At 41.3% G+C, this 224804-nt stretch carries 185 protein-coding genes, 5 pseudogenes and 1 riboswitch (1 of these 191 cut by a window edge); of the genes and pseudogenes, 128 read left to right on the forward strand and 62 right to left on the reverse strand.

The features are described from left to right. The 23 genes from HMPREF9009_RS12920 to HMPREF9009_RS13030 all read left to right on the forward strand — a co-directional run. Positions 1–407 carry the final stretch of an ABC transporter permease gene (locus tag HMPREF9009_RS12920; protein ID WP_032811091.1) on the forward strand. The gene continues 847 nt to the left of window position 1, outside the view, so 407 of the gene's 1254 nt are visible here — the last part of the coding sequence; its start codon lies off the left edge, out of view; the stop codon is at positions 405–407. 84 nt (positions 408–491) lie between these two features. Continuing rightward, positions 492–3101 (forward strand): sensor histidine kinase, encoded by a 2610-nt coding sequence (locus tag HMPREF9009_RS12925; RefSeq protein WP_008644664.1) that lies wholly within the window; start codon positions 492–494, stop codon positions 3099–3101. A gap of 129 nt (positions 3102–3230) precedes the next feature. Beyond that, a complete protein-coding gene (locus tag HMPREF9009_RS12930) occupies positions 3231–4709 on the forward strand; it encodes a TolC family protein (protein ID WP_004326575.1) in 1479 nt (492 codons plus the stop codon). A gap of 304 nt (positions 4710–5013) precedes the next feature. Then, positions 5014–6363 (forward strand): sigma-54-dependent transcriptional regulator, encoded by a 1350-nt coding sequence (locus HMPREF9009_RS12935; RefSeq protein WP_049702437.1) that lies wholly within the window; start codon positions 5014–5016, stop codon positions 6361–6363. A 54-nt stretch (positions 6364–6417) separates the two neighbouring features. Continuing rightward, positions 6418–7710, forward strand: a complete 1293-nt coding sequence (locus tag HMPREF9009_RS12940; RefSeq protein ID WP_008644667.1) for a sensor histidine kinase — start codon at positions 6418–6420, stop codon at positions 7708–7710. A 97-nt stretch (positions 7711–7807) separates the two neighbouring features. Continuing rightward, positions 7808–10360 (forward strand): DUF5686 and carboxypeptidase-like regulatory domain-containing protein, encoded by a 2553-nt coding sequence (locus HMPREF9009_RS12945; RefSeq protein ID WP_049702438.1) that lies wholly within the window; start codon positions 7808–7810, stop codon positions 10358–10360. 108 nt (positions 10361–10468) lie between these two features. Then, positions 10469–11758, forward strand: coding sequence for an inositol-3-phosphate synthase (locus HMPREF9009_RS12950; RefSeq protein ID WP_008774681.1), 1290 nt, complete (start codon positions 10469–10471; stop codon positions 11756–11758). Positions 11759–11920: 162 nt separating this feature from the next. Continuing rightward, a complete protein-coding gene (locus tag HMPREF9009_RS12955) occupies positions 11921–12400 on the forward strand; it encodes a phosphatidylglycerophosphatase A family protein (protein WP_004326579.1) in 480 nt (159 codons plus the stop codon). Between the two features lie 14 nt (positions 12401–12414). Continuing rightward, a complete protein-coding gene (locus tag HMPREF9009_RS12960; RefSeq protein ID WP_081104589.1) occupies positions 12415–12882 on the forward strand; it encodes a GtrA family protein in 468 nt (155 codons plus the stop codon). Positions 12883–12985: 103 nt separating this feature from the next. Beyond that, positions 12986–13636, forward strand: a complete 651-nt coding sequence (locus tag HMPREF9009_RS12965; protein WP_009040796.1) for a CDP-alcohol phosphatidyltransferase family protein — start codon at positions 12986–12988, stop codon at positions 13634–13636. Positions 13637–13774: 138 nt separating this feature from the next. Further along, positions 13775–14692: a phosphoinositol dihydroceramide synthase gene (locus tag HMPREF9009_RS12970; protein WP_004326585.1), complete on the forward strand. Its 918-nt coding sequence runs from the start codon at positions 13775–13777 to the stop codon at positions 14690–14692. A 281-nt stretch (positions 14693–14973) separates the two neighbouring features. Continuing rightward, positions 14974–15342: a hypothetical protein gene (locus tag HMPREF9009_RS12975; protein WP_170834904.1), complete on the forward strand. Its 369-nt coding sequence runs from the start codon at positions 14974–14976 to the stop codon at positions 15340–15342. 1 nt (position 15343) lies between these two features. Continuing rightward, entirely contained in the window at positions 15344–15688 is a 345-nt protein-coding gene (tnpB, locus tag HMPREF9009_RS12980) for an IS66 family insertion sequence element accessory protein TnpB (protein ID WP_004297053.1), read from the forward strand. An 88-nt stretch (positions 15689–15776) separates the two neighbouring features. Then, the gene (gene tnpC / locus HMPREF9009_RS12985; protein WP_004300191.1) at positions 15777–17555 is read left to right on the forward strand and encodes an IS66 family transposase; all 1779 of its coding nucleotides are present in this window, start codon (positions 15777–15779) and stop codon (positions 17553–17555) included. Between the two features lie 79 nt (positions 17556–17634). After that, entirely contained in the window at positions 17635–18567 is a 933-nt protein-coding gene (locus HMPREF9009_RS12990) for a lysylphosphatidylglycerol synthase transmembrane domain-containing protein (RefSeq protein WP_157446481.1), read from the forward strand. Between the two features lie 133 nt (positions 18568–18700). Next, positions 18701–19873: an iron-containing alcohol dehydrogenase gene (locus tag HMPREF9009_RS12995; RefSeq protein WP_004314277.1), complete on the forward strand. Its 1173-nt coding sequence runs from the start codon at positions 18701–18703 to the stop codon at positions 19871–19873. Between the two features lie 219 nt (positions 19874–20092). Next, positions 20093–23230, forward strand: coding sequence for a SusC/RagA family TonB-linked outer membrane protein (locus HMPREF9009_RS13000; protein WP_049702440.1), 3138 nt, complete (start codon positions 20093–20095; stop codon positions 23228–23230). 8 nt (positions 23231–23238) lie between these two features. After that, positions 23239–24798: a RagB/SusD family nutrient uptake outer membrane protein gene (locus tag HMPREF9009_RS13005; RefSeq protein WP_004304210.1), complete on the forward strand. Its 1560-nt coding sequence runs from the start codon at positions 23239–23241 to the stop codon at positions 24796–24798. 12 nt (positions 24799–24810) lie between these two features. Beyond that, a complete protein-coding gene (locus HMPREF9009_RS13010; RefSeq protein ID WP_004314272.1) occupies positions 24811–25536 on the forward strand; it encodes a DUF4843 domain-containing protein in 726 nt (241 codons plus the stop codon). Positions 25537–25545: 9 nt separating this feature from the next. After that, positions 25546–27186 carry a PKD-like family lipoprotein gene (locus HMPREF9009_RS13015; RefSeq protein WP_008016860.1) on the forward strand — a complete coding sequence of 547 codons (1641 nt, stop codon included), beginning with the start codon at positions 25546–25548 and terminating at the stop codon, positions 27184–27186. A 55-nt stretch (positions 27187–27241) separates the two neighbouring features. Next, the gene (locus tag HMPREF9009_RS13020) at positions 27242–28198 is read left to right on the forward strand and encodes a fimbrillin family protein (protein WP_004314313.1); all 957 of its coding nucleotides are present in this window, start codon (positions 27242–27244) and stop codon (positions 28196–28198) included. Between the two features lie 42 nt (positions 28199–28240). Next, complete coding sequence (locus tag HMPREF9009_RS13025) at positions 28241–30808, forward strand: zinc-dependent metalloprotease (protein ID WP_008016862.1); 2568 nt, start codon at positions 28241–28243, stop codon at positions 30806–30808. A gap of 274 nt (positions 30809–31082) precedes the next feature. Continuing rightward, complete coding sequence (locus HMPREF9009_RS13030; protein WP_004314315.1) at positions 31083–32438, forward strand: ATP-binding protein; 1356 nt, start codon at positions 31083–31085, stop codon at positions 32436–32438. A 127-nt stretch (positions 32439–32565) separates the two neighbouring features. Here HMPREF9009_RS13030 and HMPREF9009_RS13035 read toward each other — a convergent pair whose 3' ends face one another. The 5 genes from HMPREF9009_RS13035 to HMPREF9009_RS13055 all read right to left on the reverse strand — a co-directional run bounded on the left by HMPREF9009_RS13035 (position 32566) and on the right by HMPREF9009_RS13055 (position 36237). Then, the gene (locus HMPREF9009_RS13035) at positions 32566–33015 is read right to left on the reverse strand and encodes an N-acetylmuramoyl-L-alanine amidase (RefSeq protein WP_004314316.1); all 450 of its coding nucleotides are present in this window, start codon (positions 33013–33015) and stop codon (positions 32566–32568) included. 72 nt (positions 33016–33087) lie between these two features. Then, positions 33088–33381 carry a hypothetical protein gene (locus HMPREF9009_RS13040; protein ID WP_008648736.1) on the reverse strand — a complete coding sequence of 98 codons (294 nt, stop codon included), beginning with the start codon at positions 33379–33381 and terminating at the stop codon, positions 33088–33090. Between the two features lie 121 nt (positions 33382–33502). Beyond that, entirely contained in the window at positions 33503–33997 is a 495-nt protein-coding gene (locus HMPREF9009_RS13045) for an HU family DNA-binding protein (RefSeq protein ID WP_004314318.1), read from the reverse strand. Positions 33998–34186: 189 nt separating this feature from the next. Beyond that, entirely contained in the window at positions 34187–35566 is a 1380-nt protein-coding gene (gene dnaB / locus HMPREF9009_RS13050) for a replicative DNA helicase (protein ID WP_049702441.1), read from the reverse strand. 47 nt (positions 35567–35613) lie between these two features. Next, positions 35614–36237, reverse strand: coding sequence for a hypothetical protein (locus HMPREF9009_RS13055; RefSeq protein ID WP_004314320.1), 624 nt, complete (start codon positions 36235–36237; stop codon positions 35614–35616). Between the two features lie 83 nt (positions 36238–36320). Here HMPREF9009_RS13055 and HMPREF9009_RS13060 point away from each other — a divergent pair, with 83 nt between their 5' ends. Further along, on the forward strand, positions 36321–36584 hold the full coding sequence (locus HMPREF9009_RS13060) for a hypothetical protein (RefSeq protein ID WP_004314321.1): 264 nt from the start codon (positions 36321–36323) through the stop codon (positions 36582–36584). 156 nt (positions 36585–36740) lie between these two features. Here the strand turns inward: HMPREF9009_RS13060 and HMPREF9009_RS13065 are convergent, their stop codons facing one another. Beyond that, positions 36741–37010, reverse strand: a complete 270-nt coding sequence (locus HMPREF9009_RS13065) for a DUF4248 domain-containing protein (protein ID WP_004300655.1) — start codon at positions 37008–37010, stop codon at positions 36741–36743. Positions 37011–37212: 202 nt separating this feature from the next. On the opposite strand from HMPREF9009_RS13065, the gene HMPREF9009_RS13070 reads away from it, so the two are divergent. From HMPREF9009_RS13070 to HMPREF9009_RS13080, 3 genes are all read left to right on the forward strand, one after another. Next, on the forward strand, positions 37213–38157 hold the full coding sequence (locus tag HMPREF9009_RS13070; protein ID WP_004314322.1) for a tyrosine-type recombinase/integrase: 945 nt from the start codon (positions 37213–37215) through the stop codon (positions 38155–38157). 372 nt (positions 38158–38529) lie between these two features. Next, a complete protein-coding gene (locus tag HMPREF9009_RS13075) occupies positions 38530–41073 on the forward strand; it encodes a collagen-like triple helix repeat-containing protein (protein WP_232313585.1) in 2544 nt (847 codons plus the stop codon). A 567-nt stretch (positions 41074–41640) separates the two neighbouring features. After that, positions 41641–43197: an ATP-binding protein gene (locus HMPREF9009_RS13080; RefSeq protein WP_004316203.1), complete on the forward strand. Its 1557-nt coding sequence runs from the start codon at positions 41641–41643 to the stop codon at positions 43195–43197. Positions 43198–43242: 45 nt separating this feature from the next. Here HMPREF9009_RS13080 and HMPREF9009_RS13085 read toward each other — a convergent pair whose 3' ends face one another. Both HMPREF9009_RS13085 and HMPREF9009_RS13090 read right to left on the reverse strand, forming a co-directional pair. Continuing rightward, positions 43243–44817: an Rne/Rng family ribonuclease gene (locus tag HMPREF9009_RS13085; RefSeq protein WP_004316204.1), complete on the reverse strand. Its 1575-nt coding sequence runs from the start codon at positions 44815–44817 to the stop codon at positions 43243–43245. Positions 44818–45100: 283 nt separating this feature from the next. After that, positions 45101–45376 carry an HU family DNA-binding protein gene (locus tag HMPREF9009_RS13090; RefSeq protein WP_004300646.1) on the reverse strand — a complete coding sequence of 92 codons (276 nt, stop codon included), beginning with the start codon at positions 45374–45376 and terminating at the stop codon, positions 45101–45103. A 211-nt stretch (positions 45377–45587) separates the two neighbouring features. Between HMPREF9009_RS13090 and mutY the strand changes: the two genes are divergently transcribed. The 4 genes from mutY (at position 45588) to HMPREF9009_RS13110 (ending at position 49395) form a co-directional block, all read left to right on the forward strand. Then, the gene (gene mutY, locus HMPREF9009_RS13095) at positions 45588–46628 is read left to right on the forward strand and encodes an A/G-specific adenine glycosylase (protein ID WP_008644690.1); all 1041 of its coding nucleotides are present in this window, start codon (positions 45588–45590) and stop codon (positions 46626–46628) included. A gap of 181 nt (positions 46629–46809) precedes the next feature. Beyond that, positions 46810–47289, forward strand: coding sequence for a single-stranded DNA-binding protein (locus HMPREF9009_RS13100; RefSeq protein ID WP_009039928.1), 480 nt, complete (start codon positions 46810–46812; stop codon positions 47287–47289). Positions 47290–47366: 77 nt separating this feature from the next. Then, a complete protein-coding gene (locus HMPREF9009_RS13105) occupies positions 47367–48719 on the forward strand; it encodes a gliding motility-associated protein GldE (RefSeq protein ID WP_049702443.1) in 1353 nt (450 codons plus the stop codon). 43 nt (positions 48720–48762) lie between these two features. Next, positions 48763–49395, forward strand: coding sequence for a 4'-phosphopantetheinyl transferase superfamily protein (locus HMPREF9009_RS13110; RefSeq protein ID WP_049702444.1), 633 nt, complete (start codon positions 48763–48765; stop codon positions 49393–49395). 178 nt (positions 49396–49573) lie between these two features. Here the strand turns inward: HMPREF9009_RS13110 and HMPREF9009_RS13115 are convergent, their stop codons facing one another. The 7 genes from HMPREF9009_RS13115 to HMPREF9009_RS13155 form a co-directional block, all read right to left on the reverse strand. Continuing rightward, a complete protein-coding gene (locus tag HMPREF9009_RS13115) occupies positions 49574–49798 on the reverse strand; it encodes a (4Fe-4S)-binding protein (RefSeq protein ID WP_004316209.1) in 225 nt (74 codons plus the stop codon). A gap of 8 nt (positions 49799–49806) precedes the next feature. Further along, complete coding sequence (locus HMPREF9009_RS13120) at positions 49807–50109, reverse strand: GNAT family N-acetyltransferase (RefSeq protein WP_004316210.1); 303 nt, start codon at positions 50107–50109, stop codon at positions 49807–49809. Between the two features lie 169 nt (positions 50110–50278). Further along, positions 50279–51652, reverse strand: coding sequence for a tryptophanase (locus HMPREF9009_RS13125; protein WP_049702445.1), 1374 nt, complete (start codon positions 51650–51652; stop codon positions 50279–50281). 235 nt (positions 51653–51887) lie between these two features. After that, complete coding sequence (locus HMPREF9009_RS13130) at positions 51888–52664, reverse strand: DUF4465 domain-containing protein (RefSeq protein ID WP_049702446.1); 777 nt, start codon at positions 52662–52664, stop codon at positions 51888–51890. A gap of 36 nt (positions 52665–52700) precedes the next feature. Beyond that, positions 52701–54674: a YncE family protein gene (locus tag HMPREF9009_RS13135; protein ID WP_049702447.1), complete on the reverse strand. Its 1974-nt coding sequence runs from the start codon at positions 54672–54674 to the stop codon at positions 52701–52703. Between the two features lie 23 nt (positions 54675–54697). Then, positions 54698–56740, reverse strand: a complete 2043-nt coding sequence (locus HMPREF9009_RS13140) for a TonB-dependent receptor plug domain-containing protein (RefSeq protein WP_049702448.1) — start codon at positions 56738–56740, stop codon at positions 54698–54700. Positions 56741–56922: 182 nt separating this feature from the next. Continuing rightward, a riboswitch (cobalamin riboswitch) is annotated at positions 56923–57123 on the reverse strand. Positions 57124–57390: 267 nt separating this feature from the next. Further along, on the reverse strand, positions 57391–58335 hold the full coding sequence (locus HMPREF9009_RS13155) for a DUF5106 domain-containing protein (protein WP_049702449.1): 945 nt from the start codon (positions 58333–58335) through the stop codon (positions 57391–57393). 75 nt (positions 58336–58410) lie between these two features. On the opposite strand from HMPREF9009_RS13155, the gene HMPREF9009_RS13160 reads away from it, so the two are divergent. The 9 genes and pseudogenes from HMPREF9009_RS13160 to HMPREF9009_RS13200 all read left to right on the forward strand — a co-directional run bounded on the left by HMPREF9009_RS13160 (position 58411) and on the right by HMPREF9009_RS13200 (position 68446). Beyond that, positions 58411–60474: a tetratricopeptide repeat protein gene (locus HMPREF9009_RS13160; protein ID WP_049702450.1), complete on the forward strand. Its 2064-nt coding sequence runs from the start codon at positions 58411–58413 to the stop codon at positions 60472–60474. A gap of 102 nt (positions 60475–60576) precedes the next feature. Further along, positions 60577–61401: pseudogene (locus tag HMPREF9009_RS13165) on the forward strand (Rpn family recombination-promoting nuclease/putative transposase). 590 nt (positions 61402–61991) lie between these two features. Then, on the forward strand, positions 61992–62207 hold the full coding sequence (locus HMPREF9009_RS26205) for a hypothetical protein (RefSeq protein WP_232313587.1): 216 nt from the start codon (positions 61992–61994) through the stop codon (positions 62205–62207). A 157-nt stretch (positions 62208–62364) separates the two neighbouring features. Beyond that, complete coding sequence (locus tag HMPREF9009_RS13170) at positions 62365–63198, forward strand: DUF3575 domain-containing protein (protein ID WP_008771233.1); 834 nt, start codon at positions 62365–62367, stop codon at positions 63196–63198. 6 nt (positions 63199–63204) lie between these two features. Beyond that, complete coding sequence (locus tag HMPREF9009_RS13175; RefSeq protein ID WP_004314847.1) at positions 63205–64251, forward strand: DUF6562 domain-containing protein; 1047 nt, start codon at positions 63205–63207, stop codon at positions 64249–64251. 56 nt (positions 64252–64307) lie between these two features. Beyond that, on the forward strand, positions 64308–66035 hold the full coding sequence (locus HMPREF9009_RS13180) for a DUF6562 domain-containing protein (RefSeq protein ID WP_229037672.1): 1728 nt from the start codon (positions 64308–64310) through the stop codon (positions 66033–66035). A 237-nt stretch (positions 66036–66272) separates the two neighbouring features. Further along, complete coding sequence (locus HMPREF9009_RS13185; RefSeq protein WP_008644718.1) at positions 66273–67190, forward strand: hypothetical protein; 918 nt, start codon at positions 66273–66275, stop codon at positions 67188–67190. 215 nt (positions 67191–67405) lie between these two features. Next, positions 67406–67876 (forward strand): HU family DNA-binding protein, encoded by a 471-nt coding sequence (locus HMPREF9009_RS13190; protein ID WP_049703314.1) that lies wholly within the window; start codon positions 67406–67408, stop codon positions 67874–67876. A gap of 265 nt (positions 67877–68141) precedes the next feature. Continuing rightward, positions 68142–68446 (forward strand): annotated as a pseudogene (locus HMPREF9009_RS13200) (nucleotidyltransferase family protein). 66 nt (positions 68447–68512) lie between these two features. Here HMPREF9009_RS13200 and HMPREF9009_RS13205 read toward each other — a convergent pair. Both HMPREF9009_RS13205 and HMPREF9009_RS13210 read right to left on the reverse strand, forming a co-directional pair. Beyond that, positions 68513–70294: a sensor histidine kinase gene (locus HMPREF9009_RS13205; RefSeq protein ID WP_004314841.1), complete on the reverse strand. Its 1782-nt coding sequence runs from the start codon at positions 70292–70294 to the stop codon at positions 68513–68515. 27 nt (positions 70295–70321) lie between these two features. Beyond that, positions 70322–71011: a response regulator transcription factor gene (locus HMPREF9009_RS13210; protein ID WP_049702452.1), complete on the reverse strand. Its 690-nt coding sequence runs from the start codon at positions 71009–71011 to the stop codon at positions 70322–70324. Between the two features lie 241 nt (positions 71012–71252). On the opposite strand from HMPREF9009_RS13210, the gene HMPREF9009_RS13215 reads away from it, so the two are divergent. From HMPREF9009_RS13215 to HMPREF9009_RS13230, 4 genes are all read left to right on the forward strand, one after another. Then, a complete protein-coding gene (locus HMPREF9009_RS13215) occupies positions 71253–72446 on the forward strand; it encodes a hypothetical protein (RefSeq protein ID WP_008019595.1) in 1194 nt (397 codons plus the stop codon). Between the two features lie 134 nt (positions 72447–72580). Further along, positions 72581–73387 carry a DUF3805 domain-containing protein gene (locus HMPREF9009_RS13220; RefSeq protein WP_008025701.1) on the forward strand — a complete coding sequence of 269 codons (807 nt, stop codon included), beginning with the start codon at positions 72581–72583 and terminating at the stop codon, positions 73385–73387. 27 nt (positions 73388–73414) lie between these two features. Further along, positions 73415–75283: an ABC-F family ATP-binding cassette domain-containing protein gene (locus tag HMPREF9009_RS13225; protein WP_008025699.1), complete on the forward strand. Its 1869-nt coding sequence runs from the start codon at positions 73415–73417 to the stop codon at positions 75281–75283. A gap of 79 nt (positions 75284–75362) precedes the next feature. Then, entirely contained in the window at positions 75363–76202 is an 840-nt protein-coding gene (locus HMPREF9009_RS13230; RefSeq protein WP_008025697.1) for a histidinol-phosphatase, read from the forward strand. 99 nt (positions 76203–76301) lie between these two features. On the opposite strand, the gene HMPREF9009_RS13235 is transcribed toward HMPREF9009_RS13230, so the two are convergent. Beyond that, a complete protein-coding gene (locus tag HMPREF9009_RS13235) occupies positions 76302–77537 on the reverse strand; it encodes a fucose isomerase (RefSeq protein WP_008025695.1) in 1236 nt (411 codons plus the stop codon). 181 nt (positions 77538–77718) lie between these two features. Between HMPREF9009_RS13235 and HMPREF9009_RS13240 the strand changes: the two genes are divergently transcribed. From HMPREF9009_RS13240 to rimI, 4 genes are all read left to right on the forward strand, one after another. Continuing rightward, positions 77719–78918, forward strand: a complete 1200-nt coding sequence (locus HMPREF9009_RS13240) for a pyridoxal phosphate-dependent aminotransferase (protein WP_007757808.1) — start codon at positions 77719–77721, stop codon at positions 78916–78918. 123 nt (positions 78919–79041) lie between these two features. After that, positions 79042–80286, forward strand: a complete 1245-nt coding sequence (locus tag HMPREF9009_RS13245; RefSeq protein WP_004314833.1) for an ABC transporter permease — start codon at positions 79042–79044, stop codon at positions 80284–80286. Positions 80287–80416: 130 nt separating this feature from the next. Beyond that, positions 80417–81883, forward strand: coding sequence for a RimK family protein (locus HMPREF9009_RS13250; RefSeq protein WP_004314832.1), 1467 nt, complete (start codon positions 80417–80419; stop codon positions 81881–81883). Next, positions 81883–82341 carry a ribosomal protein S18-alanine N-acetyltransferase gene (rimI, locus tag HMPREF9009_RS13255; protein WP_008025691.1) on the forward strand — a complete coding sequence of 153 codons (459 nt, stop codon included), beginning with the start codon at positions 81883–81885 and terminating at the stop codon, positions 82339–82341. The genes HMPREF9009_RS13250 and rimI overlap by 1 nt, the downstream gene beginning before the upstream one ends. Before the next feature lie 2 nt (positions 82342–82343). Here the strand turns inward: rimI and HMPREF9009_RS13260 are convergent, their stop codons facing one another. The 3 genes from HMPREF9009_RS13260 to HMPREF9009_RS13270 all read right to left on the reverse strand — a co-directional run bounded on the left by HMPREF9009_RS13260 (position 82344) and on the right by HMPREF9009_RS13270 (position 85525). After that, positions 82344–83516, reverse strand: coding sequence for a glycosyltransferase (locus HMPREF9009_RS13260; RefSeq protein ID WP_008025689.1), 1173 nt, complete (start codon positions 83514–83516; stop codon positions 82344–82346). 56 nt (positions 83517–83572) lie between these two features. Next, positions 83573–84598, reverse strand: a complete 1026-nt coding sequence (locus HMPREF9009_RS13265; RefSeq protein ID WP_008025686.1) for an AI-2E family transporter — start codon at positions 84596–84598, stop codon at positions 83573–83575. Positions 84599–84898: 300 nt separating this feature from the next. Continuing rightward, complete coding sequence (locus HMPREF9009_RS13270; RefSeq protein WP_004314827.1) at positions 84899–85525, reverse strand: HU family DNA-binding protein; 627 nt, start codon at positions 85523–85525, stop codon at positions 84899–84901. 414 nt (positions 85526–85939) lie between these two features. On the opposite strand from HMPREF9009_RS13270, the gene HMPREF9009_RS13275 reads away from it, so the two are divergent. The 15 genes from HMPREF9009_RS13275 (at position 85940) to HMPREF9009_RS13345 (ending at position 107719) form a co-directional block, all read left to right on the forward strand. After that, entirely contained in the window at positions 85940–86692 is a 753-nt protein-coding gene (locus HMPREF9009_RS13275; RefSeq protein WP_004314826.1) for a FadR/GntR family transcriptional regulator, read from the forward strand. A gap of 47 nt (positions 86693–86739) precedes the next feature. Next, positions 86740–87756, forward strand: coding sequence for a hypothetical protein (locus HMPREF9009_RS13280; RefSeq protein ID WP_049702453.1), 1017 nt, complete (start codon positions 86740–86742; stop codon positions 87754–87756). Between the two features lie 36 nt (positions 87757–87792). Further along, complete coding sequence (locus HMPREF9009_RS13285; protein WP_049702454.1) at positions 87793–88704, forward strand: dihydrodipicolinate synthase family protein; 912 nt, start codon at positions 87793–87795, stop codon at positions 88702–88704. Positions 88705–88820: 116 nt separating this feature from the next. Then, positions 88821–90461, forward strand: coding sequence for a sialidase family protein (locus HMPREF9009_RS13290; RefSeq protein ID WP_049702455.1), 1641 nt, complete (start codon positions 88821–88823; stop codon positions 90459–90461). Positions 90462–90467: 6 nt separating this feature from the next. After that, positions 90468–91700, forward strand: coding sequence for an MFS transporter (locus HMPREF9009_RS13295; RefSeq protein ID WP_008025676.1), 1233 nt, complete (start codon positions 90468–90470; stop codon positions 91698–91700). A gap of 25 nt (positions 91701–91725) precedes the next feature. Then, positions 91726–95010, forward strand: coding sequence for a SusC/RagA family TonB-linked outer membrane protein (locus HMPREF9009_RS13300; protein WP_049702456.1), 3285 nt, complete (start codon positions 91726–91728; stop codon positions 95008–95010). A gap of 19 nt (positions 95011–95029) precedes the next feature. After that, entirely contained in the window at positions 95030–96484 is a 1455-nt protein-coding gene (locus HMPREF9009_RS13305; protein ID WP_008025671.1) for a RagB/SusD family nutrient uptake outer membrane protein, read from the forward strand. Further along, entirely contained in the window at positions 96471–97631 is a 1161-nt protein-coding gene (locus HMPREF9009_RS13310; RefSeq protein WP_004314819.1) for a sialidase family protein, read from the forward strand. The genes HMPREF9009_RS13305 and HMPREF9009_RS13310 overlap by 14 nt, the downstream gene beginning before the upstream one ends. Positions 97632–97649: 18 nt before the next feature. Beyond that, a complete protein-coding gene (locus HMPREF9009_RS13315; RefSeq protein ID WP_004314818.1) occupies positions 97650–99221 on the forward strand; it encodes a PKD domain-containing protein in 1572 nt (523 codons plus the stop codon). Between the two features lie 67 nt (positions 99222–99288). Beyond that, the gene (locus HMPREF9009_RS13320; protein WP_049702457.1) at positions 99289–101373 is read left to right on the forward strand and encodes a beta-glucosidase; all 2085 of its coding nucleotides are present in this window, start codon (positions 99289–99291) and stop codon (positions 101371–101373) included. Between the two features lie 193 nt (positions 101374–101566). Then, positions 101567–102109 (forward strand): hypothetical protein, encoded by a 543-nt coding sequence (locus tag HMPREF9009_RS13325; protein WP_049703315.1) that lies wholly within the window; start codon positions 101567–101569, stop codon positions 102107–102109. 182 nt (positions 102110–102291) lie between these two features. Then, on the forward strand, positions 102292–104769 hold the full coding sequence (locus tag HMPREF9009_RS13330; protein ID WP_083444192.1) for a TonB-dependent receptor: 2478 nt from the start codon (positions 102292–102294) through the stop codon (positions 104767–104769). Positions 104770–104826: 57 nt separating this feature from the next. Then, positions 104827–105909 (forward strand): sensor histidine kinase, encoded by a 1083-nt coding sequence (locus HMPREF9009_RS13335; RefSeq protein ID WP_049702458.1) that lies wholly within the window; start codon positions 104827–104829, stop codon positions 105907–105909. Next, positions 105906–107015, forward strand: a complete 1110-nt coding sequence (locus HMPREF9009_RS13340) for a sensor histidine kinase (protein ID WP_008025661.1) — start codon at positions 105906–105908, stop codon at positions 107013–107015. The genes HMPREF9009_RS13335 and HMPREF9009_RS13340 overlap by 4 nt, the downstream gene beginning before the upstream one ends. Beyond that, positions 107012–107719 (forward strand): LytR/AlgR family response regulator transcription factor, encoded by a 708-nt coding sequence (locus tag HMPREF9009_RS13345; protein ID WP_049702459.1) that lies wholly within the window; start codon positions 107012–107014, stop codon positions 107717–107719. The genes HMPREF9009_RS13340 and HMPREF9009_RS13345 overlap by 4 nt, the downstream gene beginning before the upstream one ends. Before the next feature lie 196 nt (positions 107720–107915). On the opposite strand, the gene trxA is transcribed toward HMPREF9009_RS13345, so the two are convergent. Further along, the gene (gene trxA / locus HMPREF9009_RS13350; RefSeq protein ID WP_049702460.1) at positions 107916–108413 is read right to left on the reverse strand and encodes a thioredoxin; all 498 of its coding nucleotides are present in this window, start codon (positions 108411–108413) and stop codon (positions 107916–107918) included. A gap of 515 nt (positions 108414–108928) precedes the next feature. Between trxA and HMPREF9009_RS13355 the strand changes: the two genes are divergently transcribed. The 3 genes from HMPREF9009_RS13355 to HMPREF9009_RS13365 all read left to right on the forward strand — a co-directional run bounded on the left by HMPREF9009_RS13355 (position 108929) and on the right by HMPREF9009_RS13365 (position 112276). Beyond that, positions 108929–110326: an RtcB family protein gene (locus tag HMPREF9009_RS13355; RefSeq protein ID WP_049702461.1), complete on the forward strand. Its 1398-nt coding sequence runs from the start codon at positions 108929–108931 to the stop codon at positions 110324–110326. Between the two features lie 131 nt (positions 110327–110457). After that, a complete protein-coding gene (locus tag HMPREF9009_RS13360) occupies positions 110458–111192 on the forward strand; it encodes an RNA ligase family protein (protein ID WP_008019617.1) in 735 nt (244 codons plus the stop codon). Further along, complete coding sequence (locus HMPREF9009_RS13365) at positions 111167–112276, forward strand: AAA family ATPase (RefSeq protein ID WP_049703317.1); 1110 nt, start codon at positions 111167–111169, stop codon at positions 112274–112276. The genes HMPREF9009_RS13360 and HMPREF9009_RS13365 overlap by 26 nt, the downstream gene beginning before the upstream one ends. A gap of 410 nt (positions 112277–112686) precedes the next feature. On the opposite strand, the gene HMPREF9009_RS13370 is transcribed toward HMPREF9009_RS13365, so the two are convergent. The 6 genes from HMPREF9009_RS13370 to HMPREF9009_RS13395 form a co-directional block, all read right to left on the reverse strand. Beyond that, on the reverse strand, positions 112687–114336 hold the full coding sequence (locus HMPREF9009_RS13370) for a glycoside hydrolase family 32 protein (RefSeq protein ID WP_008025648.1): 1650 nt from the start codon (positions 114334–114336) through the stop codon (positions 112687–112689). A 200-nt stretch (positions 114337–114536) separates the two neighbouring features. After that, positions 114537–115733, reverse strand: a complete 1197-nt coding sequence (locus HMPREF9009_RS13375; protein WP_008025645.1) for a glycoside hydrolase family 76 protein — start codon at positions 115731–115733, stop codon at positions 114537–114539. Positions 115734–115847: 114 nt separating this feature from the next. Continuing rightward, positions 115848–116654 carry a DUF3823 domain-containing protein gene (locus tag HMPREF9009_RS13380; RefSeq protein WP_008025643.1) on the reverse strand — a complete coding sequence of 269 codons (807 nt, stop codon included), beginning with the start codon at positions 116652–116654 and terminating at the stop codon, positions 115848–115850. A gap of 42 nt (positions 116655–116696) precedes the next feature. Then, positions 116697–118751, reverse strand: coding sequence for a RagB/SusD family nutrient uptake outer membrane protein (locus tag HMPREF9009_RS13385; RefSeq protein ID WP_008025641.1), 2055 nt, complete (start codon positions 118749–118751; stop codon positions 116697–116699). Positions 118752–118788: 37 nt separating this feature from the next. After that, positions 118789–121968, reverse strand: a complete 3180-nt coding sequence (locus HMPREF9009_RS13390; protein WP_008025639.1) for a SusC/RagA family TonB-linked outer membrane protein — start codon at positions 121966–121968, stop codon at positions 118789–118791. Between the two features lie 115 nt (positions 121969–122083). Then, on the reverse strand, positions 122084–123928 hold the full coding sequence (locus tag HMPREF9009_RS13395; RefSeq protein ID WP_232313588.1) for a carboxypeptidase-like regulatory domain-containing protein: 1845 nt from the start codon (positions 123926–123928) through the stop codon (positions 122084–122086). 473 nt (positions 123929–124401) lie between these two features. Between HMPREF9009_RS13395 and HMPREF9009_RS13400 the strand changes: the two genes are divergently transcribed. Then, positions 124402–126942, forward strand: coding sequence for a Kelch repeat-containing protein (locus HMPREF9009_RS13400; protein WP_049702462.1), 2541 nt, complete (start codon positions 124402–124404; stop codon positions 126940–126942). A gap of 437 nt (positions 126943–127379) precedes the next feature. Here the strand turns inward: HMPREF9009_RS13400 and HMPREF9009_RS13405 are convergent, their stop codons facing one another. Beyond that, on the reverse strand, positions 127380–128879 hold the full coding sequence (locus tag HMPREF9009_RS13405) for an L-lactate permease (protein WP_049702463.1): 1500 nt from the start codon (positions 128877–128879) through the stop codon (positions 127380–127382). Between the two features lie 513 nt (positions 128880–129392). Here HMPREF9009_RS13405 and HMPREF9009_RS13410 point away from each other — a divergent pair. The 9 genes from HMPREF9009_RS13410 to HMPREF9009_RS13450 all read left to right on the forward strand — a co-directional run bounded on the left by HMPREF9009_RS13410 (position 129393) and on the right by HMPREF9009_RS13450 (position 139376). Continuing rightward, positions 129393–130937 carry an acyl-CoA carboxylase subunit beta gene (locus tag HMPREF9009_RS13410; RefSeq protein ID WP_004314805.1) on the forward strand — a complete coding sequence of 515 codons (1545 nt, stop codon included), beginning with the start codon at positions 129393–129395 and terminating at the stop codon, positions 130935–130937. 57 nt (positions 130938–130994) lie between these two features. Beyond that, positions 130995–132506: an acetyl-CoA carboxylase biotin carboxylase subunit gene (accC, locus tag HMPREF9009_RS13415; protein WP_008643568.1), complete on the forward strand. Its 1512-nt coding sequence runs from the start codon at positions 130995–130997 to the stop codon at positions 132504–132506. 29 nt (positions 132507–132535) lie between these two features. Continuing rightward, positions 132536–133060 (forward strand): biotin/lipoyl-containing protein, encoded by a 525-nt coding sequence (locus HMPREF9009_RS13420; RefSeq protein WP_008025626.1) that lies wholly within the window; start codon positions 132536–132538, stop codon positions 133058–133060. An 87-nt stretch (positions 133061–133147) separates the two neighbouring features. Beyond that, entirely contained in the window at positions 133148–135505 is a 2358-nt protein-coding gene (locus tag HMPREF9009_RS13425) for a PAS domain-containing protein (RefSeq protein ID WP_049702464.1), read from the forward strand. 61 nt (positions 135506–135566) lie between these two features. Continuing rightward, positions 135567–135953 carry a DUF3592 domain-containing protein gene (locus HMPREF9009_RS13430; protein ID WP_225473796.1) on the forward strand — a complete coding sequence of 129 codons (387 nt, stop codon included), beginning with the start codon at positions 135567–135569 and terminating at the stop codon, positions 135951–135953. 273 nt (positions 135954–136226) lie between these two features. Then, positions 136227–136769, forward strand: a complete 543-nt coding sequence (locus HMPREF9009_RS13435) for an REP-associated tyrosine transposase (protein WP_232313589.1) — start codon at positions 136227–136229, stop codon at positions 136767–136769. 237 nt (positions 136770–137006) lie between these two features. Beyond that, complete coding sequence (locus HMPREF9009_RS13440; RefSeq protein ID WP_015532942.1) at positions 137007–137321, forward strand: nucleotidyltransferase domain-containing protein; 315 nt, start codon at positions 137007–137009, stop codon at positions 137319–137321. Continuing rightward, positions 137318–137728: a HEPN domain-containing protein gene (locus tag HMPREF9009_RS13445; RefSeq protein ID WP_049702466.1), complete on the forward strand. Its 411-nt coding sequence runs from the start codon at positions 137318–137320 to the stop codon at positions 137726–137728. Before HMPREF9009_RS13440 ends, HMPREF9009_RS13445 begins: the two co-directional genes overlap by 4 nt. Before the next feature lie 88 nt (positions 137729–137816). Further along, on the forward strand, positions 137817–139376 hold the full coding sequence (locus tag HMPREF9009_RS13450) for an ATP-binding protein (protein WP_049702467.1): 1560 nt from the start codon (positions 137817–137819) through the stop codon (positions 139374–139376). Between the two features lie 43 nt (positions 139377–139419). Here the strand turns inward: HMPREF9009_RS13450 and bioD are convergent, their stop codons facing one another. From bioD to HMPREF9009_RS13480, 6 genes are all read right to left on the reverse strand, one after another. Next, a complete protein-coding gene (gene bioD / locus HMPREF9009_RS13455) occupies positions 139420–140067 on the reverse strand; it encodes a dethiobiotin synthase (RefSeq protein ID WP_049702468.1) in 648 nt (215 codons plus the stop codon). After that, positions 140064–140831, reverse strand: a complete 768-nt coding sequence (gene bioC / locus HMPREF9009_RS13460) for a malonyl-ACP O-methyltransferase BioC (RefSeq protein WP_049702469.1) — start codon at positions 140829–140831, stop codon at positions 140064–140066. The genes bioD and bioC overlap by 4 nt, the downstream gene beginning before the upstream one ends. 10 nt (positions 140832–140841) lie before the next feature. Next, the gene (locus tag HMPREF9009_RS13465; protein WP_049702470.1) at positions 140842–141501 is read right to left on the reverse strand and encodes a DUF452 family protein; all 660 of its coding nucleotides are present in this window, start codon (positions 141499–141501) and stop codon (positions 140842–140844) included. Further along, a complete protein-coding gene (locus tag HMPREF9009_RS13470) occupies positions 141498–142652 on the reverse strand; it encodes an 8-amino-7-oxononanoate synthase (protein WP_049702471.1) in 1155 nt (384 codons plus the stop codon). The genes HMPREF9009_RS13465 and HMPREF9009_RS13470 overlap by 4 nt, the downstream gene beginning before the upstream one ends. 199 nt (positions 142653–142851) lie before the next feature. Then, entirely contained in the window at positions 142852–145266 is a 2415-nt protein-coding gene (gene bioA, locus HMPREF9009_RS13475) for an adenosylmethionine--8-amino-7-oxononanoate transaminase (RefSeq protein ID WP_049702472.1), read from the reverse strand. A gap of 91 nt (positions 145267–145357) precedes the next feature. Beyond that, positions 145358–146467 carry a DUF4421 domain-containing protein gene (locus tag HMPREF9009_RS13480; RefSeq protein WP_049702473.1) on the reverse strand — a complete coding sequence of 370 codons (1110 nt, stop codon included), beginning with the start codon at positions 146465–146467 and terminating at the stop codon, positions 145358–145360. Positions 146468–146624: 157 nt separating this feature from the next. Between HMPREF9009_RS13480 and HMPREF9009_RS13485 the strand changes: the two genes are divergently transcribed. Next, entirely contained in the window at positions 146625–149753 is a 3129-nt protein-coding gene (locus HMPREF9009_RS13485) for a SusC/RagA family TonB-linked outer membrane protein (protein ID WP_049702474.1), read from the forward strand. A gap of 14 nt (positions 149754–149767) precedes the next feature. Then, positions 149768–151249, forward strand: a complete 1482-nt coding sequence (locus HMPREF9009_RS13490; protein WP_049702475.1) for a RagB/SusD family nutrient uptake outer membrane protein — start codon at positions 149768–149770, stop codon at positions 151247–151249. 132 nt (positions 151250–151381) lie between these two features. Here HMPREF9009_RS13490 and HMPREF9009_RS13495 read toward each other — a convergent pair whose 3' ends face one another. Continuing rightward, a complete protein-coding gene (locus HMPREF9009_RS13495; RefSeq protein WP_004313354.1) occupies positions 151382–152587 on the reverse strand; it encodes an MFS transporter in 1206 nt (401 codons plus the stop codon). Positions 152588–152748: 161 nt separating this feature from the next. On the opposite strand from HMPREF9009_RS13495, the gene HMPREF9009_RS13500 reads away from it, so the two are divergent. From HMPREF9009_RS13500 to uxuA, 5 genes are all read left to right on the forward strand, one after another. Continuing rightward, positions 152749–152994 (forward strand): GlsB/YeaQ/YmgE family stress response membrane protein, encoded by a 246-nt coding sequence (locus HMPREF9009_RS13500; RefSeq protein WP_004313353.1) that lies wholly within the window; start codon positions 152749–152751, stop codon positions 152992–152994. Between the two features lie 44 nt (positions 152995–153038). Continuing rightward, a complete protein-coding gene (locus HMPREF9009_RS13505; RefSeq protein WP_004313352.1) occupies positions 153039–153326 on the forward strand; it encodes a YtxH domain-containing protein in 288 nt (95 codons plus the stop codon). Positions 153327–153714: 388 nt separating this feature from the next. Beyond that, positions 153715–154788, forward strand: a complete 1074-nt coding sequence (locus HMPREF9009_RS13510; protein ID WP_049702476.1) for a LacI family DNA-binding transcriptional regulator — start codon at positions 153715–153717, stop codon at positions 154786–154788. 21 nt (positions 154789–154809) lie between these two features. Further along, positions 154810–155622, forward strand: coding sequence for an SDR family oxidoreductase (locus HMPREF9009_RS13515; RefSeq protein WP_004304110.1), 813 nt, complete (start codon positions 154810–154812; stop codon positions 155620–155622). 126 nt (positions 155623–155748) lie between these two features. Further along, positions 155749–156918, forward strand: a complete 1170-nt coding sequence (gene uxuA, locus HMPREF9009_RS13520; RefSeq protein WP_049702477.1) for a mannonate dehydratase — start codon at positions 155749–155751, stop codon at positions 156916–156918. A gap of 75 nt (positions 156919–156993) precedes the next feature. On the opposite strand, the gene HMPREF9009_RS13525 is transcribed toward uxuA, so the two are convergent. Then, on the reverse strand, positions 156994–157590 hold the full coding sequence (locus HMPREF9009_RS13525; protein WP_004313349.1) for a 3'-5' exonuclease: 597 nt from the start codon (positions 157588–157590) through the stop codon (positions 156994–156996). A gap of 117 nt (positions 157591–157707) precedes the next feature. Between HMPREF9009_RS13525 and HMPREF9009_RS13530 the strand changes: the two genes are divergently transcribed. The 3 genes from HMPREF9009_RS13530 to HMPREF9009_RS13540 are packed head-to-tail and all read left to right on the forward strand — an operon-like array spanning position 157708 to position 162118. Then, a complete protein-coding gene (locus tag HMPREF9009_RS13530; protein ID WP_083444194.1) occupies positions 157708–160137 on the forward strand; it encodes a sensor histidine kinase in 2430 nt (809 codons plus the stop codon). A 39-nt stretch (positions 160138–160176) separates the two neighbouring features. Beyond that, positions 160177–161655, forward strand: coding sequence for an ammonia-forming cytochrome c nitrite reductase (gene nrfA, locus HMPREF9009_RS13535; protein WP_049702478.1), 1479 nt, complete (start codon positions 160177–160179; stop codon positions 161653–161655). Positions 161656–161701: 46 nt separating this feature from the next. Further along, positions 161702–162118: a pyridoxamine 5'-phosphate oxidase family protein gene (locus tag HMPREF9009_RS13540; protein WP_009039881.1), complete on the forward strand. Its 417-nt coding sequence runs from the start codon at positions 161702–161704 to the stop codon at positions 162116–162118. Positions 162119–162252: 134 nt separating this feature from the next. Here the strand turns inward: HMPREF9009_RS13540 and HMPREF9009_RS13545 are convergent, their stop codons facing one another. Further along, the gene (locus HMPREF9009_RS13545; protein ID WP_049702479.1) at positions 162253–162528 is read right to left on the reverse strand and encodes a putative quinol monooxygenase; all 276 of its coding nucleotides are present in this window, start codon (positions 162526–162528) and stop codon (positions 162253–162255) included. A 331-nt stretch (positions 162529–162859) separates the two neighbouring features. Here HMPREF9009_RS13545 and HMPREF9009_RS13550 point away from each other — a divergent pair, with 331 nt between their 5' ends. From HMPREF9009_RS13550 to rsgA, 4 genes are all read left to right on the forward strand, one after another. Further along, positions 162860–163699 carry an RteC domain-containing protein gene (locus HMPREF9009_RS13550; protein ID WP_049702480.1) on the forward strand — a complete coding sequence of 280 codons (840 nt, stop codon included), beginning with the start codon at positions 162860–162862 and terminating at the stop codon, positions 163697–163699. Positions 163700–163807: 108 nt separating this feature from the next. Continuing rightward, on the forward strand, positions 163808–164410 hold the full coding sequence (locus tag HMPREF9009_RS13555) for a DUF1062 domain-containing protein (protein WP_049702481.1): 603 nt from the start codon (positions 163808–163810) through the stop codon (positions 164408–164410). 84 nt (positions 164411–164494) lie between these two features. Beyond that, positions 164495–165196 (forward strand): SIMPL domain-containing protein, encoded by a 702-nt coding sequence (locus HMPREF9009_RS13560; protein WP_049703320.1) that lies wholly within the window; start codon positions 164495–164497, stop codon positions 165194–165196. A 217-nt stretch (positions 165197–165413) separates the two neighbouring features. Next, positions 165414–166502, forward strand: coding sequence for a ribosome small subunit-dependent GTPase A (gene rsgA, locus HMPREF9009_RS13565; RefSeq protein WP_015532927.1), 1089 nt, complete (start codon positions 165414–165416; stop codon positions 166500–166502). A 101-nt stretch (positions 166503–166603) separates the two neighbouring features. Here the strand turns inward: rsgA and HMPREF9009_RS13570 are convergent, their stop codons facing one another. From HMPREF9009_RS13570 to HMPREF9009_RS13585, 4 genes are all read right to left on the reverse strand, one after another. Next, the gene (locus HMPREF9009_RS13570) at positions 166604–167176 is read right to left on the reverse strand and encodes a GrpB family protein (RefSeq protein ID WP_009039877.1); all 573 of its coding nucleotides are present in this window, start codon (positions 167174–167176) and stop codon (positions 166604–166606) included. A 179-nt stretch (positions 167177–167355) separates the two neighbouring features. Next, complete coding sequence (locus HMPREF9009_RS13575) at positions 167356–167823, reverse strand: macro domain-containing protein (RefSeq protein ID WP_008025599.1); 468 nt, start codon at positions 167821–167823, stop codon at positions 167356–167358. Between the two features lie 106 nt (positions 167824–167929). Beyond that, complete coding sequence (locus tag HMPREF9009_RS13580; protein WP_008025597.1) at positions 167930–168520, reverse strand: hypothetical protein; 591 nt, start codon at positions 168518–168520, stop codon at positions 167930–167932. A 109-nt stretch (positions 168521–168629) separates the two neighbouring features. Beyond that, the gene (locus HMPREF9009_RS13585) at positions 168630–169349 is read right to left on the reverse strand and encodes a WGR domain-containing protein (RefSeq protein WP_008643530.1); all 720 of its coding nucleotides are present in this window, start codon (positions 169347–169349) and stop codon (positions 168630–168632) included. Between the two features lie 937 nt (positions 169350–170286). On the opposite strand from HMPREF9009_RS13585, the gene HMPREF9009_RS13590 reads away from it, so the two are divergent. Together HMPREF9009_RS13590 and HMPREF9009_RS13595 are read left to right on the forward strand one after the other, a co-directional pair. Further along, complete coding sequence (locus HMPREF9009_RS13590; protein WP_008643529.1) at positions 170287–170673, forward strand: hypothetical protein; 387 nt, start codon at positions 170287–170289, stop codon at positions 170671–170673. A gap of 6 nt (positions 170674–170679) precedes the next feature. Beyond that, positions 170680–171225 carry a hypothetical protein gene (locus tag HMPREF9009_RS13595; RefSeq protein ID WP_049702482.1) on the forward strand — a complete coding sequence of 182 codons (546 nt, stop codon included), beginning with the start codon at positions 170680–170682 and terminating at the stop codon, positions 171223–171225. Here the strand turns inward: HMPREF9009_RS13595 and HMPREF9009_RS13600 are convergent. The 5 genes from HMPREF9009_RS13600 to HMPREF9009_RS13620 form a co-directional block, all read right to left on the reverse strand. Continuing rightward, on the reverse strand, positions 171208–171696 hold the full coding sequence (locus HMPREF9009_RS13600; protein ID WP_049703321.1) for a hypothetical protein: 489 nt from the start codon (positions 171694–171696) through the stop codon (positions 171208–171210). The genes HMPREF9009_RS13595 and HMPREF9009_RS13600 overlap by 18 nt on opposite strands. Positions 171697–171734: 38 nt before the next feature. Further along, positions 171735–172268, reverse strand: coding sequence for a signal peptidase I (gene lepB / locus HMPREF9009_RS13605; protein ID WP_049703322.1), 534 nt, complete (start codon positions 172266–172268; stop codon positions 171735–171737). Between the two features lie 10 nt (positions 172269–172278). Further along, positions 172279–172617, reverse strand: a complete 339-nt coding sequence (locus HMPREF9009_RS13610; RefSeq protein WP_004313330.1) for a DUF7716 domain-containing protein — start codon at positions 172615–172617, stop codon at positions 172279–172281. A gap of 19 nt (positions 172618–172636) precedes the next feature. Then, on the reverse strand, positions 172637–173077 hold the full coding sequence (locus HMPREF9009_RS13615) for a hypothetical protein (RefSeq protein WP_227237032.1): 441 nt from the start codon (positions 173075–173077) through the stop codon (positions 172637–172639). A 134-nt stretch (positions 173078–173211) separates the two neighbouring features. Next, positions 173212–173724: a hypothetical protein gene (locus HMPREF9009_RS13620; RefSeq protein ID WP_049702483.1), complete on the reverse strand. Its 513-nt coding sequence runs from the start codon at positions 173722–173724 to the stop codon at positions 173212–173214. A 177-nt stretch (positions 173725–173901) separates the two neighbouring features. Here HMPREF9009_RS13620 and HMPREF9009_RS13625 point away from each other — a divergent pair, with 177 nt between their 5' ends. Next, complete coding sequence (locus HMPREF9009_RS13625; RefSeq protein ID WP_049702484.1) at positions 173902–174123, forward strand: hypothetical protein; 222 nt, start codon at positions 173902–173904, stop codon at positions 174121–174123. A 180-nt stretch (positions 174124–174303) separates the two neighbouring features. Here HMPREF9009_RS13625 and HMPREF9009_RS13630 read toward each other — a convergent pair whose 3' ends face one another. The 11 genes from HMPREF9009_RS13630 to HMPREF9009_RS13680 all read right to left on the reverse strand — a co-directional run bounded on the left by HMPREF9009_RS13630 (position 174304) and on the right by HMPREF9009_RS13680 (position 179406). Beyond that, positions 174304–174735, reverse strand: a complete 432-nt coding sequence (locus tag HMPREF9009_RS13630) for a hypothetical protein (protein ID WP_008643520.1) — start codon at positions 174733–174735, stop codon at positions 174304–174306. Between the two features lie 61 nt (positions 174736–174796). After that, entirely contained in the window at positions 174797–175111 is a 315-nt protein-coding gene (locus HMPREF9009_RS13635; protein WP_008025575.1) for a hypothetical protein, read from the reverse strand. Between the two features lie 77 nt (positions 175112–175188). After that, positions 175189–175590, reverse strand: a complete 402-nt coding sequence (locus HMPREF9009_RS13640; RefSeq protein WP_008025573.1) for an SMI1/KNR4 family protein — start codon at positions 175588–175590, stop codon at positions 175189–175191. A 68-nt stretch (positions 175591–175658) separates the two neighbouring features. After that, positions 175659–176033, reverse strand: a complete 375-nt coding sequence (locus HMPREF9009_RS13645; protein WP_049702485.1) for a hypothetical protein — start codon at positions 176031–176033, stop codon at positions 175659–175661. Positions 176034–176134: 101 nt separating this feature from the next. Continuing rightward, positions 176135–176563: a hypothetical protein gene (locus HMPREF9009_RS13650; protein WP_008025569.1), complete on the reverse strand. Its 429-nt coding sequence runs from the start codon at positions 176561–176563 to the stop codon at positions 176135–176137. 89 nt (positions 176564–176652) lie between these two features. Further along, complete coding sequence (locus tag HMPREF9009_RS13655) at positions 176653–176982, reverse strand: DUF7668 domain-containing protein (RefSeq protein WP_008025567.1); 330 nt, start codon at positions 176980–176982, stop codon at positions 176653–176655. A gap of 38 nt (positions 176983–177020) precedes the next feature. Continuing rightward, positions 177021–177320 carry a hypothetical protein gene (locus HMPREF9009_RS13660; RefSeq protein WP_118160708.1) on the reverse strand — a complete coding sequence of 100 codons (300 nt, stop codon included), beginning with the start codon at positions 177318–177320 and terminating at the stop codon, positions 177021–177023. 47 nt (positions 177321–177367) lie between these two features. Next, positions 177368–177898 (reverse strand): hypothetical protein, encoded by a 531-nt coding sequence (locus HMPREF9009_RS13665; RefSeq protein WP_008025562.1) that lies wholly within the window; start codon positions 177896–177898, stop codon positions 177368–177370. A gap of 75 nt (positions 177899–177973) precedes the next feature. Next, positions 177974–178441, reverse strand: a complete 468-nt coding sequence (locus HMPREF9009_RS13670) for a macro domain-containing protein (RefSeq protein ID WP_008025559.1) — start codon at positions 178439–178441, stop codon at positions 177974–177976. An 84-nt stretch (positions 178442–178525) separates the two neighbouring features. Next, positions 178526–178867, reverse strand: a complete 342-nt coding sequence (gene imm45 / locus HMPREF9009_RS13675) for an Imm45 family immunity protein (RefSeq protein WP_008025557.1) — start codon at positions 178865–178867, stop codon at positions 178526–178528. A gap of 77 nt (positions 178868–178944) precedes the next feature. Beyond that, a complete protein-coding gene (locus HMPREF9009_RS13680) occupies positions 178945–179406 on the reverse strand; it encodes an SMI1/KNR4 family protein (protein WP_008025556.1) in 462 nt (153 codons plus the stop codon). A gap of 326 nt (positions 179407–179732) precedes the next feature. Here HMPREF9009_RS13680 and HMPREF9009_RS13685 point away from each other — a divergent pair. From HMPREF9009_RS13685 to HMPREF9009_RS13700, 4 genes and pseudogenes are all read left to right on the forward strand, one after another. After that, a pseudogene (locus HMPREF9009_RS13685) lies at positions 179733–179966 on the forward strand (hypothetical protein); the annotation flags it as partial. Positions 179967–180338: 372 nt separating this feature from the next. Beyond that, the gene (locus HMPREF9009_RS13690; RefSeq protein WP_049702487.1) at positions 180339–182585 is read left to right on the forward strand and encodes a prokaryotic RING finger family 4; all 2247 of its coding nucleotides are present in this window, start codon (positions 180339–180341) and stop codon (positions 182583–182585) included. Between the two features lie 269 nt (positions 182586–182854). Next, a complete protein-coding gene (locus tag HMPREF9009_RS13695; protein ID WP_049702488.1) occupies positions 182855–183472 on the forward strand; it encodes an HU family DNA-binding protein in 618 nt (205 codons plus the stop codon). A gap of 77 nt (positions 183473–183549) precedes the next feature. Continuing rightward, positions 183550–184761: pseudogene (locus tag HMPREF9009_RS13700) on the forward strand (AAA family ATPase); the annotation flags it as partial. 65 nt (positions 184762–184826) lie between these two features. Here the strand turns inward: HMPREF9009_RS13700 and HMPREF9009_RS13705 are convergent. Next, positions 184827–185171 carry a hypothetical protein gene (locus HMPREF9009_RS13705; RefSeq protein WP_008025548.1) on the reverse strand — a complete coding sequence of 115 codons (345 nt, stop codon included), beginning with the start codon at positions 185169–185171 and terminating at the stop codon, positions 184827–184829. Positions 185172–185335: 164 nt separating this feature from the next. Between HMPREF9009_RS13705 and HMPREF9009_RS26400 the strand changes: the two genes are divergently transcribed. From HMPREF9009_RS26400 to HMPREF9009_RS13740, 8 genes are all read left to right on the forward strand, one after another. Continuing rightward, on the forward strand, positions 185336–185650 hold the full coding sequence (locus HMPREF9009_RS26400; protein ID WP_009039870.1) for a hypothetical protein: 315 nt from the start codon (positions 185336–185338) through the stop codon (positions 185648–185650). 85 nt (positions 185651–185735) lie between these two features. Next, positions 185736–187895 carry a TonB-dependent receptor gene (locus HMPREF9009_RS13710; RefSeq protein WP_049702489.1) on the forward strand — a complete coding sequence of 720 codons (2160 nt, stop codon included), beginning with the start codon at positions 185736–185738 and terminating at the stop codon, positions 187893–187895. Further along, the gene (locus HMPREF9009_RS13715) at positions 187892–188383 is read left to right on the forward strand and encodes a DUF4625 domain-containing protein (protein WP_004313310.1); all 492 of its coding nucleotides are present in this window, start codon (positions 187892–187894) and stop codon (positions 188381–188383) included. Before HMPREF9009_RS13710 ends, HMPREF9009_RS13715 begins: the two co-directional genes overlap by 4 nt. Positions 188384–188536: 153 nt before the next feature. Then, on the forward strand, positions 188537–189136 hold the full coding sequence (gene nrfH / locus HMPREF9009_RS13720; RefSeq protein ID WP_049702490.1) for a cytochrome c nitrite reductase small subunit: 600 nt from the start codon (positions 188537–188539) through the stop codon (positions 189134–189136). A gap of 39 nt (positions 189137–189175) precedes the next feature. Next, on the forward strand, positions 189176–190657 hold the full coding sequence (gene nrfA, locus HMPREF9009_RS13725; RefSeq protein ID WP_008025542.1) for an ammonia-forming cytochrome c nitrite reductase: 1482 nt from the start codon (positions 189176–189178) through the stop codon (positions 190655–190657). Positions 190658–190680: 23 nt separating this feature from the next. Continuing rightward, on the forward strand, positions 190681–191925 hold the full coding sequence (locus HMPREF9009_RS13730; RefSeq protein WP_049702491.1) for a cytochrome c biogenesis ResB family protein: 1245 nt from the start codon (positions 190681–190683) through the stop codon (positions 191923–191925). Next, the gene (locus tag HMPREF9009_RS13735) at positions 191922–192713 is read left to right on the forward strand and encodes a cytochrome c biogenesis protein (RefSeq protein ID WP_049702492.1); all 792 of its coding nucleotides are present in this window, start codon (positions 191922–191924) and stop codon (positions 192711–192713) included. Before HMPREF9009_RS13730 ends, HMPREF9009_RS13735 begins: the two co-directional genes overlap by 4 nt. A gap of 29 nt (positions 192714–192742) precedes the next feature. Then, positions 192743–194023 carry an alginate export family protein gene (locus tag HMPREF9009_RS13740; RefSeq protein WP_049702493.1) on the forward strand — a complete coding sequence of 427 codons (1281 nt, stop codon included), beginning with the start codon at positions 192743–192745 and terminating at the stop codon, positions 194021–194023. A 177-nt stretch (positions 194024–194200) separates the two neighbouring features. Here HMPREF9009_RS13740 and HMPREF9009_RS13745 read toward each other — a convergent pair whose 3' ends face one another. Beyond that, positions 194201–194890 (reverse strand): Crp/Fnr family transcriptional regulator, encoded by a 690-nt coding sequence (locus HMPREF9009_RS13745; RefSeq protein ID WP_004317686.1) that lies wholly within the window; start codon positions 194888–194890, stop codon positions 194201–194203. Positions 194891–195136: 246 nt separating this feature from the next. Here HMPREF9009_RS13745 and HMPREF9009_RS13750 point away from each other — a divergent pair, with 246 nt between their 5' ends. From HMPREF9009_RS13750 to HMPREF9009_RS13760, 3 genes are all read left to right on the forward strand, one after another. Beyond that, the gene (locus tag HMPREF9009_RS13750; RefSeq protein WP_004317688.1) at positions 195137–195676 is read left to right on the forward strand and encodes a flavodoxin family protein; all 540 of its coding nucleotides are present in this window, start codon (positions 195137–195139) and stop codon (positions 195674–195676) included. Positions 195677–195928: 252 nt separating this feature from the next. Then, positions 195929–196750 (forward strand): MBL fold metallo-hydrolase, encoded by an 822-nt coding sequence (locus HMPREF9009_RS13755; protein ID WP_049702494.1) that lies wholly within the window; start codon positions 195929–195931, stop codon positions 196748–196750. 17 nt (positions 196751–196767) lie between these two features. Beyond that, positions 196768–200127, forward strand: coding sequence for a S41 family peptidase (locus tag HMPREF9009_RS13760; RefSeq protein ID WP_049702495.1), 3360 nt, complete (start codon positions 196768–196770; stop codon positions 200125–200127). 156 nt (positions 200128–200283) lie between these two features. On the opposite strand, the gene HMPREF9009_RS13765 is transcribed toward HMPREF9009_RS13760, so the two are convergent. Further along, positions 200284–200955, reverse strand: a complete 672-nt coding sequence (locus HMPREF9009_RS13765) for a YczE/YyaS/YitT family protein (RefSeq protein ID WP_015532903.1) — start codon at positions 200953–200955, stop codon at positions 200284–200286. 155 nt (positions 200956–201110) lie between these two features. Between HMPREF9009_RS13765 and HMPREF9009_RS13770 the strand changes: the two genes are divergently transcribed. Beyond that, positions 201111–202001, forward strand: coding sequence for a helix-turn-helix domain-containing protein (locus HMPREF9009_RS13770; protein WP_004304051.1), 891 nt, complete (start codon positions 201111–201113; stop codon positions 201999–202001). Between the two features lie 169 nt (positions 202002–202170). Here HMPREF9009_RS13770 and HMPREF9009_RS13775 read toward each other — a convergent pair whose 3' ends face one another. Further along, the gene (locus HMPREF9009_RS13775) at positions 202171–203928 is read right to left on the reverse strand and encodes a 1-deoxy-D-xylulose-5-phosphate synthase (protein WP_049702496.1); all 1758 of its coding nucleotides are present in this window, start codon (positions 203926–203928) and stop codon (positions 202171–202173) included. Positions 203929–204106: 178 nt separating this feature from the next. Here HMPREF9009_RS13775 and HMPREF9009_RS13780 point away from each other — a divergent pair, with 178 nt between their 5' ends. From HMPREF9009_RS13780 to HMPREF9009_RS13865, 19 genes and pseudogenes are all read left to right on the forward strand, one after another. Further along, positions 204107–204874, forward strand: a complete 768-nt coding sequence (locus HMPREF9009_RS13780) for a class I SAM-dependent methyltransferase (protein WP_004317699.1) — start codon at positions 204107–204109, stop codon at positions 204872–204874. Between the two features lie 410 nt (positions 204875–205284). Beyond that, on the forward strand, positions 205285–206316 hold the full coding sequence (locus HMPREF9009_RS13785; protein WP_049702497.1) for an alpha/beta hydrolase: 1032 nt from the start codon (positions 205285–205287) through the stop codon (positions 206314–206316). A 17-nt stretch (positions 206317–206333) separates the two neighbouring features. Beyond that, a complete protein-coding gene (locus tag HMPREF9009_RS13790; RefSeq protein WP_004297067.1) occupies positions 206334–206885 on the forward strand; it encodes a cyclophilin-like fold protein in 552 nt (183 codons plus the stop codon). 11 nt (positions 206886–206896) lie between these two features. Beyond that, a complete protein-coding gene (locus tag HMPREF9009_RS13795; RefSeq protein WP_049702498.1) occupies positions 206897–207760 on the forward strand; it encodes a DUF3737 family protein in 864 nt (287 codons plus the stop codon). A 3-nt stretch (positions 207761–207763) separates the two neighbouring features. Further along, positions 207764–208921: a MalY/PatB family protein gene (locus HMPREF9009_RS13800; RefSeq protein ID WP_049702499.1), complete on the forward strand. Its 1158-nt coding sequence runs from the start codon at positions 207764–207766 to the stop codon at positions 208919–208921. 68 nt (positions 208922–208989) lie between these two features. Next, a pseudogene (locus tag HMPREF9009_RS26405) lies at positions 208990–209106 on the forward strand (EamA family transporter); the annotation flags it as partial. Positions 209107–209179: 73 nt separating this feature from the next. After that, positions 209180–209755 (forward strand): sugar O-acetyltransferase, encoded by a 576-nt coding sequence (locus tag HMPREF9009_RS13805; RefSeq protein WP_049702500.1) that lies wholly within the window; start codon positions 209180–209182, stop codon positions 209753–209755. A gap of 199 nt (positions 209756–209954) precedes the next feature. Then, positions 209955–211160, forward strand: a complete 1206-nt coding sequence (locus tag HMPREF9009_RS13810; RefSeq protein WP_049702501.1) for a cupin domain-containing carboxymuconolactone decarboxylase family protein — start codon at positions 209955–209957, stop codon at positions 211158–211160. A gap of 682 nt (positions 211161–211842) precedes the next feature. Beyond that, positions 211843–213429 carry an ATP-binding protein gene (locus tag HMPREF9009_RS13815; protein ID WP_083444196.1) on the forward strand — a complete coding sequence of 529 codons (1587 nt, stop codon included), beginning with the start codon at positions 211843–211845 and terminating at the stop codon, positions 213427–213429. A 402-nt stretch (positions 213430–213831) separates the two neighbouring features. Continuing rightward, complete coding sequence (locus HMPREF9009_RS13820) at positions 213832–214965, forward strand: OmpA family protein (protein WP_004317719.1); 1134 nt, start codon at positions 213832–213834, stop codon at positions 214963–214965. A gap of 214 nt (positions 214966–215179) precedes the next feature. Continuing rightward, positions 215180–216253 (forward strand): STM4015 family protein, encoded by a 1074-nt coding sequence (locus tag HMPREF9009_RS13825; protein WP_049702502.1) that lies wholly within the window; start codon positions 215180–215182, stop codon positions 216251–216253. Positions 216254–216256: 3 nt separating this feature from the next. Then, complete coding sequence (locus HMPREF9009_RS13830; RefSeq protein WP_049702503.1) at positions 216257–217267, forward strand: STM4014 family protein; 1011 nt, start codon at positions 216257–216259, stop codon at positions 217265–217267. Next, positions 217254–218108 carry an STM4013/SEN3800 family hydrolase gene (locus HMPREF9009_RS13835; RefSeq protein ID WP_049702504.1) on the forward strand — a complete coding sequence of 285 codons (855 nt, stop codon included), beginning with the start codon at positions 217254–217256 and terminating at the stop codon, positions 218106–218108. The genes HMPREF9009_RS13830 and HMPREF9009_RS13835 overlap by 14 nt, the downstream gene beginning before the upstream one ends. Then, the gene (locus tag HMPREF9009_RS13840; protein WP_049702505.1) at positions 218105–219379 is read left to right on the forward strand and encodes an STM4012 family radical SAM protein; all 1275 of its coding nucleotides are present in this window, start codon (positions 218105–218107) and stop codon (positions 219377–219379) included. The genes HMPREF9009_RS13835 and HMPREF9009_RS13840 overlap by 4 nt, the downstream gene beginning before the upstream one ends. Before the next feature lie 11 nt (positions 219380–219390). After that, on the forward strand, positions 219391–220920 hold the full coding sequence (locus tag HMPREF9009_RS13845; RefSeq protein WP_049703326.1) for an STM4011 family radical SAM protein: 1530 nt from the start codon (positions 219391–219393) through the stop codon (positions 220918–220920). Positions 220921–221180: 260 nt separating this feature from the next. Then, on the forward strand, positions 221181–222545 hold the full coding sequence (locus tag HMPREF9009_RS13850) for an MATE family efflux transporter (RefSeq protein ID WP_008025497.1): 1365 nt from the start codon (positions 221181–221183) through the stop codon (positions 222543–222545). 40 nt (positions 222546–222585) lie between these two features. Beyond that, positions 222586–223134, forward strand: coding sequence for a Crp/Fnr family transcriptional regulator (locus tag HMPREF9009_RS13855; RefSeq protein WP_049702506.1), 549 nt, complete (start codon positions 222586–222588; stop codon positions 223132–223134). 122 nt (positions 223135–223256) lie between these two features. Next, positions 223257–224135 (forward strand): AraC family transcriptional regulator, encoded by an 879-nt coding sequence (locus HMPREF9009_RS13860; protein WP_049703327.1) that lies wholly within the window; start codon positions 223257–223259, stop codon positions 224133–224135. 91 nt (positions 224136–224226) lie between these two features. After that, positions 224227–224658 (forward strand): pyridoxamine 5'-phosphate oxidase family protein, encoded by a 432-nt coding sequence (locus HMPREF9009_RS13865; protein ID WP_049702507.1) that lies wholly within the window; start codon positions 224227–224229, stop codon positions 224656–224658. Positions 224659–224804 lie beyond the last annotated feature (146 nt).

Here is a 224804-nt window from a genome sequence, read left to right on the forward strand (position 1 = left end):
AGCAAGGAAGTTATAATCAGGTACAGATACGTTTCTGGATGATGGGCTTCTTATTGCTTAATATCCTGTTGGGCATTGTCGGCACCTTCTGGTTCCGTACGCAGCACCGTCGTGCCGAGTCTGCGCTTCGTATAGCAGTCGGGTCCAGCCGGATGCAGCTTTGGCAACGTTTAAATAAAGAAGGATTGCTATTATTGACTCTGGCTGCTTTGCCTGCCGCCGCCATCTGTTATAATATCGGCCATCTGGAGTTGACTGAAGGGTATATGGAGTGGGGAGTAGTGCGTTTTCTTATTACATTTGTCATAACCTACTTCCTGATGTCTTTAATGATTCTTATAGGTATTTGGTTTCCTGCCCGTCAGGTAATCCGCATACAGCCTGCCGAAGCGCTGCGCGAAGAATAAAAAACTTGGGCTATCTATTTGTTTTCAATAGATTTAACGTATCTTTGTCGGCATAATATTGAAAACACCGCAGGTTTTAATTATATGAATCGACGCTACTATTGTATGTTTATAGTTCTGTTCTTTGCTGTTCTTACTCAGGCGGCGGCAGCGGAACGTACATTCAATATCCTTTTTATACAGTCTTACACCTCGCAGACTCCTTGGCACAGTGACCTTAATCAGGGCTTGGCTAAAGGGTTTAAAGAGAGCGGTCTAAAGGTTAACATAACAACGGAATATCTTGATGCAGATTTTTGGGCATTCAATTCCGAGAAGGTAATCATGCGTCGTTTTTGTCAGCGTGCCCGCGACAGGCAGACAGATTTGATTGTAACTGCGAGTGATGAAGCTTTTTATACCCTTTTTGCATGTGGAGATTCGTTGCCTTTGCAGATTCCGGTGGTGTTTTTCGGTATTAAGTATCCCGATACGAAGTTGATTACCACTCATCCCAATGTTTGCGGATTCACAGCCAATCCGGATTTCGATGTCATATTACGTCAGGCACAAAAGATATTTCCCCGACGGAAAGAAGTGGTTTGTGTGATAGATAACAGCTTTTTAAGTAACAAAGGGCTTGAAGATTTTGAAGAAGAGTGGAAAATCTTTCAGAAAGACAACCCGGATTATAGAATGAAAATCTATAATACCCAAAATCATACGACTAGTCATATCATTGCGGCAATTTGTTACCCTCGTAACAGCTACGAACGTTTGGTTGTTGCTCCTAAATGGTCGCCTTTCCTTTCATTTGTAGGTAAAAACTCAAAAGCTCCCGTATTTTCAACTCAAAATGTAGGATTGACTAACGGTGTGTTTAGTGCTTATGATGCCGACAGCTATACTTCTGCATCATTGGCTGCTCAAAGGGCTGCTTCGGTCTTGAAAGGTACCTCTCCCCGGGATATAGGAGTGACGGAAATTACACAAGGATTCATCTTTGACTACAAGCAATTAGATTTTTTCCATGTCGACTCTGATAAAGTATCCTCTAGCGGAACCATTGTCAATGAACCATATTGGGAGAAATATAAATACCTTTTTATACTTCTCTATCCGTCTATCCTCGCATTGTTGATAGCCTCTATCGTGTGGCTGATGCGTGCCAACCGGCGTGAATCCAAACGACGGATTCAGGCACAGACCCGTCTGCTGGTACAGAATAAACTGGTGGAACAGCGTAATGAGTTTGATAATGTATTTCATTCCATCCGTGATGGTGTGATAACGTATGATACCGATTTGCACATTCATTTCACAAACCGTTCCTTATTACAAATGCTTCATTTGCCGTATGAGGCAGGTGGGCGTTTTTATGAAGGAATGATGGCTGGCAGTATCTTCAAAATATATTATAACGGTCAGGACATTCTTCATAAAATGCTGAAGCAGGTAGCTTCAAAAGGAGAAAGTGTGAAGATACCGCAGGGAGCTTTCATGAAAGAAGTGCATAGTGATAAGTACTTCCCTGTGTCGGGGGAAATAGTTCCGATCCGTTCAAAGGACGCAATTACCGGTATGGCACTTTCTGCGCGGAATATTTCGGATGAAGAAATGCAGAAACGTTTCTTTGATATGGCGGTAGACGAAAGCTCCATATATCCGTGGCAGTTTGATATGGAAACGAACTGTTTTATTTTCCCGCAAGGTTTCTTGAAACGTCTCGGATACGATGAATCGGTTACTACCATCCCCCGTGATGAAATGGATCGCACTATCCATCCTGACGATTTGAAAGAAATAAGACCGTTGTTTAACAGAGCATTGACCGGGGAAGATTCCAATACCCGTCTGAACTTCCGTCAGCGGAATGTCAACGGAGAGTATGAATGGTGGGAATATCGTTCTTCCGTAATCACGGGATTGACACAAGATTCATTGTACAATATATTAGGTGTTTGTCAGAGTATCCAGCGATATAAGACCGCCGAGCAGGAGATGAGAGAGGCCCGTGATAAAGCCCTTCAGGCTGACAAACTGAAATCGGCGTTCCTTGCCAACATGAGTCACGAGATTCGGACTCCGCTGAATGCGATTGTAGGTTTCTCCGATTTGCTAAGCGATACGAGTGGTTTTACAAGCGAAGAGATTGCCCAGTTTATCGGAACCATTAATAAGAATTGCGGCCTGTTGCTGGCTTTGATTAATGATATTCTTGATTTGTCACGTATCGAATCGGGAACCATGGAATTTATGTTCGCCGAGCATAACCTGCCGCTGTTATTAAAGACCGTCCATGATTCTCAACGCTTGAATATGCCACCGGGAGTAGAACTGGTGTTGCGTATGCCCGAAAGTGATAAGAAATACCTTACGACAGATAATGTACGCTTGCAGCAAGTCGTGAATAATCTGATAAATAACGCTGCTAAATTTACGAGTAGCGGTTTCATTACTTTCGGCTATGAAGACGATGAGGTTCCCGGCTACACCCGCATCTTTGTGGAGGATACCGGAGTCGGTATTTCTGAAGAAGGTATCCGTCATATATTCGAACGATTCTATAAAGTCGATAATTTCACCCAAGGAGCAGGTTTGGGATTAAGTATTTGTCAGACCATCATCGAACGTCTGAATGGTACCATCTCCGTCACCTCCGAAGTAGGTAAAGGCACTCGTTTCACTGTGCGCCTTCCTAACTACTGCGAATAATCGAACGTTCACTTTTGGGCATAGTGTCCGAAAATGGACACTTTTCTTATTTTCTAATCTGTTGATAATAAAAACTTTACTTTTTTGGCACATCGTTTGATTCTCTCATAGTGGAAAATACTGTGCATAATGAAAAAGAAAAGTATATTGTTTGCTCTTGCTGCCGTTTGCCTGCCGTTGGCATTGTCGGCACAGAAGGAAAGGGAAATAACCTTGAATGAAGCCATTGCTATGGCGCGTATTCAATCTGTTGACGCTGCTGTTGCCTTGAATGAATTGAAAACGGCCTATTGGGAGTTTCGTACCTTTCGTGCCGATCTTCTGCCGGAAGTCAACTTGACCGGAACCCTGCCCAATTATAACAAATCATATAGTTCCTATCAAAATTCGGACGGTTCTTACGGTTTCGTCCGTAATAACACATTGGGGCTTACCGGTGATCTTTCTATCGATCAAAACATCTGGCTTACCGGTGGTAAACTTTCGCTGACTTCCTCTCTCGACTATATCAAGCAATTGGGAGCCGGAGGAGACCGGCATTTTATGTCGGTTCCTGTCACATTACAACTTACACAACCCATCTTTGGAGTCAATAATATAAAGTGGAACAGACGCATCGAACCGGTTCGTTATGCCGAAGCGAAAGCAGCTTTTATCACTGCTACCGAAGAAGTGACGATGCGTGCCATCACTTATTACTTTAATCTTTTGTTGGCAAAAGAAAATCTTGGCACGGCGAAACAGAACCAGACAAACGCCGACCACCTTTATGAAGTAGCCCTTGCCAAACGCAAAATGGGGCAAATTTCCGAGAATGAACTCTTGCAGTTGAAACTTTCCGCTTTAAATGCGAAGGCTGCATTGACGGAAGCAGAGAGTGATCTCAATGCCAAGATGTTCCAGCTCCGTGCCTTTTTGGGAGTAGGAGAGGATGAAGTACTAAACCCGGTTCTTCCCGAAGCTGTGGATGGCCCGAGGATGGAGTACAATCAGGTGTTAAATAAAGCATTGGAACGTAATTCTTTTGCACAGAATATCCGTCGCCGCCAGTTGGAAGCCGATTATGAGGTAGCTACCGCACGCGGAAATTTGCGTAGTGTCGATTTGTTTGCAAGCGTAGGATATACGGGTGAGAACCGGAATTTTCCGGCCGTTTACAGGAACTTGCAGGACAATCAGATTGTTCAGGTAGGCGTTAAGATTCCGATTCTCGATTGGGGAAAACGCCGTGGGAAAGTCCGGGTAGCCAAGAGTAACCGGGATGTAGTGCTTTCAAAAATTCGTCAGGAACAGATAAACTTCAACCAGGATATTTTTCTGTTGGTGGAGCATTTCAATAATCAGGCACAACAATTGGACATAGCCAAAGAAGCCGATGCGATAGCCCAGCAACGATATAAAACAAGTATTGAAACTTTCCTGATAGGTAAAATCAATACCTTGGATTTGAATGATGCGCAGAACTCTAAAGATGATGCGAGACAGAAACATATTTCCGAACTTTATTATTATTGGTATTATTATTATCAGATTCGCAGTCTGACGCTATGGGATTTTCGTACCAATACCGAACTTGAAGCTGATTTTGATGAAATCATCCGGCAATAAAAAGGGTAGGAAAAAGCTTTTGAATCTTATGGAGGAACTTGCCGGAGATTATGGGAAAAGTTTTTCAAGTCTGCAAACAGACTATTGCGTATTTATGCCTGATTCATTTGGTATTACGAACTATTTATAGTACCTTTGAAACTCGATTTTAACACTCGGGAAATGAAAAATACGTAAATAATACAGAAAAATTCATCCCCCATTATAAATAAAGAAAGAAATAAAAAAAGAAATACTTCTTCTTGGAAGATTGAAAAAACAGAAGAAGAAGTTTTCTTGGTAGAGGAATCTTGCAATTTTAACTATGATTCTGATAATTGACGACGACAGCGCAGTGCGTTCTTCGCTTAGCTTCATGTTGAAGCGGGCAGGATATGAAGCACAAACCGTTCCCGGTCCACGGGAAGCTATGGAAGTGGTACGTTCCGTAGCTCCGGATTTAATCCTGATGGATATGAACTTCACTCTTTCTACAACGGGTGAGGAGGGTTTGACCCTACTCAAACAAGTAAAAATATTCCGTCCCGAAACACCGGTGATATTGATGACTGCTTGGGGAAGTATCCAACTTGCTGTACAAGGAATGCAGGCGGGAGCTTTTGATTTCATAACGAAGCCCTGGAATAATGCCGCCTTGTTGCAACGCATTGAAACGGCACTCCAACTTTCGGGCACTCCACAGGAACCAACGCAGGAACAGAGCGATTCTTTCGACCGCAGCCACATCATCGGGCGTAGCCAGGGATTGATGGATGTGTTGAATACGATTGCTCGCATAGCAAAGACCAATGCCTCTGTCCTCATTACAGGGGAAAGCGGAACAGGTAAGGAATTGATAGCCGAGGCCATTCATATCAACAGTCAGCGAGCCAAACACTCCTTTGTGAAAGTGAATCTTGGAGGTATTTCTCAAAGCCTGTTCGAAAGTGAAATGTTCGGGCACAAGAAGGGAGCTTTTACCGATGCTTCCGCAGACCGTATCGGACGTTTCGAAATGGCAAACAAAGGGACGATTTTCCTGGATGAAATAGGTGATCTCGACCCTTCGTGCCAGGTGAAGTTACTGCGTGTATTGCAGGATCAGACATTTGAAGTGCTCGGCGACAGCCGTCCGCGCAAGACGGATATCCGGGTAGTATCAGCCACCAATGCCGATTTGCGCAAAATGGTAGGCGAACGTACTTTTCGTGAAGACCTCTTCTATCGTATCAATCTGATAACAGTGAAACTGCCGGCCCTGCGCGAACGTCGTGAAGATATTCCTTTGCTGGCACGTCATTTTGCCGACCGTCAGGCGGTAACCAACGGATTGCCCCGTACGGAGTTCTCTGCCGATGCCCTGCAATTCTTGAGCCGTTTGCCCTATCCGGGGAATATTCGTGAATTGAAGAACTTGGTGGAACGTACCATTCTGGTAAGTGGTAAACCGCTGCTTGATGCTTCCGATTTTGATGCGCAGTATATTCGCCACGATGACGCAAGAGTGACCGAAGGCGCAGCTCTGGCCGGTATGACTTTGGATGAAATAGAACGCCAGACCATTCTTCAGGCGTTGGACCGTTACAAAGGAAATTTGAGTCAGGTAGCTACGGCATTGGGTATCAGCCGTGCAGCACTCTATCGCCGTCTCGAAAAATATAATATAACAATGTGATAGATTTAGGCACGTGCCTAATAATATTAAGATTAACCGTTAACCACAGATAACGTGCGTATAAAAGGATTCTTTTACATACTAGTCTTTCTGCTGCTGGCATTAGGTAGTGTATTGCTGTTCCTTTCCAGTCAACTGAATACAATCTTTTTCTACATAGGGGAGGGGCTGATACTTTTCATCCTCATTTATCTGACCTTTTTCTATCGTAAGATTGTGAAGCCGTTGAATACAATCGGAAGCGGTATGGAACTGTTGCGTGAGCAAGATTTCAGTAGCCGTCTTAGTCCTGTAGGCCAATATGAGGCCGATCGTGTGGTGAATATCTTCAACCGCATGATGGAACAACTCAAGAATGAACGTCTCCGCCTGCGTGAACAGAATAATTTTCTTGATTTGCTGATTAAAGCTTCTCCGATGGGAGTGATTATAACTTCCCTTGATGAAGACCTTTCGGAATTGAATCCGATGGCTCTGAAAATGCTGGGTGTTCGTTTGGAAGACGTACAAGGCAAGAAGATGAAAGAGATTGATTCTCCGTTAGCGGTGGAATTAGCCAACCTCCCGAAAGGAGAGAAGGTAACCGTCCGTCTGAACGACTCGAATATCTACCGGTGTACTCATTCTTCTTTCATTGATCGTGGATTTCAACATCCCTTCTACTTGGTAGAAACCCTCACCGACGAAGTGATGAAAGCGGAAAAGAAAGCATACGAGAAAGTGATTCGCATGATTGCCCACGAAGTGAACAACACGACTGCCGGCATTACTTCCACACTGGATACGGTAGAACAAGCCCTTTCCAGCGAAGAAGGAATGGAAGACATCTGCGACGTGATGCGTGTATGTACCGACCGTTGTTTCTCAATGAGCCGTTTCATTACCCGCTTTGCCGATGTGGTGAAAATCCCCGAACCGACACTTTCTTCTGTCAATCTGAATGATTTGGTTTTCACCTGCAAGCGGTTTATGGAAGGAATGTGTAATGACCGTCGCATTACACTCCGCATGGAAATAGACGAAAGTCTGAAAGATGTGATGCTGGATGCCGCTTTGTTTGAGCAAGTACTCGTAAACATCATCAAGAATGCAGCGGAAAGCATTGAGACCGATGGGGAAATAATAGTCCGCACCCTCGCTCCGGCCACTGTTGAAGTGATAGATAACGGTCTGGGGATCAGCAAAGAAACAGAAGCTAAACTGTTCAGTCCTTTCTTCTCTACCAAACCGAACGGACAGGGAATCGGACTTATCTTTATTCGCGAAGTACTGATGCGTCATGGATGTACATTCTCTTTGCGAACCTATGCCGACGGACTGACCCGATTCCGTATTACTTTCCCCTAATTGTGTCAAATAAGAACATTTCTTCCGTCAAATAGACCTTTTTTTGTCTTGAAATCACTCCTACCTTTGCCCCGCTCAATTCAATAGGATTTAAGGTATGAGATTAATGAAAAAAGGCACATTGACGCTCTTTCTTTTATTGGCTATCAGTATTCCGCTTTGTGCGCAGTATGTGGTACAAGGGGTGGTGACTGATTCTCTGACCAAAGAGCCTTTGCCTTATGCATCTGTACGCTTAAAAGACACGACCGAAGGAACTACTACCGGAAGCGACGGACGCTTTTACTTCAAAACCCATCGCTCGGAAGCAGTGCTTGTAATCTCTGTAATCGGATATAATGACTATGTCCGCACCATTCGCCCTGCCGGTAATGCATCCTATAAAGTAGCGCTTGCGCCTACCGAATACGCGCTTGGTGAAGTGGTAGTCAAACCCAAACGTGAACACTACCGGAAGAAAGATAATCCTGCCGTAGAATTTGTCCGCCGTATGATTGAAAGCCGTGACAACTACTCTCCCTACGAGAAAGACTTCTGGCAACGCGAACGTTATGAAAAGACCACCTTTGCGTTGAATAACTTCGATGAAGAGAAACAGAAAAAATGGCTATATCGTAAATTTGATTTCCTGACGGAATATGTAGATACTTCTGCCGTTACCGGTAAACCGATTCTGACGGTATCAGCCCGTGAACTGCTTGCCACAGACTATTACCGGAAATCTCCCCGTTCCGAGAAGCAATGGGTGAAAGGACGCAAACAGGCCGGTGTCGATGAGTTTCTCTCTAAACAAGGGATGCAGGCAGCCATCAATGAAGTCTTTAAAGATGTCGATATCTACGAAAACAACATTTCCCTGTTTACAAATAAGTTTGTCAGTCCCTTGTCCCGTATCGGTACAGGCTTTTATAAATATTACCTGATGGACACGTTGCAGATTGCCGGAGAGCCTTGTGCAGACCTCGCTTTCACACCTTTTAATTCCGAGTCTTTCGGTTTCAACGGACACCTGTATGTGACGCTCGACTCTACCTACTTTGTCAAACGTGCCGTATTCAACTTTCCCAAAAAGATAAACCTGAACTTTGTAGACTACATGTTGCTCGAACAGGAATTTAAGCGCGCTGAAGACGGCACACGCCTGCTCGATCATGAAAGTATCACTGTTGAGTTTAAACTGACCGAAGGACAGGACGGTATTTTTGCCCGCCGTGTAGCGGATTACAGCAACTACACCTTTACGCCGACTGCCGAAGCCGACAAAGCCTTCACCAAACCCGAACGTATTATTGAAGAGACGGAAGCCCTGTCGCGTCCCGAAACATTCTGGGCGGAGAATCGTCCACAAGCCGCCATCTCCCAGCAGGAAAACTCGGTAGACCGCCTGATGACACAATTACGCAGTTATCCGGTATATTACTGGACGGAAAAAGTGCTTTCCATTCTCTTTACGGGATATATTCCCACCTCCAAAGAAGCACCACTTTTCTATATCGGCCCGATGAATGCCACTATCAGCGGTAACACATTGGAAGGTCCCCGTATCCGTGCCGGAGGTATGACTACCGCCTGGCTCAATCCGCACCTGTTTGGCAAAGGATATGTGGCTTACGGGTTTAAAGATGAAAGAGTGAAAGGATTAGCAGAACTGGAATATTCTTTCAAAAAGAAGAAAGAATACGCCAACGAATTTCCCATCCATTCATTGAAATTGCGTTACGAATCAGATGTGAACCAGTATGGACAAAATTACCTGTATACAAGCAAAGACAATGTGTTCCTGGCCTTGAAACGTGAGAAGGACGACCGTATCGGCTATTTCCGGCAGGCGGAGATGACCTATACCAATGAGTTTTATTCCGGCTTTTCTTTCCAGTTGACAGCGCGTACACGGAAAGATGAGTCCTCCTACCTGATTCCTTTTTTAAAGAAAGAAGGAGATACCTACACCCCGGTAAAAGATTTCTCTATCAGTGCCGCAGAGTTGAAGTTGCGTTATGCTCCGAACGAGAAATTCTTCCAGACCCAATGGAACCGTTTTCCCGTATCGTTGGATGCACCGGTGTTTACCTTGTCGCATACCATTGCCGGAAAAGGAGTGTTGGGCAGCGATTACACCTACAATCATACCGAAGCCGGTATTCAGAAACGTTTCTGGTTTTCCGCGTTCGGCTATACGGACGTTATACTAAAAGCAGGTAAAGTGTGGGATAAAGTACCTTTCCCGTTGCTTATCATGCCTAATGCCAACCTTTCTTATACCATCCAACCGGAATCTTACTCGTTGATGAATGCGATGGAATTTATGAACGATGAGTATTTCTCGTGGGATGTTACTTATTTCCTCAACGGATGGCTGTTCAACCGGGTACCGTTGTTGAAAAAACTTAAATGGAGGGAAATAGTTTCCTGTCGTGGATTATATGGACATTTGAGCGATAAAAACAATCCGGCTTTGAGCGACGGTTTGTTCGCTTTTCCGATAGAGAACACACAAACAATGGGAAAAACACCTTATGTGGAGGCGGGTGTCGGTATTGAAAACATTTTCAAGGTGTTACGTTTGGACTATATCTGGAGGCTCACTTATCGTGATTCGCCCGGGATTGACAGATCAGGCTTGAGAATAAGTCTCCACATGACCTTTTAAAAGTTAAATCCTGCTAATTGCAATGTTTATATGACAAATAAAGACTGTATTAGTAATTAATTAATCTTATTTTTGCATCAATTTTAGTTTAATTTTAATAGAATAGAAATGAAACAAGAAATTAAACCCGCTACTGGGCGTCTTGGCGTACTGGTAGTTGGAGTGGGTGGTGCGGTAGCTACCACGATGATTGTAGGTACACTAGCCTCTCGCAAGGGACTGGCAAAACCGATAGGATCTATTACACAGTTAGCCACAATGCGCATGGAGAACAACGAAGAAAAACTCATCAAGGACGTTGTGCCTTTGACGAATTTGGAAGACATTGTTTTCGGAGGATGGGATATTTTCCCGGACAACGCATACGAAGCTGCTATGTACGCCGAGGTTTTGAAAGAAAAAGACCTGAATGGAGTAAAAGAAGAGTTGGAAGCTATCAAACCGATGCCGGCTGCTTTCGATCACAACTGGGCAAAACGTCTGAACGGTACACACGTGAAGAAGGCTGCTACCCGTTGGGAAATGGTAGAACAACTTCGTCAGGATATCCGCGACTTCAAGGCTGCTAACAACTGCGAACGCGTAGTGGTGCTTTGGGCTGCAAGTACTGAAATTTACATTCCGCTGTCTGACGAACACATGTCACTCGCTGCTTTAGAGAAAGCAATGAAGGAAAACAACACAGAAGTGATTTCTCCGAGTATGTGTTACGCGTATGCTGCTATTGCAGAAGACGCTCCGTTCGTAATGGGTGCTCCTAACTTGTGTGTGGATACTCCTGCTATGTGGGAATTCTCTAAACAAAAGAATGTACCTATCTCCGGTAAAGACTTTAAGAGTGGTCAGACATTGATGAAAACCGTATTGGCTCCGATGTTCAAAACCCGTATGCTGGGTGTGAACGGTTGGTTCTCTACCAATATCCTCGGTAACCGCGACGGTGAAGTGCTCGATGATCCGGACAACTTCAAGACAAAAGAAGTCAGCAAGCTGTCTGTAATCGACACTATCTTCGAACCAGAAAAATATCCTGATCTCTACGGAGATGTTTATCATAAAGTACGTATCAACTACTATCCTCCCCGCAAAGACAACAAAGAAGCATGGGACAACATCGACATCTTCGGATGGATGGGCTACCCGATGGAAATCAAGGTGAACTTCCTTTGCCGCGACTCTATCCTTGCAGCTCCTATCGCTCTTGACCTTGTGTTGTTCAGCGACTTGGCAATGCGTGCAGGCATGTGTGGCATCCAGACTTGGTTGTCATTCTTCTGCAAGAGCCCGATGCACGATTTCGAACATCAGCCCGAACACGACTTGTTTACACAATGGAGAATGGTAAAACAGACATTGCGTAACATGATTGGTGAAAAAGAACCTGATTACTTAGCTTAATCAGTAACCCCAAATAATAAGTTGAGATTGAGATTTACCATCCTATAAAGACTGGTGGATGCTCAACCTCAACTTTTACTTTTTTATTGTACAAATTCCCCATTCGTTTGGGGGACTCGTGACACAACCGACTCGTAGTTTGTAATTAGTAATTAGTAATAAATGAAGCGTCCTCCCTTTCTACCTGTTTTTATAGGCACGGGCTTTGGCTCCGGTTTTTCTCCTTTTGCTCCCGGCACGGCTGGGGCGTTACTGGCTTCTATCATTTGGATTGCACTTTATTTTCTCCTTCCTTTCTCTTGGGTATTATGGCTGACTGCCGCTTTGGTGATTGTATTTACATTCGCCGGCATTTGGGCTGCCGATAAGCTGGAGACTTATTGGGGAGAAGATCCTTCGCGTGTGGTAGTAGATGAGATGGTGGGAGTGTGGATACCGTTGTTGGCCGTTCCCAATGATGACAAATGGTTTTGGTACGTGATTGCGGCTTTTGCCTTGTTCCGTATCTTTGATATAGCCAAACCGTTGGGCATACGTCGTATGGAAAGCCTGAAAGGTGGAGTAGGGGTCATGATGGACGATGTTTTGGCGGGAGTGTATAGTTTTATTTTGTTAGTGGGAGCGAGATGGGTGATTGGCTGAAAAAAGTTGCACGGATGATTTCCCAGAAAGGCGGCATCTTCATGTTCTTGAGGGCGCAGCTTTCTGCTCAAATGGCAACTATTGCAGACTTTCTCGTTACGATTCTTCTGGTCAGGCTGTTTGATGTCTACTATGTATATGCCACCCTGGCGGGAGCTATCTATGGAGGAATCGTTAATTGCGTTATCAACTATAAATGGACTTTTAAATCGAAAGGAAAGAAAACACACGTTGCTGTAAAATTTATCCTTGTATGGGTTTGCAGTGTTTGGCTCAATACGTGGGGAACGTATGCACTGACGGAATCATTAGCGAAGATTCCCTGGGTACGCAACACACTTAGCCTGTATTTCGGAGATTTTTTCATTATTCCTAAAGTGGTAGTGGCAGTCATCGTGGCACTGTTCTGGAACTATAATATGCAACGCTTTTTTGTTTACCGGAATATAGATATAAGAAGTTTGTTCGGAAAAAGAAACTGAAAAACGGATTGAAAAGACTGATGAGAAAACGAAAGAATTAGATATATACAGATTGAGAAAACAGAAGATTTAGATAAAAATAGCTATAAACAGATTTAAACAGATGAATTACAGAGATTATTTACAACAGTTGATTTATAAGATTATCAATCCCCTGATACGCGGAATGATTAAAATAGGAATCACTCCTAACTTTATCACCACTACCGGATTTATCCTGAATGTAGTAGCGGCAGGTATGTTTGTATATGCCGGCATATATGGCGGACAGAACGATTTGGCCATTATCGGCTGGGCAGGAGGTGTGATTTTGTTTGCCGGACTGTTCGATATGATGGACGGACGTGTAGCTCGCCTAGGCAACATGAGTTCCAAGTTCGGTGCGCTTTACGATTCAGTACTCGACCGTTATAGTGAATTGATGACTTTCTTTGGTATCTGTTACTATTTATCAATGAAAGATTATTTCCTTTATGCACTCATTGCATTTGTGGCACTAATCGGCTCACTGATGGTAAGCTATGTGCGTGCCCGTGCCGAAGGCTTAGGAATTGAATGTAAAGTCGGATTCATGCAACGTCCGGAACGCGTAGTGCTGACCAGTCTCGGAGCTTTGTTCTGTGGCGTTTTCAAAGATATCACCGTTTTCGAACCAATCCTGATTATGATTGTTCCTCTGGCTTTTGTTGCCCTGTTTGCCAATATCACGGCATTTGCTCGTGTGAGACATTGCTACAAAGTGATGAAAGAATGAATTAATTTACTGTTGGACGATTTACTATTTACATCGTACATCCTAAATAGTACATCGTAAATAGTCCAATAGTAAATAGTCTAATAGTAAATAGTCTAGTTGTCTAATCAAAACATTATAATGATAAAGAATATTCAAATGCCGTCGAAGAGAGAAGCCCTGACTGTGACAGTCATTATGGCTCTTTTCCTTTTGCTGACAAGTATCTTCATCGGGCTTCGTTCCGAGCACCTGTTAATGGCGGTACTCTATTTAGTTTTATTTTTTGCCGGATTACCTACTCGTAAGTTGGCTGTGGCCCTGTTACCTTTCGCCATTTTTGGAATCTCGTATGACTGGATGCGTATTTGCCCCAACTACGAAGTGAACCCGATTGATGTGGCCGGACTGTATAATCTCGAAAAGTCTCTTTTCGGAGTAATGGATAATGGTCTTCTGGTTACTCCTTGCGAATACTTCGCTGCACACAACTGGCCGATAGCGGACGTTTTTGCCGGAATCTTCTACCTTTGTTGGGTTCCCGTTCCCATCCTGTTCGGTCTTTGCCTGTATTTCAAGAAAGAAAGAAAAACCTACCTTCGCTTTGCGTTAGTATTCTTGTTTGTCAATTTGATTGGTTTTGCCGGTTATTATATTCATCCGGCCGCTCCGCCTTGGTATGCCATCAACTACGGTTTCGAACCGATATTAAACACACCGGGTAATGTTGCAGGATTGGGACGCTTTGATGCATTCTTCGGAGTAACCATCTTTGATTCTATCTACGGGCGTAATGCTAATGTTTTTGCGGCAGTGCCTTCACTGCATGCGGCCTATATGGTAGTTGCATTGGTGTATGCCATTATTGGTAAATGCAGGTGGTATGTGGTTACTCTTTTCTCTATTATCATGGTCGGCATTTGGGGAACAGCTATTTATTCATGCCATCATTATATCATTGATGTATTACTTGGCATCTCTTGCGCGTTAATCGGTTGGCTGGTATTCGAATACATATTGATGAGAATCCCGGCGTTCAAAAGATTCTTCGAAAGATATTATACGTATATAAAGTAAGATTATATGTGAATAAAGTGAGATATATACCCATACAAAAAGCAAGTATATACTCATATAAAAGCAGATATATACCCATATAAAAAATAGATATAAGTCTCACAAATAGTGAAGAACAAGTACCGTAATATATTTCTCGCTTTTGGTATCATTGCCGTTCTGATAATGATATTCACTTTTGATATGGATTATCAGGAGCTTTGGTAACCATTCTATTTTCCGCCTTGACATAAGTTGTTAGCCGCCATATCTTTGCGCCGTAACCTTTAACAAGAATGATTATGGCAAAAGAAAAAGTAAACTATCAGGAGGTATATGACCTCTACCAGTTATGCAGCGAGACCAAAGATCTTCGAGAGTTCTGTGCTGATTATGGTGTAAATTACGACAAGTTCATGAACTGGCAGCGTCACCAGTTGTGGAGTGAGAAGTTAGGCAAGACAGTCCAGGTTGAGCAGCCCAAGGTTGCCAAAGTCCAGATAACCGGGAAACCATGCAATAGTCCAACTGTGAAGTTGGACGTGAAACATCCTGAAGGTGAACCACCAATAAAATGGATCAAGTTACAGCTGGCGTCTGGCGCAACACTGTTCCTGAGAAACACCACCGTTCTTGATTTGAGCCTGTTGCTTAATAAAATGATAGGATGATATGCTTGGACTGAGTGCTAACCTTAACTATTACCTGTTTAACGGTAATGTTGATTTGCGGAAAGGCATTTTCCGTCTGTGTGAGAGTATAAGGGAAGAAATGTCCCTTGACCCGAGCGATGCGTCCAATGTATATATGTTCATGTCCCGGAACCGAAAGGTTGTGAAGATACTTCATTACGAACGCGGTTTTTATGTGCTTTACGAAAAACGTCCTGTTATGGGCAAATTCAAGAAACCTGTATTTGATGAAGTCTCCAGGTGCTACCGGATACAGTGGTCGGACATGGCTTATCTTACGGAAAGCATTGTAGTTGACAAGATGTACGTTAGTCCGAAAGGCTAATATTAACATACTGATTATCAACAGGATAGTATAAAAAATAAACGGTAAAAAGTTTGCGTAAGTGCCTGATTTTTCGTACCTTTATATCATGATTGATGAAAGAGCATACGAGTTACTTTGCTGCCAGCTGGGTCTGGCGAATGAGGAAAAGGCAGGTCTTCGCAAACAGAATAAAGAATTGATTGCGAGGCTTGAGTCTATTGAAGAATCCAACAGGGAGAACTCTAAAAATCTGATAGATACCATCAATGATCTCAAAGATACCATCGAAAAGCAGTCAACCACGGTTGAACATTACAGGAAAGAAATGGAACTTATGAGAAAGCAGCTTGAAGCAAAGGATGAGGTGAACAGGATGCTGGCAAACGAGATCTCCAATCTCAGACTTCAGCTTGAGGACAGCAGGAAACACCGTTTCGGCCGTACTTCCGAGCAAAGAAGGCTGTTGAACAACCGTAATCTCGACAAGTCCGCTCTGGAACAATCCGAGTATGACGGTTCTGACAGGAAGGATGATAATAATAAGACCGATGATAACGAAACCGGCAGCAATACCTCTTCCGGCAACATACCTGCCCAGAACAGCAAACCTTCAAGGAGAAAGGAAACCGCACCACGTGCCGGGAAAACAAAATTGAAAGTTGACAAGGTGGTAGTACATGAAGTGGACGAGTATTACACGCTTCCAGAAGGGGGACGGTTTATGAACCGCAACGGTATGCCTGATGTGTGGGAATACAGGGTCATAGAACATGTAAGGGCTTATAACGTGGAGCATGTTTACAAGGTGGCAAGGGTAAAGCTTGCGGACGGCACTTTCACAAGCACCATGGAACATCCGCTGAAAAACCTTGGAGGTATCTTCTCTCCTGAACTGCTTGCCCGTCTGCTTTGTCTGAAATATGACTTCAGCATGCCTGAGAACAGACAGATAAGACTGCTTGCAAGAGAGGGTATCCACATAAGCAATACCACGCTGAACAGCTATATCCATAACGGAATCGCCAAACTAAGGGAGTTCATGGAAGATGTCTTCAAGGAGTTTGTACAGAGAGCTAATTACCTTATGGTTGATGAGACTACTGAGCTTGTTGGAGTGGAAACAAAGGAAGGTAAGGCTTACAGGAGAAAGTACTTATGGGCTTTCTTTGCCAAGCATATTAAGATGGTCTATTATCACTATAATAACGGCAGCAGGTCGTCCGATGCGGCAAAATCATTCCTGGAATATTTTATGGGAACCATATCCACTGACGGATATACGGTTTACAGGATGTTTGACGGAGACGACTCAAAGGTGCTTCATATAGGATGCTGGACGCATTGTAGAAGGTTGTGGGTTGATGCCCTGCCTTCAGACAGAACAGCGATGGACATAATAGATCCTATCGGTGAGATGTTCAGAAATGAAGACCTGTTCCGTATGATGAAACTCAGCGGTGAGCAGATTAAGGAAAGAAGGCTTAAGCTAACAGGACCGATTCTTGAACGTATCCATCATAAGGTGGTCATTATGATGCAGGATGCGAAGATTATGGCTAACGAACTGATGAGAAAGGCCGTGAACTATACGATAAACCAGTGGAAATCCTTGAGAAATATCCTCAAGGACGGTTCAGCAGAAATCTCGAACAACCTCTGTGAGCAAAGGATGAAACCTGTAAAGCTGCTGCTCAAGAACTGTATGAACGTTGGCAGTGAGGATGCGGCAGAAAACTCTGCATTCACCTTCTCTCTGATAGAAAGCTGTAAGTTGAACGGCATAGACCCTCAGAATTACCTGAAACACTTGTTTGAATGTATTCTTCATGGTAAGGACTGCGACAAGAAGGCTCTTCTGCCATGTTTCTATAAACCGGAATGTTAAAACAAAAATATTTTCTTACGGGCATTTTTATTTTATCGGCTGAAAGACAGCCGATAAAATTGGCGTGGCGGAAAATAGTATGGTTACGGAGCTTTGGCTGAATTTGAAGCGTGCAGGGGTATATTTACCTTTGGTTTTGTTGCTATGGCTGTTTGTCTACCTTATTAATACAGTATCGTGGTACATCATCATCCGTAGTGGTGGTAAGACGGGGTTTTCATTTGTCCGGCTCTACAAATTCACAGTAACAGGTTTTGCGCTTAATTACGTGACTCCTGTTGGGCTGATGGGAGGCGAACCATATCGCATTATGGAGCTGAAACCCTATATAGGAATAGAACGCGCCACCTCTTCCGTGATTCTTTATGTGATGATGCATATCTTTTCCCACTTTTGCTTTTGGTTAAGTTCAGTGTTGCTTTACGTTTGTCTCTATCCGGTGGGGTGGATGATGGGGATAATCTTAGGAGCTATTACTGTCTTTTGCTTGCTGATTGTTATTCTTTTTATGAAAGGCTATCGGCAGGGGATGGCTGTGGCTTTTGTCCGTATGGGTGGTCGTATTCCTTTTCTGAAAAAGAAAGTATTTCATTTTGCAAACGCGCATAAAGAGAAGTTGGAGAATATAGACAAACAAATTGCCCTTCTCCACCAACAAAAGAAACAAACCTTTTATAGCGCCCTCTTACTGGAATATACCGCCCGTGTAGTCAGTTGTCTTGAAATATGGCTGATACTGAACGTGCTGACCACCCATGTCAGCTTTGCCGACTGCTGCCTGATTGCGGCTTTCTCTTCTTTACTTGCTAATCTGCTGTTTTTCCTGCCTATGCAATTGGGAGGTCGTGAAGGTGGCTTTGCCCTCGCCGTAGGCGGCCTTTCCCTTTCCGGAGCTTACGGAGTCTATGCCGCTTTGATTACCCGTATACGCGAAATGGTCTGGATTGTAATCGGACTTGTACTAATGAAAGTAGGAAATTTTAAACAATCAAAAGAAAGATATTCTGCTTAAATTTATAACTTTGTCTGATCTATAAAGACTCTTATGAAGGGCTCTATAAAAGAACTTATAGAAAAACTTGTCAAAGGAGTTCTATTTGGATCTATAGAAAAGACTGACGAAAAGACCTATAAAGAAAACGACAATGAATAATTTTATCTTTTACAGCCCTACTGAATTCGTGTTCGGTCGGGATACGGAAGCGCAGACCGGAGTGTTAGTACAGAAATACGGTGCACGCAAAATAATGATTGTTTATGGTGGCGGTTCCGTGATACGTAGCGGCTTGTTGGCCCGTGTTGAGAAATCATTGCAGGAAGTAGGTATTCCCTATTGCATGCTGGGTGGTGTACAGCCTAACCCGATAGACACGAAAGTGTATGAAGGAATCGATCTCTGCCGGAAAGAAAACGTAGACATGATGCTCGCCGTTGGTGGTGGCTCTGTGATTGATACGGCGAAAGCCATTGCAGCCGGAGTTCCTTACAACGGAGATTTCTGGGATTTCTACATCGGAAAAGCCATTGTGACGAAAGCATTGAAAGTAGCCGTTGTGTTAACGATTCCTGCTGCCGGAAGCGAAGGTTCCGGTAACACCGTCATCACGAAAGTCGATGGCTTACAGAAATTAAGCCTCCGTGCTCCCGGTGTACTACGTCCTGTTTTTGCCGTGATGAACCCCGAGCTGACCTACACACTTCCTCCTTTCCAAACCGCCTGCGGCATTGCCGATATGATGGCACACATCATGGAACGCTATTTCACCAACACGAAAGATGTAGAAATAGGCGATCGCCTGTGCGAAGGTACCCTGCTTGCCATCATCAAAGAGGCAACTACCGTCATGAAAGACCCCGAAAACTACGGAGCCCGTGCCAATCTGATGTGGTGCGGAACGATCGCCCACAATGGAACCTGTGGTGTAGGTTGTGAAGAGGACTGGGCTTCCCACTTCCTCGAACATGAAATCAGCGCCATCTATAACGTGACTCATGGTGCCGGACTCTCCGTAATCTTCCCTGCCTGGATGACATGGATGACAGAACACAATGTGGATAAGATAGCCCAATACGCCATCCGAGTGTGGGGAGTGGCAGAATCAGACGATAAAAAGGCGGTAGCCCTTGAAGGAATTTCCCGTCTGAAATCCTTCTTTACTTCCATCGGCCTGCCTGTGACCTTCAAAGAACTTGGCATTGAGAATCCCGACATCGACCGCCTTGCAGATAGTCTGCACCGGAATAAAGGTGAATTGGTAGGCAACTATGTCAAATTAGCGAAACAGGACAGCAAAGAGATATACCGTCTGGCATTATAAAAAAACAGATATAACCGACAGCTGCATCATTTGCCTTTTGATAGAGGATAAATGATGCAGTTATTCTTTTTGCTATTGATTAATACCTAAACAGAAGCAAAAAGATTTTGCTTTAATTATATTTTGGTATAATAGTTGTGTAAAATACCTAAAATTCGTGATTGCTCCGTCTATCATATAAGAATACTTTTGCGGGTGTAATAACTATATATATCCGTTATGCAAAAGCTAAATTCCGGGGCTTTGAATAGAATCTTATTGTTTGTATACATTTTATCACTATCTACTAATGCAATAGCCCAAAACAAAAATAATTCAAAAGAGACATATCTTCTTCCTCCACACGGAAATTATGTTTATGGCCGGGTGATTGAGAAACTCTCTAAAGAACCGATGGTAGGAGTGACGATTCGTTTGGATGGTCATTCTACTGGTGTAATTACCGATATAAACGGTTGCTATGTATTGACCCTGCCCGAAAAAGGCGGTCTGGTTATCTATTCCTACATCGGTTTTGAAACCCGTAAAATCAAAGTCACTTCCCGGCAGAAAGTCGATGTGCAGATGGTAGAAGCTACCGAAAGTATTCAGGAAGTGATTGTAACCGGCTATAACTCCATACAGAAAGAAAGTTTCACTGGAAATACCACAAAGATAGAGAAAGAAGACCTGTTAAAAGTCAACCCGAACAACCTGATTTCGGCCATTCAGACTTTCGATCCCTCTTTCAGAATACAGGAGAATCTGGCTGCTGGTTCCGATCCCAACAGCCTGCCTCAATTCGTCTTGCGTGGTCAGACCGGTATCGGAGAAACGACACTTGGGCAGACCTCCACCTCCTCCATTTCGCGGGAAGTGCTAAGCGGTAATTCCAACCTGCCTATCTTCATACTGGACGGCTTTGAAGTCGATGTAGAAAAGATATACGACCTCGATATGAATAGCATCCACAGCATCAATATCCTGAAAGATGCTGCCGCCACTGCCATGTACGGTTCACGTGCGGCCAACGGAGTAATTGTCATTGAACGGCGTGCGCCTGAAGCCGGAAAGTTCCGTGTACAGTATTCCGGAGTACTTTCTGCCGAACTGCCGGATTTATCCTCCTACAATCTGGTGAACGCCCGTGAGAAGCTGGAAACCGAACGCCTGGCAGGACTATATGACAGCAACACCCCGGAAATAGACCCCTATACCAACGGTTACTACCAACGACTCAATAATGTACTGACAGGTGTCGATACCTATTGGCTTTCTCAAGGACTACGCACGGCTCTGAACCATAAGCACTCCGTTTTCATAGACGGTGGAGAAAACGACGTGCGCTGGGGAGTGGAACTGGGATTCAGAGGAACGGAAGGAGTGATGAAACACTCTTCCTGTAAGAATGCCAATGCCGCTTTTTATGTAGACTACCGCATTGGCGGACTACAAATAAAGAACAAAGTGACCTACACTTATAACAAAAGTACAGATGTCCCCTTCAATTCATTCAGCGATTACTCCCATTTACTTCCTTATATGCGTCTGTATGATGAAAATGGCGATTATGTGCGCCGTCTCGAAAAGTTCGACGGGGCTAGCGGCACACAAGTAAATCCACTGTACGAAATCAACTTCTACAACAGCTTCGACCATTCCGGTTATGATGAAGTAACCGATGATCTTAGTCTGAATTGGCGTATCACCGACGGTCTGCGTCTGCGCGGTCAGTTTTCCGTCCTGATGAGAAATTCTACCGGTGATCTGTACAAAGATCCCGCATCGGCCAGTTATTCAGCCAGTACAGGCAACATCAATGGTGAAAAAACAGAATCCACACAAAAGAGAACAGTGATAGACGGAAGCCTGTCACTCATGTACAACAATACCTTCAAGGGACACAATCTCAATATCTGCTTGTCCTCCAACATGAGACAAACGCAGAGCACTGCTTCCGAAACACGTTACCGGGGATTTCCGGGTGGCGACCTTGTCTCTTCAAACTATGCGGCAGAAGTATACGGAAAGCCCAGCAGCTCCGATAATACCACCCGCTTGGTAGGAGCCTTGCTCACTTCCAACTACACCTACAACAATATCTATCTCGCCGACCTTACAGGACGTATCGACGGTTCTTCCGAATTCGGTTCCGATAAAAGATGGTCCATGTTCTGGTCAACAGGAGCAGGAATCAACATTCATAATTATGATTTTATGAAGTCGAATGAACTCTTTTCCATGTTGAAGTTCCGTGTCTCCTACGGACTGACCGGAAAGACCAACTTCTCCCTCTATTCGGCCAAAGATATGTATCAGCTGCAAACAGACAGCTGGTATCCCACAGGCTACGGTGTATTCCTCTATCAGATGGGAAATCCGAACCTGAAATGGGAACGTAAATACACCCTCGACTATGGAGTTGAAATCGGACTGTGGCACGATAAAATCTATCTGAAAGCCTCTGCCTACGACGAGCGTACCATCGACCTGATAACCGATTATACCATCCCTTCCTCTACCGGATTCACCTCCTACAAAGAAAACATGGGAAAGGTGAAAAACACCGGCGTCGAACTGGAACTGCGGGCACGACTTTACAGTGACAGAAACTGGCTCTTCCAGCTCTACGGCAGCTTTGCAAGAAACAAAAACACGATTATTGAAATCTCCCAGGCAATGCGCGACTATAATAAAAGAGTGGAAGAACTGTTCAGCGGATATAACCCCGAAAGCAGCTCCGATTCAAAATATGCTAAAACATACCTGAAATATTACGAAGGAGCCTCTCTGACCTCTATTTACGGGATGAAGTCATTGGGAATCAGCCCCACAAACGGCAAAGAAATCTACCTTCGCCGGAATGGTGACGTTACCGATGTATGGTCTGCCGACGAATGGACCATTATTGGCGATACAGCTCCCAAGGGACAAGGCTCATTCGGTTATACCCTGTCCTATAAACAGTTATCCATGTTTGCTTCTTTCCTCTATACTTTTGGTGGAGATGCTTACAACAATACCCTCGTCTCCTATGTAGAGAATGCCGACATTAAAAATGACAATGTAGATAAGCGGGTATTGCTCGACCGTTGGCAGAAACCGGGAGACATAACCACCATGAAAGATATTCGTGACCGTAATGTCACCACCGGCGCATCTTCGCGTTTTGTACAGAAAAACAATACCCTGCAATGGAGTTCATTGACAATGAGCTACAATTTCCGTCCCGAACAATTAAAGAAACTCCATCTGTCCGGCCTGCGTCTTTCGTTCACGATGAACGACCTGTTCTATTGGTCTACCATCCGTCAGGAACGGGGACTGGATTATCCTTATTCGCGTTCATTCAATCTGACTACTAACATCATATTCTAACCATACAAATGAAGAAACTAATCAGCCATATACTAATAGCCCTGACAGGAATGTTAGCCGTTTCCTGCAATGCCTGGCTGGACGTAACACCAGAAAATGCGATAGCCGACGACGATCTGTTTTCCACCGGTTTCGGCTACCGGAATGCCCTGAATGGTATCTACACCAATCTGGCGTCCGACGAACTTTACGGTAAGCAACTAAGCTGGGGATTCCTTAGTGCCATCTCCCAGCAATACAATCAAAAGGCGGGAACCATCTCTCCGATGTATGCCGACGCTTCCGAACTTATCTATAACACGGTCGACACCGAACCCGTCGTGACAGCTATCTGGGAAAAAGGCTATAAAGTGATAGCCAACCTGAACAAGCTCATCGAGAACATCCGGCCCACGGACATCTCTTTGTTCGAATACGGAGAAGAAGAGAAAAACCTCATTTACGCCGAAGCCTTGTCATTAAGAGCCATGATGCATTTTGACCTACTTCGCTTGTTTGCTCCTGCAACGGCAACCAATCCTTCGGGCGCCTATCTTCCTTACCGCGATAAATACGAAGCCGCAGTGGTAGAAAAATGTACCGTTACCGATTTTATCGAGAAAGTCCTGAAAGACCTGCTCGAAGCGGAAGACATTCTGCGTAAGTTTGACACCGAATACCATCCCGAAGCGATGTACGCTTCACAAATGTACGAACCTACTCCCGAATGGAATGCCCGCTACCGCTTCAACTCCGGTTCCTATATAGACGATATGGGAGCATTCTTCTGGTATCGTGGCATCCGCTTCAACTATCTGGCATTGCTGGGGTTGAAAGCCCGTGTCTGCATCTATGCCGGTCCTGCCTACTACAAGAATGCCGAGACAGCCGCCAAAGAACTTTACAACACCTATTACCAGCAGAAACGGTGGATAGGCTTTACAGAAGGAGAGAACATTACCTGCAATCTCAATTCCCGATATACAAAAGTCTCCCACGACATATTGTTCGGCTTGTACAAGAAACAGCTGGCTACGGATTATGAACAGGCCGTATGGGGCTCTTCCTCTTCTTCGTCAACCACCCGTTTGCCGTTGGCAAATATCCCTTCCCTGTTTGCTTCGGACAATACGGGCGTATATACCGACTATCGGCTCACCTACCTGATCGGGACTACCAATGAAACCCAGTCGAAGTATTACACACTGAAGTATAACCCTTCCGTAGAATCAGTAGTAGAAGCAATGGAGAATCCGATGATACCAGTGATCCGGTTCAGTGAAATCTGTCATATCCTGGCGGAGATCAGTAGCTATAATGGCAAGATAACCGAAGGAATCAACTACCTCGAAACAGTTCGAAAAGCCCGTGGAGCTGAACGTACCCTTAGTCTGACAGTCAGCACCCGTGAACAACTGGATGCCGAAATACTGCTCGATATACGGAAAGAAATGATAGGCGAAGGTGGAACCTTCTACACCTACAAACGGATGAACCTCTCCACCGTGCCCGATTCCGACGAGGAAGGAGAAATCAACATGACAGGTTCTTATGTACTTCCATTGCCTACCAGTGAAACAACCAACTAATGCCCGGATAAGATGAAACGAATATTGACATATACCATCTTCTGCCTGCTGTTCGTTCTCACCTCTTGCAGTGAAGAGCAGCTGGACGTTTATAATGGAGACAATTACGTCTATTTTACTTACATGAGCGATAAGTCTCCACAGAAAATAACATTCAACTTTGCTACAGATGCACCCTTGCTTCGAGAAGGAACCGTGAAAGTGAAAATGACACTTCTTGGCTACCTGCTCGAAGAAAATGCCACCTGTGATATTTCCGCAGTGGGAGAGAAAAGCACCGCCCGTTCCGGCATCGACTATGCCCCTTTGACCTCCGGCATCTTCCATAGCGGACTGGCGGAAGACACCTACGAAGTCACCGTCTATCGCAATGAAGACCTGCTCAACACAGACTACACCCTTACCCTTTCACTGGATGCAGTGGAAAACTGTCTGGTGGGTCCGGCAGAATACAAACACGTCACGATTCAAGTGACCGACCGGATTTCCCAACCTGTTTGGTGGAACCAGAGTTCGGCAGCCAATCTGGGTACTTATTCGGATATGAAATACCGTGTTTTTATCATTTTCATGGATGGTGAGATACTCGAATCATTGGATAAATACACCGGTATTGAGTTTGTCAACCTGATAGCCGACTTCAAGGCCTGGTGGAAAGACCAGTGGCAGCAAGGCAATTACCAATATTATGATACAGACGGAGTGACACCGCTGTATGAAACCATTCTCGATAACTGATAATAAATTATGAAGCGAAAAACAATACTATTCATTTCAATCCTGCAGCTTCTCGTGATAACCGGCTGTTATGACGATTTGGGAAACTATGACTATACAAACTCTACCAAAGTTTCTTTTGTGAACTCCGCTTCATCGGACTACACGTTTATGGTAGGCGACCTTTTCGAGATGGATGCGCCCATCAACTTCTCAACGGACATCGGGAATGTTGATGAACTTTTCACCGTTCAATGGTATCTGAACCGTGAACTGATCTACACAGGTTATCATCTGAAGTATCAGTTCGAAAAAGGCGGAACGTACGAACTGATACTGAAAGTCATCAATAAGGAAACGAATGAAACATACATCAGCAATAAATATACCTTGACGGGAAAGAACAGTTTCGACTGGGGCTGGATGATTCTCTCCAACAAAGGAGACGGAAAATCTTCTTTATCTTTCATCAATCCCGGCCTCCGGGCTACGCACGATGTAGAAAACATCATCGAAGATGGTCTGGGTACAGACCCGCTCGGGATCTATTACTATTATGTATTAGGCTCTATCTCCGGTTCCTACGTGTCAGGTTTGCCGAAAATCCTGATAAATCAGGGTAGTGGAAGTGTCACGCTAGATGGCAATTCGTTGCAAAAAGACATGTGGCTTGCCCACGAATTTGAAAACCGTAAAGAGCCGGAAGGCTTGAAGATAATGGACTTCGCATTCAAGGAAGAATATTACGTGATTTGCTCCGAACAGGGGGAAGTGTATATCCGTGCCGTAGGCACTGACAATAAAGCGATTCCTTATTACGGGAAGTACGGCGCCATGCCGTATGAGTTTGAGGGAGGTAGCCGTATCACCTGTTTCGCACCGTTCCACAACGTCACTTATTGGTGTGCCGACGAAGAACGTTGTATCTTGTATGATGAGCAAAATGCCCGTTTTATCGGCATTACACATTATCCGCAGTGGGGAGCAGTTTATACTCCTGCCATCGTCTACTTCAAAACATACGATCAGGATTTGGAAGTTCCCTCCGGTGTGTTGCGGGTGAACAATATGGGAGCGGGAACCCGCTGCCTGGCAATAGGGGCTTACGAAAAGAAAGATGTAGCCTCCAACGGCGGGCTGACATTTTGGTCAAACTACGTGTCGCTGATTGACGTGCAGGGAACCGGAAATTATGATTTGCACGAGTTTGCCGTAAAAGACATGGATAATAACTCTCACCTGATAACCGGTACGGATCAATACGGATTCAGCGGCAGCTCCTTATTGACTCCGCAAAGTGTCATTAAGATGTCCTCCAATTTTGAAAAGAACCCTTATTTCTACTTTACCGATGGAGATAAGAATCTCTATATATACAGTATGCAGATGCGCAGCCATATGCTGGCTTACACAGCAGGCAGCCGTATCACCGGCATCAGTGGAAGTCCTGTTGTTTGTGAGTTTTATGGCTATGGGGGAAATAGCACTGATCCGAATTTCCGGCTGGCACTTTCGCAGGAAAATGGGGATATCGCCATCATCGATGTAAACACGAGCCAGATGGTACGTCTCTTCGAAGGTTTTGCTCCCGATTTGGAATTGAAGACTTTTAGCGGGTTTGGCGATGTGAAAGGCATGGTATGGTGCACGAACTATGAAGGAGAATATTAATTGGAAAAAGAAAATAACCTATCAGTAAATAATTAATCATTTAAACGAGAAAAGTATGAAAAATAGACTGTTTTATTTTGCTGCTTGTGTAGCTTTAGTATTGTCTTCAGTAAGTTGCAGCAGTGACGATGGTGAAGAAGAAGATGCAGATATTCCCGTAGTGGGGAAAATTGCTGTTTCCGGTGCTTATAATGTGTATTCCCATGGAAGCCAGGGATGGATTGAAGCGGACAAGATAGGAATATATGTGTTGTCCGATGGCAAACCGCAGGATAACTTGCCGTATGCTCCGTCGGAAGTAGCGGTGGCTACTACTACAGAATTGGATGGTAAAACGTATATAGTATATGATCGTGATAGTCGTGTGACTGAAGATATTACGCTGAATCCTTCTTCCGAACTTGCTGCAGGATTTAAGGGTGGCGATCACACTATTTATGCCTATACGCCCTATAACGCAGCTTCACAAGATTATAAGGCTGTCGCTTTGCCCAACTTAGCTGTGCAGGAGTATTATGAATCAGAGTTTATGCCGCATCGTAATTATAGCTTTGCTTATGCTTCGGCTACTACATCTAGCTATTCTGCTGCAACTGTTTCTTTGGGAGAATTCAAACCATTGTTTTCTCAAATCACTTTACCGGGTGCGGGATGCCCGGATTCTTTTGTCGGTAAGAAATTTACTAAAGTGGTGGTGAGCTGTGACCATCCGATTGCCTACGAAGATGGAGCAACTGTAGATTTGTCGACAGGTAAAATTTCCGGTACTCCGATAAACAGTATTACTTATAATCTTCCTAATGGCGGCTTCGAGATAACTGCCGGGTATTTTGGTGCCAGTTTGGAGACCTGTTATATGATGATTGCCGTACCTTTTGAAACAGGGCTAACTTATACCTATAATTTTACTTTGACAATTGATGGACAGGAATATACTATTTCAGGCAAACCGAATGAAAAGATGTCTAGTATCAACAACTTAAATATGTATGGCATTGCCGGTATCGAATAATTATTATCTTTGTATCTGTATATAAATATTAAAAAAGAAAGCATGAAGAAATTAGTTTCAATTCTGATGATTCTGGCAATGATCGTTCCATTGGCCGGAGCACAATCGACGGACATCTTCAAGAAAAAGAAGAAAAAGAAGAGCAAGACGGAAGCGGTGGATAAAGCCAAGGCTGACTCCATTGCCAAGAGTAAGAAAGATGCTCTGCAACCTTACGCAAAAGTAATCACCGGCAAAGCCAAAACAATGGACGGCTTTTTTAAAGTGCATTACGTAGATGGTAAATATTTCTTCGAAATAGCCGACTCTCTTTTCGGACGTGATATTTTGATTGTGAACAGAGTTGTGAAAGCACCGGTAGACGCGCAGAAACGTAAAGTAGGCTATCCGGGAGATTACATCAGCGACGAAGTGATCCGTTTCGAGAAAGGACGCGGCGACAAACTGTTCGTGCGTGAAATCTCTTATCTCGAACATTCTGCTGATACACTGGGTATGTATCAGGCCGTATTGAACTCCAATGTTCAACCCATTGTGGCCACCTTCCCGCTGAAAACTGTCCGTAAAGAAGGAGAAACTACCAACTATGTGATCGACATGACCGACTATATCCGTAAGGACAACGAAATGTTTTCATTCACCAGCCGGGTGAAAGACAACATCGGAGCGAGCAGCATGGTAGACGACGCCAGTTATATCGACACACTGAAAGCCTTTCCGCAAAACATCGAAATACGTACCGTGCGTACCTTCCAGCGGAAGAAAGGAGGAGGCAGTGGACTTGAGAAACTGCTGGCAGCTTTCTTTGCCACCTCTACCACTCCGTTGACTTACGAACTGAACAGCTCTATGCTATTACTTCCCAAGGAACCGATGAAACCGAGATTGCACGACGACCGGGTAGGTTACTTTGCTGTGAGCTATAAGGATTTTGACGAGAATCCGCAAGGAGTGAAGTATAAAGCGAATATCACCCGCTGGCGTCTCGAACCCAAAGACGAAGACCGCGAGAAATACCTGCGTGGCGAATTGGTGGAACCAAAGAAACCGATTATCATTTATATCGACCCTGTCACTCCGAAGAAATGGGTTCCGTACCTTATTCAGGGAGTGAACGACTGGCAAGCCGCTTTTGAGAAAGCAGGATTCAAAAATGCAATCTTCGGCAAAGAAGCACCGACGGACGATCCTACCTGGAGCTTGGAAGACGCCCGCCATTCGGCTATCGTGTACAAGCCTTCCGATATTCCGAACGCAAGCGGACCTCACGTGCACGACCCTCGCAGCGGTGAAATTCTTGAAACGCATATCAACTGGTATCACAATGTGATGAGCCTGCTTTACAACTGGTACATCGTGCAGGCAGGAGCCATTGATCCGGGAGCACGCAAACCGATGTTCGACGATGAACTGATGGGCGAACTGGTACGTTTTGTATCTTCCCACGAGGTGGGACATACATTAGGACTGCGTCATAACTTCGGTTCTTCCAATACCGTCCCGGTAGAGAAACTTAGAGACAAAATATGGGTGGAAGCCAACGGTCATACACCGTCTATCATGGACTATGCACGCTTCAACTATGTGGCACAGCCGGAAGACAACGTTTCACGTTCGGGAATATTCCCCCGTATCGGTATGTATGATAAATGGGCGATTGAATGGGGCTATCGTTGGATGCCTGAATATGAAACGGCGGAAGCCGAAATACCTCATTTGAATAAGTGGATCATTGAGAAGCTGCGGGAGGACAAACGCTATACGTTCGGAACGGAACTCGACAGAAACGATCCCCGCAACCAGAGTGAAGATTTGGGAGATGATGCCATGCTGGCAAGCTCGTATGGAATCAAAAACCTGAAACGTGTGATGCCTGAAATCATGAACTGGACTTATGAACCGAATGAGGGTTATATGAAAGCTGTCCGTTTGTATCAGAATGTGGTGGGACAATTCGACTTGTACATGGGCCATGTGGCTACCAATGTGGCCGGTATCTACCACAATCCGATTTCTGTGGAACAGACAGACATGAAAGCGGTGGAATATGTTCCGAAGGATATTCAGAAGAAAGCGGTCGACTTCCTGAACAAGGAACTGTTTACCACACCGACCTGGCTGATGGATGATAAACTGTCCGAAAGAACTGGTATCAATACTTTCAATTCGATCTACCGTGTACAGAGCAGTACATTGAAACAACTGCTTAGCAGCCGCACACTTGATAAGATGACGGACAACGAACTGGTCAACGGAGCGAAGGCATACACAGCCAACGATTTGTTCCGTGATTTGAAGAAGAGTATCTGGAGCGATATGCAAGGAGGAAAGAAACCGGATGCTTCCCAACGTAGTTTGCAAAAGACTTATGTCAATGCGTTGATTGGAATGCTTGATAAACCGAAGAACAGTTCCGGTTCGCTCGGAAGTCTGGGTGGTTATTCGCTCGTAGCTTTCGATTTCCCTTCTGAAGCACCGACTATTGCACGCGGACAGTTGACTGATCTTAGAAGAGACCTGACCAATGCGGCAAATGCTTCCAGTGGAATATACAGAAGTCATTATCTGAACTTGAAAGCGTTGATTGATGCTGCATTCGACGTGAAGTAGAAAAATAATTTACGATTAAGTTCATTTACGATTAGACGATTTACGATGTACGATTGGAGTTAGTACATGGTAAGTCGTCTAATTTGTAGATTAGCTGATTGTAAATACGTTCTTTTTGCCCCATATTTACGACAGTATTAGGTGGCTTTGCCCCATTTTTGAAACATGAACGATAGACTTTTGCCCCATCTTTGAAACAAAATCAATGGTATTTTGCCCCATCTTTGGAAATTCTTTATAACTTTGTTGCTGAAAATCAATAAATTTGTGGTTTATGTTTAAAAGAGATATCTTATTTCATCTGGAAAGATGGAAAGACGATACGCATAGAAAGCCTTTGATATTGCGTGGAGCAAGGCAAGTCGGTAAAACAACGGTAGTCAACGAATTTGGAAAGCAGTTTGACAATTACCTGTATTTGAATTTGGAGAAACGGGAGGCAGCATCCTTGTTTGAGTTGAATGTATCTCTAAAAGATTTGATGCCTTTATTTTTTGCACATTGTGGAAAGATAAGGAATGAAGGAACTATATTACTTTTTATTGATGAAATTCAAAATTCAGCAAAGGCAGTAGCGTTATTACGCTATTTCTATGAAGAATTACCTGATATTTATGTAATTGCTGCCGGTTCATTATTAGAAAACCTGATAGATGTACGTGTTTCATTTCCGGTGGGAAGGGTGCAATATATGGCATTGCGTCCTTGTTCATTTCGCGAGTTTCTGGGTGCTGTTGGAGAAGAACCTTTATTATCCGTTTTAGATAAGCCTGAAATCACTCTCGCTTTCCATGATCGTTTGATGTTATTGTTTAATATCTATACGTTGATTGGAGGTATGCCGGAAGTTGTGCAACTCTATGCGGAGCGCAGGGATATTTTATCCTTGGAGTCCACTTATGAAACTCTTTTGCAAGGCTACCGGGATGATGTGGAAAAATATGCTTTGGGAAAACAACTTCCGGAAGTGATTCGCTTTATATTAAAAGAAGGATGGCATAAAGCTGGACAAATTATAACTTTAGGAGGATTTGCTGGTTCGTCTTATAATGCTCGGGAAGTGGGAGAGGCTTTTCGTTTATTGGAAAAGGCGATGTTGCTGGAATTAGTTTATCCGACTACGGCAACGGAAGTTCCGGCCACTCCTGAAATAAAGCGTATGCCCAAACTGGTCTGGTTAGATACAGGATTGGTGAATTATGCGGCACAAGTACAGAAAGAGGTTTTGGGAGCAAAAGATATAATGGATGCTTGGCGTGGTATGATAGCGGAGCAGATTGTAGCGCAAGAACTGTTGACACTGACAGATAAAGTCAGTCAGAAACGTTGTTTCTGGGTGCGTAATAAAAGTGGTTCTAATGCAGAAGTCGATTATGTGTGGGTGCAGGATTCTATGGTTTATCCCATTGAAGTCAAATCAGGGCATAACGCCCACTTGCGTTCCTTACATTCTTTTATGAATCACTCTAATCAGACTGTTGCAGTCAGAATATGGTCGCAGCCTTATGCTGTGGATGAGGTAAAGACGGCAGACGGAAAAGAATTCAAATTGATAAATCTACCTTTTTACCTCGTTGGAAAATTAGACAGCATATTGCGTCGGTTTGAAACAACCTTTGATAACGCGTAGTCTAGCAAAATCATAAGTTAAAGATTAGGCACGGATTACATAGATTTCACGGTTAGTGCTATGCTTGTACAAAGCAACCGTGAAATCCGTGTTATCCGTGCCTAAATTATAATAAAGCTATTTTTTTTTAGACTTTATCCCAATCCGTTTCAGCATTAAAACAGGGACAGGCCTTGATCCATTCTTCCGGTTCTATTTCGCCGTTTCCGTTCAGGTCGGGACTTAGATCCCGATGTCCGCAGATCCGGCAATTCGGATAATCTTTCAATAAAGCGAGAATCAATACCCGGAGCGAATGTTTCTGCCATTCGGTACGGGTATCTTTCGGTTGTCCTTTGCAATCGAGTCCGCCCTCATAGCAGATACCTATACTTTCTTTGTTGAAACCGCGGCTGTGCGCACCAATTCGTTCTATCGGACGGGTAGATTTTATATCCCCGTTCTTGCGGATATAGAAATGATAACCCGTTCCGTTGAATCCTCGTCTGCGATGACAGACGTCCAGGTCATATTCTGTGAAACTCTTGTCTTCGCGCGTAGCGGAGCAATGGATTACTATCAGGTTTATAGTTCTCATGAATGGATTAAATAGATTGAATAGGTTCTGTAAATTGCACAGGTTCCATAATTTGCATTAATTGAATCATTATCATGCCTCTGCTGCACTACGTTGTGCACATTCCTTATTAATACATTGTAAGGCAGCAGCCTGTGCCAGCTGATCTCTTAATGAGAATATCTCCGTATGCATCTCTTTCACTTTCGAGCTAAGGTCGAAATAATCCTTCAACACTTTTTCCAATTGCTGCATCAGAAAAGTATATTGGTCTTTCACCAGTTCGCTGAACTCTTTTACTTCTTGCGCCATTACTTTGCGCTTTTTGCGATTACTGCCCAGAAAGGGCAGGATCGTCATAATGATCTCTATGATTTTATCGAGCATTTTAATAAATTGAGGATTGAAAATTGAGAATTAAAAAATAAATGTAGAAGAAAACAGAAACCGCATGGAGAGTAACTGTAGAAATCACTCTGTAATACCCATGCGGCACTGTTTTTAATGATTAAGCTGCCGGGTCCGGAGCTTCTCCGCTTCCACCGCTACCGCTGTTTCCACCATCCGCGTCTTCTCCGTCACCCTTTCCGGCCAGGATGAAATCGACATTATTCTCGCCTCGGGTAGTGGCATGACTCGTATTCACCAGCTGAAGTGCCTTGTCTGCCACAAAACGAACATTTACTCTGCGGATATTGCGCACCGTGCAATCCTTCTCCTTTTCCGCCCCTTCGCTGCTCAACGTGATATGGAACGTGCCCAATCCGTCGATCTTCACCTTGTCGCCCTGGGTAAGCGACAGGCGCAACTGCTCAACAAAAGCCTCGATGGAATGCTTCACATCTCCTGCTGTAAGCGATGAGTTCGCTTCGATGGCATCGGCCAGCTTGTTGATGTCCATCACTCTCACTGTACCCGATTTCTGGCGTACATAATACAACATCTGTGAATCCGGCTGATTCACATACTTTCTGCGCTGATAGCGCTCCACTAATACATTCATACAATTAAAAAAGTTAAGGTTTAAGTAATAATATTTTCTGTCCTTGTTGACATTACAAATATACGAAATTTGAAAGGGAAAGTCAAGTATTTTGCTATTTATTTTATATCAATAATGAAATAAAAAAAGAAATTCCATACAGCTATATATTGTAATATAAAATTGTATGGAATCGGGGTGAATCTGTATCTATTTAGCATGTTTCAGCATGTATTCCAGCGGTGGGACGTATTCGGTGATTTTTGTCATTGCCGAATTATGCCTGAAGTATACGTTTCCCGTCTCTCCGTTGCGTTGTTTGGCTATGATTGCTATGCCTAGTTCTTCGGTAGGGTAACCGCTTTCGCGGTCGGTTGTTATTCGTGCGAGGGCGGGGCGGTAGAGTAATATCACGACGTCCGCATCCTGCTCGATTGCGCCACTTTCGCGGAGATGTGCCAGTTCGGGGTGGCCTGCGGGGCGGTTTTCCGATTCGCGGTTTAGCTGGCTAAGCAGTACCACCGGTACGTTTAGCTCTTTGGCCAGCAACTTCGCTTTGCGGGTGGCTTGTGCCACTTCCTGTTCGCGGTTGCGGTTGTTTTGGCCGGTTGTCATGTCGCAGAGTTGCAGGTAGTCTATAATGATCGCGTCGCACGCATGTTGGCTTTGCAGCAGTCGCGCGCTGGATCGTACGTGTTCCATGTTGACCGAGGTGCTGTCGTCTACGTGTATCGGCAGACGTTTGAGGTCGGCGGCTGCCGTGCGTGCCTCTGCAAGCTCTTGCGGGCTGACGGTTCCCGACCGCCAATGGCGGGCACTGACTTCGCTGGCTGCTGTCAGCCATCGGTCGGCCAGTCTTTCTCCTTGCATTTCGAGGCTGTAGACGGCTACGGCATGTCCTGCCATGGCTGCGTTTCGTGCCAGATGTAGTGCGAATGCCGTTTTTCCTACGCCGGGACGGGCGGCGATTACCACTAGTTCGCCGTTTTGGAGTCCGGACGTCATGCGGTCCAGGTCTGCCAGTCCGGTAGGGATGCCGGTCACTCCGTTTATGTTGTTGGCAATACGTCCTTCGGCTTCGGTCATGGTGGCGGTCATCAGTTCATCCATGTCCCGCATGTGGTTGTTGTGGCCGAATTCGCCTTCCAGACGGTCGAGCAGGTTGTGCGCGTCCATCAACGAGTCGTCGATGTCCATCGTTTCGTTTAGCGAGCAGGCGAGTAGTTTGTTGAATCCCAAGGTCATTTCGCGTCGTAGATATTTCTCGTGTACGATCTGCGCGTGATATTCGAGGTGGGCGGAAGTCGCCACTTTGCTGCTCAACTGGGTGATGCCGAACGCTCCGCCCGCCTCTTCGAGCTTTCCGCGGTGGGAAAGCTCTTCTTTTACGGTGAGGATGTCTATTTTCATTCCGGCGTGGTACATAGCCAGTATGGCGGCGTAGATCAGTTGGTGGCGCAGGACGTAGAACATTTCGGGGCGCAGCTTGTCGGCTATCAGTGGTATAGCCCTCTGCTCTATCAGGCAGGCGCCGATGATGGCTTCTTCTATTTCGGGAGCCTGTGGTGAAACTCTGTTTTCGGTATTCATAATCAGTGTTTGTTTAATCAGTCTTCGTTTAATTGGGATTCGTTTTATCAGTATTCGTTTAGGAAAGCTTTGTTGGATAAATAGCTGGCGGCGTGGAGCAGGTAGTTGATGTTTGTTTGGTGGAAATAATAATCTTCTACCTTGTCGATGGCGAGTTGCTGTTCCTTGTCGCTTAATTTTTTCCATTCGCGTTGCGCTTTGGCGATGTTTTCTTTGGGAAGCTGCGTGATGCTGTGAAACTCATTCCAAAACAGGCGGAACTTCTCGTTGACGGCTTTCTTTTTCTGCTTGCCGCTGTCGGGGGCTCCTACCCATTTGTCGTATTCGACGACACGGATATGCAGGGACGAGTTGTTGGGATGGGGGACGATTTCGATGATCCCCAGGATGGCAAGGGCGTGTATGAATCGGAAGGTTTTTCCGACAGACCAGCGGAAAATGCGGCTCCAGTCGCGGTAGCTGAACATGCTTTCGCCTCTTTTGCACAGGTAGTCTTTATGCTGCCGGTCGCTGTATAACGTGTCCGAATAGTTTACTTTCATTAGGATTTTCAGGAGCGCTTCTATTTCTCCGGCTTCTATGTTCGGGTCTTCTATCTGTTGTTGTAGCAGGGCTTTGGGGATAATGAGAAAACCATGTTCCATCATGGCTTCAAAATTGAAATTGTTCATTGGGTTATCGTTTTAAATTTCTGTAAAGGTACGCCGTTCTTGTGCGATGCGCAAGGGGTGTGGTTCCGTGCGGACGGGTGTGGATGAATAAAGGGTGCCGCGATGCGCAAATGGCTGTTTTTTTCTTCTTTCATGAAGCCGGGGAAGGAGTGGGGATGGAACGAATGCTCTGTTGGTGGTTGGCGGAGCTTCTGTTGGTGGTTGGTGGAGCTTCTGTTTGTGACTGGTGGAGCTTCTGTTGGAGAAAAAACAAAGCCTTCGTTTGGGGGGATTCGAAGGTCTTGTTTGTAGTGAAAAAACGGTCATTTTTGCCGAACGCTTTGTGGAACGCTTTTTTCTTTCTGTAAATAGCTGTATGATTGGTAGTTATCTTCGTTTTGAAAAAAAGTGATGAACGCAAAGTGGAATACATAATAAACAATAAAAGATAAATGATATATTTAAAAATATATAGTTCGATTTTCCTTTTATTTCTTGTCCGTGTTTTCGTTTTCTGTTACGCGCTAAACGTTTGTCGGCAAGTCAATGTGGGGAGGTCCCCAGTGTCGGTAGATGATTAGCTGCATTTCAGGACTGACATCGATTGTTTGGCTGGTGTAATACGCAGCAACCAGTTGTTCGTTCAATGTCTTGTTTGCTTTAATGCGTTTGCGCATTTTTTTGCTGGCGGAAGAAGCGTTTGCCAGATCGGGAAAATACTCCTTCGCCAATTCGGAGAAATACTTGAATCCATTAATGCTGTAGCGTTCGGCAGCTGGTTCATTGTTGTTCATAATTTTTTTATACTTTAAATGGTTAAAATAATATGTTGTTTGAAAAATTGCGCAAATGTATGAAATTTACTTTGATGATTAATGTAAATGTTTTAGTTTTTATTTTTTAGATTTTATGTATGTAAATTTTTGAAGATATATTTTTGTATTTTACTAAAGTAAAATGTGGGAAAAGTAAATATTAATTATTAATTTATTTTTAATGAAAAAGGAAAGTTTTACTTTGTTTATGAAACAAGTGGCTGTTGATTTGCAGCAGAGTGGAAATTTAGGGACTGCTCATGTATACAGAAGTACGTTGAATGCGATTCTTACTTTTCAGGGTTCCGATCGTTTGTCGTTTCGGGAAATCACTCCGGAGTGGCTGAAGCATTTTGAGGGTAGTCTTCGTGCACGTGGGTGTAGTTGGAATACGGTGTCTACGTATCTTCGCACGTTGCGTGCGGTTTACAATCGCGCTGTCGATCTTCGGAAGGCATCATACGTGCCGCATCTTTTTCGCTCCGTATATACAGGTACGCGGGCAGACCGCCGTCGGGCATTGGATATGGAGGATATGAAGAAGGTATTTGCCCGTCTGTTGCAGTCGGACGCCATCACTCCTGCCATGAAGGGGGCGCAGGAGTTGTTCATTCTTATGTTCTTGCTTCGGGGACTGCCTTTTGTCGACTTGGCTTATTTGCGCAAGAGTGATCTCCGGGGAAATGTGATTAGTTATCGTCGTCGTAAAACGGGACGTCCGTTGTCTGTGACGTTGACGACGGAAGCGATGTTTCTTTTGCAAAAGTATATGAATCGGGAGGAACAGTCGCCTTATTTGTTCCCGATTCTTCATAGTGACGAAGGTTCGCCAAAGGCGTATAGGGAATATCAACTGGCATTGCGCAATTTTAATTATCAGTTGGAATTATTAGGAAAGGCATTGGGACTCAAAGACCGGTTGAGCTCGTACACCGCCCGCCATACCTGGGCTACGACTGCGTATTATTGCGAAATTCATCCGGGTATTATTTCCGAAGCGATGGGACATTCGTCCATCACCGTGACAGAAACTTATTTGAAGCCTTTCCGAAATAAGAAAATTGATGAAGCAAATATGCAGGTACTTGATTTTATAAAACGATCTGTGGTCGGCGTAAGTGCTTGATTTTTATTCTGTTACTTTGTAGGTAACGGGTTGAAATATCGGTGCAAATATGAGCATATTTCTTAAAACAACCAAACGAAATCATACATTTTTTCTAATAAACTACTCAAAACAGGAATTAAACAAATAAAACACGCGGATTCTTTGTATTAGGGCTTTGTTAACTTCTAAATTTTGCAAAAGGTCTCCCGCCCCTCTGCCGCTTCTAAGAAGCAGGGGTAAAAATGTAATCGCATATTGTTTCATTTTTCCGTATTGACTACTCCAAAAGAGCAGGAACAAAGGTTTCTCCGTTACCTACAAAGTAACGGGCGGTCTATTATTGAAACTTAGTGTTTAATAATATATTATTAATGTAATTTTTAAGTAGTTATGAAGAAAAATTTTGTTAGGGTAATGCTTTTCGGGGCATTGACGCTTGCTACTGTCACTTATGTAGGCTGTAAAGACTATGATGATGACATCGACAATCTGCAAACGCAGATTGATGCCAATGCGGCAGGTCTTGCTGAACTGCAAGCAAAAGTGAATGCAGGTAATTGGGTAACAGACATTAAAAGTATCACTGGTGGATTTGAAATTACTTTCAACAATGGAAATAAATATTCTATTGTGAATGGTAAAGATGGATCTGTCGTTGAAATTGGAGAAAATGGAAACTGGTTTATAGACGGTGTTGATACTGGGAAACCGGCACGAGGTGAAAAGGGTGAGACCGGTGCTACTGGTCCTGTCGGTCCTGTTGGCCCCGAAGGTCCTGCTGGTCCTGCCGGAAAATCTCCTTTTATTGGTGATGGAACAGGTGAATTTGAAAAAGATTATTGGTATTTCTATGATGACGCTACAGATAAATGGGTGAAAGGTGATTATTCGTCAGCCACTGTTTATGCTGTACAGAATGAGGGATTACCTAGCTTTACTCTACATGTAAAAGATAAAACTACTGGAACAGAATTAACAACTATTCTGCCTACTGCAGCTTTGATTAGTAGCCTTGAAGGAGTGACTATTGAGAATGGTAAAATCACTGCAGGCGGAACAAAGGAACTTAAATTAAGTTATGCTCAATGCAAAGCTGATTTCACTTTTGGTATGGAGGATGAGAAAAAAGAATTTAAGAAAAATGACCTGTTAATAACTAATTCCGGCGTGTTGAATGCGTTGATTAATCCAGTAGGTCCTGACTTTACTGATAGCAAATATCAAATCTATTTGATGAATTCTCAAAATGAAGCTAATTTTGTTATCTCTAAGATTGAACAAAATAAAACTGCAAAACCATTGACACGTGCTACCGAAGCCAAAGTGAATCGTGGTGTTTACGACCTTACTGTTACACTAAAAGATGGCTTGAATTTGGAAACTGCCCTTCCTGCAGATGAAGCATACGCATTCTGTACAAAAGACGCATGGAACAATGAAATAATCTCTGCTTATGATGTTAAAATCAAACCGGAAGCAGTTACAAGTGCTACTAAACTGGTAGATGCAGCAGTGTCCGCAAAAGTTGGTGAGGTACAGGTTTTGGATGACTTGGCAGCTGCAGCTACCACCACTCCTATGGATTTGAGTACAGTCTATGCATATTATTATAAGTTGGCAGCCGATGCTCCTGAAGGTGTAACATTGGGGACGAACGAAGCCGGCAAACAAACCATCACTTCTACCAAAGGGCAAGAAGCAAAGGTTGAAGTCTGCTATATAACTACAAATGGTATTCCTTTTGATGGAGAAACTCATGAGGGCATTGATTATTCTAGCGTCGGTGGCTCCTCTGCTCCGGCTAAACTGACTGTCACCTTCAAGCAAATAGAAACAAAATCTTTGGCAGCACAGACGGTAGTTTGGAATAAATCAGAAAAATCCGACATTGCTGTGTCAGCAGCTAATATTAAGGCAATCAAAGACGCTATTACTACTGCTAAACTTGCTAGCTCAACTGCCACGGCTAACGATGGAGATAAAGTGAAGTTTAGTGGTATTGCTTCTGGTGATACTAAATATGATAACCTGAAACTGACAGTAACCGCTGCATACAAGGGTACTATGGAAGCCGTATTGACAGTTGACGTTGACGCAACGAAGCAAATTGTATTCAAATTACCGGTAACTGTTGATTATAAGACGCCTGTATTTACAAAAACTTCAGGTATGTGGACTGAAGATGGCAAGGTGTCTCTTCTGATTAATGAAACTAAGAATGCTGATAAGATTCAGAGCATCAGTCTCGAAAGAGAAATGGGCTCAATCTTTACTACATGGAACGCTATTACTGGCGGAGTTACTTCAGGTATATACAACAGCATTACGTATGATGTTGACAAGAATGGTGACGATCATGTAGGAAGTGTAGCTAACGATAAGTTCACAGTAGACATGGCTCACGCTAAAGACAATATGGCATTCTCTGTAGATGTAAATTGTCAGCCTAACGATGCTACTGAACCTGCTTCAATTGCTAACCAAAAGATTCAATTCATCTCATTATCAGAATTGCTTAAATCGGAATTTGGTGCAACGGACGCTAAAAAAGGTATCACAACAGCGTATACAGCTGAAACCATAGATTCAGAGATTGATGTATTAGGTGACATTGTATGGAAAGACAGAAAAGGCAAGGCAATGTGGCCGACTGCAGATAATAACACTTATGACACTGGTACTTTGACTACCGCTGACGCTGTTCTTGCTCTTTATGGATATTCTATTAAGGTAGAACGAAGTGACAAAACTAACTTCAAGTTTGATTCTACTGGACAGAAATTGATATTAACAGATGCTGGTAAGGCCTTGAAGGGTCTTGTGAAAGATTTGGTAGTGACAGTTACTATTACTCCTTCAATCAGCTGGAGCGCAACATCTCCTGCACCTGTGGTGAAGACAGTAACATTCCCTACTGCTCTCTTTGCGGATTAATTTGAAATCCTTTAATGTTCTATTAGATAGCTCCTCTATATTTGCCTCTGGCAGAGGTGGGAGCTATCTCTAGAATGATATAACATAATAGGAGAGCCCGTGCTTGTTGAAGTGCGTTCTCTCCATAAATATGAAACCCTTCTTCACCGAAGTGTGAAGATTATATGTTGAGAAGTGACAAAGCGAAGAGACACAGCTTGTGAAAGTCCATCCTTCCATCTTTGTTCTTCTATTAGAAAAGGGATGCCTCCCCACATTTCCTACTGGCATCCCTTTTATCTTTACTCTTGGGACGTCTTTTTTTGTTGTACTAGAATCAATTGCTAGTCGCCCATTTCCCTATAGGTAAAGGAGACGTCCTCAAGATACAGAAAGCCCGAGCTTGCGAAAGTCCGGGCTTTTCGTAATTTTGTGCAGTCATTATCCCCTTATTTTATCGTCCCTAAGTTTCCGGGGAAATGTGCAGAATGAATGATTGAAAAGAATCTTTTAACCTGCCATGACAAAGATTTCTATTAAAAATATATATCTTTGCAAGAAAGGCATTGATTAATAAAAGAAGAGAATATGAGCCATAAAATTTATCCGATCGGTATTCAGAATTTCGAAAAAATTCGTAATGACGGTTATTTCTATATTGATAAGACAGCACTGATGTATCAAATGGTAAAGACCGGAAGTTATTACTTCTTGAGTCGTCCGCGCCGTTTCGGAAAGAGTCTGCTCGTCTCCACCTTAGAGGCCTATTTTCAAGGAAAGAAAGAACTGTTTGAAGGGCTGGCTGTGGAAAAACTGGAAAAGGACTGGATCAAATATCCTATACTGCATCTGGACCTTAATATCGAGAAATATGATACATCCGAAAGTCTGGATAATATACTTGATAAATCGCTGACAGCATGGGAAAAACTATATGGTGCCGAGCCGTCCGAACGTTCGTTTTCCTTGCGTTTTGCCGGTATCATAGAGCGCGCTTGTAAGTTGGCGGGGCAACGTGTGGTTATTCTTGTCGATGAATATGACAAACCCATGTTGCAAGCCATCGGTAATGAAGAATTGCAAAAGCAATTTCGGAATACATTAAAGCCTTTTTATGGAGCGCTTAAAACAATGGACGGTTGCATCAAGTTTGCATTCCTTACCGGTGTGACAAAGTTTGGCAAAGTCAGTGTGTTTAGTGACTTGAACAACTTGGATGATATATCCATGTGGAATGAGTATGTCGAAATCTGTGGCATTAGCGAGCGTGAAATCCACAACAATTTGGAAACAGAGCTTCATGAATTTGCTGCTGCGCGCGGAATAACGTATGATAAACTTTGTGAAGAGTTGAGAGAGTGCTATGACGGTTACCATTTTACGCACAATTCTATTGGTATGTACAATCCGTTCAGTTTGCTTAATGCTTTCAAACGTAAGGATTTCGGCAGCTATTGGTTTGAAACGGGCACACCGACCTATCTGGTGAAATTGCTGCAAAAACATCATTATGACTTGGAGCGGATGACGCATGAAGAAACCGACGCCCAAGTATTGAATAGCATAGACTCTGAATCTACTAATCCCATTCCGGTGATTTATCAGAGTGGCTACCTCACCATTAAAGGGTATGATGAAGAATTTGGAATGTATCGGTTAGGTTTCCCGAATCGTGAAGTAGAAGAAGGATTTGTCCGTTTCCTGCTTCCTTATTATGCGAATGTAAATAAGGTAGAATCTCCGTTTGAAATTCAGAAATTTGTTCGTGAAGTACGTTCCGGCGATTACAGTTCTTTCTTCCGTCGCTTGCAAAGCTTCTTTGCAGATACCACCTACGAAGTGATTCGCGATCAGGAATTGCATTACGAGAACGTGCTTTTCATCGTTTTTAAACTGGTCGGCTTCTATGCCAAAGTGGAATATCATACAAGCGAAGGACGCATCGACCTTGTCTTGCAGACAGACAAATTCATCTATATCATGGAATTTAAACTGAACGGTACGGCAGAAGAAGCATTGCAGCAGATAAATGACAAGCATTACGCTCTTCCTTTCGAGATGGATGAACGGAAACTCTTTAAAATAGGAGTAAATTTCAGTGCGGAAACCCGTAATATTGAAAAATGGATAGTTGAAGAAAAATAGATAAAACAAAAAGGCGGCTCGTTTTGACCGGGCCGCCTTTTCTGTTTATTTGATTTCGATTTCTTCCTTCATATCGATTTCCTCTCCATGTGTATCATAGAACACATATTGCAGAAATGCGAGTTTTTGACTTGGAATAATCTTGATACCGAATCCGTATTTCATTTGCCACTTCCGTTTCAGGGAAACGAGTCCCTGATTGATATAAGCGGCAACATACGGATGGACGTGTAACGAGAATTTCTTAACCTTCAGTTTATTGACCAGGTAATCAATTTTACTCTCCAAAGTGTCCGTAAAAAGAATGGACGACTTGATAGTGCCTTTGCCGAAGCAAGTGGGGCAGGTTTCGGTCGTGTTGACGTCCATTGCCGGACGCACACGTTGGCGTGTAATCTGCATTAGCCCGAATTTGCTAAGCGGCAGAATATTATGCCGTGCCCTGTCTTTCTGCATATTGGCACACATTCGTTCATAAAGCTTCTGACGGTTTTCGGCTTCATTCATATCGATGAAGTCCACGACAATGATACCACCCATATCTCTTAATCGCAATTGGCGGGCCAGCTCGTCGGCGGCTCCCAGGTTTACTTCGAGTGCGTTACCTTCCTGCCCGTTGGCATTCTTGGTGCGGTTACCGCTGTTCACGTCTACTACGTGAAGCGCCTCAGTGTGCTCAATAATCAGATAGGCACCACTCTTGTAAGAGATTGTTTTACCAAACGATGATTTAATCTGCTTGGTGATACCGAAATTGTCGTAAATGGGAAGTTGACCTTTGTACAGTTTCACGATATTAGCCCGGTCGGGCGCAATCAGTGATACATAGTCTTTAATTTCATTGTACACAGCCTCGTCGTTGACGTGAATATTCTCAAAAGAAGGGTTGAAGAGGTCGCGCAACAAACCTACGGCGCGGCTGGTTTCTTCATAAATCAACGTCGGATACTTGGTGGCTTTTTGTACTTTTACCATCGCATCTTCCCAATGCTTAACCAGGACTTTAAGCTCTCCGTCGAGTTCGGCTACGCGTTTGCCTTCGGCTACCGTGCGGACGATGACACCGAAGTTTTTCGGCTTGATGCTCATCAGCAATTGTTTCAGGCGGGCGCGTTCTTCGCTCGATTTAATTTTTTGTGAAACAGAAACCTTGTCATTAAAAGGGATCAGTACGAGATAGCGTCCGGCAAACGAAATTTCGGACGTCAGTCGCGGTCCCTTAGTGGAGATCGGTTCCTTAACGATTTGCACCACTACTTCTTGTCCTACCTTGAGGGTGTTGGATACTGTTCCATCCTTGTCAAGATCGGGAAGCAGGGTTGCTTTGCTGATGGAGGTCAGCTTCTTTTTGTCGCTTAAAGTCTGCTTTACAAACTTTTCGAGTGAGTTAAATTGAGGACCCAAGTCCAGATAATGAAGGAAAGCGTCTTTCTCGTAACCAACGTCTACAAAGCATGCATTCAGTCCGGGCATCAATTTCTTGATACGTCCCAAATACATATTGCCCACAGAGAAAGAAATATTTCTTCCTTCGCTTTGAAGTTCCACCAGGCTCTTATCTTCGAGAAGGGCGATGGAGACCTCTTTGGGCTGTACGTCAACTACTAGTTCACTTGTCACTGTTTTGTTTCCTTATTATTGATTGAATCTCATTTATATGAACAACTTTTTTGACAAATTGTTCATTTTGGGTTAGCTACTTAAACAAAGAACAAACTTGAAAGACATTAGCTTCGCAAGTTTGTTCTTTATTTCTGTGTGATCCAGACTTAAAAATTATTTTTTGCTTTTATGTCTGTTCTTTCTTAGTCTTTTTTTACGCTTGTGCGTAGACATTTTATGTCTTTTTTTCTTTTTTCCGCTTGGCATAGCTTCACATTTTATGGGTTAATACTCTTGTTTATTATTTCTTTACTGAAATTGTAAATGTCTTAGCCGGTTTGAAAGCCGGAATGTTGTGCTCCGGAATAATGATCGTAGTATTTTTAGAAATGTTACGAGCAGTCTTTTGTGCTCTTTTCTTTACTACGAAACTACCAAACCCACGCAAGTATACGTTCTCATCGTTAGACAATGAATCCTTTACTGCATCCATAAATGCCTCAACTGTTGTAAGAACTGTCTGCTTATCAATTCCAGTTTTCTTTGTAATCTCGTTTACAATATCTGCTTTAGTCATTTTTCCTTAAAAAAAATATTATTACTATGTTATTGCTAATTTTTTGGACTGCAAATATATAGCTTTTTAAGCTCCTAAAAAAATATATTCTGCACATTTTTCTAAAAAAATAGTGGCATAGGGTTTTCTTAGAACCAAAAGAGTTACTTTTGTGTGCCTTTTGGATAGGATAGGCAAGATAAATGTTAGATAATACACTAGGAACGAGGATATGAACGAGTTTACTAAAACGATTGTAGAGTGGTATAAAGAGAATAAACGTGAACTGCCCTGGAGGGAGTCTGCCGATCCGTATCTGATCTGGATTTCGGAGATCATTCTTCAACAGACGCGGGTGGCGCAGGGGTATGATTATTTTCTTCGTTTTATCAAACGTTTTCCCGATGTGCGGACTTTAGCCGCTGCGGAGGAGGATGAAGTGATGAAATACTGGCAAGGACTGGGATATTACTCACGTGCCCGCAATCTTCATGCCGCCGCCAAAAGCATGAATGGGGTTTTCCCGGAAACGTATCCGGAAGTGCTGGCTCTGAAAGGAGTGGGGGAGTATACAGCGGCAGCGATCTGTTCGTTTGCTTACGGTATGCCTTATGCGGTAGTGGACGGTAATGTGTACCGGGTGCTTTCCCGTTATTTCGGCATCGATACTCCGATTGATTCGACAGAAGGAAAAAAGCTCTTTGCAGCATTGGCGGATGAGATGCTGGATAAGAAGCATCCGGCTGTTTACAATCAGGGAATAATGGATTTCGGGGCGATTCAGTGCACTCCGCAGTCGCCTGATTGTTTGTTCTGTCCGTTGGTGGGCAGTTGCTCGGCACTTTCGAAAGGCTTGGTGGCAAAACTTCCGGTGAAGCAACACAAAACAAAGACAACGAACCGTTACTTTAATTATATTTATGTACGTGCGGGCGCGTATACCTTTATAAATAAACGGACGGGCAATGATATTTGGAAAAATCTGTTCGAACTGCCCTTGATAGAAACTCCGACGGCTCTTTCGGAAGAAGATTTTTTGACTTTACCGGAATTTCGTGCACTCTTTGCGCCGGGGGAAGTACCGGTGGTACGTTCGGTTTGCAGGGAGGTGAAGCATGTATTGTCTCACCGGGTTATCTATGCTAATCTATATGAAGTGACCTTGTCTGAAAATTTGACTTCTTTCAGTGATTTCCTGAAAATAAGGGTGGACGAACTGGAGCAATACGCTGTTTCTAAATTAGTACAAGACTTGCTACAAGCATTAGAATAAGCATTAGAATAAGTATTAAGTAATAAGTATTGAGTATTACCCATGCAGTTTATGGCGCAGCCTAATACTTAATACTTAAAACTTAATACTTGATTTTATACTTAAAATCTTGCATCCTATTGTTATTCTGTTTAATTTTGGCAGCAGATTTAATTTTAAGAATCATAAACTTGATACAGATATGTCAGTAAATAGAGTGATATTGATAGGAAACGTAGGACAAGATCCTCGGGTAAAATACTTCGATACAGGTTCGGCAGTAGCAACTTTCCCGTTGGCTACAACGGATCGTGGATATACGTTGGCTAATGGAACCCAGATTCCCGAAAGAACAGAGTGGCATAATATCGTTGCATCCAACCGTTTGGCGGAGATTGTGGATAAGTATGTGCACAAAGGTGACAAACTGTATCTGGAAGGAAAGATAAGAACACGTTCTTATAGCGACCAGTCGGGTGCTATGCGTTATATCACCGAAATTTATGTGGATAATATGGAAATGCTGTCTCCGAAAGGAGCTAATCCGGGTGCAGGAGCTTCTGCTTCCGGACAACCGACTACGGGGCAACAGCAACAATCGGTTGCCGGCCAGCCGCAACAAGCGCAGCAGTCGCAGGCACAACCCGCACAAGATAATCCGGCAGATGATTTGCCGTTCTAGATAATGTGATAGTGTGCCAATAGGTTTTCGCGAGCTTCTTGGCACATTATCTTTTGTTTAATTAAAATATAGACTCTTTGGACTCAGATGGTTATTTAAGCCAATTGGCTGACATTTTCAACGGTATTACCGTAAACACTCCTTCTATCTCTGCTATTATTGCCATAGTATTGGCAGGTGTACTCCTGCTTGCTTCCGGCTTTGCTTCGGCTTCCGAAATAGCTTTTTTCTCACTTACTCCTTCCGATCGGAATGATATTGATGAACAGAATCATCCTTCCGATGAAAAAATAAGTGCCCTGTTGGGGGATTCAGAACGCCTCCTGGCAACGATATTGATTACGAACAACTTTGTGAATGTAACCATTATCATGCTCTGCAACTTCTTCTTTATGAATGTATTTGTTTTTCATTCTCCATTGGCAGAGTTCTTGATACTGACCGTCATCCTGACTTTTCTATTGTTGTTGTTCGGCGAAATCATGCCCAAAATCTATTCGGCACAGAAGACTTTGGCTTTTTGCCGTTTTTCGGCACCGGGGATTTACTTTCTGGAAAAGCTGTTCCGTCCGGTGGCTACTGTGCTTGTACGTTCAACTACTTTTCTGAATAAACATTTTGTAAAGAAGAGCCATAATATTTCTGTCGACGAACTGTCGCACGCATTGGAGCTGACAGATAAAGCGGAACTCTCTGAAGAGAATAATATCTTGGAGGGTATTATCCGTTTCGGCGGTGAAACTGTGAAGGAGGTGATGACATCACGTCTGGATATGGTCGATCTGGATATCCGTACCTCTTTCAAGGAGGTGATGCAATGTATCATTGAAAATGCTTATTCGCGTATTCCTATCTATTCCGGTTCGCGGGATAATATCAAGGGGGTATTGTATATTAAAGACTTGCTGCCTCATGTCAACAAGGGGGATAATTTCCGTTGGCAGTCATTGATCCGTCCGGCTTATTTTGTGCCGGAAACAAAGATGATTGATGATCTGTTGCGTGACTTCCAGGCGAATAAGATTCATATTGCCATTGTTGTGGATGAGTTTGGAGGAACTTCCGGACTGGTGACGATGGAGGATATTATCGAAGAGATTGTAGGTGAGATTCACGATGAATATGATGATGAAGAACGTACATACGTTGTCTTGAATGACCATACCTGGATATTTGAAGCGAAGACGCAGTTGACGGATTTCTATAAGATTGCGAAAGTAGACGAAGACGAGTTTGAAAAGGTGGTGGGAGATGCGGATACATTGGCGGGTATGTTGCTCGAAATTAAAGGTGAATTCCCGGCATTGCATGAGAAAGTGACTTATCACCATTATGAATTTGAAGTGCTCGAAATGGATAGTCGTCGTATCCTGAAAGTGAAGTTTACAATTCTGCCGAAGGATATGGAAGGCTCGGTAGAGAAGGAATAATCTTGGAATCATAATTTTGAAAGCATAATCAAGCAAACGTAAGATGGCGTTATTTCTGCAACATAAGACGGATGATATACAGTGGGCTGTCTGGAAGATGGAAGAGTCTTTGGATGCTCTGTTGGCTCTTTTGCCGGATGCGCGAAGAGTGTTCTGTGAACAGGAATTGAATCGTTTTGTCTCCGAACGCCGTAAGATGGAATGGTTGTCCGTTCGTGTTTTGTTGTATGCTATGTTGCAGGAGGATAAGGAAATCGGTTATTCTCCCGAAGGAAAACCGTATCTGACGGATCATTCTTTTTTCATCAGTATTTCTCATACGAAAGGTTATGTAGCTGTGATGCTTGCTTCTTTCACTCAGGCAGGCATTGATATTGAGCAATATGCTCAACGCGTTCACAAGGTATCCGATAGGTATATCCGTTCTGACGAACAAACGGAACCTTATCAGGGAGATATGACTTGGGGACTGTTATTGCATTGGTCGGCAAAAGAAGCTGTTTTTAAACGGATGGAAAACGCTGACGCTGACCTTCGTAAACTCCGTTTGACGCATTTTATTCCTCAAGAGCAAGGAACGTTTCAGGTTCAGGAGTTGGCGACGGAGCAGCAGGAACTTTACTCTGTCGGTTATCGTATCTGCCCGGACTTTGTACTGACATGGACATTGAGTTGAATGGGGGAGGAAATGAAGTGCCTCTACCTGTTTCTCTTTTCTTTGTAATGTGTGATGTCTTGACATAATAAATAAACCCCGAAAGTTTTTGTATGACTTTCGGGGTTCACTTTATATTCGGACGCCCTCATGATTTTATGAACTCACGGCTTTTCAGACAGGTTCTTTTATGGTTGGTTTACTTCTCTTTTTTGTTAAGTCGGTAGCTCAATGCTCCTGACGGACATTTACTGATTTGTGCAATTAATTCTTCCGTTGTCGCATTTTCTATTTGCACCCAGGGTCTTTCTTTAGGATGATAGACATTGGGTAGCATCTTTACACATATTCCGGCATGCTGGCATAATTCCGGTTTCCATATAATGGTCAGTTCACCATTGGTGTATTCTATTTTCTTTTCCATATCTGTATTTATTTAATATGAATACCACGCATTACAATGCGCTTCCATTCCGGATGTTTGTGAATATATCCGGCTACAAACGGGCAAAGCGGTACCAGGCGTAAACCTTGTCGTTCAATGTCTGTCAGTGCTTTTTCTGCAAGTTGTGATCCTACTCCCTTGCCGCCTAATGAGGCGGGTACTTCTGTATGTACAAGGTATATTTCTCCATTATTTGATTTGATATAGTCTATTTCGGCTATTTTGCCATCGATCTGAAATTCATATCGATGTTTTTCTTCGTTGTCTATTAATTTATAATCTTCTGCCATAATTTTACGTATTAAGTTCGATTATAATATAAACACTTGGGAAACACTTTTGTTTTATGCAAACAATTATTCTTGTTAATGGAGAAAGTATTGCCCGTTCATACTGGCACTGGTCTTTTCAATCCCTTTCTATTACTTCTTCAACTGATATTTGTTATTTTTTCTAAGTTTATAATCTTTCCAATTGAACTGTGAAATGTCTCATTAAAGGCGCTTCCCAGGCGATACGCACTCCGTGAGTGATGCTTTCTCTACGTTCATATACATTTTTGAGAGCAGCGGCTATTACATTCATATGATTGTCTGTATATACTCTGCGGGGAATGGCGAGGCGGAGTAAATCAAGACCGTTAAAACGATTTTCATGAGTTATCGGATCACGGTCGGCGAGGATATAACCGATCTCGCATCCACGGATACCGGCTTCCAAATAAAGTTCTATGGTCAGCGTCTGTGCCGGGAATTCTTCTTTGGGAACGTGCGTCAGTACTTTAGGTGCATCAATGAAGATGGCGTGGCCTCCGGCCGGTCGTTGGTAAGGAATTCCGTATTCATCCAGTTTCTTTGCCAGGTATTCCACTTGCTTGATACGTGTTTCGAGATTGTCGAATTCGGTGTTTTCATCCAAGCCGATGGTAAGAGCGTTCATGTCCCGTCCGTTCATTCCTCCATAGGTGAGATAGCCTTCGTATTGTACGCAGAAACCTTTTGCGCCTTCATACCAGTCTGAACGTCGTGTGGCGATAAATCCACCCATATTGACGATTCCGTCTTTCTTGGCACTCATTGTCATGCCATCGGCTAGAGAGAACATTTCCCGTGTGATTTCTTTGATGGTTTTGTCTTGGTAACCTTCTTCGCGCATCTTGATGAAATAGGCGTTTTCAGCAAAGCGTGCAGAGTCGAAAAGTACGGGTTTGCCGTATTTGTCAGCAATGGCACGTACTTCATGCAGGTTTTGCATGGATACGGGTTGTCCTCCGGCTGTATTGTTGGTGATGGTTACGATGATAAAAGGAATTCGTTCTGCATATTCTGTCAGGGCTTTCTGCAATTTATCAGGGTCTACATTTCCTTTGAACGGGATTTCCAGTTGGGTATGTTTTGCTGCATCGATAGTGCAGTCTAATGCGGTGGCATGGCGTCCTTCGATGTGTCCTTTGGTGGTGTCAAAATGTGAGTTGCCGGGTACAATGTCTCCTTCATGCACGAGATAAGAGAAAAGCACATTTTCTGCGGCACGTCCTTGATGGGTAGGTATGATATATTCAAATCCTGTCAGTTTCGTAATCATCTCTTTCAACTTAAAGAAAGAGGTTGCTCCGGCGTAACTTTCATCGCCTAGCATTATTCCCGCCCATTGACGGTCGCTCATCGCTCCGGTTCCGGAATCGGTGATGAGATCGATATAAACTTGTTCTGATTTGAGTTGAAAGACATTATAATGTGCTTCTTTAATCCATTGCTCGCGTTCTTCACGTGTGCTTTTTCGGATGGGTTCTACCATCTTTATTTTCCATGATTCAGCAAAAGGTAATTCCATTGTCGTAGATTTAATAGTTTTGAACGACGAATGTAGATAAAATTTGTGTGATTAACAAATATATAGTGTCTTTTTGTTAGTGAGAGTTGTTGGATTTACTTCTCTATGGGCTGGTAATATATCAAAATGTAGTGAGTCAATAGAAAGAGAGCCAGATTTCTTAAAAGAATATCCGGCTCTTTAAAATTATGCGGTCGATTGATGTTAATCTCAATCAATCAAACAAGTTGGTTATTTAGTCTTCGATGAGTGTAATACCATCAAGGCAGAAATAGGAAGGTGTGTTCATAGAAGAAACTAATACTCCTTCTTCATTTTCATATTCTGAATTATCTGTGGAGCTCATTTCAAATTTGATATAATCAGCATCTTTAATACTACTCCAATCAAACCATTTCCATGTGTTTACAATTTCGGTTTTTCCGTTTCTGAAGTCGGCAAGGTAGAAATCTACTCTTCCTATTTCATTGTCATTTGCTTTGTAACCGACTGCTGTTATTTTAAACCAATCATCATTGGTGAATTTTTTTACATAAGATGGGTCGCTTCCATCATCTCCGTTTTTGACAGCTAAATATGCATAAGTTGCATTAGTAACCCACGCTCCTTTAAATCCATATTCTCCTTTAAGATTGGTAAGTTTTGCAGTATTGTAGCTATTGGTATATATAGTGAGATAAGTTGTCCCATCTTTACCTTTTCCTGTTATGGCGCTATTATTACTAGAGCCAGGAGTGCTAATGTCTGTTTTGTTGGTGTAAGTAAATCCTCCAGCGAATCCCCATGCTGCGTAATAATGATTGCACTCAATTAAACTTTGATTATCTTTGATATTCGTCTCGAAAACATCATAACCTGTCGGTTGATTACCTGTTGGGGCAAATTCACTCTCAGCATCAGTTAATTTCTTTTCAAAGCTGACAACCACTTCGTTTTTTATATCATCGTCATCATCGCTACAGCCACAAAATACAAATACTGATAACAGTAATAATAAAGATAATTTCTTCATGTTCTTTTCTGATTTTAGTTATTAATTAATTATTGATTATTTCTTGAAATGTAAGTTCTCAATGGTGGTAACTTCGGTTGATATTTCACCCATTTGTCCTGCATCCTGATTGACTGCGGTCATAATCTTCACGAAGTCGATTTGATCCAAGTCTACCGGACTGCCATTACTATCCACAGCCCAATCTATCTTGAAATTACTTCCTTCCTTGCTGTTAGGATGGTTGTCTGCATATCCCCACGGATAGCAATATCCTACCCATAATCCATTCTCCAAAACGGCATTATCTTTTAGACGTGTTCCCTGGAATGTGATTTCATCACTTTCTATCCAAAGTGGATAATATGATTCCTGGTTATGGAAGCTGTTGCGGAAGATATATCCTTCGTTGCCTTGATTGTCTTTCCAAAAAACTTTTAGGTTGGCTGGATTCGGGCGGTGATAGGTTATCTCATATCCGCGTGTTTCTGTGTCTTTCCCGTATTCGCTTCCTTTCAATTCATACCACTCATCGTCAGGCTTTCCATTGCCATTTACATCTTTAGATACAAATACGATTCCCGGTTCTGCACTTCCGCCCAATGCTCCTGTTCCGGTTTTGGAGTTGTAGTAGGCATTGCCTTTTATCTTGAAGTCATACTCTCCTGTTACATTCGGAATGGATTGTGGGAATCCTAAAACAATGTAACCGCCGAATCCTCCCAATGTAAGGAGTGATTTCTGCTGGATTCTGCGGGTTGCTTCTTCTAGTATCTCATCATAAGTAAAGCCCTCCTTATATGCTGAAGTGGTAGTGTTGATAAACTGTCCGGGCGCAGGGCGATATTCCCATACTTTATTGGCGAAAGCCAGAGGATTTTCCTTATCATCATCGTTGTCATCAATATCGCTTTGTGAGGCTTTGTCACTGAATGCAATTGTATTCGGATTAAGTCCGATGTTGTTCAGACGGAACATGAGTTGTCCTTGTTGGTTGAAACAAAGTAAGTCTCCATAGGTGGTGTAATCACGGGCTTCGGTGATATATACATTGTTGCTGTAAGGATTGATGTTGATGCCGTATGGCGTTTTTATCACTGTTCCGTCAGTTATGAAATTCTCACGGATTGTCTCTTCTGTTTTCAGATTGAACATCTTGATAGAAGAGGTCTGTGTGTTATAATTGTAATTGTATAAATAAGCAATCTCTCCATCGATGGCAAAGTTTTGTACTTTCTCGTTAGATTGAGTGACTTTGTTTGTCCGGCAGTCTATCTTGACGAAGTTATAATCGCCGGCTTCTACATCTTCGCCACGGGTGGCTACATAAACGGTTTCGTCCGGCCCTGCTACTATTTTACCGGGATTCGGGCCTACTGTTAGTTTGCTACTTTCTTTAAATGTGGCAATATCGACAACAGATACCGTGTTGTCTACCCCCAGTCCTGATGAATAGTCCAACCCGCCGGAATTGGAAATATATAACTTTTCGTTTTGTACACAAATACCGTCGGGGTTGCGTCCCACTGATGTGATAGCTTCTATGGATAGGGAGGTTGTGTCTATACGTGCAACGGTTCCATCGTATGAACATACGTATGCCTTTTCTTTGTGAAAAGCGATGTAGCGTGGTTGACGGGAATTTCCGTTTTCTGCCAACATCTGAATCTGTTTCAATGAGCTTCCCGTACGAAAGTCTATCACTTCTACCGTACTGGAGATATTGACTATCACATATATCTTGCTTCCGTAGATGGCCATGTCATTGGCTGTGTCTCCTAATCCCCGGCGGTTGACTGCTTTGAAATAGTCACGAACTATTTGCTGGTTGCCGAAAGAAAAACGTGCCAGCGAGCTATTGTTCTGATTGAACAGTCCTTCGCATAATACATATAATTCGGCGGTACCCGTTTCTGTCGGATCGCCTATAATGCCTGATGTGAAGGGTTTGTCCTCCATATCATCACATGCCACGAATAAGATTAGGAATGACAGCCAGCACGAGAATATATATATTAGTTTCCTTTTCACGTCAATATCTTACTTTATAATAGTTAATATCTTATTTTTATTGTCGCCCTTACGGATCGTCCGGGCATTGGGAAATATTTCACAATCTCGTAATTCTTATCCATCAGGTTCAATACTTCTACGCTGAAAGAGGTAGTGATTTTTCTGATCTGAAAGTCACGGTTTGCAGAAATGCTGTGGTCGCTATAACTATCCAATCGGTTTTCGGCAATGTTTTGTCCTAACGCATAGCGTTTTCCGGAAAAAAGGAATGAATAAGACAGATTGATCCACGGTGTTTCGACGCCTGCCTGTCCCGAAGCGGAGACGCGGGGAGTGTAGGCTATTTGATGTTTGTATGTCGATTCATACGTGTTCGGATCGGGCGGGGTGACATCTAAAGCTCGTTGGTATGTGTAGTTACCCGAGAGGTTGATGCGTATTTTATCCCAAGGTTGGAGGGACAGGCTTCCTGTGGCATCAATGCCTTTGATGTCAACTTCACCCAGGTTCTTCATGCTCCATACGGCAAGGTTCTTGGTAGGGTAGGCGATGATTTTATCTGTTACCTTGTTATAATAAGCGTCAACGGTTACTGACAGATAGGGTAGGAACGGGCATGCATTTTTATTGTATGTCAGTCCGATGTTGTATTGTTTTGCCTTTTCCGGCTTTAGTTGGGTGTTGCCTACTTCTTCGTAATATAAGTCGTTGAAACTTGCCAGACGGAAAATGTCTTTATAGAAGAAGCGGATGCGGAATTCTTCATGCTGGAAAGGTTTGAAAGCGGCACTTACATAAGGGGTTAGCTTACGGTGATTGCCGGCACTACCGCCTTTCTTCACATCTTCATTGATAACGGTTGCCAATGCGGATGCGGAGATTGTTAACCAGTCATTTACGTATTTTCCGGCGAATGCTGTTAGCCATGAGTAACGTGTGGGGTGTACAAAGTTGGCTAGATCGGCGTTCATGGTGTTGATGCTTCCATCTGTGGAAAGTGAGAAAGAGAGGTTGCTCAACAGTCTGTATAGTACAGAAGCGGAAAGATAATATTCCTGCTGGTAATAGCTGTTTTCCGTTTTCTTTAAAGAGTTCTTGGTATCGGGGTCCAGATAACGTTGATAGCTCCAATTCCACTTGGCAGAGGTTTGGAACACCCATTGCCGGCTGAATTCTTTCTTGTATTGACTTTGTATGAATGTGTTTTTATCCCACAAGTGTTGTGTGGAATGGTCGTTATAGAAGGTTGTAGCTTTGGGTAGTCCCCGGGAGGACTGAAAGTAGTAGGCTTTCAACCGCCATTGTTCTTTATCGGAGAAGTTGCCGTAAAGTCCGGCTTCGGCACGGAATGTCTGTACGTCTGTATTCTTTCGTTTTTCACGTGAGGACAGGTCTTCTGCCGCATTTCCATAATGTAGTGTGTACGGATAATGTCCGTCGGAGGACATCCATTCGCCATTGGCTGACATGCTCCATGTCTTATTGAATTGTTGTTCCAGTAGCAGGGAGGGATTGATTAATCCCCAGGAGCCGGTTTTGAAAGCTCCGGCTATATTGGTCTTTTTGCCTTTGGTGAATAGCGGCGTGAGTGTCTGTATATTCAATATGCCTGCTGACGCGAAGAAGCGGGCAGGTTGGAAGATGTTATCGCTTTGCCCGTTGTTTAGAGAAAGGCGGTCTACGTTGTCGAGCGAGAAACGCCCGATATCTATTTGTCCGGTTTGGCAGTCGGTCAGGGTGATTCCGTCATAACCGACAGCGGTATGTTGGGCTCCCAGGCTTCGTATGGATACTGTTTTCAGTCCGCCGATACCTCCGTAATCTTTTACGGTCACTCCGGCAAAGTGTTTCACCGCGTCGGAGACTTGCAGGGCGTGCAGGTTTTTCAGGGCGTCTTTGGAGAAGACTTGCAGGGGAGCGGTTGAGCGTATTTCGCGGGTCTGGTAGATATCTGATACTGTTATTTCGGGAATAGAATATGTATGTGTCGTATCTACCTTTTGCTGTTGTGCAAAAAGTGGTATGGATAAGAATTGGCAGCTGAATGCTGCAAAGATCACTTTATTAAATGTTCTTTTCTTCATTTATTCCTTTTTCAGTCTGTTGTTGTTTAAAAGTGTCCGGGCGAAATCCCTTCGACCGGACACGCATAAATAAACTTGGCAGAGTTTATCCGTTTTAACACACTTTCTCTGAATCAGAGTGATGAATGAAATGATAGACGATTTGTCCGGTTCATTAGACTCAACGCTTTTTCCTCGAAAGCAGTGAAACTTATTTGCATGGTAGGTCTTCTGACTTATTCCTGTTACAAACGCCTTCCCGGATTGGTCTCCAGTGGCAATGAGTGAATTGCTTGTAACTTGTATGGAACTTACAGCAGCGGGACTGTTCAGGACTTGCACCTGATTCCCTTTTAATTGCTTCCCCCGCATAGGAGTCGCAAACCAATGCGCGACAAAGATAGGGAGTTTATTTGTTTTTTCCAAAGGGATGTTCTTTTTCTTTCGTCTTGATACGAAAGAGAAAGAACCAAAAAGAAAGGATCAAGGCTGCGTTTTTTCAGCTACTCCGGTGCTTCCTTCGGCTAAAGGGCAGAAACTCGCTACGCTCAAACAGTCTGCCCTTTTTGACGCCGAAGAAAACACCTGCGCTTGACGCTGAAAAAACGAGGCCGGGAGACCATGCGGCGTGGGCGGTGTGGCATGGGCACGTGTGTGGGCGGCGTGGGGGCTTATTGTTCGCCTTTCATTAGCAGGTATTCTTCGATGGTTTGCGCGGGAGCATCTTTCAGAAGTACTGTCTTATCCTTGTTTAGAAGGTAGAGGGTAGGGATGGCTTTCAAGTCATACAGTTGTTGTTCCTTGATAGCGAAGGTCTTATCATATCCGTTAACCCATTCTTTTGGGAATTCATTTAGGTGTTTTCGCCATTCGTCCAACTCTTCGTCGGGATAAATGGAGAGGACTGTTAGTCTCTTTTGTTCCAGAAGTTGATTGATGATAGGGGCGTTTTTTAATGCTTCGATTGTCTCCGTGCAGGCATGGCATCCCGGGTTATTGATAAATAATAAGGTATAGTCCGATTTTTGTTGATAAAGAGAACCCTGTGCGCCGGAAGCTAATGTATAGTTAAAATTCAGTGCTTTGGTTCCGATACGGTTTTTCTGAGCCAGTTCGCGACGGGCTTTGGGACGTACCTTTTCTATTTCTTCCAGTACGGGAGAAGCCAACATGGCATCCAGTACAGGGATATAAAACTCTTCGTTACGCATCGGGGAGTTAGGGTCGTACAGATATTTGTCTGCCAAGTCGGTGATGTAAGTGAATACTTTCTTATTCACATTTGTCCGTTCGATTGTTTTCTGCATAGCTTGCTGTGCAGTTTCCAATGGAACATGGTTCAGTATATCACAATAGTCCGCCCAAGCTTGTTCGGTCACTTCGGGATGATGGACATAATTGGTATCGGCAAAGTTTACGTTATCCCAATAGTGCTTTACTAGGAAATCTGCCCGTAGCTCGGGTGCTGTCAGCATTGGCGGGATGGCAGGTAGCGTAAAGGAGGTGATGGTATCTTTGGGAGCTTCTTTGGAGTTTTGGCTGGATGCATTCCCGCTTTTGCAAGCGCAAAGCAGTAGAATACAGAAGACTGGGATAAGATTTATATTTGTTCTCATAACTTGCTGAATTGTTTTCAATTTACTATCGGTGAGCAAAGATAAAAAAACTATGTGTGAAAATGCACTGTTTTAATGAAAATGCTATATTTGTGTCGGCAAACAAACATACAATGCATATCTATGATTAAATCCACCTACATATTCTTTGTTTTTTTTATGCTGACGGCTGTATGGAGTTGCAACCGACCTTCTGACATGCAGCGGGAACATCCTGCCGTTTCTCCCACGTTCTATGCCGACAGTCTTTGTACATTGGGGCGTGGTATCCGCTTGATTAAGGAGGAGAAGGAAAGGCTGGCTTTCCCGCCGCTAGATTCCGTGTTCCGGCTTCCGGTGGACGATGTGCTCACTACCGAAGAATTGCGCCGTTTATCTTCCGAATCTCTCCGCCGGTTAATGATATACTTCAATCTGATGATGAACTTTGAGTCCGGCTATCAGTATTTTGATTCGTTGGAGCGGGCGAAACACCCTGTTGTCTCCCGTTATTGCCGCAGGGAACTGTGGGTGGTAAAGGCGCAGATGCTTATGGCGCTCGACCGCCATGCGGAGGCGGTGGACTATCTCAACCGGGCGATGGCACTGAAAGATGAGAACAACGACCCGTTGAGCGAGATATTTTGTACAGCTACGGCAGGCATCACCTATATGGGTGTCGACACTATCAGCACTCGTGCCGAGTCCGCTTTCCGTAGAGCCTGCCGAGTGGCAGAACGCTCGGGCCTAAGCAACTATTGGCTTTATCCACAAGCTATCGGGCGGCTTGCCGATATATACCTTCAGCAGGGGAAGTATGAAGAAAGTATCTCCCTCTGTCGTGAAGCTATCCGTCTATGTGAGAAGTCGGGCAGCTATCACGGCAAGCTAGTGGTGGCGGAGATTCTGACGGAAGCCTACCGCCTGCTCGGGCTCTATGATGAAGCGTTTCGCTATTGTGCCGTAGGAACGGGCGAGCCGGCACGTGCCGAAGTTGACAATAACTTGATAGGTCGTTTCTTCATTGCGAAGGCGGAGATACACAACAATCTGAATCGCCCCGACTCCGCACTCCTGGTTCTTGCGCAGGCCGACAGTTGCTTTGACCGGACGAAGAACGACTACTATCATTTGATGGTGCAGATAGACCGGATGTATTACCTTGCCGCCTTTCCCGACTCTGTGAATGTGGCTTTGAGAGGCTTTGCCGCACTTGAAGGTAAAGTTCCCCGTCATCGCCTGCCATATTATGACTATTATTACGGTGCCACCCTTGTCCGCGCCGGTAAATGGTTGGAGGCAATCCCCCTGCTTCGGAAATCTATTGGCGAGTTGAAAGATATATCCGAGCTTCACCCTGCTTCGGAAGCGGCGGAATTGTTAATGGAAGGCTATCGCCACACGGGGCGGGCAGCGGATATACTCACCGTCTTTCCCGAATACCGGGTGATGAGAGATTCGGTGACCCGCAAAGACAAGATACGCCAGTTGGCATCGGCAAATATCCGTTTCGAAACACAGAAGAAAGAACAGGAGAATCTTCTGCTGACTGCCGAAGTCCGTCTTCAGGATACCCTGTTGCATGTGTATTTCATAGCCGGAGTGTGTACATTGCTACTCGTCTTTTTTATAGCCGGCTGGATGGTGATGCGCCACCGCAATCTGCGGCTCCGGTGGCAGCTCGAGGCGCAGGAACATGAGCGGGCTGACGAACGGTTGCGTGATCAGGAAAGCAGGCTTCACGAACTGATAGCCGCCCGTCAGGACTTGTACGAACGCAACCGCTCCCTTATCTGCCAGCTTTCTGATATCCAGGCGCGCCACCGCAACACGTGCGAACTTGACAGCGTGATGGAAAGCCTGCAATCCCACTTGCTCACCCGTAAGGAAGAAGAGGATTTCCGTAACGCCTTTTTGTCCGTCTACCCGTCGGCGCTGCTGCATCTTCGTGAAGCCTGTCCGGCGGTGACACGTAGCGAGGAACTGTTTTGTATGTTGGTTCTGCTCAAGCAATCCAACGAAGAACTGGCGCGGACGCTCGGCATCAGCGTGGCAAGTGTGTCCAAAACCCGATACCGCATCCGTGTGAAGCTTGGTCTGCCCGAAGGTTCGGACACTGATGCGGAAATCCGTCACATTATGGCAGGGGAAGATTTATAGAATCGGTTCTTCCAGTCATTCAGCAATATTAACCCGGAACTTTCATCATTAAACAAAAAATGTCTATCTTTGTTGTCAATATACACAACCAATACATTAATAATGGGAAGATTTATTAATCCCTTTACCGACTATGGCTTTAAGTTTTTATTCGGCAGAGAGGTAGAAAAGGAGTTATTAATCGACTTCTTGAACGATTTGCTCTCTGGAGAGCACGTGATTACCGACATCCAGTTCCTTAACAACGAATAGCAGCCGGAAGTAAAAACAGAACGGGGGATTATCTACGATATCTACTGTATGACTGACACAGGTGAACGGATAATCGTAGAAATGCAGAATCGTGAGCAACCTTACTTTAAAGATCGTGCTCTCTTCTACCTCTCTCGTGCGATTACGCAACAAGCTAAAAGCGGTCCTTGGGACTTCCGGTTGGATGCTGTATACGGAGTGTTTTTTATGAACTTTGTGATTGACAAGGACATGCCTGCGAAGATAAGGACTGATGTAATCCTTTCCGACCGGGATACAGGACAGCTTTTCAATAACAAGTTTCGGCAGATTTTTATCGAACTGCCTAACTTTGACAAAGAAGAGGATGAGTGTAGTAACGATTTTGAACGATGGATTTATGTATTAAAGCATATGGATACACTTGATAGAATGCCTTTCAAGGCACGTAAAGCCGTTTTTGAACGACTTGAGAAGATGGCCTCCAAAGCGAATATGACTCCGGAGGAAAGAGCTCAATATGAGAAGGAATGGAAAGTTTATAACGATTATTTCAATACGTTGGACTTTGCCGAACAGAAAGGTATGTTGAGAGGAAAAGAATCGTCCGCCCGTATGATGAAATCCAAAGGTTTGGCTATCGATTTAATTTCAGAATGTACGGGACTTACTGCTGAAGAAATTGAGGCATTGTGAAAAAATAGATAACAAACAGTAAGGGCGGCTCGTTAAAAAACGGGTCGCCCTTACTGTTTGTATGCGCCAAGCCTTTTCCTGACAGCCTCTTCTCTATATTGTCCATGAATCTGTCCATTCTCATTTTGTCCTTCATCGGGCTGAAATAATTATTTTTGCCCCAGCGAATAAAAGTTTAGCTCATATTGTTTGCTGTTTTTCGGCTTTTCTTTATCTTTGTCACTGCCCTTGTGAGAGAGGGCGTGATTTTTAGATAACGGAAAGCGTTTGAAGAATATCATCTTCGTCAATCAAACTTCGCACCTTTGACTTGTCACCGTGAAGATGAATGCAACAAATGCTCACGTTCCATTGTTTATATGGATGCCTGTTTGCGCCCCCGCTTCCCCCTCCGTCCGGAGAGGGGAGGGGGACGATACACAAGCTTTATATACGCCAATGGCGTGAGTGTTCTGTTGCTTATCTACGGTATGGGCAGTGCGAAGGCCCCGATTGACGGATAAGCATACGGACACTTACGCCTTTCTTGTATATAAACTTTTGTAATCTTATGTTACAGGTATGAGAATGAAAAACAAACAAAACGTAGCGTGGAGTACATTCCGTTACTTTGTACTGGCATTTTTGCTATGTCTATCGGTTGTTCCCTTGCGCGGTCGGCCGGATGCTGCCGTCCTTTCCCCCTTTCCGGCAGACAGCCTGATTATTTTCCGCTATCCTTCACGTATCCGGATGTTCAAGACGGAATATGCGGACAACCGACTGTCGTTGCGGAAGTTAAAGAAACGGCTGCGCACCTTTCGTAAACGTCAGGACACCCTCTACGTGCAGAGCTATTCCGGCAGTTGGGACGATGAAAAGTCGAATCTGCGCGCCGCCTACTGGCGTGCCAACAATCTGAAAGGCTATCTTATCGACCACTACGGACTGCGCGAGCGGCATTTCCGGACACTCAACCACCCGTTGGCTCATCCCTTGTGGGGAGAAGTCGTCGTGGTAGGTTGCCGAGGTTTCCAAGATTGCCAAAGCGAGATTCCGCAAAACCGGCAAGAGCCTGCAAGTGCGGCGAGGCGACAGGAACAACAGGAAGCCCTTCCGGTTGCCTTGCAGGGAGACAAAGAGCCTGTTGACTCTTCCGCCGTGGCTGCCACGGCTGTTGTGCCGGATGCAGCTACTGCACCTGTTGCACCCGATGCAGCTACTGCTCTTTCTACTTCGGTTGCTTCTTCTGCTTCAGTTACTCCTTCTTCTTCCACCGCTTCCACCTCTACAGCTACCTCGCCTTCACTTCCCGCCAACGGTCGTTACCTTGGCGTGAAAACCAACCTTGCCGCTTGGGCGGGCACGATTATGAACGTGGCGGCGGAAGTGCAGGTCGGCAAGCATCTTTCCGTAGAGTTGCCGATATTGTGGTGTCCGTGGCACATCAGCGGCAAACATGCCGTGAAGACCTTCACCCTGCAACCCGAAGCCCGTTACTGGCTCTCGAAGCCCGGCTCGGGACATTTCTTCGGTCTTCATGCCCACGTAGGCTGGTTCAATGTGAAGTGGAATCGCGACCGTTATCAAGACGCCGACCGTCCGTTGCTGGGCGCGGGCGTCAGCTATGGTTATCTGTTGCCGCTCGGCGGACATTGGGCGGGAGAATTTACCCTCGGTGCAGGCTATGCCAACATGAAGTACGACACCTATTATAATATAGACAACGGCGCACGGATAGACACACGGACGAAGAACTACTGGGGCATCACCCGCATGGGGCTTTCTATCGTCTATCGCTTCAACCTTAAAAAGTAACGGCTTATGAAACAGAAATATGCTATAGGATTTATCACCTTCATGTTGGCAACCGTCCTTGCCGCTTGTGTACACGACTATCCCGCGATGACACCGGACGGTGAGGAAGGCATCGACCCCACGCTTGTAGAGGTCAGTACCGAAGTGACCCTCGACCTCGAACTCCTACCACTGGAAATCATCACCAACAAGGCACACCGCGGAATCACAAAAGCCCGTGCCGGAGAACAAACGGATTACCGCCGCCGCTTCATCATCGAAGCATGGCGCGACGGCAAACCGGCAGCCCGGCAAGTGACCGTCATGGACAATGCCGACGAAGCCGGCAACGGGAAAATCACGCTCCCTGTCCATTTGAAGCTGTACGCCGTAGAATACACCCTCGCCGTATGGACGGACTACGTTGTGGCAGGCACGACCACCGACCTCTATTATAATACGGAGAACTTGCAGCAAGTAACTTGCACCACGCCCTACACCGGAAGCACTGGCTACCGCGATTGCCTCTACGGCAGCACCACCCTTGACCTGCGCCCCTACCGGGACGAATGGAACGTCCGCGTACAAGCCAAAGTCGACATGGTGCGCCCGTTGGCAAAATACCGTATTATCGCCACCGACGTGCAGGAGTTTCTGGCAAAAACACAGCGGCAACGCGATGCCGAAGGCGGCAACAACACCTACACCGTCACCTTTTCCTACGGGTTCTATTTCCCGTTAGGATTCAACACCGCCACGGGCAAGCCGATGAACTCCGTGCAGGGCGTGACGTTCTCCACCCCTCTCACCATCCCCGACGACGGCACGGAGAAATGTCCGCTAGGTTCGGACTTTATCTTCGTGAACGGCACGGAATCCTTTGTGCCCCTGAATATTGAATTGGCGGACGCCAACGGAAAGGTAGTGTCGCGTACCCGGGGACTGGAAGTGCCCTACCGGCGGGGACACCTCACCACCCTGCGAGGCAACTTCCTCACCAACGAAATGCAGGGAGGCATCAACATCGACACCGGATATGACGACGAGATAGACATCGACCTCGATTCTTTCTGAAATGACAGGTCAATATAATAAAACAAATTTAATCACAGTAAACGATGAACAGAAGTATGAAAAAGAACCTTTTCTTCGGGTTAATGGCTCTGGCAGGGCTATTCACCTCGTGCAGTCAGGACGACACCGACGCTTCCCCGACTGCGGACAGCAACCAAGTAAGCATGAGCATCGGAATGCCTGCCGATTTTGTAAAAACACGGGCTTCCGCCCCCGCTACGTTTCCCGCCGGCCATACGCTGCGCTGCATCCTCGAAGTGTGGACGAAAGATGGCTCTACACGAAGAGTACGCCAGGAGCAGTTGGTAACGGCTGGTGCCGCTAACATTACATTTAGTTTTGAATTGGCAGACCAAGGTGACTACAAAGCCGTGCTTTGGGCGGATTACATCGTTTCGGGTGCAACGGTGTCAGGCGACCACTATCCCGATAAGTATTACAAGACTGATAATGCCGATGGCTTGAAGAAAGTGACTATCATCACCGCTGCTTATACATACGCCGACCAACTACGTGAGGCATTTGCGGCAGTAGTACCGTTCACCAAAGGCGCTACGGCTAAGAACGACCTTACCGCCACGCTTGTCCGTCCGCTTACGAAAGTGACGATTGCGGAAAAGAACACCGAGATGATAGGCAAATGTAAAGACATGACGGCAACATACACCGTTCCGTCAGAATTCAATGCTTTTAGCGAGGAGGTAAGCCCGACAGCTACCTACGATGCCACCTACATCACAACCTCAATGGACGGCACGGATATTACTATCAATGGAAACAACTGCAAAATCCTCTTCTCCGATTATGTCTTTACCACTGCCGACGCCACGTTGGGCGGAATAAAACTTACGTTTACCGGGACAGGTAGCATAACGATGAACGATAGAGACATTCCTGCCAACATCCCCCTGAAACGCAACAACTGGGTACGGGCTGCCGGAAACCTGATTACAGTCGGAAACGATCCGGCGGTAACTTTGTCTGTAGATATGACCACTGACTGGGTAAGTCAGGATGCAACGGATATTTCGGATATCGTTAAGGTGGGTGACTTCTATTATGCAGACGGCACATGGTCTACCGCCCTCGATGCGAACAAGACCTGCATCGGCATCGTTTTCCAGACCGACCCCTCGCGCATCGGCGACAAAGAAAAACAGGTGTTGGCAGCAAAAGGCGTTGCCACGCCGCATGGTCTGGTCATGTCATTGAAGACCGTAACCAAAAGCCTTATGAGTTGGGGGGAAGATCACGATTTCTCCGAGCTGACGAAATGCACGGATAAAGTTGCCTGCAACGCAGACATCAACGGACTACTTAATTACACCACGGTAATCGACTATGCGGCCGCAAACAACAAAGAACTCGAAAATTTTTATCCCGCTTTCAAGGCCGTGAAGGATTATGTTGTACAGGCTCCCGAAAAGACGACGGGGTGGTACTTGCCCTCCATAGGTCAATGGTATGACTTTACCGCCAATCTGGGCGGTCTCCCAAGCTGGGATGACGCCATAAACGAAGGCAACGACCTAACCCCCAACCTGTATAGATGGAGTAATCAGACAGAACTCGTAAGTAAGATAAATGCCTATTTCGAACCGTTGGGCACTGGGAACTATGACGCAATCCCGAATGGGAGCTATCAGAAATTCTTCTCTTCCTCGACGTACTCCGATTCGGGTATATGGACGTGGTTTGTGGGTAAGCAGGCGAACGTTGTGCAATGCTGGCATAATGTCAGGTACAACTCCGATTCCGCCGTGCGCCCCATCCTCGCTTTTTAAGAATGACACACGGGGACGGGGTATCCAGGTCACTCCATCCCGTCCCCCTACATCATATACGTCCCAAGCCGCTGGGGGATGCAGTCGGCGGCAATATCATGAACCTTGTCCTTTTTCCCTTGTCGCCGACTTGAGAAGCGAACATCACTTCTCTTTATAGGATACCTTCCTCGATAGGAGCAATTGCCGGAAGCGACGCAACTGATCAAGGTAACAACCATAAAAAACATCACACTTATGAAAAAGATACTCGTCATCATCAACAAAAACTGGGAAACGGAACCCGTGCTCAACGCCCTGACCAACCCCAAACTGCGTCCCGCCGCCTTACCATTCCCTGAAGTGATAAACACTCCGTGCGACGGAGACAACCGCATGAGCCAACCCCGTGCTGTCTTCTCCCTTCCCCGAGAAGGAGAAGAACCGTTGCAAGTCGTAGTCCGCTGCATCGAAGACCTTATGGCAACGGGAGTCAACACTTCGAGTTCCCTCGAAAAATACAAAGTGCTCCCGCAAGCCATTGCTGCCGATGCCGCCGACCTCATCATCAGCGTCAGCACCGCCAACTATCCCGACCCGGCAGTGACCCATAACGGAACCGTTGTCCTCGGCGGCAACTTCTTTATCCACGACGGAAACCCCGACAGCCATGCCGATCCGGAACACAACCTTATCGACGACCGCGTAGGCACCTTCATCGCTTCCAACGTAGCCCCTGCCGTGTTCAGTCTGGCCGAAACCGTCAACGCCCGCCTGCACTGTTACCCCGGCGGCGCATGCAAACTTGTCCCGCCGCCCAACTTCCCCGCACCGCAACTCGTGTGTGAAGGAGCGTCCACCTTCACGGCAGTAGGCTCCGTCAACGTCACCGACTACGGTTCATACGACACGATAGACGCCCAAGCCCTTAAAGAATTTGCCGCTGCAGCCCCCGAAGGGTATACGGCAAACTCCATCGAAACCACCCACGGCGTGGTAAAAATCAGCACCTCAGGCGAACCTATCCTCTTTCTTTCCCCCATCACCGACCGTCTCAACCATTTCAACGAGGACGTGACCGACACGCAGAACTACGTGTCAGCCTTCAACGGCGGCCTTGCACTGGGCGAACTGCTTTGCGCGCTAGCGGAATACGGAGGGGAACGGCAAATATGATAATTGAGATAATTCGCAACATTTATTAATCACGCTTCCTTCTTGCAGCACCCCATCAGGAAATGCTTGCAGACACGGACAGACAAAGGTCGTCACTGAGGTAGGCTAAGTCCGACACCGAGGTAGGCAAAGGTCGTCACCGAGATAAGCAAAGTCCGTCACCGAGTATTAGTCCTATCGGGATGCGGCAGGGAAGAGGTAAAAAACATCAACTTATGGGATTCTTCAAGAAAGTAAAACAGAAAATCAATGGAATGTGGTATCCGCAATCCATCACCGTTGGCAAACCTGTCACGACGGACGAAGTGGCAAAACGTCTTGCCATTGAATCCACCGTAAGCCCTGCCGACACCTTTGCCGTGCTCAAGTCCCTTGGCAGCGTATTAGGTAGCTACATGGCAGACGGCCGCACCGTCAAACTCGACGGCGTGGGCACATTCTACTACACAGCCGTTGCTTCGGGCAATGGAGTGGACTCCCCCGACAAAGTGACTGCCAAGCAAATCACCGGCGTCCGTGTCCGCTTCATCCCTAAAACGAGCCGTTCATCCAACAACCAGGTTACCACCCGTTCCCTCGTCGATTCCAATATCTTCTGGGAAGAATGGGGCGGAAAATCCACAACTCCCAGCGAAGGTGGCGGTGGTGGTGAAGGGGGAGGAGAGGCTCCCGATCCGGCAGCATAAAGCCGGATGCTTTTCCGGTGCTATAAAAAGGACGGGTTCCTGCACCGCAAAAGGACTTTTCTGTATTGCCAAAGGCTCCTTCCGGCATTGCCGCACGACCCTTTAAGATGAAAGATTCGTTTTCACTCGCCGCTGCTGTAGCCTGCTGCCGGATGAGAGAAACGAATCTTTCTTTGTGTGCCGGGGGAAATAATCGGTTCTTGACAGAACAATCTGCACCGGAATTGTTATCTTTGCCCGTAGCATTGATTATAATAAATGGAAAATTTATGAAACGAAACAAATAAGAGAGATTATACGTCGCGTGGCTCCTACGGCAAAAACTATTTTATATGGTTTGCAAGCAAGGAACGAAGCGCGTAGCGACAGTGATATTGACCTGCTTATCCTGCTCGACGGCGAGAAAATGACATTGAAGGACGAAGAATCTATCACACTGCCACTTTACGAACTGGAACTGAAAACCGGAGTCTCTATCAGCCCGATAGTCACGCTCAAAAAACTTTGGGAGAACCGCCCATTCCCCCCCCTTTTTATATTAACGTCACCAATGAAGGTGTCGTGTTATGAGAGAAATCTTGGATGAAGGAAGCCGAAGTAATGATTCGGGAAATGTTTTAAAATGTAGCTACCCCTCTATTTCTCCTTTGCCAGTGTAAATACAAACTCAAGTCCGCCTCCCTGATTGTTCTTGGCGGAGATGTTGCCGCCGTGGATAATAACGGCGTTCTTCACAATAGCCAGTCCCAATCCTGTTCCACCTAGTTTGCGTGAGCGACCTTTGTCTACCCGGTAGAAGCGTTCGAAGAGACGGTTCAGATGTTCGGGTGATACACCTATACCAGTATCGGCGAAGCTGAAATAGTAGAAATTCTCATCTTCACGGAAACAGTTGATATTTATCTGAATATTGCTTCCGGCGTATGCGATGGCATTGTCCATCAGGTTGCGGAAGATGGAATATAACAATGAATAATTACCTTTGACTTGTATGCTCTTTTTCAGAGAGTTGATTACTGTGATATGCTTTTCGTCGAGTTCCAGAGATACTTCATTGATAATATTTCCGACCAGTACACTAATATCCACTCGTTCCATATCAATCATGCTGGCGGCTTCGTCCATGCGGGTGAGTACGGAGATGTCGCGTAGCAGCCGGCTCAAACGATTGCTTTGTGCATAACAACGTTCGAGGAATACGTTTATCTTTTCACGTGGAATATTCTCGTTGCTGACAATGGTTTCCAGATATCCTTGAATACTGCTGACAGGAGTTTTCAACTCATGGGCGATATTTTGAGTCAGTTGGCGTTTGAGTCTTACTTGTTCTTCTTCCTGGGTGACATCGTTGATGGAAATCTCAAAGCTGGCATCCTGGAAGATGATACATTCTACGATAAATGTCCGCCCGTTCTTGTTGATGGTAACTGACATTCGTTTTTCGCCTTTTCCTCTCGAGCGTTCCTGCTGATTCTTATTGATAAAATGAATAATCTCTTTTAGTTCGTTGATGGCAAAGACTTCTTCTGTTGTTTCCAGGTTGGAATCCGAAATCAGGTTACTGTATTGGGTGAAAAGATTGTTGACTAGAATTTCTTTCTTGTCTTTTGTGAATACTCCTAATCCTTCGTGCGAGATTTGGAGATGAGTGATTAGCTTTTCACGTTCGATGTAGAGAGCTTCTTTGGTTTCGTGCAATCGTTTGTAGATTTGGATGATGTGTTGTGAGATTTCTCCTAGTTCATTATGTGGAAAAGCGGATTGCATAGCCATTTCGATAGGCTCGTTTCGGTCGGCACGCATGGCAAATTCACGGAGCTGGCTGATGGAAGTGCCCAGTTTGTTGGTGAATTTATAGAAGATAATCATTAATAATAAGGTTACGATGATGGTAAACCATAGATAGTGCGGGTCTGCTTGCAGGTTGTTGATGAGGCTGACGTTATAAGGCAAAGCCGAACGGACAATATAATCTTTATAACGAGTGGCCGAATAAAAATAGGGAACTCCGGTTGTTTCCGAAGTACGACGTACGTCATATCCGTTACCATGCTTTATTGCTTTCTGTACTTCCGGACGATTCAGATGGTTTTCTATTTGGTTATTATGATTTGGATAACTGTCGTAAACAACATTTCCTTCTGCATCAATAAGGGTCACACGCAAGTCTTCCAGAATATGTTTGTTGATATAACCGCTGATTATTTCGCTATCAAGGGGTTGCTCTTCCAATTGTTCGTAGAGTCTGCTGTTGTAATCTTGCAGTTTTGTATTCAGCAGTTCTATTTTATATTCCCGTTCACGTTGATACTGGTACGCAATAAAACAAATGGCAAATACCAAAAATAGTGAAATAACCGAAAGGAAAAGCTTCCGGCTGAAAGAAAGAAAATGTTTTTGAGTTACAGGCAGGTTCATAATAATTACTTAATTCGGTATTATTACTTATTCAGCTTCAAAACAGTATCCGTATCCGAGACGGGTGACAATACGTTTGCCGTATATACCTATCTTTTTACGTAAACGGGTGATGTTTACGTCGATGGTACGGTCGAGCACATACACTTCGTCACTCCAGATACGGGCCAGAATGTCTTCGCGTGAGAATACACGTCCCTTATTCTGTACCAGTAGAAGCAATATTTCAAATTCTTTTTTAGTCAATGGCACTTCTTCATCGTCGATGCTTACTTTTTTCTTCGTGATGTCAATAACGAGCGACTGATAAGTAAGACGTTCGGGTGCTCTTTCCGTTTCCGTTGTTACCGTACGTCTTAATACTGCTTTCACACGGGCAATGACTTCACGCAGCGAGAAAGGTTTCGAAATATAATCGTCTGCTCCCAGATTGAATCCGGTCACAGTATCGTTTTCAGTATCTTTTGCCGTGATAAAGATGATAGGCACTTTTGCTGTTTTTTTGTCTTTCTTCAATATGTTAGCCATTTTGAAACCGGAGATTTCTCCCATCATCACATCGAGGAGAATTAAGTGATAACTGCTGATATTCATCTTCATTGCTTCTTCGGCAGAATTTGCTGTATCAACCTCATAACCTTCGTTTTCAAGATTGAATTTCAGAATCTCACAGAGGTCTTCTTCATCGTCGACAACTAGAATACGGTAATCGTTCATAAGATATATGTATTAATGTGATATGACAAAGTTACGTTTTTATTTTATCCTTTGCAAAGATGAGGAGACTTTGTTACGGGCAGATGAAACAGACGTTACAATCGTGTTACATTCTGTGAATTCCGGGAATTGATACGGAATATGGAAGTTTTTGTTGATTGTAAGAGGAAAAAACGCTCGCTATTTGTTATCTTTGTTAGCGAGATACAATAGAAATGTTTGACTATAGAAACTACAAATAATGATAAAAATTGACTTAAAACGACATCGGAAGGAAATAATAGGATCTGTTGTGGTACTGTTAATTCTCCTTGGCGGTATGTCTGTGTTTAAATATACTTCATTCAATTCCGGTTTTGAGATTGTAGACGATCTGGGAGGAAATATATTTCCTTCGGCGATTCTGTCTGTTGCCACCACTGATGCACAAGTGATTGTTCCGTCGGATTCGACGTCTTTGGGAAATCCGAAGTCGTGTATTGCCGTTCGGTTGAAATCGAAGACAGCTTATAGTCGTGTGCGGATTGAAGTAGCCGAAACGCCTTTTTTCTCCCGCTCGGTGTCGGAATTTGTATTAAACAAGCCCAGAACGGAATATACGATTTATCCTGATATCATCTGGAATTATGAGGCACTGAAAAATGAGGTGCAGGCAGAACCGGTAAGCGTAGCCATCACAGTGGAGATGAATGGAAAAGATTTGGGACAACGGGTACGTACTTTTTCAGTGCGTAGCATCAATGAGTGTCTGTTGGGGTATGTGGCTAACGGAACTAAATTCCATGATACCAGTATTTTCTTTGCGGCTTATGTCAATGAAGAGAATCCGATGATCGATCAGTTGCTTCGCGAGGCATTGAATACTCGGATTGTTAATCGCTTTCTCGGTTATCAAAGTAAGGCTAAAGGGGCGGTAGACAAGCAGGTATATGCCCTTTGGAATATATTGCAGAAACGTAAATTCCGTTATAGTTCTGTTTCCAATACCAGCCTTTCGAGCAATGTTGTTTTCTCGCAGCGTGTCCGTACGTTTGATGATGCACTGGAATCTTCACAGATTAATTGTGTGGATGGGAGTGTGTTGTTTGCGTCGTTGCTTCGCGCCATTAATATTGATCCTATCTTGGTACGTACACCGGGGCACATGTTTGTAGGATACTATACGGATAATTCGCACACGAATAAAAACTTTCTGGAGACAACGATGATTGGTGATGTCGATCTGGATGATTTTTTCCCGGATGAACAACTGGATTCTACAATGGTAGGCAAATCGCAGAATGAGATGTCGTTACTGACTTTCGAGAAATCGAAGCAGTATGCTAATAAGAAGTATAAGGAAAACGAAGAAGGAATCCATTCCGGAAAGTTGAATTATATGTTTTTGGAGATTTCTAAAGAAGTGCGGAGGAAAATACAGCCGATAGGAAAATGAAGAATTAAAAATGAAGAATGAAGAATATCCTTGCGGTATACTTGCATAGCGCAGCAAAATTCTTCATTCTTCGTTCTTCATTCTTCATTATTAATTCGTATTTTTGCCCAAGTAATCATTTTTAATATAAAAGGATGCAAGGCAAGAAATTTATCTCTCCCGGAGCATGGTTTTCTATGAACTATCCATCAGACTGGAATGAGTTTGAAGATGGCGAAGGCTCTTTTCTTTTCTATAATCCCGATGTATGGACGGGAAATTTTCGTATATCCGCATTTAAAGGAAAAGCCGGTTATGGTAAAGATGTCATCCGGCAGGAACTGAAAGAGAATGATTCGGCTTCGTTGGTGAAAGTCGGAACGTGGGAATGTGCGTATAGCAAAGAAATGTTTCAGGAAGAGGGGACGTATTATACTTCCCATTTGTGGATTACAGGAGTTGACGATATTGCTTTCGAATGTTCTTTTACTGTACCTAAAGGCGGAGTTGTGAAGGAGGCGGAAGATGTAATTGCTACTTTGGAGGTACGCAAAGAAGGGCAGAAGTATCCTGCTGAACTGATCCCGGCCCGTCTTTCTGAAATCTATTTGATTAATGAAGCGTACGAATGGGTGGTATCTACCGTGAAACAGGAATTGAAAAAAGATTTTCAGGGAATAGAAGAAGACCTGGAGAAACTTCAGCAGGTGATTAATAGCGGTAAGATTGGCTCGAAAAAGAAAGAGGAATGGTTGGCAATCGGCATCACAGTTTGCATAATTCTGACGAATGAAGTGGAAGGTATGGAATGGAAAACGTTGATTGACGGTAACCGGGAAGCTCCTGTATTACAATATAAAGACCGTATCATCGACCCGCTGAAACTGGCATGGAGTAAAGTAAAGGCAGGAGAACCTTGCGACATTATTGAAGAGTATAAATCCGTGATTATTAATCACTAATCACTAACCAACTAATTACTAAATTACGTGGCTGTACCTTATTTACAGATAGATAACCTGACCAAGTCCTTCGGTGACTTGGTTCTTTTTGAAAATATATCTTTTGGCATTGCTGAAGGCCAGCGTGTAGGATTGATAGCGAAGAACGGCAGCGGAAAAACTACTTTATTGAATATAATCGCCGGAAAAGAAGGTTATGATAGCGGTAACATTGTTTTCCGTCGTGACCTTCGGGTGGATTATCTGGAACAAGATCCACAGTATCCCGAAGAGTTGACCGTGCTTGAAGCCTGTTTCCATCACGGTAACAGTACCGTGGAACTGATAAAAGAGTATGAACGTTGCATGGAGACTGAAGGTCATCCGGGATTGGAAAATCTTCTGGCGCGTATGGATCAGGAGAAAGCCTGGGAATATGAACAGAAAGCCAAGCAAATTCTTTCGCAACTCAAAATCCGTAACTTCGACCAAAAAGTGAAGCAACTGTCCGGTGGACAGTTGAAGCGCGTTGCTTTAGCCAATGCGTTGATTACCGAGCCGGATCTGCTTATCCTTGATGAGCCTACCAATCACCTGGACTTGGATATGACCGAATGGCTGGAAGATTATCTGCGTCGTACCAATCTTAGTTTGCTGATGGTGACGCACGACCGTTATTTCCTTGATCGTGTTTGTTCGGAGATTATTGAAATAGACAATCAACAAATCTACCAATATAAAGGTAACTACAGTTATTATCTCGAGAAACGTCAGGAACGTATCGAAGCTAAAAGTGTAGAAATAGAACGTGCCAACAACCTTTACCGTACGGAACTCGATTGGATGCGCCGGATGCCGCAGGCACGCGGGCATAAAGCCCGTTACCGGGAAGATGCTTTTTATGAATTGGAAAAGGTGGCAAAGCAACGTTTCAACAATGATAATGTGAAGCTGGAGGTGAAAGCATCCTATATCGGTAGTAAGATATTCGAGGCCGATCACTTGTTTAAGAGCTTCGGTGATTTGAAGATACTGGATGATTTTTCTTATATCTTTGCCCGCTATGAAAAGATGGGCATTGTGGGAAATAACGGGACAGGTAAATCTACTTTTATCAAGATATTAATGGGGCAGGTTGCGCCCGACAGTGGAACGGTGGATGTTGGTGAAACTGTTCGTTTCGGCTATTACTCGCAGGATGGCCTTCAGTTCGATGAACAAATGAAGGTGATTGATGTAGTGCAGGATATTGCCGAAGTGATTGAACTGGGGAATGGAAAGAAACTGACTGCTTCGCAATTCTTACAGCATTTTCTGTTTACTCCCGAAACGCAACATAGCTATGTCTATAAGTTGAGTGGGGGCGAGCGTCGTCGTCTTTATCTGTGTACCATCCTGATGCGTAACCCTAACTTCCTGGTGCTTGACGAACCTACCAACGACCTCGATATTATCACTCTGAACGTGCTTGAAGAATATCTTCAAAATTTCAAAGGTTGTGTGATTGTTGTTTCTCACGACCGCTACTTTATGGATAAGGTAGTAGACCATTTGATGGTATTCAATGGACAGGGAGATATTCGCGACTTTCCCGGAAACTACAGTGACTATCGTGACTGGAAAGACGCGAAAGCTCAAAAGGAGAAAGAAACTGAAAAGCCGCAGGAAGAAAAGACTGCCCGTGTTCGTCTGAACGACAAACGGAAGATGAGTTTCAAGGAAAAACGAGAGTTCGAGCAATTGGAAAAGGAGATAGCAGAATTAGAAACAGAAAAAGTACAGATTGAAGAACTCTTATGTAGCGGTACCCTTTCTGTTGACGAATTGACAGAGAAATCGAAACGTTTGCCTGAAGTCAATGACCTGATTGATGAGAAAACAATGCGATGGCTGGAACTTAGTGAAATAGAAGGCTGATTTGTGCCATTGTATCACTAGAATAGCCTGATAATGATAATAACTTTGATAATATATCCCAGACAACATATAACCTTGTATGACAAACCTAACCAATTATCATAGCCACTGCCTGTTTTGTGACGGACGCGCCAATATGGAAGATTTTATTCGTTTTGCTATTAGCGAAGGATTTACTTCCTATGGCATTTCTTCCCATGCTCCACTGCCGTTTTCTACTGCATGGACGATGGAGTGGGATAGAATGGATGATTACCTTTTCGAATTTTCCCGTCTGAAGAAGAAATATGCAGATAAAATAGAGCTTGCCATTGGTCTTGAAATAGATTACCTGAACGAAGAAAGCAACCCTTCTTTACCCTGTTTTCAAAAACTACCACTTGACTACCGGATAGGTTCCGTACATATGTTGTACTCTCCGGAAGGAAAAATCGTAGATATTGATACTCCGGCAGATCTTTTCCGTCAATTGGTAGACAAGCACTTTGATGGTGATTTGGATTCTGTGGTCCGTCTTTACTATAAGAACCTGCTTCGTATGGTAGAATTGGGAGGATTTGATATTGTTGGTCATGCTGACAAGATGCATTATAATGCTTCCTGTTATCGTCCGGGATTATTGGATGAACCGTGGTATGATGCGTTGGTTCGCAAATATTTCACCGCCATTGCCGAATATGGCTATATCGTTGAAATAAACACTAAATCTTATCATGATTTAGGAACATTCTATCCCAATAAACGATATTTCTCTTTCCTGAAAGAGTTGGGTATCAGAGTACAGGTAAACAGTGATGCGCATTATCCGGAACGGATTAATAATGGACGCTCCGAAGCATTGGCTGCTTTGAAGAAGGCAGGCTTTACTTCAGTTGCAGAGTGGCATAATGGAAAATGGGAAGAAAGAGAAATAGAATAAAGAAATAGAATTTAGTCAATCTCCAAAGTGCCTCCTTAATAAACTGATAATTTATTTTGTTTATTAAGGAGGCGCTTTCTTTAAGGATGTTTTGAGATGTTATTCAGTTCTTTTGCAAGCATTTGCCTGGAAAAACTCGTTCAATGTATCTTCATAGTTACCATGAAGCATAATATGATGATTTCCCAAAGGATTCTTCAGAAAATACTCGGCTGGAGTATTCATGCGGATGCGTACTTGCGTGCGGCACATATTAATATAATTGGTATTTTCAGTCAATGTTCCAGTAGATAAGTAATATTCGTCCAGACATTCACCGCCGCATTTTATAATCGTTACGTCTCCTGTCGGAAGTAACCCTTGTATGGCAATTCCTTTTTCTGTTTCAAAATGATTGCGGATAATGTATCTCTCCGTTTGTTTGAGTCCTATGGTGCAGTGTGCTAATATCAGCTCGTTCGTACGGGAATTAATCATGGAAGGATTTGCCATAAATCCGTCCTTGCCCGTAAGCGCTTTCACTGCTAATAGCGTAAATACAGATTGAAGATCGCCTTCACAACCTGCTATTATCCCGTCATCATTCAATAAAGATAATGCCACGCATCCGGTAGTGTCGATTTGTTCAATCAATTTAAAGCAGCTCAATGTCAGTGCTTCCAGATTTTCTTCCTGACACACCTTTTTAATAGCCCGGTACAGCCTCATGGATTTGATTAAATCTTCGGGAGTTCCTTCGCGACAGGCAAGAGCTTGCGATGCTACAGCCGCACATGACGCTCCGACTTGCTCATCCGTTATTTGTTGAAATTGTTCGTAAATCCGTTCCAATGGAATATCTACATATTCAATTCCCCAACGACGTTTTGCCAACAGGTAGTCTACGTTACTGGCAACTAACCAGGAAGAAGGAGTTCCGATGACTCCGATACGTTTGCCGAATAAGGAACGTTGTGCACGGAAATTATTATAAAGTGTATGAATACGCAGGATGATAGCAGGTAATTCGCCATGTAGTATTTCGCTCTTCATTCCACGTCCCCGTAACCATGTGGAGATTTCCAATGCGGCAGCAAGAGAGTTCTGCATGCCGTCTGCCAGTAAAATGGCAGGGCGGGGGAGGTTTTCGAATTGCTGTATGACCAGTCTTTCCACCCCACCGGTAGCGATAAAAATGATTTTGAAATCATCACTACTAAGCTTGTCCATATCTTGATAATCGACGAGCTTTACGGTATAATATTTTTCAATTTCGCTTAAAATAGCTTCGTGTGAGCTACGTAGCGAGACTTGTTTGTGAAGGATTGAAGCAAATGAGATAAGGTGTATGGTCATTATGATATTGTTTTAAGTTTTCCGTATGACAAATGTATAGCTTTCTTTTCAAATTACCATAACGATTTTAACCTTGCTAAGGTTTTTAAAGTTTTTATGTCTCTGTATTCAAATTATTGCGTACATTTGCAGCTCCAAGTAGAAAAAGTAAATAGTAATTAAGTAATTTGTAGTTAAAATTATGCCAACCATATCCATTCGCGGAAACGAGATGCCTGCATCTCCTATCAGAAAGCTGGCTCCTTTGGCAGACGCTGCCAAGCAACGTGGAGTCCATGTGTTTCACCTGAACATCGGACAGCCTGATCTGCCCACTCCTCAGGCCGCGATTGACGCGATACGCAATATTGACCGGAAGGTATTGGAGTATAGTCCAAGTGCCGGTTATCGTAGCTATCGCGAGAAATTAGTAGGATATTATGCGAAATTCAATATCAACCTTACAGCAGACGATATAATCATTACATCAGGAGGTTCGGAAGCCGTACTTTTTTCCTTCCTTTCCTGCCTGAATCCGGGAGATGAAATAATTGTTCCGGAACCGGCTTATGCTAACTATATGGCATTTGCAATCTCTGCCGGAGCAAAGATCCGCACCATTGCTACGACCATTGAAGAGGGCTTTTCTCTTCCGAAAGTAGAGAAGTTTGAAGAACTGATTAATGAGCGTACCAAAGCGATTCTTATTTGTAATCCCAACAATCCTACCGGTTATTTGTATACCCGTCGTGAAATGAATCAGATTCGTGACCTTGTAAAGAAGTACGATTTGTTCCTTTTCTCCGATGAAGTATATCGTGAATTTATATATACCGGTTCTCCTTATATCTCTGCCTGCCATTTGGAAGGTATTGAGAATAATGTGGTATTAATTGACTCCGTATCCAAACGTTATTCAGAATGTGGTATTCGTATTGGTGCGTTGATAACCAAAAACAAGGAGATACGCGATGCTGTCATGAAGTTCTGCCAGGCTCGTTTGAGTCCTCCATTGATCGGACAGATTGCTGCAGAGGCCTCTTTGGATGCTCCGGAAGAGTATTCTCGTGAAACGTATGATGAATATGTAGAACGTCGTAAATGCCTGATTGACGGTTTGAACCGTATTCCCGGTGTTTATTCACCCATCCCGATGGGAGCTTTCTATACAGTAGCGAAACTCCCGGTAGATGATTCCGACAAGTTCTGTGCATGGTGTCTCTCTGATTTTGAATATGAAGGTCAGACGGTATTCATGGCTCCGGCTTCCGGTTTCTATACCACTCCGGGTTCCGGCATCAATGAAGTTCGTATTGCTTACGTATTGAAGAAAGAAGATTTAACCCGTGCGCTTTTTGTCTTGCAGAAGGCTTTGGAAGCATATCCGGGAAGAACAGAATGAAATTTAAGTATTAAGTATTAGGTATTAAGTATTAACCGTAGCTTCTTGTGTGTTTGCTCGTGTGTATAATTGCCTAATACTTTATGTCTAATACTTAATACTTTATACTTAATACTTAACCCAATGTCTCTATCACTTTTCATAGCCCGGCGTATCTATCGTGAAAGCGATGGCGGAAAGCAGGTGTCACGTCCTGCGGTCCTCATTGCCATGGCGGGTATTGCTATTGGCTTGGCTGTGATGATTATTGCGGTGGCGGTAGTTATCGGGTTCAAAAGTGAGGTGAGAAATAAAGTCATAGGATTCGGGTCGCATATTCAGATAACTAATCTGGATGCGGTCAGTTCTTACGAAACCCATCCGATTGTGGTAGGAGACAGTATGATGACTGCTCTTGCTGATTATCCGGAGATAAGCCATGTGCAGCGTTTCTCTACCAAACCGGGTATGATTAAGACCGATGACGCTTTTCAGGGAATGGTGTTAAAAGGGGTAGGTCCGGAGTTCGACCCCCATTTTATAAAAGAGTATTTGGTAGAAGGGGAGATTCCTGTTTTCAGTGATTCAGTATCTACCAATCAAGTGCTTATCTCGAAAGCGTTGGCAACTAAAATGAAGTTGAAACTGGGAGATAAGATATATACCTATTATATACAGGATGATATTCGCGCTCGTCGCCTGACGATTGCCGGAATTTATCAGACGAACTTCTCCGAATACGACAACCTCTTTTTACTGACGGATCTTAATCTGGTGAATCGCTTGAACGGTTGGCAACCGGAACAGGTGACCGGTGTGGAATTACAGGTGAAAGATTATGATAAACTGGAAGATATAACCTATGAGATCGCAACTGATATTGACAACAGGCAAGATGAACTGGGAGGTGTGTATTATGTGCGTAACATCGAACAACTGAATCCTCAAATCTTTGCCTGGCTTGATTTATTGGATTTGAACGTATGGGTGATTCTGATTTTGATGATAGGAGTTGCCGGCTTCACCATGATTTCCGGTTTACTGATTATTATCATCGAACGCACCAATATGATTGGGATTTTAAAAGCATTAGGAGCCAATAATTTCACGATTCGCAGAACCTTTCTTTGGTTTGCAGTCTTTCTGATTGGCAAAGGCATGCTTTGGGGCAATGCCATTGGTTTGGCATTCTGTATTCTTCAATCTCAATTCGGACTTTTCAAACTTGATCCGGAGACTTATTATGTAGATACTGTCCCGGTATCTTTTAATGTTTTACTTTTTATCTTGATTAATTTGGGTACTTTGTTTGCTTCTGTATTGATGTTGATTGGTCCTTCATTTTTGATTACCAAGATCAATCCGGCAAGCTCCATGAGATACGAATAATCCTCTTTTTATCTACCCGTTTTCTACTGCATAAATAATTTAGTCTGTTGCGTGATGTGGAGTGAATAATATGTCTATATTTGCGCCCAATTTACTTAATATCCTCTTGTAGGTTTAATTTTTAACCATTATGAATAATGTGTTAATCCTGTTGGATAATCTGGATGACTGGAAGCCGTATTACGAGACAAGTAGTGTCCTGACTGTTTCCGACTATCTGAAAAACAAACCGGTAGAAAAAGACCGGAAGTTAGTTATTAATCTTAGCGATGATTACAGTTATAACTCTGAAGGGTATTACTGTTCATTGTTAGCCCAAACGAGAGGACAGAAAGTCATTCCGGATGTTGATATAATCAACAAGTTGGAGACCGGGACGGGTGTTCGGATGGATCGTAGTCTGCAAGCCCTCTGTTACCAGTGGATACAGAAGAACAATGTCAAAGACGACATTTGGTATCTGAACATTTACTTTGGCAAATGTAGAGAGAAAGGTCTGGAGCGGATTGCACGATTTATTTTTGAGAATTACCCTTGCCCATTATTGAGGGTGGCTTTGAATACTCATCCCAGAAATCAGATCGAAAGTATTCAATTTCTTCCTCTGAATCGGCTCAATGATGAAGAGCAGGATTTCTTTGCCAACACATTGGATAACTTTAATAAGAAAATATGGCGTGCGCCTAAGTCGGCGAAGGCTTCCCGTTATAGTTTGGCTGTATTGGTTGATCCGCAGGAAAAGTTTCCGCCCAGCAACAAAGGTGCTCTGCATAAATTGGCAGAAGTTGCCAAGAAGATGAATATTCATGTGGAAATGATTACGGAAGATGACGCCATCCGTTTGCTCGAATTTGATGCCTTGTTCATTCGTACTACAACATCATTGAATCATTATACATTCCATTTGTCGCAATTGGCTGCACAAAACGGAATGGCCGTTATTGACGATCCGCTTTCCATCATCCGTTGTACGAACAAAGTATACCTGAAAGAACTTTTTGAAAAGGAAAAAATTTCTGCTCCTAAGTCAACGCTGATTTTTCAGTCAAACGATCATTCGTTTGAGCAAATCAGCGAACAGGTGGGGGCTCCTTTTATTCTGAAGATACCGGATGGGTCTTATTCTATTGGCATGAAAAAGGTTTCGAATGAGGAAGAACTGCAAGCAAGTCTGAAGATGCTGTTTGAGAAGTCGGCTATCTTACTGGCACAGGCATTTACTCCTACGGAGTTTGACTGGCGTGTCGGCCTGTTGAATGGGGTACCGCTGTATGCCTGCAAATATTATATGGCAAAAGGACATTGGCAAATTTACTGCCACTATGATTCGGGCAGAAGTCGTTGCGGACTGGTAGATACGATTCCTATTTATCAGGTGCCTCGGGTAGTGTTGGATACAGCCGTTAAAGCTGCGAATCTGATCGGAAAGGGATTGTATGGAGTCGACCTGAAAATGGTAGATGATAAAGCCTATGTTATTGAGATCAATGATAATCCGAGTATCGACCATGGGCTGGAAGATGCCATTATCGGTGATGAAATGTATTACCGGTTACTGAATCATTTTGAGCAGGCCTTGGAGGCGAAACATTATTGATGATGGAGACGGGTTTATTTGTTCGTAAAGCACAGCAGATTGATATTCCTGCTATTTTGGAAATAGAATGGGAATGTTTTCGGGAAGATAGCTTTTCGAAAGAACAGTTTGCTTATCTGATAAGCCGCTCGAAAGGAACTTTCTATGTAATGATGGAAGGGGATAGGGTAATCGCTTATGTCTCCTTATTATTCCATGGTGGAACTCGTTATCTAAGGATCTATTCGATAGCTGTCCATCCGGATTTCAGAGGGAAAGGATTGGGACAGGCATTGATGGACCAAACGATTCGGACAGCAGACGAATGTAAGGCTGCTAAAATTACTTTGGAAGTGAAGGTGACGAACGCTGCCGCTATTGCGCTATATATGAAAAATGGCTTTATTCCTGCTGGAATAAAGCCATGCTATTATCATGATGGTTCGGATGCTATTTATATGCAACGGTTGATTCCATGAATTCATCTTCTCATGAAATCTCCTTTTCCTCGAAAGAATCGGCAAATCTTGAAATTCAGCGACTGTATAGGTTGGAGAAGGTCGAATACCGGTAATGAGAAATAGTATTTCCGATTTCCTCCCATTTCTTTGGCTGTTTGGTTAATAACGACAATTTGCATGATGAAGCGTAGTAACCAGATTAACAGTGCGATGCCTGCGACTAACCAATGAGAATTGAGGACGCCGGATGCGATGCCTGCTATACAGGAAACATAGAATAACAGACGGGAGAAAGTCTCAAATCCCAAAAGGTATCGTTGTATTCCCTGATAATATCTTGCGGTCGCCATATAGCTTATTTTTTCCTCTTTCCATTCTTTGTATCGGTACACAGGATTTATCCGTGTGGTGGCGTTGATGTCTGTTTCGACGCGGGTATTTGAAGGAGTTGCCAACTGGTTGATGAATAGGTCATCCTCTCCACGTTGCAGGTTCAGGTATTTGGAGAATCCTTTCTGTTGGAAAAACAACTCTTTCCGGTAAGCTAAGTTACGTCCGATACCCATATATGGTTTTCCAACTAAAGCGAATCCCAGATAACGTAAAGATTGGAAGAGGGCATCAAATGCGGTACGTTTGTGCAACCATCCTTTTGTACGGTCATAACCGCTATACCCCAATACGATTTGAGTCTGCGGAGTGAAGTTGCGTGCCATCAGCTTTAACCACTGGTTACTTGCCGGCATACAGTTTGTTTCTGTAAATACCAGCCAATCATGTTTACTGGCTTTGATGCCTAATGTCAGGGCCAGTTTTTTATGACTGATATAACGTGCGCTTTCAGGGGTAAAACTATGGTAAAGATGAGGATATTTTTCTTCCATTATTCCCAGTATATCCTCGGTTTCATCTGTGGAAGCATCGTTGATGACAATCACCTCGAATTGCGGATAATCCTGTTCCAGAATAGCTGGCAGGATTTTACGCAGGTTTTCAGCCTCATTGCGTGCGCAGAGAATTACGGAAAGTGGAGGCAGTTCTCGTGAAAAATGTACCTCTTCTTTGCGTACAGCCTTATTATGGGCATGTATCCGATTGTACAGGCCAAAATAATAGATGAGCTGAATGATAAAAAGAATACCTGCCGCTGATAAAAGAATCAGTTCGACAGTATTGAATGTAAATGTTTCCATCAAATTTTAGTGTCGTTTTTACAACGGCAAAAGTACACAATTTTTCGGTAGTTCCGTCATCTCGACGGGAGGTTATTTCGTAAGTCCAGATATTCTTTTTTAAACATATCTACAAAAAGAAAGAATAGCGAAAGCAATAACGGGCCGAAGATCACTCCCATGAACCCAAATAACGGCAGACCGATGACTACTCCGAAAATGGTGATAAGCGGATGTGTATCTGCCATTTTCTTTTGGAGAATAAACCGGATCAGGTTATCTGACTGTGATACGACGATGGCTCCATAAGCAGCAATTCCGATGGCATTAAACCAGTCTCCGCTTATGGCAAGGTAAGCGGCTACGGGAAACCATACCAGTGCGGTGCCTACCATCGGAATAATGGTTGCAAAGCAGGTCAGAAATCCCAGCATCAATATGTTGGGTGCTCCGAAAAGGAGATAACCGATCATGGCTACTCCTCCCTGAATGATAGCCAGCAAGGGAATACCGATGGCATTGGAACGAACAATCATATTGATTTCGTGGATCACTTCTTGAGTATTGGTCTCGTTAAATGGCAGAATATCGTTGACGTATGCTTCCATTTTTTTCCCTCCGATCAACATGAAATAAAGTACAAAGATCATGACGAACAGGTTGATGGCGAGACTGCTGATACTCTCCATTATGATTTGTCCGATACGGGGAAGTATGGAGACAATGAATGTCAATGTATCTTTTCCTAATACATCATATCCTGTTTTCTCTTTGATAAATTCGGCTACTTGTTGGATCGGTGCGATATACGTTTGTGGGTCCAGATTGATATCTTGTAGTTTATTTACTACCATCCAGACGGTCAGTCCCAAAGGAATAAGGAAGACAAAAATAGTTTCTGCGGTAATCAGTAAAGCACTTAGGCTACGTTTTAGCTTTCGTTTTTCTACCAGATATCTCATCTGTCCGCGTACAAGAATATAAATAGTGAGTGCTCCCAATAATCCTCCCAGGAATGGAGTGATTTGTCGGAAGATGATGATCCCCATAAATAGGATGATGACGATGAGGGAATATTTCCAGTATTGTTCTTTGGTGCTCATATCATGTGAAATTCGTTTATATAATGAACAATTAAGGTATAGGAAAGGTTTGTTTTATGGTGAGATAACGAAATGAAAACAGTTTGGTTTCATTGAGCGGATATTCGTTAATATCCAATTGATTTATGTTAAATGTTAACGGATTGGTTGTTTCTATTAAACCATGTTATAAGATACGCTGCTTTGACCTGAAAATTTGGAGATAACCGAAAAGCTCGTATCTTTGTAATGTGTTTTTCATAGTATTAGATTTAAGGTTAACAAAGATTGGCTGTCTGGGATAGATAGCCTTTTTTTATGTTATATATTCTGCTCTGTTTGACTATCCTCTTGGTTTTTCACAAAAAGCATTTGATTCCCACGTCCCACTTTACAGATTATGCCTTCTTTGGCAAACCGCTTTAAATCCTCTAATGCTTTATTTTTCAGTCGTCCGGTCAGTTCGGTATATGTGGTGCGTGTGATGAATCCATATCGGTTGACGTGTTCAAGTAGTCTTCTTTTCAGTTCTTCGTCATCCAGTTGGCTTGAAGCTTGGAAAAATAGTTTTTGAGCCCGTTCCAGTTTACCCGTTGCTTTCTTCTTGAATGTTTTGGAAGCAAGGAAATTCACTCCGTTGAATTGAATGGAAGGTGAACGCAGGTCTTTTTTATCTTTCACCAGTCGGGATTTTATCTTTCCGGAAAAATAACCGAACTCACCTACTTCTACCCGGTAGCCTTGTCCTATGTATTCTCCCACGAGGTCTACAAGTTCCATCAGTGTACCTTCTACCACTCCCGGCTTGTATCCGGTGCGGGCAACGAGTTGTTTCAATAGTTGTTTGGTGTTGATAGTGCCGTTAAATACAATGCTGGGGTACAACACATCCTTTTCTCCCTCTTTTGTAGTGAGAGCCGGTTTCTTCTTAAAGTCGTAATATGCCATTATTCTGATAATTAAATATATTCTCTGTATTCTTTATTGTTTTTTACTGTAGCTTTTATGAAACTGCTTAGTATAATTTTGCTCGTCCTGTTATAGGGTGTCTATTGTCCTGTTATAAAAAACTATTTGTTTTCCTATAAGAAAATAATTGTTTTGTTGTAAAGGGATAATGAAAATTATGCAGTAAAGGTATTTGTTTTATGTGAGGCGGACAAGTAATTGATGCAATGTTTGGGAATAATCTTCTAATGTGTTGAACAAGTGAACGTTTCTTGTCCTGTGCCGAAAATTATGTTTTTCAGCATAAGTGAGTGTTTTTCTATACTAATATTATTGTATTCTAAAAAAAATCCCTTAATATTGCATTTGTATTATTTGTCAGACAAATAATACAAATCATAAAATTCTAATAATATGAAGATAGAAATTAATCAAACAACATTAATCGATCAGGTGGAAGACAGTCTGCTTACTTACTTTAAAAAGAATGACTTAAGGCGTGGAGATTCAATTCCCAATGAGAATAATCTGGCTGCAGAATTAGGAGTTGCAAGGAGTGTTGTCAGAGAAGCATTGAGTCGTTTGAAAATGATGGGGCTGATTCATGCACGTCCTCGCAAAGGAATGGTTCTGACCGAACCTTCTATTTTAGGAGGGATGAAAAGAGTGATAGATCCTCGTGTTTTGAGTGAAGAAACTATTTTAGATCTGTTAGATTTCAGAATTGCACTTGAAATAGGAATATCAAGCGATATTTTCCGTAAGATAACTCCTAAAGACATCGAAGAATTAAGCGAGATAGTGAAAATGGGAATTGTTTTTGAGAATAATGAATACGCATTAATCAGTGAATCGGCTTTTCATACGAAACTATATAAAATCACTGGAAATAAAATAATATCCGAATTTCAGGAAATCATTCACCCTATACTTGTCTATGTGAAAGAAAAATTCAAAGATTATTTGAAACCTATAAATATAGAAATGAGTAAAAGTGGTAAAATAGCTACTCATGCTGATTTGCTGGATTTTATAAAAAAAGGGGATGAAAAAGGATACCGGGATGCCATCGAAAGACATTTTGAGGTTTATAAGATTTTCAAGGTCAATCGGAGTCAGGAGTTGATGGCAGAAAAAGAAAGTAGTGAAAAGGTAGAAGGGATATGAAAAGACTACATTTCATCATTTTATGTTTATCCTTAATAATATTGTTTATGAATACATCTTGTTTGAGAAAAAAGGAAAAGAGGATAGAGGTGCAATGGGAAAACTCATTGCTGCTTCCAGGATGCGCCGGCATGCCGGAGAACGTCGGATTAGCAGGTGCATATTCCGGGATAGTGGAAGGAAAGTTGCTTGTGCTGGGCGGAGCTAACTTTCCTGACAAGTATCCTTGGGAAGGAGGAACGAAAACTTGGTGGTCTACTTTATATAGCTATGATTTACAAACGGGAAAATGGACTGTTTATGATGATTTTCTCGATCGCCCGCTTGCTTATGGAGTTTCAATAAGTCTGCCGGAAGGATTGTTGTGTATTGGAGGGTGTGATCGTACGCAGTGTAGTGATAACGTTTTCCTGATAAAGAAAGAAGAAGATTCATTTGTGATAGACTCTGTCAGTTATCCATCTTTGCCGGTTCCGTTGGCGAATGCAACGGGAGCAATGGGTGATAACTGTATTTATATTGCTGGGGGGCAAGAGACTATGGTAAATGAACAGTCGACTCATCATTTTTACATGCTTGATTTGATGCATAAAGAAAGAGGATGGCAAGAAATGCCGGATTGGAATGGTCCTTCTCTTTCCTATGCAGTAGGCGTGGCTCAAGGGGAACGATTTTATCTTTTCAGCGGAAGAAGTTATGCTCCGGATGAGGCGATGGTAGAACATACGGAGGGGTACGTATTTGAGCCAGGCATTGGAAAATGGAGTAAAATGATCGGTTCTTTTCCTGTAATGGCGGGGACTGGTATACCATACGGGGAGGATAAGATTCTGCTATTTGGGGGAGTGGAAGAGATTCTTCCTACATCTTCCGAGCATCCGGGATTCAGCCGCAAGTTACGAGTAGTCAGTACAAGTACGAATTCTCTGGTAGATTCGCTCGAATGTCCTTATCGCATTCCGGTTACTACGAATGTTGTTTCTGCCGGGAATCAGGTATTTATCGTAAGTGGTGAGGTACAGCCGGGAATACGGACGCCATTTATTCTAAAAGGAAGTTTCTAGAAATAAAATGAAATATCAAATCTAATTAAATGCATTATGAACAATTATGAAAGACTGGAAGGTATGGTTGCGGCCACCTTCACCCCAATGGATGAAAATGGGGATGTAAATTTATCTATTATTGAAAAATATGCTGATTGGATCGCATCAACTCCTATTAAAGGGGTGTTTGTGTGCGGTACGACTGGTGAATTCTCTTCGCTGACGATTGATGAACGTAAATTAATTCTTGAAAAATGGGTTGCTTCGGCTGGTAAGCGGTTCAAAGTGATTGCCCATGTAGGTTCAAACTGTCAACGGAGTGCTATGGAATTGGCATGTCATGCGGAAAAAGCAGGAGCCGATGCCATTGCTTCAATAGCTCCGTCTTTTTTCAAGCCGGGAACGGTAGATGAGTTGATCGATTTTTTTGCTCCGGTTTGTAGGTCTGCCAGTGGACTGCCTTTCTATTACTATAATATGCCGTCGATCACAGGGGTTAATTTGCCGGTAGATAGATTTTTGGTAGAGGGTAAGAAGAAAATACCAAACTTGGTAGGTACTAAATTTACTCATAATAACCTGATGGAGATGGGGGCTTGCATCGATTTGGAGCAGCATAAGTTTGAAGTTCTGCATGGCTTTGACGAGATTTTGATTGCAGGTTTATCAATGGGAGCTGTGGCAGGCGTAGGAAGTACATATAATTATATTCCCAATGTTTACCATGCCATTTTTGAATCAATGAAGCAAAATGATGTGGAAACAGCACGTGCCTGGCAAATGAAATCTATACGTACAGTGGAAGTTATCATTAAATATGGTGGAGGCGTACGTGGAGGTAAAGCTATCATGAAATTAATAGGCATTGATTGTGGCAGTTGTCGTTTACCGATTAAACCTTTTTCAATTGAGGAGTATGACAAATTAAAAGGTGATTTGGATGCAATAAATTTCTTCGATTTTTAGATATAAAAAGAGGAGATGACAGTAAAAGTATATTGCTGGGGTTTAGCTATTTTACTTTCTGTCATTCCCCTCAAATCTAGTTAAATGCGTTCAAAATTACCTAAAATAAAAATACTATGAAAGTAAGAAGGGAAATATTAATCATATTTTCAATGATTTTATTATTGGTATTGCCAGCCACGTCTTTGGGTAAAGAAATAAAATGGGTGCTGGAACGACCGGTAATTCCTGTGTTGGTGAAGAAACCGGCAAGTCCTGTATTAAAGGTTACTCTAATCAGGGCAGACAATCAACCTTACACCATTCAGCAAATAGATTTAGATTTATTAGGGAGTACAGATGTGGCAGATGTTGTTTCTGTTGCTATATATGGTACACAAGAAAATGGACTGATAGATACATCCCGTTTGCTATATAAAGCGCTTCCCGCTACACGTAAAATATCATTTACTGATAAAGTACAGGTAAATCAGGATTCTTTGTCTTTTTGGGTAGCCGTGACGTTGAAAGATACGGTTTCATTGGATCATCGTATTCAGCTTAACTGTAACCGGATTAAAACGACTAAAGGCAATCTGAAAATCTCGGAAAAAGGAAGTAAACCTTTGCGGGTAGGAGTAGCGGTACGGCAGAAAGGACAGGATGGGTGTGTTTCGTCACGTATTCCGGGATTGGCTACCAGCAATCAAGGAACTTTGTTAGCCATTTTTGATGCCCGTTATGACTATTCTCGTGATTTGCAAGGAAATATAGACATTGCTCTTCATCGGAGTACGGATAAGGGATTGACTTGGCAACCTGTTCAGACTGTGTTAGATATGGGAGAGTGGGGCAGCTTACCGCAGAAATACAATGGAGTGAGCGATGCTTGTATTCTAGTCGATAAAAATACAGGTGACATTTATGTAGCCGGATTGTGGATGCATGGCCTGCTGGATAAAGATGGCAAGTGGATAGAAGGATTGGATGAAAGTAGCACGGTCTGGACACACCAGTGGAAAGGAAAAGGCTCCCAACCCGGAACAGGACTAAAAGAAACCTGCCAGTTTATGATAGCGAAAAGTACGGATGACGGTCTTAGCTGGAGTTTTCCGGATAATATAACCGCAAAGACGAAGCATCCTGAATGGTGGCTGTTTGCACCGGCACCGGGACAAGGGATTACGTTGAAGGATGGTACGTTGGTATTTCCCACACAAGGACGTGATGAAAAGGGACTTCCTTTCTCAAATATTACGTATAGTAAAGATCACGGAAAGACGTGGGTGACCAGCAACTCTGCATATCAGGATGTAACGGAATGTAGTGTCGTACAATTGAATGATGGTGCCCTGATGTTGAACATGCGCGACAACCGGAACAGAGGACATAAAGAGGTGAACGGTCGGAGAATTTGTACGACTACCGATTTGGGAGCGAGTTGGAAGGAACATCCTACTTCAAGAAAGGCACTGGTGGAACCTACCTGTATGGCAAGCCTGCACCGACATGAATATATAGAAGAAGGAAAAAAGAAAAGCATGCTTCTCTTTGTAAATCCGAATGATTACGGGAAAAGGGATAAACTGACTTTGAAAGTGAGTTTTGATGATGGAATGACCTGGCCGAAGGAACATTGGATTCTTTTCGACCAATATCGCAGTGCCGGATATTCCTGCATTACGTCCATAGATGAAAATTCAATAGGCATATTATATGAGAGCAGTCAGTCGGATTTAGCTTTTATAAAAATCGATTTAACGGAGATTTTAAAGTAAACAGGCATGAATAATAAAACTTCAAATATATATCCCTGGGTAGTAGTCGGACTATTGTGGGGTGTTGCTTTGCTGAATTATATGGACAGGCAAATGCTTTCCACTATGCGAATTCCGATGATGGAGGATGTCCGGGAATTGGAATCGGCTGCCAATTTTGGTCGTTTGATGGCTGTCTTCCTGTGGGTATACGGACTGATGAGTCCTTTGTCGGGTATCATCGGTGACCGTGTGAACCGTAAATGGTTGATTGTAGGTAGTCTGTGTGTATGGTCGGGAGTTACTTATCTGATGGGCTATGCCACCACTTTCAATCAACTCTATTGGTTGCGTGGGATTATGGGAGTTAGTGAAGCACTGTATTTACCTGCTGCTTTGTCTCTGATTGCCGATTTTCACAAAGATAAAACTCGTTCGCTGGCTGTGGGAATACATATGACGGGATTATATGTAGGACAGGCTATCGGTGGGTTCGGAGCTACTTTTGCAGCAATCTATTCCTGGCATACCACGTTTCATTGGTTTGGCATTATAGGTGTAGGTTATGGTATTATTCTGGCATTTTTCCTACGTGATAAAGAGAGAGGAAATGTCTCGGAGAATCAGAAGATGAAAAAGATTCCGGTATTGAAGAGCTTGGGAATGTTATTCTCTAATGTCTTCTTCTGGGTTATCTTATTTTATTTCTGTGTGCCGGGTACTCCGGGATGGGCGGCAAAGAATTGGTTACCAACTCTTTTTTCTGATAGCTTGTCTATTGATATTTCAGTAGCAGGTCCTATGTCTACCATTTCTATAGCCTTATCTTCACTCTTCGGAGTATTGGCAGGTGGATACATCTCGGATCGATGGGTATTAAAAAATGTACGTGGAAGAGTTTATACCGGTGCGTTGGGTTTGGGGCTTATCATACCTTCCCTGCTGTTTATCGGATATGGTCATTCTATTTTTGCATTGGTCATGGGAGCGGTGTTATTCGGAATAGGTTTTGGTATGTTTGATGCAAATAATATGCCTATTCTTTGTCAGTTTGTATCTGCACGTTACAGGGCAACCGCTTATGGTATTATGAATATGTGTGGTGTATTTGCCGGAGCTGCTATTACTAGCCTTTTAGGCGAATCAATGGATGCCGGACACCTGGGACGTGATTTTGCACTGCTTGCTATATTGGTACTGGCTATGCTGGTTATTCTGGTCACTTGTCTGCGACCTAAAACAATTGATATGAAAGATTAATTTTCAAATTTTAATTTTATATTTTATGAAAAACTCAATAAAGCATACGAATAAAATATTATCGGTGTTATTTGCTTTTTTATTTATTTCCCTAAATATTCAAGCAGATGATATCAGTTCTAAAGAAATTAAAGTTTCTGGTATAGTACAGGATCAAACTGGGGTAGAATTGCCCGGAGTTTCAATTTCTGTAAAAGGAGTAGATAAAGGTACCATTACCAATGCGTCCGGTGAATTCTCAATAATGGTTTCTCCTGACGCTACTCTTATTGTTTCTTTTGTAGGAATGGAAACAAAAGAAATTGCAGTCAAAGGGCGTAGAAATATTGTCATTGTTTTGAAAGAGAGTTCTGTATTGCTTGATGAAGTTGTAGCTATAGGCTATGGAAAACAATCAAGGGCATTAATAACCAATTCTATTTCTAAGATAAATAAGGAAGAATTCCAGAAGGCACCCGGACAGAATCCATTATTACAGTTACAAGGAAAAGTGCCTGGTCTGTCTTTACAGATTTCTAGTGGGCAGCCTGGAGCTGATCCTCAATTATTTATTCGTGGAGGAAGTTCAACTTCGCCGGAAAGTGATACACCTTTAATAATTATTGATGGTATAATATCACAAGGTTTTAGAAATATATCAGATATGAATCCGGCAGATATAGAATCTATAGAGGTCTTGAAAGATGCTGCTTCTACTGCTATCTATGGTTCCAGAGCAGCCAATGGTATTATTCTTGTCAAGACTAAATCCGGTCAGAAAGGGAAACCTGTTGTGAGTCTGCGATACACATACGGAGTGGAACAACAACCTCAGCGAATCCCATTATTGAATGCACGGGATTATATAACATTATCTCGTTCGAATATTGCCAAATTTAATCAGGCAGACTTAACTTATAATGGAAAAGAAGATCAGGCTAAATTTTTGAGCGGTTCATTTGGTATGTCAACCGGAAATCCTAGAAATTCAAAGAATACGCTTGAGTTTTTGGATGTTTATCTTCAAAAGTATGGTCAAGGTTACGTCAGTAACTTGTTGGAAAACGAAGGATGGCAGACAATGGCAGATCCTGTTACAGGTAAACAACTTATTTTTCAGGATAATGACTTTCAGAAAGCCACCTTTACAACTGGGCAGAAGCATGAAATAGATTTGAGCATTAGTGGAGGGACGGAAGCTATTAACTATTATGTAGGATTAAGATATTTGAATCAGGATGGTATTCTTCGAGGTACGAATTATAAGAATTACAGCGTTTTGTTTAATGGAAACTATAAATTGAGTGAAGCATGGAGTCTGTCTACTAAAGCTAGTTTGCAGGTGAGAGATGCTGTAGGAGGTGGAAATACAGTTAATACCATATCACGAAGCATATTGACTCCACCAACTTACCGCTTGTATTATGAAGATGGAACTCCGGCTCCGGGTGAAGGAATTTCTTCTTTCAGAAGCAGATTGCATGAAATTTATTATAAGACTAACTATGATGATACCAATGTATATAGGACAACTTTCCAATTAGGTGCAATTTGGAATATTCTGCCTGGCTTGATATTAAAGCCTACAGCCTATTATTTCGGTACGGAAGGTATAGAAAATTATTTTCAGGCAGATAATGAAACAACCGGAAATACAATTCGTCCGGCTTCTGCCAAACATAATTTTGACAGGCATTTGCAGGGAGATTTAGTGCTCTCGTATGATAAGAAAGTGAAAGATCATAATATTGGAGTCGTAGCAGGTGCCAGCTATACTCATGATTATAGTTATAGGCTTTCTGCAAGTGGCAGTGGTTCTTCCATAGATTTAATTCCGACATTAAATGCAACGGCAGATAGTACTCAGCGGGCAAGTTCAACTAAAACAATGGAAGCCACTTTGAGTTATTTCGGACGTGTAAATTATGATTATAATGGCAAATATCTTTTCTCTATTAGTATGCGTGCCGATGGTTCTTCGCGATTTGCGGAAGATAATAAATGGGGATTTTTCCCGGGAGTATCTGCTGGGTGGAATATGCATCGGGAAAACTTCTATAAACCATTGGAAGCTATCGTTAGTCGTTGGAAATGGCGTGCTAGTTGGGGGCGCACAGGTAACAACAATTTGAGTGTGGCTAATTCGAGAGGAGAATATAAGATTACAGATACCAACTATCAGGGCTCTGTCGGTATATTAAATACAACATTGAAAAATTCGCAGTTGCGCTGGGAAACAACAGAATCCTATGACATCGGGGTTGATTTGGGCTTTTTCAATAATAGATTAGGACTGTTAATTGACTATTACAACAAACTGACATTTGACAGATTGTATGATGAACCTTTATGGAGTTCTACCGGATTTAGTTCCATTAAGAGTAACTATGGATCTGTTAGAAACTCCGGAGTAGAGATTGAGTTGAATGCTACTCCTATTCAAACTAAAGATTTCTCATGGGATTTAGGGTTGACATTTGCTTATAACAAAGGAGTGGTAGTAGACTTACCGGATAATGGAGAAGAAAAGCATCGTGTAGGAGGAAACTTTGTTTATGATCCTGCAACTGGAGGGACAAAAAAAGTGGGTGGTATTGCCGAAGGTGAGAGATTTGGCGGAAGATGGGCTTTTCATTACTTGGGAACATATCAGACTGAAGAAGAAGCGGCCAAGGCACCTAATGACCCGAACGCACAAGGAAGAAAGAAACATGCGGGAGATGCAATATTTGAAGATGTAAATAATGATGGACAATTGGACTCTAAAGACATGATTTTCATGGGATATGTTCGTCCCGATAAAGTCGGAGGAATTATTAATACATTGAAATACAAAGGACTAACCGTGCGAATCGTTATGGACTGGGCTATGGGGCATGTAATAGACAATGGCTTCAAAGGACAGATAATGGGTAGCTCACGTAATAATAATAATGCCATCAAAGAGGCAATGACCAATTCTTGGCAGAGTGCGAATGATGGAAGCAAATATCCTAAATATACTGTTCAGAGTGACTATGATTATCAATATAGAAATCATATGAGATGGGATAATCAGATCGGAAGCTCTGCAAGTGGTAGTACTAATAATAGCTTGTATTTTAGCAAGGGAGATTACCTGGCATTCAGGGAAGTGTCTTTAAGTTATATGTTGCCATTATCTTGGATTAGAAAGATGAGACTCAGTGCTGTGGAAGTTTTTGCAGGAGCGTATAATATTGGTTATATAAAAAAATATGATGGCATGTTCCCTGAAATATATACTGGTGTTGACTATGGTATTTATCCGAGACCCAGACAATATAACATGGGAGTAAAAATTAATTTCTAATTAAATAAGACTCATAATTATGAAACAATTTAAATCAATACTATTAGGCATTTCTTTATTCTTGTTACATTCGTGTAACTTACTGGATGTAGATACTGTTTCAAGCATTACCGGAGATGGATACTGGAATACAAAAGGCGATGTAGAAAGTTATATGATCGGTATTTATACCAAATTGCGCGATACATCGAATTCTACTCTTCATTTTGAAGACAGAGGAGATGCCTTTACAACAGGGCTGGAAGGTGGCCCTTCTAATTTATGGGCGCAAAACCTCACATCGCAAAATGGTTATAGCTGGTCGAGCTATTACTCTGTAATACAACATTGTAATATGTTACTGAAGTATACTCCCGGAATAGATTTTGGTGTAGAGGCTGATAAAAACAGATTATTGGCAGAGGCGTATTGTATCAGAGGGTATATGTATTTCTGTATTGCCCGGATATGGGGGGATGCCCCTTTGGAACTGGAACCGACAGAAAGTTCAAATAAGCCTAAGTTAGCAAGAGAACCCGCGGAGGAAGTTTTGGCACGTGCTCTAAGTGATGTAAATACGGCAATTGATCTTTTTCCGGAAGAAAGTTATGCAAATGGAAAAGGAAGGGCATCGAAGCCGGCATGCTATGCATTGAAAGCCGATATTTTGCTATGGAAAGCAAAAGTGATGAATGGATCGGAACAAGATTTGAAAGATGTCATAACTTATGCGGATTTGGCAAGTAAAGGACTTTCACTGGAAGATAACTTTGCAGATATTTATGGAACTAAATATGGGAAAGAAGTGATATGGACTATCCATTTCGAAATTTATGAAAAGGAAGCTCAGTATAGTCAGAGTCTGAAGCCAAGAGATGTTTTTGTAGAAAAGGCGGTCAATAAGGATGAAATTCCTTATGCTAAAGGAGGAGCTCGCAGCACTTATGCACCAAGTCCGTTTTTGATAGGTCTTTTTAATGCTAATCCGGCAGATATCAGAACCAAAGACTCTTATATCACTGCAAAGGATGCGGACGGAAATGAAATAGGGACTTTTGATAATAAGATGAAGGGAACAAAAACAGAAGGAGATCGTACCTATGACTCAGATATAGTTATATATCGGCTTGCAGAGATGTATTTATTTAAAGCAGAAGCCTATGCGGCGTTAAATCAAACGCCACAGGCTATTATTGAACTGAATAGAGTCAGAGATCGTGCCAAGATTGGAACTTATAGTGGAAGTACCAATAAAATAGCAGTGGAGAAAGAAATTCTGAACGAGCGTGCAAGAGAGTTATATCTTGAGAGGAAAAGATGGCCCGATCTTCTTAGATTTCATTATGGTGGAACGATTGATGTTTATCAGGAGGTCCCGAACTTAAAGAAAAAAGTCGATGATAATATTATCATTCCATTATATCTTGCAATCCCATTGAGCGATATAAATATCAATCCTAATTTAAAACAAACTCAAGGATATGAAAACCTATAAGATTATTACATGCGTATTTCTTTTTACAAGTATGTTTACACAGGCTTGTCAAAAAGATGATGAGACACAAGGAAACCCAACTCCTGTTCCACCGGAAGAAGAAGTGCCTTCGTCCGAATTCAACTATATTTATAATCAAGGGACGGATGGTTTTGAACTCTATCGAATACCTGCTATTGTTAAAAGTAAAAGCAATACTTTATTAGCTTTTGCTGAAGCTAGAAAAGCTCGAAGTAATGGAGATAGCGGAGATATAGATCTTGTAGTCAAACGTTCGTCGGATAATGGAAAAACATGGAGTAAACAGATTACGATATGGAATGATGGACAAAACACTTGTGGAAATCCCGTGCCTATTGTTGACGACAGAGGTAGAATACATCTGCTTATGACTTGGAATTTCCAGACTGATAAATGGGGGGCAATAACCAATGGTACCGGAGAAGACAGCCGACGTCCGTACTATACATATTCTGATGATGACGGCATTACTTGGGCGCAACCAGTTGAAATAACTTCTTCTGTAAAAAAAGAAAAATGGGATTGGTATGCTACCGGTCCGTGCCATGGTATTCAGATTCAAAAGGGAATACATAAAGGAAGATTAGTTGCTCCAAACTATTTTACAACTCGGGAGAGTGGAAAGGTCACGAGTTATTCTCATATCATTTATTCTGATGATTACGGAAAAACATGGAAACCAGGAGAACCTACTCCTGTCGGTGGTGTTGGAGAATGTTCTGTAGCCGAGATAGGAGAGGGAACGTTAATGTTGAATATGAGAGCAGATGAAGGCTTTTATCGGAAAAGTTGTACTAGCATAGATGGAGGACTTACTTGGTCTTCACCTCAAATTAGCATTGATCAAATAGACTGTAAGTGTCAGGGTAGTATATTATCAATAGGAGGAGCTGTTTTTCTTTCGAATGCTGCTTCCGCTACGGAACGTATTAATATGACTATCAAAAAAAGTACGGATAATGGGAAAAACTGGAAGGGACAATATACAGTTTATGAAGGTAACTCTGGTTACTCTGATATAGTTGAGCTCTCTGATTCACAGATTGCTATTATCTATGAGGGAGGAGAAAAACGATATACGGATGGGCTGGCATTTAAAGTTGTTAGCATAAAATCAATACAATGAATTTAATACATTACTGATATGAAAAGAAAAACTATATATTTATTACAGTGTATTGTTGTGATATTGTTATTGGCTTGTTCTGAAGATGATTTGCAGTCCTTGCAAGCTGCTTTCGAATCAGATCTTCAGGAAGTCACAATCGGAGAAAGTATTACTTTCAAAGACATATCTACTGGTGAACCTTCTAAATGGAATTGGCGGTTCGAAGGTGGAGAACCAGAAACCTCAATCTTATTTAGTCCTAATGTTGTATATAATAAGCCTGGAGTTTATTCGGTTACCTTGTCTGTCGGACGCGGAGAAGAAGCAAACGAAATGGTGAAGGAACAATATATTACTGTTAACTATCCGTCGCAGATAACTGTTGACTTCTCTGCAGATAAAACTACTGCTACAAATGAAGATGTTATTTCTTTTAAAGATTTGTCCAAAGGCTATCCGAATGAGTGGTTATGGAGTTTCACACCTAAAGAAGGTGGAGCAGTTATCACTTCAACAGAACAAAATCCACAAATGACACTTTCTCCGGGAATCTATACTATTAAATTGACAGCTAAGAATCCCAAAGCGTCTTCGGACAAAGTAAGAGAGGATTATATTACTGTTATTGATAAAAATGCGATTGCCGCTGATTTTGGTGCACAATGCCGGAATACTTATGCCGGGGGATATATTAACTTCTTGGATAAGACATTAGGAACGGTTGAAGAATGGGAATGGACATTTGAAGGAGGTACTCCAGCCAGTTCTGTAGAACAAAATCCTGTAGTGCAATATAATAATCCAGGAAAATACAAAGTGACGTTGAAAGCTAAAAACTCAGTAAATAGCTCTACGAAAGAGAAAGAAGGTTATGTATATGTTGTTTCTGCAGAAAAGTTAGTATTGTATTTGCCATTCGATGGTGATAATAAAGATGCAGGTCCAAATCAATTGAATCCTGAGGAACTTACGGCAGGAGCTGGTTCCAGTGTATATAATTCTCAGGCGCGCTTTTCCGGAGAAAGTGCTGAATGTCGATTTGCAGCACACTTCCAAGGCGACAAGCAAAATTATTCAATTTTGTCTATTCCTGAAGAAGGATTGAAGAATCATTATACGGATAGTGAATTTACAGTTGCATTTTGGGTGAAGGTTTCAAATATGACAGCTAAGAATGCAGTCTTTCATCAAGGTGTGGGACCTGGTGCTACTTATACCGATCCTGTGCCCAGACAAAGTTGGTTTAGACTTGATACCAGTGGTAAAACTGTTGTTTTCTGTGTAGAATACAAGGGAAAAGCAGGAAACTGGGCTGAATATGAAGGTAAACGAATGGATGACGGTGAGTGGCATCACTATGTATGTATTTATAAGAAAGTGGATGGAAAAAGAGATAGTTATTTGTATATAGATGGGCAGAAAGTTATTGAAAAGAAAGGGGTTGTTGACAAGGTGGTAGATAATTGGCCATACTATATTGGTTGTAACTATCGATTTACTAATGGAGAATTTGCACCTGAGAACTTCTTGAATGGTTATCTGGATGATTTTATTTTGTATAACAGAATATTGTCAGAAGAAGAAATACAAGATTTATACAATAACTAAAAACTAATTGTGGAACTTCTCTTTTAATCAGTAAAAGAGAAGTTCCACATTCAATTAATATCAGAATATGAAAAAACTTTTTCTATTGATTTTCATGCTTGTAAATTGCATTGGTTTATATGCACAACAGGTAATGGAGACAAGTGAAGCATACAAGAAGGCGGATGAATTATTAAAGAAGCTGACAATTGAGGAAAAAGCGCTCATGGTTAGGGGCTATAATAAGTTTTTTATCAAAGGTTTTGAAGAAAAAGGAATACTTCCTGTTTATTTGTCGGATGCGACACAAGGGGTTAATATCCGGAATAATTTGCCTGATCCTAACGTTGTAAAGCAACTGGAACGTTCAACAGCTTTTCCTTCTCCCATTTTGCTAGCCTCAACATTTTCACCGGAGTTATCTTACCAATATGCTAAAGCTATTGGAGAAGAATGTAGAGCTGGAGGAATTGAGGTTTTGTTAGGTCCCGGATTAAATATCTATCGACAGTCTCAATGTGCCAGAAATTTTGAATATTTTGGAGAAGATCCCTATTTGGTATCTCAAATGGTCAGTCAATATGTGACCGGACTTCAAAGTACGGGTACAGCGGCATGTTTAAAGCATTTCTACGGGAATAATACTGAATTTTATCGTAAACGGAGTAATTCCATTATCGGAGAACGTGCTATGAATGAAATCTATTTGCCGGGTTTTAAAGCTGGGATAGATGCAGGAGCTATGTCTGTAATGACTTCTTATAATCAGATCGATGGCGAATGGGCAGGACAAAGTTCGTATGTAATAAAGAAGATTCTTAGAGAAAAGCTGGGATTTAAATGGTTGGTTATGAGTGACTGGAACTCTGTGTGGGATTTGGAAAAGGTTATTAAATCAGGTCAAAATCTGGAAATGCCGGGGTCATATAATTTTGGAGTATCAGTATTGGATTTATATCATGAAAAGAAAATAACAGAGAAGGATTTAGACGATATGATACGGCCCACTTTGGCTACTTGTGTTGCTATGGGATTTTATAGCAGGCCTAAGTATGACACGACTTTGTTAAGTAAATATCCTGAACATGAGCAGACTGCGAGGCGAGTTGCAGAAGAAGGTGTGGTATTACTTAAAAACAGGAATGAAATTTTACCGCTTGATCCTACAAAAAATAGAAAAATATTATTAACCGGTAAATTTGTATATGAAATACCTCGTGGCTATGGTGCGGCAGAAGTGATAGGGTATAATAATGTAAGTCTGATTGATGCTTTGCAGAAAGTCTTTGGGCGAACTGTATATTATATTGAAAAGCCTACTGTGGCAGAGATAAAAGAGGCTGATGTTGTTTTATTGAGCATGGGTACACGGGATAAAGAAGCCGTAGAACGTCCGTTTGCTTTACCTAGGGAAGACGAATCATTTATGCGCTATATCACTAAAAATAATCCTAACACTATTGCTATTATCAATACTGGGGCTGCGATTGATATGTCAGCATGGAACGAACAATTAGCAGCTTTGATTTATGGTTGGTATGGAGGACAATCTGGATTTGAAGCACTTACTGATATTATTATCGGAAAAGTAAATCCATCAGGAAAATTACCAATGACTATAGAAAGGTCATTTAAAGATTCACCGGCATGGGGATATTTGCCACAAGGGGCATCACTCTATAATGAGCTTAAAAATGAGCATCTTATTAATGTGTATGATGTCAATTATAAGGAAGATGTATTAGTTGGATATAGGTGGTATGATACAAAGAAGATAGAACCGCTTTATCCTTTTGGATATGGACTATCCTATACAACATTTGCTTTGACAAAACCACGATTATCATCTAACAAGATGAATGATAAACAGACTATAAAATGTTCTGTTACTCTTACGAATACAGGTAAGTGTGAAGGAGCTGAGGTGGTACAATTATATATCAAAGAGAACCAGCCAAGTGTATTACGTCCCGAAAAAGAACTAAAAAGATTTGAGAAAGTATCCTTGAAACCTGGGGAAAATCGAATCCTTGAATTTATAATAACTTCCAAGGATTTAGCTTTTTGGGATGATCAGATACATAGTTGGAAAACAAATACTGGACAATATACAATTTTTCTAGGAACATCCTCCAGGCATATAAATCAAACTCTTTCTTTTATAAAAGAATAGGAATACTTTTAGGGCTACTTTGTGGATGCCGATGATAGAATTTGCCTTTAAGCATAAGTTAATAAAACTACAGTCTGATAATTATTTAGATTGTAGTTTTTTTGATAATATCTCATTCATTTATTATTTAATGGTGGAGTTGTCTTATTTATTTGGCCAATTCTGTATATTTGCAGACATATACTACAATATCATGAAAATTATATTTATTAATACACTTCGTATCCTGATGATTCTCGTGATTATGATTTCATGTGGAGTTGCCTATGTAGTATACGAAGATACATTGGCTGACTGGTGGATACCTGTTGGAGTGGCACTTATAATAGTGATAGCAACAATTCCTTTCTATAAAGGATGGATTTGGCTGACAACAATGGATAATAAAGTAATTAATTGTTGTTGCCATTTGGTTTGTGTCGGTGCTATCAGTTGTGTATTGTTTCTTGGGGGGAATTACTGGTTCGCCGATTCTGCTTCCACGCATGAAGAGAAAGTCATGGTACAGAAAAAATATATAGAAACACATAAGAAAACTCGTAGGGTCGGCAGACATCGTTATGTGTCGGATGGCGTTCGTAAAGAATATTATTTGCAGGTAGCTTTTGAAAATGGGAATGTAGAAACATTGCATGTATCTCCTTCTACTTATAATAAAACAAAGACAGGTCGGCCGAAGATTCTGACTTTGCAAAAGGGCTTATTTGGGTTGCCTGTAATTACCAAAGGACTTTAATGAAAGTCACACCACCTTTAGAATGGGTTATATATCCTTTAAAAGCGATATTCTTCTTTTCTTTTATTTTTCATCTTGCTAATTTTGCATTTAGTCTACAAATGGGACGCGTTCGTCTCATTTGAAAAATTAGTGCTGATCTCTGCCTTATCTTCGTGACGAAATTAAAACGGAATAAAATCATGAAGATGAATAAAACTAGATTATTAGAGAAAATATCTATTCAGTCGGGCGTCTCTTTAGATGAGTGTGGGACAGTGCTCAAAACTTTTGAAAAAGTTCTAAGTGAAGAACTTTCCCGGAAAATATATCGTTATGGCGGATGGATCCTATTATTGACCGCTTTATTTGTGTCTGTAACAGTATTCAGCCAGACAACAGGACGGAAAGGACGTCCGGTGCAGACCATCCGTGGGATTGTTATAGATGGAGACTCGAAGTTTCCGATACCGTATGCAACAGTAAAGCTATCTGAAAAAGAGGGGGCGGGTACGATAACAGACAGTCTTGGTCGTTTCAGTATACCGCAGGTTCCTGTCGGTCGACATACCGTAGAAGCTGCGTTTATGGGATATGAACCGGGCATTTTCAGAGAAATACTGGTGACCTCCGCCAAGGAAATATATTTGGAAATACCTTTGAAAGAAAGCGTGAACGAATTAAACGAAGTGATAATTCGTGCGCGGACGAACAAGGAAGAAGCAATGAATAAGATGGCTACTACCGGAGCACGTATGTTGAGTGTAGAAGAAGCGAGCCGTTATGCAGGTGGATTTGATGATCCCGCACGTTTGGTTTCCGCTTTTGCCGGAGTAGCTCCCAGCGTTTCTTCCAATGGAATTTCTATTCATGGCAATGCCCCACATCTGTTGCAATGGAGACTGGAGGATGTCGAAATTCCTAATCCGAATCACTTTGCGGACATCGCTACATTGGGTGGAGGAATCCTTTCCTCTCTAAGTTCACAAGTGCTTGGAAACTCTGATTTTTTCACCGGAGCATTTCCTGCCGAATATGGAAATGCCGTATCCGGAGTCTTTGACATGAAATTGCGTAACGGCAACAACCAAAAGAACGAAAATACCATTCAGGTGGGAATTATGGGAATCGACGTCGCTTCCGAAGGCCCTTTGAGCAAGAAACATAAAGCATCGTATATTTTCAATTACCGTTATTCTACAACCGGCCTTCTGAATCTTGAAGGAGGAACGATGGATTATCAGGACCTGAACCTCAAACTCAACTTTCCGACACGGAAAGCCGGAACATTCTCTGTTTGGGGAACGAGCCTGATTGATAAGTTCACCAGTGATTTTGAAAAGAACACAGAGAAATGGGATTATTGGGGCGACCGCAGTGAATCAAGAGACAAGCAATATATGGCAGCCGGAGGTGTCAGCCATCGTTATTTCTTTAATAATGACGCATCATTGAAGACCACGATAGCCGCTACCTATTCGCAACTCGACGGAGGAGCAACCTTGTTCAACCATTCGATGGAGTCTACTCCTTATATGGATCTTGATTCAAAATATACCAACCTGATATTTACCACCACCTTTAATCGTAAATTCAGTAACCGTTTTACGAACAAGACAGGATTCACCTATACCAATATGTTCTACAAAATGGATCTTTCCATTGCTCCTTATGAAGCCGAACTACTGGAAATTGTATCTCAAGGAAAAGGTAATACAAGTCTGATTTCAGCCTACAATAGTTCATCGGTGGGATTAACAGAGCGTTGGACCCTTAATGCCGGAATCTATGGACAGCTTCTGACTCTGAACAATAAATGGTCTGTAGAACCACGGGTTGGCCTGAAGTGGCAAGCTACTCCAAAAGCAACCTTTGCGTTGGCTTATGGAATGTACAGTCGCATGGAAAAGATGGATGTATATTTTGTTAAAACGAAAAGTACAGGCGATCAATCCGTCAATAAAGATCTTGATTTTACAAAAGCACAGCACATTATGTTATCATTCGGTTACAAGATTTCTGATCGCATGAATCTGAAGATAGAACCATATATCCAGTTTTTACATGATGTCCCAGTAATGGCGGATAGTTCTTATTCCGTACTTAACCGTTCTGATTTTTATGTGGAAGATGCGTTGGTTAATAAAGGAAGAGGACGCAATGTGGGAATAGACATTACCTTCGAACGTTTTTTGGAGAAAGGACTTTATTATATGATTTCGGGTTCTTGGTTTGATTCCCGTTACCGGGGTGGGGACGGTGTGTGGTATAACACGAAGTTTAACCGTAATTATGTGATAAACGGACTTATCGGTAAAGAATGGATGTTGGGAAGAAATAAACAGAATATACTTAGTGTCAACCTGAAACTAACCTTGCAAGGTGGTGATCGATATTCTCCGATTGACTTGGAGGCAACGATGAATCATCCGGATAAAGAAGTGCAATATGACGAAACGAAAGCTTTCTCAAAACAATATTCTCCTATGTTGATTGGTAATTATACTGTCAGTTATCGTATCAACAAGAGAAAAGTATCACATGAATTTGCAGTGAAAGGACTTAACTTTACGGGTGCTAAAGAACATTACGGTCATGAATATAATGTGAAAACTGGAAAAATAGATGTCAGCGACAATTCTACGATATTGACGAATGTGAGTTATAAACTTGAATTTTAGAGATACGGTATAGAGTCTAACCGGAAAAATGTTTTATCTTCGTCCCCAATAAAGCGTATGACAACTGAAACACTTGCAACAGGTAGTGAATCTACCTTTTTATATCGATTTCTCGTTAGTCCGGACTTACGATGGATGCGGTATTTGGTACTTATCCTGGTGCTGGGGACGATCTCTTTCAATCAGGTCTTTATTATCTTTTTGGATTATAAGGATATATTGGGCGGATGGATTTACACATTTACCTTTCTTTACCTGCTCACTTATGTAGCGGTTATCTACTTGAATCTTTTCCAACTCTTTCCGAAATATTTGTTGAAGAGACATTATCTGACCTATTTGTCATTGCTTTCTACTGCGATGATTGTAGCTCTGTTGATACAGATGTCAATAGAATACATGGCATATTCCTATTGGCCGGAACTCCATGTGCGAGGTTCTTATTTTTCGATGCACATGGTAGTGGACTATATTTCTTCTTTTATGTTATCTACGCTGTGTATGATAGGAGGTACGATGACAGTTCTCCTGAAGGAGTGGATGATTAACAACCGGCGTGTTTCACAAATGGAGAAAGCCCATGTCGTTTCTGAAGTGGAACGGTTAAAAGAACAGATCAGCCCTGAACTTCTTTTTAAAACATTGCACCAATCGGGAGAATTAACGTTGAGTGAGCCGGAAACAGCCTCAAAGATGTTGATGAAGTTAAGCCAACTTCTCCGCTATCAGTTGTATGACTGCAATAGGGCCAAAGTCTTGCTTAGTAGCGAAATTACATTTCTTACTAATTACCTGACATTGGAACAGACCTCCCGACCACAATTTTACTATGAATTTACTTCCGAAGGCGAAGTGAACAGAATGTTGGTACCACCCTTGCTTTTCATCCCTTTTGTACAATATATAGTCAAAGCAATAGACGAGCAGCAGATACAGCCTCCTGTTTCATTGAAAACTCATTTGAAAGCGGGAAAGGGTACGATTATTTTCGCTTGCGCTTGTCCTGAAGTAAATCTCTTGTCGTCCGATAAAGGGCTGGAAAGAATCAGACAAAGATTGGATATTTTGTATGGAAGCCGTTACAGATTGTCATTGGCTGTCGGCAGTATATGGCTGGAACTGAAAGGAGGTGAGTCATGAGTATGGATACCAATCATGGTAATGACTTCAATAAAAATACCACTGACAGAAACATGAATGATAAAAGTGTCACTGCATTTCTATTGAGTCCCCGTTATCGGATATACAGGCATTTGCTGCTGCAATTGGTTGTTGTTTTGATAACAATCAATGTCCTTTGGTATGAGCCTTTACAAACAGTCTCTTTTGGGAGGCGACTGGGCGGATGTCTGGCATATTTTGCTTCTATGAATATGGTGATATATATAAACCTGTATGTATTGGTTCCTTATTTCCTGTTGAAGAATCGTTGGGGTAGTTATGTGTTGATGGCAGTCATTACAAATATAGCAGTCATTACTTTTCTTTCAGTTACCCAAGGTTTGCTTTTTGAAGTGATTCTGCCCGGAAAAGATCCCAATGGCTTTGCCACTTTTATCAATGCTTTTTCGGGCATACTGACCATTGGCTTTGTCATGGCAGGCTCTGCGGCTATTTCATTGTTCATGCATTGGCTACGCTACAACCTGCGTATTGATGAACTGGAATCCACGACTTTACAGTCGGAACTGAAGTTTCTTAAAAATCAGATTAATCCGCATTTTCTTTTTAATATGCTGAATAATGCCAATGTCCTGATAAAGAGAAATCCGGAAGAAGCATCCAAAGTACTTTTCAAATTAGAGGATTTATTGCGCTATCAGATAAATGACAGTTCGCGAGAAAGAGTCTCGTTAGCATCGGATATCCGTTTCTTAAATGATTATCTGAATCTGGAAAAGATCCGTCGTGATAATTTTCAGTTTACGATGGAGGAACATGGAGAGACAGATTCCATTTGGGTTCAGCCGTTATTGTTTATTCCTTTTGTGGAGAATGCGGTAAAGCATAGTTTTGACAGCGAGCATCCTTCGTATGTGCACGTTTCGTTTAAAGTTGATAATGATAGATTAGAGTTTCGATGCGAGAATTCCACACCGGAAGTTGCCGTTAGTAAAGGTAAAGTCGGAGGGATAGGACTTGTGAATATTCAACGCAGATTGGGGCTGTTGTATCCCGGTCGGTATGAGCTGAAGCAGATAGAGAATGAAAATAAGTATACTGTAATTTTAAGTATAACATTATGAATTGTATTATTGTAGACGATGAACCATTGGCACGTGAAGCCATGAAGCTATTGATAGAAGAATCGAGTAACCTTCAATTAATCGGGAGTTTTAATAGTGCGTCCACTGCTTCCGATTTCATGGAGCAACATGTGACTGATTTGGTTTTTCTTGACATTCAGATGCCAGGGATTACAGGAATTGAGTTTGCACGTACGATTTCAAAGAAAACACTGGTCATTTTCACTACAGCCTATACAGAGTATGCACTGGACAGTTACGAAGTGGATGCGATAGATTATTTGATTAAGCCTGTTGAAGCGGAGCGTTTTCAAAAAGCTGTGGATAAGGCTTTGTCTTACCATTCTTTGTTACTGAAAGAAGAGAAAGAAGCCATCGAAACAGTGGTTACCGCCGACTATTTTTTTGTGAAAGCAGAACGCCGGTATTTCAAAGTCAACTTCTCCGATATTCTCTTCATTGAAGGATTAAAAGATTATGTTATTCTTCAACTTGGCGATCAACGTATTATCACCCGTATGAGTTTGAAAGCCATATTCGATTTGTTACCCAAATCAACTTTTCTGCGGGTGAATAAGTCATATATTGTCAATACCGGTCACATCGAATCATTTGACAATAATGATATATTCATAAAATCGTATGAAATAGCTATCGGTAATAGTTACCGCGACGATTTCTTTGAAGGGTTTGTGATGAAATAAAGAGTGTGAGATCGTGATGTAGTATTATTCAATGTTTCTGCATTTTTTCAATTTGAAATATAAATAAGAAGATAAAGTGAAGTGCGAATATATGCAAATATGTTTGTTCTTATCATTTGGCATATATAAACAGCCCTCTATTCATCTTCAAAAGACGAATAGAGGGCAGTTGCCATGACGAGAAAAAAGTCGAAGTCTATTGCTTTGCTTCGTTATTTTGTTTCAGAAGAAATTCATCAATTGCTTTTTTAAGCTGGTCTTTAGGCATAGCTCCCTGCATGATTCTCGGTTCCTCTTTCATCGGAATCATCAATAGGGTAGGGATGCTGCGGATACCGAATGCCGCTGCCAGATCTTGTTCTTTGTCCACATCAATCTGATAGATGTCTACTTTGCCACTATATTCTTTGCTAAGTTCTTCCAGAATCGGGTGCATCATTTTGCAGGGACCGCACCAGGTAGCGTAGAAATCTACGATGGCAGGACGGCTGCCTTCAAATTTCCAATCGTTCGGATTGGCTTCATAGTTATATACCTTCTTTAAAAAATCTGCTTTATTTAATGCTACTACTTCCATTTTATTGTCCTCCTTTGTTGGTTCATTGCTTTTTTTATTTTCTCCGCTGTTTCCCGCGCAAGCTGTGGCTGCCAATGTCAAGACGAAGACACTTAATAAGCTTTTTATCCGTTTTATATATTATCTTTCTTTTTGTTTTTATCTGATGCAAAGATAGGCGATATAAAGGGACCATAAAATAGCAATTTGACAGAAACTCTTGGCAAAACTTCCCTCGGATAGTTATTGAACACTAAAATTTGTCTATTAATCTTTGGAAGATATAAAAATAAGCACTACTTTTGCCACGATAAAATGAGTATTCACCCTTTAAAATTGATGGAAAGGGTATTAATTATGTTGGAGTTATAATATTTTCAAATTAGGACTAAGTTGTCTCGTCGGGAGGATGAGGCTTTGCAACTTATTATTTTTTATATTGAACTGATGGTTCTTACATTGACCGCAATTCTACTAACAGGCGGCGATGGTTGATTAGTCCTGCAATCACATTTATTATTTTTAAAATTAATCACTTCAATGCGGTGGGAGGGTATTTTATATCCATATCCTAAGCATTGGTATCACGTGTATTGCATCGTCGTTTGCCGGTGAGGCTGACAGGGAATGTTGTATGCGAATGAAAAAAGAGTATGGGAATACGATTAAAAGATTTAAGTAAACTGGGATACCGGGATAATGTTGCCCGCAGTCTGGTAGTGGACATTGTGAGCAAACATTGCAAATATGACACAAAAGAACAGATTGAAATGACATTGAGCGATATACTCGAGCATCCCGAATCTTACAAAAACAATGAAATATGGAATAAGCTGGCCGAACGCCTTTCGCCAACTATAATAGCGAAAGAGTTTATAGCTTATGATTTACTGGATGAGCCGTTGATGTATAAAACCTATGGAGGTAAATTTATCGAGACGCTTGCCAAACAACAGATGAACCTGGCTATGCGCTTGCCTGTAACAGTGGCCGGAGCATTGATGCCTGACGCTCATGCCGGATACGGGTTGCCTATCGGTGGAGTGCTTGCTACGGATAATGCGGTGATTCCGTATGCCGTAGGAGTTGATATCGGCTGCCGGATGAGTCTGACAGTATTCGATGCCGGAGCAGATTTTCTGAAACGGTATGCCTATCAGATGAAAGAAGCCTTGAAAGATTTCACCCATTTCGGTATGGATGGCGGATTGGGTTTTGAGCAGGAACATGAAGTGTTGGATAGGGAGGAATTCCGTCTGACGCCTTTATTGAAGGATTTGCATGGAAAGGCCGTCCGTCAACTGGGGAGTTCCGGTGGTGGCAATCATTTTGTAGAGTTCGGCGAGATCACTCTGCAAGAAAAAAACGTGCTGAATCTTCCGGAAGGAAGTTACTTGGCGTTGCTGTCACATTCCGGTTCACGAGGATTGGGGGCTGCTATTGCAAAACATTACAGTCTGCTGGCACGTGAAGTGTGCAGGCTTCCCCGTGAAGCACAACATTTTGCCTGGTTGGATTTGAACACGGAAGAGGGGCAGGAGTATTGGATGAGTATGAATCTGGCGGGTGATTATGCCCGTGCCTGTCATGAACGGATTCATTTGAATTTGGCGAAAGCTTTAGGGTTGAAGCCTCTCGCTAATGTCAATAACCATCATAACTTCGCTTGGAAAGAGGAAATAATACCGGGGCGTATGTCAATCGTCCATCGTAAAGGGGCTACTCCGGCGCAAAAGGGACAAGCGGGATTGATTCCCGGAAGTATGGCTACCCCGGGTTATCTGGTTTGTGGCAAAGGGGTGGAAGAAGCGTTGAATTCGGCTTCTCATGGAGCCGGCAGGGCAATGTCCCGCCAAAAGGCAAAAGATAGTTTTACGCAATCGGCTTTGAAGAAGTTACTGTCGCAAGCAGGAGTAACTTTGATTGGTGGGAGCGTGGAAGAAATGCCGTTGGCATACAAGGACATTGACAGAGTGATGTATACGCAGGAGACACTGGTGGAAGTGCAAGGCAAATTTATGCCTCGCATTGTACGAATGAATAAGGAATGATGCGATGAAAGAAAAAGTCTATTTACAAATTACTTCCGGCAGAGGACCTGCGGAATGTTGCCGGGTAGTGGCTTTAGTGCTGTTTAGCTGTGCAAAAAAGAATAAGTATTTAATTAAAAAAAAAGAAGAAGATGATATCAGAGAAATATGGTCGTACCTATCACTATCCGTTCTCTCCCGGAACGACTAGTGATGACCGAATTAATCATACGTATTGGGAAGATATCCAACGGATTAAGACATTGGTGCATACCGAGAAGTTGGATGGAGAGAATAATTGTTTGAGTCAGTGGGGTGTCTTTGCCCGTTCGCATGCGGCTCCCACCACTTCACCCTGGACGAGGCAACTGCGGGAACGTTGGGAATTGATAAAGAATGATTTGGGTGATATAGAAATCTTTGGAGAAAATCTATACGCCATACATTCTATTGAATATCAGCGATTAGAAACGCATTTTTATATCTTTGCGGTTCGTTGCATGGATCAATGGTTGTCATGGGAAGAAGTGAAGTTTTATGCAGCTTTATTTGACTTGCCTACTGTTCCGGAGTTGAAGATAGAACCTGTTTCCGGTTTAACGCCGGAGCTTTTAAAACAGGAAATCATCGATATGTCACAAGACCCGTCTGTTTTCGGTTCATGTGATCCGTGGACGAAAGTGGCTTGTACTCGTGAAGGAGTAGTCAGCCGCAATATCGAGGAATATCCGGTAAGCGAATTTGCGCATCATGTGTTTAAATATGTGCGAAAAGGACACGTCAAAACAGATGAGCATTGGACGCGTAATTGGAAACGTGCCCCGCTTGTCTGGGAATTGAGTAATGAAAAGGAGAATAATGATGAATTGGAAATTGATAGAAGATAAATCATGGTGCTCACTCGAACAGCAGTTCGAGTGGGTACGCGAAATGAATGTAGTCCCGCAGGATACTCGTCATCACGCGGAGGGAAGTGTGGCCGAGCATACCCGTATGGTGTTGGAAGCATTGCAGCAGTCTTCTGCTTATCATACTCTCTCCACCTTGGAGAAAGAAATTATTTGGACATCTGCATTGTTGCATGATGTTGAAAAACGTTCGACTTCCGTGGATGAAGGAGAGGGGCGGGTATCTGCTAAAGGGCACGCCAGAAAAGGAGAGTACACTACCCGTACTATTTTATACCGGGATTGTCCTGCTCCGTTCCATATTCGGGAACAGATTGCGTCTTTAGTCCGGTATCACGGATTGCCTGTTTGGCTGATGGAGAAACCGGATTCTGTAAAGAAACTCTGTGAAGCTTCTTTACGGGTAGATACTTCATTACTGAAAATGTTGGCTGAAGCTGATGTCAGAGGACGTATTTGTGAAGATAAGAATGGGTTGTTGGAAGCAGTGGAACTGTTTGAGATTTTCTGCCGTGAACAAGATTGTTGGAGTAAACCGAGAGAGTTTGCCACAGATTATGCACGCTTTCATTACTTCCATGCAGAAGGCAGTTATATTGATTATATCCCTCACGAACAGTTTAAATGTGAAGTGACGATGTTGTCAGGACTTCCGGGAATGGGGAAAGACTATTATATTCAGTCTGCTGGCATGGATATGCCGGTGGTGAGCTTGGATGCCATTCGTCGCAAGTACAAATTGAGTCCCACGGATAAGTCGGCGAATGGACGGGTAGTGCAAATGGCGAAGGAAGAAGCCAGAACGTATCTTCGCAAAGGACAGGATTTTGTTTGGAATGCTACTAACATAACTCGTCAGATGCGTGCCCAACTGATTGATCTGTTTGTTGATTATGGTGCAAAAGTGAAGATAGTCTATCTGGAACAGCCATATCACACTTGGCGTCAACAAAATAAAAGCAGGGAATATGCACTTCCTGAATCTGTTTTGGATAAGATGTTGGATAAACTGGAGGTTCCACTGCTGACAGAAGCGCATGAAGTGGTATATCATGTGGTATAAGCAAAGGTTTCTATGCTACGGCTTTTCAAGTCATTCGCTAACTAACTACAAACCATTTGCAGGACATTAAGGGAAAACTTCCTTCCTATTAATTATAAACTTCTAAAGGATAGGGAGGAAAGTTATTTTTCATTAGTTGAAATCTATAAATGCAAGTTCTGTTTTTATAAACAGAACTTGCATTTATAAAAACAAAGCTTCTAATTATATAAATGAAAGCTTTATTTATAGTTTGCTGTTAGTGCATTGCAAGTTTGGTATTGGTTAAACACAAGTTTACTAGTAAGCAAAAGAAAGTTTATTATTAATAGATGAGTCGATGCGTCTATATGGATGGCAAAGTTCCTCTTGCAACAAGCAATTGCAGCAAGAGGAAGTTCATTTTAGAAGACTTATTGAATAACCTCATTTTAATTCCAAATGGATTTTACAGAAAAAATCTCCAGATTCTTTATATCAATATTATTTCCCCAAAAGCAGATTCCATCCTGATTGTTTTTTGCCGCTTTTCTTTCCATAGAATAAGAATATATCCCTCCGTCTATGAATACTTCGATGGAAGTTTTGTCTATGTATATATCGGCTGTAAGTTCCATACTGTTTCTGTCTTCGGGAGAATAAAACACACTGTTGATTGTATTTGCATTCATATCGTAATCTAAGATTCGCTGACCAAAAAGGTCAATGCCGGCACTTGTAGCATGAGATAGTTTGAAAGTCGTTTTGATTCTCAAAGTTCCGGCATTGCGAAATTCTTTAAGATGATCGTTTGCTTTATCAGATGTCAAAGATGCCCATTTTTTCAAAGGGGTAAATAATTGCTTGGTTTCTTTAATCGGATTACTGAATAGCCTAATTCCTTCTTTTGTCGTGTGAAGAGTTAGTTCTGTGGGCAATAGCATCATTCCATTAAATGGCATACCTGGGTGTGAAATACGTCCCCAGGCAATTTGTATGCGACGCCCGTCACTGTCGGGTATATTAGTATATGTTTGTCCTGCATACAGGCTTCCTTTGGTATAAAAATACTTTCCTGATTCCGGGATAAATGTTTTACCGTCAAATGAACCTAGCATATATGTACCTGTAGCTCCATACATTACCCATTTTTTGTTATTGGAATTTCCATCTACTGATAACTCAAAAAGTTCGGGACATTCCCAGAAACCTGTAACATGGCTTTCGTATTTCCAGATTTTCAGATCAGCGGAAGTGTATATGGAGTGTCCATCACGTTCATTCAACACCATTACCCAATGACTCCCGGGATTATACCAAAAAATTTTAGGATCTCGTGTGTCGTGACTATTCCAGATGTGCTTGGAGTCTATCACAGGATTATTTGTATATTTTGTAAATGTGCGTCCTTTGTCGAGGCTATATGCAATACATTGTACTTGCTTGTCAAGTCCGGCGGCCGTATATGCAACAATCATAGCCGGAGTGTCTCCTTTATTGTAACCGGCAGTATTACCATAATCTATGACTGCCGAACCGGAGAACATTCCACCTAAATGATCGGGATATAAAGCATCTGTCAATTCTTCCCAATGTACCAAATCTTTGCTTACAGCATGCCCCCAATGCATATTTTCCCATTCTCGCTCGAAAGGATTATGCTGATAAAAAAGATGATATTCTCCGTCATAATATACAAGTCCGTTAGGATCATTGATCCAACCTCTTTGGGTTGTAAAGTGAAATTGAGGACGGTTGTTTTCTTTATATAAGTTGTCCTCTCCTTTAATATTGTCATCCTGATAGATATTGCTTAATCCTTTTTCATTTCCTTCATAGCTGATTGTCAATGTTTTCCCTTTCAGATTGGAAACATCTTTAAATACCCAATAATCAGCTTCATCGTGAGCAAGACGTATAACAACCGATAGGGCAGGTTGGCCTTTTACCTCAAAGGTCATTTTATGTCGGTCCTCTTTATGAGAAACAGGGATATTTAAATATCTCTTATCGATTTTTATTTTGATTTCTCCTGCTGAAAGTGAATAGCCTATAAAAAGAAGAATATTGGCTAATATAGCTTTTTGAATAAGTAATTTCATGCTGTTTTTATATTATAACCTATTTGAATCTTTGGAATCACTGACAAATATATGTGTTTTTTGGTCTTTTTCAGTAAGTTCCTCTATCTTTATAAAGAAAATCATTTGTGCCTTTTAATGAGACAGACATTAAAGGCACAAATGATTATTATAATTTACCTATTGATTCCCTCATACAGGGATATATATTTGAAACTTCTTTATTTCCGGTCTTTTACATTCGGGAAAGTTAGCATTAGTGCAGGAATACCGGAAGCTGTATAAGAAGACAGGGGTGATGTTGATAATGGAACTCGCTCCAAGAACTTATTAGTCAGATTACGTTCCTTGTCACGGTTTTTCCAGCCGAGATTGATGCTGCGTTCTATATATTCGATGTATTGGGTTTGCCCGCAATCATTAATTAAAATAGGTATGTATTGGGCTAAGATGGCATTATAAATACCTTTTTCGTCTGCTACTTTATCTTGTGTTGGATCACCTTCCGGTCTTAATACTTTATTGGCTGTTGATTTTTTTGCTATAATATAATCCATAGCAGCTTTTGCATGATTCAGATAAGTCTGATCCTTTGTCTCAAGATAAAGCATTGCCGCCGCTCCCATACATGTAGCTTGGTTATAAACAGTTGTGGTCCAGTCGACACCGTCAGGATGCTCAGAGTCAGCTACCGCCCCTGTTGTCGTATTGAATAGATGTGTTGTAGACCATTGGTAAACATCTTTTGCTTTATCCAGATAGTCGGATTTGTTGGTAGCCTTGTATAATTCCATAGCAGCTATGACTGTTGGATAATTGATACATGCCATTTTTCCTAGAGCATCATCTTTCCAACCCCAGTACAAACCTCCGTTTATAGGGTCATACCCACCTGTATCTCTAGGATGCCGGTCTGGATATAATTCTATCGGTTTGCCGTACCATACTCTTTTGAAACCCTCTTCTGATATATCAAGGTAGTTTTTATCCTTAGTTAGCAGGTATGCACGGGCAAGTGAGCCTATCCACCACATCATATCATCGTTCAAATCCCAGTGGGAATAATCATACCAATCGAATGTGAATTCGTTAGAACATCCCTCGAAGTGCTTTTGCATCAGATCTAGATATTTATTATCTCCTGTGAGTTTGTAGGCGTTCATTATCATATCAAACATTGTGGCTTGTGTCCAACCTACAGCAATGTCTGATGTTCCGCCTCCTGCATCTCTGCGATAGACTTTGCGGGAATCTTGGAACAAGTTTTCATTGAATGAATCGTAAGCTGTAATTACATCATTGTATGTGAATCCTTGATCACCGGAATTGTTGTTGTCATTGGCATCGGAGTCGGAACATCCGAATAACATAGCCATCAGCATCCAACTGAAAACGATTATTGTTTTATTTTTATTCATAACTGTTCTTTTTTTATACATGTAATTAATGAAAGAGGTTATCCTCGTTAGGATAAGAGGATAATAACCTCTTTTCAAAATAGGATTGTTTTAATCTAAATTATACACCAGTAATTACGGAATCAATACTTCCATTGGTTCACTGTAATTCCAGCGGCGGACACTTTCTGTTGCGTAGTTTATACGGGCGGCAGCTCGTATAAATACTGTCCTGCCTGAGGGTATTGTGCCATTGGACTTAATGGTAACTTCTGTTCCGAAAAGAGGTTCAAAGTCTGTTCCCGTATATTCTATTTTGTTAGACCAACGATCGTCTCTTGCTCTATACCCCACAGTTGAAGAATAACTTACAAATAGTTGTATATCAGTCATATTCACGAAGCTGTCATTGTATTTCCCTAGAGGTTCTATCTTTTCTTTGAAAATTTCTTTGCTGACACCTCTTGTCACTTTTACTTTTGCTGTAATTTTACCATTACTAATTGTCGGCTCACCTACGAGAACTACTTTTAAGAAAGGCTCTACTTCAAAACGGACTTTTGTTACGCCTGATATTTCTTTCTCTATAGTTTCATCAGCTAAAGGTACTCCGTAGCCGTCTTCCCGCAATAAGGGGATGAATGGACCGTCAATACGAATATTGTAAGTGCCTTTGAATAATTTTGTATGCTGGAATGTACCGTCAGGCATACAATAAAAGTCAGGGTTATGCTGGACGTTATCGCCCCAACTAAGTTCGGTCAAGCGTACGCGAATACCTTCACTACCTTGGTCGGTCAGTATTCTTTCTCCTGTAGCTATATCTATCACTTCACCTTGCAATGTTTCCGCCGGTTCGTCGTAATTGTCAACGCTGAACATATCACAGGAACCGAAAGTGAACAGTGTACACAATAAAGTACAAAATGTTATCTTTTTCATATTCTATGTTTCTTAATTAGTTTTTTTTATATCACTTATCTTTTATCGATTAGGCTGCTGATCGATTACCGGACTCTTAGTTACTTGTCCACCTGGTATTCCGAAGTAGTAGTCAATAGTACTGTAATCGGCAGTTATGTTTGAAGTCCATTGGAAACGAGCGTCAAAGAAATACTTACCAGCTTGGGTTGAGAAGAAAGGATATAATCCACGGAAACGATAACGGGAATTACTGCTAAACTTATCTTTATCTCTTGTTTCACCCCAGAATCCGCTTCTATTATTGTAGTCTTGTACACGCCAACGACGTAAATCCCATTTAGTCTTATGTTCAAAGGCTAATTCTTTACGACGTTCTTTCCGTACGATGTCACGTCCTCCTTCTGTAGCTGTCAGGTTACTTGTCAACAGAGTAGCTCCTGCACGTTCACGGATATCATTTACCGCTTTGGTTGCCAGCTGGAGAAGATTTTCTCCATCAGGAGATGTTACTCCGGCTAAAGATAACTCTATTGCTGCTTCGGCCGCATTGAGCAGAACTTCAGCATAACGCATCAATATAAAAGGTTGAGCTGATTTTCCTTCGCCTGCCGCAAACGATGGATCTGGGTTCAGCCATTTACGTCCATAAAATCCGGTTATTGCCGATTCTCCCTGGTCATAGAACGGACCATTTTCTCCTCCTGCAGTCATATCTTTACCGTCATATTTTACAACTTCTTGATTTTCCATCTTAGGACTGAGATATAATGTTTTGGGCTTGCCGGTATATGCATTTAAATCTTGGTAGTGAGTGTCAGCATTGGCAAAAGAGTAATCATTGAAAAAAGGTTTGATTGGAGTTGCTCCGGTATATATTCCCGCTCTGATTTCAATTTCTCTACCTTTAAACATGTCACCGGGGAAGATTACATAGGCACGTAAGCGAGGTTCCGCATTTTTAAAGAAATCCATCGGTGTATTAAACAGCAGATAGTTGCCATCGGTGTTGGAAGCACCGTCAGTTACTTTCATTGTTCCGTCAGCATAATGTTCGAAGCCATCAAATAATTCTACAAAATCAAGAGTTGGACACGTTTCAGATGATAGCGGAGCGCGGAATATTAGTGGAGCACTGTAAGCGTCATATCCGTGTGTGATGGTTGGATATATGTATTTTCTTACATATATATTTTCCGGACTAGTCAGATCGCTAAACATATCTACCATATTCTGGTATTGAGCTTCTTTATCGTTTGCTGCCCATTTTTTCTTATAAAGATCATAACCACCATTTATCATTACTTCACGGGCTGCTTTATAAGCTTCAGTGAAATATTTTTTGGATGCATCTTCCCATTGGCTCTCGTCGAATCCGATAACACGTACGCCTGTTTTGCGTCCTAATCCTGTAAGACGTCCTTGAACTGTTTCATTATATTTAGCAACGGACCCTGCGTATAGCATAGCTTCAGATTTGAATGCTAATGCGATGTATTTACTTGAATAGCCATCCTTTAACGGTTTGTTACTTAATAGTGATATGGCTGTATCAAAGTCAGATAACACCTGATTCCATGTCTCTTCCTCCGATGAGCGGGGAACTTCCAGCGTATTTTCGTCAGCCGGATATTGTATCACTCTCGTAACCAGCGGCACACCACCATAGCGCTTTGCCATCGTGTAAAAGACAAAAGCTCTTACGAAATAAGCCTCACCCATATAGTGATTATAAACATTACCAGCAAAGTTTCCTTCGTATTTCGGCAAGTTCTCAATTAAAAAATTGGCATCACGCAACAAAGGAAATGATTTTCCCCAGTATTGAGTATCTTCTCCTGTAAAGCTCTTGCAGATGTTATCTCTGCCTACGGCTTCACCTGTTCCTTCAATACCGAATGCACCTAACCAGGAATTGAAATCAAATCCCCATTTTGCCATATATTTAAAATCTTCGAAAGGCATATTACTGTACATTCGTGCCATATAAATATCCATTCCCGATTCACTTCCTATTAAGTCTTTATCGGTAATGAGATTCTTGGGAGCAATATCCAGATCATTGCAACCGCTGAATAATAAGATACTAAACAATGATAATATAAATATCTTTTTCATATAGATAATATTTTAAATTATTTTTTTGTCCAAAACCTTAAAAAGAAAGAGACATTCCTACTGTGTAGGTTTTGTTTAACGGATACATTCTACCCAGATCGTCGTCAGGATGTTCCGGGTCGACAAATTTCACGCCTGTTATTGTAAACAGGTTGTAGGCATTGGCAAATATGCGAAGGTTCATGGTCGACAAAGCTTTTATCCGAGGAAGGGTATAGCCAATTTCTATACTCTTAAGACGTAAATAAGCTGTGCTGACGCGATTGAATTCAGAGTTCCCTTTTGGATAATGGCCCGTATATCCATAGTGGCCGCTTACCCATTGAGTCTTCGGATCGTAGGGATCAGCCAGAGGGTCTGTCGGATGCCAACGATCAAGGAATTGCTCCAAAGCACCTCCGCCATTTTCACCCCATATATTGTATAAAGGTTCTTTATATTCCATAGAACCGAGGGCAGAACCTTGAAATAATATGTTCAGATCAAAATTTTTATATGCGAAATCCAAATTCAAACTGTAATTTAACCAAGGTGTTTGATCGAATGCGAAAGGATGTTCATCTTGACCATTGATTTCACCATCTCCATTCCAGTCTACATACTTGTAATCTCCAGGGAGTATATCTCTGTCTTTATAAATAGGGTATGTCCAGATATCATTCCAATCAGTGTAACGTCCTGCTGAATTATAACCGAATTGAACGCCTTGATAACGGTTGTTCAAATTATCATTGCGCCATCTGTCATAAGAACTGGACCAAGGACCTTTATCGACTGCAGTCATGTGTTTTCTGCGAGTAATAGTACCTATTGCTTTTACTTTATAAGAAAAATCTCCTATTTTATTCCGGTGTGTAAGCTCCAGGTCTATACCAAATTGACGGTCGCTGTTAACGTTCTCTAATGGAGCTTCAGCACCTACAACTGTTGGTAAATCTCCGCTACTACGGGCAAACATGTTCTTACGGCGGCGGTCGAAGTAATCAATCACAAAACCGAATAAACCATCCCATCCCTCAAAGTCTACACCAATGTCGAATGTTCTTGATTCGTACCATGAGATACCCTCATTAGGAAGAGGTTTCGGTGAGGCGGCATAAACGAATTTATCACCAAAAACAAATCCCGGAGCGTAATGATTATAATACCCTTTTTCTGCGTTTTCGCCGGTAGCAGGATAATTATATCCTTGTGCCCATTCATAATTCCAATTATTACTTAAATCATCTCCCAATACACCATAGCTGGCACGTACCTTCAACTGATTCACAAAAGAAAGAGCAGATATTGATTTGAAAAACGGTTCTTCAGAGATACGCCATCCTGCTGATATGGAAGGGAAGAACCCCCATTTATGCCCTTTGGCAAATTTGGAAGATCCATCATAACGGAATTGAGCTTCAAGTAGATAACGGCTTCCGTAAGCATAATTTATTCTACCTATTAAAGCTGAATTAGCTTCCTCGTAAAGATCGGAGTTACCCGAATACATTCCACCTTGTTGGGCAGTGTCTTCGCCTACAAAAAGATATGGAACGCTGAAGGCAAGATTGCGTTGGGCATAGAAATTATCTCCCTGACGTTTCTGAGTTTCCCAACCGACTAATCCACTTATGGAATGTTCTCCAAATGTGCGATTATAATTCAATATCAACTGAGCCAGAGTCTGTTGTTTATCGTACATTTTTCGGAGGAGGTTGCTCGGAGAACTGTTGTTGTATAATTTTTGAGTATAGGTATCAGTCAAATCATCATAAGCATATTGATAATATTCCTTACGGTAACTTTCATTGTTGTCCAATCGGTAATCGTAACTAAACAATGCTTTTGCCGACAAGCCTTTTAAAACTGGTGTTATTGTTCCAAAATCAAAATTGAGTGATGCTGAAGATTGGATATTTTTCTGTTTGTTCTTTTTGTATCCTGACACATCGGAAGTCATGAAGGCAACCGTATTATTTTCCAATTCTAATCCTTTGTAATTTAGCATTGTATTTTTCGGATCGGCATACGCAGGATACAATACCCCTTGTGACCAATAGTTGCGAATAATATCGACTGAACTGTAATAAGGAGAATTTCGTTCATCGAGGAAAGCACTAAGATTGAGTTCGAAAGTCAATCCTTTAAGAATTCTTGTCGAGATGTTAGAACGAATATTATATTTCTCATAATTCAAATCTCCTGATTTGAAAAATCCTTCCTGATAGAAATATCCCATACCTATATAATATTGGGTTCTTTCATTTCCTCCTGAGATGCTGATATCGTGTTGAGTTTGAGGAGAGTGATCTGAAAATATTAATGAATTCCAATCTGTAGCTCGGCGGGAACCATTGCGGAAAGCTTCGAACTGATCTTCACCGTATATAATATTCCCACCATCTACTTTATTCATCGCCTTTTCATTATATAAAGTCATTGTTCCATACGGATCGGCCAGTTTAGGCATGTCAGATGGCTGTTGGATGGTAAAGGAACCATTGTATGAGACTTTTGTTTTTCCCTCTTTTGAGCCTTTTTTAGTAGTTACTAATATAACACCATTGGCAGAACGTACCCCATAAATAGCAGCCGAGGCATCTTTCAGTACAGATATATCATCAATGTCATTAGCATTCAAACGCTGGAAGTCTTGCACGTCACGAGGAACACCGTCAATGATGACCAATGGAGCATCATATCCACGAATATCAAAGTTATTACTATAAGACCCGGGTTCGGCACTTTTTTGCCATACGCGTACTCCGGAGATTTTACCGGTAAGCATATTCTGCGGATTCTCATTTTTTGTTTTCAATAGGTCGGTACTTCTCACTCCTGCTATTGCACCAGTAAGGCTTACTTTTTTTTGTACACCATATCCCACAACCACTACATCACTAAGAGTGATGTCATTGGATTTCATAGAAACATTGATTTGTGTACGCCCATTCACTTTTTCTTCTATAGAATTATAACCTATAAAAGAGAATACTAAAGTAGCATTATCTGGAGCTTCAATACGATATTGACCATCTATACCGGTTATCGTACCTACGGTTGTGTTCTTGATTACAACATTAGCCCCGATTACAGGTTCATTGGTTTCATCTGTAACAATACCTGATATGGTTCTTTTCTGCGCCCATGATGGTGAGCTCAAAGTCAGAAGAAACACCATAAGAATGCAAGAATACAGATATTGCATTTTTTTTGCACGTTGTGTTTTCATCATAATGATAATTATTAAAATTTAGTTATGTTTTTATTCAGTATGAACTGGTTGCTACTCGAATCTTTAGCCTGAATAGGCAAACAAGCAAAAGATTCGAGTAAGAACAGTGTCTTTTTTAGTTTAATTCGACGCTGTGGAATACCAGCTTATTTTCATTGCTGCTCTTTTCTCCATTAAATACACCTATGGCTAACACTACATTACTGCCGTTAAATTGAGCTAGGTCGTATACGAATGTAGCATAGGTATTCGGGTTGTCCGGACCTCCTGCATCATGTTTGAACTTCCAACAACCATTTTCTGCAGCAGCTGCTTCTTTGGCCGTATTAGATATTGGATTTAGATTGACGAATGTTCCGTCTTCTTTGATAGCAGTAAGTTTAAAGAATGTCCATTGATCACCAAACGTGCGGGTTTTCAACGTTAATTTATTATTTCCTTCTGCAATTGCAAATTTAGCATAGAAGTAGGCCTCGGGTTTATTGGTATTAGCGGCTCCGTTCCCTGTTGTTTTTATCAGATAACCTTCACTGGGGAATACTTCTGGGTCTTTTACTGTCGGCATAAATGCCCAACAATAGGCTATATGATTTACATTTCGCCACTCACGGTATGCTGCATAATAATCGCCGCTACCACCGCGAATGGGGCTTATTCCAGTGAATGATTTAGTTGTTTGAACCATTGTTGAACGGACCATTTCTGCAGTTAACTTCCATTCTTCCAAACCTGTGATAGCGGTGCCGGGCAACCAGTTCCATCCTTCAACTTTTTGTGGAGCGAAGCGTATAGCGCGAAGAACCAATTGTTTCCAATAATCACCTGTTGCGGTACGATAGATTCCGATAGCTATAATAACTTCTTTTCCAACATAGTCACTTAAGTCAAAATCATAATCTGTATAACTTTGCGAACCACAGGTTTTGGTTTCTCCCACTTTCACAGCTACAGGTTCTGCAGCAGAAAGATCTACTACTTGCACTCCAAAATACGCCGGTGCTTTGTCATCTGCATTATGGGTGCGGATTCTTAATGACAAAATCTTATTATCTTCCGTGATTTTCTTGCTACCATAAGTATAAGAATCAAATGCGTCCAGATTAGCCGGATTTTTTTGTTCGTCACCTGTATTTCTGATCCTTAAAGTGCTTCCTTCATTCTGTTCTTCCATATTACCCCAGAAACTCAAAGTACACATATAATCGGTTGACCAATCCCAATGAGGATAGCTATCAGCATTTTTTCCGCCTCTGTATTCATTATAAAGCCATTTATCAGCCTCTTTCAAATCATCAGCTGTTAAACCTGGTAATACTTCTACTCCACCCAGACGAATATCGAGAGTGGTTATCTTATCTATAAACTGGGCTTTCTTGATATCCCTTGAAACTGCTACATAACCGGTTTTACTAAATGTAATAGAATAATCATCAATAATGAGACTTTCAAATAAGTATGTACCATCATTGGCGGTAGTTGTAGTCAATGAACCCAGTTTTACTGTTACCCCTGCAAGAGGAGCATTGTTGTTCTTAGCATCAGTTACAGTACCCATCACCTTTGCTGCTGCACTTAGCATCTGAATACTTATAGATGCTACTTTATTAGCATCGAACTTGCTGGCTAAAACAGTTGCGCTGGTAGTCAGATAATCTTTTTTGGTGAATGTAATGGTACGTTTATCCATAGGTGCATTGGAGAAAGAGTACTTTCCATCGGCACCAGTAGCTGTAGAACCTTCGACATCAGAAATAGTAACTGCAACACCACTGATAGGCGTGTTGTTTTCGTCAGTTACCATACCTGTTACAGTACCATAGTCAGACTTGGTCGAATCATCGTCATCGCTACACGAACTAGTTGTGAAAGCGATAGCTCCCACTAACATAAAGAACGTAAACGTTCGTAAGTTTTTCATTAGTTTCATACGCAATTCAAAATAAAGTTTTTTGTTTTTCATAATTAAATATCTATGTATTGTAAGTTTACCGGAATTGTCAAATGTGTTTTTCTTTTTTTCGATTTTTATATGCATTATAATTCGTTGTGTAATTTTTGGCAAAAAAAGAGTATGACGGTTAATTTATAGGTTAAAAAGCGGTTATTTATCTAGGAAATACATTAATCTTTGCCATTTAAAGTCAATATTTTGATATATCAATAATGTTGAGAGTTCATTGTTTTTCATTAATGTAAACATATACAGAAGTTTTTTTCTATAAATATGATACCTGGATATATCTCTGTGGAACTAAGCGCTTCTTTAATAGTGGTTTATTTAAAAATAGGAGAGATGCTAGTTATGATTATTTCTTCTTGGAGAATAATTTTGAAAAAAAAATGAATATTAAAGGTGTTAAGCTTATTGTAATTTGATTTTTTATTTTAAATTTGCATTCAATTCTTTGATTAGAAACACACAAATAAAATATTATGAAGTTGTCATCTTGCCATATCATAGCTATAATAAGTATACTTTTCTTATCATCGACCTTATACGGGCAAGGATTAGAATTTAAAGGGAATGATTATCCCATTGATGAGCGTACATCTTATAATGTTTTTAATGATACACCTATTCAGTTTTCGGATAAGTTTAATATAAGTTTTGAAATGTCATTAACGCGTCCTTCTCGTTTAGGTTATATCGTTAGGATAAAGAATGAAAATAATAAGATTTATAATTTATCTTATTATAACGATGGTATATTCTCTGTGTTTAAACTAAACGAAGAAGGAAAGAATAGTCTTATTGCTGCCAAGTTTGAGACTAAGGATTTAGTAGCATCTCGTTGGTTTCAAGTATCGATGGAATTTGATTTACAAAAAGATTCTTTATGTCTTGCAATCAAACAACAAAAATTTTTTGTACACAACCTTGAGTTACCTTCTAAATGGACTCCAGACATATATTTTGGAAAGAGTGATTATATGATTGATGTGCCAGTTTTCTCAATAAGACAACTTATAATTTCTGATGATAAACAACAGTACAATTTTCCCTTAGATGAAAGTGAAGGAGAGGAGGTTTACTCTATTGAGGGAAAAGTATTCGGACAAGTTAGTAATCCGAAATGGCTTATAAATGAGTCTTATAATTGGGTACAGAAGTATAAGTTTACATCTTCTAGTGTAGCAGGCTATAATTTTGATGATCTTACGGATAATATCTACATATTTAATAAAGATACTCTTATTACCTATAATTTGTACTCGGGTGACGTAATATGTAATAGTCTTGCAAATAAGTGTCCTATCGATATTTTTCTGGGAACAAATTTTTGGAATAGTGGGGCTAATAAACTTTATGTATATGAAGTTCATGTAGATGATGCTGGCAAACCAACAGTTGCAACTTTGGATTTGCGAGCGAAAGAATGGACTGTAGTGAGTAATGAAAACTTACCCATGCAACTTCATCACCATAGTGTTGCTTATGATCGGGAGAATGAACGGCATTTCATATTTGGCGGTTTTGGAGACATATACTATAGTAAAGAATTGTATGTGTATAATTATAACAAAAACAGACTGGACTCGGTCGTTTTGAAAGGAGACCGGATAGAACCACGCTATTTTTCATCAATGGGATACCGTAAGGATGACAATTCTCTCTATATATATGGAGGTATGGGTAATGAATCAGGCGAACAAATAGTGGGACGTCAATATTTTTATGATTTACATAAAGTAGACTTGAACAATAACACGGTTTCCAAGCTGTGGGAAATACCATGGAATAGAGAAAACATAGTTCCTGTAAGAGAAATGGTTATTCAGGATGATTCTTATTTTTATACGCTTTGTTATCCGGAACATTGTTCTAATACTTATCTCAAATTATATCGTTTTGCATTCAAAGACGGAACTTTCCAAATATTGGGTGACTCTATACCTATACGTTCCGAAAAGATAAAAACGAAAGCTAATTTGTATTATAGTGACAAACTCAATAAACTCTTTGCGGTGGTTCAGGAATTTGACGACGATGATATATCTTCCAGTGTGGGTGTGTATTCATTGGCTTTTCCTCCGATAAGTCATGCGTCATTGAGTGCATACATACCTCACAGTAGAAATAGTGAATTTACTTTCCAAATATTGATAGCATTACTTATATTATTAGTTATAGTAATTATATCTGCTTTGATCTTTTTTATCAGACGTCGTTCCCATGAGAAACAAGGAGCAAATGATAAAAAAACTGTTATAAATCCAGTAAATGTAAAATGTTCCACTTCCTTGGAACAAAATTTAGTAAAAGCTAATAGCGTTTATTTGTTTGGGGAGTTTATGGTACGTGACAGGCAAAATAAGGATATAACCTATATGTTTAGTACCAAATTAAAACAGGTATTCTTATCAATTCTTCAATATAGCCCTAAAGGAGGTATCTCATCACAGAGGTTAAGTGAATTGTTTTGGCCCGGTAAATCTGAAGATAAGGTGAAAAATTCACGTGGGGTTGCCATTAATCATGTAAGAGGAATCTTAAAAGAAATTGATGGAATTGAACTTGTATATGATAAAGGTTTGTTCAGGATTGAATACACGGATGAATTTTATTGTGATTATCTTGCTTGCGTCAAACTTTTGATGATAAATAATACTGGAGGAAATGCGACAGAACTAATTGGAATTGTATCTCGCGGGAAGTTTCTTCGGTCAATTGATATGCCAGAGTTCGATTCTTTCAAAGGAAATCTTGAGCAAAAATTAGAACCGGTATTATTGATTGAGATCGAAAATTGTTTTAAAAAAGAAGCGTATAAGATAGTTGTTGCACTTTGTGAGAGTTTATTTTATATTGATCCTATAAATGATGAGGCTCTTTGTTATGCAATTCAGTCTCTGACAAAAATGAATATGGTAAATGAGGCAAAAGTGCAATATTTAAAATTCAGTGTCGAATATATGAATACGATGAATACAGAATATCCTTACTCATTTACCGATATACAAAAAAGAGTATGATGTTGTCCCCTTCATCTTTTGTTGTAAAGGCTGATAAATAGGTATATACAAGGTGAAGGATAGCTGATTCACCCGCCCTTTCCCCGTGTACTTGTTTGGTGAATATAAAGCTATGCTTTAGAGTATGCAAAGCATAGCTTTAGCCTACTTAAAGCGATGCTTTACAAAAATCAAAGAGTTTGTTTCAATCATTTAGCGTATTTAAAATAAATATCCCAATGTTTGTTTCAACTATCAGGAAGAAAAATAAATGCTATGAGCATACTGCATTTAGCTATAAGCATATTCCGATTTGCTATAATGAAATCGGGAGTGAACTCTTGGTGAAGGGCTGCCCTTCACCCGCAAACACCGATGAACAGGGAAAGGTGAAGGGGTGAAGGGATAAATGGCTTTTGCTTCATATCTCTATTTGTTCTTTATGCACTTTGGGTTTGTTAACTGAAAATATAAACAATAATTCCGGTAATCGCCACATACACCAACGCATAAGGAATAGCTGCTTTCAGTATTTCACCTTCTTTTCCTTGTTGGTTTCCCGCAGAAGTAGCAATGGCAATACTTTGTGGAGAAATAATCTTACCACCTGTAGCACCTACTGTATTTGCAGCGGACAGCCAATCCGGACTGACATGAATTTGCCCTGCAACACTTGCTTGCAACTTTCCGAAAAGAATATTGGAAGAGGTGTCGCTTCCGGTGATAAACGTTCCCAGACAACCGATGACCGGAGCAAACAGTGGATACAAACTTCCCGTAGCCGTAGCCAGTGCCGTGGCAATCACAGCAATCATTCCGGCACTATCCATAATTGTGGATAATCCCACAAGGCAGATCACTGTGATGAATGTTTTCTTTAATTGCTTCACTGTATTCCAAAGAACGATGAACAGGTCTTTTACTTTAGCTCCTTGAATCAATCCACCGATAAAAGTTCCGATGAAAAGCAATACCCCGGCATGAGTTAGCCAGGAAATGGTATAATTGACGGTGGAAGCATTGATGGGCAAACTGATTTGGGTTATCCAGTTATTCTCTAATGTATGACGCAATTCCGGGAAGAGGGGACTGGTCAGAATGATTAAAAATAGAATCAGCAAATAGATGCTCCATGCATTCAGTATATCTTTTGTTTTCAGATGGCTTTTCCGTGCTTTCTCTTCTTTAGAGGCAGTCAGTTTTCCATAAAGAACAATCACGATAATCGAAAGAATACTGCCGATAATGGCCGGAGATTCAGCACCCATATACTTGGCAGCCAGATACTGGCTGACTAAAGAAACTCCGCCTACTAATAAGGCAAGAAATATATTTTTGGGAAGCGATTTAAGTTTGGAGTCAGTAAGGAAAAGCAAAACCAGCGGAATCAGGAACATCAAAACGGATAACTGCAATACGACATTCGTGCTAAGATGCAATACATCCAAATTCGTTTCTTTGGCTAATACCAACACCGGAGTTCCGATCGCTCCGAAAGCGGTGGCTACACTGTTGGCAATCAAACTTACGGTTGCCGAAAAGATAGGCTTAAATCCCAGACTGATAAGAATGGCTGCCGGAATGGCAACTGCTGTCCCGAAGCCGGCCATCGCTTCCAGTAGTCCCCCGAATCCCCAAGTCAGTAATAACACCTGAATACTTTTATCGGTAGAAATAGAAGCGAATTGCTGTTTGATAATCTCCATCTTTTCCGTTTTCAACAATACGTTGTAACTGAAAATAGCCATCAGGATAATGATTAAGATAGGAGAGACGGCTTTTAACGCCCCATATAAAAAGGAGTAAAACAGATTGTCTACTGAAAAAGCGAAGCCGAAAATAGCAATCAGCATCGTCACGATCAGAGAAATGATACTACTTTTGTCACCCGGCATTTTAAAGAATGCCATTAATATAATCAACAGTAACACCGGAATAATAGCAAGGATCAAGGTCATAATTATCAGATTTAAAAAGTGGAACGTCGTTTATTATTGATATAACAAACAAACGTCCCACTTTGGTCGGTTGAATAAAAAGATTTTTCTATTTATTTCATCTTCACGCTAAGAATTTGTTGTAATTGTTTTAAGTTGGCCAGCGCAGCTTCGTTACCTAGCTTTGCTGCCTTTCGGATAGCTGTTGGCTACCTGATACATTTCGTTCAGACTAAGGTATTTCGGATTTTCCCGGATAATGATGCGGCCTTGTTCAACATCGAAGTTGACAACGGTATAGGTTTTATTAAAAATGATAAGCGATAAACAGAAAAGCGGGGAAGTTTGTTGTCGCAACCTGCAAAAAAAAGCTCCCTAAATAAATGGATAAAGATGTTTTAAGGCATAAATGCTAACATTTTCCACACATGAGGCGTTCATTATATAAAAGTACTTTGTGTAATCAATATGACAATGATTTCATATATTACTGTTTATTTTTACACACACATACAACTTTAATAACTACAGCCTATGAAAGAGCTTATTAACAACCTGGAAGAACTGAACAGGAAAGCAGAAAAAGGCGGCGGAGACGCTCGCATTGAAAAACAACATTCTGTGGGCAAACTGACCGCCCGTGAACGCATCGATTTATTATTGGAGAAAGGTTCGTTTATCGAACTGGATAAGTTGGTAACCCATCGGTGTACCGATTTCGGTATGGAAAAGCAGAAATTTGCCGGAGACGGGGTAGTGACGGGATATGGTATGATTGGCAAGCGCCTGGTCTATGTCTTTGCACAGGATTTCACCGTATTTGGTGGAGCTCTTTCGGAAACGCACGCTAAGAAAATTTGTAAAGTGATGGACATGGCTATGCAAATGGGAGCACCCATCATCGGATTGAATGACTCGGGCGGTGCACGAATTCAGGAAGGGGTACGTTCTTTGGCCGGATATGCCGAGATATTCCTGCGCAACTCTATGGCATCCGGAGTGATTCCACAGATTAGCGCGATCATGGGCCCATGTGCCGGAGGTGCGGTTTATTCTCCTGCATTGACAGATTTTATCCTGATGGTGAAAAATTCCGGTTATATGTTTATTACAGGACCGGATGTGGTGAGAAGTGTGACACAGGAAGAAGTCACTAAAGAGGAACTCGGCGGAGTAGGCGTACACATGACAAAGTCCGGTGTAGCTCATCTTTCTGCGGAGAATGATATTGAGTGTATTAATTATATTCGTGAATTGATTTCCTATCTGCCGGGAAATAATATGGAAGAGCCTCCGTTTGTAGCTACAAACGATTCGCCGACCCGCCTGACTCCGGAACTGGCTAATTTGATTCCAACCAATCCGAATCAGCCGTATAATATAAAAGAAATGATTGAAGCAGTGGCTGATGATAATAGTTTCTTCGAACTTCAGGCAGAATATGCAGCGAATATTGTGACCGGCTATATCCGGCTGAATGGAAAAACAGTGGGAGTGGTGGCTAATCAGCCATTGGTACTTGCTGGTACACTGGATATTAACGCATCTGTCAAAGCTGCCCGTTTTGTCCGCTTCTGCGATGCTTTCAATATCCCTTTACTGACATTGGTAGATGTGCCGGGATTCCTTCCGGGAATCGATCAGGAATATGGCGGAATTATCCGCAACGGGGCAAAATTGCTTTATGCTTATTGTGAGGCTACAGTGCCGAAAGTTACGGTTATCACCCGCAAAGCATACGGTGGCGCTTATGATGTGATGAGCTCCAAGCATATCCGCGGAGATGTCAATCTTGCTTTTCCTACTGCCGAAATAGCAGTGATGGGACCGGATGGAGCTGTGAATATTCTTTTCCGTAAGGATATAGATAAGGCCGGAAACCCCGAAGAAAAACGGAAAGAACTTCAGGATGATTATCGCGGGAAGTTTGCCAATCCTTACCGGGCGGCGGAATTGGGATATGTGGATGAAGTGATTGATCCGGCGGTAACCCGTTTGCGGTTGATTCGAAGTTTCGAGATGCTTGCCAACAAACGGCAGTCTAATCCTCCTAAGAAACATTCGAATCTTCCGCTTTAATAAGTTGAGAGTGGAGAGTTGAGAATGGAGAGTGTTCATTAAAAGAATAAAAAGATTATGATAAAGAAAATATTAGTAGCCAACCGCGGTGAAATAGCGATGCGAATCTTCCGTACCTGTCGGGTGATGAATATCTCGACGGTGGCTGTTTATACCCATGTAGACCGAGGAGCTTTGCACGTACGTTATGCGGAAGAAGCCTATTGCATCTCCGAATCGCCTGAAGATACTTCCTACCTGAAGCCGGAATTGATATTATCCATTGCCAAAAAGACCGGAGCCGCTATTCATCCGGGATATGGTTTCTTGTCGGAGAATGCGGATTTTGCCCGTCGTTGTGAAGAAGAAGGAGTGATTTTTATCGGACCGAGTGCGGACATTATTTCCAAAATGGGAATCAAGACAGAAGCCCGTAAGATTATGCGTGAAGCAGGATTACCCATTGTTCCCGGAACCGAGACACCTGTGCAGGGGATTGATGAAGTGAAGAAAGTGGCCAATGAAGTAGGTTATCCCATTATGCTGAAAGCACTTGCCGGAGGTGGAGGAAAAGGAATGCGCTTGGTACGTACGGAAGAAGAAGTGGAAACGGCTCTTCGTTTGTCGCAATCCGAAGCAGGGACTTCTTTTGGCAATGATGCGGTATATATTGAGAAATACATCGAGAATCCCCATCATATCGAAGTTCAGATCATGGGAGATAAATATGGCAATGTGGTCCATCTTTACGAACGTGAATGTTCCATTCAGCGTCGTAACCAAAAAGTGATAGAGGAAAGTCCTTCTCCTTTTGTGAAAGAAGAGACGAGAAAGAAGATGTTGAAGGTTGCTGTGGAAGCCTGTAAGAAAATAGGATATTACAGTGCCGGGACATTGGAGTTTATGATGGATAAAGACCAAAACTTCTACTTCCTCGAGATGAATACCCGTTTGCAGGTAGAACATCCTGTGACGGAGGAATGTACGGGAGTTGACCTGGTTCGGGATATGATAACAGTTGCTGCCGGAAATCCGTTACCTTATAAACAGGATGATATTCAGTTTAGCGGAGCAGCTATCGAATGTCGTATTTATGCGGAAGATCCGGAGAATAACTTCATGCCTTCTCCCGGGGTGATTACTGTTCGTGAAGCTCCCGAAGGGCGTAACCTGCGTCTTGACAGTGCCGCTTATGCCGGATTTGAAGTCTCTCTGCATTATGACCCGATGATTGCCAAGCTATGTTGTTGGGGACGTACCCGTGCTTCTGCCATTTCCAATATGGCACGTGCTTTGCGCGAGTACAAGATTTTGGGAATTAAAACAACAATTCCTTTCCATCAACGTGTATTGAAGAATGCAGCTTTCCTGAAAGGCGAATATGATACAACGTTTATTGATACGCGCTTTGATAAGGAAGATCTGAAACGCCGTCAGAATACCGATCCGACGGTGGCTGTCATTGCTGCCGCAGTGAGACACTACGAACGGGAGAAAGAAGCGGCTTCCCGTGCCACAACGCTTCCGGTGGTAGGCGAATCGCTCTGGAAGTATTATGGTAAGTTGCAGATGACTGCTAATAATTATTGATGTAAGACTAAAAAATAACAGAACAGATTATGGGTACAACATTAGCTACATATTACGCCAAGCTCCAGGACATGCCGGATAGTGAATATAAGGTGGAAATACTGGAGGACGGACCAATCAAGAAGATTGCAGTCAATGGCAAAATATATGAGGTCGATTATAACATGGGTGGCGACTCTATCCATTCGATCATCATCGATCACCACTCGCATGGAGTGCAGATTTCTCCCTCTTCCAATAATTCATATACAATCATGAATAAAGGGGAGCTTTATCAGATTGAATTGCAGGGAGAAATGGAGAAGATACATAATGCCCGCACTGCTGCCGAGTCTGTGGGACGTCAGGTAGTACAGGCACCGATGCCGGGAGTAATACTGAAGACGTATGTAAAGAAAGGAGACAATGTGAAACGTGGCGATCCGCTTTGCGTATTGGTGGCAATGAAGATGGAGAATGAGATACGTTCGGTGACGGATGGAGTAGTCAAAGAGGTGTTTGTGGAAGATGGCATGAAGGTGGCATTGAACGACCGGATCATGGTAATTGAATGATTTTCAAAAAAAAACTAGCTTTTGCGTACTTATCTTCAAAAAAATATTTACTTTTGGCAGATAAGTACGCATTTATTCTGATATATCATGAACACCGAACAAAACCAAAAAGCACTATTAGAACAGCTGGAAGCGCTAAAGAAAGAAAATGAGCAGCTCAAAAAGGAGCTTTCTATTCTTAGGAATGAGAATATAAGTAATCGTCCCGTTAGTTTCAAAGAAAAATATGCTGTCAGGATTCTGGACTCTTTGCCGGATATGCTGACTGTCTTCAATCAGAACGAAGTAGGCATTGAAGTTGTTTCCAATGAAGAAACCAATCATGTCGGGATATCAAACAAAGATTTTAAGGGAATGTATATGCGGGAAATGGTTCCACCGGAAGCATATCAGAATATTCACTCCAATATGCGTCAGGCTGTCAGCACGGGAGCTGTTTCAACCGCCCATCATGAATTGGATTTTAATGGTGAACATCATCATTACGAAAATCGTATCTTTCCGTTGGATGAAGAGTATGTATTGATTATGTGTCGTGATATAACGGAGCGGGTGACCACGCAAAGGCAACTGGAGGTTTTCAAGAGTGTACTCGATAAAGTGAGTGACAGCATTCTTGCCGTATCGGAAGACGGGACATTGGTTTATGCAAATAAGCAATTTATAGAAGAATACGGAGTTACCCAACAGATGGGTATCCAAAAGATATATGATTTGCCCGTCTCTATGACAACAAAGGAGGCGTGGGAAAGACGTCTTCAGGAAATACGTGACAATGATGGCACTTTTGCTTATCGTGCTGCCTATATGCGGAAAGGTGAAGATAAAGAGCGGATGCATCAGGTGTCTACATTTCTGATTCGTGAGAATAATGAAGAACTGACTTGGTTCTTTACACAGGATATTACTGATGTTATAAAGAAACAGGATGAACTTCGCGAACTAAATCTATTGCTGGATGGTATTTTGAATAATATCCCAGTCTATTTGTTTGTGAAAGACCCGGAAAATGATTTTAGGTATTTGTATTGGAACAAAGCATTTGCCGACCATTCAGGTATCCCGGCGTCTAAAGCGATCGGACATACGGACTATGAAGTATTTCCGAGTCATGGAGACGCAGAGAAATTCCGTAAGGATGATTTGGAATTACTTCAGACCCATAAGCGTATTGATATGCAGGAAACGTATCTTTCCGCCACCGGGAAAGCGCGTATCGTACAGACATTAAAGGCACTTGTGCCGATGGAAGGACGCAAACCGTTGCTGATTGGTATCTCTTGGGATATTACTAATCTTCAGAATATTGAGCAGGAACTGATAAAGGCAAGGATTAAGGCGGAGCAATCCGACCGATTGAAAAGTGCTTTCCTTGCTAATATGAGCCATGAGATCCGGACACCACTGAATGCAATTGTAGGATTCTCTCAATTATTGCCTGCTGCCGAAACTACTGAAGAGAAAAAGCTCTATTCGGGTATTATCAATCAGAATTCGGATATTTTGTTGCAACTGATTAATGATATTCTGGATTTATCGAAGATAGAAGCCGGGACACTGGAATATATCAAGCGTCCAATGAATCTGGGAGAAGTTTGCCGGACAATTTATGCTGTTCATAAAGAACGTGTGAAAGAAGGGGTAACTCTTGTTTTTGATAATGTGGATGAGAATTTATTTATTGAGGGAGATCAGAATCGTATCATGCAGGTGATAACGAATTTCCTGACTAATGCGAGTAAATTTACGTATGCAGGAGAGATTCGTTTGGGTTTTGAGCGGACGGATAAAAATATTCGTGTATATGTGAAGGATACAGGAATAGGAATAGAACCGGAAAAGGTAGATCATATCTTCGAGCGTTTTGTCAAACTGAACTCTTTTGCTCAAGGCACAGGATTAGGGCTATCTATCTGTCAGATGATTATCGAAAAGATCGGTGGAGAAATAGGAGTGACTTCTGAATTGGGTAAAGGCTCTACGTTCTATTTCACGATTCCTTATGAAGAAGCCGGAGAACTCGGCGAAATCTTTAAAATGTCAAAGACGGAATCTAAAGGAAATACTGTAAATCGTGTGCAACAGATCAAAAAGATTTTGGTAGCGGAAGATGTAGAAAGTAATTTCATCCTGCTGAAGAATCTGATCGGCAGGGAATATACATTGCTTTGGGCTAAGGATGGGGTGGAAGCCATTGAAATGTATAAGCAGTATCAACCGGACTTAATTCTGATGGATATAAAAATGCCACGCATGGATGGATTGGAAGCAACGCATATCATTCGTTCTTATTCCAAAGAGGTTCCTATTATTGCTTTGACGGCTTATGCTTTTGAAACGGATAAAGAATTGGCTTTAGAGATGGGATGCAATGATTTTGTGACTAAACCGGTTTCGGAAAGAACTTTGAGAAAGGCTTTGGATAAATATTCGACTATTGTTTAATGAATAGATGCGACAGAAGGGAAAACGTAAGATCATAAAAACAATACCGAAAAAGAAGTATGTGCAGAAGCCTCCTCATAAGGGAACTTTTTGGTCGGAATATTCATTTGCTATAATCGCCTTCTTTTTTATGGTATTTGTGTCTTTTTTATTGTATTATTCTTCACTTCCAGAAAATTATGATAAAGAAACAGTAGGAAATATCGTACGCCATGAACTTAAATATGACATGACTCAAGGGCGAATGGGTGGTAGTGTTTCTTATTCTTTCGTAGTCTATTATCAATATATGGTTGGAGGAGAACATTATTCTAGCAAAGTTTCTTTGGGTTATACCAGACAGAATATCCCTTTTATTAAAAAAATAAAGGATTATGGCTCTATGTATCCTGTGACGGTTACATACGATAGCCATAATCCTCAAATTAGTACGATTGTTGTTGAGTGAAAGGGTTAATTGGTGACTGTTTTTCTACCGGTCACTTTTTTATTTCTTGTTCTTAGAATATTCAATTATCTTAGAAGAGAAGTCTACAAAATCGGTGAATAATTGTAGAATGCTTAACCATTAGAAGCTATGAGCATGAGCCAGCGGATTTATAATCCGCTGGTCTTTGGTATCAGGATTTTTAATCCGCTTATCTTATCCGATCGTTTAAAATCCTTTGTCTCTTTCGATTTTAATCGTACATTTATCCTCTCTAATCAAATTAGTATATCAATGGATACTGCGAATCGAGTTTTAGATGAATTATATTTTGTTACTTCTACCGTTGTCGATTGGATAGATATCTTTACCCGTCCTAAATACAAGCATATAATTCTGGAGTCACTAGCCTATTGTCAGGAGAAAAAAGGCTTAAGAATTTATGCCTGGGTATTAATGAGTAACCATTTGCACATGATTGTCAGTTCCGGAACAGAAGTAACAGTTTCGGATATTCTTCGAGATTTTAAAAAGTTCACTAGTAAACGTATTATGGCAGAACTCGAAACCGATCCTCAAGAAAGTCGTCGCGAATGGATGCTGGATCGTTTTCGCTTTGCCGGAGCTAATGACAAAAAAATATCTAAGTATCGTTTTTGGCAAGAAGGTAATCATCCCGAATTAATTTATTTGCATGACTTCTTTCTGCAAAAATTGAATTATATTCATAATAATCCGGTGAAGCAGGAGATTGTTGCACGGCAGGAAGATTATTTATATAGTTCGGCGGTGAGTTATGCGGGTGATAAAGGACTGCTAGAGGTGATTGTAGTTTAGGAAGGCAAGAGGTTAAGGAGCGGATTACAAATCCTGATACTCAAGCAATCGGATTACAAATCCGATTGAACGGATTGCAAATCCGATTGAATGGAGCAGATTGAACAGAGAACGGAAACCTACTTTAAATGATTTTATGGCGAACTTTCATGTAAGATGTGATGTTGTTTAGATAGAAAAATGTATCTTTGTAATGTAGTAAGTTTGATTCATTCATGCATTTAGAAAGAGTAAGAAATGAAGAGACCGGAGATTATAGAAGCTATTCGTGAAACATTAAAACGTGTTGCTCCCAATGCGCAGGTTATTTTATATGGCTCTGAGGCGCGTGGGGATGCCAGGCATGATAGTGATGTTGATTTACTCATTTTAGTGGAAGGTGATAAAATGACATTGGCTAAAGAAGAAGCTATCACATTACCTTTATATGAATTGGAATTGAAAACAGGTGTTAGTATTAGCCCGATAGTTGTTTTGAAGAAATTTTGGGAGAACCGGCCTTTTAAAACACCTTTTTATGTAAATGTGATAAACGAAGGTATTGTCTTATGAAAGAAATTCTAGATAAGGAAAGTAAGAAAGCACTGGTCGCTTATCGGATACAACGTGCTTATGAAACATTGAGAGAGGCTGAGGTTATGATACGTGAGTCATTCTATAATGCTGCTATTAACAGGCTGTATTATGCATGCTATTATGCAACTGTAGCTCTTCTTTTAAAATATGATATTCAAACGCAGACTCATAATGGGGTGAAGACGATGCTTGGTCTGCACTTTATTTCGACAGGAAAACTTCCTGTAAAAGTAGGAAAAACTTTTTCTACATTATTTGAGAAAAGGCATAGTGGAGATTATGATGACTTTGTATATTGTGACGAAGAAATGGTAAACAACTTATATCCACAAGCGGAGACTTTCATAAATAGTATTCAAGAATTAATAAGAGATAAAGAGTAGGAATCTATACAAAGAAGGTGATCCGTCCCAGTGGATTTTGAATCCGCTTGCTTCACTTATGTGTTGTTGGTTTTTAAAAGAAGAGATTATGAGCAATAAAATTTATCCTATCGGTATTCAGAATTTTGAAAGCCTTCGTCAGGATGGTTATTTTTATATTGATAAAACGGCATTGATGTATCAAATGGTAAAAACCGGGCGTTATTACTTTTTGAGCCGTCCGCGCCGTTTCGGAAAGAGTCTGCTCATCTCTACTTTAGAGGCTTACTTTCAAGGAAAAAAAGAACTGTTTACCGGCTTGGCAGTAGAAAAGTTGGAAAAGGATTGGATTAAATATCCTATATTGCATCTCGACCTGAATATCGAGAAGTATGACACTCCGGAAAGTCTGGATAAGATATTGAATGATAATCTGGAATATTGGGAAAGCCAATACGGCACCCGTCCATCCGAGACATCTTTTTCCTTGCGTTTTGCAGGTATCATTCAGCGTGCTTGTGAGAAGACCGGACAACGTGTCGTTATTCTGGTAGATGAGTATGACAAACCTATGTTACAAGCTATCGGCAATGAAGAACTTCAAAAGCAATTCCGAAATACCCTGAAGCCATTTTATGGCGCTTTGAAAACGAAGGACGGGTATATAAAGTTCGCTCTGCTTACCGGCGTGACAAAGTTTGGCAAAGTCAGTGTATTCAGCGACTTGAACAATTTGGATGATATTTCAATGTGGAATGAGTACGTCGAAATTTGTGGTGTCAGCGAGCGTGAAATCCATGAAAATCTGGAAGCGGAACTACATGAATTTGCAGCAGCACGTGGAATAACGTATGACAAACTCTGTGAAGATTTGAGAGAGTGTTATGATGGCTATCATTTTACGCATAATTCAATCGGTATGTACAACCCGTTCAGTTTGCTGAACGCTTTCAAACGCAAGGAGTTCGGCAGTTATTGGTTTGAAACGGGTACGCCTACCTATTTGGTGAAGTTACTGCAAAAACATCATTATGACTTGGAACGGATGGCTCATGAAGAAACCGATGCCCAGGTGTTGAACAGTATAGACTCTGAATCTACTAACCCCATTCCGGTAATTTATCAGAGTGGATATCTAACCATTAAGGGATATGATGAACGTTTTGGCATGTATCGCTTAGGTTTTCCCAACCGTGAAGTAGAAGAAGGATTTGTTCGTTTTTTGCTTCCCTATTATGCAAATGTAAATAAGGTCGAGTCCCCGTTTGAAATTCAGAAGTTTGTCCGTGAAGTGGAGGCGGGTGATTATAACTCTTTCTTCCGCCGTCTGCAAAGTTTCTTTGCAGACACTACTTACGAAGTGATTCGGGACCAGGAGCTACATTACGAAAATGTTCTTTTTATCGTTTTTAAACTGCTAGGTTTCTACACCAAGGTAGAGTATCATACGAGTGAAGGGCGCATCGACCTTGTCTTGCAGACCGATAAATTTATTTATATCATGGAATTTAAGCTGAACGGTACGGCAGAAGATGCTTTACAGCAGATTAACGACAAGAATTATGCTCTTCCTTTCGAAATGGACGGACGTAAACTCTTTAAAATAGGAGTAAATTTTAGTGCGGAAACCCGTAATATTGAAAAGTGGATTGTAGAAACAAAAAACTAGCCCGGCAAATAGTGAGGCTAGTTTTTTGAAGTCATAAGTCTTTTTATTCTTTTATTTCCGGAACCAATATAAACTTCGTATCCGGGAAATACTTCTTCAGCCAGTTTTGAATGAAGTTCATCGTATCATTCTGAATCGTTTTATCTTTTACGGTAGGATACATATTATAAAGTACTGTATCCAGTACAATACCGCGTTTTTGTATAGCTTCAAGGCTAAGCAAAGTATGATTGATGCTTCCCAATTTACCGGAAGTAACAAAGATAAGCGGATAATTCTCTTGGGCAATGTAGTCTATTGTCAGAAGCTCTGTTGTTAGCGGAACCATTAAGCCGCCTGCGCCTTCGAGCAGAACAAAATCATAGCGTTCGCTCAACTCTTCCGTAGCACGTTTGATTTTGCCGAAGTCAATGGGACGGTTATCCAGTTGGGAAGCTAGATGCGGAGAGGCGGGATAAGAGAAAATTTCCGGCATAGTCAGTCCTTCTTTGTCTTCTTCTGTAAAGGGGATTCCCATAATACGACGATGCAAATCAATATCCTCGGAGTGACCGATGTTTCCTGTTTGGATAAACTTTTGAGTGATGGTACGCTGTCCGTTCTTGTTCCATTCACGAGCTAGAAATCCGGTGGCGTAGCTCTTGCCGGCATCGGTGTCGATACCGCTTACGAAATATACATTCTGTTTCATACTTTTTTCTTTTTTGCGATGATATAAATAGGGTGATAGGTCAGGGACACTGAAGTGCCTTGGGTAAATTCTTGTGTGTAACGTTCACTGAATAACTGCAAGTCACGACGTGTCCGCAGTTGTTGGGAAGAGGTGCCGGATATTCCGGTTACTCCTGTCTGCTTCAAATGATAAAGTACTTTTATGGGGTTATCAAACGAAAGAGAAATAAGTTCTTCTTCCGAATGGAGTATGTCAAAGTGGGATGACAAGGCTGTTACAAGCTCTTCCCGTGAACGATAAGGGAGCCCGTTTCCTGTTAACTCTCGTATCTCTTTCATATTCTCTTTACCGAAAGTGCTGAAAGCGAAATAGCCTTGGTTATTAAGCAGGGCGTTGCACCTTTTGAAAAAGTTTTCAGGCGATTCGAACCATTGCAGAGCCGAGCAGGAAGTAATTAATGTGCTTTCAGCGGGGAAAGGAACTGTTTCTGCATCTCCCGGAAGAAAGGAAACCTGTCCTTTTCTTAATATATCCTCACAACAATACTTCATTTCCGGGCAAAGGTCGTTTAGCAATAATTCTTCCGGCCGAAGAGTCTGAAGTAGCATACGGGAATAAATGCCTGTGCCGCATCCGAACTCAATCACTTTTGAACAGGGAAAAGAGATGTGTTCTGTAAGCAGGTGAATCATTTTATCTGCTATCTGCCGCTGTACGTTTGCTTCCTGGGGGTAAGTAGCAATGGCTTTAGAGAAACGTTCGGCGATTAGTTGTTTATCCATAAATCGATCATTAGTTGATTTGCATGATTACATTATCAAAAAGGTCTTGTTGATAATGAGCGGCTTCTATATATTCAAGGGAATCCACTTTGTTTCTCCATGCCAGCCATTGGCTGTCCGGCAGGAAGATACGGTCGCTTTTTCCTATGATGGCTCTTTGCCATGCAAAATCCGACGGTGGCAATGATAAGTATTGCTTTTGTATGGCAGCAAGCTCTTCTTTGAGCTCTTCAACGGGACGTTGGGGAGCTACTGTCTGAAAAGCCTTGTAATCGGCTGCTGAACCGCACATTCTTCTTTGAAACTTTTGCAGGGATTGTTCATTCAGTCCTTGCAGGGTTCCTTCGAAAATGGTAGGAGTAATCCCTTTCGTTTCATGTATAGGAGAAAGAGTGCCATTGATAGCGATACTTTGGGAAAGGGGCAGGGATGGATATTGTTTCATTATCTGTGAGGCTGCCCATACTCCCATTGACCAGGCAATGAGGGTGATTTCGGAATATTCTTGCAAAATGTCGGCATCGAACTCTAATGAACGATAATCATAGCAAATCATCCAGTCCTTATCGGTCGGGTGAATTTGCAGGAATGGAGTTTCATCCATTCCCCAGCCTGCGAAGAAAAGCAATAGATGCTTTTGATTATTCTTTATGATAAAATACTGTTTCATCCGTTTATCAGTTTAATGAGTTGGTCGATTTCATGTTCGGTGATGTCCGCTGTCAGTGAGAAGCGGATGCGTGAAGTCCCTTCGGGAACCGTAGGCGGACGTACCGGCAATGCGTAAAATCCTTTGCGTTGGAGTTCTTCTGCTTTCAATATGGTATCTTCACTTGCTCCGACAATCATAGGGACAATATGGCTTACCGAGGGGCAATTGTATCCTTTGGTTGTAAGGGCTTCCTTTAGCTTTTCACTGATTTGTAGCAGGTGAGTTCTCTTCTGTTGTAAAGCTGGAAGACGTTCTAACACCCATGAAGTCCACTGAATATTGATAGGTGGAAGAGCGGTTGTGAATATAAACGTGCGCATTTTATTGATTAGATATTCCCGAATGAGTTGTCGGCAGACAATATACGCTCCTGCCGAGGCAATGGCTTTCCCGAATGTACCTACTAGAAAGTCTATATCGTTGATACATTCTTGTTCTTCAGCACATCCTAATCCTTTTTTCCCTCGTACACCAAAAGCATGAGCCTCATCTATATAAAGAAGAATATTGGAATAGCTCTTCTTGAGTTGAATGAGAGCGGGAAGATCAGCTTCATCGCCATCCATGCTGAAGATACTTTCGGTAACAATAATAATCTGCTCATAAGCGTTATGATTTTCAGCAATCAGTCGCTGCAACTGGGAAATATCATTGTGACGATACCGTATACATTTAGCTGATGATAATTTAATCCCGTCTATCAGGCTTGCATGCACCAGCTTGTCAGCAAGAATCAGGGTGTGAGTATTGCAAATGGCAGGAAGTATTCCTGTATTGGCATGATAACCACTATTGAATATGAGTGCACTTTCGGTTCCGAACATGGTGGCTAGCTGTTGCTCCAACTTCTGATAGTCACTAAAATTACCGGTCAATAACCGGGAAGAAGAGGAGGTGGGCAGGAAAGTTTCGGGAGTGAGCGTCCTTAAGAATTCCTCCCTCAATGAAATGTCATTGGCCAGTCCGAGATAATCATTAGAAGATAGGTTCAACATTCGTTGTCCGTTCAGCAGAACATCTCGCCCCTCGTGGATTAGCGGTGGGAGAGAACGGTAATTCTTTTTCTCTTTCAAGGTTTGGAGTTCCTGGTTTATATACTCTAATGTCATGAATTGTTATTTTAAGTAATCAGTATTCGATAGATGAATGATTGAAAGTGTAATCTGTTGCTTATAAGATGTTTATCGTCAGAAGGACTATCCCGGAAGTTTCTCACCGACCAAGGCATCCTTCCTCGGTGAGGAAAGGTCCGTTCCTCACCGAGGAACAGATCCTTGGGTGAAAATCCGGTAATATTCTTTTTATCTGTCATCTTTTTTGAATGACTTTAAGTAACCCGGAAGTCAGTTTGCTTAATTGTTCCGAAGTAATGATGAAAGGCGGCATTAGATATACCAGTTTGCCAAAGGGACGTACCCAGATTCTTTCTTCCACAAATCGTCGTTGCATATAGGCCATATTTACCGGACGCTTCATCTCAATGACTCCGATAGCTCCGAGTATTCGTACATCAGCTACTTCCGGAAATTTCCGTGCAGGTGCCAGTTCTTCTTTCAGTTGAGTTTCGATTCGCTTCACATTCTCTTGCCAATCGGATTCGAGTAATAGGCGAACGGAAGCGCAAGCCACTGCACACGCAAGTGGATTACCCATAAATGTAGGCCCGTGCATAAAAGCTCCCGGTACATGGTTGGAGATGGTATCTGCTATCCGGTTACTGGCTAATACAGCAGAAAGTGTCATATATCCTCCGGTCAGTGCTTTGCCGATGCACATGATATCCGGTTCTACTCCGGCGTGTTCCCACGCAAAAAGTTTGCCGGTACGTCCGAATCCCGTTGCTATTTCGTCGAAGATTAGAAGAATATTGTGCTTCCGGCAAAGCTTTTCTGCTTCACGCAGATACTGCGGATGATAAAACCACATTCCACCTGCTCCTTGTACCACCGGTTCCAGGATAAGCGCCGCCAACTCTTTTGAATGTTTTTCAATTATCTCTTGCAGAGGCAGTATATCTTCCGGATTCCATTCTCCGTCGAACCGGGAAGTGGGGGACGGGACAAAATAACGTACAGGCAATGCCGAACCGAAAAGACTGTGCATACCCGTCACCGGATCACATACAGACATGGCATTCCACGTATCACCGTGATAGCCGGAACGGATAGTCACGAAATTGTTCTTTTCCGGTTTTCCTGCTGCATACCAATATTGTACAGCCATTTTCAGTACCACTTCTACGGCTACCGAACCGGAGTCTGCATAGAATATTTTCTGCATGGAGGGAGGAACCAAAGGCAATAATAGTTTCCCCAATTCAATGGCCGGTTCATGCGTCAGTCCTCCGAACATGACATGAGACATTTTATCTAATTGTTCTTTTGCCGCCTGATTCAATACCGGATGATTATATCCATGCACTGCACACCACCAGGAAGACATTCCGTCAATGAGCGTTTGTCCGTCTTCGAGGGTAATGGTAACACCGTCTGCCCGTTTCACTTTATATACAGGAAGCGGATCGGTGGTAGAAGTGTACGGATGCCAGATATGTTCGCGGTCAAATTGGGAAGCGGCGAAATGATAACCTTCTTCCTGAATCATCTTTTTGTCTTCCGATACTTTGGAACCGAGAGTTGTCAGCAGGTCACCTACGATAGCCGAGTTAATACCGATATATAATGCTTTGTGCATCGCCTCGGAAGAAAGTTGTGAACGTCCTCCGGCAAATCTTAGAAAAGCTGTCGGATTAATAAAACGAAAGATAGCGATGGTTTTAAGTATTTCTTCTTCGCTTAAAGGCTGCTCGTTTTCCAGTGGAGTTCCCGGAATCGGACTAAGCAGGTTGATAGGTATGGACTGAACATTCAGTTCTTTTAAAGTGAAAGCAAATTCAATCCGTTGCTCCATCGTTTCTCCCATACCGATGATACCTCCGCAGCAGATATCCATGCCTACACGACGGGCTGCATCAAGAGTAGCTCGTTTTTGTTCTTGTGTATGCGTAGTACAGAGTTTGGAAAAATAAGACGGAGCTGTTTCCAGGTTACAGTGATAACGGGTGATTCCGGCTTCGTATAGGGAACGTAGCTCTTCTTCGTTAAGTAACCCCAGAGAAGCACAGAGCTGAATGGACGAGTGACGTCGCATTTGACGAACGGTATCGCAAAGTTGGGTAATCTGTTTGGGAGATGGTTTTCGTCCGCTGGTAACGAGAGAGAAACGGTTGACGTCCTGGGCTTCATTGTATTTCGCCTGTCGGAGACATTCTTCAGCGGGAAGGAGATCGTAAATCTCGGCTTTAGTCTTGTAGTGAGAGGATTGTGCACACCATTTACAGTTTTCCGGGCATCGGCCGGACTTGGCGTTGATGATGGAACACATGTCGAATTCGTGCGAAGCACGTGCGACGGTAATCTCATGCGCGGCGGCATATAGCGCCTCGCTGTCAGCCATGTTGGCTAGCCAAGCGGCTTGGTCGGGCGAAATATCAATGCCTGCCAACACTTGGTCTTTTATTTCCTGAAGTGTCATAAATGTATGATAAGGGATAGTAATTTTAGCATTCTGCTTGCGAAGGGCAACGTCCACAACATTGATGTGCAGATGACCGATTTGGAATTCACGTCCCATACTCGCAAAAGCGGCATAGTTCTTTCTGCCCCAATAACGGAAGCGGGAAAGAAGGGTACGTGTGGTCTGTATGTGGCGTTGTTGCTTCATTGATTTTTTACTTTTGTTCGTTAGAACGTGGCAAATGTACAAAGATTCTTTGGATAAGCAAGCAAGTTTACGATTTCTGATATCCGTACTTTTATTTCTTTTTCCTGTATTCTTTGCGTAAGTTGAAATTGAATCCGGCATATATCTGAAGAGTGCCGAAACCATTGTCTACAGAGAAATTATTCCGGTGGTAATTATAGTTTTTCCCAACGAAAGAAGTACCTACAAAGTATTTTCCGTTATTATAAACAACCCCTGCACGGAGTAGAAAATCCAGATTAAATTTGCCGTACCATGCTTTTCCTTCGTGAGTTTCCGCATCTACATCAGAGGCTTTATAGGCAATGGCAGGGGTGAGAGACAAACATGCCAGGCAGTTGCGGGCAAAGACCCAGTTGTAGGCATATCCGAAACTGATATTGGCATTGGTATATTTTATATCCTTGACTTTCATACCGGGATTCATTGTCTGCTGTAGAAAAACAGGAAGTTCTGTGTAGTCGAAGTCGAGATGATGCTTTGAAATAGAAAAACCGGCAATAAATGTTCCCGCGTTGCGTCGTTGGTTGGTGGACTGGCTGAAGGCGGCCGGATAAGAGAATTTTCTGTTATTGAAGATATAATATAAGTTCAGCCCTTTTATATCCACCTTTATTCCACTGAAATCCTCGGAATAGTTGGAGGGAATATCTTCAGAAAATCCTCTGATCTTATGTATCTTGTAATTGTTTCCGGTACGGCGGTAGAATATATCTACACCAAGTTTGGAACTATATAAGCTAAGGTCAAATTCTGTACCTCTATTCTTCCGGTTGGTTTTCCGATAGATATCATCCACATCTACGGACCATCCCAGGAAAATCCATCGCCAGCCGAAATACAATCCTATTTTATTATGCGGGTTGGGAGAGAAACTAAGTTTTTGTGGTTGAGGCTGTTCGCTGGTGACAGAGTAATATTCGAAGTTGCTGAAATGAGTAGCCATCAACGCATAATTATAACGGTTCGGGCTGATATAGAGCGTATCGAAATCACTGAAATTCATAAATTTCTTGATTGCTCTTTTGAAAGGACTGGGCTGGGTGACCGTTGTGGAATCTATTCTTGTACTATCATTTGTAGAAAGGGCTTTCTTTTCACTTTGCGCCTGTAAGGACAGTGAAAATAACAGAAAAAGATATAGAATAACCCGTTTCCCCATGCGGTTCTTTGTTGTTTTAGATGTTTTTCGTTTCACGAATGTACTACCTTTCGTTGATTTATGCTAGTAATCTTCTAAAAAATGTTTCGTTTCCTAAACAAAAAAGTTCAATATACTGTTAGTTACAACAAGCAAATAAATCTTAAGCCACAAAATTATGAGAATCTATTTACGTTTATTAGTCGTGTCTCTTCTGCTTTTTGCAGGAAATATAGTATATGCGGAAGCACAGCAGGAGAAACGCGTGACGGGTACGGTGACTTCTGAAGGGGAGCCCTTGCCTGGTGTCTCCGTACAATTGAAAGGAGCATCCTCCGGCACCATCACTGATATTGATGGAAATTATTCAATTGAAGTTCCTGCTACCGGCACTTTAGTGTTCCGCTTTGTAGGAATGAGATCGGTAGAGCAACCGGTGAATAACCGAAGTGTGATTAATGTCACGTTGGAATCGGAAAGTAAAGAACTGGAAGAAGTAATGGTAGTAGCTTATGCTACCGCTAAGAAGTATAGTTTTACCGGAGCAGCTTCGACGATGAAAGCGGGTGAGATTGAAAAGCTACAGACCTCGAGCGTATCGCGTGTATTAGAAGGGACGGTGTCCGGAGTACAGGCTAGTGCGGCAAGCGGGCAGCCGGGTACGGATGCGGAAATCCGTATTCGTGGTATCGGATCTATCAATGCATCCAGCGCTCCGCTTTATGTGGTGGACGGGGTTCCGTTCGACGGTAGTGTGAACTCTATCAATCCTGATGATATATCTTCGATGACAGTATTGAAAGATGCGGCTTCTGCTGCTTTATACGGTTCACGTGGCGCAAATGGGGTGATTATTATCACAACCAAGCAAGGAGATCAAAATACCAAAGCGACCGTAAAGGTAAAAGCCTCTTTAGGAGGTTCCAATCGTGCCGTGCGTGATTATGATCGTGTCAGTACCGATCAATACTTTGAATTGTATTGGGAAGCACTTCGCAATCAGTACGCCAAGAGCGCGGATTATACTCCGGCAACTGCTGCGGCACAAGCATCCAAAGACCTGGTTACGAAATTGATGGGAGGTGGACCGAATCCATACGGTCCCCAATATGCGCAACCGGTCGGTACAGATGGAAAATTGGTGGCAGGTGCCCGTCCATTATGGAATTCAGACTGGAGTGATGCCATGGAACAACAAGCACTTCGCACAGAGTTGAATCTAAGTGTTTCCGGAGGCGGAAAAGCAAATCTGTATTTCTTTTCAGCCGGCTACCTGAATGATAAAGGTATTGCGCTTGAATCCGGTTATCAGCGTTTCAATCTTCGTTCCAATATCACCAGCGAAATGACTTCCTGGTTGAAGGGAGGAGTCAATTTGAGTTTTGCACATTCTATGCAGAACTATCCGGTTTCTTCCGACTCCAAAACCAGTAATGTGATTACCGCAGGACGTACCATGCCGGGATTTTATCCGATTTATGAAATGAATACCGACGGTAGTTACAAATTGGATGAGAATGGAGACCGCATTTATGACTTCGGCTCTTATCGTCCTTCCGGTTCGATGGCAAACTGGAATCTGCCGGCTACTTTGCCTTTGGATAAATCAGAACGAATGAAAGATGAAGTTTCCGGTCGTACTTTCCTGGAAGCTACGATTATTGAGGGATTGAAATTCAAGACAAGTTTCAATTTTGACTTGATTAATTATAATACGTTGGATTATACGAACCCTAAATTAGGTCCGGCTAAAGAAAACGGTGGCGGTGTCAGCCGAATGAATACCCGTACTTTCTCTTGGACATGGAATAATATTGCTACGTATGACAAGACAATCGGTGAACATCATTTTAATGTCCTTGCCGGTGTGGAAGCCTATTCTTATCGTTATGATGAACTGACAGCATCACGTTCCAAAATGGCGCAGCCTGATATGCCGGAGTTGGTAGTTGGTTCACAGTTGACCGGAGGTTCGGGATATCGCATTGATTATGCGTTGGTGGGTTATCTGACTCAAGCATTATACGATTATCAAAATAAATATTTCTTCTCGGCATCCTATCGTCGCGACGGTTCTTCACGTTTTGCGCCGGAGACCCGCTGGGGAAATTTCTGGTCGTTGGGTACTTCCTGGCGTATCGACCGGGAAGAGTTTATGGCAAGTACTTCCGACTGGTTGTCTGCCTTGACTCTGAAAATGAGCTATGGTGCGCAGGGAAATGACAACCTGGGTACTTATTATGCAAGTAAAGGACTTTATACCATTGTTTCCAATTTGGGAGAAAATGCGTTAGTGTCCGACCGTATGGCAACTCCGAATCTGAAATGGGAAACGAACCTCAACTTTAATGTAGGTATCGACTTCTCCCTGTTCAATAACCGTTTTTCCGGTTCATTTGATTTCTTTACACGTCGTTCGAAAGACCTGCTTTATTCACGTCCGATAGCTCCTTCCCTAGGATACGGTTCTATTGACGAAAATGTAGGAGCCTTGAAGAATACAGGTATAGAAATGGTGCTTAACGGAACGATTATCAATCAGAATGGTTGGGTATGGAAACTGGGTATGAACTTGACGCATTATAAGAATAAGGTGACAGACCTCCCATTGAAAGATATGCCGCGAAGTGGTGTGAACAAGTTGCAGGTAGGTCGTTCGGTGTATGATTTCTATATGATAGAGTGGGCGGGAGTAGACCCGGAAAATGGAGATCCGCTGTGGTATAAGGATGAGGTGGATGCAAATAAGAATCCGACCGGAAAACGTGTCACAACAAATGATTATGGTTCGGCTGACTATTATTATGTCAACAAATCGTCTCTTCCGAAGGTGTATGGCGGATTCAATACGTCTCTTTCCTGGAAAGGATTTGATCTTTCGGCTATCTTTGCTTATAGTATCGGTGGATATATCTACAATCGTGATGTCACAATGATTCTGCACAATGGAAGTTTGGAAGGTCGCGACTGGTCGACGGAGATTCTAAGAAGATGGACTCCCGACAATCGCTATACCGATGTCCCTGCTTTGAGTACTACCTCTAATAACTGGAACTCGGCTTCCACTCGCTTCTTGCAGAATAATTCGTATATGCGATTGAAAAACCTGACACTTTCCTATAACTTACCCAAACAATGGATTAGTAAGTTGTCATTGAGCAGTGTGCAGGTATATGTACAAGGAGATAATCTGTTTACCATTCACCGGAATCAGGGACTAGACCCTGAACAGGGAATTACCGGTATCACTTATTACCGTTATCCGGCTATGCGAACCATCTCCGGAGGTATCAATGTTTCTTTCTAAATTCAGACTAAATTATGAGAAAAATAAAAATTCAATCCATTCTTGCGGCAGTTGCCGGACTTTTCCTGGCAACGAGTTGCAGCAGCAGTTTTTTGGATACGGACCCCACAGATGCGGTAAGTTCGGATAAGGTATCTGTACCCGAAAATGCGGAGGCACTTGTGAATGGTGCCTGGTATAATCTGTTTGATTATTCAAGTACCTATGCCAATATCGGTTATCGGGCACTTCAGTGTCTGGATGATATGATGGCAAGTGATATTGTTTCCCGTCCGAAATATGGTTTTAACTCTTCGTATCAGTTTAATGATATAGCGCAATCCTCAAATGGTAGAACAGAGTTTGCCTGGTATCTGATATATAAAACGATAGATAATTGTAACACTGCCATTTCTATCAAGGGGGATTCGGAAGAACTCCGTCAGGCACAGGGACAAGCATTGGCATTACGCGCCTTTTGTTATTTGCACTTGGTACAGCATTATCAATTCACCTACTTGAAAGATAAAGATGCTCCGTGTGTTCCTATATATACCGAACCTAGCAATAGCTCCACTGTACCGAAAGGAAAATCAACAGTGGCACAGGTTTATCAGCTTATTTTCGACGACCTCACTTTGGCGAAGGATTATTTGAAAAACTATGTCCGCAGCGGTGATAATCAAAAGTTCAAACCAAATGTAGCAGTAGTCAACGGTCTTTTGGCTCGCGCTTACTTGCTGACCGGACAATGGGAAGAAGCCGCAAAAGCTGCCGAAGCAGCACGTGCAGGATATACGTTGATGACAACTACAGCCGAGTACGAAGGTTTTAATAACATTTCCAATAAAGAGTGGATATGGGGATTTCCTCAAATTCCTTCCCAATCGGATGCCAGCTATAATTTCTATTATTTGGATGCAACATACGTAGGAGCATATAGCAGCTTTATGGCTGATCCCCATCTGAAAGATACATTTACTGAAGGTGATATTCGTTTACCTTTGTTTCAGTGGATGCGTGAAGGGTATTTGGGATATAAGAAATTTCACATGCGTGCAGATGATACGGCTGATCTGGTCTTGATGCGTGCTGCTGAAATGTATTTGATAGAAGCGGAGGCGAAAGTTCGTGACGGCGTAGCGTTGGCCCAGGCTGTAGCTCCATTGAATACATTGCGTAATGCCCGTGGAGTAGGGGATTATGAGGTGACAGGAAAATCACAGGAAGATGTAATCAATGAGATTCTGATGGAACGTCGCCGTGAACTTTGGGGGGAAGGATTTGGTATTACCGATATACTTCGTACACAAAAGGCAGTAGAACGTGCTGCTTTATCGGATGAAATGCAGAAGACAGAAGTCGATTGCTGGCAGGAGGGTGGTAGCTTTGAAAAACGAAATCCTCTGGGACATTGGTTCCTCAACTTCCCGAACGGTAAACCGTTTACAGTAAATAGCACCTATTATTTGTATGCTATTCCACAGAAAGAAATTAACGCTAACCCTAACATATAAATAGCTCTCTTAATTTTTTGACTTTGACCTTAACTTGTAGACCGGTATACGTCGTGACGATGCATACCGGTCGTTTTCTTTGGAAAAGAGGGAGTGCAAAATGTGACACACCCCATTTTATTTAATCTAATCTTATTCTATTTTTTTCTTCTTCAAATTCGGTAAAAAGAATGTGACCAATCCTAGTAACGGCATATAAGCACAGATATTATATACATATTCAATACTCGTTTTATCCGCTAAATTACCGAGTACGGCAGATGCTACACCGGCCACTCCGAAAGCAAATCCAAAGAACAAGCCGGATATCAATCCAAGTTTGGTAGGAAGCAACTCTTGGGCATAAAGCAATATGGCAGGAAAAGCGGAAGAAAGCATCAATCCCACACAGAAGCTAAGGATAATAGTCCACAGCAGATTGGCATGGGGCATTAGTAAGCTAAATGGGGCAGCTCCTAAAATAGAAGCCCAAATCACATACTTCCGACCAATTCGGTCACCGACAGGTCCACCAATTAATGTTCCGATAGCAGTAGCTACCAGAAAGATAAATAAATATAGTTGCGAATCTTGTACGCTTACATTAAATTTATGAATCAAGTAGAAAGTATAATAACTCGTGAGACTTGCCATATAGATATATTTGGAGAAAATCAGAATCAGCAATATCGCGATTGAAAGGGCTGTCTTATCCATAGGCAAAGGAAGATGAACAGGTTTTCTGACACTGACGGTCTGTGCTTTCATCCGGTTTAGATATGATTTATACCATTTGCAAATTGGGTACATCACTCCGATAGCAGCTAAAGCCACAAATGCAAATACGATGAGATGTTGTCTGCCATAAGGAGCCACCAACAGAGCAACCAGTAAAGGACCTAATGAACCTCCGAAGTTACCACCTACCTGAAAGAGTGATTGTGCTAGTCCACGTTTCCCGCCAGAGGCAAGGAATGTGATACGGGAGGCTTCCGGATGCAGTACGGAAGAGCCAATTCCGATTAAGAATACGGAGGCTAATATCCAGTATAGATTATCAGAGAATGCTAAGTTTATCAAACCAATCAGTGTAAAGCTCATTCCGATAGGCAACGACCATGCAACGGGATATTTATCAAAAATGATTCCGGTAATCGGTTGAAAGACCGAAGCCGAAAGCTGATAAACCAGTGTGATAAGGCCGATTTGCGCAAAACTTAATCCTAAATCATCTTTGAATAGCGGATAAGCTGCTGAAACAACGGACTGTAAAAGATCATTGAGACAGTGTGAAAGACTTAATGCGATTAAGATGGAAAATGTAATTTTTCCTACGGGTTGTTCCTGATTTTGTACCATGATACCTATTGCTTTAGAAGTGTTCCTGAAAAATTGGCTGCAAAGGTACGCAAACTTTCCCGTTTCTCTAAGACTAAGGATTCTAAATTGTCGTTAATTCAGTTTTGACTAACCGAACTATTCTCCGTACCTGCTGTTGTTAAATAAAAAAGGAGGATTATATGGGCTTTATATGGTATATCATTATTGGTATTGTGGCTGGATTCCTCGCAGGTAAAGTAATGCGCGGCGGAGGTTTTGGTCTTATTATAAATTTATTACTTGGTATTCTTGGAGGTGTACTGGGCGGTTGGGTATTTGCCCTTTTCGGACTGTCAGCTTCAGGATTGATCGGAAGTTTGATAACTTCCACTGTAGGGGCTATCCTTGTATTATGGATTGCTTCCTTATTCTCGAAATCTAAATAGATATTTATATAATTTATTTTTAATCCTAAAAACAGAACTTAATTATGGAATGTAGACATGGAAATTTCTGGATTGGACTCGGAATTGGGTCAATCCTCGGCGCAGTAGCTTATCGTCTTTCACGTACAGCAAAAGCAAAACAGTTGGAAAGCGAAATTTATAATGCTATCCATCGTATAGGTCGCGATGCTGAAATAGCAGCTGCTCATGCTGAAAGAAAAGCAATGGATCTTGGACTTAAAGCAGTAGAAACCGGTGCGGAAATTGCTGATAAAGTAGCGGCAGAAGCCGACAAAGTGGCCGGAAAAGCAAAAGATAAGTGGGAAAAGTAAGAATCCCAAAATGGGTAATCGATTTAAATAGAATCGGTTACCTGTTTTATTTTTTGTATATTTAATCTTTTATCCCTAGCTTTATTTAGTCATTGTATCAATGTGTGTGCGAACACATTTAGGCTAATCTTCTTTATTATTCTCGTTTCCTTCAAGAATCAGGAGTTACTTTCTCTCTAACTTTTCATCTGAAAAGAGTCTTTTTCTCCATACTATCTTTACTTTTTCTTATGTTTAACAACATGTATGTTTTTTGTGTGTTAGAGTTAATTATTTGATTATTAGTTGTATGTGCTCGTTTTAGTGTGATGTGTGTGCGCACACACTATTGCTTAATTCAATAATTCATTTTACTTTTGCCGATGAAAAACAAGATACTTATCAATATATGGATAAAGAGTTTTCAAATATTCGGATTGTAGACATTGCCAAGATGGCAGGTGTCTCTGTTGGCACGGTAGACCGTGTAATCCATAATCGTGGAAGAGTATCTGAAGAAAACAGGAAAAAAGTACAGGCTATCCTGGAAATGGTACATTACCAACCAAATCTGATGGCACGTTCATTAGCAGCCTCCAAAAAACAATATCATATCCTTGCAATAACTCCTTCTTTTGTGCAGGGGGAGTATTGGGAAGCTATTTCGGAAGGTATAGATAAAGCTGCGGCGGAAATGGAATCATATAATATCACCATTACCAAACTCTTTTTCGATCAATATAATAATAAGACTTTTGATGATATCATCCGAAATCTGCTGAATGAGAAAGTGGATGGAGTATTGATTGCGACTTTGTTTACAGATTCTGTTATCCGGCTTTCGCAGGAGCTTGACAGGAATGAAATACCATACGTGTATGTTGACTCCAACATTGGAGGGCAGCATCAACTGGCTTATTTTGGAACGGAATCTTATGATGCCGGAGTGATTGCTGCCAGATTATTGATGGACAGGCTTCCTTCTTCTTCCGATATATTAATGGCACGGATTATTCATAGTGGGAAGAACGATTCTAACCAGGGAAGGAACAGGCGCGAAGGTTTCTGTCATTATCTCACTGAAATAGGGTTTAACGGGAATCTGCATGAAGTAGAACTGAAAATAAATGATTCAGTGTATAACTTCATGAAACTGGATGAAATCTTTGAAGCTAATCCGAATATTAAAGGCGCTATTATCTTTAATTCAACTTGCTATATTTTAGGAAATTACCTGAAAGCAAAAGGAATGCAGGCTGTCAAACTGGTTGGTTATGACCTTATCGGCAGAAATACGCAATTACTTTCCGAAGGTGTGATAACCGCATTGATTGCGCAGCGCCCCGAGCGTCAGGGGTACGATGGTGTTAAATCATTGTGTAATCATTTGCTGTTCAAGCAGAATAGTGAGAAAGTGAATTTGATGCCTATCGATATTCTCCTTAAAGAGAATCTGAAATATTATCTGAACAATAAATTATAAACATATAAATTTATAAGAACCATGAATGAATTATTTAACGTAAAAGGCAAAGTAGTTGTTATCACCGGCGGAGCTGGTATTTTAGGTAAAGGTATTGCTGCGTATCTCGCAAAGGAAGGCGCAAAAGTGGTTGTGCTCGACAGAAGTGAAGAAGCTGGGAAAGCATTGGTAGACAGTATCAAAGCAGAAGGAAATGAAGCAATGTTCCTTTACACTGATGTGATGGATAAGGAAGTGCTGGAAGGTAACAAAGTGGAAATTATGAAGGCTTATGGCCGTATTGATGTTTTGTTGAACGCTGCTGGAGGTAACATGGCAGGTGCAACTATCGCTCCGGACAAAACGTTCTTCGATTTACAGATTGACGCATTTAAGAAAGTGGTGGATTTGAACCTTTTCGGTACCGTATTGCCTACGATGGTATTTGCTGAAATTATGGTAGAACAGAAGAAAGGTTCTATTGTAAACTTCTGCTCTGAATCAGCTCTTCGTCCATTGACTCGTGTCGTTGGTTATGGTGCAGCTAAAGCCGCTATTGCTAACTTTACTAAATACATGGCTGGCGAACTGGCATTGAAATTCGGTAACGGTCTGCGTGTAAATGCGATCGCTCCGGGATTCTTCCTGACCGATCAGAACCGTGCGTTATTGACTAATCCGGATGGCTCTCTGACTGATCGTTCAAAAACAATTCTCGCTCATACTCCATTCAACCGTTTTGGTGAACCGGAAGATCTTTATGGAACCATCCATTATTTGATTAGCGATGCTTCCAACTTCGTAACAGGTACAGTAGCTGTAATCGATGGTGGATTTGATGCATTCTCAATTTAATAAATGGAGAATTGAGAATTAAAAATTGAGAATTGGCTGCGTAGCATCCGTATGCCGACTCTCAACTTTTAATTTTCAACTTTGATTTCTTAATTCTCAATTTTCAATTCTTAATTTAATAACAATATGTATTTATGTGAACAAACTTGGCGCTGGTATGGTCCTAACGACCCCGTTAGCTTGTGGGATATTAAGCAGGCAGGCGCTACCGGTATAGTAAATGCTCTTCATCACATTCCGAATGGTGAAGTGTGGACAGTAGAAGAGATCATGAAACGTAAACAAATGATTGAAGAAGTAGGTCTGACATGGTCTGTGGTAGAAAGTGTACCTGTACACGAACATATCAAGACACAGACTGGTGACTTCATGAAATACATTGAAAACTATAAGGAAAGTATCCGTAATCTGGCGAAGTGTGGCGTAATGGTAGTTACTTATAACTTTATGCCCGTACTGGACTGGACACGTACTGACCTTGCCTATACAATGCCTGATGGCTCTAAAGCTCTTCGTTTCGAAAAGGCGGCTTTTGTAGCCTTTGATCTTTTCATCCTGAAACGTCCGAACGCAGAAAAAGATTACACTCCTGAAGAAATAGCTAAAGCAAAAGCTCGTTTCGAACAAATGAGTGAAGATGATAAGAAACTGTTGGTTCGCAATATGATTGCCGGACTTCCAGGTTCGGAAGAAAGTTTCACAGTAGAGCAATTCCAGCAGGCATTAGACCGTTATAACGATATTGACGCTGAAAAGCTCCGTTCCAACTTGATTTTCTTCTTGAAAGAAATTGCGCCTGTTGCCGATGAAGTAGGCGTGAAGCTGGTGATTCACCCGGATGATCCTCCTTACACTATTTTAGGTTTGCCACGTATTTTGAGTACGGAAGAAGATTTCAAAAAACTGATTGAAGCCGTGCCTAACGAATCCAATGGCCTTTGCTTATGTACAGGTTCTTTCGGAGTGCGTGCCGACAATGACCTTGCAGGCATGATGGAACGTTTCGGTGATCGTGTAAACTTTGTTCACCTGCGCAGCACACAACGTGACGAAGAAGGAAACTTCTATGAAGCGAATCATCTGGAAGGGAATGTAGATATGTACAATGTGATGAAGAGCCTGATTCTTCTGCAACAACGTCGTAAATGCTCTATCGCTATGCGTCCCGACCACGGACATCAAATGATTGATGACTTGAAAAAGAAAACGAATCCGGGATATTCCTGCTTAGGCCGTCTTCGCGGACTGGCAGAACTTCGTGGCTTGGAAATGGGTATCGCTAAATCTATTCTTTAGTTGAAGTTTTAATTAGCACTTTATTATAAAAACACTATGACTATTATTGATCGTGATAATAGTTGTAGTGTTTTTTTATTTATTCTTTTTCACTTGTTGAGGGATAAGTGAGGCGAATAAGTCTCCAACATGCGTATCTTTATCGGCTTTTTTTGCTTTCTTCGGTTTGGGAGGATCGGGGATAATAAGCAAAGCTATTTGTGCACAAGCTTCTGCGTCAGCAAGTGCGTGGTGGTGATTCTCTAAATTATATCCGCACCGTTCTGCTACCGTATGCAATTGATGATTGGGCAGATCTTTTCCGAAAACTTTTCTGGAAGTACGGCAGGTACAATAAAATTTGTAATTAGGATAAGTCATGTCATACAATTCGTGAACTGCCCGAAGACAACCTTCATCAAAAGGACTATTGTGTGCAACAAGTGGCAATCCATCTATCAATGGTTTGATTTCAGCCCATACATCAGGAAAATCTTCGGCTTCCATCGTATCGTCGTAAGTTAATCCGTGGATAGCCGTTGTCCATTGCGTATAATAATTAGGAGCAGGACGAATGAGACGATAGATTTTATTCACGATCTTACCGTCTTTTACAATGACAACACCTACACTACAAACACTTGTACGTTTACCATTGGCTGTTTCAAAGTCGATGGCTGCAAAGTTCCTCATTTATTTCCTTGTTTTAGAGAAACAAAGATAATACAAAAAAGGGTCATGCAAAATATAGAAATAGGATTGATAACCAGGAAATTTATTGATTTTAATAAAAATGAATGTTTTTAATAGATGTTTTCAGTGAAATATCTTTCTTGTTGTGAAAATTATGCTATTTTTGCCAAACATAAACAAAAAAGCATGAACAAAACCTACTTCAAATATAAATACGTTTTAATATTCATTCTTTCATTGCTTGTTTTTATAGGTGGACTAAATTACAAACACTGGTATGTTACTGACAATTTGATAGTAAAGCATATTTCTCTGATTTATTCCATATCTAAAGATGACATTGGCAACAGAAATATAGAAAAGTTGTTGTATCAGGAGTTTCAGAAACAAGGGATAGAGGTAACGTTTGATAAGTTTTATCTTGATTGTAGCAAATTTGATGAAAAAGAGGAGAAAGAACATGTAAGGGAATATCTTGGACTTCTTGAAAGTAAATCGACAGACCTTATTCTGACCGTTGGTGATCAGGCAACTAATTCTTTATTATCTACCCGTCACCGGTTATTATCTTCTATTCCCGTGGTAGCTTGTAATGTGCATTTTCCCAATGAAGAACTGATTGAAGAATACGATTCGCAGAAAGTTTATGTATTGCGTGATAGTCCCGATCTGAAACGTAATATCGACTTTATAAAAACATTGTATCCCTATAATGATATGGAGATTATTTATAATATAGATCTGACCTTTCTTGGACATAAATCTTTCGATAGCCTTTCCCGAGTGGTTGACAGGAAGAATGTGAGAGTTTTGGGCTATCAAAAAGCATTTGTGCAAGAGTGTGATTATAAGCATTTGACGGAGATGATTGAATATTTTAATCTGACCCCCGGTTTGATAAATGATAATGTTAACAAGAATGGTCTGACAATAAGTCTTTGCCCCTTTCGTTATATAAAAGGATCTTCTTTGTTAGTAATGTTGAAACAATCAAAGAGAAGACAACAAAATCAAGCGTTCTTACTGGATAAATTAGATATGCTGGCAATCCCGATAGTAACAGCTTTAAATATTCCTTCTTTTAGTTGTATTCGTGAAGGTTTCGGTGAAAATGCTAAGATTGTCGGTGGTTATATGGCTACAGAGGGTATTACGGCGAAGGCTGCCGCTAGCCTTGCTACACGTTTGTTAAAGAAAGAAAAAACAGGAATGCCTAAAATAAGAGATTTGGAAAAAGAGTATGTACTGGACTGGACATATTTTTCTGAATATGCGGGTGATATTAGTAATGTTCCGCAAAATGTTCGTATGATTAACTATCCTTTTTACGATCGTTATCGAAAAGAACTTTATTTGTTGGGTGGGTTGTTTGTTTTCTCTTTTATTTTGGTAACCATTAGTTTGTTACGTACACATCGCCGTTCGTTGATGGAGCGTAAGAATCTTCAAATGCTGGAAGAAGCGCACAAACGATTGACTCTTTCTATGAATGGCGGGAAAATTTCACTTTGGAATATTCAGGAAGGTGTTCTTGAATTTGATGATAATTATGTACGATTGGTTGGCATGGAACAACGGAGATTTACAAAAGAGGATATTATGAGATATACCCATCCTGATGATGTACAATTGCTTAGCTCATTCTACGAAACATTATATCAGTCTCCCAGTATGCAAATACAACGAATACGTTTTTGTTTTGGAGGGAAAGAGGCAGATTATCAATGGTATGAACTTCGATGCAGTACCTTGAAAGATGCCCAGGGGGAGATTATGTTGGCAGGCATTATGCAGAATATTCAAAACTTGGTAGAGCATGAACAACAGTTGATTCTAGCGAAACAGATAGCAGAAAAAGCAGAGCTGAAACAGTCGTTTCTAAATAATATGAGTCATGAAATCCGTACACCGCTCAATGCTATTGTAGGTTTCACAAATTTATTAATAGGTGAGGGGGCTGATGAAATAGAACCGGAAGAGAAAGCTGCTATGATTGAAATAGTCAATAATAATAATGAGTTGCTTTTGAAACTGGTGAATGACGTATTAGAAATATCTCGTTTAGATTCAGGCAACTTATCCTTTGATATAAAGGAACATAACATTACGAAAATAATAAAGGAGATTTATGTCACTTACCAAACATTGATTCAGCCTTCATTATGCTTTATCCTTGAACTTGATGAAACAGTTTCCTTATCCGTTAACATCGACTGCTTCCGTTTTACTCAAGTCATCTCTAATTTTCTGAATAATGCAAATAAATTTACCAAAGAAGGAACTATTACTTTGGGGTGCAAAATATATAAAGAGCATCAGGAAGTTTGCGTTTACGTAAAAGATACTGGCAAAGGGATTGACGATAAAGAACTAATGATGATTTTTGATCGCTTTTACAAGACTGATGAATTTGAGCAGGGGAGTGGTTTGGGACTTTCCATTTGTAAAGTGATTATTGAACGACTGGCTGGACGTATAGAAGTGCATTCAGAAGTAGGAAAAGGAAGTTGTTTCTCTGTTATTTTGTCTTTGGCAAATATAATTTAGTACAATAAACAGAAGGTATTTAAAAGAAAAAAGCAAATAATGAAAGATAAGTTCAAACCCTGGCAGAGGTGGGTACTATTCGCTCTTGCAATGGCTGTTATTTTTGCATCGGGAGTAATTATTTCATTCCTGATGGAACACAGCGCAGAGGTTGTAAATGTAGACTATAAGAAAAAGATAAAAATAAACGGAATAGAAGCACGCAGCATTATTTTTGCTGAAAACTATCCACGTGAATATAAGACGTGGGTGGATACGACATCGACTGATTTGCACAGTAGATTAAATGGAAGAACCTCTATCGATGTTTTAGCGCAACGTCCTGAAATGGTCATATTATGGGCTGGATATGCTTTTTCTAAGGATTATTCAACACCGCGCGGGCATATGTACGCTTTACAGGATATTGTTCATTCACTTCGTACTGGTGCGCCTATGGGGGGGGCTGACGGTCCTCAATTTGCAAGTTGCTGGGTGTGTAAAAGTTCTGATGTTCCCCGTATGATAGAAGCTATTGGGGTAGATTCCTTTTATAATAATAAGTGGGCTGCATGGGGAGCCGAAATTGTAAACCCTATAGGATGTGCCGATTGTCATGAACCTAAAAATATGGATTTGCATATCAGCCGTCCGTCGCTCACTGAAGCTTTTAGCCGTCAAGGTAAAGATATTACTCATGCTACTCCACAGGAAATGCGTTCATTGGTCTGTGCACAGTGTCATTCGGAGTATTATTTCAAGGGGAATATAAAATATCCTACTTTTCCTTGGGATAAGGGCTTCACTGTTGAAGATTTGGAAAAGTATTATGATGAAATCGGATTTACTGATTATATTCATAAATTGAGTCGTGCCCCTATATTAAAGGCTCAACATCCTGATTATGAAATTTTCAAGATGGGCATACACGCCCAGCGTGGTGTGTCGTGCGCTGACTGTCATATGCCTTACAATGATGAAGGAGGGATAAAATATAGCGATCACCATATTCAGAATCCGTTAGCTGTGACTGAACGCACTTGTCAGACTTGTCATCGTGATAATAAAGAGACGCTCTGTAAAAATGTATACGAACGTCAGCAAAAGGCAAATGAGTTGCGTACACTTTTAGAAAAGGAGTTGGCAAAAGCACATATCGAAGCGAAGTTTACTTGGGATATAGGAGCTACAGAAAATGAAATGCAAGAAGCCTTGCTGTTAATTCGTCAGGCACAGTGGAGATGGGATTTCGGTGTATCTTCTCATGGCGGTTCTTTTCATGCCCCGCAGGAAACCATGCGTATTTTGGGGCATGGCTTAAATAAAGTATTCCAAGCTCGTATGCTTATCAGCAAAGTGCTTGTAGCGCATGGGTATACAGATAATGTACCGCTTCCGGATATTACAACGAAAGAAAAAGCACAGCAATATATCGGTTTGGATATGGCTGTTGAAAAGGCGGACAAAGATAAATTTCTCAAAGAAATTGTCCCTGAATGGCTTCAAAAGGCTAAGGCAAACGGGCGTATTGTGAATTAGAATTTATTTTCACTATATTTGCCTGCAATATAAATCCAATAAGATTATGTCAACAAAAACAATGAAAGAGAAAGCAACCGAGTTGTTGCAGAGGTGTGAAGTGGTAGTGCTTGCTTCTGTAAATAAAGAGGGGTATCCCCGTCCTGTGCCGATGAGCAAGATTGCAACAGACGGAATTTCTACTATTTGGATGTCTACCGGAGCGGACTCATTAAAGACTATTGACTTTCTGGCAAACCCGAAAGCCGGATTATGCTTTCAGGATAAGGGAGACAGCGTAGCCTTAACGGGAACGGTGGAAGTGGTAACCGACGAGAAGATGAAACAAGAACTTTGGCAGGACTGGTTTATCGAACATTTTCCTGGAGGTCCTACCGATCCGGGCTATGTGCTGCTGAAATTTGAATCGAATCACGCAACTTATTGGATTGAAGGGACATTTATTCATAAGAAGCTGGACTAATCACTTCATACAGTTCTATTCCCGTGAGATCTGGAAATAAGAAGAGAGAAACATTCTTTCCTTTCGAAGAAGAATGTCTCTCTCTTTTTTTGATGATAGTTGGATAGATAGTATATCTATTCTTCGTGTTTCATTTAGAATTCGAACTTCTCCAGTTTCATTTCAGCTAATTCCTGAATGATACCTACGTACTTGCTGAAATGAGAAGATTTCTCGTGAGCTGCCAATACTTCAGCATTCTGCCATGTTTCACAAATCATGAAAACGTCGTGACGGGTACTGCTTTCGAAAGTATCATAAGCAATGCATCCTTCTTCCTTCAAAGAACAAGCAGTCAGTTCTTTAGCTGTCTCAATCGCTTTTTCGCGGTTTGTCTCGCTTACGCGGACGAAAACATTTAATCTAATCATAGTCTTTATTATTAAATGATTAAAAATAGCTTTATCACATCTTTGGTAATAAATCGCAGGCAAAGATACTATTTTTATGCTTTTTCGGATACCTTGTTCTTTAAATTTCACCAAAACGTCATATAATCATAAAAAACGATTATATTTGCCCTTGAAATCAAAAAGCAACTATTTTGGGCGCAACTCTTAAATTTGTTCTGGCTTAATATTAGCCTCACGAACCACAGGCTAATTTCTTTCGTTTGAGTAATTCCACTCGAACCGGTTTTTCATTTTGTTATTTTTATTATTTACTGCATGGTTTCTCGAAACGTATGCGATATGAAAACGAATGGAAAATTTCGTAAGAAATAGTAAGCAGAACATAGAAAAAGAGATTGAAAGAATTGAGCGACAGCCGATTGCCCCACTAGATAAGATTAAGCAGATTATTGATGTCATACAGATGTCTCTTATTCTGTTGAAATCCGCCGTTGCCGAATACCAATTCCCGAATCCGAAAGAAGAAATTCTTTTCTTTAAGACCTGGAAACCACAGATTTCCGGGCTGTTGATGTTTTATGTCCGCTTGTATCAGATTGAAAAGAAGCGTATCGGCGAATCTCCGTCTTCCCAATGCAAATATCTGAAGTCGGAACTGGAGAACCTGAAAAAATACTTCCTGAATAATTCCTTCTATGATTATTACCGTACCGGCAGGACGGAACTCGACGAACAATATTTTGTCAGAAGAAACTATGATATTCTTGCAGACACCCGTTTCGGGTTGCTGGACAGGGATTCTTCTTTCACTACCCTGCATGATTCAAGTGTGGCTGAAATCATAGCCAACAATCGTTTAGCGGAATACCTGTCTGCTCAAATAGAGATATTATCAGAGGAACTTCATTTGAAATTCACTTCAATGGTAGAAAACCGGCTATTGCAGTGGACGGACAGCAAGGTTGCTTTGGTTGAGTTTATCTATGCCCTGTATGCGGGCAAATGCTTCAACAATGGAAATACCAGTTTAAAAGACATAGCCTTCTGCTGCGAGACTCTTTTCAATATTGAGATTGGAGACTTTTATCGCATATTCCTGGAAATCAGAAACCGGAAGAAGAGTCGGACGCAGTTTCTTGATAAGTTGAAAGATAAAATTATAAAGATGATGGATGAGCTGGACAAATAAATTTCATGTCGTCTTGTGACATCTTGTGAATTATACAAATGGCTAATATCCAACTTTGCGGAGAAAAAGATTTGATTCACAAAGAAAGATAATAGCTTTTGTATAATTATGGAAACAACATTTACATGGGAGATAAAGGTGAAGAATACTCCTTTATTGATTAAAAAATGCAGCCACTGTGAGAGTGACCGCTTTTATTGCAGTGATAAGTTCAGGATGAATGCACAGAAAAAGAACATTGATGTCTGGCTGATTTACAGATGCGTGAAGTGCGATAACACTTGTAATATGACTTTGCTGTCACGTACCAAACCGGACTTGATTGATAAAAAACTGTTTCATAGCTTTTCTATGAATGATCGAGAAGTGGCTTGGCAGTATGCCTTTTCAGCCGGAATGGCAAGTAAGAACAAGCTTCAAATAGACTACGATAGCGTTGAATATGAGGTGATAAGTAATATCTCCTTCGAAGATATTATGAATATGAACAACGTGATAATAAGTATTCGGATCGAATGTGATTTTGAATTGAACCTGAAATTATTATCATTGATAAAAAGGTGTTTTTCTCTTTCCACTACCCGGTTGAAGCATTTTTTTGAAGAAGGAAATATTTCTTTGCTTTCCGGTAAGACGTCTCCAAAGTGTAAGGTAAAGAATGGAGATATTATTTTGATAGATCGAAAAAGCTTGATTGATATTTGGGGATAAGATCGATTTTACAGTTTTTTTTAATAGCTTTGTGATATAATCATTCGGATGCTGTAAATGAGGTTGTACTATAAAATCAAAGATATGAAAAAGGTATTTTTATTAGCTTTTGTTTTGTTTGCATGGAGTATGGTTGTCAATGCTCAAGAAAGTGATGGGAAATATATTGAAGTGACAGGTTCTTCGGAGATTGAAGTCGTTCCGGATGAAATACATTTTCTGATTCAGATTAAGGAGTATTGGCAGGAAGAGTACACAGGTAAATCTAATAAAGAAGAAGATTTTCGGACGAAAGTGCCATTGGCTATGATTGAAAAGGATTTGCGTCGGAGTTTGCGCAAAATCGGAATAGCGGATGATGCTATCCGTACACAGGAAATAGGGGATTATTGGCGCCAGAGAGGAAAGGAATTTCTGATAGGTAAGCAATTGGATATCCGGTTGACCGATTTTGAGCAGATCAATTCCATTATCCGTTCTGTCAACACATGGGGAATTGAGTCCATGCGCATCGGAGAATTGAAGCATAAGGATTTGCCAATGTATCGGAAGCAAGGTAAGATTGAAGCATTGAAAGCTGCCCGTGAAAAAGCATCTTACTTGGTGGAAGCGATGGGGCAGGAATTGGGTGAAGTGATCCGTATTGTAGAACCTGTTGATAATAATATAAGCCGTTATCTTCCTTTTCAGGCACAGAGCAATGTCAGCATGGGGACGGCTGCTACCGAACAGTACCGTGTCATCAAGTTGAGATATGAAATGACTGCCCGTTTTGCCATCAAATAAAAAATGCCTATCTTTGTGGCATGACTAAAAATAATAAATCGGATTTGGTTTGATAAACAATCTGTGTTTCTGACACAGGTTGTCCTTTCGTTTGCTCTCGGATGATTCCATTCGAGGGTGTTTTCTATATTTTTATAAATTCAATTTTTAACTTGCGTACAATGGTGTGAAAAGCATTGTTATGCTTTTCAACGTGTGCGCTCTATATATTAAGATCATGAATAACGAAAATCAAACAATTCACAAATCCGACGATAACCTAACTATTTATGGTTGGAATGAGAAACTCAATCAGCTAAAACAAGAATCAATATATAGTACCCTTGCTCATGGGCGTGTCTCTATTGTACATCGTACTTGCTACGAGGTAATTTCCGGAAACGGATTGTTTCAGTGTGAACTCACGGGAAATATGATGTATGGAAAATCGGATGATGAATTACCTTGTACAGGTGATTGGGTCATTTTTCAACCGTTCGATGAACATAAAGGGATTATAGTTGATAGGTTGCCTCGTGAGCGGACATTGTATCGCAAGAAAAGTGGCACGGTTGCTGATAAGCAGGCCATTGCTTCTTATGTCGATAAGGCATTTATTGTGCAGAGCCTTGATGATAATTTCAATGTTCGCAGGGTAGAACGCTTTATGGTTCAGATAATGGAGGAAAATATCAGCTCTGTATTGGTTCTTAATAAAGCCGATTTAGATTTTGACAGACAGAGTGTTGAGGAACAAATAAAACATATCTCCAGTCAGATACCCGTATTTTTCACGAGTATTCATCAGCTCGAAACAATTGTCCGGTTACGGAAGTCCATATCGGAAGGCGAAACGGTTGTGTTTGTCGGTTCTTCGGGTGTCGGGAAAAGCTCTTTGGTGAATGCTCTTTGTGAAAAGCCGGTATTGCTCACATCTGATATAAGCCTGTCCACAGGAAAAGGCCGTCATACTTCGACCCGTCGTGAAATGGTATTGATGGACAGTTCGGGTGTTTTAATCGACACTCCGGGCGTCCGTGAATTTGGCTTGGCCATTGACAATCCCGATTCTCTTGCCGAAGTGTTGGAGATCTCTGACTATGCTGAATTGTGTCGCTTTAAAGATTGCAAACATATCAACGAACCGGGCTGTGCTGTTTTAGAAGCAGTCAACAGTGGTGTATTAGATTATAAAGTTTATGCGAGCTATCTGAAACTTCGCCGGGAAGCGTGGCACTTTTCTGCTTCCGAACATGAGAAACGCAAAAAAGAAAAATCATTTACCAAACTCGTGGAAGAAGTGAAGAACCGCAAGGCAAATCGTTGATCTCTATTGAGACGATGCAGGTATCTCCGGATGCCTGCATCGTGTTATACTAACTTAAGCTTATATCTATTGGGGATTTACATTTATGAAGAGTTTTTTTATTACTTATTGTCGTATCTGCCTGTAAAAAGCAGTTTCCCTTTCTGTGTATATTGTTTTACGAAATCACCTTTGTGGGAAGTGTACATATTTCTGTCATGTTCATATTGTTTCCATAAATCAAGTTTAAGCCGTTCATATTCTTTCGCAATAGCTGTATTTGCTTGAAGATAATCTCTGAAATACAATTCATCATTATCTCCCTCATAACATAAGTGTAGATGAAATACCCGTTCAGCAAATCCTTGTAATGTATAACCTTTATTGAAATCAATGCGACTGTCGTTCTCTGCCATGCAGATATAGCCGCATCTTTCAATTGTACCTTTCAAATTGACGACTTTTTCTTCTCTTGGGATTTCCACAAGTATATCTATGGTAGGCTTTGCCCAAATTTCTTTAATTGCTGTGCTACCTATATGGCTAATACGTTCAATACAGGGAAGTCTCTCTTTCAGCAACTCCGCTTCTTCCTTATACCAATCTGTCCAATAGTCTTGGTGTGCAGTCAGGGTTATGGGGAATAATTGCCAAAGCTCGTCTAATGATAATTCAGTTAATTTCTTTTGTTCCATATCATGTGGCAATTGTTATTAATAATAGGTGACATAGCTATATAGATAAATTACAGCCAAAAATCAATTAATTCTTTTATTTCCTATTTCATTATCAACATTCTTTTTTGTATTAATGTTTTATGCTGATAATGGTTTGCAGCTTGCCGCCGTTAGGCAGGACAGGTGTATGTTGTAAGCTAAATTTCGTATTCAATCTTGTAATCTTCATATACATTGAATACCGTTTCACAATCTGATAAAATACTTTCAAGCAAAGGTTTGACCTCACTATTCCAATCTAACTTACCCAGCCCTGCACCTATTTTCGGTAGCGACACGGTTTTGATACCTCTGCTTTCGCACACTTTTTTCAAGCGTTTCAAACCTTTATTCAGATATGTGAGTTCCGCATGATACATATCGGGTTGTGTAGCGATGTAGATTATACCCGGAGAGAAACCTTTGATTTCTCCTATAAACACATTGCCAGCCTGGAACTTAGTGTTTCGTGTGTACTTCTTAAAGAGTTTTTGGATTTCAGGGAATTGACTTGACAGCTTAAAGGCAAGCCCAGTTCCTAATCCTTCTTGTGAGCCAACAGCTACACCTTGTGCTATGTACTCATCTTTACTCTGTAATATATCTCCCGAAATGTATTTTATCATATTGTTTCCGTTTTTCTATTGCTTATAATGGTTAGAAAGGAGCATCGTCAGATGCTATCTTTCGTTGTTAGCAACCTATTTGAAATAATTAATCAATTTATCGTTATTAGGAATATTCCCAGTATGCCACAAATGGATTTGTGACTTTATTACCTTCAATTTTTCCATAAACATATATACAGCCAGCCATGAAAACAGAAATATCTTTTATGCAAATTTCGTTGATTTGAAAAATGAAGCTATTTCCATCTTTAACCACTTTACCATCATTATCTAATCCCCATTGAATAGGCATTACATTACCCCCAAATTTGATTGCACAATTTTTTTCAGGCATATCTTTTTCTGTACTCATTTCGTATATTGAATAAATTTCATCTATTTCGGGGTGTTTATATCTATCACTTTTGCTTTGACTACTTAATTCATGTTCAACCAACAACAATTTACAATCGGGATATGTGTTATATTCCAATGCAACATCAAATTCCGGAGTGAAAATAGATATTTGCTTGTTGGGATTTAAAGGGTTTTGAAATGTTAGATAAAAATAGAGATTATCTTTGTCCGATAAATACTTATCATCAAAACAAGCTGGAGCATTTCCACCAACCCAACCAAAGCAGTCTTTTTGGTATTCACCAATGCCGTAGTATATTGCATTTTCTCTTGTTTTAAGTATTCTTTCTATATCCATAATAACGATAATGATTTGATTGTTGCTAATGCGTTAATAACCACACCTCATAGTGTAGTTCCTAATCTCTATTATTCTCATATATTTACTACCTATTAGTTTCATATTATCAGTCCTTATCAATAGGAAATGAAAGTAAGTCATCAATCATTCTGCTTTGAATCTCGGTCACCCCATTTCCCCAAAGTAAAGCTAATCTTTTGATAGCTTTAACTCCCTGTTCTTGTAATTTGGGTGAGAGACGCCCAGTGATTTTTATTTGTCCAAAGGCAGTAGCGTAAGTCACCATGTCGCTTTGTGTCATATCCATTTCTTTCTTTGAAGCTAGTTTTTTAACCACTTCGGGGTCAAGACTTTCAACAGGAATATATTCCATGCCCCAGTCGTGTTCTATCAGATACTTGGGATAATCAAGAAAGTTGAGTTTGGGATTTTTTCTGATCGTTTCTTCAAGAGAATCTAATGTATCACTTCCCTCATCGCTACCAAAAGGTGCTTCTTCGTCTACGCAATCATAATAGAGTTCTTCCGTGAAGTGTTCGGTAAATCGGGGATGAGAAGTTTTGGGGTGCAAACCATATTCTTCGGAATCAATATAAAATCTGTGCATGAAGTCGAAGTTGGCGTCTTCTACATATCCTTTTTTCTTTTTCGAGTGAATAAGTTTCTCTGCTTGTTTCAGGCATTCTTCTTCTGTATCGAAGTCTTTGATTTCAAATTTACCGATACTGTCGAACTTACCATAGTTTACAGCAAAATCACAGCCACTATAATCAATCCACCAAAATTTATGAGATTTCTCATCTTTATAAATAAATGCTCTTTTCATAATATTGTGTGTTTATTGTTGGGAGAGAGTAATATCTCTACTATACACAAAAGTAGGAAAACTGTTGAGTTATCACCTATATGTCTTCGTATTTCTTCTGTATTTTTACAAAATAAGTCTTGTTTATTCATTTTTTACTATTTTTTCGAGAAAACAGCAAAAAAGTTTGAGTTACGCAAAAAGGTTGCGCACCACTACGCCTATCTTTGTCGAAGAAATAAGAAAACAGGTCAAGTACGGGTTACTTCAACACACTCTTTAAGGTAGAACATTACCAGTACGATTATCTGTTTTCCTGTTTCGTAAAGGGGCAGTAGCTCAGTGGGTAGAGACGGTCGTCGGTTCGACTCCAGCCTGCTCCACAAAAAAACAAATATAGAGGTAGGACAGTAGCTTCGGGATTATCTGAAATGAGGTCAACCGGGGCTTACTTCTTAACGGTGGATATTGCTGGTTCGAATCCGGCCTGTTCTACCTCTTTTTATCAACTTAAGGTCAAGGAAGACTTACTTCAACACTGCAGGAATGCTCCATTGATTCACAGTCTTCCGATTACCTTACTTAAAACACAATGTATGAAAAAAGATTAGTTGAAAGTACCTATCAGTCTAATTGTTGATCTCTATTGAAACGATACAGGTATCTCCGGATGCTTGCTTTGTAGATTGAAGTGCTGTTTGTTATTGTTATCAATATCGTATATCCGCGTGTTTATTATCTTTTCTTGATTTAAATTTGCCTTTTTCCTGTCATATCCGTAACTTTGTAAACTAAAGAATCCTATATGAATCAGGAGTTATTAGTAACAAAGCCGATACAATTCTATTCTTCGTAGATGCGCTTTCGGTGGTAAGAATTAGGATAGCCGGGAAACGAATTGTCAGGCTATTGAGAAAGAATGTACGATTAAGAATACAAACTAAAAATAGTGGCATAAATGATAACTTCCTGTATAGCAATAATATTCGGTTTTCGCTTTTTCGGCAGAGGATTGCATGAAATCTCCGGGGAAGAAATGGTAATTATTGCATTTTTCATGTTGTTTCTGTTTGTTCCGTGCCTGTGGCTTGTCAGGTATTTAAAAGATGACGAAATAGATTCAAACAGACAGGATAAGCTGGTGGAGATACATATTGCCCTGACCATCGTTCTGACTGTTGCGGGTGGTGTCTTTTCCCGGATGTCCGTACTTGTCAATAAGTGGATAGACGAACAACCGTTCATTGTTGCAGCTTACATAGCGTTGGCACTTAGTGTTTTTGGTGTCGTTATCGGCAAAGCTATTGATTTATGGGTATATTATTTGAAGAAAAGAATATTCTAAAACAGTATGATAGAGTACATGAATATTCCGGTTTTGGTTTGTGTCTCCCTGTTAGGGGTGGGGGCTTTTGTTATGATAGTAGGCTCGCTATTGAAAAAGCAGTGGGCTACGGATGGGAAAAAGACTTCGTTATCCATTTACCTTTTATATCTTTTCGCAATGTCAGGTTCCGGCTGGACATGGTACAATAGCATACATAAAGCCCGTGCGTTGGCAGAAGGCAATCGATACACTTTAGCCACTTATGAAAAAGTGTCGGGTGTCATTAAAGGGGGACATAAGGTACGCCAGTTCGGTTTTTATGTGGATGGGGTGAAATATAATACTACAACGACATATCCCAAATTTTTGGGTGTCAGCAATCCTTTGCGCATCATAGTGAGGTATGCCGTCAGCAACCCTGAATACAATAAGGCTTTGGGGGACGAGTTTGTCCCCACATGGGTACTGTCCCCACCGGAAAGAGGTTGGAAACAATACCCGCCTGCTATTCATTGGGAAGGTGCTGTGCTGGATTCTGTTTATATGCAATCATTACAGGGTAATAATTAAACCGATGACGGTAAGTGCCGTATATACGCAGTTGATATAAAATGCAGCCATCAACAGCCAGGGGATATATTCCGACTTTTTGAATAAAGATGCAGGCTGGATGATTAGCAAAGTAAGAAAAAGAACAATGCTAAAACCGACCTGACTCATCAGCAACCATTGCGGATATTCCGTAATGACAGCCGCAGACCATGCTTGGAGCAAGGGAGTTATATTTTGCAGAAATACGTGAGCCGCAAAATATCCTAGAGAAGAAATGGCTTCTTTCCTCTGCCGTAGGAGCACATTGATAGTATAAACGCCTATTCCGGCTTGTCCCAGCAGTATGGATAACTGAAAAAAGTCGAAAATCCAATAGATGGGATTGCTGGTAGTGCCATCGTTGGCAAAATAATCATAGAAACAGAGTGAGGACACGCAACTTGCTGCGACCAATCCTGCACAGATAAATGAAATGATTCTTATATTCATTGTATTCAGCATAATAAATCGGAACTAAAGCCCTGTACTTACTTTCTTTTTACACCTTTCCCGATAATTGAATCCGCAGCTACGCATCCTTGCGAACGGCTGTCAATCGAGCCGCCCCTGTAATCCCCCGCAACGAAGTAGCTGCCCGCCGGGACGACAACCGCAGTCGTGGTAGCCGTTGCCGAATCTATGGGTACAACGCTTTTACAGATGTTCACCTTCATGCCATTGGGCAGACTTTCGCAATACTCTTCACATTCATCTTCTTCATAGAAAAGTTTCCGTATGAATACCCATTCACACTTTTTGCCGTTCACGATACATTGCTGATCCTGAAAGCGGACAGTATCGCCCGGTAGTCCGACAATTCGTTTAAATGCCCTTTCCTGAAAGCCGGGAATGTATGAATGATATGCGATTACGTCCCCATAAGTCAGAGAATCCACCGGAATAAGATTTACTATTTCACCCACTTGATAGTTCGGGTACATTCCGGCACTGGTCAATTCAACTTTTGGGTTACATGCCGCCAATATCAATAGCATGACAAGCAAATACAATAACTTTTTCATAAGATTGATTTCATTCATCCAGAAAATCATCATTACTTAGATAATACTCAATAGCCTTTATACAATCTTTGTATAATGTTTTGGGATTCAATTTATATTGAAAGCTCAATATATCCTTAAATGTTTCAACATCGACCAACGAACTCATGCCCAAATCGTATGCTTGTTTGGGGACTTCACCATCTTCTGTTTCCACATATCCATCCTCTTCTTCCGATTCAATGACTAAATATTTGCCATTCTCCAAGTTCTCTGTTTCAATAACACTTTTTGAGCAATAGATATAAGCGTCACATGGTATTGCTTTATAAGCATTGATTAAATCTCCGATAGTTCCAAATTCTTTCATATATACTAATATTAATACATTATTTTTTTTCTTTCAGATACTTTTCCAATGCAATATACACTTCTTTCCGATAACTGACAAAAATAGTTTTATCTGTTTGGGACGAATTTTTCTTTTTCCCGTCATAGTGCGGAATATTGGATAAAAACAGGCTATACGAGAAAATCATGTTCTCCTCTATTTTACGGGAAGGTTTGAATGACTTGGCAGGTATGTAAGAATAAATACCCTCTTTACAACGGTAGGGCTTATACATTTGCACAACTCCCCACGAGTTTATCTCATCCACCTGGATGCTTCTTTTCCCGAACAGGCTTCGTGCTTCTATTCTATCTTCGCAAAGCAAAATCTTACTGGGTAGTGCCCAACAGATTAACAGGATAGACAAAGATATGGGCAACAGGAAAATAAAGAGGACTTTATTCTCACTTAAATTGGCTACACATAAAAAGTAGATCATAAATGCACAGAATATACTACATATGACAACTCCTGCCCAAACAAACTTATTTGTAGGGTAAATCCAGAATATCTTTTTCCCGGAATCCTTATCTCTCATTTTATCATTATTCTTTTATATTCTCCTTATACCCTCTAAGGCACTATATCGTAAATGGTCTGATCGTTATTCTTGAAAATGGTTTGTTCAATCAATTTTCCAACATGAACGATGCTGTCAATATCCGCATTGACTTTCAGGCTTAGAACCGGAGCAAATTTCACATGATCGTAATCTATGGGCGTGTTGTTATAGGTCGTTTCGATAATTGGGTAATTATGCTCTTTGGCAAACTGCTTCAATGTATCCAGATAGGGAAGTTGGTCTTTGCTCATGGCTTCAAAATCAATGTAGAACTTTCCGTTATCTAGCATGAAATAGATACAATTCACACCATTGGCACAGATACCCGTAAAATCATATTCCGTTCGTCCTGCCTGTACGTTTTTCAGCACGCCCGACAACTTATCCATTGTAATCTGTGCGGCTACCGGAATATAAGGATTTATACTCTCACTCTGCGTAGCTCGCTTGTTTCCATATCCACATCCCAGTAAACTCAGAATAGAGGCAAGTATTCCCATCGTTATTATTTTAAAGTGTTTCATATTCAAATTACTTTTATGATTTCATCTATTTCATTGAAGTAGACTGCAAATATACGTTATGTGCTTCAATCCTATACTCTGATTTTTATCATATATATTCTGATAACGTCTGGTGGCTAATCGACCATCAGGGCGATTCATCCGCTTGTTTTCTGTATTATTTTATTTCTAAACAATATGTATGACACCAATAAACAAAGTAAAAATGGTATTGTAGTATCATACAAGCACATTGTTCCAGAAAATAAAATCATCAAAATAGGGATAAGAAAAAATGATAGAGAACTATACAGTATACTGTTTCTAACTCTTGCAAAGCAGTTCAAGAACAAAGTGATTGCTCCGATAGATAATGCCAAAATTCCCAAAATTGACCAAGCCAATGCCATGCCTCTATAAGAAGTATCCATATCTGGTACAGGTTTTATGTTTTGAGTCCTTAGCCAAAGAATACCCGTGGTACACAATAGACTAATACATAATATTCCAAACCATATTTTCAATAAGAGTTTGATTATATAGTATTTCTGTTTCATTTTTCGTTTATTTATTATCAAGTTAATGTCCGGTGGCAGCATTTTAATTCAAGCTATCTTTCATCATTATTCGTAGTTGTTTTTGTGTAGGTAATGTTTTCCATCCTTTATCTGGTGCTTTTAGAGTAAACCAAGATGGTACGCTGTCTAATATAAGATGTCGGTCGGGGGCTTTGGCTAAGAATGTTACAAAGTAACGGGTTCCGATTGGAGTGTTTTTACTCTCGGCAAATGATATAAAAAAACTTCCTTCATATAAAGTCTTATTATATATAAATTCATATTTTGCACTTTGCCCTCTATAAGCAGAACCGTATTTGACAAGAGTTACGATAGAATATATGCCATCTTTTCTTACATTGTTATTTCTAATTGTTGAGACAGCATACAATAGAATGAATACTACAATAGGGATTATAAATTTTAAAATCTTGGTTTGCTTAATCATATTTATTGCTATTCTATATACTTTCATTTTTTTACTCTGTTGGTAATGTTCGGCAAATAATCGAATATTAAGGTGCTTTATCTGTTTGTTAGCAATCTATTTCATTTCCATTTAATGATTCTATATCTCCTAATGCTTTATATTCCCTGTCCAAATCTTCTTTTGTGAATAGGTAATAGTTATCCTCAAATCTTGGCATATCATAGCCTTTTACAAAAGATAAGAAAGAGAATATTTTTGCATCTATATCTATACCTTGATTACCCTTGTTGTCCAAAGTAAATAATAGATTATCAGCTTTCATCGAAACTCTATTTCTAATGCCTTCTACATTATATTCTTCGTTATCAGGTAACTCTTTAAGTATCTGATAGAAGTTTATTATCTGTTGTTTTACTTTCATTCTTAATTTGATTAGTGATATGCTAATGCTTGACAGCGTGCCGCTTTAAGCGGTATGCTGTTTGTTAGTAACCCATTTCACCATTCTTCAAAGTTCTCTTCTATAAAAACTTCAAGTGATGAAGCTAAAATTTCATTCTCTCCATTATCATGATAAAATATTAGCACTTCTCCTTTAGGATTAATCATAATTGGATTTCCTGCTCCATCATCTGCAACAGCATAGTTTTCTGAAGTTTCCGCATGAACTTCTCTCAAAGATTGAGTATAACCTACAACAGTTTCATTACCTTCAAAAGCAAAAATTTCAATGTCTGCCCAAGCACGACCAAAGTGTTTGATAAAATCAATATAGTCAGAACTAAACTTTACATTCAACACTTTTTCGGCTTGTTCTATTTGTTCGTCCGTAGCGGGAGTACCACGCATTTTATGTTTATTGAGAAATGTACTCAATCGTTCTATAAGTTTTTGTTTCATATTCTTCGCTATTTTTATGGTTACTAATGTCCGGCAGCGTTCCGCTTATTCAGTCGGTTAGCTATGTGTTATCGGTATCCAAATATTTTTATAATTAGTTTTTCATTATCAATATCATATTCAGATTTCCCAATCTTTTCAATTAAATCTTTCATTCTGGATAATTCGTTTATTGATTCAAAGGGGATAATGACATATTCTATATTCTTAGTCCTTATTGCCCCAGCTATGCCATCTGCTGTGTATTTCCCATTCCCAAGATAATCTGCAAGAAGTATATGCCAAAGAGTATCACACACAAGATCTTTTGCAAGGACTTCACTTGCAATGTACTTAATATCTGATTCTGCAATAGCTTTTAGTAACTTAGACCATTTGGCATTGCTCATATAACTACTTTTTAAAGTTACTGCTCTTTTAGTCATTTTATCATAGTTCTTCATCTATAATATGAAATTGGATTATTCTCATTATTTTAATACCGATAATGGCTGGCGAATAACTGATTGTTAGGGCAGTTCATTCGCTTGTTAGCAATAACTTATTATAATCCAAAATACCATTCCAAAAAAGAATTGAAGTCTTTCCATTGTGGAGACAACTTTCCATTCTGAAAATTGATTAGTTTCTCTCCCAATTCAATTTCAAGAACTTCTCCTGTATTACGGTTATAGAAAAAACCGCCTTCACCTTCAAAGCTATCAAGAGGTAAGTATTCGGAGGGAATGCCTAACACTGCTTGCCTTTCTATACCATAACTTAAATCATTAGAGTAAATTTTAAACCAACACACATTATAGATTTCGCCACATTGTCCTCGAAATGTTATTTCGGTAGTATTTAGATTAAACAGTGCAAAATCACTATTTAAATCAATTCCTAAATCAATCAAAGCCTTTTTATATGCTTTATCTTCTTTTTCTGAATATACACCTTGTTTATTCAAATAGTCTATCACTTTATTACTTAGCATGATTTGATGATATTTTATTTGTTTTACTTTATTGCTAATGTCAGTGGCTAACCGACTTTTTGGGGCGGTTAAGCCATTTGTTAATCGTTTTACAAAACCTCTAAGTCATTTATTTTTATCTTATTCTCATTTTTGAAACAAGAAAGCGAAAGAGTGAGGTCGCTTTGACCTTCTTCTTCACTCCATAGAGGAATGTATATATCTACCTGTTTATCGGAAATTTGATAGGACAATGCCAAATCAAACGCTTTTACAGGTAGAGGTATAATTGTACAACCGTATTCCTCTATAACTCGCCGTATATCTTGAATAGGCACACTATTAGCCAACATTAGATTATTTACGGCTTGATAGTCTTTACGGACTAAACAATATATAAATTCTTGTATTCGTTTTTTATATTCTTCTATACTTGCCATTGTTTTTAGCGATTAATGTTTGGCAGCGTTCCGCTTATTCAGTCGGTCTGCTGTTTGTTATCGGTTTTTAATATTATAGTGGCTACTTTTTTATTGCCTGCATATACATCTACGGATTCTATGGTATTTAAAACTTCATGAGGTGCATGATCAACCAGAAAAGCGACCAAGCAATCACTTACATATTTATCAGGCTCAAGAATAAACATTTTAATGCTCCATGCTGAAGGCTCCACTTGCGGTAAAACTGTAACAGCATAACACAACTCATAAGTCGGCAGATTTTTCAATCCGCCTTCTTCTGGTTTGAGCCAATATATTACTCCTTCCTTTTCCATTTTATTAAACCGATAATGTTTGGCGGATAATTGATCATTAGGGCAATTCATCTGTTTGTTACCGATAGATTAACTTCCCTAAAAATTTTCCTGATAGAACTCCTGTATTCTTCTCCATCAGGGACGATTTTTATGATTAAATAATCATCTGTTTTATCACTTTTTAGAAAATGCAAATTAACTCCATTGCTCAAGAATAAAACCTTTTCCTCTTGGTCTGATACTTCACCGACAATTTTTAGGCTATTCATGTATTCTGATTTTTCAAGCTCTTTAGCGTAAAACAATCCTAATCTATGTACATACTTGGGGAAATTTCTTAATAACCCGATATTGAAATTTAAAGAATCGTGTACATAATAATGATCTTTATTATCATATACAATCTCAAAAGTTGTCACTTTGTTTATGTTTATCGAAATAATTATTGAATCAGACTCAGGCGTTGTCCATATTTCTGTTGCCATCTTTTTAAATTCATTTATTTTAAAATCGGCATATGGATTAATATGTTTAATGCCACCTGACAACAAGTAGTCTTTAATTGTAATATCTAACGTTTTATCTTTCAAATTCATTTTTATTATTTTATGGCATTATTGGTAATGGGTTGCAGCTTGCCGCCGTTAGGCGGAGCAGGTGCATGTTATAAGCTAAATTTCGTATTCAATCTTGTAATCTTCATATACATTGAATACCGTTTCACAATCAGATAAAATACTTTCAAACAAAGGTTTGACCTCACTATTCCAATCCAACTTACCCAAACCTGCACCTATTTTCGGGAGCGACACAGTTTTGATACCTCTGCTTTCGCACACTTTTTTCAAGCGTTTCAAACCTTTATTCAGATATGTGAGTTCCGCATGATACATATCGGGTTGTGTAGCGATGTAAATTATACCTGGAGAGAAACCTTTGATTTCTCCTATAAACACATCGCCAGCTTGAAATTTAGTGTTTCGTGTGTACTTCTTAAAGAGTTTTTGGATTTCAGGGGATTGACTTGATAGCTTAAAGGCAAGCCCAGTTCCTAATCCTTCTTGTGAGCCAACAGCTACACCTTGTGCTATGTACTCATCTTTACTCTGTAATATATCTCCCGAAATGTATTTTATCATATTGTTTCCGTTTTTCTGTTGCTTATAATGTCCGGCGGATAATCAACCCTTATGGAGATTAATCCGCTTGTTATCCACCACTATTTAATAAGAGCTATTTAACATTTTGATATTAAGATTGGAAAATAGTTCTTCATTTTCAACTACCCAAACATCTTCAAGAGGACAATCAATATATCCCCACTCATGCCAATTTCCTACAAGCCATTTAGTGCTCACTGCATAAGTTTCATAATTAGCATCTGAAGGTAATTTGTGCAATATCATACCTGCATAATATCCTGATATAGTCCATAATTGATATGCTTGCACGCCTATTTGCTCCGCTACCATAAAATATAAGGTATCTTCATAAGGGTATTTACCCTTACATTTTAGGATTGCTCCTCTTGAAAGATATTCTGTATAATTAATTAATTTAACCATTTTATTTTTTTATTCTTGGTGAATAATGGGGTTCAACTAACTGCGTTTAGCAGTTAAGGTGATTGTTACAAGCGTGATTAGCTTTCAGTTTCTGAATATTTAAGAAATTCCTTAAAGTAATCCATAAATGAATCATATAATTTTACAGGTTTACTCATATGGGGGGTATCATCTTCCCAATATACATCAGCTCCCCAAATAGAAGAATCTTTCAGATTATTACCAACTGGAATTTTATATAAAATGAGATATTCTCCTACCTCATAACTTAAAACGATCCAATCCATAGATAATTGAAATTGTTTTTGAATTTCCTTGGTTAATTCAATTATAGGATATGAAATAATTTCTGAATCTTTCGCTATTCCCGAAATGCAAACATCACTCCAGTTACACATTCCGCATTGAGATAAAAAAGTTTTGTATTGCAATGGGAAAGATATGCCTAATTCCTGTTCTGCATATTCTATTTCTTGTTCTGTTGCACCATCCCAATGAACAAAGCCTTCTTTATCTTCTATTAATTTCAAATATTCCATATTTATTAATTTGCTTGTAACGTTATGCTAACAGCGGTCATTTAATGTTTCGCTGTTGTTTTTATATTCTTTATTTCATCAGGCATATTATCTATATTATATGACTACCTATAAGTTGTCTCCTTGTCTATCCAATTACAATATTTGATAAATTTACACTATATGCTATAATTTCTTATTCTGACTTTTAATGTTTTGTTTATCAGTAAATTATATTCATATTGTTTTGCTGTATATAATTATGCCTCTAAAAATACGGTTTTATCTAATTATTCACAAAGGAATCTGTTAGTTTTTTCCTTTATCCTATACAATTTCATCCTTTGGCAGCCAATAACTTGCTTTACACTTATGAAAGCCAGTTCGGTGTAGTAGAGACAATGGCGCGTATCGAACAAACATTGAAAAATATGGGAATCCCAGTATTTGCGAAATTCGACCACGGCAAGAATGCTCAAGATGTGATGGCGACAGAATATGGGCTTGATAAAGAACCGGTGATTGGAAAGATGCAGAAGTTGCTGGAAAAGATTGTTATTCAATCGGCCAGCGTTTATTAAACAAGAAATATAAAACAAGATACTTTATATTTTAAATCATATAGAGAGTGGCCCCTTTTCCGAAAAAAAAAGTTTGAGTTACGCAAAAAGACTGCGCATCACTGCATCTATCTTTGTCGAAGAAACAAGAAAACAGGTCAAGTACGGGTTACTTCAACACACTCTTTTAGGTAGAACATACCAGTACGATTATCCGTTTTTCCAGTTTCGCAAAGGGGCAGTAGCTCAGTGGGTAGTTACGGTCGTCGGTTCGATTCCGGCCTGTTCTACCTCTTTTTTATAAACTAAGGTCAAGGAAGACTTACTTCAAAACCGCAGGAATGCACCATTGATTCACAGTCTTCCGATTACCTTACTTAAAAAACACAACGTATGAAAAAAGATTTGTTGAAAGTATCTATCAGGCAACATGCAATTTATTTGCCAGCGATAGAAGGAACAGAAAAGCGCGAAGCATTGACTTCGACTACTGTAACATTGGTTGCTCAACTTCGAAAAGTGGGATATAGCTTATCCGAAGAGTTGCTGCATGCTGTCAATCAGTTGTATCCGGCACAACAGGTGGAGATTCTTCAGGTGATGAAAGAAGTATTGGGTGTGTCACTCAACTGGGCTCCATTGGTGAAAGGTTGGGATACACCTACCGGAGAAACACGTTTGGATCATTGGATTACATGGCTTGCTAATATGTTCAATAGTAAGAAAGGTGTGAAACTATCTTGCGGACACGTGATTCCTGATAATACATTCCCCTTGGAACGATACAACGGTTGTCCGTTCTGCGGAACTCCGTTTGAAACGGCATCTACAGAATATTTCGGACAAGCCAGTAAACTGAAAGTGTTGGAACTTTGGCAGGAAAAAGAGCTGAATGTTTTCTTTGGTGACTTGCTGGAATCACGTACGGCCCTTGATGCAACACAAGCGGACAGCTTGAAAATCTTGTTGGCTGAACTTCCGTTGCCGGCAGTCGGAATCAAGATGAAAGAAACTCTGATGCTGGTGATCGACACACTGGTAGAGCAGGATAGGGCACAGGAAGCGCAGATTTATTTCTCTGCTCCGAATGATATATTGCGTTATTTGTGGTATAAGAAAACCGGATTCTTGCAAATCATAGAGCCTAAGACCCTCATTCGTAAAGCGGGTAGAAACAATGCACATCTGTGCAATGCTTTGGATAAAAGCCGTTCGGCTGCCCAGGCAAAGCGGGAAGAATTAAAACTGAAATATACCCGTCGCGAGTGTAAAATGGTGGCTCTTTGGTTGAACAATTTGGCGATGACACCGGAGAAGTCTTGTGAAATGATGCATTCGAAAAGGGAAATGTGGGTACGTATGATACGTGCATTGCGTTTGGCGGAATATGCTCGTAAATCGGGATTCGAAAATTTGAAAGAGTTGATGGACGTATTCTACTGTCAGGCATATACAGTTTGGCAGGGAGAAGTGGAGCGTAGCCGTTTGAAAGCAGATGCGGCACAGACATTCGCTTTGTTGAAGCAACGTCCGGGTATGTTTGCACGTTCCTTGTTTGCCAATATGCTTTGGTTCGGTCCGGAAGAGACGTTGACGGCATTTAAAGAAGTCGTTCATTTGTTGCCGGCTCGTTTGGTGGTCACTTTGGGTATGTATGCGGAGAGTTACTTTGAGCAAGGACATAAGAGAATGGTGAAGCCTTTAGGTGGTAATGCGCTTTTGATAGAGCCTCACTATTTGGTGAGTCTTTATATGGAAGACCAGCTTAAAGAGATGGTGAAAGAGGTACAGGATTTGTGTAAAGAGGTTGTTGCTGCCCGCTTTGCTAATGCGGGTGTCGGGAGTGGAAGCGCAAGTATGTATATTGATCCTATGTTGTTTCATATTCCATTGTCTATCGGCGACCGTAGCGAAACGGTTCAGGATACTTCCTGTGCCTTGCAGGGTACACGTTTCCCGGTGGAAGGAGATAAGGTTCGATTGTTTATGCAATGGGGAAAGGGACTTCCGGCACAGCATTTGGATATGGACTTGAGTTGTCATATCACTTTGCCTTCAACGACAGAAGTGTGTTCCTACTTCAATCTGAAAGCTATTGGTGCTAAACATAGCGGAGATATCCGAAGCATCCCCGACAAGAAAGGTACTGCCGAGTATATCGAATTGGATTTGAATGAGTTGGACCGTGTAGGTGCGCAATATGTTGCTTTCACCTGCAATGCGTATAGTAATGGGGCTATCTCTCCTAATCTGGTGGTAGGTTGGATGAACTCCGCTTACCCGATGAAAATATCGGAGAGAAACGGAGTGGCTTATGACCCTTCCTGTGTTCAGCATCAGGTACGAGTTTCTCAAAGTTTGCAGAAAGGACTTGTTTTCGGAGTCCTGAAAGTGAAGGAACGGGAAGTGGTATGGTTGGAAATTCCTTTCGGCGGACAGACGGTTCTTTCTTTGGATACACAGACTATTGAAAAGTATCTGGATAAACTGGAAGCCAAAACCACTGTGGGCGAACTGTTGGCAATCAAAGCACAAGCACAGGGTTTGGAGTTGACTGATACACCGGAAGCCGATGAAGTATATACCCGTGAGTGGGCATTGAATACGGCTGCTGTGACTAAGTTGCTGTTGGGTGATTAATTTCTAGCGGTTAACTAAATCTTTTCTTCCTAATATTTATAAGTTGTATTGCGATAAAGTATATCTTTGTATGCAATAAACTAATCGTCTGACTATAGTTGCTTTTTCGTCTAACTATAGTCAGACGAAAGAATAACTATAGTCAGATGCAAATTATACTATAGTCAGACGAATAAATATATGCTAGTCAAGAACTAATGATTGGTATAAGAGAGATTAAATATCAGGCAAGAAAATGATAAATGATAATCAATAAAATATAGCTGCTTATGAGTGCGTATTATGATTTGTATGAGACACCGGACGTTCAGAATACCGGCGAGAAGCAACCCCTTCATGCGCGGATAGTTCCGAGCGGGACTTATTCCCAAAAAGAGTTTATAGAACGTGTGTCACGTTATCAACATTTTCCCCAGAATATGGTTGACGGGGTGTTGGGGGCTGTAATAGATGAACTTGGTAGTCTCTTGGCGCGTGGCTATATTGTGGAGCTTGGAGAGCTGGGACATCTTAGTGTCTCTTTGAAATGCACTCAGAAGGTAATGACTAAAAAAGAAATCCGTTCCGAATCTATCTGTTTTGACAATGTACACCTGCGTACCTCCAAAAATTTTAAATTGAAGGTAAGACGGGAAATGAGACTTGAACGTGTGCCCAAATCGGGACGGACTGTTAGTAAAACGGAGATACCTATCGAGCAACGTTTTCAAATGTTACAGGAGTTTCTGAAGAAGAATGGAGGAATCACCCGCATAGAATACAGCAGACTGACAGGAGTAGCCCGGCTGAAAGCTGTTGATGATTTGAATACTTTTATTCAGGAGGGAAAACTGCGTAAGAGAGGGGCGGGAAGGAATGTGTTTTATGTATGGAAACAGGAAGAATAACATTATAATAAGTAATTGTCCTTCTTTTTGCTAACAATTTTGTACCTTTGTTTGTATATAGAGAAAATAGTAAGATTATGGCAAGAATAACTATTCCTTATGCAGTAGCGGATTTCATAGATTTGCGTGAACGTGGTTTTTATTATGTTGATAAGACTGATTATATTCCTAAATTAGAGGATTATAATGCTCCTGTATTTCTCCGTCCCCGTCGTTTTGGAAAAAGTTTGTTGGTTTCTACATTAGCTTGCTATTATGACCGTACAAAAGCGCATCGGTTTGAAGAACTGTTTGGGGGAACCTGGATAGGTAACCATCCGACAAAAGAGCATAACAGTTATATGATTATTCGCTACGATTTTTCGAAAATGGTAATGGCGGATACTATTGAAGGATTGGCTCAAAACTTTAATGATTTGAACTGTGGCCCGGTAGATGTGATGGTAGAGCATAACAGAGATTTGTTCGGTGATTTTCAGTTTACTACTCGGGGAGACGCTTCCAAAATGTTGGAAGAAGTTCTTAATTATGCCCGTTCTCATGAATTTCCAAAAGTTTATCTATTGATTGATGAATATGATAACTTCACTAATCAGTTGCTTACAGCATACAACGATCCGCTTTATGAGGAAGTGACGACGAATGACAGTTTTTTGCGTACTTTCTTTAAAGTGATAAAAGCCGGAATAGGTGAGGGGAGTATCCGTACCTGTTTCTGTACAGGTGTATTACCTGTTACGATGGATGATTTGACCAGTGGATATAATATAGCAGAGATATTGACTCTTGAACCTAATTTTCTGAATATGCTCGGGTTTACATACGAAGAGACAGAGACATATCTGCGTTATGTACTTGATAAATACTCCACAGGACAAGAACGTTTTGATGAAATCTGGCAGCTAATTGTAAGTAACTATGATGGTTATCGTTTCCGTCCCAATGGTGACCGGTTGTTCAATGCTACTATCTTGACTTATTTCTTCAAGAAGTTTGCGGCCAATGCCGGTAGTATTCCCGACGAACTGGTGGATGAAAATCTACGTACCGATATTAATTGGATTCGTCGGCTTACCCTTTCACTGGATAACGCGAAAGCGATGTTGGATGCATTGATTATTGATGATGAGTTGCCTTATAATGTAGCCGACCTTTCAAAGAAACTTGATAAACAGAACGTTTTTGATATAAGATTTTATTCTATCATTTTGTTTTATTGGGGTGTAATAACTTTAAAAGATAAATATTACATGACTTTTCCTAATAAAACAATGCGTAATGTTCTATTGTTATAGTTTTGTAATCCTTACTTGGACATTGAAAGAGATGTAGTATCTAGTTTAAAAACAGGTTCCTAAATAGATAGTATTTTTTCTCCATTTTTCAGACATTCTGTTAGTGGAGCTCCCATGTATCTAACGGTAATACCTAAATTGATAATAATTGAAGTTACTCCAAAATTGTTGCAACAATCCTGGCATGCTTCAATTGTAATTCCTGATTGTAGCATTTCCAATACTTCTGTCTGAACTTGTGTATCGTTTGCCACTAATCTTACCGATGCTCCCCAAAGGATTACATTTATATGTTTCCACCAACCTCTGTTTTTAGAGTTTATTACGTACATTGACAACATATTAAAGATCGTATCTTTATTGTCCGTTGTCCACAGGATATTTAACTTGTCGTTTTCATTCATTGTTTTAAATTTAAAATGTTCAATACTGCAAAAGTAGTGAATTAAATTTAGATTTCGTTTGTTACAGATTCTTTAAATAACACATATTAAGCCTGATAATTTGTCCGTTCACTTTCATACGCCTATATTTGTTCCCACTATTCTATATAACCAATAGAGGGAGAATGTATCACGAGAGAAAAATAAGAGCATACATAGCGTGGGTGTTGTTTATGACATTCATTCCTTTCTTTGTAGTGAAGACCTTTCACTATCATGGAAGTGAGGATGAAAAGTCATGTTCTCATGCCGGGCACTCTCACAAGTCATCCGATGATTGTGCGATATGTCAATACTCCCTTTCTTTCTTTACTGAACCCCCACCGGTAGAATTTCATTGTACATTAACGCTCGTGCCTTACGAGCCAATCATTTACCAGGATAAGGTCGTTTGTAAACGGACTTATTCGCATCAACTGCGTGCACCCCCTGTCGCATAATTACATACTCAAATTTACGAAGAAGACAGATTCACTGTAACCTGTCCTCACATTCATTTTACATATTAAATAAAGATTGTAATTGATGCGTATCGGAATTATTTCGGGCGTACTGGGGCTGATTGTAGCCTTACCCGTCCACGCACAGAAATCCGATTCAATCAAGAGTATGCTTTTGCCTGATGTTGTGGTGACCGAAACGTACCAGCAACGTCAAGCCAAAAAGTCTGCCCTTACGGTTGATGTAGCCGATCAGGATTTTCTGCGCAAACATTTTACAGGAAACTTCATGCAAGCGATGGAGAACATTCCCGGAGTGCAAGCAATGGATATCGGTTCGGGATTCTCCAAACCGATGATTCGCGGAATGGGATTCAACCGGATTGCCGTATTGGAAAACGGAATCAAGCAGGAAGGACAACAATGGGGAGCCGATCACGGTTTAGAGCTGGATGCTTTCAACATCGGAGCGGTCAATGTATTGAAAGGCCCCTCCTCATTGCTTTATGGCAGTGATGCGATGGGAGGAGTGATAGATGTTGTTCCATCGGCCGTGCCTGTGGATAATCGGGTGTTTGGAGATGTCACACTGCTTGGTAAATCAGTCAATGGAACCATCGGAGGATCATTGATGCTGGGAATCAAAAAAAATGCCTGGTACTCTTATATCCGTTATTCGGAACAGCACTTCGGCGACTATCATATTCCTACGGATTCTATTGTCTACCTGACACAGAGAATCCCCATATATGGGCGTAAACTGAAGAATACAGCAGGCATTGAACGCAATATCGGATTCTTTACCCAATATCAGCGAAGGGCATATAGAGCGAATTTCTCCGTGAGTAATGTCTATCAAAAGACAGGTTTCTTCCCCGGAGCGCATGGCATACCCGATGCATCCCGTGTGGAAGATGATGGAGACAGCCGTAATATCGAATTGCCTTATAGCAAAGTGAATCACCTGAAAGTGACCACCCATCAGCAATATGCGTGGGAGAAACTGATCTTGTCAGGTGATTTGGGTTTCCAGAACAATCACCGTGAAGAGTGGAGTGCTTTCCATACTCACTATGGCTCGCAACCCGCACCAGAGAAAGACCCCGACAAAGAACTCGCATTTAATCTGAACACCTTCAGTGCTTCAGTGAAAGCTCGTTTTATCGGATCTTCTTCATGGGAACATACATTGGGGTGGGATGGACAGCATCAACGGAATGACATTGCCGGCTATTCGTTTTTATTGCCCGAATATCACCGTTCCACCACCGGAATGCTCTGGCTTACAACGTACAGACCTAACAATGTGCTCTCCGTCAGCGGAGGAGCTCGGTATGACTACGGATACATAAATATTTCTTCGCATGAAGATGTTTACCTTGCCGATTATCTTCAAAAACAGGGATATACCCAGGAACAGATAGACCTTTATAAGTGGAACAGTCACCAGGTGAAAAAACACTATGGTGATTATTCTCTTTCTCTGGGATTGGTATGGACTCCCTCCGACAAGCATCTGGTAAAGGTGAATATCGGGCGTAGTTTCCGCCTGCCCGGTGCGAATGAGTTGGCTGCCAACGGAGTACATCACGGCACTTTCCGCCATGAACAGGGAGATGCCAATTTAAAATCGGAACAGGGCTGGCAACTGGACGCTTCTTATCATCTGAAGTACCGGAGAATTTCTTTCTCCGTCTCTCCATTTGTCAGTTGGTTCAGCAATTACATCTTTCTGCGTCCTACCGGAGAGTGGTCTGTATTGCCTCATGCCGGACAAATCTATCGCTATACCGGAGCGGAAGCACTGTTCGCAGGAACTGAAGCTACCGTAGATGTTGATTTTCTGCGTAACTTCAATTATCGGATTTCCGCTGAATACGTTTACACCTATAATTGTGATGAACATATTCCATTGAGTTTCTCGCCGCCACCTGTTATGCGCAATACATTAACCTGGCAAAAGAACCGGTATATGTTGTATGCAGAATGGCAGAGCATTGCTCGGCAAAATAGAGTGGACCGTAACGAAGACCGTACAGCCGGAGCAAATCTCTTCCATTTGGGCGGATCTTTAAACATTCCGATAGGTGGAAATAATGAAATTGAAATTACCCTGACCGCCCGGAATATATTCAATACCCGATATTACAATCATCTTAGTTTTTACAGGAAAGTTGAGATTCCCGAACCGGGACGTAACTTCCAGATATTAATCAAAGTTCCATTTAAAAAATTACTGAAATGAAAAATAAATTTTATCTCCCAATGGTTAGCCTTTTGGCAACAGTTACTTTCATGTTTTCCTCTTGTGATAATGATGACTCCAGCGATACGATCAAACCTTTGATTGAACTTCATGAACCGGAAGAAGGTCAGGCATTGGAGATCGGAAACGAACATGGAGTTCATTTTGAAATGGATTTGTCGGATGATGTTATGCTGAAATCCTATAAGATCGAAATTCATAGCAATTTCGACCATCATTCACACGGCGGTAATAGTAGGGCTGTGCAGGAAACAGTAGATTTTAGTTTTAACAGATCGTATGATGTGTCAGGACAGAAAACAGCACATATTCATCATCACGATATTGTAATACCAGCCAATGCGACTGCAGGGGATTATCATTTGATGGTTTATTGCACAGATGCCGCAGGCAACGAATCTTATATCGCGCGCAATATTAAATTGAGCAATGAGGTGGAAGATGAAGACCACCATCATAATGAATAGACAACTATATAAAGGAACTGGAATATCTGTTGGCTACAGGACGATAGATAGGCTGTTTTTTGTATAAAGAGTATTTTTTCTTTCGAAAGGTGTAATAGATATTACACCTTTTTTGTTTCCAATCCTTTACTTTTGTGAAAAATTCTATTTCGTATGATGAAGTTTCCAATAATAAATCGATTCTTTCCTTCTTTTAAATGGAAAGTAGCGGCTGTCATCATTGGCGGTGTTATTGTGGGTGGAGGGGCATTGTTTATGTACATGCTCCGGGCGCATACCTATCTTGGAGATGACCCGGCTGCCTGTGTGAACTGTCACATTATGACTCCTTACTATGCAACTTGGTTTCATAGCTCACATGCTCGGAATGCCACCTGCAATGATTGTCATGTGCCACATGAAAATGCTGTGAAAAAATGGACCTTTAAGGGGATGGACGGAATGAAACACGTAGCTGCATTTCTTACCAAAAGCGAGCCGCAGGTGATTCAGGCTCATGAAGCCAGTTCTGAATTGATAATGAATAATTGTATTCGCTGTCATACACAACTCAATACGGAATTTGTGAAGACGGGGAAGATTGATTATATGATGTCACAGGTAGGAGAGGGGAAGGCTTGCTGGGATTGCCATCGTGATGTTCCTCATGGTGGAAGAAACTCTTTGTCCGGCACTCCGGGAGCTATTGTTCCTCTTCCGGAATCGCCCGTTCCCGAATGGCTCCGGAAGATGGTGAGTCATAAAGATAAATAGGAAATGAAATACGTAATAAAATAATAAAACCGATATACAATGGAAAAGAAATTAAAATCATGGCAAGGATGGCTGTTGTTCGGAGGTTCAATGGTCGTTGTATTTGTTTTGGGATTATGCGTTTCTGCGTTGATGGAACGGAGGGCGGAAGTTGCCAGCATTTTCAACAACCGTAAAAACGTCATCAAGGGGATTGAAGCACGAAATGAACTATTCAAGGATGATTTCCCCCGTGAATATCAAACTTGGACGGAAACTGCAAAGACTGACTTTGAAAGCGAATTTAATGGGAATATAGCTGTGGATGCCTTGGAAAAACGTCCTGAAATGGTGATTCTATGGGCGGGATACGCTTTCTCTAAAGATTATTCTACTCCACGGGGGCACATGCATGCTATTGAGGATATTACGGCATCGTTACGTACCGGTGCACCTGTGAACCCGACGGATGGTCCGCAACCGTCTACTTGCTGGACTTGTAAAAGTCCGGATGTTCCCCGTATGATGGAAGCATTGGGTGTCGATTCTTTCTATAATAATAAATGGGGAGCTATGGGGGCCGAAATCGTAAATCCGATTGGCTGCTCTGATTGCCACGACCCGGAAACAATGAATCTTCATATCAGCCGTCCGGCTTTGATTGAAGCTTTCCAACGCCAAGGTAAAGACATCACCAAAGCTACTCCGCAAGAAATGCGTTCATTGGTCTGTGCGCAATGTCACGTTGAATATTTCTTCAAAGGTGATGGCAAATACCTGACTTTCCCTTGGGATAAAGGTTTCACGGTAGAAGATATGGAGGCTTATTATGATGAGGCCGGGTTCTATGATTATATCCATAAATTGAGTCGTACTCCGATTCTGAAAGCACAGCATCCTGATTATGAGATTGCTCAAATGGGTATTCATGGGCAAAGAGGTGTCTCTTGTGCCGATTGTCACATGCCGTATAAGAGTGAAGGTGGTGTGAAATTCAGCGATCACCATATTCAGAGCCCATTGGCTATGATTGATCGTACCTGTCAGGTTTGCCATCGCGAGAGCGAAGAGACTTTGCGCAATAACGTTTACGAACGCCAACGCAAAGCGAACGAAATTCGTAACCGCTTGGAACAGGAATTGGCGAAAGCGCATATCGAAGCTAAATTTGCTTGGGATAATGGAGCGACAGAAGCTCAAATGAAAGATGTTCTCGCATTGATTCGTCAGGCACAATGGCGTTGGGATTTCGGAGTGGCTTCACACGGCGGCTCTTTCCATGCACCGCAGGAAATTCAGAGAATCCTTTCTCACGGACTCGACCGTGCTATGCAAGCCCGTCTTGCCGTATCCAAAGTATTGGCGAAGAACGGATACACTGGTGATGTTCCGATGCCGGACATCTCGACGAAGGCAAAGGCACAGGAATATATCGGCTTGGATATGGACGCTGAAAGAGCTGCGAAAGAGAAATTCTTGAAAACAACGGTTCCCGCCTGGTTGGAGAAAGCGAAAGAAAATGGACGTTTGGCGCAGATATAAAACAAATATAAGCATAGATATATATGTGGAGCAAACCGTGGAGTTATAAAGAAGGGTTGGCGATTGGCGCAGGATTACTGATAATAGGCATATTGCTGCAAATGACAGTGGGTGCTATTAACTGGGATTTGTTTGCCTGTCCGGTCAACGTGATTGTGCTGCTGGTTTATATCGTTGCCTTGATAGCCATGCACCTTCTTCGTAAACGTGTGTATTTATTCAGTTGGTTAAGCCATTATTCCGCTGCCGTCTCCGCTTTGTTGTGGGTGGTCGGCATGACGGTAGTTATGGGACTTATCCGGCAAGCTCCTTCCGGTCATGCTCCAAATGCTTCAACGGATTTGCTGGGATTCTCACAGATGATTGCATCCTGGCCTTTCGTTCTGCTTTACTTTTGGATGGTCACTGCATTGGGACTGACGATACTTCGTGCCAGCTTTCCTTTTAAGTGGAGACGACTTTCGTTCCTTCTCAATCATATCGGATTATTCGTCGCGTTGATAGCGGCCACTTTAGGAAACGCCGATATGCAACGGTTGAAAATGACAACCCGCATGGGCAATGCCGAATGGCGGGCTACTGACGATAAAGGTCAACTGATTGAACTTCCATTGGCTATCGAACTCAAGGATTTTACTATCGACGAATATCCTCCAAAACTGATGCTGATTGACAACGAAACCGGGCGTACGCTTCCCGAAAAATCTCCTGAACATGTATTGCTGGAAGAGGGAGTGATAAAGGGAACATTACAAGACTGGCAATTGACAATCGAACAATCTATCCCGATGGCAGCTTCTGTGGCTACTGAAGATACTGTGAAGTTTATAGAATTTCATTCGATGGGAGCAACTTATGCTGTTTATCTGAAAGCTGTCAATCAGAAGAATCAAACAACGAAAGAAGGTTGGGTAAGCTGTGGCAGTTTCCTCTTTCCTTATAAGGCAATCCGATTGGATTCTTTAACCAGTCTTGTGATGCCGGAACGGGAACCGCAGCGGTTTGCATCGGAAGTGAAAATCTATACACAAGAAGGAACGATAACGGAAGGCACCATTGAAGTGAACCGTCCGATGGAGATAGAAGGATGGAAAATCTATCAACTTAGCTACGATGAGACAAAAGGACGATGGAGTGATGTCAGTGTCTTCGAACTGGTTCGCGATCCGTGGCTACCGTTCGTTTACGCAGGAATTATAATGATGATGGCAGGAGCTGTCTGCTTGTTCGTCAGTGCACAAAAGAGAAAAGAGGAGGACAAAGCATGAATTGGGAGTACTTTATATTATTTGCAATAGCTGCACTGGTTTGTTGGGCTTTAGGAGCTTTTGCTGCCTGGAAAGGAACAAAACCGGGATGGGCTTATGGATTTACTTTCTTAGGGTTGGCTATTTTTTTCAGCTTCATTATCGGAATGTGGATTTCATTGGAACGTCCTCCGATGCGAACTATGGGAGAGACCCGGCTGTGGTATTCTTTCTTCCTTCCGTTGGCGGGATTGATAACCTACGTACGTTGGAAGTATAAATGGATTCTTAGTTTCAGTTGCATCCTTTCGTTCGTCTTTATCTGTATCAATATCTTCAAACCGGAGATTCACAATAAAACGTTGATGCCCGCTTTGCAAAGTCCGTGGTTTGCTCCTCATGTCATTGTGTATATGTTTGCTTACGCTATGTTGGGAGCGGCGACGGTGATGGCTGTCTATCTGCTTTGGTTCAAGAAGAAAAAGATTGAACGGAAAGAAATGGATTTGTGCGATAACCTCACTTATGTAGGTTTGGCATTTATGACATTAGGTATGCTTACAGGAGCTATCTGGGCGAAAGAAGCCTGGGGACACTACTGGGCTTGGGACCCGAAAGAAACCTGGGCGGCAGCGACTTGGTTTGCTTATCTGGCATATATCCATTTCAGATTGGGAAAGCCATTGAAGGCACGTCTGGCATTGGTTGTTTTATTGGTCTCTTTTGTCTTATTACAAATGTGTTGGTATGGAATCAATTACCTTCCGTCCGCACAAGGAGTCAGTGTACATACGTATAATTTAAATTGAAATATCAAATCATTTAAACTGCACTATCAATGAAAACATTTTATTGGTCATTCTTGCTTATGCTATTGCCAAGCATGGCATACACACAAAACACGGAGAAAGAGAATGAATTTACGATGTCTATGCAAATCAGACCTCGTGCAGAGTATCGGAACGGTGCCTTGACTCCACGGGATGAAGGGGTGGCTCCTACGTCCTTCATCAATAACCGTGCGCGGTTATCGATGGATTATAAACGTTCGGATCTGGAACTGAAGATGTCGGCACAGCATGTAGGTGTTTGGGGACAGGATCCGCAGATTGAAAAGAACGGGCGTTTTATGCTGAATGAGGCTTGGGCAAAGATGAACTTTGGCGAAGGATTCTTTGCCCAACTGGGACGTCAGTCGTTGATTTATGATGATGAACGTATTTTGGGAGGATTGGACTGGAATGTAGCGGGTCGTTACCACGATGCGTTGAAGCTAGGATATGCCAACAAAAATAATGAAGTGCATTTGATTCTTGCTTTTAATCAGAATAATGACAATAGAACAAGCGGAGGCACTTACTATGATTCTTCTACGGGACAGCCTTATAAGAATATGCAAACCGTTTGGTATCACTATAAGGCGGACAATGTTCCGTTCGGGGCTTCTTTATTGTTTATGAACTTGGGATTGGAAACGGGCGATAAAGCTACGGATGATTCTCACACCCGTTACTTACAAACAATGGGAACCTACCTCACTTATAAGAACAGTAACTGGAATCTGGATGGTGCTTTCTACTATCAGATGGGTAAGAATAAAACTGCTGATAAAGTTTCAGCTTTGATGGGAAGCATACAGGCTGCTTATACGTTTGACCATACATGGGGAGCTGTGGCTAGCTTTGATTATCTAAGTGGTGATAAGGGAAATGGCGGTAAGTACAAAGCTTTCGATCCTCTTTATGGAACTCATCATAAATTCTATGGAGCAATGGATTATTTTTATGCTTCTACCTTTGCGAACGGTTATGCCCCTGGATTGATGGATGCCCGTATCGGAGGCCGTTTCCGTGCTTCTGACAAAGTGGATATGGAACTTAATTATCACTACTTTAGCACAGCCGTAAAGGTTCAGGACTTGAAGAAATATTTAGGTTCGGAAGTCGATTATCAGATAAACTGGTCGATCATGAAAGATGTGAAACTCTCTGCCGGATATTCTTTTATGCGTGGTACGAAGACGATGGACGCTGTGAAAACCGGCAATCATAAAAGCTGGCAGGACTGGGGTTGGCTATCGTTGAATATTAATCCGAAGATATTGTTTGTGAAGTGGTAAATCCAAGGGAATAGATAGAATTTAAATAAAGAGAGAGTTTTTGAAAGTTTTGAATTTGTAAAATCATCCTTGCCACAGTATATCTGAAGTGAGGATGATTTTTTGTTTTAACCACTTCTTGATAGCTACACTCTTATTGTTACGTCTGTTGTTACGGATATTTTTCTAAATACGTCGTTACAGATACTTTTCCAAAGTTGTTTTATCTAAAATCTCGATTCGTTTTCCTTCCATGATGACGAGTCCTTCTTTCATCATCTTATTGATTTCTTTAGATAGAGCAGGGCGTGACACATTTAAATATTCGGCGAGCTGGGATTGGGTGTGCATGATATCTACTACTAACGAGTCTTTTTTCTTATGTTCGTATAGATAGACAATGAACCTTTCCCGTACGGTTTTGCGTGAAAGAGGTTTCAGGCGGGATACAGTACAGATGTTACAATTACCTGCGATACAAAGAAAATTATGAAGAACTTGTGGGTCCTGACTAATTACTTTGAAGGTTGAATCTTTGGTTGCCATAAGTATCACACTGTCCTCAAGAGCAGTGAAAGTAGCCGGCAAAGTATTGTTCGAATTAAAAAGATGAGGAGTGGCGAAGGTACGTGGAGCGATAATGTATTCAATCATCACCTCATTACCTAATCCGTCAATAATATCTGTACGTAGTTTTCCTTCCAAAAGTACAAATAACTTGTTGCAGGGTGTTCCTTGTGTAACGACTATCTCTTTTTTATTAGCCGCATAGATTACAAAATCCAGCTTTTCCAATAAGGACTCTTTGATGTTTAAAGGTAAATCCCTGAATAAGGGGATTTGAAACAGCTTTTCTTTATGTGAGTCGGTCAGTTGTATTTTTTTCATTGTATCATGTTGTCTGTATCACGGGCAAAGATATAAATTATATATTAGTGAAAGAAACTTTCAGAACTATTTGTAGAATAACTATATACAAGAAAGTTGTTAAAACGAATGCAAAATATAGAATCTGTAATTATGGTATCTTTCTCTGTAATTTATCTACATACAGGATACCTTTATTTGTCTATTTTTGCAACATGAATCATTGATAAAAAGAATTCTGAAAACAAAAAGTAATAAAAGAAAGTTATGGCTAAAAAAGTTTTGATAATTTCGTCCAGTCCACGTAAAGGTGGTAATTCGGATTTGCTTTGTGATGAATTTATGAAAGGTGCTATCGAGGCGGGCAATGAAGTAGAGAAGATTTTTCTGAAAGACAAAACGGTTCATCCTTGTACGGGATGTAGTGTTTGCAGTATGTACGGTAAACCTTGTCCGCAGAAGGATGATGCAGCGGAAATCGTGGAGAAGATGATTGCTGCCGATGTGATTGTAATGGCAACTCCTGTTTATTTCTATACCATGTCCGGGCAGATGAAGATTATGATTGACCGTTGTTGCGCACGTTATACGGAAATAACTAATAAGGAATTTTATTTCATTATTGCGGCAGCAGAAAACGATAAAGCAATGATGGAGCGTACTATCGACGGCTTCCGTGGCTTCCTCGATTGCTTGGAAGGACCACAGGAAAAAGGGACAGTCTATGGCATCGGTGCATGGAAAGTAGGAGAGATTAAAGATACTCCCTACATGCAGGAAGCATATAATATGGGAAAGATGGTGTAACTGTTTGTTTTCCATATTAAAGATATTCATAAGGAATATGATAAATGGATTTGTTCGAATATTTGAGATATAGTTTTGAACTTAACTTTTAAAACCTGACGGGAAATCTGGAAAAGACGGTTATGTTTTCCAGATTTTCCCCTTTTTACGATTACTTAATTGACTGGATTGCTTGTTCTGCCACAGAATTATTATAATTTTGTGGCAGAACTTTTTATTTTGTATAATTCGTTTGATAACTAACTAAGTATCATGGGCTATAAAATAACGACTCTTGTGGAGAATTGTGTCTATGGACGTAAATTGCAGGCAGAACATGGTCTTTCTCTATATATCGAGACTCAAGAACATAGATTACTTTTCGATACGGGAGCATCCGACTTGTTTATCCGTAACGCCCGCTTGTTGCATATTGACTTGCAAAAAGTCGATTATTTGATATTATCTCATGGTCACAGCGATCATACGGGCGGACTACGTTATTTTTTGGAATTGAATACGCAGGCAACCGTTGTCTGTAAGCGTGAGGTTTTTTCTCCTAAATTCAAGGATGAACGTGAGAACGGGATGATGCATACACAAAACCTCGATCGTTCCCGTTTCCGCTTTATTACAGAGCAGACCGAGCTGCTTTCCGGAGTTTTCCTTTTTCCCTCTATTGATATTATAAATCAGGAAGATACCCATTTTGAACGTTTTTGGGTTCAGCAAGAAGATGGATGCAAAATACCGGATACTTTTCAGGATGAATTGGCGGTGGTATTGGTGGAACCGGAAGGATTTTCCGTATTAAGTGCCTGTTCTCATCGGGGAATAACTAATATTTTGCGTACGGTTCAGGCTGCCTTTCCCGAATCTCCTTGTAAGTTACTTCTAGGAGGTTTTCATATCCATAATGCGGAAAAACAAAAATATCAGGTCATTGCAGATTATTTACAGGAATATCTTCCCCGACAGATTGGCGTTTGTCATTGTACGGGAGTGGATAAATATGCCTTCTTTTATAAAGATTTTGGTGACAGCACATTTTATAATTACACGGGAAAACTAATTCAAACCGATTTATCGGAATAAATTTATAATAATTTGATATGAAGAAACTAATAACTTCTTTAGCGCTGGTATTATTAGTATTATCCAGCTATGCAATTACTCCTTTGTGGATGCGTGATGCACGTATTTCACCGGATGGATCAGAAATTGTTTTTTGTTACAAGGGTGACATTTATAAAGTCCCTGCACAAGGAGGAACAGCTGTTCAACTCACCACACAAACCTCTTATGAAGCCAATCCGGTTTGGTCGCCCGATGGCAAGCAAATTGCGTTTGCCAGTGACCGGAATGGAAATTTTGACTTATTTATTATGCCTGCTGACGGAGGTGCCGCCCGGCGATTGACCTATCATTCTGCATCAGAAATACCGTCGGCTTTTACTCCGGATGGAAAGTATGTCTTTTTCTCTGCTTCTATACAGGATCCGGCAAGCAGTGCCCTGTTTCCTACAGGAGCAATGACGGAATTATATAAAGTTCCTGTTGCCGGCGGACGTACCGAGCAAGTGCTGGGCACTCCTGCAGAACTGGTCTGTTTTGATAAAACAGGGAAGAATTTTCTTTATCAGGATCGTAAAGGGTTTGAGGATGAATGGAGAAAGCATCATACTTCTTCCATTACGAGAGATATTTGGTTATATAATACCCAAACGGGAAAACATACGAACCTGACAAACCGGGGAGGAGAGGACCGTAATCCTGTGTATGCACCTGATGGTAATGCTGTCTATTTTTTAAGTGAGCGTGATGGAGGTTCCTTCAATGTGTATACTTTCTCTTTGAATACTCCACAGGAAGTGAAAGCTGTGACTACTTTCAAAACTCACCCGGTACGTTTTTTGTCTGTCAGCGATAAAGGTACCTTATGTTATACCTATGATGGTGAGTTATACACACAGAAGTCTGGTGCACGTCCGGAAAAAGTAAAAGTAGAACTGGTCCGTGATGATGAGCAGCAGCTTGCTACACTTAAATTCTCACAGGGAGCAACTTCCGCTTCTGTATCTCCGGACGGTAAGCAAATTGCTTTTATTGTACGTGGTGATGTGTTTGTGACTTCAACTGATTATGCTACAACCAAGCAAATCACAAATACTCCGGCAAAAGAAGCTGCCGTTTCTTTTGCTCCGGACAACCGGACACTGGTTTATGCCAGTGAGCGAACCGGTAACTGGCAACTTTATACCGCTAAAATAAGTCGTAAGGAAGACCCGAATTTCCCTAATGCCACTCTTATTGAAGAGGAAGTATTACTACCGTCCAAAACGGTAGAACGTGCTTATCCGCAATATTCACCGGATGGCAAAGAATTGGCTTTTATCGAAGACCGTAATCGTTTGATGGTACTCAATTTGAAAACAAAAAAGGTACGTCAGGTAACGGATGGTTCTACATGGTATAACACCGGAGGAGGATTTGATTACGAATGGTCGCCTGATGGTAAATGGTTCACTCTTGAATTTATAGGCAACCGCCACGATCCTTATTCGGATGTAGGCATTGTCAGCGCACAGGGAGGGGCAATTACTAATCTGACAAATAGTGGATATATCAGTGGTGCTCCGCGTTGGGTACTCGATGGGAATGCTATTCTTTTCCAAACCGAACGCTATGGTATGCGTGCGCACGCTTCCTGGGGATCGCAGCAAGATGTGATGTTGGTGTTTCTCAATCAGGATGCTTATGATCGTTACCGTTTGAGTAAGGAAGATTTCGAATTACTCAAGGAATTTGAAAAGGAACAGAAGAAGGCAAAGGAGAAAGACGATGAGAAGACGAAAGACGGAAAGAAGTCTAAGGCGGAAAAAGCAGATAAAGGAAATGTTAACAAGGGAAAGGCTGACAAAGGCAAGTCCGACAAGGAAAAGAGCAAGGTAGATAGCAGCAAAGATAGCGATCAGGAAGAGTCCGCCGAGGATAAGGCAGACCAAAAAGAGATACTTGTCGAGCTGAACGGCATTGAAGACCGTATCGTACGTCTGACTCCCAATTCATCCGACTTGGGTAGTGCCATACTTTCAAAAGACGGGGAAGATCTTTACTATTTCTGTGCGTTCGAAGATGGATATGACCTTTGGAAAATGAATCTCCGTGAAAAAGATACGAAGCGTCTGCACAAACTCAATACCGGTTGGGCATCGTTGATGTTGGACAAAAAAGGAGATATCTTTTTGTTGGGAAGCCGGATTATGCAAAAGATGGATGCCAAGTCGGATGCGTTGAAGCCCATCAGCTATCAGGCTGAAATGAAAATGGATTTGGCTGCCGAACGTGAAACGATGTTTGACCATGTGTACAAACAGCATCAAAAACGCTTCTACAATGTCAATATGCACGGGGTTGACTGGGATGCTATGACTAATGCTTATCGTAAGTTCTTGCCTCATATTGATAACAATTATGACTTTGCAGAATTATTGAGTGAGTGGTTGGGTGAGCTGAATGTTTCACATACCGGAGGACGTTATTCTCCCAAAGGAAAAGGAGATGTCACTTCTAATCTCGGACTCTTGTTCGACTGGGATTATCAGGGAAAAGGAATGCAGATTGCCGAAGTAATAGAAAAAGGTCCGTTCGATCATTCACGTACCAAAGTAAAGGCTGGTTGCATCATTGAAAAGATTAATGGAGAAGAGATAACTCTCGATAATGACATAACCTGCTTGCTGAATAATAAAGCAGGGAAGAAAACATTGATTTCAATCTACAATCCACAAAGTAAAGAGCGTTGGGAAGAAGTGGTGATGCCGGTCACTAACGGGCAACTGAATGGATTGTTATACAAACGTTGGGTAAAACAACGTGCGGCAGATGTTGAAAAATGGTCGAAAGGACGTTTGGGATATGTTCATATTCAGTCGATGGGAGATGACAGCTTCCGTACTGTATACTCGGACATTCTTGGAAAATATAACAACTGCGAAGGCATTGTGATTGATACCCGTTTCAATGGTGGTGGCCGTCTGCATGAAGATATTGAAATACTGTTCAGTGGTCAGAAATACTTCACACAAGTGGTACGCGGACGTGAAGCATGTGATATGCCGAGCCGTCGTTGGAACAAACCTTCCATTATGCTGCAATGTGAAGCTAACTACTCGAATGCACACGGAACTCCGTGGGTATATAAACATCAAAAGATTGGCAAACTTGTCGGTATGCCTGTTCCAGGTACTATGACAAGTGTGTCCTGGGAAACTTTACAAGATCCTTCACTGGTTTTTGGTATTCCTATCGTCGGTTATCGTTTGCCTGACGGCAGTTATTTGGAAAATACCCAATTGGAACCAGATGTAAAGGTTGCCAATAATCCGGAAACAGTAGTCAAAGGAGAGGATACCCAACTAAAGGTGGCTGTGGATGAACTTCTGAAAGAGATAGATAGTCAGAAGAAGTAAATACGAGTGTAATTATATCTAAAATAAAGAGTCGCTTCTTTGAAAGAATCAATTAGATTCTAACAGAGAAGCGACTTTCTTTTATAGTGATTTTCTTATATTGACCTTTTTATATGACTCCTTTTATAAGGCGTTTATTTTAAATAGATATAGGGCTTACTTCCAGACCGGCAGTAATCTATGGAGGGTTTTTCTAGTCATTATCTTCTGATTCAGGAAGCTGACGATATACCCCGTTATACAAGCGGCAATGAGTGATCCTTCGCGTACTCCCTGAATACCTTGAGTCAGCAGGAGCGAGAGAATCACGGCTAATGTAACCAAAGTAATATCAAAATAAACTTTGAACTTTCCAAATTCCTTGTTATAATGGCGGGATGCATATTTCACAAATGCTTCTGCGCTCATCATGGCTACTCTTGGTTTCAGTTCAAGCACTACTCCGATAGACTGCACCATGCATCCTGTAAGTAATAAAGCAATCGACATACCATAATTAGCGGGATGCAGTTCGCTTGTCAGCATCATATTAAAATCAATGAATGCCGAAAAGATAAAAGAGAACGGTAGCTGAAGAAGAATTTCAATAATATCCTGTCGGGTTCTATTCTTTCGGATTAACCAAAATTGTCCTAGGATAAGCACCATATTGATGATAAATGTGCAAGTACCCAACGATAAAGGACTATTTAGGCTTAACACATAATTGATGCTCGATATGGGAGTAGTTCCCAATGCCGAGCGTATAATCAACACGATACCTGCCGCTAAAAAATAGAGTCCGATAACAAACACTAAATACCTCTTAAAAATCTCTTTCATTTCCATGTCTTTTTAACCTCTTTCTATTGATTCCCTTCTCATGTATTGAAAAGGATATGCAAAGGTCCTGTTTTTTACTCTGAAATAGATTATCTAATTCCATACAGTTTTTGTCATATCCGAAACAAATCGTATTTTTACGTCATAAAATAAAGGTGTAAATGGTAAAATCTCGTATATTTGATAATACGCAACTATTGAAGGAGCATCCTGAACTTCCTCATTATAAAGAGGAGGTAGTCTGTTTCCGGAGTGAATATAAAGATAGAAGTTATCCGGCAAATGAATGTTATTTCAATCGGGAGCTTTATATGATATTCGTTCTTGAAGGTCGTTCGGAAATTCTACTGAATGGAGAGTTTATTGCGATAGAACCGAATATGTTACTTATTCACGGAGCAAATTATCTCACGGAACATCTTTATTCAAGTCGGGATATTAAATTTATCACTCTTGCCCTTTCCGAATCTATGCGGACAGACGATTCATATCTGACACAAATCACGGCAATCCTGTTGGCAACCATGAGGCGGAATAAGCAATATACGATTCAGTTGACGGAGTACGAAGCTCAAATCATCCATAAGGAGCTGGAAGTATTGATGCATCTGATGAATATTGAACATCATTTCCTTTTCCGGCGTATACAGGCAGCGTGCAATTCTCTGTTTTTGGATATAGCAGATTTTCTTTCCCGAAAGACCGTTATCAAAAAAGAGATCAGTCGTAAAGACCACGTTCTGCAAGAATTTCATGCACTCGTTACCCGTAATTTCAGGGAAGAACATTTCGTGAGCTTTTATGCGGATAAACTGGCTATTAGTGAACAGTATCTGGCACGCATTGTACGTCTTGGAACAGGTAAGACTATCAATAGCCTTATTAATGAATTGTTAGTAATGGAAGCGCGTACTTTATTGAGTTCTACCAAATTTACGGTTGGCGAGATTGCTGCTAAACTGGGGTTTAGTGATGCAGCCGGTTTTTGTAAGTTCTTTAAAAGAAATGCGGGACAGACTCCGTTGAATTATCGGAAAGGATTATTGATTTGAACGGAAAGGATTGCTGAACTGAATGGGGAATTACTGAACTGAATAGGGAATATAATGAATTTAAATAACAAAATGACTGATTTGAATGAAAATGGAAGTAGGTTGATGCAACTGTCCTTAAAGACCGTATACATCAACCTACCTGAATATATAGTGCATGGGTTTGATTTTAACCGATCACTGCTGTGATATCTTCTACAATCTGTTCATCCGTCAGATGATTGGCACGGAGAAACTCCTGTATATCATATCGGTCAACAAATTCTTTTTTAGCTCCAAAGTTCAGAACTTTCATGTTTGTAGCACCATAATAACGGGCAATCTTTTCACCGAAACCGCCATCCAATACACCGTCTTCCAACGTAATCACTAATTCGTGATCTGCTTTCAGTTCATCCATCAGTTCGTTGTCTACACCGGTGATGTAACGCGGATTGATGAGTGTTGCGTCAATATTGGCTTTTTCTTTCAGAAGTGATGCAACCGACTGTCCCAATCCATAGAACGAACCTAAAGCAAGAATGGCTACTTTCGATCCACGATGCGTTACTTTATAGCGATTGAGAACACTATAATCAGTCTCCACCGGTTCCCCACAAGTAATTACATCTGTTGCCGGCACACGGATAGCAACAGGGTGTTCATTTTGGCGGATGCTCCATTCTAGCATAGCAAGATATTCCTCTTTGCAAGTCGGTGCCAGATAAACCATATTAGGAATATTGCTGATGAGCGGAATATCGAAGAAGCAGAGGTGAGTTACATCATTCATTCCGGACAGTGTACCCCAGAATACCAACAAAACAGCCGGGTTATTATTGATACAGAGATCTTGCGAAAGTTGATCGTATGAACGTTGGATAAATGTACTATACACTCCGTAAACAGGTTTTCCGCCATTGGCTGCGATACCCGAAGCAAGAGCTACTGCGTGTTCTTCTGCAATACCGATATCTACAAACTGTTTGCCAGCTTCCTTGCGGCGGTCCGGAGTGAATCCGAGAACGGCAGGAGTACCCGAAGTGATTGTCACCACACGAGAATCTTCTTTCATCTTTTTCAGCAGATATTGAGCGGTTACTTCGCTGTAATCTTCTTCCTCATAACTGACTTTTGCTTCTCCGGTTTCCGGATTGAATGGAGTGCGCCAGTGATAAGTCTCTTTATCCTGTTCGGCACGTTCATAACCTTTACCTTTCAAAGTGTTGATGTGTACTACTATCGGATGCTGAATATCTTTCACTTTGGAGAATGCTTCAATCAACGCCTGTACATCGTTACCGTCATTTACATATATATAGTCCAGTCCCATCGCCTTGAAGAAGTTACATTCGCACTGACCGTTACTGTCACGCAATTCTTTCAGGTTCTTATATAGTCCACCGTGATTTTCGGCAATAGACATCTGATTGTCATTGACAATAATAATCATGTTTGTACCAAGCTCCGCCATATAGTCCAATCCTTCAAATGCTTCGCCGCCACTTAAGGAACCGTCGCCTATCACAGCTATGATATTCTCATTGCCACCGATCAGGTCGCGTCCTTTTGCCAATCCGCTAGCCAGGCTGACGGAAGTGGAAGTATGACCGATAACAAAAAAATCATGCTTACTTTCTTGTGGTTCGGAATAACCGGATACGTTGTCATACTCTGCCGGATAGAGAAAAGCATCTTTCCGTCCGGTCAGCATCTTATGTACATAACTCTGATGCGATACATCAAAAACAATCTTGTCTTCTGGTGAGTTGAATACATAATGTAAAGCGATAGTCGCTTCCACCATTCCGAAATTAGGGCCGAAATGCCCGCCGTGTTCACTCAACTTTTGCAGGAGTGATGCACGGATTTCATTACTTAAATCATTGAGTTCTTTAAACGATAACTTCTTTACGTCTGCAGGAGAGTAAATATTTTCTAAATACATATCAATTTGTTTTTTACGTTTATACCTATTATCTTTATCACACTGCAAAGATACTGCTGATTTTAGATTCGGTTTGTATATAGATTACGGATTATTTTACCTATATTACCGACCTTGGAAAATAGGACTGACGATAAACATAAAAATAGTAGATAATATATATTGGAGGACAACATATATGAATAGTGATTATAAAGTGGGCGATTTAATTTATGATGCAAATATTTATGATGCGATGAATACTAATCTAGATGATTGGTACTTTTATAAGCGATGGCTGCCGGAAAACAAGGATGCCAGGATACTTGAACTTTGTTGTGGTACGGGCAGGCTCACTCTGCCCATTGCAAAGGAAGGATATGATATTACTGGGATTGATTATACCCCTTCAATGCTTGCCCAGGCAAAAATTAAAGCTTCCGAAGCAGGATTAGAAATAAGTTTTATCGAGGCAGATATCAGAACTTTGAATTTGCCGGAAAAATACGACTTTATCTTTATTCCGTTTAATTCAATTCATCATTTATATAAGAATGAAGATTTATTTAAGGTATTTAATGTCGTTAAGAATCACCTCAAAGACGGTGGCTTATTTCTGTTTGATTGTTTTAATCCGAATATCCAATATATAGTTGAAGGTGGAAAAGAGCAGAAAGAAATTGCTGCATATACAACCGATGACGGTAGAGAAGTATTGATAAAGCAGACTATGCGATATGAAAATAAAACTCAGATTAACCGTATCGAATGGCATTATTTTATCAATGGCAAGTTCAACTCTATTCAAAATCTGGATATGAGAATGTTCTTCCCTCAAGAGTTAGATTCATATTTGGAATGGAATGGTTTTCATATTAATCATAAGTATGGCGGATTTGAAGAAGAGGCATTTGACGATAATTCGGCAAAACAGATATTTATTTGTCAATGTGATTTAGTGTATTGAGATTTTATTAATAAATAAGTGAAAATGTAATTTGTCGGCAATCAGTATGGTAACGTGGTTGCCTAAAGGCCTTTTGGGGCTGTCTTTATCCTTTTGAACTGGAAGTACTCATCAGAATTCTTTTTCAGTTTCGACTTTTCTCATTTTGTTTAATGATTCTTTAGTTACTTCTCGTAATAAATTTGGCGTTCGCTAAAGTAGGAAGTCTGACTTTGGCTTCCTTGGTTTTGATACTTACTTCATTTCCTTAAATAGGTTAGAATAGATATTATAGCAGATTGATAAAAAATAGAATCTGTAATTCGGGTAATAATGTCAGTAATTCATCTACATACAGTCTCTTTCTTTCATCGTATTTTTACAATGTAGAAAGTAGACAATCAATTCTTTAATAATTAAAAATAAGAGATATGAAACGGATTTTATTATTAACAACTGTATTTATGATGATGCTTGGAACTAGTTTTTCTTCTGCACAGACAGATGCAGATAACTTTTATAAAAGTGATTTGGTAAGTGTGGAGAAAGTTTCTTTTTCCAACCAGTATAAAATGAAGGTAGCCGGAAATTTGTTTCTGCCTAAGAATATGAAAGAAGGGGACAAATACCCTGCAATCATTGTCGGACATCCAATGGGAGCTGTCAAGGAACAGAGCGCGAACCTTTACGCAACGAAAATGGCCGAACGGGGTTTTGTAACACTCTCCATAGACCTGTCTTTTTGGGGTGGGAGTGAAGGCGAGCCGCGCAATGCTGTTCTGCCGGAAGTTTATGCGGAAGACTTTAGTGCCGCAGTTGATTTTTTAGGTACCCGTCCGTTTGTTGACCGGAATCTGATTGGAGTAATCGGTATTTGCGGCAGTGGAAGTTTTGCTATCAGTGCAGCGAAAATAGACCCTCGCCTTAAAGCCATTGCGACAATCAGTATGTACAATATGGGTACGGCTAGCCGTAACGGGTTAAAACACTCATTGACATTGGAACAGAGAAAGCAAATAATGGCTGAAGCGGCAGAACAGCGTTATGCTGAATTTTTAGGTGGAGAAACTAAATATACAGGTGGCACCGTACATCAACTGACAGAAAAGTCCAGTCCGATTGAACGGGAGTTCTATGAGTTCTACCGTACACAAAGAGGAGAATTTACCCCCGACGGAGCAACTCCTATGACCACCACTCATCCTACACTTTCAAGTAATGTGAAATTTATGAATTTCTATCCTTTCGAAGATATTGAGACTATTTCACCCCGCCCTATGTTTTTCATCACCGGTGAAAATGCCCACTCACGTGAATTTAGTGAAGACGCTTACCGATTGGCCGCCGAACCTAAAGAACTGTATATAGTACCCGGCGCCGGACACGTAGATCTTTACGATCGTGTAAGCCTTATTCCATTTAATAAACTGGAATCCTTCTTTAAGGAATATCTAAAGAAATAAGTTTTAATACTATAAATATGAGATACTATATAATAGCAATTCTTACTATGCTGACATTATCGGTCGGTTCCGCATCATGTAGCGAAGATGAACCTATACAGGGAACAGGTCAACAAGTGACTCCGGGTAATGGTTCTGGTTCCGGTGATAATGGCAGTAACAATAATGGCAATAATCCCGATGATAATGACGACAATAACGATGATACCCCAGTGAGCAATAATCTTAAAATAACAATCGGACCTGTTTCATTCAATGCCACATTGGACAATAATGAGACAGCGAAAGCATTTAAGAGACTACTCCCTATGACAGTGGATATGTCCGAACTGCATGGTAATGAAAAATATTATTATCTGTCGAAGGGTTTGCCGACAGCGTCGTCCAATCCCGGGACTATTCGGACAGGTGACTTGATGCTTTACGGTTCCACTTGTGTGGTCCTATTTTATGAAACCTTTTCCACTTCATATACTTATACCCGTTTAGGACGTATAACAAATCCTTCAGGACTGGCCTCCGCCCTTGGTTCAGGAGGCGTAAATGTAACTTTTGAAATAACAGATTAAAGAATAAACTAATGGAACAAATAAGAAATAAAGAATATGGAGGCGAACGTCCTCTGTTCGCGACCCACGACCTTCAACTGGAAGATGTAACAATTCACGCCGGTGAATCTGCATTGAAAGAATGTAGTAATATTATAGCAATCAACTGTCGTTTTGAAGGAAAATATCCTTTTTGGCATACCAACGGATTCATTGTGAAAAACTGTCTCTTTACAGAGGGAGCCCGTGCTGCTCTATGGTACTCTCAAAGTCTGCAAATGGCAGATACCTTGGTAGAAGCACCGAAGATGTTCCGTGAAATGGACGGAATAAAACTCGAAAACGTGCAGTTGCCTAATGCTTTGGAAACGTTTTGGTATTGCCGTAATATAGAACTGAAGAACGTACAGATTGATAAAGCGGATTACCTTTTTATACACAGTGAGAATATTAAGATACAAAACTATGCCCAAAACGGGAACTATTCGTTCCAATATTGCAAGAATGTAGAAATCCGTAATGCAGTTATCAACTCCAAAGATGCTTTCTGGAATACGGAAAATGTAACAGTCTATGATTCCGAGCTGAACGGAGAGTACTTGGGATGGCATTCTAAAAACTTACGTTTGGTAAATTGCAGGATTTCGGGGACTCAACCGCTTTGCTACGCACATGATCTGGTGATGGAAAATTGTACGATGGCAGAAGATGCTGACCTTGCTTTTGAACACAGTAGTGTGAAGGCAACGATTAAAAGTCCCGTTCATAGCGTAAAAAATCCTCGTACGGGAAGTATTGTTGCCGAAAGTTTCGGAGCAATCATTTGGGACGAAAATATTAAATCACCAGCAAATTGCGAATTGAAACTTTGGGACGATCTAACCTGTTTTAATTGAAATATGAAATATAATTTCGATGAAATTATTCCACGCAGAGGAACGAATTCTTATAAATGGGATTCGGCTGAAGATGCGGATGTATTGCCGATGTGGGTAGCTGATATGGATTTCCGTACGGCTCCCCCTGTCGTGGAGGCATTGAAGAAACGGGTGGAACATGGGATTTTCGGTTATGTACGTGTACCTGATGCATACTACGAGGCAGTTGTAAATTGGTTTGTTCGGCGACATGCCTGGCGGATGGAAAAAGAGTGGATTATTTACACCACCGGCGTTGTGCCGGCAATATCTGCTGTTATTAAAGCATTGACGCTGCCCGGAGATAAAGTAATGGTGCAGACACCTGTATATAACTGTTTTTTCTCCTCTATCCGTAATAACGGATGCGAGATGATTGCCAATCCTTTGGTATATAGAAACAGGGGCTATCAGATTGACTTTGATGATTTGGAGCGGAAAGCTTCAGACCCGAAGGTAAAACTTCTGTTGTTATGTAATCCGCACAATCCTGCCGGAAGAGTGTGGAGCAAACAAGAGTTAAGGCGGATAGGTGAGATTTGTATTCGAAATAATGTCTTTGTGGTTGCGGATGAAATTCATTGTGAATTGGTATTTCTGGGGCATGAATATACTCCTTTTGCTTCTATATCAGAAGAATTCCTACTGAACTCGGTCACTTTTGTTTCGCCTAGCAAAGCCTTTAATTTGGCAGGACTTCAGATAGCCAATATCATTTCCGCAGATGCAGATGTACGGAGGCGGATAGATAAGGCGATTAATATAAATGAAGTCTGTGATGTGAATCCTTTTGGAGTGGAGGCGTTGATAGCTGCTTATAATGAGGGGGAAGAATGGCTGGAAGAACTTAAAATCTATTTGTTTGCGAATTACATCTATTTAAAAGGTTATTTCGAGACCTATCTTCCGGAGTTTCCTGTAATGATGTTGGAAGGTACGTATTTAGTTTGGGTAGATTGTTCGGTTCTGCATCAGGCGTCAGCGGAAATAGTCAAAGACTTGTTGAAGAAAGAAAAACTTTGGGTAAACGAAGGCAGCCTGTATGGAGAGGCTGGTGAAGGATTTATCCGTATCAATATTGCTTGTCCGCGACAGCGGTTGATAGACGGATTAAACAGATTGAAGCGGGCTTTGAAATAATAAAATAATTGTCAGTTTATTGAGAGATCCCCCTTCTCACTCCCCGTAAATACGAATGAAAAGAAGTAGTGGCCTTAAAAGACTTTTTGCCTTTTCTTCTCGGAGCATTCTAGTTTATGGCTACCGGGATTATATTTCTTGGAATTTGTCATTTGCGGGGAGAACAAATTATAAAGAAAAAGCTTGGGCAAACGTGCTCATTTTAATGATGTAATTCCTTATATTTGTATCAGGATGAATAAATCAATAATTTGAAAAATGAGAACGGAAAAAGAAAAAATGTTGGCGGGAGAAGTTTATGATTGTGCTGATAATGAGTTATTGACCAGATGGCATAAAGCAAAGCAGCTTCAACAGGAGTATAATAATACTCTCACTACTGATGCAGGTAAAATTTCTGATTTATTAGATGAATTAATCGGTTCAAGGGGGGATAATGTCTGGATTAGTGCTCCTTTCTTTGTGGACTATGGTGAGAATATTTATATCGGGAAGAATGTAGAGGTTAATATGAATTGCGTTTTTCTTGATTGTAACAAGATTGTTATCGGTGATAATTCGGGGATTGGGCCGGGAGTACATATTTATACTGTTTTTCATTCTACAAAGGCATCGGAAAGAACCTCTGAAAACAGTACTTTTTGGAAGTCACAGACAGCTCCGGTGATTATTGGGAATAATGTGTGGATTGGTGGAGGATGCATCATTCTTCCGGGAGTAACTATTGGCGATAATACAACTATTGGGGCAGGGAGCGTTGTCACAAAGTCTATTCCGGCCAATGTGCTGGCGGTTGGCAATCCGTGTAGAATCCTTAAACAGATAGAGGATTGATATTTCTTTTTAATATTTATATATTAAATAATTTACCTGTATTGTGGTAAAAACTTCTTGTTCGTAATGTGTAGAAAATACACATACTTCAAAATCTGTAATTTGGGTTTCTATATCCGTAATTTGTATCATAAAGAGTTGGAACAGAATAGCTAACTTTGCATTATCAGAGAGAAACAATAAAAACCGTACGTATTATATGAGAAAATTGTTTTTTATTATTGTAACAGCCATCGGAATGATGCAAATCCCGATGCAATCTATAAATGCACAGAATATGAAAAAAGAAGAAGTACCTCAAAACATCAGCGCATTTCCGGTAGGAAAAGCGAATACAGGATTCGAACAATATTTCACGGGTAGATCTTGGCTGGCACCGCTGACTGGTAACAAAGACTTGAATGTACCCATGTCCAACGTTACTTTTGAGCCTGGCTGTCGGAATAATTGGCACAGCCATACGGGTGGACAACTCCTGATTGCCGTCGGCGGTGTGGGATATTATCAGGAACGTGGTAAAGCGGCGCGCCGTTTACTTCCCGGTGATGTGGTTGAAATTGCTCCGAACATAGAACACTGGCATGGCGCCGCTCCCGATAGTTGGTTCTCACATCTGGCTATCGGATGCAATCCGCAGACCAACCAGAATACATGGTTGGAACGAGTGGATGACCAACAGTATGCCGAAGTAACGAAAGATAACGTAGCAATCGGACTGCAAGCTACCGATCCTGAATTGGACGATATATTTAGTAATTTTACAAAAGAAGTGCAAGAATACGGTGCACTGGACATTAAACCCCGTCTTATGGTAACATTGGCATCCAATATTGCTTCACAAGCGCAGGCCGAATACCGCATCACACTCGAAAGCGCACTTAATGAAGGCATTGCTCCGATAGAAATAAAAGAAATCCTTTACCAGTCAGTAGCCTATGCGGGCATGGCTAAGGTCAGAGATTTTATCGGTATCACCAATGATATATTGCTCGCCCGTGGCGTGCGTCTTCCTTTGGAAGGACAATCGGTTGTATCATCCGAAACACGTTTCAATAAGGGACTGGAATTGCAGAAATCCATATTTGGTGAACGGATAGAACAGATGCATAAGAACGCTCCCGACAATCAGAAGCACATCCAACGTTACCTCTCCGCCAACTGTTTCGGCGACTATCAGACACGTAGCGGACTGAATGTAAAGACCCGCGAACTGATTACATTCTCGATACTTGTTTCTTTAGGCGGCTGTGAATCGCAGGTAAAAAGTCACATACAGGGAAATGCCAACGTAGGGAATAATAAAGATACGTTGCTGGCAGTCGTAACGCAACTCTTGCCATTTATTGGTTATCCGCGCACACTCAATGCCATAGCCTGTCTGAACGAAGTGATTCCGGAAAAATAATAAAGACATTGATGCATCCCGAAAGATAACGATTAAAATCTATCCGGGACTTGACAAACGCTTTTTAATGTTATATATTTGTAGTCCGGGAAAGTATGAAACGAATGATTACTAAATGAAAAAAGAGACGGAATATGGATATGAAATGGATGGAAAATAGTATAATATTACAACGAACTTAGCTCATTCCCTTAGCTTATACTAGGGGATAAGGCAACAGATATAGCCCAAAGGCTGCGAACTTTACAGAGTTCGCAGCCTTTTTTGTAACCTATTATTGAATATATTTTTGCAAATTCAGATTTTAAAGTTTATAATAAACAGGGGGGACGTTTATAATAAACGGTCACAGTATTTATTAATAACGCTCTTTATGTTTATGTGGTAGGTTGTTATCTTTTTTGTATAACCTTTCTCTAAAGGGTAGAAACTTGTGTGGTTGTGGTAATAATAATTGATATGTTGACTGGGTAATTTAATTTTATAAAATATAGTTCCTCCACTATTCTTGTTATTGTTACTCTATGTTATCTATCAGCTTTGTTTTGAAATGCACCTTGAATACCTGTTTTTATCTGTCGGAAACTTTGCAGGACGAGATAATAAAACCTCATATTTGATGATCGATTCACTGTAAGATTTGTTATCTTTGCAAAGGTTTCATTTATAAAGAGAAGAAGTTATGGATATCATGGACCGTTTGAAAGGACCCCGGCGCAATCTGCCTATCGGAATACAAAGTTTTGAGAGACTTCGTCGCGACGGCTATTTGTATGTTGACAAAACAGCATTTGTCTACGAACTTGCCTCAACGGGCAATCCATATTTCCTTAGCCGTCCGCGTCGTTTTGGCAAAAGTCTGCTGCTTTCTACGCTGGAAGCGTATTTCTGTGGAAAGAAAGAACTTTTTGAAGGACTTGCCATTGAACAGTTTGAAACAGAATGGAACGAACACGCTGTACTGCATCTTAGCCTGAATGCCGAAGACTACTCTGAAATAGAAGGATTGAGAAACGGACTCGAATTGCAACTTCGTAGTTGGGAAAAAAACTATGGAATCAGCGAGGAAGGCTTGAGTTATTCCGGTCGTTTCATGCAAGTTATCAAAGAGGCATACCGACAGACTGGTCGTGGTGTAGTTGTTCTTATTGACGAGTACGATAAACCGCTGCTCCGCTCTATGCATAACCCGGAATTACAAAGTAAGTTCCGCGAAATGCTCACAGCTTTCTACACTGTATTGAAGGATGCAGACCCCTGGTTGCGCTTCGTCTTTATCACCGGAGTGACCAAATTTGCTCAAATGGGTATATTCAGCACTCTCAACCAACTGATCGATATCAGCTTCGACCCGCAATACAATGCTCTTTGTGGTATGACCCGCCCGGAAATTGAAGCCAATTTCGTCCCGGAACTGGAACGGTTGGCAGAAAGGAACGGTTTGACAAAAGAAGACTGTATGGCATACCTTACTCGTATGTATGACGGATATCATTTCAACTATGTCCGTAAGGAAGGTATGTACAACCCGTTCAGCATACTGAATGTGCTTAGGAGCGGGATGTTTGAGAATTACTGGTTTGCCAGCGGAACACCCACTTTCCTTGCCGAAATGCTGAAGAAGACCCATTATGATTTGCGTGAACTGGACGGATTGGAAGTAACTGCTGCCTCTCTTACCGACGACCGTGCTGACGTAAACAACCCTGTGCCGATGATTTATCAAAGCGGCTATCTGACCATTAAAGGATATGATACAGAACTGCGTCTCTACAAGCTGGGTTACCCCAATGATGAGGTGAAGTATGGCTTTCTTAATTTTATCACTCCGTTTTATACCTCATTGGATGAATCGAAAGCCCCCTTCTATATCGGACAGTTTGTAAAAGAACTAAGGGCAGGAGATGTTGAGGCTTTCCTCACCCGCCTTCGTGCGTTCTTTGCCGATTTCCCCTACGAACTGAATGATAAGACAGAGCGTCACTATCAAGTGGTATTCTATCTTGTTTTTAAACTACTGGGGCAGTTTATTAACGCCGAAGTGCAAAGTGCCCTGGGACGTGCTGACGCTGTGGTGAAAACTGCAAATGCTGTTTATGTCTTCGAATTTAAGCTAAACGGTACCGCAGAAGAAGCATTGGCGCAGATTGATAATCGCGGCTATCTCATACCTTATACTACTAATGGTTGCCGTATAGTGAAAATAGGTGCAGAGTTCAGTAAGGAAGAACGCAATTTGAGTCGATGGTTAGTAGAGGAAGAAGGATAGTAGGGAATTGATAATAAAAGTATAGTATATAATTTCAAACCCAAAAAGTAACGCCCAAACGGTAAAAACAGCATCCGTTTGAGCGTTTTTTTTTAGAAATCTTTTTGGAAGGATGAGGAAGGAAACGATAGCTTATATCTTCCATTATTCCGTTCTCTATGTGATATATACGTTGATTTTAATGTTTCCTTTGACAACTTTCGGTCGATGTTCTATTTTTCATATTTTAGATTGTTCGAAAATGTAATAGATGTTAATTGGCTACCAGGCTTGCGAACTAATTTTTGATATGATATGTTGTTTAAAGTGAATAACGAATTAAAAAATGAACTAGAAAGTTAGATATGGACAAATAAAGCATTTCTAATGATTTAGCAGATAAAACATTACATTATAAAACTTATGATTATGAGAAAATCGATTATTTTATTAGCCTTGATATTGGGTGGCGTTACAGCAAATGCCCAATCAGTTGTAGAAGGTACAAAAGTAACAGACAATTGGTCTGTGGAAGTCAATGCCGGTGCAATCACTCCCCTTACTCACAGTGCTTTCTTTAAAAGTATGCGTCCTGCTTTTGGAGTGGGAGTTTCCAAGCAATTAACTCCTATCTTCGGTTTGGGATTCCAAGGAATGGGATACATTAATACTACTCCGAGTAAAACATCTTTCGATGCTTCCGACGTCAGCGTATTGGGTAAAGTCAACCTGATGAACCTGTTTGCAGGTTACAAAGGCGAACCCCGTTTGTTTGAAGTGGAAGCCGTTGCAGGAATGGGCTGGTTACATTATTATGTGAATGGTGATGGAGATCAGAACACTTGGTCTACCCGTTTGGGATTGAATTTCAACTTCAACTTGGGCGAAAGCAAAGCATGGACATTGGGTATCAAACCTGCCATTGTATATGATATGCAAGGCACTTACCCCGAAACAAAGAGCCGTTTCAATGCCAATAACGCAGGTTTCGAATTGACAGCCGGATTGACATATCACTTTAAGACAAGTAACGGAACACATCATTTTGCAAAAGTGAGAGTGTACAACCAAGCTGAAATTGACGGATTGAACTCTTCCATCAATGCGCTTCGTTCGGAAGTGAACAACAAAGACGGTCAGATCAGCAACGCCAACCAGCGCATCAACGGACTGCAAGAAGAACTTGAAGCCTGTCGTACAAAAGTTGTTCCGGTAGAGACAGTAGTGAAAACCGCCCGTGTGCCCGAATCTATCATTACTTTCAGACAAGGTAAATCATCGGTTGACGCTTCCCAACTTCCTAACGTGGAACGTGTAGCTTCATACATGAAGAAATATGCTGACTCAAAAGTAGTTATTAAAGGATACGCTTCTCCGGAAGGTAGTGTGGAGGTCAACGCAAGAATCGCTGCTGCACGTGCAGAGGCTGTAAAAACTATCCTTGTTAATAAATACAAGATTAGTGCATCCCGCATCACTGCCGAAGGTCAGGGCGTAGGCGACATGTTTACCGAACCGGATTGGAACCGTGTAAGTATATGTACGATTGAAGATTAAACAGATAGATTACATAAATAGAATAATGAAGGCTGCCCAAAAGGCAGCCTTTGTTGTATGTACTGGTTTTATAGATAAGCGGCTAATTTTTGAATATCCTGAAAGATTAGTAAACAGATTTCTTTGTACATTACATAAAATAGCTATTTTTGCAAGTATTGTTCATGCGCGTTCTGTGTTGAGTGTGCAAATATCAACCATTAAAAACTGTATTATGAAGAGAGTATTCGTTTTCCAAGATTTTAAATCGCAGAAATTCTGGAGTATAGAGGTAGTCGGAACAGATGTTACTGTAAATTATGGTAAGCTGGGGACTGACGGACAAACACAAGTGAAAAACTACGCAACTACTGAAGACGCTGAAAAGGCTGCCAACAAACTGATTGCAGAGAAGACAAAGAAAGGTTATGTGGAAACTGCCGAAGAAACTGCACGTGAAATGAAAGTGGAAGCTAAGAAATATACATTGAGTTATGATGAGTATGAAAACGATGTGAAGCTTTTGGATAAGATATTGAAAGACAAGCATCTCTCTGAATATAAGCAAATAACGATTGGCTGTTGGGATTATGAAGGTGATGACTGTTCGGCTTTGTTACAAGGCCTCATTGAAAATAAGGACAAGTTTGCGCAGATAGAAGGCCTGTTTTGGGGTGATATTGAACAGGAAGAACAGGAGATTTCATGGATTGAACAAGCCGACCTTAGTCCGCTGCTCGATAGTATGCCTAAATTGAAGGATCTGAAAATAAAAGGAACAAACAATCTGCGCTTGGGAAAAACTTCACGTCCGGAGTTGCGGTCGCTGGAAATAATCAGTGGTGGTATGCCTACTGAAGTGGTAGAGGACATTCTTGCTTCTGATTTTCCCAATCTGGAAAAACTGATTCTATATGTTGGTGTGGAAGATTACGGATTTGAAGGTGATATTGAGATCTTCCGTCCGCTTTTCTCCAAAGAGCGTTTCCCGAAGCTGACCTATCTGGGGCTTGTTAACTCTGAAGAACAGGACAGCATTGTAGAAATGTTCTTGGAATCGGATATTCTTCCTCAACTTGAAACCATGGATATTTCGGCCGGTACTCTGAAAGATGAAGGTGCACAGTTGTTGCTGGATAATATGGATAAAATCGCTCACTTGAAGTTTATCAATATGCGCTATAATTATTTGAGTAAGGACATGAAGAAACAGTTGCAGAACCTTCCTATGAAAATAGACATTGCCGAAACCGAAGAGGCGGATGAATATGATGGTGAATTGTGGTATTACCCGATGATTACAGAATAGGAGATGCAGATAATCGTTGTCAGCAACTCTTTATCCAAACGTATAGAATACTTTGTTGAAGCAGGTAAGCACTTGCAGACAGAAGTTTGTTTTATGACTTATGAGGAACTTTTTAGCTGCTTGCCGCTATTGCGGCAGGCAGTTATCAAACTGGAACCCTGTGTAAGTGATGAAACTGATTTCCTGAAATATGCGCTGTTGAATCAGGCATATAAGGAGACATTGCAACGTTTGAGCGAGATGAGCCTGCCTGATGATGTGTGCTTTTTAAATACTCCTGATGCTTTGTTGCGTGCTCTTGATAAAAAGGAAACAAAAGAAGTCTTGATGGACAAAGGGCTGAAAGTGACTCCGATGTTACCGTCTCCACACTCTTTCGATGAGTTACGGCAGCTTCTTGCCGATTGTGGTAGAGGATGCTTTTTAAAACCCCGGTATGGTTCGGGTGCGGGAGGCATTATGGTGATTCGTTATCAGCCCAACCGGAATAAGTGGGTAGTCTATACTACGTTGCGGCAAGTGGACGGAGTGATTCATAATACCAAACGAATCAATCGTTTGAGCGTGGAAAAAGAGATAATCCCGTTGGCAGAAGCTGTGATACAAACAGAAGCTATCCTCGAAGAATGGATTCCTAAAGCACAATTGCAAGGAGAAAATTACGACCTTCGGGTAGTGTGCCGGGAGTCTGAAATAGATTATATCGTTGTGAGATGCAGCAAAGGAAGCATAACGAATCTACACCTGAACAACAAGGCGCATTGGTGGAATGAATTGTCTCTATCCGAAGAGGTGCGGCAACAAATCTATTTTCAATGTCAGGAAGCTGTGCAATCCTTGGATTTGCGTTATGCAGGAGTAGATGTATTGATAGAAAGAGGAACGGATATTCCTTATATAATAGAAGTCAACGGACAAGGAGACCATGTTTATCAGGATATGTTTGTTCATAATTCTATTTATACTCAACAAATAAAAAACATAAAAAAGAAATATAACCATGCAAATAGATGAACTGCCGGCTGGCGAACAGACCCGTCATTCGGGTCTGGATATGAATCAGGTGGTGGGTACTCATGATATATTGATGCTTTGCTTTGACACCTTGCGGTATGATGTCAGCAAAGAGGAAGAAGCGGCCGGAAGAACGCCCGTACTGAACAGCCATGGAGGAGAATGGGAGAAAAGACATGCTCCGGGAAATTTCACTTACCCGTCTCATTTTGCCATTTTTGCCGGATTTCTGCCTTCTCCGGCAGAACCTCATTCACTGCGTAGCCGTAACTGGTTGTTTTTCCCCGTACAGGCGGGTACAGGACGTATTCCGCCCAAAGGAAGTTATCCATTTACAGAAGCAACCTTTGTGCAGAGCCTTGCCCATACAGGCTATGAAACGATTTGTATAGGTGGCGTAAACTTCTTTAGCAAGCGTAATGAGCTGGGGCGTGTATTCCCCGGTTACTTTACTAAAAGTTATTGGCTTCCTTCCTTTGGATGCACAGCGCCCGATAGTACTGAAAAACAGATTGATTTTGCATTGAAAAAACTAGAAAATTATCCGGACGACAAACGGATCTTTATGTATATCAATTTTTCTGCTATCCATTATCCGAACTGTCATTATGTGGAGGGTAAAATGAAAGATGATAAAGAATCACATGCGGCTGCCCTGCAATATATTGACAGTCAGTTACCTCGTTTGTTTCAGGCTTTTCAGAAACGGAGCAATACGCTGGTGATTGCCCTTTCCGACCATGGCACTTGTTATGGTGAAGATGGGTATGAATATCATTGCATATCTCACGAAACGGTTTATACAGTCCCTTACAAACACTTTATTTTAACGAAACAATGAATCAACCGCTACCACGATATGTAGACTATATGTATAGCTATCCACATAAAACTGCCTATCGTCCTTTTCCATCTCCGGTTTCGCTGCTTCCTTACTTGGAACAGGTGGAAGGGCAGAAGGCATCCCTCTATTTCCATATTCCTTTTTGTAGTTATAAATGTGGATATTGTAACCTGTTTTCTCTACAAACCAATCGTGCGGATTATATCGCAACTTATTTGGAAACCCTTCGCAAGCAGGCACAACAATTGTCACCTCTCACCACCGGACTGATCTTTGACAGTTTCGCCATTGGAGGAGGCACGCCATTGCTTCTCACCGTTTCCCAACTGGAATACTTATTGGAGACGGCTGCCCTGTTCGGAGTCCATCCTTCACATGCTTTTACTTCCATAGAAACATCACCGGAGTATGCTGATCCTGCCCGTTTGACATGGTTGAAACAGGCAGGAGTGGCTCGTATAAGTATCGGTATACAAAGTTTTCTCAACGAAGAGTTAACCGCTTTGAAAAGACGTCCCCGGCAAGATACGATCAATCAGGCGTTGGAAACTATCCGGAAGATGGAATTTCCTTTTTTTAATATCGACTTGATTTACGGAATCAAAGGACAAACAGTGGATAGTTTTCTCTATTCGTTGGAGCAGGCTCTTCTGTTTCAGCCTAACGAACTCTTTATCTATCCGTTATATGTGCGACAGGGAACAGCTATCACGGAGCGGGAATCTGATGATGTCTGTTTCCGGATGTATTGTGCCGCCCGTGATCTGTTGAAAGACAGAGGCTTTCTACAAACTTCAATGCGGCGTTTTATTCATCATCCGTCTACTGATACGGAAATTTCCTGTGGAGATGAAGTGATGCTTTCGTGTGGTTCCGGCGGACGTAGTTACTTGGGTAATTTGCATTATGCCACCCGGTATACTGTTTCTCAACACTGCATTGCTCAAGAGATAGATGACTATATGGGCACTGCTGATTTTACAGTAGCTCGCAATGGATTTATTCTCTCTCAAGAAGAACGAAGGCAACGTTTCATCATTAAAAATCTGATGTATTATATGGGGCTTGATAAAGCCGAATATGAGCGTCGTTTTGGCGAATCACCGGATGATATTCCATTATTCCGGCAACTGGCAGAACGGCAATGGATAGAAAATACAGATGATCGCATTTGTCTTACTTCCGAAGGAATGGGATATTCTGATTATATTGGTCAGTTATTCATTACCCCTGAAATAAGAGGGCTGATGGAAACTTATTCTTATTGAACGAAATGGAAATGAAAAACGAGGGGTCTTTACTTTCCATCAAACGTATCTATTACCGCGGTAAATTGAATAGCTGCAATTATACCTGCTCTTATTGTCCGTTCGGCAAAAAGTCACATCTGACAGTCACTACGCTGGATGAACAGGCATGGAACCGTTTTATTACGGCTATTGAAGAATGGAAAGGGGGACCGTTGCAGTTATTTATTATTCCTTACGGTGAAGCATTGATACATCGTTATTATCGGAAAGGGATCATCCATTTAGCAGCGTTGCCACAAGTAGCCGGAATTTCCTGTCAGACTAATCTTTCTTTTTCGGCCGATGAATGGCTGGACGAATTTCCGGCTACACCGGCATTGATAAGTAAGATAAAGATTTGGGCCAGCTTTCATCCGGAAATGACTTCAGTAGAAAGTTTTGTCCGGCGACTTCATACACTTTATAATGCAGGAATACAGGTCTGTGCCGGAGCGGTAGGCAATCCGATGGCAAAAAACGTACTTAGTGATTTGCGAAATGCTCTTTTGCCGGATATTTATTTGTTTATTAATGCTATGCAAGGTTTGAAGTCTCCGTTAAGCGTAGAAGATATTCGTTTCTTTACGCAACTGGATAACTTTTTTGAGTATGATTTAAAAAACGCTTCAGCTCAATGGGATATCTGTTCGGGAGGGAGAAGTAGTTGTTTTATTGATTGGAAAGGAGATATCTTTAGCTGTCCCCGAAGTCAGGTGAAGATAGGAAATCTTTATCAGAATCAGATCTTGGACCCCTTGCTTCCTTGTCGGCGGAAGGTTTGTGACTGTTACATTGCTTTCAGCAATTTGACTAATCATCCTTTGCATCGAATAATGGGAGCAGGTGCATTTTGGCGGATCCCGGATAAGCCTTTCATTACTTCCGTGTTTTTTGATGTGGATGGAACACTTACCGATGCCCAGGGAAGGGTTTCGGAAAGTTATGCCCATGCTTTGCGGTACATAGCGCAATTTGTTCCCTTATATCTTGCTACTTCTTTATCTATGCAACAGGCGCGGAGAAAGTTAGGCAAGGCTCTTTTCAGCCTGTTTGAAGGAGGGGTGTTTGCTGATGGTGGATTACTGGTATATGCCGGGCAGAACCGGTGTATGCCGGTTGAATTACTACTGGACATAAACGAAGAATCCGCAAAGATAACGGCGCATAGCTATGAAGGTCAAGTCTATAAATACAGCATGCTGGTTTATGATAAGGAAGAGAGAATAAATATTCTTTCTCGCTTAAAAGAGAAACCTTATCAGGTGTTTTATAAACCACCTCTTATTACGGTTATCCATAAAGAAGTTGACAAACGGAAAGGAGTGCTTCATATATGCAAGGCTTTAGCTTTTCCCCTTGACCAAGTATTGGTTGTCGGAAATTCACTGAAGGATTGGGAGATGATGTCAGTAGTATCTCATTCTTGTGCAGTGATGAACGCCGAACCACTTTTAAAAGAACGTGCCCGCTATACGCTGAATCCGGACCGATTGGCTGCTTTCTTCCGCTTCCGGGAGTAGAAAAGCGGCTGCAATAAAAGCTTCACATTGATACCTGATTGTACCATTCAAAAATAAAAATCAGTTATAATTTGGTAGTTATAAAAACAAAGCCCATATTTGCAGCCCGAAAATAGGGACAGGCATAAAAATCCTCATCGGAGGGTGCTATAATAGATAATTATAGTGCTGGATAAGATGAATGGTGTAAATCATTCGCTTGTCCGGCACTATTTTTTATTGTAACAATTTAAGATAAGAGGTAAAGTAGCGGAGAAACTATGAAAGAGTTAAATTTGACACAAGGAAGTGTTCCGAAGGTATTGCTGCAATTTGCAGTACCTTTTCTTATTGCCAATGTGCTTCAGGCACTTTATGGTGGAGCCGACTTGTTTGTTGTGGGGCAATATGATGATTCGGCAAGTGTGGCGGCTGTGGCTATCGGCAGTCAGGTGATGCAGACGATTACAGGTATTATTCTTGGCATTACGACAGGCACAACCGTGCTGATTGCTATCGCTATCGGAGCAAAAGATGACCGGAAAGTAGCTTTTACAATCGGTTCTTCCGTGTGGCTATTTTCAATCGTAGGAGTCTTGCTGACCTTGGTCATGCTGGCATTTCATGGGCAGATAACCGAACTGATGCACACGCCTGCGGAAGCGATGGCTGATACTAAAAACTATATTCTGGTATGTTCGGCTGGTATTCTGTTCATAATAGGGTATAACGTTGTATGTGGTATCCTGCGTGGATTGGGTGATTCAAAGACACCGCTTTATTTTGTAGGCTTGGCATGTGTAATCAACATAATGCTCGATTTTATACTGGTCGGCTATTTCCATTGGGGAGCTACAGGAGCGGCTATTGCTACTGTAACCGCGCAAGGCGTCAGCTTTGGAATAGCGCTTTGGTTCTTATACCGGCATGGATTCCACTTTGATTTCTCACGGAAGGATATCCGTTTGAACCGGAATCTGTCTAAAAAGATCATGGTATTGGGAGCGCCTATTGCTTTGCAAGATGCTTTAATCAATGTTTCATTTCTGATAATCACTGTCATTGTGAATCAGATGGGAGTCATTGCGTCTGCTTCTTTAGGTGTTGTTGAGAAAATCATAGTGTTTGCCATGCTGCCTCCGATGGCTATATCATCGGCTGTGGCAACCATGACTGCACAAAATTACGGGGCGGGACTTATCAAGAGAATGAATAAATGTCTTGCTTCCGGAATAGGGATTGCTCTTGTTTTCGGTGTGTCGGTTTGCGTGTATTCGCAATTCCTGCCGGAGACTCTTACCGCTTTTTTTACGAAAGATGCCGCTGTGGTGGCAATGGCAGCAGAGTACCTGCGGGGATATAGCATCGACTGTATCATAGTCAGTTTCGTGTTCTGCATCAATTCTTATTTCAGCGGACAAGGGAACTCGTTATTCCCGATGATTCACAGTCTGATAGCTACTTTCCTGTTCCGTATACCATTGTCATACTGGTTCAGTCAGATGGATAGCTCGTCGCTGTTTATCATGGGATTTGCTCCACCCATTTCAACGGTGGTTTCATTATTGATTTGTATCTGGTATTTGCGATATACCCAAAGGAAATTATACTTGAGAGGCACATTGATGCCTGCTATGTCGAATTAGGTGTTTTTAAGTGACATATATTAACTAAAATCTATTTTGTATGGAAGCTTATTTGAAGAAACTCTGTTTTGAGTATCAGGTTGATGAAAAAGAAGTGAAAGAGCTGTTGGCTCGTATGGAAATGGTGTATCTGGATAAAGGAGAAACGATTGCATCTGCCACAATGCCCGAGCAGAGCTTGTATATTATTGTTTCCGGCATTCTGCATACATACACAACCAGCGAAGGAGAGGACAAAACCATCCGGTTTTTATCTGAAGGGGATGCTGTATTGTGCTATAACTCCAGTCAGTATGCTGTAAAGGCACTGACGAAATGTGCTGCTTATTACATCAGCGAAGAGGAGATTGAAGAGTTGTGCGCAACATCTATTTCGTTTGCCAACTTGGTTCGTCAACTGATGGAATATCAGTTCTATTTTAAAGAAGAAGAGAATATGAACGTTCGCAAACTGACGGTAAGAGAGAGGTATCTTTCTTTATTGGCAGAAATCCCGGATATTCTGTACAGGGTACCTTTGAAGTATATTACTCATTATCTGGGTGCCGATGTAACCAGTTTGGGATATATGGCTGGAAGTTCTAAATAGGAAATATAACCTGGACATCTATTTTTCTATGTATTCCTTATCAGATGGTTCATTGACTATTCAAAATTGAGTTTGAAAAGTCTTTGGATTATTTGGTAAGGAATATTATTTTTGTATTCCAAATGAAAAACTCAATACCTCGATATACTTTTTATAAGAATAAGTATGGAAGCGAACTTGTGGTCGATGTGGTAGAACTGAAATATGTGAAGAAGTTCTTGGCTGAAAGTGCTATTCATACGTTGAATTATTATGATGTTACTTTTATAACAGAAGGTAAAGGGACGTTTTCAGTCGATAACCAAACCTATGAAGTAACCCCATGTGACGTTCTATTCTCTAAACCGGGAGAAATCCGGAACTGGGATACGCGTCATATCATCAATGGTTATGCGCTGATTTTCGAGGAAGAGTTCTTGTCTTCCCTCTTTAAAGATTCTTTGTTTGTACAGCATCTTTCGTTTTTTCAGCTGGAAAGCTTTTCATCAAGACTGCATTTGCCCGATGAGCTTTATGCCCGTATACTCCAAATTTTGCATCATATAAAGATGGAGATTGATTCGTGTCAGCAAAACGGTGTGCATGTATTGAGAGCGTTGCTTTATGAAGTCCTGATGTTATTGGACCGGGCTTATCTTAAAATGACTTCGATAGAAGAAGGCAGGAGCAGAGAAGCGTCTAATAATCATGTAAGTAAATTCATGAATTTGGTAAATATCCATTCAAAAGAGCAACATTCGGTTCAGTATTATGCGGACAAACTCTGCATTACTTCTAACTATTTGAATGAGATGGTAACCTCGACAATGGGGTTCAGCGCCAAACAATATATTCAGAATAAAGTGATGGATGAGGCTAAAAGACTGCTCGTTTATACAAATGTCCCCATATCGGATATTGCTTTTGAACTCTGCTTTTCAACGGTCTCCTATTTTATCCGCAGCTTCCGGCAACATACGGGAGAAACTCCATTACTTTATCGGAAAACACATAAACCGTAAAAAGTGCTATTTTCCCCTTTCTTTTTATTACGTCGTGTTTCTTCTATTTCTCTACTTTCGCATCAGATAATAACTAACAATAAAAAATGAAATGATGAGAGACGCAGAAAAAACAGTAGGGGGCATGATTGATAAGTTGAAAACAGCTTTTATCGGTTCTATAGACAGTGAAGGGTTTCCTAATATCAAGGCAATGTTGCAGCCTAGAAAGAGAGAAGGGATAAAAACGATTTATCTGACAACGAATACTTCATCCATGCGTGTGGCACAATACGGGGAGAACAATCATGCCTGTATTTACTTTTGTGATACAAGATTTTTTAGAGGTGCGATGCTGCGGGGTACAATGGAAGTATTGACAGACAGTGCCAGCAAAGAAATGATTTGGCAGGAGGGTGATACCATGTATTACCCGGAAGGAGTGACAGATCCCGACTATTGTGTATTGAAATTTACGGCAACTTCCGGTAGGTTTTCCTTAATTCCGCAACACTATTATAAAATATTTTTTTTAAGTACCTGAGCAACAAAAAGTTGCTCAGGATTTTGCCATGTCAGAGGATTCACTTAACTTAGTGTTGCAAAAAAATAATCAAACAAAACCTCATCAGGCATGGCAAAAATGCAAATAAAATCCGAGAAGCTCACTCCTTTTGGAGGAATATTTTC

Origin of the sequence: Bacteroides sp. 3_1_13, assembly GCF_001185845.1 — a bacterium.
GTDB lineage: Bacteria > Bacteroidota > Bacteroidia > Bacteroidales > Bacteroidaceae > Bacteroides > Bacteroides xylanisolvens.

Excerpts from the sequence above, each read along its gene's own strand:
- HMPREF9009_RS12925 (WP_008644664.1), top strand. The coding sequence starts at position 492 with ATGAATCGACGCTACTATTGTATGTTTATAGTTCTGTTCTTTGCTGTT.
- HMPREF9009_RS12930 (WP_004326575.1), top strand. The coding sequence starts at position 3,231 with ATGAAAAAGAAAAGTATATTGTTTGCTCTTGCTGCCGTTTGCCTGCCG.
- HMPREF9009_RS12935 (WP_049702437.1), top strand. The coding sequence starts at position 5,014 with ATGATTCTGATAATTGACGACGACAGCGCAGTGCGTTCTTCGCTTAGC.
- HMPREF9009_RS12945 (WP_049702438.1), top strand. The coding sequence starts at position 7,808 with ATGAGATTAATGAAAAAAGGCACATTGACGCTCTTTCTTTTATTGGCT.
- HMPREF9009_RS12950 (WP_008774681.1), top strand. The coding sequence starts at position 10,469 with ATGAAACAAGAAATTAAACCCGCTACTGGGCGTCTTGGCGTACTGGTA.
- HMPREF9009_RS12955 (WP_004326579.1), top strand. The coding sequence starts at position 11,921 with ATGAAGCGTCCTCCCTTTCTACCTGTTTTTATAGGCACGGGCTTTGGC.
- HMPREF9009_RS12960 (WP_081104589.1), top strand. The coding sequence starts at position 12,415 with ATGATTTCCCAGAAAGGCGGCATCTTCATGTTCTTGAGGGCGCAGCTT.
- HMPREF9009_RS12965 (WP_009040796.1), top strand. The coding sequence starts at position 12,986 with ATGAATTACAGAGATTATTTACAACAGTTGATTTATAAGATTATCAAT.
- HMPREF9009_RS12970 (WP_004326585.1), top strand. The coding sequence starts at position 13,775 with ATGCCGTCGAAGAGAGAAGCCCTGACTGTGACAGTCATTATGGCTCTT.
- HMPREF9009_RS12975 (WP_170834904.1), top strand. The coding sequence starts at position 14,974 with ATGGCAAAAGAAAAAGTAAACTATCAGGAGGTATATGACCTCTACCAG.
- tnpB (WP_004297053.1), top strand. The coding sequence starts at position 15,344 with ATGCTTGGACTGAGTGCTAACCTTAACTATTACCTGTTTAACGGTAAT.
- tnpC (WP_004300191.1), top strand. The coding sequence starts at position 15,777 with ATGATTGATGAAAGAGCATACGAGTTACTTTGCTGCCAGCTGGGTCTG.
- HMPREF9009_RS12990 (WP_157446481.1), top strand. The coding sequence starts at position 17,635 with ATGGTTACGGAGCTTTGGCTGAATTTGAAGCGTGCAGGGGTATATTTA.
- HMPREF9009_RS12995 (WP_004314277.1), top strand. The coding sequence starts at position 18,701 with ATGAATAATTTTATCTTTTACAGCCCTACTGAATTCGTGTTCGGTCGG.
- HMPREF9009_RS13000 (WP_049702440.1), top strand. The coding sequence starts at position 20,093 with ATGCAAAAGCTAAATTCCGGGGCTTTGAATAGAATCTTATTGTTTGTA.
- HMPREF9009_RS13005 (WP_004304210.1), top strand. The coding sequence starts at position 23,239 with ATGAAGAAACTAATCAGCCATATACTAATAGCCCTGACAGGAATGTTA.
- HMPREF9009_RS13010 (WP_004314272.1), top strand. The coding sequence starts at position 24,811 with ATGAAACGAATATTGACATATACCATCTTCTGCCTGCTGTTCGTTCTC.
- HMPREF9009_RS13015 (WP_008016860.1), top strand. The coding sequence starts at position 25,546 with ATGAAGCGAAAAACAATACTATTCATTTCAATCCTGCAGCTTCTCGTG.
- HMPREF9009_RS13020 (WP_004314313.1), top strand. The coding sequence starts at position 27,242 with ATGAAAAATAGACTGTTTTATTTTGCTGCTTGTGTAGCTTTAGTATTG.
- HMPREF9009_RS13025 (WP_008016862.1), top strand. The coding sequence starts at position 28,241 with ATGAAGAAATTAGTTTCAATTCTGATGATTCTGGCAATGATCGTTCCA.
- HMPREF9009_RS13030 (WP_004314315.1), top strand. The coding sequence starts at position 31,083 with ATGTTTAAAAGAGATATCTTATTTCATCTGGAAAGATGGAAAGACGAT.
- HMPREF9009_RS13035 (WP_004314316.1), bottom strand. The coding sequence starts at position 33,015 with ATGAGAACTATAAACCTGATAGTAATCCATTGCTCCGCTACGCGCGAA.
- HMPREF9009_RS13040 (WP_008648736.1), bottom strand. The coding sequence starts at position 33,381 with ATGCTCGATAAAATCATAGAGATCATTATGACGATCCTGCCCTTTCTG.
- HMPREF9009_RS13045 (WP_004314318.1), bottom strand. The coding sequence starts at position 33,997 with ATGAATGTATTAGTGGAGCGCTATCAGCGCAGAAAGTATGTGAATCAG.
- dnaB (WP_049702441.1), bottom strand. The coding sequence starts at position 35,566 with ATGAATACCGAAAACAGAGTTTCACCACAGGCTCCCGAAATAGAAGAA.
- HMPREF9009_RS13055 (WP_004314320.1), bottom strand. The coding sequence starts at position 36,237 with ATGAACAATTTCAATTTTGAAGCCATGATGGAACATGGTTTTCTCATT.
- HMPREF9009_RS13060 (WP_004314321.1), top strand. The coding sequence starts at position 36,321 with ATGAATAAAGGGTGCCGCGATGCGCAAATGGCTGTTTTTTTCTTCTTT.
- HMPREF9009_RS13065 (WP_004300655.1), bottom strand. The coding sequence starts at position 37,010 with ATGAACAACAATGAACCAGCTGCCGAACGCTACAGCATTAATGGATTC.
- HMPREF9009_RS13070 (WP_004314322.1), top strand. The coding sequence starts at position 37,213 with ATGAAAAAGGAAAGTTTTACTTTGTTTATGAAACAAGTGGCTGTTGAT.
- HMPREF9009_RS13075 (WP_232313585.1), top strand. The coding sequence starts at position 38,530 with ATGAAGAAAAATTTTGTTAGGGTAATGCTTTTCGGGGCATTGACGCTT.
- HMPREF9009_RS13080 (WP_004316203.1), top strand. The coding sequence starts at position 41,641 with ATGAGCCATAAAATTTATCCGATCGGTATTCAGAATTTCGAAAAAATT.
- HMPREF9009_RS13090 (WP_004300646.1), bottom strand. The coding sequence starts at position 45,376 with ATGACTAAAGCAGATATTGTAAACGAGATTACAAAGAAAACTGGAATT.
- mutY (WP_008644690.1), top strand. The coding sequence starts at position 45,588 with ATGAACGAGTTTACTAAAACGATTGTAGAGTGGTATAAAGAGAATAAA.
- HMPREF9009_RS13100 (WP_009039928.1), top strand. The coding sequence starts at position 46,810 with ATGTCAGTAAATAGAGTGATATTGATAGGAAACGTAGGACAAGATCCT.
- HMPREF9009_RS13110 (WP_049702444.1), top strand. The coding sequence starts at position 48,763 with ATGGCGTTATTTCTGCAACATAAGACGGATGATATACAGTGGGCTGTC.
- HMPREF9009_RS13115 (WP_004316209.1), bottom strand. The coding sequence starts at position 49,798 with ATGGAAAAGAAAATAGAATACACCAATGGTGAACTGACCATTATATGG.
- HMPREF9009_RS13120 (WP_004316210.1), bottom strand. The coding sequence starts at position 50,109 with ATGGCAGAAGATTATAAATTAATAGACAACGAAGAAAAACATCGATAT.
- HMPREF9009_RS13125 (WP_049702445.1), bottom strand. The coding sequence starts at position 51,652 with ATGGAATTACCTTTTGCTGAATCATGGAAAATAAAGATGGTAGAACCC.
- HMPREF9009_RS13130 (WP_049702446.1), bottom strand. The coding sequence starts at position 52,664 with ATGAAGAAATTATCTTTATTATTACTGTTATCAGTATTTGTATTTTGT.
- HMPREF9009_RS13140 (WP_049702448.1), bottom strand. The coding sequence starts at position 56,740 with ATGAAGAAAAGAACATTTAATAAAGTGATCTTTGCAGCATTCAGCTGC.
- HMPREF9009_RS13155 (WP_049702449.1), bottom strand. The coding sequence starts at position 58,335 with ATGAGAACAAATATAAATCTTATCCCAGTCTTCTGTATTCTACTGCTT.
- HMPREF9009_RS13160 (WP_049702450.1), top strand. The coding sequence starts at position 58,411 with ATGAAAATGCTATATTTGTGTCGGCAAACAAACATACAATGCATATCT.
- HMPREF9009_RS13175 (WP_004314847.1), top strand. The coding sequence starts at position 63,205 with ATGAAACAGAAATATGCTATAGGATTTATCACCTTCATGTTGGCAACC.
- HMPREF9009_RS13180 (WP_229037672.1), top strand. The coding sequence starts at position 64,308 with ATGAAAAAGAACCTTTTCTTCGGGTTAATGGCTCTGGCAGGGCTATTC.
- HMPREF9009_RS13185 (WP_008644718.1), top strand. The coding sequence starts at position 66,273 with ATGAAAAAGATACTCGTCATCATCAACAAAAACTGGGAAACGGAACCC.
- HMPREF9009_RS13190 (WP_049703314.1), top strand. The coding sequence starts at position 67,406 with ATGGGATTCTTCAAGAAAGTAAAACAGAAAATCAATGGAATGTGGTAT.
- HMPREF9009_RS13205 (WP_004314841.1), bottom strand. The coding sequence starts at position 70,294 with ATGAACCTGCCTGTAACTCAAAAACATTTTCTTTCTTTCAGCCGGAAG.
- HMPREF9009_RS13210 (WP_049702452.1), bottom strand. The coding sequence starts at position 71,011 with ATGAACGATTACCGTATTCTAGTTGTCGACGATGAAGAAGACCTCTGT.
- HMPREF9009_RS13215 (WP_008019595.1), top strand. The coding sequence starts at position 71,253 with ATGATAAAAATTGACTTAAAACGACATCGGAAGGAAATAATAGGATCT.
- HMPREF9009_RS13220 (WP_008025701.1), top strand. The coding sequence starts at position 72,581 with ATGCAAGGCAAGAAATTTATCTCTCCCGGAGCATGGTTTTCTATGAAC.
- HMPREF9009_RS13230 (WP_008025697.1), top strand. The coding sequence starts at position 75,363 with ATGACAAACCTAACCAATTATCATAGCCACTGCCTGTTTTGTGACGGA.
- HMPREF9009_RS13235 (WP_008025695.1), bottom strand. The coding sequence starts at position 77,537 with ATGACCATACACCTTATCTCATTTGCTTCAATCCTTCACAAACAAGTC.
- HMPREF9009_RS13240 (WP_007757808.1), top strand. The coding sequence starts at position 77,719 with ATGCCAACCATATCCATTCGCGGAAACGAGATGCCTGCATCTCCTATC.
- HMPREF9009_RS13245 (WP_004314833.1), top strand. The coding sequence starts at position 79,042 with ATGTCTCTATCACTTTTCATAGCCCGGCGTATCTATCGTGAAAGCGAT.
- HMPREF9009_RS13250 (WP_004314832.1), top strand. The coding sequence starts at position 80,417 with ATGAATAATGTGTTAATCCTGTTGGATAATCTGGATGACTGGAAGCCG.
- rimI (WP_008025691.1), top strand. The coding sequence starts at position 81,883 with ATGATGGAGACGGGTTTATTTGTTCGTAAAGCACAGCAGATTGATATT.
- HMPREF9009_RS13260 (WP_008025689.1), bottom strand. The coding sequence starts at position 83,516 with ATGGAAACATTTACATTCAATACTGTCGAACTGATTCTTTTATCAGCG.
- HMPREF9009_RS13265 (WP_008025686.1), bottom strand. The coding sequence starts at position 84,598 with ATGAGCACCAAAGAACAATACTGGAAATATTCCCTCATCGTCATCATC.
- HMPREF9009_RS13270 (WP_004314827.1), bottom strand. The coding sequence starts at position 85,525 with ATGGCATATTACGACTTTAAGAAGAAACCGGCTCTCACTACAAAAGAG.
- HMPREF9009_RS13275 (WP_004314826.1), top strand. The coding sequence starts at position 85,940 with ATGAAGATAGAAATTAATCAAACAACATTAATCGATCAGGTGGAAGAC.
- HMPREF9009_RS13280 (WP_049702453.1), top strand. The coding sequence starts at position 86,740 with ATGAATACATCTTGTTTGAGAAAAAAGGAAAAGAGGATAGAGGTGCAA.
- HMPREF9009_RS13285 (WP_049702454.1), top strand. The coding sequence starts at position 87,793 with ATGAACAATTATGAAAGACTGGAAGGTATGGTTGCGGCCACCTTCACC.
- HMPREF9009_RS13290 (WP_049702455.1), top strand. The coding sequence starts at position 88,821 with ATGAAAGTAAGAAGGGAAATATTAATCATATTTTCAATGATTTTATTA.
- HMPREF9009_RS13295 (WP_008025676.1), top strand. The coding sequence starts at position 90,468 with ATGAATAATAAAACTTCAAATATATATCCCTGGGTAGTAGTCGGACTA.
- HMPREF9009_RS13300 (WP_049702456.1), top strand. The coding sequence starts at position 91,726 with ATGAAAAACTCAATAAAGCATACGAATAAAATATTATCGGTGTTATTT.
- HMPREF9009_RS13305 (WP_008025671.1), top strand. The coding sequence starts at position 95,030 with ATGAAACAATTTAAATCAATACTATTAGGCATTTCTTTATTCTTGTTA.
- HMPREF9009_RS13310 (WP_004314819.1), top strand. The coding sequence starts at position 96,471 with ATGAAAACCTATAAGATTATTACATGCGTATTTCTTTTTACAAGTATG.
- HMPREF9009_RS13315 (WP_004314818.1), top strand. The coding sequence starts at position 97,650 with ATGAAAAGAAAAACTATATATTTATTACAGTGTATTGTTGTGATATTG.
- HMPREF9009_RS13320 (WP_049702457.1), top strand. The coding sequence starts at position 99,289 with ATGAAAAAACTTTTTCTATTGATTTTCATGCTTGTAAATTGCATTGGT.
- HMPREF9009_RS13325 (WP_049703315.1), top strand. The coding sequence starts at position 101,567 with ATGAAAATTATATTTATTAATACACTTCGTATCCTGATGATTCTCGTG.
- HMPREF9009_RS13330 (WP_083444192.1), top strand. The coding sequence starts at position 102,292 with ATGAAGATGAATAAAACTAGATTATTAGAGAAAATATCTATTCAGTCG.
- HMPREF9009_RS13335 (WP_049702458.1), top strand. The coding sequence starts at position 104,827 with ATGACAACTGAAACACTTGCAACAGGTAGTGAATCTACCTTTTTATAT.
- HMPREF9009_RS13340 (WP_008025661.1), top strand. The coding sequence starts at position 105,906 with ATGAGTATGGATACCAATCATGGTAATGACTTCAATAAAAATACCACT.
- HMPREF9009_RS13345 (WP_049702459.1), top strand. The coding sequence starts at position 107,012 with ATGAATTGTATTATTGTAGACGATGAACCATTGGCACGTGAAGCCATG.
- HMPREF9009_RS13355 (WP_049702461.1), top strand. The coding sequence starts at position 108,929 with ATGGGAATACGATTAAAAGATTTAAGTAAACTGGGATACCGGGATAAT.
- HMPREF9009_RS13360 (WP_008019617.1), top strand. The coding sequence starts at position 110,458 with ATGATATCAGAGAAATATGGTCGTACCTATCACTATCCGTTCTCTCCC.
- HMPREF9009_RS13365 (WP_049703317.1), top strand. The coding sequence starts at position 111,167 with ATGAATTGGAAATTGATAGAAGATAAATCATGGTGCTCACTCGAACAG.
- HMPREF9009_RS13370 (WP_008025648.1), bottom strand. The coding sequence starts at position 114,336 with ATGAAATTACTTATTCAAAAAGCTATATTAGCCAATATTCTTCTTTTT.
- HMPREF9009_RS13375 (WP_008025645.1), bottom strand. The coding sequence starts at position 115,733 with ATGAATAAAAATAAAACAATAATCGTTTTCAGTTGGATGCTGATGGCT.
- HMPREF9009_RS13380 (WP_008025643.1), bottom strand. The coding sequence starts at position 116,654 with ATGAAAAAGATAACATTTTGTACTTTATTGTGTACACTGTTCACTTTC.
- HMPREF9009_RS13385 (WP_008025641.1), bottom strand. The coding sequence starts at position 118,751 with ATGAAAAAGATATTTATATTATCATTGTTTAGTATCTTATTATTCAGC.
- HMPREF9009_RS13390 (WP_008025639.1), bottom strand. The coding sequence starts at position 121,968 with ATGATGAAAACACAACGTGCAAAAAAAATGCAATATCTGTATTCTTGC.
- HMPREF9009_RS13395 (WP_232313588.1), bottom strand. The coding sequence starts at position 123,928 with ATGAAAAACAAAAAACTTTATTTTGAATTGCGTATGAAACTAATGAAA.
- HMPREF9009_RS13400 (WP_049702462.1), top strand. The coding sequence starts at position 124,402 with ATGAAGTTGTCATCTTGCCATATCATAGCTATAATAAGTATACTTTTC.
- HMPREF9009_RS13405 (WP_049702463.1), bottom strand. The coding sequence starts at position 128,879 with ATGACCTTGATCCTTGCTATTATTCCGGTGTTACTGTTGATTATATTA.
- HMPREF9009_RS13410 (WP_004314805.1), top strand. The coding sequence starts at position 129,393 with ATGAAAGAGCTTATTAACAACCTGGAAGAACTGAACAGGAAAGCAGAA.
- accC (WP_008643568.1), top strand. The coding sequence starts at position 130,995 with ATGATAAAGAAAATATTAGTAGCCAACCGCGGTGAAATAGCGATGCGA.
- HMPREF9009_RS13420 (WP_008025626.1), top strand. The coding sequence starts at position 132,536 with ATGGGTACAACATTAGCTACATATTACGCCAAGCTCCAGGACATGCCG.
- HMPREF9009_RS13425 (WP_049702464.1), top strand. The coding sequence starts at position 133,148 with ATGAACACCGAACAAAACCAAAAAGCACTATTAGAACAGCTGGAAGCG.
- HMPREF9009_RS13435 (WP_232313589.1), top strand. The coding sequence starts at position 136,227 with ATGGATACTGCGAATCGAGTTTTAGATGAATTATATTTTGTTACTTCT.
- HMPREF9009_RS13440 (WP_015532942.1), top strand. The coding sequence starts at position 137,007 with ATGAAGAGACCGGAGATTATAGAAGCTATTCGTGAAACATTAAAACGT.
- HMPREF9009_RS13445 (WP_049702466.1), top strand. The coding sequence starts at position 137,318 with ATGAAAGAAATTCTAGATAAGGAAAGTAAGAAAGCACTGGTCGCTTAT.
- HMPREF9009_RS13450 (WP_049702467.1), top strand. The coding sequence starts at position 137,817 with ATGAGCAATAAAATTTATCCTATCGGTATTCAGAATTTTGAAAGCCTT.
- bioD (WP_049702468.1), bottom strand. The coding sequence starts at position 140,067 with ATGAAACAGAATGTATATTTCGTAAGCGGTATCGACACCGATGCCGGC.
- bioC (WP_049702469.1), bottom strand. The coding sequence starts at position 140,831 with ATGGATAAACAACTAATCGCCGAACGTTTCTCTAAAGCCATTGCTACT.
- HMPREF9009_RS13465 (WP_049702470.1), bottom strand. The coding sequence starts at position 141,501 with ATGAAACAGTATTTTATCATAAAGAATAATCAAAAGCATCTATTGCTT.
- HMPREF9009_RS13470 (WP_049702471.1), bottom strand. The coding sequence starts at position 142,652 with ATGACATTAGAGTATATAAACCAGGAACTCCAAACCTTGAAAGAGAAA.
- bioA (WP_049702472.1), bottom strand. The coding sequence starts at position 145,266 with ATGAAGCAACAACGCCACATACAGACCACACGTACCCTTCTTTCCCGC.
- HMPREF9009_RS13480 (WP_049702473.1), bottom strand. The coding sequence starts at position 146,467 with ATGGGGAAACGGGTTATTCTATATCTTTTTCTGTTATTTTCACTGTCC.
- HMPREF9009_RS13485 (WP_049702474.1), top strand. The coding sequence starts at position 146,625 with ATGAGAATCTATTTACGTTTATTAGTCGTGTCTCTTCTGCTTTTTGCA.
- HMPREF9009_RS13490 (WP_049702475.1), top strand. The coding sequence starts at position 149,768 with ATGAGAAAAATAAAAATTCAATCCATTCTTGCGGCAGTTGCCGGACTT.
- HMPREF9009_RS13495 (WP_004313354.1), bottom strand. The coding sequence starts at position 152,587 with ATGGTACAAAATCAGGAACAACCCGTAGGAAAAATTACATTTTCCATC.
- HMPREF9009_RS13500 (WP_004313353.1), top strand. The coding sequence starts at position 152,749 with ATGGGCTTTATATGGTATATCATTATTGGTATTGTGGCTGGATTCCTC.
- HMPREF9009_RS13505 (WP_004313352.1), top strand. The coding sequence starts at position 153,039 with ATGGAATGTAGACATGGAAATTTCTGGATTGGACTCGGAATTGGGTCA.
- HMPREF9009_RS13510 (WP_049702476.1), top strand. The coding sequence starts at position 153,715 with ATGGATAAAGAGTTTTCAAATATTCGGATTGTAGACATTGCCAAGATG.
- HMPREF9009_RS13515 (WP_004304110.1), top strand. The coding sequence starts at position 154,810 with ATGAATGAATTATTTAACGTAAAAGGCAAAGTAGTTGTTATCACCGGC.
- uxuA (WP_049702477.1), top strand. The coding sequence starts at position 155,749 with ATGTATTTATGTGAACAAACTTGGCGCTGGTATGGTCCTAACGACCCC.
- HMPREF9009_RS13525 (WP_004313349.1), bottom strand. The coding sequence starts at position 157,590 with ATGAGGAACTTTGCAGCCATCGACTTTGAAACAGCCAATGGTAAACGT.
- HMPREF9009_RS13530 (WP_083444194.1), top strand. The coding sequence starts at position 157,708 with ATGTTTTCAGTGAAATATCTTTCTTGTTGTGAAAATTATGCTATTTTT.
- nrfA (WP_049702478.1), top strand. The coding sequence starts at position 160,177 with ATGAAAGATAAGTTCAAACCCTGGCAGAGGTGGGTACTATTCGCTCTT.
- HMPREF9009_RS13540 (WP_009039881.1), top strand. The coding sequence starts at position 161,702 with ATGTCAACAAAAACAATGAAAGAGAAAGCAACCGAGTTGTTGCAGAGG.
- HMPREF9009_RS13545 (WP_049702479.1), bottom strand. The coding sequence starts at position 162,528 with ATGATTAGATTAAATGTTTTCGTCCGCGTAAGCGAGACAAACCGCGAA.
- HMPREF9009_RS13550 (WP_049702480.1), top strand. The coding sequence starts at position 162,860 with ATGGAAAATTTCGTAAGAAATAGTAAGCAGAACATAGAAAAAGAGATT.
- HMPREF9009_RS13555 (WP_049702481.1), top strand. The coding sequence starts at position 163,808 with ATGGAAACAACATTTACATGGGAGATAAAGGTGAAGAATACTCCTTTA.
- HMPREF9009_RS13560 (WP_049703320.1), top strand. The coding sequence starts at position 164,495 with ATGAAAAAGGTATTTTTATTAGCTTTTGTTTTGTTTGCATGGAGTATG.
- rsgA (WP_015532927.1), top strand. The coding sequence starts at position 165,414 with ATGAATAACGAAAATCAAACAATTCACAAATCCGACGATAACCTAACT.
- HMPREF9009_RS13570 (WP_009039877.1), bottom strand. The coding sequence starts at position 167,176 with ATGGAACAAAAGAAATTAACTGAATTATCATTAGACGAGCTTTGGCAA.
- HMPREF9009_RS13575 (WP_008025599.1), bottom strand. The coding sequence starts at position 167,823 with ATGATAAAATACATTTCGGGAGATATATTACAGAGTAAAGATGAGTAC.
- HMPREF9009_RS13580 (WP_008025597.1), bottom strand. The coding sequence starts at position 168,520 with ATGGATATAGAAAGAATACTTAAAACAAGAGAAAATGCAATATACTAC.
- HMPREF9009_RS13585 (WP_008643530.1), bottom strand. The coding sequence starts at position 169,349 with ATGAAAAGAGCATTTATTTATAAAGATGAGAAATCTCATAAATTTTGG.
- HMPREF9009_RS13590 (WP_008643529.1), top strand. The coding sequence starts at position 170,287 with ATGATAACTTCCTGTATAGCAATAATATTCGGTTTTCGCTTTTTCGGC.
- HMPREF9009_RS13595 (WP_049702482.1), top strand. The coding sequence starts at position 170,680 with ATGATAGAGTACATGAATATTCCGGTTTTGGTTTGTGTCTCCCTGTTA.
- HMPREF9009_RS13600 (WP_049703321.1), bottom strand. The coding sequence starts at position 171,696 with ATGAATATAAGAATCATTTCATTTATCTGTGCAGGATTGGTCGCAGCA.
- lepB (WP_049703322.1), bottom strand. The coding sequence starts at position 172,268 with ATGAAAAAGTTATTGTATTTGCTTGTCATGCTATTGATATTGGCGGCA.
- HMPREF9009_RS13610 (WP_004313330.1), bottom strand. The coding sequence starts at position 172,617 with ATGAAAGAATTTGGAACTATCGGAGATTTAATCAATGCTTATAAAGCA.
- HMPREF9009_RS13615 (WP_227237032.1), bottom strand. The coding sequence starts at position 173,077 with ATGATCTACTTTTTATGTGTAGCCAATTTAAGTGAGAATAAAGTCCTC.
- HMPREF9009_RS13620 (WP_049702483.1), bottom strand. The coding sequence starts at position 173,724 with ATGAAACACTTTAAAATAATAACGATGGGAATACTTGCCTCTATTCTG.
- HMPREF9009_RS13625 (WP_049702484.1), top strand. The coding sequence starts at position 173,902 with ATGTATGACACCAATAAACAAAGTAAAAATGGTATTGTAGTATCATAC.
- HMPREF9009_RS13630 (WP_008643520.1), bottom strand. The coding sequence starts at position 174,735 with ATGAAAGTATATAGAATAGCAATAAATATGATTAAGCAAACCAAGATT.
- HMPREF9009_RS13635 (WP_008025575.1), bottom strand. The coding sequence starts at position 175,111 with ATGAAAGTAAAACAACAGATAATAAACTTCTATCAGATACTTAAAGAG.
- HMPREF9009_RS13640 (WP_008025573.1), bottom strand. The coding sequence starts at position 175,590 with ATGAAACAAAAACTTATAGAACGATTGAGTACATTTCTCAATAAACAT.
- HMPREF9009_RS13645 (WP_049702485.1), bottom strand. The coding sequence starts at position 176,033 with ATGAAGAACTATGATAAAATGACTAAAAGAGCAGTAACTTTAAAAAGT.
- HMPREF9009_RS13650 (WP_008025569.1), bottom strand. The coding sequence starts at position 176,563 with ATGCTAAGTAATAAAGTGATAGACTATTTGAATAAACAAGGTGTATAT.
- HMPREF9009_RS13655 (WP_008025567.1), bottom strand. The coding sequence starts at position 176,982 with ATGGCAAGTATAGAAGAATATAAAAAACGAATACAAGAATTTATATAT.
- HMPREF9009_RS13660 (WP_118160708.1), bottom strand. The coding sequence starts at position 177,320 with ATGGAAAAGGAAGGAGTAATATATTGGCTCAAACCAGAAGAAGGCGGA.
- HMPREF9009_RS13665 (WP_008025562.1), bottom strand. The coding sequence starts at position 177,898 with ATGAATTTGAAAGATAAAACGTTAGATATTACAATTAAAGACTACTTG.
- HMPREF9009_RS13670 (WP_008025559.1), bottom strand. The coding sequence starts at position 178,441 with ATGATAAAATACATTTCGGGAGATATATTACAGAGTAAAGATGAGTAC.
- imm45 (WP_008025557.1), bottom strand. The coding sequence starts at position 178,867 with ATGGTTAAATTAATTAATTATACAGAATATCTTTCAAGAGGAGCAATC.
- HMPREF9009_RS13680 (WP_008025556.1), bottom strand. The coding sequence starts at position 179,406 with ATGGAATATTTGAAATTAATAGAAGATAAAGAAGGCTTTGTTCATTGG.
- HMPREF9009_RS13690 (WP_049702487.1), top strand. The coding sequence starts at position 180,339 with ATGAAAAAAGATTTGTTGAAAGTATCTATCAGGCAACATGCAATTTAT.
- HMPREF9009_RS13695 (WP_049702488.1), top strand. The coding sequence starts at position 182,855 with ATGAGTGCGTATTATGATTTGTATGAGACACCGGACGTTCAGAATACC.
- HMPREF9009_RS13705 (WP_008025548.1), bottom strand. The coding sequence starts at position 185,171 with ATGAATGAAAACGACAAGTTAAATATCCTGTGGACAACGGACAATAAA.
- HMPREF9009_RS26400 (WP_009039870.1), top strand. The coding sequence starts at position 185,336 with ATGTATCACGAGAGAAAAATAAGAGCATACATAGCGTGGGTGTTGTTT.
- HMPREF9009_RS13710 (WP_049702489.1), top strand. The coding sequence starts at position 185,736 with ATGCGTATCGGAATTATTTCGGGCGTACTGGGGCTGATTGTAGCCTTA.
- HMPREF9009_RS13715 (WP_004313310.1), top strand. The coding sequence starts at position 187,892 with ATGAAAAATAAATTTTATCTCCCAATGGTTAGCCTTTTGGCAACAGTT.
- nrfH (WP_049702490.1), top strand. The coding sequence starts at position 188,537 with ATGATGAAGTTTCCAATAATAAATCGATTCTTTCCTTCTTTTAAATGG.
- nrfA (WP_008025542.1), top strand. The coding sequence starts at position 189,176 with ATGGAAAAGAAATTAAAATCATGGCAAGGATGGCTGTTGTTCGGAGGT.
- HMPREF9009_RS13730 (WP_049702491.1), top strand. The coding sequence starts at position 190,681 with ATGTGGAGCAAACCGTGGAGTTATAAAGAAGGGTTGGCGATTGGCGCA.
- HMPREF9009_RS13735 (WP_049702492.1), top strand. The coding sequence starts at position 191,922 with ATGAATTGGGAGTACTTTATATTATTTGCAATAGCTGCACTGGTTTGT.
- HMPREF9009_RS13740 (WP_049702493.1), top strand. The coding sequence starts at position 192,743 with ATGAAAACATTTTATTGGTCATTCTTGCTTATGCTATTGCCAAGCATG.
- HMPREF9009_RS13745 (WP_004317686.1), bottom strand. The coding sequence starts at position 194,890 with ATGAAAAAAATACAACTGACCGACTCACATAAAGAAAAGCTGTTTCAA.
- HMPREF9009_RS13750 (WP_004317688.1), top strand. The coding sequence starts at position 195,137 with ATGGCTAAAAAAGTTTTGATAATTTCGTCCAGTCCACGTAAAGGTGGT.
- HMPREF9009_RS13755 (WP_049702494.1), top strand. The coding sequence starts at position 195,929 with ATGGGCTATAAAATAACGACTCTTGTGGAGAATTGTGTCTATGGACGT.
- HMPREF9009_RS13760 (WP_049702495.1), top strand. The coding sequence starts at position 196,768 with ATGAAGAAACTAATAACTTCTTTAGCGCTGGTATTATTAGTATTATCC.
- HMPREF9009_RS13765 (WP_015532903.1), bottom strand. The coding sequence starts at position 200,955 with ATGGAAATGAAAGAGATTTTTAAGAGGTATTTAGTGTTTGTTATCGGA.
- HMPREF9009_RS13770 (WP_004304051.1), top strand. The coding sequence starts at position 201,111 with ATGGTAAAATCTCGTATATTTGATAATACGCAACTATTGAAGGAGCAT.
- HMPREF9009_RS13775 (WP_049702496.1), bottom strand. The coding sequence starts at position 203,928 with ATGTATTTAGAAAATATTTACTCTCCTGCAGACGTAAAGAAGTTATCG.
- HMPREF9009_RS13780 (WP_004317699.1), top strand. The coding sequence starts at position 204,107 with ATGAATAGTGATTATAAAGTGGGCGATTTAATTTATGATGCAAATATT.
- HMPREF9009_RS13785 (WP_049702497.1), top strand. The coding sequence starts at position 205,285 with ATGAAACGGATTTTATTATTAACAACTGTATTTATGATGATGCTTGGA.
- HMPREF9009_RS13790 (WP_004297067.1), top strand. The coding sequence starts at position 206,334 with ATGAGATACTATATAATAGCAATTCTTACTATGCTGACATTATCGGTC.
- HMPREF9009_RS13795 (WP_049702498.1), top strand. The coding sequence starts at position 206,897 with ATGGAACAAATAAGAAATAAAGAATATGGAGGCGAACGTCCTCTGTTC.
- HMPREF9009_RS13800 (WP_049702499.1), top strand. The coding sequence starts at position 207,764 with ATGAAATATAATTTCGATGAAATTATTCCACGCAGAGGAACGAATTCT.
- HMPREF9009_RS13805 (WP_049702500.1), top strand. The coding sequence starts at position 209,180 with ATGAGAACGGAAAAAGAAAAAATGTTGGCGGGAGAAGTTTATGATTGT.
- HMPREF9009_RS13810 (WP_049702501.1), top strand. The coding sequence starts at position 209,955 with ATGAGAAAATTGTTTTTTATTATTGTAACAGCCATCGGAATGATGCAA.
- HMPREF9009_RS13815 (WP_083444196.1), top strand. The coding sequence starts at position 211,843 with ATGGATATCATGGACCGTTTGAAAGGACCCCGGCGCAATCTGCCTATC.
- HMPREF9009_RS13820 (WP_004317719.1), top strand. The coding sequence starts at position 213,832 with ATGATTATGAGAAAATCGATTATTTTATTAGCCTTGATATTGGGTGGC.
- HMPREF9009_RS13825 (WP_049702502.1), top strand. The coding sequence starts at position 215,180 with ATGAAGAGAGTATTCGTTTTCCAAGATTTTAAATCGCAGAAATTCTGG.
- HMPREF9009_RS13830 (WP_049702503.1), top strand. The coding sequence starts at position 216,257 with ATGCAGATAATCGTTGTCAGCAACTCTTTATCCAAACGTATAGAATAC.
- HMPREF9009_RS13835 (WP_049702504.1), top strand. The coding sequence starts at position 217,254 with ATGCAAATAGATGAACTGCCGGCTGGCGAACAGACCCGTCATTCGGGT.
- HMPREF9009_RS13840 (WP_049702505.1), top strand. The coding sequence starts at position 218,105 with ATGAATCAACCGCTACCACGATATGTAGACTATATGTATAGCTATCCA.
- HMPREF9009_RS13845 (WP_049703326.1), top strand. The coding sequence starts at position 219,391 with ATGAAAAACGAGGGGTCTTTACTTTCCATCAAACGTATCTATTACCGC.
- HMPREF9009_RS13850 (WP_008025497.1), top strand. The coding sequence starts at position 221,181 with ATGAAAGAGTTAAATTTGACACAAGGAAGTGTTCCGAAGGTATTGCTG.
- HMPREF9009_RS13855 (WP_049702506.1), top strand. The coding sequence starts at position 222,586 with ATGGAAGCTTATTTGAAGAAACTCTGTTTTGAGTATCAGGTTGATGAA.
- HMPREF9009_RS13860 (WP_049703327.1), top strand. The coding sequence starts at position 223,257 with ATGAAAAACTCAATACCTCGATATACTTTTTATAAGAATAAGTATGGA.
- HMPREF9009_RS13865 (WP_049702507.1), top strand. The coding sequence starts at position 224,227 with ATGATGAGAGACGCAGAAAAAACAGTAGGGGGCATGATTGATAAGTTG.